This is a genomic window from Herbaspirillum sp. AP02, from assembly GCF_015767275.1.
Taxonomy (GTDB): Bacteria; Pseudomonadota; Gammaproteobacteria; order Burkholderiales; family Burkholderiaceae_D; genus Herbaspirillum.
In genome coordinates this window covers 229,544-393,449 of record NZ_JADWMY010000003.1, presented here as the reverse complement: position 1 = coordinate 393,449, position 163,906 = coordinate 229,544, and the positions used below count along the sequence as shown (strand labels likewise).

Annotated in this window: 137 protein-coding genes; 58 read left to right on the top strand and 79 right to left on the bottom strand. The window is 63.5% G+C overall.

All coding sequences use genetic code 11. The features are described from left to right. Positions 1-201 precede the first annotated feature (201 nt). The 3 genes from I5R65_RS10225 to I5R65_RS10215 all read right to left on the bottom strand — a co-directional run bounded on the left by I5R65_RS10225 (position 202) and on the right by I5R65_RS10215 (position 2,956). Complete coding sequence (locus I5R65_RS10225) at positions 202-798, bottom strand: heme-binding protein (RefSeq protein ID WP_231395137.1); 597 nt, start codon at positions 796-798, stop codon at positions 202-204. A 373-nt stretch (positions 799-1,171) separates the two neighbouring features. Then, positions 1,172-2,074 carry a LysR family transcriptional regulator gene (locus I5R65_RS10220; RefSeq protein ID WP_180670757.1) on the bottom strand — a complete coding sequence of 301 codons (903 nt, stop codon included), beginning with the start codon at positions 2,072-2,074 and terminating at the stop codon, positions 1,172-1,174. Positions 2,075-2,209: 135 nt separating this feature from the next. Further along, the gene (locus I5R65_RS10215) at positions 2,210-2,956 is read right to left on the bottom strand and encodes an SDR family oxidoreductase (protein WP_102661359.1); all 747 of its coding nucleotides are present in this window, start codon (positions 2,954-2,956) and stop codon (positions 2,210-2,212) included. A 366-nt stretch (positions 2,957-3,322) separates the two neighbouring features. Between I5R65_RS10215 and I5R65_RS10210 the strand changes: the two genes are divergently transcribed. Continuing rightward, the gene (locus tag I5R65_RS10210; protein WP_180670750.1) at positions 3,323-3,538 is read left to right on the top strand and encodes a hypothetical protein; all 216 of its coding nucleotides are present in this window, start codon (positions 3,323-3,325) and stop codon (positions 3,536-3,538) included. Between the two features lie 44 nt (positions 3,539-3,582). Here I5R65_RS10210 and I5R65_RS10205 read toward each other — a convergent pair whose 3' ends face one another. Then, positions 3,583-4,269, bottom strand: coding sequence for a glutathione S-transferase (locus I5R65_RS10205; protein ID WP_231395136.1), 687 nt, complete (start codon positions 4,267-4,269; stop codon positions 3,583-3,585). A gap of 121 nt (positions 4,270-4,390) precedes the next feature. Here I5R65_RS10205 and I5R65_RS10200 point away from each other — a divergent pair, with 121 nt between their 5' ends. Then, positions 4,391-4,972: a TetR/AcrR family transcriptional regulator gene (locus I5R65_RS10200; protein ID WP_180670748.1), complete on the top strand. Its 582-nt coding sequence runs from the start codon at positions 4,391-4,393 to the stop codon at positions 4,970-4,972. A 506-nt stretch (positions 4,973-5,478) separates the two neighbouring features. Here I5R65_RS10200 and I5R65_RS10195 read toward each other — a convergent pair. Next, complete coding sequence (locus I5R65_RS10195) at positions 5,479-6,405, bottom strand: LysR family transcriptional regulator (protein ID WP_180670747.1); 927 nt, start codon at positions 6,403-6,405, stop codon at positions 5,479-5,481. A 97-nt stretch (positions 6,406-6,502) separates the two neighbouring features. Here I5R65_RS10195 and I5R65_RS10190 point away from each other — a divergent pair, with 97 nt between their 5' ends. Both I5R65_RS10190 and I5R65_RS10185 read left to right on the top strand, forming a co-directional pair. After that, the gene (locus I5R65_RS10190; RefSeq protein WP_180670746.1) at positions 6,503-7,291 is read left to right on the top strand and encodes a substrate-binding domain-containing protein; all 789 of its coding nucleotides are present in this window, start codon (positions 6,503-6,505) and stop codon (positions 7,289-7,291) included. A gap of 48 nt (positions 7,292-7,339) precedes the next feature. Next, positions 7,340-8,653 (top strand): MFS transporter, encoded by a 1,314-nt coding sequence (locus tag I5R65_RS10185; protein WP_180670745.1) that lies wholly within the window; start codon positions 7,340-7,342, stop codon positions 8,651-8,653. On the opposite strand, the gene I5R65_RS10180 is transcribed toward I5R65_RS10185, so the two are convergent. From I5R65_RS10180 to I5R65_RS10035, 30 genes are all read right to left on the bottom strand, one after another. Beyond that, positions 8,551-10,218 carry a methyl-accepting chemotaxis protein gene (locus I5R65_RS10180; RefSeq protein ID WP_180670744.1) on the bottom strand — a complete coding sequence of 556 codons (1,668 nt, stop codon included), beginning with the start codon at positions 10,216-10,218 and terminating at the stop codon, positions 8,551-8,553. The genes I5R65_RS10185 and I5R65_RS10180 overlap by 103 nt on opposite strands. A 201-nt stretch (positions 10,219-10,419) precedes the next feature. After that, positions 10,420-11,493, bottom strand: a complete 1,074-nt coding sequence (locus tag I5R65_RS10175; RefSeq protein ID WP_180670756.1) for a porin — start codon at positions 11,491-11,493, stop codon at positions 10,420-10,422. 307 nt (positions 11,494-11,800) lie between these two features. Further along, positions 11,801-12,748, bottom strand: coding sequence for a PDR/VanB family oxidoreductase (locus I5R65_RS10170; RefSeq protein ID WP_180670743.1), 948 nt, complete (start codon positions 12,746-12,748; stop codon positions 11,801-11,803). Between the two features lie 61 nt (positions 12,749-12,809). After that, positions 12,810-13,241: a RidA family protein gene (locus I5R65_RS10165; RefSeq protein ID WP_180670742.1), complete on the bottom strand. Its 432-nt coding sequence runs from the start codon at positions 13,239-13,241 to the stop codon at positions 12,810-12,812. After that, a complete protein-coding gene (locus I5R65_RS10160) occupies positions 13,238-14,287 on the bottom strand; it encodes an aromatic ring-hydroxylating dioxygenase subunit alpha (protein WP_006462359.1) in 1,050 nt (349 codons plus the stop codon). Before I5R65_RS10160 ends, I5R65_RS10165 begins: the two co-directional genes overlap by 4 nt. A gap of 40 nt (positions 14,288-14,327) precedes the next feature. After that, positions 14,328-14,561 (bottom strand): recombinase-like helix-turn-helix domain-containing protein, encoded by a 234-nt coding sequence (locus tag I5R65_RS10155; protein ID WP_006462358.1) that lies wholly within the window; start codon positions 14,559-14,561, stop codon positions 14,328-14,330. After that, positions 14,561-14,893, bottom strand: a complete 333-nt coding sequence (locus I5R65_RS10150) for a hypothetical protein (RefSeq protein ID WP_180670741.1) — start codon at positions 14,891-14,893, stop codon at positions 14,561-14,563. Before I5R65_RS10150 ends, I5R65_RS10155 begins: the two co-directional genes overlap by 1 nt. Before the next feature lie 7 nt (positions 14,894-14,900). Beyond that, positions 14,901-16,061, bottom strand: a complete 1,161-nt coding sequence (locus I5R65_RS10145; protein WP_180670740.1) for an FAD-dependent monooxygenase — start codon at positions 16,059-16,061, stop codon at positions 14,901-14,903. A gap of 35 nt (positions 16,062-16,096) precedes the next feature. Then, positions 16,097-17,068, bottom strand: a complete 972-nt coding sequence (locus I5R65_RS10140) for a VOC family protein (RefSeq protein ID WP_180670739.1) — start codon at positions 17,066-17,068, stop codon at positions 16,097-16,099. A gap of 36 nt (positions 17,069-17,104) precedes the next feature. After that, complete coding sequence (locus I5R65_RS10135; RefSeq protein ID WP_180670755.1) at positions 17,105-18,580, bottom strand: aldehyde dehydrogenase; 1,476 nt, start codon at positions 18,578-18,580, stop codon at positions 17,105-17,107. A 41-nt stretch (positions 18,581-18,621) separates the two neighbouring features. Continuing rightward, entirely contained in the window at positions 18,622-19,422 is an 801-nt protein-coding gene (locus I5R65_RS10130; RefSeq protein ID WP_180670738.1) for an aspartate dehydrogenase, read from the bottom strand. A gap of 10 nt (positions 19,423-19,432) precedes the next feature. Next, on the bottom strand, positions 19,433-21,172 hold the full coding sequence (locus I5R65_RS10125) for a thiamine pyrophosphate-binding protein (protein WP_180670737.1): 1,740 nt from the start codon (positions 21,170-21,172) through the stop codon (positions 19,433-19,435). Continuing rightward, entirely contained in the window at positions 21,165-21,989 is an 825-nt protein-coding gene (locus I5R65_RS10120; RefSeq protein WP_180670736.1) for an SDR family oxidoreductase, read from the bottom strand. The genes I5R65_RS10125 and I5R65_RS10120 overlap by 8 nt, the downstream gene beginning before the upstream one ends. 1 nt (position 21,990) lies before the next feature. Further along, positions 21,991-22,824: an IclR family transcriptional regulator gene (locus I5R65_RS10115; RefSeq protein ID WP_006462350.1), complete on the bottom strand. Its 834-nt coding sequence runs from the start codon at positions 22,822-22,824 to the stop codon at positions 21,991-21,993. Positions 22,825-22,838: 14 nt separating this feature from the next. Next, a complete protein-coding gene (locus I5R65_RS10110; RefSeq protein ID WP_180670735.1) occupies positions 22,839-23,726 on the bottom strand; it encodes an alpha/beta fold hydrolase in 888 nt (295 codons plus the stop codon). A gap of 17 nt (positions 23,727-23,743) precedes the next feature. Beyond that, on the bottom strand, positions 23,744-24,280 hold the full coding sequence (locus tag I5R65_RS10105) for a cupin domain-containing protein (RefSeq protein WP_102661343.1): 537 nt from the start codon (positions 24,278-24,280) through the stop codon (positions 23,744-23,746). Positions 24,281-24,338: 58 nt separating this feature from the next. Beyond that, entirely contained in the window at positions 24,339-25,109 is a 771-nt protein-coding gene (locus I5R65_RS10100) for an SDR family oxidoreductase (protein ID WP_180670734.1), read from the bottom strand. A gap of 36 nt (positions 25,110-25,145) precedes the next feature. Next, the gene (locus tag I5R65_RS10095; protein WP_006462346.1) at positions 25,146-26,015 is read right to left on the bottom strand and encodes an ABC transporter permease; all 870 of its coding nucleotides are present in this window, start codon (positions 26,013-26,015) and stop codon (positions 25,146-25,148) included. Positions 26,016-26,017: 2 nt separating this feature from the next. After that, the gene (locus tag I5R65_RS10090; RefSeq protein ID WP_006462345.1) at positions 26,018-27,013 is read right to left on the bottom strand and encodes an ABC transporter substrate-binding protein; all 996 of its coding nucleotides are present in this window, start codon (positions 27,011-27,013) and stop codon (positions 26,018-26,020) included. 55 nt (positions 27,014-27,068) lie between these two features. Next, entirely contained in the window at positions 27,069-27,854 is a 786-nt protein-coding gene (locus tag I5R65_RS10085) for an ABC transporter ATP-binding protein (RefSeq protein WP_180670733.1), read from the bottom strand. Positions 27,855-28,368: 514 nt separating this feature from the next. Further along, entirely contained in the window at positions 28,369-29,064 is a 696-nt protein-coding gene (locus tag I5R65_RS10080) for a hypothetical protein (RefSeq protein ID WP_180670732.1), read from the bottom strand. Positions 29,065-29,851: 787 nt separating this feature from the next. Beyond that, a complete protein-coding gene (locus I5R65_RS10075; protein WP_180670731.1) occupies positions 29,852-30,526 on the bottom strand; it encodes an amino acid ABC transporter permease in 675 nt (224 codons plus the stop codon). Between the two features lie 12 nt (positions 30,527-30,538). Continuing rightward, positions 30,539-31,210: an amino acid ABC transporter permease gene (locus I5R65_RS10070; RefSeq protein WP_180670730.1), complete on the bottom strand. Its 672-nt coding sequence runs from the start codon at positions 31,208-31,210 to the stop codon at positions 30,539-30,541. 3 nt (positions 31,211-31,213) lie between these two features. After that, positions 31,214-31,963: an amino acid ABC transporter ATP-binding protein gene (locus I5R65_RS10065; RefSeq protein ID WP_102661338.1), complete on the bottom strand. Its 750-nt coding sequence runs from the start codon at positions 31,961-31,963 to the stop codon at positions 31,214-31,216. A 30-nt stretch (positions 31,964-31,993) separates the two neighbouring features. After that, on the bottom strand, positions 31,994-32,866 hold the full coding sequence (locus I5R65_RS10060) for a transporter substrate-binding domain-containing protein (protein WP_180670729.1): 873 nt from the start codon (positions 32,864-32,866) through the stop codon (positions 31,994-31,996). Positions 32,867-32,903: 37 nt separating this feature from the next. After that, entirely contained in the window at positions 32,904-33,866 is a 963-nt protein-coding gene (locus I5R65_RS10055) for an N-carbamoyl-D-amino-acid hydrolase (protein WP_231395134.1), read from the bottom strand. After that, positions 33,863-35,335 carry a dihydropyrimidinase gene (gene hydA, locus I5R65_RS10050; protein ID WP_180670727.1) on the bottom strand — a complete coding sequence of 491 codons (1,473 nt, stop codon included), beginning with the start codon at positions 35,333-35,335 and terminating at the stop codon, positions 33,863-33,865. Before hydA (I5R65_RS10050) ends, I5R65_RS10055 begins: the two co-directional genes overlap by 4 nt. A gap of 30 nt (positions 35,336-35,365) precedes the next feature. Beyond that, positions 35,366-36,154, bottom strand: coding sequence for an SDR family oxidoreductase (locus I5R65_RS10045; RefSeq protein WP_180670726.1), 789 nt, complete (start codon positions 36,152-36,154; stop codon positions 35,366-35,368). Positions 36,155-36,164: 10 nt separating this feature from the next. Continuing rightward, on the bottom strand, positions 36,165-37,106 hold the full coding sequence (locus I5R65_RS10040) for a dihydrodipicolinate synthase family protein (RefSeq protein ID WP_180670725.1): 942 nt from the start codon (positions 37,104-37,106) through the stop codon (positions 36,165-36,167). A gap of 132 nt (positions 37,107-37,238) precedes the next feature. After that, positions 37,239-38,183 carry a LysR substrate-binding domain-containing protein gene (locus tag I5R65_RS10035; protein WP_180670724.1) on the bottom strand — a complete coding sequence of 315 codons (945 nt, stop codon included), beginning with the start codon at positions 38,181-38,183 and terminating at the stop codon, positions 37,239-37,241. Positions 38,184-38,311: 128 nt separating this feature from the next. Here I5R65_RS10035 and I5R65_RS10030 point away from each other — a divergent pair, with 128 nt between their 5' ends. Both I5R65_RS10030 and I5R65_RS10025 read left to right on the top strand, forming a co-directional pair. Further along, the gene (locus I5R65_RS10030) at positions 38,312-38,998 is read left to right on the top strand and encodes an aspartate/glutamate racemase family protein (protein ID WP_180670723.1); all 687 of its coding nucleotides are present in this window, start codon (positions 38,312-38,314) and stop codon (positions 38,996-38,998) included. An 8-nt stretch (positions 38,999-39,006) separates the two neighbouring features. Then, positions 39,007-40,422, top strand: a complete 1,416-nt coding sequence (locus tag I5R65_RS10025) for an FAD-binding oxidoreductase (protein WP_180670722.1) — start codon at positions 39,007-39,009, stop codon at positions 40,420-40,422. Positions 40,423-40,523: 101 nt separating this feature from the next. Here I5R65_RS10025 and lpdA read toward each other — a convergent pair whose 3' ends face one another. From lpdA to gshA, 4 genes are all read right to left on the bottom strand, one after another. Further along, positions 40,524-42,320, bottom strand: a complete 1,797-nt coding sequence (gene lpdA / locus I5R65_RS10020) for a dihydrolipoyl dehydrogenase (RefSeq protein WP_180670721.1) — start codon at positions 42,318-42,320, stop codon at positions 40,524-40,526. Positions 42,321-42,361: 41 nt separating this feature from the next. Then, on the bottom strand, positions 42,362-44,023 hold the full coding sequence (gene aceF / locus I5R65_RS10015; RefSeq protein ID WP_180670720.1) for a dihydrolipoyllysine-residue acetyltransferase: 1,662 nt from the start codon (positions 44,021-44,023) through the stop codon (positions 42,362-42,364). A 190-nt stretch (positions 44,024-44,213) separates the two neighbouring features. Continuing rightward, positions 44,214-46,910, bottom strand: coding sequence for a pyruvate dehydrogenase (acetyl-transferring), homodimeric type (gene aceE / locus I5R65_RS10010; protein WP_180670719.1), 2,697 nt, complete (start codon positions 46,908-46,910; stop codon positions 44,214-44,216). Positions 46,911-47,497: 587 nt separating this feature from the next. Beyond that, positions 47,498-49,093 (bottom strand): glutamate--cysteine ligase, encoded by a 1,596-nt coding sequence (gene gshA, locus I5R65_RS10005; protein WP_180670718.1) that lies wholly within the window; start codon positions 49,091-49,093, stop codon positions 47,498-47,500. Between the two features lie 306 nt (positions 49,094-49,399). Here gshA and folD point away from each other — a divergent pair, with 306 nt between their 5' ends. The 8 genes from folD to I5R65_RS09965 all read left to right on the top strand — a co-directional run bounded on the left by folD (position 49,400) and on the right by I5R65_RS09965 (position 59,330). Beyond that, on the top strand, positions 49,400-50,245 hold the full coding sequence (gene folD / locus I5R65_RS10000; protein WP_180670717.1) for a bifunctional methylenetetrahydrofolate dehydrogenase/methenyltetrahydrofolate cyclohydrolase FolD: 846 nt from the start codon (positions 49,400-49,402) through the stop codon (positions 50,243-50,245). A gap of 59 nt (positions 50,246-50,304) precedes the next feature. Continuing rightward, positions 50,305-52,380 carry a M3 family metallopeptidase gene (locus tag I5R65_RS09995; protein ID WP_180670716.1) on the top strand — a complete coding sequence of 692 codons (2,076 nt, stop codon included), beginning with the start codon at positions 50,305-50,307 and terminating at the stop codon, positions 52,378-52,380. 121 nt (positions 52,381-52,501) lie between these two features. After that, a complete protein-coding gene (locus I5R65_RS09990; protein ID WP_180670715.1) occupies positions 52,502-52,921 on the top strand; it encodes a DNA polymerase III subunit chi in 420 nt (139 codons plus the stop codon). A gap of 16 nt (positions 52,922-52,937) precedes the next feature. Further along, positions 52,938-53,375: a hypothetical protein gene (locus I5R65_RS09985; protein ID WP_180670714.1), complete on the top strand. Its 438-nt coding sequence runs from the start codon at positions 52,938-52,940 to the stop codon at positions 53,373-53,375. 192 nt (positions 53,376-53,567) lie between these two features. Further along, positions 53,568-54,878: a D-amino acid dehydrogenase gene (locus tag I5R65_RS09980; RefSeq protein ID WP_180670713.1), complete on the top strand. Its 1,311-nt coding sequence runs from the start codon at positions 53,568-53,570 to the stop codon at positions 54,876-54,878. 346 nt (positions 54,879-55,224) lie between these two features. Further along, the gene (gene lpxO, locus I5R65_RS09975; protein WP_180670712.1) at positions 55,225-56,124 is read left to right on the top strand and encodes a lipid A hydroxylase LpxO; all 900 of its coding nucleotides are present in this window, start codon (positions 55,225-55,227) and stop codon (positions 56,122-56,124) included. Between the two features lie 551 nt (positions 56,125-56,675). After that, positions 56,676-57,746, top strand: a complete 1,071-nt coding sequence (locus I5R65_RS09970; RefSeq protein WP_180670711.1) for a GGDEF domain-containing protein — start codon at positions 56,676-56,678, stop codon at positions 57,744-57,746. A gap of 513 nt (positions 57,747-58,259) precedes the next feature. Then, on the top strand, positions 58,260-59,330 hold the full coding sequence (locus tag I5R65_RS09965) for an asparaginase (protein WP_180670710.1): 1,071 nt from the start codon (positions 58,260-58,262) through the stop codon (positions 59,328-59,330). A gap of 172 nt (positions 59,331-59,502) precedes the next feature. Here the strand turns inward: I5R65_RS09965 and hydA (I5R65_RS09960) are convergent, their stop codons facing one another. The 5 genes from hydA (I5R65_RS09960) to I5R65_RS09940 form a co-directional block, all read right to left on the bottom strand. Then, a complete protein-coding gene (gene hydA, locus I5R65_RS09960; protein WP_180670709.1) occupies positions 59,503-60,927 on the bottom strand; it encodes a dihydropyrimidinase in 1,425 nt (474 codons plus the stop codon). A 131-nt stretch (positions 60,928-61,058) separates the two neighbouring features. Then, positions 61,059-61,787: an aspartate/glutamate racemase family protein gene (locus I5R65_RS09955; protein ID WP_180670708.1), complete on the bottom strand. Its 729-nt coding sequence runs from the start codon at positions 61,785-61,787 to the stop codon at positions 61,059-61,061. 11 nt (positions 61,788-61,798) lie between these two features. Further along, positions 61,799-62,590 (bottom strand): ABC transporter ATP-binding protein, encoded by a 792-nt coding sequence (locus I5R65_RS09950; RefSeq protein ID WP_180670707.1) that lies wholly within the window; start codon positions 62,588-62,590, stop codon positions 61,799-61,801. A gap of 61 nt (positions 62,591-62,651) precedes the next feature. After that, a complete protein-coding gene (locus I5R65_RS09945; protein WP_077237840.1) occupies positions 62,652-63,467 on the bottom strand; it encodes an ABC transporter permease in 816 nt (271 codons plus the stop codon). A gap of 34 nt (positions 63,468-63,501) precedes the next feature. Then, positions 63,502-64,542: an ABC transporter substrate-binding protein gene (locus I5R65_RS09940; RefSeq protein WP_231395133.1), complete on the bottom strand. Its 1,041-nt coding sequence runs from the start codon at positions 64,540-64,542 to the stop codon at positions 63,502-63,504. A 362-nt stretch (positions 64,543-64,904) separates the two neighbouring features. On the opposite strand from I5R65_RS09940, the gene I5R65_RS09935 reads away from it, so the two are divergent. Beyond that, a complete protein-coding gene (locus I5R65_RS09935) occupies positions 64,905-65,669 on the top strand; it encodes a GntR family transcriptional regulator (RefSeq protein WP_180670705.1) in 765 nt (254 codons plus the stop codon). Positions 65,670-65,702: 33 nt separating this feature from the next. On the opposite strand, the gene I5R65_RS09930 is transcribed toward I5R65_RS09935, so the two are convergent. After that, the gene (locus I5R65_RS09930) at positions 65,703-68,024 is read right to left on the bottom strand and encodes an FdhF/YdeP family oxidoreductase (protein WP_180670704.1); all 2,322 of its coding nucleotides are present in this window, start codon (positions 68,022-68,024) and stop codon (positions 65,703-65,705) included. A gap of 343 nt (positions 68,025-68,367) precedes the next feature. On the opposite strand from I5R65_RS09930, the gene I5R65_RS09925 reads away from it, so the two are divergent. From I5R65_RS09925 to I5R65_RS09910, 4 genes are read left to right on the top strand one after another with little or no spacing between them, the layout of a single operon-like run. Continuing rightward, complete coding sequence (locus I5R65_RS09925) at positions 68,368-69,429, top strand: acyl-CoA dehydrogenase (protein WP_180670703.1); 1,062 nt, start codon at positions 68,368-68,370, stop codon at positions 69,427-69,429. Beyond that, the gene (locus I5R65_RS09920) at positions 69,417-70,202 is read left to right on the top strand and encodes a PIG-L deacetylase family protein (protein ID WP_180670702.1); all 786 of its coding nucleotides are present in this window, start codon (positions 69,417-69,419) and stop codon (positions 70,200-70,202) included. The genes I5R65_RS09925 and I5R65_RS09920 overlap by 13 nt, the downstream gene beginning before the upstream one ends. Then, on the top strand, positions 70,199-70,783 hold the full coding sequence (locus I5R65_RS09915; RefSeq protein ID WP_180670701.1) for a bifunctional 2-polyprenyl-6-hydroxyphenol methylase/3-demethylubiquinol 3-O-methyltransferase UbiG: 585 nt from the start codon (positions 70,199-70,201) through the stop codon (positions 70,781-70,783). Before I5R65_RS09920 ends, I5R65_RS09915 begins: the two co-directional genes overlap by 4 nt. A gap of 50 nt (positions 70,784-70,833) precedes the next feature. Continuing rightward, positions 70,834-71,547 carry a glycosyltransferase family 2 protein gene (locus tag I5R65_RS09910; protein WP_180670700.1) on the top strand — a complete coding sequence of 238 codons (714 nt, stop codon included), beginning with the start codon at positions 70,834-70,836 and terminating at the stop codon, positions 71,545-71,547. On the opposite strand, the gene I5R65_RS24270 is transcribed toward I5R65_RS09910, so the two are convergent. After that, positions 71,511-72,998: a YihY/virulence factor BrkB family protein gene (locus I5R65_RS24270; RefSeq protein WP_231395132.1), complete on the bottom strand. Its 1,488-nt coding sequence runs from the start codon at positions 72,996-72,998 to the stop codon at positions 71,511-71,513. The genes I5R65_RS09910 and I5R65_RS24270 overlap by 37 nt on opposite strands. Positions 72,999-73,318: 320 nt before the next feature. On the opposite strand from I5R65_RS24270, the gene I5R65_RS09900 reads away from it, so the two are divergent. Beyond that, positions 73,319-74,752 carry an NAD-dependent succinate-semialdehyde dehydrogenase gene (locus tag I5R65_RS09900; RefSeq protein ID WP_180670699.1) on the top strand — a complete coding sequence of 478 codons (1,434 nt, stop codon included), beginning with the start codon at positions 73,319-73,321 and terminating at the stop codon, positions 74,750-74,752. A 178-nt stretch (positions 74,753-74,930) separates the two neighbouring features. Here the strand turns inward: I5R65_RS09900 and I5R65_RS09895 are convergent, their stop codons facing one another. The 3 genes from I5R65_RS09895 to I5R65_RS09885 all read right to left on the bottom strand — a co-directional run bounded on the left by I5R65_RS09895 (position 74,931) and on the right by I5R65_RS09885 (position 79,713). Next, on the bottom strand, positions 74,931-77,921 hold the full coding sequence (locus I5R65_RS09895) for a DNA translocase FtsK (RefSeq protein ID WP_180670698.1): 2,991 nt from the start codon (positions 77,919-77,921) through the stop codon (positions 74,931-74,933). 160 nt (positions 77,922-78,081) lie between these two features. Next, positions 78,082-78,651, bottom strand: coding sequence for a DNA-3-methyladenine glycosylase I (locus I5R65_RS09890; protein ID WP_180670697.1), 570 nt, complete (start codon positions 78,649-78,651; stop codon positions 78,082-78,084). A 42-nt stretch (positions 78,652-78,693) separates the two neighbouring features. Next, on the bottom strand, positions 78,694-79,713 hold the full coding sequence (locus I5R65_RS09885; RefSeq protein WP_180670696.1) for a serine/threonine protein kinase: 1,020 nt from the start codon (positions 79,711-79,713) through the stop codon (positions 78,694-78,696). Positions 79,714-79,847: 134 nt separating this feature from the next. Here I5R65_RS09885 and I5R65_RS09880 point away from each other — a divergent pair, with 134 nt between their 5' ends. Further along, positions 79,848-80,543, top strand: coding sequence for a UPF0149 family protein (locus tag I5R65_RS09880; RefSeq protein WP_180670695.1), 696 nt, complete (start codon positions 79,848-79,850; stop codon positions 80,541-80,543). 69 nt (positions 80,544-80,612) lie between these two features. Here I5R65_RS09880 and orn read toward each other — a convergent pair whose 3' ends face one another. Continuing rightward, positions 80,613-81,182 (bottom strand): oligoribonuclease, encoded by a 570-nt coding sequence (orn, locus tag I5R65_RS09875; RefSeq protein WP_180670694.1) that lies wholly within the window; start codon positions 81,180-81,182, stop codon positions 80,613-80,615. A gap of 212 nt (positions 81,183-81,394) precedes the next feature. Here orn and I5R65_RS09870 point away from each other — a divergent pair, with 212 nt between their 5' ends. From I5R65_RS09870 to rsgA, 3 genes are read left to right on the top strand one after another with little or no spacing between them, the layout of a single operon-like run. Beyond that, positions 81,395-82,678 (top strand): M48 family metallopeptidase, encoded by a 1,284-nt coding sequence (locus tag I5R65_RS09870; protein ID WP_180670693.1) that lies wholly within the window; start codon positions 81,395-81,397, stop codon positions 82,676-82,678. 57 nt (positions 82,679-82,735) lie between these two features. Further along, positions 82,736-83,092, top strand: a complete 357-nt coding sequence (locus I5R65_RS09865) for a 4a-hydroxytetrahydrobiopterin dehydratase (protein ID WP_180670692.1) — start codon at positions 82,736-82,738, stop codon at positions 83,090-83,092. Further along, on the top strand, positions 83,092-84,033 hold the full coding sequence (gene rsgA, locus I5R65_RS09860) for a ribosome small subunit-dependent GTPase A (protein WP_180670691.1): 942 nt from the start codon (positions 83,092-83,094) through the stop codon (positions 84,031-84,033). Before I5R65_RS09865 ends, rsgA begins: the two co-directional genes overlap by 1 nt. Positions 84,034-84,051: 18 nt before the next feature. Here rsgA and I5R65_RS09855 read toward each other — a convergent pair whose 3' ends face one another. Next, the gene (locus I5R65_RS09855; RefSeq protein WP_180670690.1) at positions 84,052-86,223 is read right to left on the bottom strand and encodes a TonB-dependent siderophore receptor; all 2,172 of its coding nucleotides are present in this window, start codon (positions 86,221-86,223) and stop codon (positions 84,052-84,054) included. Between the two features lie 341 nt (positions 86,224-86,564). On the opposite strand from I5R65_RS09855, the gene argF reads away from it, so the two are divergent. From argF to I5R65_RS09840, 3 genes are all read left to right on the top strand, one after another. Next, positions 86,565-87,482: an ornithine carbamoyltransferase gene (gene argF, locus I5R65_RS09850; protein ID WP_180670689.1), complete on the top strand. Its 918-nt coding sequence runs from the start codon at positions 86,565-86,567 to the stop codon at positions 87,480-87,482. A 70-nt stretch (positions 87,483-87,552) separates the two neighbouring features. Continuing rightward, positions 87,553-88,887 (top strand): argininosuccinate synthase, encoded by a 1,335-nt coding sequence (gene argG, locus I5R65_RS09845; RefSeq protein ID WP_180670688.1) that lies wholly within the window; start codon positions 87,553-87,555, stop codon positions 88,885-88,887. Between the two features lie 64 nt (positions 88,888-88,951). Beyond that, the gene (locus I5R65_RS09840) at positions 88,952-89,266 is read left to right on the top strand and encodes a pyrimidine/purine nucleoside phosphorylase (RefSeq protein WP_180670687.1); all 315 of its coding nucleotides are present in this window, start codon (positions 88,952-88,954) and stop codon (positions 89,264-89,266) included. 74 nt (positions 89,267-89,340) lie between these two features. Here the strand turns inward: I5R65_RS09840 and murB are convergent, their stop codons facing one another. Further along, positions 89,341-90,372, bottom strand: a complete 1,032-nt coding sequence (gene murB / locus I5R65_RS09835) for a UDP-N-acetylmuramate dehydrogenase (RefSeq protein WP_180670686.1) — start codon at positions 90,370-90,372, stop codon at positions 89,341-89,343. Positions 90,373-90,508: 136 nt separating this feature from the next. On the opposite strand from murB, the gene I5R65_RS09830 reads away from it, so the two are divergent. Further along, on the top strand, positions 90,509-90,994 hold the full coding sequence (locus tag I5R65_RS09830) for a YajQ family cyclic di-GMP-binding protein (protein WP_006463130.1): 486 nt from the start codon (positions 90,509-90,511) through the stop codon (positions 90,992-90,994). Positions 90,995-91,101: 107 nt separating this feature from the next. On the opposite strand, the gene aroG is transcribed toward I5R65_RS09830, so the two are convergent. The 4 genes from aroG to I5R65_RS09810 all read right to left on the bottom strand — a co-directional run bounded on the left by aroG (position 91,102) and on the right by I5R65_RS09810 (position 99,465). Beyond that, positions 91,102-92,175, bottom strand: a complete 1,074-nt coding sequence (gene aroG / locus I5R65_RS09825) for a 3-deoxy-7-phosphoheptulonate synthase AroG (RefSeq protein ID WP_180670685.1) — start codon at positions 92,173-92,175, stop codon at positions 91,102-91,104. A 543-nt stretch (positions 92,176-92,718) separates the two neighbouring features. Further along, on the bottom strand, positions 92,719-94,179 hold the full coding sequence (gene tldD, locus I5R65_RS09820; protein WP_180670684.1) for a metalloprotease TldD: 1,461 nt from the start codon (positions 94,177-94,179) through the stop codon (positions 92,719-92,721). Positions 94,180-94,205: 26 nt separating this feature from the next. Then, positions 94,206-95,012 carry a carbon-nitrogen hydrolase family protein gene (locus tag I5R65_RS09815; protein ID WP_180670683.1) on the bottom strand — a complete coding sequence of 269 codons (807 nt, stop codon included), beginning with the start codon at positions 95,010-95,012 and terminating at the stop codon, positions 94,206-94,208. A gap of 133 nt (positions 95,013-95,145) precedes the next feature. Then, a complete protein-coding gene (locus I5R65_RS09810) occupies positions 95,146-99,465 on the bottom strand; it encodes a YhdP family protein (protein ID WP_180670682.1) in 4,320 nt (1,439 codons plus the stop codon). Between the two features lie 305 nt (positions 99,466-99,770). Here I5R65_RS09810 and glnE point away from each other — a divergent pair, with 305 nt between their 5' ends. Beyond that, positions 99,771-102,488, top strand: coding sequence for a bifunctional [glutamate--ammonia ligase]-adenylyl-L-tyrosine phosphorylase/[glutamate--ammonia-ligase] adenylyltransferase (gene glnE, locus I5R65_RS09805; RefSeq protein ID WP_180670681.1), 2,718 nt, complete (start codon positions 99,771-99,773; stop codon positions 102,486-102,488). 19 nt (positions 102,489-102,507) lie between these two features. Here glnE and I5R65_RS09800 read toward each other — a convergent pair whose 3' ends face one another. From I5R65_RS09800 to tkt, 5 genes are all read right to left on the bottom strand, one after another. Beyond that, the gene (locus I5R65_RS09800) at positions 102,508-103,236 is read right to left on the bottom strand and encodes a class I SAM-dependent methyltransferase (RefSeq protein WP_180670680.1); all 729 of its coding nucleotides are present in this window, start codon (positions 103,234-103,236) and stop codon (positions 102,508-102,510) included. A 161-nt stretch (positions 103,237-103,397) separates the two neighbouring features. Continuing rightward, entirely contained in the window at positions 103,398-103,922 is a 525-nt protein-coding gene (locus I5R65_RS09795; RefSeq protein ID WP_180670679.1) for a hypothetical protein, read from the bottom strand. A 246-nt stretch (positions 103,923-104,168) separates the two neighbouring features. After that, the gene (gene gap / locus I5R65_RS09790) at positions 104,169-105,182 is read right to left on the bottom strand and encodes a type I glyceraldehyde-3-phosphate dehydrogenase (protein ID WP_180670678.1); all 1,014 of its coding nucleotides are present in this window, start codon (positions 105,180-105,182) and stop codon (positions 104,169-104,171) included. A 149-nt stretch (positions 105,183-105,331) separates the two neighbouring features. Further along, positions 105,332-105,859: a GNAT family N-acetyltransferase gene (locus tag I5R65_RS09785; RefSeq protein ID WP_180670677.1), complete on the bottom strand. Its 528-nt coding sequence runs from the start codon at positions 105,857-105,859 to the stop codon at positions 105,332-105,334. Positions 105,860-105,873: 14 nt separating this feature from the next. Further along, positions 105,874-107,874: a transketolase gene (tkt, locus tag I5R65_RS09780; protein ID WP_370461005.1), complete on the bottom strand. Its 2,001-nt coding sequence runs from the start codon at positions 107,872-107,874 to the stop codon at positions 105,874-105,876. Positions 107,875-108,089: 215 nt separating this feature from the next. Between tkt and I5R65_RS09775 the strand changes: the two genes are divergently transcribed. From I5R65_RS09775 to coaBC, 17 genes are all read left to right on the top strand, one after another. Then, positions 108,090-108,815 carry a 16S rRNA (uracil(1498)-N(3))-methyltransferase gene (locus I5R65_RS09775; RefSeq protein ID WP_180670675.1) on the top strand — a complete coding sequence of 242 codons (726 nt, stop codon included), beginning with the start codon at positions 108,090-108,092 and terminating at the stop codon, positions 108,813-108,815. 253 nt (positions 108,816-109,068) lie between these two features. After that, positions 109,069-110,925: an allophanate hydrolase gene (gene atzF, locus I5R65_RS09770; protein WP_219341888.1), complete on the top strand. Its 1,857-nt coding sequence runs from the start codon at positions 109,069-109,071 to the stop codon at positions 110,923-110,925. A gap of 39 nt (positions 110,926-110,964) precedes the next feature. Further along, a complete protein-coding gene (locus I5R65_RS09765) occupies positions 110,965-111,978 on the top strand; it encodes an ABC transporter substrate-binding protein (protein ID WP_180670674.1) in 1,014 nt (337 codons plus the stop codon). Positions 111,979-111,985: 7 nt separating this feature from the next. After that, positions 111,986-112,825, top strand: a complete 840-nt coding sequence (locus tag I5R65_RS09760; protein WP_180670673.1) for an ABC transporter permease — start codon at positions 111,986-111,988, stop codon at positions 112,823-112,825. Continuing rightward, positions 112,822-113,679, top strand: a complete 858-nt coding sequence (locus I5R65_RS09755; protein ID WP_180670672.1) for an ABC transporter ATP-binding protein — start codon at positions 112,822-112,824, stop codon at positions 113,677-113,679. The genes I5R65_RS09760 and I5R65_RS09755 overlap by 4 nt, the downstream gene beginning before the upstream one ends. 102 nt (positions 113,680-113,781) lie before the next feature. After that, the gene (locus I5R65_RS09750) at positions 113,782-114,879 is read left to right on the top strand and encodes a BMP family ABC transporter substrate-binding protein (RefSeq protein ID WP_180670671.1); all 1,098 of its coding nucleotides are present in this window, start codon (positions 113,782-113,784) and stop codon (positions 114,877-114,879) included. A gap of 22 nt (positions 114,880-114,901) precedes the next feature. After that, positions 114,902-116,059 (top strand): ABC transporter permease, encoded by a 1,158-nt coding sequence (locus tag I5R65_RS09745; RefSeq protein ID WP_180670670.1) that lies wholly within the window; start codon positions 114,902-114,904, stop codon positions 116,057-116,059. Next, positions 116,052-116,972, top strand: a complete 921-nt coding sequence (locus I5R65_RS09740; protein ID WP_180670669.1) for an ABC transporter permease — start codon at positions 116,052-116,054, stop codon at positions 116,970-116,972. Before I5R65_RS09745 ends, I5R65_RS09740 begins: the two co-directional genes overlap by 8 nt. 44 nt (positions 116,973-117,016) lie before the next feature. Then, positions 117,017-117,712, top strand: a complete 696-nt coding sequence (locus tag I5R65_RS09735) for a cysteine hydrolase family protein (protein ID WP_180670668.1) — start codon at positions 117,017-117,019, stop codon at positions 117,710-117,712. 2 nt (positions 117,713-117,714) lie between these two features. Next, a complete protein-coding gene (locus tag I5R65_RS09730) occupies positions 117,715-119,301 on the top strand; it encodes an ABC transporter ATP-binding protein (RefSeq protein ID WP_180670667.1) in 1,587 nt (528 codons plus the stop codon). Next, positions 119,298-119,981 (top strand): cysteine hydrolase family protein, encoded by a 684-nt coding sequence (locus tag I5R65_RS09725; protein ID WP_180670666.1) that lies wholly within the window; start codon positions 119,298-119,300, stop codon positions 119,979-119,981. Before I5R65_RS09730 ends, I5R65_RS09725 begins: the two co-directional genes overlap by 4 nt. Then, positions 119,978-120,355 (top strand): oxalurate catabolism protein HpxZ, encoded by a 378-nt coding sequence (gene hpxZ / locus I5R65_RS09720; protein WP_006463152.1) that lies wholly within the window; start codon positions 119,978-119,980, stop codon positions 120,353-120,355. The genes I5R65_RS09725 and hpxZ overlap by 4 nt, the downstream gene beginning before the upstream one ends. Before the next feature lie 34 nt (positions 120,356-120,389). Beyond that, positions 120,390-121,094, top strand: a complete 705-nt coding sequence (locus I5R65_RS09715) for a GntR family transcriptional regulator (protein ID WP_180670665.1) — start codon at positions 120,390-120,392, stop codon at positions 121,092-121,094. Between the two features lie 173 nt (positions 121,095-121,267). Next, complete coding sequence (locus I5R65_RS09710; protein WP_180670664.1) at positions 121,268-122,245, top strand: bifunctional riboflavin kinase/FAD synthetase; 978 nt, start codon at positions 121,268-121,270, stop codon at positions 122,243-122,245. Positions 122,246-122,367: 122 nt separating this feature from the next. Beyond that, entirely contained in the window at positions 122,368-125,262 is a 2,895-nt protein-coding gene (gene ileS / locus I5R65_RS09705; RefSeq protein ID WP_180670663.1) for an isoleucine--tRNA ligase, read from the top strand. Positions 125,263-125,336: 74 nt separating this feature from the next. Next, positions 125,337-125,852 (top strand): signal peptidase II, encoded by a 516-nt coding sequence (gene lspA, locus I5R65_RS09700; protein WP_180670662.1) that lies wholly within the window; start codon positions 125,337-125,339, stop codon positions 125,850-125,852. A gap of 48 nt (positions 125,853-125,900) precedes the next feature. Further along, positions 125,901-127,097: a bifunctional phosphopantothenoylcysteine decarboxylase/phosphopantothenate--cysteine ligase CoaBC gene (coaBC, locus tag I5R65_RS09695; RefSeq protein WP_180670661.1), complete on the top strand. Its 1,197-nt coding sequence runs from the start codon at positions 125,901-125,903 to the stop codon at positions 127,095-127,097. Between the two features lie 15 nt (positions 127,098-127,112). On the opposite strand, the gene I5R65_RS09690 is transcribed toward coaBC, so the two are convergent. From I5R65_RS09690 to I5R65_RS09670, 5 genes are all read right to left on the bottom strand, one after another. Continuing rightward, complete coding sequence (locus I5R65_RS09690) at positions 127,113-127,778, bottom strand: GntR family transcriptional regulator (RefSeq protein WP_180670660.1); 666 nt, start codon at positions 127,776-127,778, stop codon at positions 127,113-127,115. 123 nt (positions 127,779-127,901) lie between these two features. Continuing rightward, positions 127,902-129,185 (bottom strand): amidase, encoded by a 1,284-nt coding sequence (locus I5R65_RS09685; protein WP_180670659.1) that lies wholly within the window; start codon positions 129,183-129,185, stop codon positions 127,902-127,904. Positions 129,186-129,315: 130 nt separating this feature from the next. Next, entirely contained in the window at positions 129,316-130,287 is a 972-nt protein-coding gene (locus tag I5R65_RS09680) for an ABC transporter substrate-binding protein (RefSeq protein ID WP_231395131.1), read from the bottom strand. After that, entirely contained in the window at positions 130,284-131,048 is a 765-nt protein-coding gene (locus I5R65_RS09675) for an ABC transporter permease (protein WP_006463161.1), read from the bottom strand. Before I5R65_RS09675 ends, I5R65_RS09680 begins: the two co-directional genes overlap by 4 nt. Positions 131,049-131,058: 10 nt before the next feature. Then, a complete protein-coding gene (locus I5R65_RS09670) occupies positions 131,059-131,859 on the bottom strand; it encodes an ABC transporter ATP-binding protein (protein WP_180670656.1) in 801 nt (266 codons plus the stop codon). A gap of 448 nt (positions 131,860-132,307) precedes the next feature. Here I5R65_RS09670 and dut point away from each other — a divergent pair, with 448 nt between their 5' ends. After that, positions 132,308-132,769 carry a dUTP diphosphatase gene (gene dut / locus I5R65_RS09665; RefSeq protein ID WP_006463163.1) on the top strand — a complete coding sequence of 154 codons (462 nt, stop codon included), beginning with the start codon at positions 132,308-132,310 and terminating at the stop codon, positions 132,767-132,769. Positions 132,770-132,912: 143 nt separating this feature from the next. Beyond that, complete coding sequence (locus I5R65_RS09660) at positions 132,913-134,004, top strand: M48 family metallopeptidase (RefSeq protein WP_180670654.1); 1,092 nt, start codon at positions 132,913-132,915, stop codon at positions 134,002-134,004. A gap of 186 nt (positions 134,005-134,190) precedes the next feature. Here I5R65_RS09660 and clpA read toward each other — a convergent pair whose 3' ends face one another. Next, positions 134,191-136,494, bottom strand: coding sequence for an ATP-dependent Clp protease ATP-binding subunit ClpA (gene clpA, locus I5R65_RS09655; protein WP_180670652.1), 2,304 nt, complete (start codon positions 136,492-136,494; stop codon positions 134,191-134,193). Further along, on the bottom strand, positions 136,491-136,805 hold the full coding sequence (clpS, locus tag I5R65_RS09650; RefSeq protein ID WP_180670650.1) for an ATP-dependent Clp protease adapter ClpS: 315 nt from the start codon (positions 136,803-136,805) through the stop codon (positions 136,491-136,493). The genes clpA and clpS overlap by 4 nt, the downstream gene beginning before the upstream one ends. A gap of 339 nt (positions 136,806-137,144) precedes the next feature. On the opposite strand from clpS, the gene I5R65_RS09645 reads away from it, so the two are divergent. After that, positions 137,145-137,351: a cold-shock protein gene (locus I5R65_RS09645; protein ID WP_006463169.1), complete on the top strand. Its 207-nt coding sequence runs from the start codon at positions 137,145-137,147 to the stop codon at positions 137,349-137,351. Between the two features lie 185 nt (positions 137,352-137,536). Here the strand turns inward: I5R65_RS09645 and icd are convergent, their stop codons facing one another. Next, positions 137,537-138,793: an NADP-dependent isocitrate dehydrogenase gene (icd, locus tag I5R65_RS09640; protein WP_180670648.1), complete on the bottom strand. Its 1,257-nt coding sequence runs from the start codon at positions 138,791-138,793 to the stop codon at positions 137,537-137,539. 239 nt (positions 138,794-139,032) lie between these two features. Here icd and I5R65_RS09635 point away from each other — a divergent pair, with 239 nt between their 5' ends. The 3 genes from I5R65_RS09635 to I5R65_RS09625 all read left to right on the top strand — a co-directional run bounded on the left by I5R65_RS09635 (position 139,033) and on the right by I5R65_RS09625 (position 140,592). Beyond that, on the top strand, positions 139,033-139,599 hold the full coding sequence (locus I5R65_RS09635; protein ID WP_180670646.1) for a pseudouridine synthase: 567 nt from the start codon (positions 139,033-139,035) through the stop codon (positions 139,597-139,599). A gap of 192 nt (positions 139,600-139,791) precedes the next feature. Next, positions 139,792-139,962 carry a hypothetical protein gene (locus I5R65_RS09630; RefSeq protein WP_006463172.1) on the top strand — a complete coding sequence of 57 codons (171 nt, stop codon included), beginning with the start codon at positions 139,792-139,794 and terminating at the stop codon, positions 139,960-139,962. A 153-nt stretch (positions 139,963-140,115) separates the two neighbouring features. Next, the gene (locus I5R65_RS09625) at positions 140,116-140,592 is read left to right on the top strand and encodes a DUF192 domain-containing protein (RefSeq protein ID WP_180670645.1); all 477 of its coding nucleotides are present in this window, start codon (positions 140,116-140,118) and stop codon (positions 140,590-140,592) included. A gap of 180 nt (positions 140,593-140,772) precedes the next feature. Here the strand turns inward: I5R65_RS09625 and rpsT are convergent, their stop codons facing one another. Further along, positions 140,773-141,039, bottom strand: a complete 267-nt coding sequence (gene rpsT / locus I5R65_RS09620; RefSeq protein ID WP_006463174.1) for a 30S ribosomal protein S20 — start codon at positions 141,037-141,039, stop codon at positions 140,773-140,775. 359 nt (positions 141,040-141,398) lie between these two features. On the opposite strand from rpsT, the gene murJ reads away from it, so the two are divergent. Further along, positions 141,399-142,952, top strand: coding sequence for a murein biosynthesis integral membrane protein MurJ (gene murJ / locus I5R65_RS09615; protein ID WP_180670643.1), 1,554 nt, complete (start codon positions 141,399-141,401; stop codon positions 142,950-142,952). Between the two features lie 119 nt (positions 142,953-143,071). Then, complete coding sequence (locus I5R65_RS09610) at positions 143,072-143,920, top strand: SirB1 family protein (RefSeq protein WP_180670642.1); 849 nt, start codon at positions 143,072-143,074, stop codon at positions 143,918-143,920. Positions 143,921-143,959: 39 nt separating this feature from the next. On the opposite strand, the gene I5R65_RS09605 is transcribed toward I5R65_RS09610, so the two are convergent. Further along, positions 143,960-145,882 (bottom strand): ATP-binding cassette domain-containing protein, encoded by a 1,923-nt coding sequence (locus I5R65_RS09605; RefSeq protein WP_180670640.1) that lies wholly within the window; start codon positions 145,880-145,882, stop codon positions 143,960-143,962. A gap of 365 nt (positions 145,883-146,247) precedes the next feature. Between I5R65_RS09605 and I5R65_RS09600 the strand changes: the two genes are divergently transcribed. The 3 genes from I5R65_RS09600 (at position 146,248) to I5R65_RS09590 (ending at position 151,319) form a co-directional block, all read left to right on the top strand. Further along, the gene (locus I5R65_RS09600) at positions 146,248-148,728 is read left to right on the top strand and encodes a penicillin-binding protein 1A (RefSeq protein ID WP_180670638.1); all 2,481 of its coding nucleotides are present in this window, start codon (positions 146,248-146,250) and stop codon (positions 148,726-148,728) included. 450 nt (positions 148,729-149,178) lie between these two features. Next, entirely contained in the window at positions 149,179-150,015 is an 837-nt protein-coding gene (locus I5R65_RS09595) for a c-type cytochrome (protein ID WP_180670636.1), read from the top strand. After that, the gene (locus I5R65_RS09590; protein ID WP_180670634.1) at positions 150,012-151,319 is read left to right on the top strand and encodes a cytochrome c; all 1,308 of its coding nucleotides are present in this window, start codon (positions 150,012-150,014) and stop codon (positions 151,317-151,319) included. The genes I5R65_RS09595 and I5R65_RS09590 overlap by 4 nt, the downstream gene beginning before the upstream one ends. Before the next feature lie 99 nt (positions 151,320-151,418). Here I5R65_RS09590 and I5R65_RS09585 read toward each other — a convergent pair whose 3' ends face one another. The 5 genes from I5R65_RS09585 to I5R65_RS09565 all read right to left on the bottom strand — a co-directional run bounded on the left by I5R65_RS09585 (position 151,419) and on the right by I5R65_RS09565 (position 157,627). Continuing rightward, positions 151,419-152,111: a winged helix-turn-helix domain-containing protein gene (locus I5R65_RS09585; protein ID WP_180670632.1), complete on the bottom strand. Its 693-nt coding sequence runs from the start codon at positions 152,109-152,111 to the stop codon at positions 151,419-151,421. A 26-nt stretch (positions 152,112-152,137) separates the two neighbouring features. Beyond that, positions 152,138-153,472, bottom strand: a complete 1,335-nt coding sequence (glmM, locus tag I5R65_RS09580; protein ID WP_180670630.1) for a phosphoglucosamine mutase — start codon at positions 153,470-153,472, stop codon at positions 152,138-152,140. Positions 153,473-153,610: 138 nt separating this feature from the next. Then, positions 153,611-154,459 (bottom strand): dihydropteroate synthase, encoded by an 849-nt coding sequence (gene folP / locus I5R65_RS09575; protein WP_180670628.1) that lies wholly within the window; start codon positions 154,457-154,459, stop codon positions 153,611-153,613. A gap of 247 nt (positions 154,460-154,706) precedes the next feature. Then, positions 154,707-156,596: an ATP-dependent zinc metalloprotease FtsH gene (gene ftsH, locus I5R65_RS09570; protein ID WP_180670626.1), complete on the bottom strand. Its 1,890-nt coding sequence runs from the start codon at positions 156,594-156,596 to the stop codon at positions 154,707-154,709. A gap of 383 nt (positions 156,597-156,979) precedes the next feature. Beyond that, positions 156,980-157,627, bottom strand: coding sequence for an RlmE family RNA methyltransferase (locus I5R65_RS09565; RefSeq protein WP_180670624.1), 648 nt, complete (start codon positions 157,625-157,627; stop codon positions 156,980-156,982). A gap of 76 nt (positions 157,628-157,703) precedes the next feature. Between I5R65_RS09565 and yhbY the strand changes: the two genes are divergently transcribed. After that, on the top strand, positions 157,704-158,162 hold the full coding sequence (yhbY, locus tag I5R65_RS09560; RefSeq protein ID WP_180670622.1) for a ribosome assembly RNA-binding protein YhbY: 459 nt from the start codon (positions 157,704-157,706) through the stop codon (positions 158,160-158,162). A gap of 180 nt (positions 158,163-158,342) precedes the next feature. Here the strand turns inward: yhbY and greA are convergent, their stop codons facing one another. The 3 genes from greA to carA all read right to left on the bottom strand — a co-directional run bounded on the left by greA (position 158,343) and on the right by carA (position 163,610). Beyond that, a complete protein-coding gene (gene greA / locus I5R65_RS09555; protein WP_102661271.1) occupies positions 158,343-158,819 on the bottom strand; it encodes a transcription elongation factor GreA in 477 nt (158 codons plus the stop codon). Between the two features lie 401 nt (positions 158,820-159,220). Beyond that, entirely contained in the window at positions 159,221-162,454 is a 3,234-nt protein-coding gene (gene carB, locus I5R65_RS09550; protein ID WP_180670620.1) for a carbamoyl-phosphate synthase large subunit, read from the bottom strand. Next, positions 162,447-163,610, bottom strand: a complete 1,164-nt coding sequence (gene carA / locus I5R65_RS09545; protein WP_180670618.1) for a glutamine-hydrolyzing carbamoyl-phosphate synthase small subunit — start codon at positions 163,608-163,610, stop codon at positions 162,447-162,449. The genes carB and carA overlap by 8 nt, the downstream gene beginning before the upstream one ends. Positions 163,611-163,906: the final 296 nt, after the last annotated feature.

The window sequence follows — 163,906 nt, the reverse complement described above, 5'->3', positions numbered from 1 at the left end:
AAGTAGGGCCACGTTTATCACTCCGTTCTCCCGCTCGCTGTCTTGAGCAGGATTGTGGTCTAAACATGGGTCAACTTAGGATGCAAATTTCTGGCTTAAGTGGGTCAGTTTTCGATGCAATTCAACAGTCAGTCATAGGTCACGTCGCCAGGTAGCGTGGCAATCAATAACAGGAGGTATTGGCCACGCTACGGTGCCGCTTTATTTCTTCAGAAGCTCCGCCACCTTTGCCACACCGGCCTGGGCACACACTTCATCCTTGTCACCACCCGGCGAGCCGCCCACACCGAGCCCGGCGATCGTCTCGTCGCCCACCTTGAACGCCACTCCGCCAGGCAAGGCCGTGACATTCGGAGTGCTGGCCAGCGACTGAGCGAGCAGCGGCGGATACTTCGACAGGACACCGATATAGCCACTGGTCGTATCGACATGGAAGATCGGCCCCATGGTCACTACCGTATAGGCTTTGCGGAAACTGCTGTCCCTGGTGTGGATCACCGCATGGTCGCCACGCAGAACAACCTGCGGAGTCCCCGATACGTCAACGACCGTCGCGGTGACGTCATAGCCATTGGCTTTGCAGGTCTCCACGGCCGTCTGCGCGGCAATAACGGCCGCGTTCAGAGGCAGCCTCGCGCCGCTGATCGATACCTGCGCCTGAGCCTGTTCCTGAGACATCAGTCCGATGACGGCCACCATGACAGCGAGCGCCGACTTCCCTAGGTAAACTTTCGCATAAGGCGCACCAGCATCAGGCTGGAGACCAGGGTTACGTACAACTTTGTTCACGAGCTTCATTTCATTTATCTCACATGGATTAGTTTGAGCGGCCGAGAAAATCGGCAAGCAAAAATGCGAATCGGGGTTTTCTCCATCAGCAAACCGATTCGGCCATTTGGGTAGGCGGATCGTTTCACCTGAGATCAATCATGCGCCTGACAAATTCGAAGCGGAATGACGCAAACCCGACAAACATCTGATCAAGAAATGACTAGGCAAGGCGAACCATAAGGCGCGTTGACGCTGCGCCAATCAAAGCCTGTCCGGGCCGAGCGCCTGCTGGCAGAAGGGAGGAACACCAAACGTGATGACAGAACGCGGCAATAGACAAGCACAGCCGGCGCGATCTGCGCAGCTGCCATATTGGATGATGGTCAGGGTCCCAAGGGACTTACTCAGCAGGAATGCGTCCGAATTCCGCAAGCAATTTGCGCAGCTGTGGCACGGCATAATCAATGAATCGCCGTAGCTTGGCAGGGATCCCCTCTCTGGAGAGATAAACCACATGGATCGGGATCGGTTCAATCTCGAACGCTTGCAAGATGGTTTGCAGCTTTCCCGCGATGATTGCGTCGTGCACATCGTGCTCGAGAACAAATGTCACACCAATGCTGTCAATCGCGGCATCGACTGCGGCGTCCGGGGACGAAACGAGCAGTCGCGGCGTATCGGCAACCGTAAAGGCCTGTCCCGTATGACGACAGAGATAACGCCAGGGCGAAAGACTGGGACTGTCGAAGACGACACAAGGCAAATTGCGCAAGTCGTCGGGCGTCTGCGGGCGACCATACTTTTGCAGGAAAGCGGGACTCGCCACCGTCACCACCCGCAATGTCCCGACCCTGGTTGCGATCAAACTGCTGTCACGCAGCCGGCCAACACGGATTGCGACGTCGGCTCGCTCATCGACCAGGTCAATGACCCTGTCAGACTGTATCAAGCGAATGCGAATCTCGGGGTGCAGCGCCAGAAACTGATTGATGACCGGCAGCACTCTCAGACGCGCGACCTGTACCGGGGAAGCCACCACCAACTCCCCTCGCGGTGTCGTGAATTCGCCGGCGGCGCGTCTCTCCAGTTCATCCACTTCCTCGAGGATACGTTTGGCCACCACCACGTATTCATCCCCCGCATCCGTCAACGCGAGCTTGCGCGTCGTCCTGACGAGCAAGCGCGTACCCAGCGCGCTTTCCAGGTCATTGACGTTCCGGGTGAGCGTGGCAACTGGAATATTCAGTTTTCTGGCAGCGGCCGACAGGCTGCCCTCCTCCACCGCCGCCACCAGCATTGCCATGGCTTCTAGTCTGTCCAAGTGGCACTCTGAGAAAAATATGAAAAAGCAATTCTACTCTTGACGGCCCCCAATGATCCCAGCCCCGATCCGCCAGGACCAGGGCTGCTCCGCAGGGCGGCGAATCGTTTCCGCGCCTCAGAACTGGGTCAGTCCGCCATCGACCACCAGTTCGGTACCGGTGGTATACGACGAATCATTGCTGGCCAGGAACAATGCCGTCTTGGCGAGTTCCTCCGCTTGGCCGAACCGTTTGAGAGGAACCTTGTCGGTGATGCTCGCAGCGACCTGGGCCAGCACGTCGTCAGGCAGGCCGATCTTGCTGTAGAAGGGCGTGGCGATCGCGCCGGGGCTGACGGCATTCACGCGAATACCGCGCGATGCCAGTTCAGCACCCAGGGTGCGCACCAGGGAGCGCGTCGCCGCCTTGGTCGCTGCCAGGATGGACAGACCAGGATAGCCGATGGTGTTGAGGAAAGAAGTCGTGACGATCACGCTACCGCCCGCACTCATCAGGGCGGTGGTTTTCTGGATCGTGAAGAAGGTACCGGTGAAGTTCAACGCGATGTTGTCGTTGATGTAGTCCTCGGTGACCGCGTCGAGAGGGGCGACCGTGCTGGCGCCGGCGTTGGCAAACACCACGTCGATCTTGCCGAACTTGCGACGGGTCTCTTCTACCGCACGTTCGATGTCGGACACCTTGCGGATATCGGCCTGGATCAACACAGCCTTGCCATGGAGCGCCTTGCCCGCTTCGGCCAGACGTTCGGCGTTCGAACCGACCAACACGATGCTGGCCCCTTCCGCCTGGAACAGTTTTGCGGTTTCCAGGCCGATGCCTGAGGTGCCACCGGTGATAAATGCCACTTTGTTGCTGAGTTTCATGATGCGTTCCTTTGGATGAATATCGATGCGCTGGATCGCAATGCATCGGCTGGCAATGACGTCTCTTCGTCAGGTCTCCAGGCTGAATGCCTTGCTTGGAACGCATATTAGATCTCACCAATTTTTGGCGGAATCCTGCAAACATGAACAATATCTAATCGAAAAATGAATAAATGTTCAGGCCGGTACCGGCAACAACGACGAGCTGACTCCTGAGGCTCAGTCGACCGCGTGGCCTGCCCGCGACCATCTGCTATCGGCCAGCGGGAGACGTCCGCAAACCGGAGTTCTTGCGCCCGGTGTCATATTGGCGGACCTTTGAAAGGCGGCCCGTCATCCCCATGATGCAGGCCGCCCACAACACGCATGCATCCATCCAGCTACAGCACCGATGATTACTGGAAGCGGTATCAGGTCTTACTCCCTGAATATGCGCGTATCGGTGATCACGATGCCCCGGCCGAGTCCTACTTTTCGTGGCGCGATGCCGACATCCATCTTGATCGTTTTGCTTGCGATACGTCGCCACTGCTGTTCGATCATTGCCCGATACTGCTGCTGCACTGGGCAGGAGATAGATGAATGGACGCCCTCCCTCTCTCCATCCCAACACCCGAACAGTCTGCCTAACCAGCAAACGCCGGCTGATTCGCTACGCTCTTGCGTCCTTTCATTCTCTCGTACCAGGAAAGAAGCGCTCTGCATTCCGCTGGAATCTCCAGCTTCACGATGGCGGCAAATACCAGGCCGCCAATGAGGGTGATGTCGGCCATCGAAAAACTCTCTCCCGCAACGTACGCGTGTCGCTGCAGCACCTTGTCAAGGTAATGCATACCCCGGATCGCCTTGTCACGTTGACGGAATCCCCACTCCGGATTTTGATACAGCTCCACCAACGGCCCCAGGCCGGGTGTGCCGTGGTGGAAATAGACGCTGATGGCGTCCAGCACTTCGATCTCCACCCGCTTGCTCATCATGTGGATCAATCCCTGCTCCAGTGGCGTATTGCCTGTCAGGCTGGGCGAACCGTCCAGCGTATCGAGATACTGCGTGATGGCAGTGCATTCCGCGATGAGCGTGCCATCTGCCAGCTCCAGGACGGGCAGCGTGCCCGAGTAATTCTTTTGCGCGATGAATTCCGGCGTCTTGTGCTCGCCCTTGTACAGATCGACCATCTTGAACTGGACCTTATCTTGCAGCCCCTTTTCTGCGATGGCGATGCGAACGCGTGTCGGGTAAGGACCTACGGGGAAGTCGTAGATCGTCATGGAGGGAGAGCTATTGGGCTCAGCGTGTGTCGGGGTGGATGTCATTGCCTGCTCCTGGAATCAATGAAAAGAAAAAAGACCTGATCGAAACCTACCTAACGTTCGATAGGTTAACGATATTGCGTTATACTCCGGCGTGTCAACGCTTTTTTTGCAAGGAGCCACAGTGAAAATCGAAGCAGGAGCCAACTCAAGGGAAAAGATCCTTGTGGAGGCCACGAGGATTGCGCAGGCGCATGGCTACAATGGGCTGAACGTTCGCGATCTGGCTAGCGCCGTCGGTATCAAGGCGGCCAGCGTCTATCATCATTTCGCCAGCAAGGCGGCGCTTGGCGCTGCAGTAGCCAGGCGCTACTGGGAAGATTCCGAGGCGACGCTACGGACGATAGAAGAAACCGCAGGCTCCCCGCTGGAATGCCTGCGCAGATATCCCGACACCTTCCGTACTGCCCTTGACCGGGACAATCGCATCTGCCTGTGTAGTTTCCTGGCAGCCGAAATGGACGATCTTCCCGAAGAGATCAAGAGTGAGGTGCGAAAATTCGCCGAGGTCAATGTCGCGTGGTTGAAACGTATGCTTGTCAGTCAGGCCGCGATACCTGCCAAGGAATGCGGCAGCCGCGCAGAAGCCATTTTTTCGGCAATCGCAGGCGCCCAATTGATCGCCCGGAGCCGAAGCGATGTTTCGGTGTATGACCAGCTCATTCGCAGTTATCTCTCTGCCGGATTATTACCGGGAAAGAAATGAAGCCAGTCTGACGACAGACAGTCGTTACCGGGAGGTCAACTGCGCGCATGGTCGGGGATGGATTCTCTACAAGGCCGGCTCCCGTTCAGATAAACCGGTTTCCTCGCACCAATCCTCCCGGGAACCCGTGAAAAATCCCCCGGATCAATGCCTCCGCACCGCCCGCCAACAAACCGATCTTTTTTCTACCAAGAGCAGTTTCATTTTTTTGGCAGAGCCTATATAATCGCCCCTCTTCGGAATTCGGCAGCCCTGCCAGGCAGGAAAACCCGCCCCCGAACCAGACAAGAACACCCCAAAAAGGCCCTCCCCAGCGAGGGCCTTTTTTTATGGGCCGCGTTTTTGCAAACAATTTACGCAACACCGCCAGAAACCCCGTCATTACAGGAAACTTATCCACGATTTATGTGCATAAATTTGTGGATAACCCATTTCCCCGATGCGCAAGCGGCGTCCCCGCCTGCCCTCCCAATAAACCGCACAAAAAATAGGCAGTCCGGCCAGGGTCAGTCTTCCCGCGCTGACGATCTCTTGCCCTTGGTCATGATCGCATCGCGCAACGCCTGGGCCAGCGTCGCTGCGGCCGGGTTGAGTACCCGTCCCTTCAAACTGATCAGGCCCATGGCGCGGCTGAGGACCGGGCTGGTTACCGGGCGCGCCACGATGCCCTTGTAGGGGGCGTTACGCAGCGCCAGCTCCGGCAGCAGGGCTACGCCCAGGCCGGCGGCGACCAGGCTGATGGCGCCGGCCACGTGGTTGGTCTCGTACTGGATCACCGGGCGCTGCGGTACGCGGGCGAAGGCATTGTCGATCAGGCTGCGGTTGCCGCTGCTGGACGAGACCGAGACCAGCTTTTCCCCGGCCAGCGATTTCCAGTTCAGGGTGGCATGCACTGCCAGTGGATGATGGGCCGGCATGACCGCCAGGTAGCGCTCGCGGGTCAGCTCCTCGAAATCGATCTCAGCCTCCTGTGCGCCGATGAAGTTCACGCCGAAGTCCGCCTCGCCCTTGCGCACGCTCTCCAGTACGTCAGCCGCGCTCTCGTCGATGATGCGCACCCGCACATTGGGATGGCTGCGCGCATAGGGCTTCAATACCAGCGGCAGCAGGTTGTTGGCCACCGAAGGCACGCAGGCCACCGTCACATGCTGGCGGCGTTGCGCCATGCCCTGCTCCACACTCTTGACGGCCAGTTCCAGTTCTTCCATCACCGCCTGGGCATGCACCAGGAACAGCTCGCCCGCCGGGGTCAGGGAAACGCGCCGAGTGGTGCGGTCGAACAGGCGTTCCTGCAGCGCCTGTTCCAGGTTCTCGATGCGCCGGCTCAGCGCCGGCTGGGTGATGAACAGGCCCTCGGCCGCCGCCCGGAAGCTGGATTGGCGCGCCACGGCGATGAAAGCCTGTAATTCGGAGGTCTCGATATTGATGCGCATTTTTTATCAATCCCAAGATTAAATGCAATTAACTTTTCAAAGGATACTCCGCACACTGCCGGGCTAGTTCAAATTAAAAACGCCAATCGGAGATCCCATGAAAAGCATCCTCACCCATTCCGTCCTCCAGCGCAGCGTGCTGGCCCTGGTCATCGGTGCTGCCAGCAGCCTGGCCACCGCAGCCGATATCCACGTGGTCAGCTCAGGCGGTTTTGCCGCCGCCTACAAGGCACTGGCCCCGGACTTCGAGAAGAAGACCGGCCACAAGCTCATCTCCGGCTGGGGCCCTTCCATGGGCGAAACCCCGCAGGCCATCCCCAACCGTCTCAAGCGCGGTGAACCTATCGACGTGGTGATCATGGTCGGTGACGCGCTGGACAAGCTGGTGGCCGAGGGCAAGGTGTCGCGCTCCGAGCACAAGCTGCTGGCGCTCTCGCGCATCGGTCTGGCGGTCAAGGCCGGCGCACCCCGGCCTGATATCTCCACGCTGGATGCCTTCAAGCGCACGCTGCTGACGGCGCACTCGGTGGTCTATTCGGATAGCGCCAGCGGCGTATTCCTCTCCACCAAGCTGTTCAAGCGCCTGGGCATCGACCAGCAGATGGCCTACAAGGGCCGCATGATCCCCGCCGAGCCGGTGGGTGAAGTGGTGGCGCGCGGCGAGGCAGAAATCGGACTGCAGCAGATCTCCGAGCTCAAGCCGATCAAGGGCATTGACATCATCGGCCCCATCCCCGAAAGCGCGCAGCAGCTTACTCCGTTCTCCGTAGGCGTCGTGGTCGGCACCAAGGAGCCGCAGGCCGCCAGGGAACTGCTGCAATACCTGGCCTCGCCGGAAGCCGAGGCGGCCATCAAGGCCTCCGGCCTGGACCCGGCGCCGCGCTGATCGACGGCTGATCCAGCGCCTGAATAAAGAAAGAAGAGAGAGACCGACATGACCACAAGCACAACAAACACAAAAAGCATCCAACACTCCAAGCTGTCCACCGTCCTGCGGGTGACCAGCGGCAACTTCCTGGAGATGTTCGACTTCTTCCTGTATGGCTTCTATGCCAGCTACATTTCGAAGACCTTCTTCCCGTCGGACAACGAGTTCGTCTCGCTGATCCTGACCTTCGGCACCTTCGGTGCGGGCTTCCTGATGCGTCCCCTGGGCGCCATCATCCTGGGTAGCTACATCGACCGCGTCGGCCGCCGCCAGGGCCTGATCGTGACGCTGGCCATCATGGCCATCGGCACACTGCTGATCGCCTTCGTGCCGGGCTACGCCACCATCGGCGTGGCCGCGCCCATCCTGGTGCTGACCGGGCGGCTGCTGCAAGGGTTCTCGGCGGGGGTGGAACTGGGTGGCGTGTCGGTCTATCTGGCCGAAATGGCCACGCCTGGCAACAAGGGCTTTTATGTCAGCTGGCAGTCCGCCAGCCAGCAGGCGGCCATCATGGCCTCCGCCCTGATCGGCTATCTGGTCAGCCAGTCGCTGGCACCGGCGCAGATCAGCGACTGGGGCTGGCGCATTCCCTTCTTCATCGGCTGCCTGATCGTACCGGCCATCTTCATCATCCGCCGTTCGCTGCAGGAGACCGAGGAATTCCTGGCCCGCAAGCACCATCCGCGCTTTGGCGAAATCATGGCCTCCATCGCACAGAACTGGAAGATCGTGGTGGCCGGCATGATGATGGTGGTGATGACGACCGTGTCCTTCTATCTCATCACGGTCTACACCCCCACCTTCGGCAAGAACGTGCTCAAGCTGTCGTCCTCGGATAGCCTCATCGTCACCTTCTGCGTGGGCCTGTCCAACTTCTGCTGGCTGCCCATCATGGGCGCGCTGTCGGACCGCGTGGGGCGCCGCCCGGTGCTGGTGGCCTTCACGGTGCTGACCCTGCTGACCGCCTACCCGATCATGTCGTGGCTGGTCTCGGACATCAGCTTCAAGAACCTGCTCATCACCGAACTGTGGTTGTCCTTCCTCTATGCCAGCTATAACGGCGCGGCCGTGGTGGCGCTCACCGAGGTGATGCCGGCGCATGTGCGCACGGTCGGTTTCTCGCTGGCCTACAGCCTGGCTACTGCCATCTTCGGCGGCTTCACGCCGCTGGTCTCGACCTGGCTGATCGAGACCTCAGGTGACAAGGCAGCACCGGGTTACTGGATGAGCTTTGCCGCCCTCTGCGGGCTGATCGCCACACTGGTGCTGTATCGCGGCAAGGCCGCGACAGCTTCCTCATCGTCCACCTCGGCGGCCTGAAGCATCGTCCGCTCCGGTCGCACGTCATGCAGCCGGAACACACCCACCAGCTCACGTAGCCGCTGCGACTGGTCCTGCAAGGACTGGGCCGCGGCGGCGGCCTGTTCCACCAGCGCCGCGTTCTGCTGGGTGGTTTCATCCATGTGGGTGATGGCGTGATTGACCTGTTCGATACCGGCGCGCTGTTCCTGCGTGGCCATGCTGATCTCGCCGACGATGTGCGACACCCGTCGCACGCTGTCCACCACCTCGCCCATCGTGGTGCCGGCCTGTACCACCAGGCGCCCACCGGCATCCACCTGCGCCACCGAATCATCGATCAGCGCCTTGATCTCCTTGGCCGCCGTGGCCGAGCGCTGGGCCAGCGAGCGCACTTCCGAGGCCACCACTGCAAAGCCCCTGCCCTGCTCGCCGGCACGCGCCGCCTCCACCGCCGCATTGAGCGCCAGGATATTGGTTTGGAATGCGATGCCGTCGATCACGCCGATGATGTCGACGATGCGGCGCGAGGCCTCGCTGATGCCCTGCATGGTGCTCACCACCTGCTGCACCACTTCCCCGCTGCGCGCCGCCACGCCGGAGGCATCCGAGGCCAGTTGGTTGGCCTGCTGCGCGTTCTCGGCATTCTGGCGCACGGTGGACGTCAGTTCCTCCATCGCCGCCGCCGTTTCTTCCAGTGATCCGGCCTGCTGTTCGGTGCGCGCCGAGAGGTCCAGGTTGCCACCGGCGATCTCGGCCGAGGCGGTGGCGATGGTCTCGGCCCCGCCGCGCACATCGGCCACGATGCGGGTGAGACTGCCATTCATCTGGCGCAAGGCCTCCAGCAACTGGCCGATCTCGTCACGCGCGCCGGCCCGGATCTCGCTGCACAGGTTGCCATCGGCCACCTGCTGCGCCACCTCCACTGCATGGCGCACCGGGCGCGTGATGGAACGCGTGGTCCACCAGGCAAAGCCGCCACCCAGCAACACCGCCAGGGCAGCGATGGCCAGCATGATCAGGGTCTTGCCGTGGTATTGGTCGGCGGCTTCCTGGCCGCTGCGCTCCATCATCATGGTGCCCACCGAAATATAGCTTTTGAGGCGGGCGATGTACTTGTCCTGGTCCTGGCGCAGGCTGGTCATCAATAGCTCGGTGGCATCCATGGTGGCGCCGGTGGAGGCCAGTTGCAGGAAACGCTGCTGGCCCTGCCGGTAGCTGGCACGCAGGGACAATATCTCGGCGAAGGACTTGCGGCCCTGCTCGCTGGACAGGCGCGCCTGCAGTTTGCCGAGATCTCCGCCGATGGCGGCTTCCCCCTTGTCGATGCGGGCGATTTCCTCGATCAGTTTCTGGTGGTCGTCCAGCAGCAGCAGGTTGCGCATGGCGCTGGCATTCTCGCTGATGCGCAAGAGCACGTCATTGGCCAGCAAGACCTGCGGGTAGCGGTCTTCGACGATCTGGCGCGTGCCCTGGTGCAGCGTGGACAGGCTGGCGATGGCCAGTCCCGTGATCCCGGCCAGCAGCGCCAGTACCAGTCCGAAGCCCAGTCCAAGACGGGCGCCCAGTTTGAGATTTGCAATCATGAGGCTTTCTCCGCAACGCAAGAATGCCAGGGGGACGATGTGCTGATGCCCACCGGCAATGAATTCGGTTTGGATAAAAAAATGGCGGAGAAAGAGGACTTCCTCCGCCCAAGGCACTACGAAATCCCAACCCGCTCCAGGGTCGGAATACGCAAGACAAGACTATTCACAGAAGGTAATGCCAGCCATCCAAAGATGGCCTTAGAACGAGTGGTGCATGCCGATGGTGGTGACCAGTTGGCCCTGGCCGCCGGAGACACCGGTGGAACCGCTGGCACCGGTACCGTTCATGACGGCAAAGCGCGCATCGCCGCCGGCACGCTGGTAGGCGGCCTGCACGTACCACTGGGTGCGCTTGGAGAACTCATGCACGTGCGACAGGCTGAAGGTGTTCCAGCGCGCGCCTTCCAGCTTGGACAGGCCATAACCGAAGTTGATGGTGTCCAGCGTGGCATAGCGCCAGGCCGCGCCCAGGTCCAGGTTCTTCTGCTTGGGCGTGGCGCCGCTGGGCATGGCCAGCTTGACCTGGGTGTAGGCGGTGTTCAGGCGCACGCTGCCGATGGTGTAACCCAGGCCGCCGGCGGTGGTGGTCAGGCTGTTGAAGACCGTCGCCGCATTGCCCAGGCCGACGCTGCTGAGGAAGGTACCGGCGTAACCGGCGGCACGGTTGTTCAGCTTGGAATACGCCAGGGCCGCGCGGAACGGGCCATTGGTGTAGGTCGCACCGGCGCTGACGTTGCGACCGTTGCTGCTGTCGCCGGCCACTTCGCCGAAGCCGTACATCAGGCTGCCCTGGAAGCCGCCTGCGGTGGGCGAGGTATAGCGCACCGCATTGTCGGACTGGTAGGTGTTGGCGAGGCTGTCCAGGTTACCCGGGTGGAACAGGTACCAGTTGGTCAGCTGGAAGCCGTTGGACAGCTTGCCCACGTAGTCGAACACCACGTCCGGCATGTGGCCCAGGGTCACCGCGCCGAAGTCGCCGGACAGGCCGATGGTGCTGTAGCGATTGAACAGCTTGGAGGAATTGGGCGTGCCGCCGGTGTCGGTGTAGAAGCCGGCTTCCAGCTGGAAGATCGCCTTCAGATTGCCGCCCAGGTCCTCGGTGCCACGAAAGCCGATACGATCCGGCTGCATCGTGCCCTGATCCAGGCGCGACACCGATCCGCCATTGAGGTTGTTGATATAGGCCACGCCAGCATCGAGGCTGCCGTAGATGGTGACGCTGCTCTGCGCAAAGGCAGCTGTCGATAGACAGGATGCCGCTGCGGCAATCATTAACTTCTTCATCAAACTCCCCTTCAACGAATAAAGTCCAAACATGCGGCCAGGCCGCTTGCACTCACTGCTCCCCGGCGCCCCGTGCGCAGGGAAGGTGACTTCTGCCGACAAGCGCTGCGCCCTGTCCCGCATGGTCGGCGGGCGCCGCTTGCCAGGTGGTGCGTGATCCGGTGTTATCTGTTTCACCTATGGATCGACGTTCCACAAAATTCATCAGGCTCAAAAAAATGCCCGGTGCCTGAGCACGGGCATGGGGCCGGGCAAATGCTGCCCGGGCCACGCTGCATTACAGATCCAGATCCAGCTACAGGTCCAGCACCAGGCGTTGTCCCTTGCAGCCGGATACGCACACCATCATGGTCTTGCCGGAAGCGCGCTCGGCCTTGCTGAGCACGCCGTCGCGATGTTCCAGTTCACCCTCCAACACCTTGGTCTCGCAGGCGCCGCAAACCCCTTCGCGGCAGCTGTGATCGACCGCAATGCCGGCATCCAGCAAGGCGTCCAGCAGCGACTTGCCGGCCGGGACGGTGACGCTGGACTTGCTGCGCGCCAGTTCGGCCACGTAGCTGCCGGTCTGGACCGCCTCCACCTTTTCGGCGGCAAAGCGTTCGATGTGCACGTTGGGCAGGCCCAGTTCTTCGCACAGGTTTTCGAAGGCGTTGAGCATGGGCGTCGGCCCGCAGCAATAGAAATGTGCGTCCTTCGGATGCGCGGCGAGGAAAGCCTGCAGGTCAGGCGGCGCGCCGGCCTCGTCATCGAAGTGGCTGGACACACCCGGCTCGCCCAGCAGCTCGGCGGTGAAGGCCGCTTCCTTGCGCGAGCGGGCGCAGTAGTGCAACACCGCTTCCCGACCCTGGGCGCGCAGGTGGTGATACATGCAGGAGATCGGCGTGATGCCGATGCCACCGGCGATCAGCACCGACAACGGCGCCGCGTCTTCCAGCGGGAAATTGTTGCGCGGTGCCGAGATGGTGAGGCTGGCACCGACCCGCAGTTGTTCATGCACGTAGCGCGAACCGCCGCGACTACCTCGGTCGTAGAGCACACCGACCACATAGCGATGCCGCTCGGTCGGCGAGTTCGACAGCGAATAGCTGCGCACCAGGCCATTGCCCAGGTGCAGGTCGATATGCGCACCGGCCTCGAAGGCCGGCAGCTCGCCGCCCTCGGGCAGGCGCAGTTCGACGCTGACCACGCCTTGCGCTTCAAAGCGCATGGCCTGCACGCGCACGGAAATAAGAGGACTGCTCATGAATGCACCACCATCACATCAGATTGTTCAAACCGCCTCGTGTCACTTGCTGCCACTTGCATCAACCGCCCACTGCCTGCCGCAGGTCCACACCCAGGCGCGCGAAGGCATCGATCTCCACCGTCAGTTCCGGAAACACCAGTGCGCTCACCGCCACCAGCGTCGAGCACGGATAAGGCGTACCGAAGAAGTCGCGCCGGGCGCGTCCTACCTCGTCCTTGTGCGCGATGTCGGTGACATAGATCACCAGCTTGGTGATGCTGCCGACGTTGCCGCCGGCGGCTTCCACCAGATCGCGGATCTTGCCCAGCACCACCAGTGTCTGCTGGTAGGTGTCCAGCGTCTGCTGGCGCGAGGCCGGATGTGCGGTCATGCCGGACATCACGATCTCGTCACCCACCACCAGGCAGTTGGACCAGGTGGCCGTGGCCAGTTCGGGGACCTTGTCGGTCTTCACATGGCGCACGGCGACCGGGCTTGCTGCGTGGTTCATGCTGCCTTCACCGGCGCCTTGGCCGCGGCCAGTTCTTCTTCCCGCGCCAGCTGGGCCTTGGCCAGACCACGCAGATGACGACGCAGGCGCACGATGCCCATGTCGTGCTGGTACAGCATCTCGCGCTGGTTGGCGTCGGGCTCCATCAGTTCCAGCACCACGCGGTCCTGTTCCAGCACGTTCCAGTGGCGCGCTTCCAGGCGGTTGCGGTAGAGGAAGCGCCAGGTGTCGCGCTGCCAGCCGGACAGCTTGCGGCAGCGCCAGTGGAACACCGCGGCGATGTTGTCCACGATGGGCGTGTAGCTGCCGATGATGACGAAGCTGCCGCCCGGGCCGCCGGTCTTGGGATAGGGAATGGCCAGGCGCATCCAGTGCAGGTCGGTATCGCCCCATTCGGTCCAGTCGAAGTTGACGTCGCGCTGGCCTTCCTTTTCGAAGACGAAGCCGATGTCGGTCTCGCGGATGCCGAAGCTGGCAGTGTTGTCGCCTTCGGCCATGGAGTGCGACTGCTTGTGCAGGAAGGTGCCGTGCATCGGGTCCATCACGTTGTCCAGCACGTAGCGGTAATCACCCTTCCATTCGGTGTAGCACAGGAAGTTGGAATACTCGGGGCTGGTCAGTTCTTCCGGCAGGCGCAGCGGCGGCGGGGTGTCGACGTCTTCCATGCTGTTGTAGAGGAAGATGGCGCCGGCCGCTTCGGTGACGTGGAAGCGACGCGTGGCCTTGGCCCCTTCCAGCTTGCAGCCGGGGCTGCCGGGTACGCTGGTGACCACGCCGTCGAAGCGCACCTGCACGCCGTGGTAGCCACAGGCGATGCGGTCCCCCATGGGGATGCCCATGGAGAGCGGCGCGCCACGGTGCGGGCAGTGGTCTTCCAGGGCATGCAGCTTGCCCGAGGGCTCGCGCCAGAATACGAACTTCTTGCCCAGGCGGCGCAGCGAGACCGGCTTCTCGGCCACGAACTCGGACGGGCAGATCGGGTACCACAGGTCTTTCAGGCCGACGGCGAGGACGGCGTCGACGGGATCATTGGCGGTGGTTCTCATTTGGATACTCTCCTGTAGGCTGGCTTGGCGTCTGGACGGATCAGGCGGCCAGGCGGGCAATCTCTTCCTGGAAGTTGGCGGCGGTCCACACGCCCTGGTTGTAGGGGCAGCTCGGGCCGGTACGGTTCAGGTGTGCCACCAGCGCATCCAGTTCGTGGATGCCAGCGGCATAGGCGCGCTCGATGGAGTCGCCCAGCAGGTCTTCGAACTGGGTCGGCGCACGGCGACGTGCCTGGTGCGGATTGAGATAGACATCGGTAACAGTTGCAACCATCATTGGCCTCCATTTCTGACGCGCTCGCGGATACGCTCGCGCACGGGAACAAAATCGTAAGTGGGGTAGCACTCGGTACGGAACACGCCCCAGGCCGAGCGCTCCAGCTCGACATTGACTTGCGGCAGCAGCGCCGGCGGCAGCGCCAGGGTGACGATCTGGCCCAGGCCCATGGCCACGGTCCAGGACACCACGCGACAGCCTTCCACCGGGAAGCGCTCCCACCAGTCCATCTGCTTCATGTGCGCCTGGATCTGCTCCAGGTTCTTCGACTGGTCATGCCTGAGCAAGATGGTCAGGAGCATGCGGTCGGAGTGGGTCTCTGCACTCATCGCTGGCTCACGCAGGGACGGCGGTGGATTCAGGCTGCGCATCCAGCGGCGTGGTCCAGGCGTCATAGCCATAGACCCAGTCGGCGTTGCCGCCCTCGCGCAGCCAGTTGTTGCCACGTGAACCGATCTGAATCTTCGAGGCGCGTTCCATGCGCAACTGCGCATAGGCATGCAAGGATCCTGCCACCTGCTCCAGCGTGGTGACCTTGGCCAGACAGCGCGCCAGCACCACCGCATCCTCGATGGCCATGCCGGCGCCCTGCGCCATGAACGGCATCATCGGGTGGCAGGCATCGCCCAGCAGCGCCATGTTGCCGCGCGCCCAGGCCGGCAGCGGATCGCGTTCATACAGCGCGGTCTTGAGCACTTCGTCGCAGGCGTCCAGCAAGGCCGTGGCGTCGGGGTGGAAACCGGCGTAGCTATCGCGCAGTTCCTGCACGTTGCCCGGGGTGGTCCAGGATTCCAGGTGCCAGCTTTCTTGCGCGGTGGTGGCGAAGATGAAGATGTCTTCACCGCGATTGAGCGGGAAGGTCACGATCTGACTTTCCGGGTTCGGTCCCCACCACTTGGTGAAGGCCTGCAGATTGGGCACGCCGGCCACGCGGGAGGCCGGCACCACGGCGCGGAAGGCCACCACGCCGGTGAAGCGCGGGCTCTCGGCACCGAACATGGCAGTGCGTACGGCAGAGTGGATGCCGTCGCCACCGATGAGCACGTCCACGCGGTCCGTGCTGCCATCGGTGAAGTGCAGATGGATGCCATCGCCCTCTTCGCTGATCTGCTCGGCGCGCTTGGCAAAGCGCACCTGCTCCAGCGGGAATACCTCGGCCAGCGCCGCCAGCAGGTCGGCACGGTGGATGGTCAGTTGCGGTGCGCCGTATTTCTGCTCGGCGGTGTCGCCCATGGCCAGGCGCGAGGTTTCCTCGCCGCTGTCCCAGGTACGGCTGATGCGGTGGGTGGGACGGGCGGCGGTGCGGCGCACGGCCTCGGCGATGCCCAGTCCATCGAGTGCACGCACTGCGTTGGGGGTGAGGTTGATATCCGCGCCCACGCGCAGGAATTGCTTGGACTGTTCATACACCACCACCTCATGGCCCGCGCGCTGCAGGGCGATGGCGGCGGTCAGGCCGCCGATGCCGGCGCCCAGGATTCCGATCTTGAAGGACATCTGGATCTCCTTTCTACAAATGACGGATTGCCGTCTTACTTGCCGGCCGGCGCGCGGTCGGTCAGGAACTTGCCGCTGGGGCCTTGCGCATTCTTCTGGCGGCGGGTGTTGCCGTCGATGCCGCCATCGATGGCCCATTCGGCGAACACGGTCGGGCCGGGTTCGAAGTCACGCGGCTCCCAGTGGGCATCGAGCTGGTCTTCGTCGGCGTAGTATTCGATCAGGCCGCCGGCCGGATTCTTGAAGTACCAGAAGTAGGCCGAGGAAATCGGATGACGGCCCGGACCCAGTTGGGTATCCCAGCCCTTGCGCGACATGTGCATGCCACCGCCGAAGACTTCATGGATGTCGCGCACGGTGAAGGCAACGTGGTTCAAGCCCGACCTTGCCTCCGGCGGTTGCAGCAGGAAGATGTCGTGATGCCCGCCGACATCGGCGCAGCGCAGGAAGGCGCCGCGTTCCGGATAGCGGTCCGAGGGCACGAAGCCGAAGTTCTCGCAATAGAAGCGTTCGCAGGCCTTGACGTCCTTGACGAAGAACACCACGTGGCCCACCTCGATGGGCGTGGCATGTTCGTAGATGGGGCTGCGCTGGTTGATGCGGTTCTTTTCGTTCCAGGTGTTCATGCGTGCGCATTCGACCTCGACATCGCGCTTGACCGAGACCTGGAAGCGCACCGCCAGGCCATTCGGATCGGTGCAACCGACGCGCTTGCCGTCATTGACGTAGCCCGGCAGAGCAGCGATGCGGTCGGCGAACTTGTCCAGCACGGCGGCCGAGGACACGCCCCACACCACCTCGCGCAGGGTCGGTCCGGCTTCGATGGCCGGCGGCAGGCCGGGATCGGCGCTGTCGCGCACGATGACGCGGCAGCCGTTCTGCGATTCGAAGACCAGTTCGGCCGCGCTTTCCTGCGCCAGCAGCATGCCCCAGTCGAGGAAGAACTGGCGGCAGGTCGGCAAGTCGTCCGCGCCGTAGATGATTTCGTCGATACCCAATACGTCCATGTGTGTCTCCAATACGTGTTCAGGGGGGCGGCGCTCTTAGCCGGCCCAGGGCAAGGGCTGTTCGTTCATGCCCCAGTACATGGCCTTCTGCTCCATGTACTGCAGGATGCCCAGCCTGCCCTTCTCGCGACCCAGGCCACTGTCGCGCCAGCCGCCGAAGGGGGTCGAGATCGAGAATTGCTTGTAGGTGTTGATCCAGACATTGCCGGCCTGCACTGCGCGGCCGATGCGCCAGGCGCGCTTGTAGTCACGCGTCCAGATACCGGCGGCGAGCGCGTAGACGCTGTCGTTGGCTTGCCGGATCAGGTCGTCTTCGTTGTCGAAGGGCATGGCCACCAGCACCGGCCCGAAGATTTCTTCCTGGCAGATGCGTTGCTCATTGCTGACGCCTTCGATGATGGTCGGGGTGTAGTAGTAACCACGTTCGAACTGCGCACCCTGCGGACGCACGCCACCGGTGCGGATGCGGCCGCCATCGGTGACGCCGATGTCGACGTAGCGCTCGATGCCTTCGCGATGGCGGGCGGTGATCAGCGGCCCCATCTGGGTGCGCTCGTCGGCCGGATCGCCCACGCGCAGTGCGGCGGCGCCGGCAGCCAGGCGTTCCATGAAGCCGTCATACAGCGAGCGCGCCACGAACAGGCGCGAGCCGGCGATGCAGGATTCGCCGGAACTGCTGAAGATGCCATACAGCACACCGGCCACGGCATGGTCGAGATCGGCATCCTCGAACACCATGGTGGGCGACTTGCCGCCCAGTTCCAGCGAGACCGGCATCATCTTGTCGGCGGCGATGTGGGCGATGTGCTTGCCGGTGGTGGTGCCACCGGTGAAGGAGACGCGCTTGACCAGCGGATGCAGGGTGATGGCGTCGCCGATCACCGAGCCCTTGCCCGGCAGCACGCTGATCATGCCGGCCGGCACGCCGGCTTCGATGCAGATGCGCGCCAGTTCCAGCGCGGCCAGCGGGGTCACCTCGGCCGGCTTGACCACCACTGCATTGCCGGCAGCCAGGGCCGGCGCCATCTTCTGCGCCTCGCTGGCGATCGGCGAATTCCACGGCGTGATGGCGGCCACCACACCCATGGGTTCATACACGCTCATGGTGAGGTTGTCGCCACGCATGGGCGTGAGGGTTTCTTCCAGGGTTTCACAGGCGGCCGCGAAGAACTGGAAGGTAGCGGCAGCGCTGGCCACCAGATTGCGCGTCTCGCTGATGGGCTTGCCATTGTCCAGGCGCTGCATCTGCGCCAGCGCTTCGCCACGTTCGCGGATCAGCTGCGCCACGCGGTACAGCACGGCGGCACGTTCATGCGGCTTCTTCTGCGCCCAGCCGCTGGTGCGGAAGGCGTGGTCGGCACCGGCGATGGCCTCTCCCACATCAGCCACGCTGGCCGCATTCAGGTAGGCCACCGGCTCACCCGTGGCCGGGTAGAGCGTGGCATAACGGTCGCCGCCACCCAGTCGCCATTGACCGGCGATGCAGATCGGCAGCGTTTCGTTCAGATTCATCATGGTCGACATGTCCTTGCGATGCTCAGATATTCAACTGCTCAGATCGACAGCGCATGGGCACGATTGCCCAGGGCGCGTACGACGCTGTAGACGGTCAGTGCCGAGGTCTTGGGATTGGCCGCCAGCGGCTTGCCGCGCATGGTCAGCTCGAAGCCGCCGAAGGCGCCCCGCGCTTCCACGTAGTGCACGTTCTCGCTCACGCCCGGATCGGCATACAGGCGCACCCGGGTCTGGTCCAGGCCCAGGCCGGCCAGCGACAGTGTGGCGGCGACGTTGGCATTCTTGGGATACAGGCGCGCCGCTTCGCGGGCGCTGCCTTCGAAGATGACGGTCGGCTCCTTGAGCGCATCCAGATCGAAGGCAGCCTCGGCCGGCGTATCCTTCCAGGCCTGCGGTGGTTTGCGGCCGGTATAGACCACCGATTCCAGCCCACCGACCTTGGCCGCGGCCAGGGCGTCGATGGCGCCTATGGCACCGGAGAGCAACTGCACCTGGGTCTTGCCGGCACGGGCGGCGGCTTCCAGCTGGTCCACCAGGCCGGGTTCGGACAAGGCGCCGATGGACACCACCATGCAGGGGATGCCGCGCTCCAGCGCCGGGATGATGTGTTCGGCGATGGCCTGGTGACCGGCGCATTCGATCAGCAGGTCGGGACGCTCGTCCCCCAGCCGCGACACCACCCGGGCCGTGGGCGCCAGTGTGGAGACGGTGCTGCGGGCACGCTCCATGTGCGCCTCCGGCACCACCACCATGTCGAAGGCGACCTCGGGGTCACTCTTCAATATCTCCATGACGCCCACGCCGATGGCGCCGCATCCGATCATCGATACGTGCAGCATGCTCGGCTCCTCAGGCGGTGGCCGCAGTGGCGGCAGCGGCAACCACGGCGGCTGCTGCGGCGGCGGCCTTTTCCGCGCTTTCCGCGTTTTCCGCTTGATTGACCGGCGGGCCGGCGAAGGCGGTCTTGAAGCTGCCGATGGTCAGCATGTCGATCTCCAGCAGGAAGGGGCCCTTCTGCGACAACGCCTCGTCCAGCGCCCCGGCCACCTCGGCCAGGTTGCCCACGCGCTGGTGACGCAGCTTCAGCGCCGAGGACAGTTCGGCATAGTCGGGGGTGTGCAGGTCCACGTAGTGGCGACGACCGCCGTATTGCGCATCCTGGATGTTCTTGATGACGCCGTAGCCCTTGTCGTTCATCAGCACGATCACCATGTCGGCCTGTTCCTGCACGGCCGTGGCCAGCTCACCCAGGTTGAGGATGAAGCCGCCATCACCGGCCAGGGTGAAGGTCTTCTTGCCGGACTGCGTGACCGCTGCGCCGATGGCCGCGCCGATACCCATGGCCAGACCCTGGCCGATGCCGCCGCCCAGCGCATGCACGCCGGCACGCGGATCGAAGATGCGCAGGTAGCGGTTGCCCCAGGTGCTGTTGGAGACGGTGACGTCGCGCACCCAGTTGAACTCGCGGCCGGCCGCCTGCTGCAACTGTTCCACCAGGGCGCTATAGGGGCCGAGGCCATCGACCAGGCCATGCACGGCGGTATCGCGTGCCTTCTGCAGGTCGGCCATGAAGCCCGGATCGACCTTCAGCGCGGCCAGACGGTCGGCCAGGCCGGACAGTACCAGCGCCGAATCACCGCAGACGAAATAGTCGCTGGTGTAGCAGCGGCCTTCGGCAGCCGGATCGGCATCCACGCGATACAGCGGGCGCGGCAGTTTCAGTTCGTACTTCAGGGTTTCGTTGCCGCGCAGGCGCGAGCCGACCACCAGCATGGCGTCGCAGCTCTGATAGAAATGCTCGACCGGCTTGTGCAGGTTGAAGGCGCCCAGCGAGCGCGGATCATCCTCGGCCACGATGCCGCGACCCTGGGTGCTGGTGACCACGCCGAAGCCCAGGTCCATCAGGCGCTTTACCTGCGCACCGGCATGCCGCGCCCCGCCGCCCAGCCACAGCAGCGGACGCTTGGCCTTCATCAGGCGCTCGGCCAGTTCATCCAGCGCGCGCGCCGACGGCACGCTTTGCGGGATGGCCAGCGGTTGCAGGTTGCTGGGCATGGGGATCAGGGCAGCCTGGATGTCGATGGGGATTTCCACCGAGACCGGGCCCATCGGCGGGGTCAGTGCAGTCTGCACGGCCAGCTTGATGGTGCTGATGGCGGTCTCCACGCTGCGGATGCGGAAGGCCGCCTTGGAGATGGCCTTGAGCATGCTCAACTGGTCCGGCGCTTCGTGGATGTAGGCCAGGCTCTGGTCCAGGTAAGGCGTCTCGATCTGACCGGTCAGGTGCAGCAGCGGCGTACCGGCGGTCAAGGCTTCCACCATGGCACCGGCGGCATTGCCGGCGGCGGTCCCGGTGGAGGTCAGGCACACGCCCAGGCCACCGGTGGTGCGGGCATAGGCGTCGGCCATGTTGGCGCCGCCGGCTTCGCCGCGGGCCGGGATGAAGCGGATCTTGCCGCGCTCGCCGAAGGCGTCGAGGATGGGCATGTTGTGGATCGAGATCACGCCGAAGGCAGCCTTCACGCCGCACTGTTCGAGGAAAGCTGCGATGGCGCAGCCGACGGTCACTTGGGGGTTGGTATTAGGCATGGCGGGAAAGTCCTCCTGAAACATCGATATGGCTGCCTGTGGTGTACGAGGAAAGCGGCGTGGCGAGGAACACGATCGCCTGCGCGGCTTCCCGGGGAAGGCCGAGACGGCCGAGTTGAATCTGTTTCTTTGCGGCCAGCGCGGCGGTCCATTGGGCCCAGCTCTGGTCCTGCAGTTCGGGGCCGCGTGCGGCATAGCGGCGGCGCCATTGGCCCGACTCCACCAGGCCGATCAGGATGCCGTTCACCCGCACGCGGGCGGCGTCGCCATTGGCCAGTTCGGTGGCCAGTGAGCGCACCAGGTTGTGCACGCCGGCGCGGGCGGCGGAAGTGGCCACCATGTGCGGCTCGGGTTGCGTGGCCAGCAGCGAATTGACGCAGACGATGGCGGCATCCCCGTGCTGCGCGCTCATGGCCTGCAGTTGTGGCAGGAAGGCGCGGGTCGGGTAGATCACGGAAAAGAATTTAAGGCGCAGCTCTTCGCTCCAGGCCTCGTCGGCGGTATCGGCAAAGGTCGAGACGCGGCCCTGGCCGGCGTTGTTGACCAGCATGGACACCCCGCCCAGGGTGTTTTCCACCGAGGCGGCGAAGGCCTGCACCTGCTCCTGCGAGAGCACGTCGCAGGGGGCGCTATACAGGCGGGCCTGCGGATGGCGCTCGCGCAGCGCGGCTTCGGCGTCCTTCAGCCGGGCGCCATCACGGCCACAGAAGGCCACGGCTGCGCCCGCTTCCAGCAGCAGTTCCACGGTCGCCAGGCCGATGCCGGAAGAGCCGCCGGTGACCACGGCCACCTTGCCCTGGAGAGAAGTCATCGCCATCTCAGCCCCGCCACATGTTGACTACCTTGGCACCACCCTGCGGGGCGTGATCCAGCAGGCGGGACAGTTCGGCCGCGGTATCGCGCACGCGGGCCACGATGATGTCGAGCTGGCTGGCGTCGATGTGCGGCGAAGGGATCGTGGCGCCCATGGCGGCCACCACATTGCCGGAATGATCGCGCACCGGTGCGGCGACGGTGGAGATGCTGGTTTCGAAGAAACCTTCCTGCAGCACGAAGCCACGCTCCTTGTCGGCCTGCACCATGTCGAACAGTTCGACCACGGTCTTGGGGGTGTTGCTGGAAAAGACTTCCAGGTGTTCTTCCGGATACAGGGCGCGCAGTTGCGGCAGGCTCAGGTCTTCCAGCAGCACCCGGCCCAGCACGGTGGCATGCGCCGGCAGGCGGGTACCGACGTTGACGTGGCTGGTGAAGGCGGTCTGGGTGACCGACTTGGCGACATAGACGATGGAGCGGCCATCGCGCACCACCAGGTTGCAGGAGTAGCCGATCTCGTCGCGCAGGCGGTCCAGCAGCGGGCGGCCGATCTCGGTCAGTTCCAGCGAGGCCAGGTATTCGAAGCCCAGGCGCAGCACCGACATGCCCAGGCGGTAATCACGCCCGCCATCGGCGCGCTCGACGAAGCCCATGCGTTCCAGCGTGGCCAGCAGGCGGAACACGGTAGAGCGCGGGATGTCCAGGCGACGCGCCAGTTCGGGCGCGGACAGGGTCTTGTCCTGGCGGCTGAATTCGCACAGCAGGCGCAGGCCGCGTTCCAGGCCGGGGACGGAATACTTGTCTTGCGACTCTTCTTCTGGCATCACTGGTTTGTTCATGATGATTTTCTGTTCTAGTTGGTTGAGGTGAGTTGCGCGCTGACCAGCGCAGCAAATTGCGACGGCTGCTCGATATAGCAGGCATGACCGGCCGCATCCACCAGCTTGAAGGGAAGTTCGAATTGCCTGGCCAGCCCTTCACTGGCCTCCGGGGTGGTGACGATGTCCTCGGCTCCGCATGCCACCGACAACCCCCGTCGTGGTGCAGCCTGCAGGTAGGGCGTGATATCGTCACCGCACAACAATTGCACGGCCTGGGTGTAGCCCGAGGCGTCCAGCCACTGCATGTTCCAGCGCACCCAGGCGTGGTCCTGGGCGCTGGCGTGGGCCGACAGCAGGCGTGTCGGCTTCTGCGCCATGCCGGCGATGCCCAGGGTGCGCAAGGCGCCCAGGCGCTCTTCCCGCACCTGGTGCGCCCGTTCTTGCTTGGCGGCGGCGCCGTAGCCCAGTGCCGGATCGGCCAGCAGCGTGCGGCGTGCGCGGCCATCGCCATGGGCCAGGTAGGCTGCGGCCATCAACGCCCCCAGCGAATGGCCGACCAGCACGCACTGCTCGACCTCCAGCGCCAGCAGCATGTCCTGCAGACGCCTTGCATAATCGACCGCCTTGGGCTGGCTCATCGTCAGCGGTGTGGAACGGCCGTAACCGGGCGCGTTCCAGGCGATCACGCGGGCCTGCGACTCCAGCTTGAGCGCGCACTGCAACCACGAGGCCGCGCCCGAGCTGATGCCATGCAACAGCACCACCACCGGACCGCTGCCGCAGCTGCGGTAGCTGACACGGCCACCCGGCACCTCGACGCTGCCCTCGGCGAAGCGGCCTTCCAGCAGGGCCAGCGGTTCGCGCAGGGCGTCGTCGCAGCTGACTGCGGTGGCGGAGGCGATGGAGGTGTCGGGATGCATGGTGTCGATCTCTGCAATCAGCGCTTGATGGCGGTCAGCGGATGATCCGGCGGATAGGTCGGGGTGATGGGCTTCTTGGCGCCCAGCATCACGCACATCAGGGCGTCTTCGTCACCGATGTTGATCTCTTCGCGATACACGCCCGGCGGCACCGAGACCACGTCACGGTCGGTGAGGATGGTCTCGAAGCGCTCGCCATCCTTTTCCAGCACCAGCTTGAGCTTGCCGCGCAGGACGAAGAACACTTCTTCCACGTCCACGTGCAGGTGCGACGGGCCTTCGTGGCCGGCCGGGATGATCATGGTCGAGAAGGTGAAATGCTCGGAGGGGATGACGTTGGCGTCATGCGCCACACCCGTGCCACCGGTGCCGATGTAGCGCATCTGGGCGCGACGGTACTTGGGGTCGTAGTCGGCCTGGAACTTCAGTGCGTTCCAGTCGTACTTGCGGGTGGACAGACGCGCCACGCGCGACTCCATCCAGTCGGCGAAGCTGGCGCCGGCGGGGCGATCCCAGCTGCGGCCCATGTTTTCCTGTTCGGACATATCGGTCATGCTTTTCTCCTTGAAGGGGTCCGGAATGATCCGGGTTGATCTGGCAAGAAATACGTTTTCAATGCATCACGAAGCCACCGTTGACCGCCATCACCTGACCGGTGAAGAAGCGCGCCATCTCCGACAGCGCGAACACCACCGCGCCGCAGACATCCTCGGGCAACTGGTCGCGCCGGATGGCACGGCCGTCCAGGTAGTGCTGGTGCCGCGCCTGCGGTACGTACTGGGTGGCTTCCACCAGCGTCAGGCCCGGTGCCACCGCATTGACGGTGATGTTGTCGGCGCCCAGCTCGCGTGCCAGGGAACGGGTCATGCCGATCACCGCGCTCTTGCTGGCCACGTAGGCCAGCAGATTGGGGGCGCCCCACAACGGGGTATCGGACGACAGGTTCACCACCGCGCCGCGCCCCGAGGCACGCAGCGCCGGCAGGCAGGCATTGGTCATCAGCCAGGTGCCGCGCACGTTGACATCCATGACGCGGTCCCACATGTCCACTTCCAGCTGCTCGCTGCTCTTGCCGCCGGAGTTGGTGATGGCGGCGTTGTTGACCAGGCCATCGAGGCCGCCCAGCCATTGCGTGGCGGCCGCCGCGCAGGCCTTCACCGCGGCCGGATCGGCCAGGTCCAGTGCAAAGCCCTCGACCTGCAGGCCACGTTGTTTCAGGGCGGCCACCGAGGCCGCCAGTTCTTCCTGCAGGATGTCGGCCATGGCCACCGTGGCCCCGGCGGCAGCGATGGCATCCACGAACGCCAGGCCGAGGCCGCGTGCCGCGCCAGTGACCAGAATGCGTCGTCCCGCCAAAAGTGTCGCCGTGCTTGCTGCTGACATGTGCTTGCTCCTGTTGCGCTGGTTGAGTCTCTGGATTCAGACGGTGCTGGTATTGGCCTTGGGCAGGTAGTGCAGGACCTTGCGTTCGGCCCAGACCACCACGCCGTAGGTGACCACGCCGATCAGGGTCAGTGCCACGATGGAGACGAAGACGGCGGCGGTATTGCCCTGCCCTTCACCATCGACCAGCAGATAACCCAGGCCCTGGTTGCCCCCCACCAGTTCACCCACGGTCACGCCGATCACCGACAGCGTGGAGGCGATGCGCAGGCCCGAGAACAGCGCCGGCAGCGCCGAACGGAACTCGACCAGGTGGAAGATCTGCCAGCGGCCGGCATTGAGCGTGCGCACCAGGTTGACCATGTCGGGATCGACGGTACGGATGGCCGAGAGCACGTTGATCATGATCGGGAAGAACACGATCAGCACCGCCACGATGATCTTGGGATAGATGGTGTAGCCCAGCCACATCACGAACAGGGGTGCAAAGGCCACCTTGGGCGCGATCTGCAGCGCCAGGATGTAGGGCGAGAGCATGGCCTCGGCACGCGGCGAGAGGCCCAGCGCGACACCGACGGCCAGTCCCAGCAAGGCGCCGAAGAGGAAGCCGAACACCACTTCCATGGCGGTGATGCCAAAGTGCTGCAACAGTTGCGCGTTATTCCACATCACCACCGCTTCACGCACCACCTGCATGAAGTTGGGCAGGATGTATTCGGGCATGCCCAGCATGCCCGGGCCCCACTGCCAGGCGGCGATGAACACCACCAGCAGCGCCAGGCTGCCGCATACCGTGCGGGCCTTGTCGTTCAACAGCGGACGGCGTGCCGTCGGCTTGACCGGATTGGGCGAGGACGTTGGCTCGGGACTGGACATGGTCAGGTCTTTGGCTGTGGTGGTATTCATGATTACTTGGCGACTCCGACGAACTGGTTGGTGAAGAGCTCGTTGACCGGCGTGGCCTTGGTGACGATGCCTTCGCTGACATAGAACTTCTGCACCGCTTCCATGCGCGCCTGATCGATCTGGCCCAGGGTCTTCTGGTTGGCGTAGACATACTTGTTGTACATCTCGAAGGTGGCCTGGATGCTGGCTTCCTTGCCCTTGTAGGTGGGCAGTGCGGCGACGTAGTCATCGGCGGCGGCCTTGGGGTCCTTCATGATGTCCTGCATGCCGCGCAGGGTGGCGCGCACCAGGCGCTTCAGCAGCTCCGGGTTCTTCTTGATGGTGTCGTCGGAGGCCAGGATGGCCTGGGCCATGCTCTTGAAGCCGCCGTTGTCCAGCAGCTCCACCTTGGCACCGGCATCGGTGGCATTGACCACCCAGTCCGGCACGCCAGCGAAGGCCTGCGACTTGCCCGAGGTGTACAACTGCCAGACGCCCGAGGGGCCGGCGGCCTGGATCTGCACGTCGGTCTTGGACAGGCCGGCCGTCTTCAGGCTGCCCAGGAAGGCGTAATAGGTGGTGTCGGTATAGGACATCACGGTGACGGTCTTGCCCTTGAGGTCTTTCAGGCCCTTGATGCCGTCGGCCGGATTGGCCGCCACCATGGTCACCGAACCGGCGCCCAGCACGGCGATGGCCTTGACCGGGATGCCGTTGGCGCGCACCACGATGGGGGTGTCGCCGATGGCGCCACCGATGACGGCATTGCCGGCACCGATCTGCTTGGCCACGTCCACGCCGCCCTTGGCGACGATGAAGCTGACCTTCAGGTTTTCATCGGCGTAATAGCCCTTGTGCTGGGCCAGCACCCAGGGGGCGAAGGCCGGCGAGTTGGGTGGTGCAGGCAGCAGGTAGGTCACTTCTTCCGGCGCGGCATGCGCGGCCATGGGCAGGACGGCGGCGCCCGTGGCGGCGACCAGGGCAAGTGCACTACAGGCGGATGCGAACAGGTTCTTCATGTTTCTGGCTCTCCCTTGGGGTCTCTCTGTTGACGGGTGAAGATGCAGCGTGAAATCAGTGCAGCTCGGCGGTCTCTTTGCCCACCTTGAGCAGTTCCATCAGGCGCCCTTGCAAGGGGCCGATCTCGGGCAGCTTGCGACGCTCCAGCGGGTTGTCGCGGAACGGCAGGTCCACCACGATTTCCTCGACGATGGTGCCGGGACGCTCGCTCATGACCAGCAGGCGGTCCGACAGGGCGATGGCTTCCACCAGATCGTGGGTGATGAAGAGCGCGGTCTTCTTCTTTTCGTAGAGCATCTTGGCCAGGTCCTGCTGCAGCACCATCTTGGTCTGCGCATCCAGGGCCGAGAACGGTTCGTCCAGCAGCAGCACCTGCGGGTCCACCGCCAGCGTGCGGGCCAGCGCGGCGCGCTGGCGCATGCCGCCGGAGAGTTGGTACGGGTAATGCTCTTCAAAGCCCTTGAGGTGGCACTTGGCCAGCAGCTCGTCGGCGATGCGCCGACGCTCGGCCTCGCGCATGCCGTCGATTTCCAGGCCCAGGGTGACGTTGGCGCGGATATTGCGCCAGGGCATGAGCAGGTCCTTCTGCAGCATGAAGGCCACCTTGCGGACCGGCTTGGTCACGCGCTCGCCGCTGACGAAGACTTCGCCTTCGGTGGGCAGGTAGAGCCCCGCCCCCATGTTGAGCAGAGTGCTCTTGCCGCAGCCCGAGGGGCCGATGATGGAGACCACCTCACCACTCTTGATGGACAGGTTGACGTTGGTGACAGCGGCGCGCGCTTGCGCCGTCTGGCGATCGACAAAGCTTTTGCCGACCTTGCGGAATTCGATTTCGATCATGTTGCCTCTGCTGATTGCCATAGCGCGCTGTTGCGCCCAGCTATTCTTCCCGGCTGCCGTCTCTGCGGACGGGTGCCTCCTGCCGGGCACCGAAACGTTCCATATATGAAACAGCAATTTATATATGGGAGATATTCGCAGTCAATATAGCAGATATCTCAAAACAAAATGACTTATTTTGTTTCATATATGAACTGATGGTTTATATAAAAACCGTTTTGCTCGTTTTATGCAAACAGCGTGCCAGGCTGGAAAGCCTGATTTCTGCGCTTTTCGGGGCTGGGAACTCACCAAAGACAGGCACGTAGCGCCGGCCCGGTGCGCCTTTTGCACCGTGGCGGCCCCTGTCGCGACGACGACACAGTGTGGTGCGCCGGAATCGGAATAGGGGCGGCCAGTAAGTGGCCGATCCCCTCCCACACCACCCGGCATGCGGGTCCGCACCGGGCAGTTGGAATAGTTGAGGTGGCTGAGCGTATGCTGCTGCCGATACAAGCCCTGAGTTAGTTAATTCTCAGTCCGCCAAATCCGGTTTCTCGCTGCGGGTGACAAAAGAAAGTAAAGTATCTAGCTCGTAATAGCTTGATCCAAGCGGCCCACATTCAGCGCCAACCCAGATGAAATCGCCAGTTTTGTAGGTGTAGGCAACTGTCTCAGCGACAAGCTGCTGATTTTTTCTGCTTAATGTGTAGTGATTTCTGTGTAAGCGATAAGGCAAAATCTCGCGCGTCTGGCTGACCACGTAATCTGCTTTAGAGGGGGCAGATTCAATAAGCGTCAACGAACCTCGAACCCTCTCGACCTTATCCATGGAGGTTGAAATCAACTTGCCGTCCTCGCCCCTTTCGTAAACTGCGTAGGCAGTTGGCCTGACATAGTCGAATTCCTCGTCGCGTGCCTCAATCTGTTGTATCGATGGGTAGTTTTCAAACACGTGCACTCCGCTGCGTAAGCCATCCACCAACCTGATCCGCTTCGCGGGAGGAAGGTCCTTTTCGTAGACCTTCAAGCCGGCATCGGCGTAACAAGCCATCTTGAACCGGACATAACCATACGGAATGTCCCACGTGAGCCAGACCACGGGGGACAGTACGACAGCAAGCGAAAACAGTTTCCCCCATCGCGTCTTGGGCACTCTCAGAGCCAATATGATGAGCACGAAAAGAATTAAGAGTGCGATCAGAAAAGCGGGAACGATGACTAGGCCCATGCTTTAAGTGTCCTTCAGTAGGTGTTGTTGTGATGCATGCAAAGCCATACCAAATGACTGTACGGTTTTTCATTTCACACTACGTATGACTCGTCTAGTAGCCGTGGATTGAGCATTCAGCATGGAAGAAAACGACGTACGCTGCAGTTCAAAAAGGAGGTCACCACGGTGCTCGAATATCGCCATAGTGGCAGGGTTTTCGGCAGGCGAAAGCCTATTTGCCTTGCTTGCCCAAAATTTTTCAAGCAAGCAAAACTTATGTTCGGCGTGGCAATCAACGCGCGCGTAATCAGGAGGTTGCGTCTCATGAAAACCATCTTTTCACGGCCCACATCAAACCTGCCTTAGGGGTACGGTTTGCATTTTCTGAAATGTTTTTGGATCGCGTTTTATACGCGAATGAAATGGGATGGTCGGAGATTGATCACGCCCTTTCAGGCATGAGGCGCAGCCTCCCCAGGTAAGAACGCACTCCTTCATCGCAGAACCGCCGCATTTACGCCGCCTCGCCTTGGTCACAAGAGCTTCGCGCTTCATTGCACGCTCGCACTGCTCGGTAGCGCCTTCTATGCGATTCTTGTTCATCGGCTCGCGATTTACGCTCCACGCTTCCTTACCACATTCGGTCGCCCTCATGCAGTTGCGCTTCACTTCATTCACTGTGACCAGCTTATGGCGGGACTTGCACCCGCAGGAGTACGCCCATGCTGGGCGCACAATGAAAACGCCGGCCTGAAGCGGCCGGCGTATTAAGCGGGGAAGAAAGAGGGAGGGAAAGGCAGTGGAATCAGTGCAGGCTGCGGCCCCGGTGTTCCAGCCGCGACAGCCAGCGCACCAGCGGCAGCAGCAGGATCAGGTAGAGCAGCGCTGCCAGCACGATGGGCGAGGGGTTGTAGACCAGCGACTGGGCGTCGCGTGCCACCCGCAGCAATTCCGGCAGAGCCACCACGCTGGCGATGGTAGTCAGCTTGATGACCTCAATGCAATTGCCCACCAGATCAGGCAGTGCATTGCGCGCCGCCTGCGGCACCACCACATAGGCCAGCGCCTGCCAGCGCGACAGGCCGGTGGAGCGCGCCGCTTCCATCTGGCCGCTGGGCACGCTTTCAATACCGGCGCGCAGCACCTCGGCGAAATAGCTGGAATTGTTGAACATGAAGCCCAGCGCCACGGCCACCAGCTTGGGCAGTTCCAGTCCCAGGAAAGGGGTGCCGAAATAGATCAGGATCAGCAGCACCAGCGGCGGGAAGGAACGGAAGAAGTCCACATACACCGCCACCGCAATGCGCACCGCGCGTGAACGGCTCTGGGTGGCCAGCAAGGCCAGCAGCAGGCCCGAGAGCACGCCGATGGGAATCACCAGCAGCGACAGCCAGACCGTGGTCCACAGGCCACCCAGCAGGAAGGGCAGTACCTGGCGATAGACCTCCAGGTTGAAGAAATTCTGCAACAAGGCTTCCATGTGCGCCCTCTCCTATCGTTTCCAGCGCCAGCGGGTTTCCAGCCAGCGCGCGAACAAGACCACCGGAATGAAGATCAGCAGGTAGGCCGCCGCCCCCAGCATCAGCGGCGTGGGATTGCCGGCATTGCTGCTGGCGGCCTGGACGGTATTGAGGATTTCCGACAGGGCCACCACCGAGCCCAGCGCGGTGTTCTTGGTGATCGAAATGACACGGTTGGTCAGTGCCGGCACGGCCATGCGCAGGGCCTGCGGCAGGATCACCGCGGCCATGGTCTGGCCCCAGGACAGGCCGGTGGAGCGCGCCGCTTCGCTCTGGCCACGCGGCAAGGAGGCGATGCCGGCCCAGATGCTTTCCTCGGCGTAGGCGGCCAGCACCAGGCTCAGCGCCAGCCAGGTGGCGGTGAAGGACGACATGGACAGGTCGATATAGGGGAAGGCGAAGAACAGCACGATGATCAGGATCAGCGGCGGCAAGGCCCGCATGACATCGGCGAAGGCCACCACCATGAACACCAGGCCGCGCTTGCCGGTGGCGCGCAGCACCGCCAGCAACAGGCCCAGCAGCAGCCCGGCGCCGATCACGGCCAGGCTCAGCAGGACGGTGACGCCCATGCCGCGCAGGATGTCCGGCCAGTAGCGGGCGGCGATCTCGGCATTGAAGAAGGTAAAGAGGAATTGCTCCATGGCTCAGTGCTGTGCGGCGTAGCGGGCCACGAAGGCCTTGGTGCGGGCCTGTTGCGGATCGCCGAAGATCTGTTCGGGCGGACCTTCCTCGACGATCACGCCACCATCCATGAACACCACGCGGTCGGCCGCCGCGCGGGCGAAGGCCATCTCGTGGGTGACCACCAGCATGGTCATGCCGGCCTCGCGCAACTGGCGCATGACCTGTAGCACGCTGCCCACCAGCTCGGGGTCGAGCGCGCTGGTGGGTTCGTCGAACAGCATCACCTTGGGCTGCAGGGCGATGCCGCGGGCAATGCCCACGCGCTGCTGCTGGCCGCCGGACAACTGGCCGGGATAGGCGGCCGCCTTTTCCAGCATGCCCACCTGCTCCAGCGCCCGCCGTGCACGGGCTTCGGCCTCGGCATGCGAGTGCTTCTGCACCTTCTTCAGGGCCAGCATCACATTGCCCAGCACGCTCAGGTGCGGGTACAGGTTGAACTGCTGGAACACCATGCCGATCTGCTGGCGCACGGCGTTGAGGTCGGTGCGGGCATGCATGATGTCCACCCCGTCCACCACGATCTGCCCGGCGCTGGGTTCTTCCAGCCGGTTACAGCAGCGCAGCATGGTGCTCTTGCCCGAGCCGGACGGGCCGATCACGCAGATCAGCTGGCCGGTGCGCACGCGCAGGTCGATGCCGCGCAAGACCGTATTGCCTTCATAGGACTTGTGCAGGCCGACGATTTCGAGGATGGGGGCGGCAAGGTTCATGGGTGGGTCATCCGGTGAAAAAGGCCGGGATCAGTGGCACTTGAGCGTGACCGGTGTCGGGTCGTAGCCATCCAGGCCCGGCACGCCCTGCCCCACGCCGACCTTGACCACGGTGGCGTCTGGTGCGGGCGTATAGCCGAACCACTTCTGGGCGATCTTGCCCATCGTGCCGTCCTGCTTCATGCACTTGAGGGCCATGCCGGCGGCGTCGCGGCCGGCCTTGTCGTCCAGGCGGAAGGCCAGGGCCCAGACCAGACCGGTCTTGACGGTATAGGTGGTCTGCACGGCCGGGTTCTGCTTGGCGGCCCAGGCCGCTACCGTGCTGCCAGCCAGGTTGGCGTCGGCACGGCCCGATTGCACCGCCTGCACGGCATCGGCGTTGTTGCCGTAGACGTCGTATTTGAAGCCGTACTTGGGCGCATTGTCACGCGCCCACAGTTCATAGGCCGAGCCCTTGTTGACCGAGATGGTCTTGCCCTTGAGGTCTTCCAGGCCGGTGATGGCGGGCGCGCCCTTCTTGATGACGAAGGTGTAGTCGGTATCGAGATAGCCCTCGGTGAAGAGCATGGCCTTGGCGCGCTCGGGGGTGGCGGTGACCGGTGCCAGCACGAAGTCGTATTTCTTGGCGTTCAGGCCCGGCACCAGACCGGAGAATTCGGTGCCTTCGATCTCGATCTTGCGGCCCAGGCGGCGCGCCAGTTCTTCACCCAGGTCGATGTTGAAGCCTTGCAGGCCGCCGCCCAGCTTGACCATGGCATGCGGGGCGAAGGTGGCATCCACGCCGGTGCGCAGCGGCGCGCCCTGGGCGAATGCCCCGGCCGACAGCAGCGCGCTGGCCGACAGGGCGACCAGCAGGGAACACTTCAGGGATAACTTGGACGGCAGGGCCAGGAAGGGCAACATCGCAACACTCCTCGATTGGGTGGAAGGTGGACAGGATTCAGGTGGACAGTTCGGAGGGCGCCAGCGGCTCGCCGGCACCGGTACGTTCGACGATGAGACGGTAGTGTTCGGGACGACGGTGCTTGGCGAAATTGAAGACGTGCTGCAGGAAGGTCTCGCCCAGGCCCAGGTCGCAGTTGGCGAAGATCACTTCGTCTTCCTCGCCCTGGGCCTGCGCCACGATCTCGCCGGAAGGCGCGACGATGGCCGAGCCGCCGATCATGTGGAAACCGTCTTCAAACCCGCACTTGGCGGCGGCCGCCACCCACAGGCCGTTCTGGTAGGCATTGGCCTGCAGCGACAGCAGGTGGTGGAACATGCGCAGGTGCGGCGGCTCGTTCCAGTGGATGTTCCAGGACGGCGTGTTGTAGCCCAGCGTGACGATGCGTGCGCTCTGCAGGCTCATGACGCGATAGGTCTCGGGCCAGCGGCGGTCGTTGCACAGGCATTGGCCGATGCGGGTGCCCAGCATGTCGGTGACGCCGAAGCCATCGTTGCCGACCTCGAAGTACTTCTTTTCCAGGTGCTGGAACGGCGCCTCGGGCTTGTGATCGCTATGGCCGGGCAGGTGGATCTTGCGATACCGCGCCACGATCTGCGCCTTGTCATCGACCAGGATGGCGGTGTTGTAGTGATGGCCGTCGGCGGTCAGTTCGGCATAGCCGAGATAGAAGCCGATGCCCAGTTGCGCCGCCAGTTCGAACAGCGGGCGGGTCTGCGGCCCCGGCATCTCGGCTTCGAAGAAACGGGCATCGACCTCGGCCTGGTCTTCCATCCAGTAACGCGGGAAGAAGGTGGTCAGTGCCAGTTCGGGGAAGACCACCATCTTCGCGCCGCGCGAGGCGGCTTCACGCATCATCTCCAGCAGGCGGCGCACCACGGTGGCACGATCCTCGGCCAGTTGCACCGGCCCCATCTGCGCCACGGCCAGGCCGAAGCGTTTGTCCTTGCTTGCGTTCATTGCTGCTCCCATGCTTTTCCCTTGAGGCCGAGCAAGCCCGGCAGATGGCTGCGCGTCGGCCGTTGCGTGATGCTGGCCGGTTCCGGACACTGGCGCGCGATATAGCGGCCCGATCCGCGCTGCACTTTCAGTTCGCCCTCGCTGACCACCACCCGGCCTCGGCTGGTGACCACCTCCGGCCAGCCCTTGATCTGCCGGCCTTCATAGGGGGTGTAGCCAACGTTGTCGTGCAACAGGTCGGCGGTGATGGTGGTCTCGCGTTCGGGGTTCCAGATCACCAGGTCGGCATCCAGGCCCTCGGCGATGTTGCCCTTGCAGTGCGACAGGCCATACATGTGGGCGTGATTGGTGGCGGTCAGGCGCACGAATTCGTGGATGTCGATGCGCCCGCCCAGCACGCCTTCGGAAAACAGCAGTGGCAGGCGCAGTTCGATACCGGGCACACCATTGGCCATTTCCTTGAAGGTGGTGTCTTCGCCACGCGGCAGCTTGCCGCTTTCGTCGAAGCGGTAAGGCGCATGGTCGGAGGAATACATGCCCAGCGTGCCATCCTTGAGGCCGGCCCAGACCGCCTCCTGGGCATTGGCGTCGCGCGGCGGCGGGCTGCAGCAATACTTGGCGCCTTCCACACCGGGCAGGTCGATATCCTCGGCGGTGAGGAACAGGTATTGCGGGCAGCTCTCGGCATAGATCTGCGCGCCCAGCAGCTTGGCGTTGCGGATGGTCTGCACGGTTTCGGCGCCGGCCACGTGCACGATCAGTACCGGCACGCCGATCAGGCGCGACAGTGCAATGGCGCGGTTGCTGGCTTCGGCTTCGGCCAGCGGGTCGTGCGCCACTGCGTGGAACTTGGGTGCGGTATGGCCCTGGTCCAGCAGGCGCGAGGCGAGCCAGCGGATCATGTCGTGGTTCTCGGCGTGGATCATCACCAGCGCCCCTTCCCTGCCGGCCAGCGCCATCACGTCCAGCAATTGGTAGTCGTCCAGCTTCAAGGCGTTGTAGGTCATGTAGACCTTCAGCGAGGTGATGCCGTCGCGGATGGCCTGCGGCAGGTCGTGTTGCAGTGCCTGCTCGTCGGGATCGGCCAGGATCAGGTGGAAGCCGTAGTCGATCACCGCCTTTTCACGGGCGCGTTGCGCGTAGTCGGCAATGACGTCGGGAATGCGCTTGCCGCGATGCTGGGCGGCGAAGGGAATGATGGTGGTGGTGCCGCCGAAGGCCGCCGACACGGTGCCGGAATAGAAATCGTCGGCACACATCATGCCCATGCCGGAAAGCTGTTCGATGTGGCAGTGACTGTCGATGCCACCGGGCAGCACCCAGCGACCGGCCGCGTCGATGTCTTCGCGCCCGGGCGACAGGCCCGGTGCGATGCGCACGATCACGCCATCCTTGACGCCGATGTCGGCCACGAAGGTGTCACGGTCGGTGGAGATGCGGCCGTTGCGGATGGTGAGGTCGAAGTCCATGCTCATTGCCTTCCTTATCGGAGTCTGCGTTCAGAAAGTGCCGGGATAGGCGCCGCCATCCATCAGCAGGTTCTGCCCGGTGACGAAGCCGGCCTGGGCGCTGCACAGCCAGGCACAGGCATCGCCGAATTCGCCGGGCTGGCCGAAACGTCCGGCCGGATTGGCGGCGCGGCGGGCCGCCAGGACCTGCTCCACGCTCTTGTCGGTCCCACGAGCAGCGGCGGCGGCCGTGGCCAGCAGGCGATCGGTCTCGAACGGGCCCGGCAGCAGGTTGTTGATGGTCACGTTGTGGGCCACGGTCTTGCGCGCCAGGCCGGCGACGAAACCGGTCAGCCCGGAGCGTGCGCCGTTGGACAGGCCGAGGATGTCGATGGGCGCCTTCACTGCACCGGAGGTGATGTTGACGATGCGACCGAAGCCGCGCTTCATCATGCCGTCCACGGTGGCCTTGATGAGCTCGATGGGGGTGAGCATGTTGGCGTCCACGGCGGCGATCCAGTCTTCCCGTGACCACTCGCGGAAGTCGCCGGGCTTGGGACCACCGGCGTTGGTGATGAGGATGTCCGGATCGGGACAGGCCGCCAGCGCCAGGGCGCGGCCTTCGGGCGTGGTGATGTCGCCGGCCACGGCGATGACGGTGGCACCGGCGGCACCGGCAGCCTCACGCACCTGCTGCGCGGCTGCCTCCAGCGCCTCGGCACCGCGTGCGGTCATGGTCACGGCCACGCCTTCGCGCGCCAGCGAGATGGCACAAGCCAGGCCCAGCCCCTTGCTGGAGGCGCAGACCAGTGCGCGACGTCCGGCGATTCCCAGGTCCATGCGCGGCTCCTTACTGGATGACCAGCGCGCCGCGCTGGTTGAGGTCCAGGCCCACGCGGGCGATCACGGCTTCCAGTTCGCGCTCGGTCTCGGGATCGATGCGCATGCCCGGCGAGCGGATGGCGTCGCTGGCGATGACGCCGCGCTTGCGGTAGACATACTTGCGCAGCGACAGGCCGATCTTGGGCTGGAATTCATAGCGGATGAGCGGGCAATACTTGTCGAAGGTGGCCGCCGCGCCGGCCAGGTCGCCAGCGGCGAACTGGTCATAGATGCGCACCAGGATTTCAGGGAAGGCAAAGCCGGTCATGGTGCCGACCGCACCGCGCTGCAGCTCTTCCAGGAAGTACACCCCGCCCAGGCCACCGAAGATGCGCATGGATTCGCCGGCCAGGTCGCGGATGCGGCTGATCTTCTGGCCTACCGGCGGCTCTTCCATCTTGATGAAGTTGACTCCGCCTTCGCGGCCCAGGCGGGCGATCACTTCGGCCTTGATCTCGGTGCCGAAGGAGTCGGGGAAATCGTGGATCACCACCGGGATGTTCAGGGCCGCCGCCAGCGACTTGTAGTAATCGAACTGCACGGCGTCCGAGGCCATGTCCAGCGGTGCGGCGAAGACGGCGGCAGCGCCGGCCTCGGCGGCTTCGGTGGCTTGCTCGATGGCACCGGCCAGGCCCAGTGCGCGCACCCCGACCCAGACTGGCACGCGACCGGCGGCGCACTTGACGAAGGTGGCGGTCACGGCGCGCCGTTCGGCATTGGAGAGCTTGTGCGCCTCGCCCAGGAAACCGAGGATGGCCAGGCCCGAGACGCCGGCCTGGATCTGGAACTCGACCAGGGTGGCAATGCTGCCCAGGTCCAGACCGCCATCGGCGTGGAAGGGTGTGGGGCAGATGGTGTAGACACCGCGTGCGGTGGCCAGCGAAGAAGCAGAGGTGGACGAAGAAGACATGCGCGACATTCCATGAAGAGATGGTGGCAGCGGCGACCGGGCGCTGGGCCAGGCCGGACAGGATGGAAACGATTGTCGTGGAGTCATCCGTGCTTGTCGCATGCCTTTTTGTGCGCACGCCTTAACGTGGTGTTAATGCTCGCCATCGATAGCATTGACCACCTCTTCATGCGGCAGGCCGTAGCCCTGGGCCCGCACCAGCTGCTGCAGCTCGGCGACGAAGGCCTGGGTCAGCTGCGACAGCGGCTCGGTGCGCACATGCACCAGGTTGGCCCGCAGGATGGGCGCGCGCGCCACCGGACGCACCACCATCTGGCTGGTACCGGCCCAGCTGCGTACCGAGAATTCATCCACCAGCGCCACCCCGGCCCCCATCTGCACCAGCGAACAGGCGTTCTGCGGCGAGCCCACTTCCATGATCGGTCGCAAGGGCTCTTCCTCGGACTGGTAGAAGCGGCCGACGATGCCGCCGAAGGGGGAATCGCGGTTGTAGGAGATCAGCGGGAAGGGCCGCAGATCGGCCAGGCTCAGGGTGCCGCGCCGGGTCAGTTCATGGTTGTAGGGCAGCACGCACACCAGTCGGTTGCTGCACAGGGGCGTGACCTGCAGGCTGGGATGTTCCATGGGCAGGATGATGATGCCCAGGTCGGCCTGGCGCGCCAGCAGGCGATCCTTCAGATAGCCGTAATTGAGGCAATGAAAGGTCAGCTTGACATCCGGATGTCGGTTGCGGAACAGGGCGATGGCCTGCGGGATCAGCATCTGGCCGATGCTGGGACTGGAGACGATGTTGAGGATGCCGCTGCGGTTTTCCGAGAGGTCGGTGGCCAGCTCGTTGACGCGCTGCACGGCCTGGTAGACGTGCTCCACCTCATGGAACAGTTTCTTGGCCTCCGGCGTGGCATAGAGCCGGCCCTTGATGCGTTCGAACAGGGCGAAGCCCACCCGTTGCTCGGTGTGGGACAGCAGGCGGCTCACCGCAGGCTGGGAGACGAACAGCAATTGCGAGGCGCCGCTGATGGAACCGGTCGTCATGACCGCCCGGAATACCTCGATCTGACGCAGGTTCAGTGCCATGGATCCTCGTCGCGCATAACAGCATGTTAAGGGGAACCGACAAATGAGCAAGGAGCATGCCCGTCGGCCTGGGGTACAGTCCTTGCCTGTGCTGACTCCTGTTTTGCGAGAACCCGCGAGAAACCATCATGTCCATTGTCCCGGCCGACGGCCCTGCACTGTTCATCATCAATCCCAATAGTACGGCCGCTGTCACGCGCGGCATCGACGCCGCCATGGCGCCGCTGCGCATGGCGGGCGGCCCGGCCATCGCATGCCTGTCGCTGCAGTCGGGGCCACCCGGCATCCAGACCCAGCAGGACGTGGACAGCGTGGCGCCGCAACTGGTGGCGCTGGCGCGCTCCTTGCGTCCCCGGGCCGCAGGCTTCGTGATTGCCTGCTACTCCGATCCCGGCCTGCATGCGGTGCGCGAGGCGGTGGACGTGCCGGTGCTGGGCATCATGGAAAGCGGTGTATTGACCGCCCTCACGCTGGGCCAGCGCTTTGGCGTGATCGCCATCCTGCCGGGCTCGATCCCGCGCCACCTGCGCGCCTATGGCGCCATGGGGGTGCAGGCACGGCTGGCCGGCGAGCTGGCCATCGGCCTGAACGTGACCGAACTGGCGCAATACGAACGCACCCTGGCGCGCATGATCGAGGTCGGTCGCCGCCTGCGCGACGAACATGGTGCCGATGTCCTCGTCATGGGCTGCGCCGGCATGGCGGCCTATCGCGATCCCCTGCAGCAGGCGCTGGGCCTGCCCGTGGTCGAGCCCAGCCAGGCCGCTGCGGCAATGGCCATCGGCCGCATCAAGATGAACTGGCATGGAGCATGAGGTCTGACATGAGCGAGAACACCCAGGAACTGATCCGCCAGTTGCACGCCATCGTCGGCGATGCCGGACTGGTCACCGAGGCCGAGGCCCAGGCGCCCTATCTCAAGGACTGGCTCGGCAAGTGGCAGGGCCGCGTGGCGGTGGTAGTGCGCCCGGCCGACACGGCGCAGACCGCCGAGGTGGTGCGGCTGTGCCATCTCACCCACACCCCCATCGTGACCCAGGGTGGCAACACCGGCATGAGCGGTGGTGCCACGCCTGACGACAGCGGCGCCCAGGTGATCCTGTCCACCACCCGCATGAACCGTGTGCGCGAGGTCGACCCCATCAACAACACCATGACCGTGGATGCCGGCGTGATCCTGGCGCATGCGCAGGAGGCGGCACGCAGCGCGGGACGCTATTTCCCGCTGAGCCTGGGCGCCGAGGGCAGCTGCACGGTCGGCGGCAATCTCGCCACCAATGCCGGCGGGATCGCCGTGCTGCGCTTTGGCAACATGCGCGAACTGGCCCTGGGGCTGGAAGTGGTCTTGCCCGACGGACGTATCTGGAACGGCCTGCGCGGCCTGCGCAAGGACAATACCGGCTACGACCTGCGGGATCTCTTCATCGGCTCGGAAGGCACGCTGGGCGTGATCACCGGCGCGGTGCTGAAGCTCTTCTCGCAGCCGCACGCCCGTGCCACCGCCTGGGTGGGTGCCGACTCGCCGGCGCAGCTCGCCGATCTGCTGGCACGCACCCGTGCCCGTTGCGGCGACCGCCTGGTAGCCTTTGAAATGATGTCTGCTGCTTCACTGGCACTGGTGCTGCAGTACGTCACGGACACCCGCGCCCCGCTGGCCCAGGCGACGCCCTACAACGCCCTGATCGAATTGGCCGATACCGAAGACCTGGGCCTGCAGGCGATGCTGGAAGAGGTACTGGGCCAGGCCCTGGAGGATGAAACGATCAGCGATGCGATGTTCTGCACCAGCGGCACGCAAGCCGCAGCCTTGTGGAAAATCCGCGAAGGCATCTCGCAGGCGCAGGTACGCGCCGGCAAGGTCATCAAGCACGATATCGCCCTGCCGATCTCGGCCATCGCCGGCTTCGTGGCGCAGGCCGAGGCGCGCATCGCCGATTGCGGCCTCGCCGCGCAGATCATCAACTTCGGCCACCTGGGCGATGGCAACCTGCACTTCAACGTGATGATCCCGCTGTCCTCCACCTATGAAGACGTCAAGCAGGCCACGCTACTGCTGAACCGCCTGGTGCACGACCTGGTCACCGACCTGCAGGGCAGCATCAGCGCCGAGCATGGCGTGGGACAGTTGCGGCGCGACGAGCTGCAACACTATAAGTCGCCGCTGGAGATGGAGCTGATGCTGCGTATCAAGCAGGCCTTCGATCCCAACCTGATCATGAATCCGGGGAAGTTGCTTTAGCTGGTTCCATTCAGCTTGAGCGGCATGGAGGGCAGATAGAAAAAAACGGCGGACCAGATGGTCCGCCGATTTTCTTGTTGCTGCTTTGCTGCTGGCTGCGCTTACTTCTTGCGCTGCGGCGGCAAGTCCGTGCAATGGCCTTCGGCCACTTCCGCCGCCATGCCCAGGGACTCGCCCAGGGTCGGGTGCGGGTGGATGGTCTTGCCGATATCCACGGCGTCCGCGCCCATCTCGATGGCCAGGGCCACTTCGCCGATCATGTCGCCGGCATGGGTGCCGACGATGCCGCCGCCGATCACGCGATGCGTTTCGGCATCGAAGAGCAGCTTGGTGAAACCTTCCGAACGGCCATTGGCCACGGCGCGACCGGAGGCGGCCCACGGGAAGTGGCCCTTCTCGATCTTGATGCCCTTTGCCTTGGCTTCGTCTTCGGTCACGCCGACCCATGCCACTTCCGGATCGGTGTAGGCCACCGACGGGATGACGCTGGCGTCGAAGAAGCTCTTCTCGCCGGCAATCGCTTCAGCGGCCACGTGGCCTTCATGCACGGCCTTGTGCGCCAGCATGGGCTGGCCCACCAGATCGCCGATGGCGTAGATGTGCGGGACGTTGGTGCGCATCTGCTTGTCCACCGGGATGAAGCCGCGATCACCCACGATCACGCCCGCCTTGTCGGCCGAGACCTTCTTGCCGTTGGGGCTGCGGCCCACGGCCACCAGCACCAGGTCGTACAATTGTGGCTCGGGGGCGGTGGCGCCGGCTTCGGCGGCTTCGAACGTCACCTTGATGCCTTCGGCCAGGGCTTCCACGGCCACCGTCTTGGTCTTGATCATGACGTTGTCGAAGCGCTTTTCGTTGAACTTCTGCCAGACCTTGACCATGTCGCGGTCAGCGCCCTGCATCAGGCCGTCCATCATCTCGACCACGTCGATGCGCGCGCCCAGGGTGGAATAGACGGTGGCCATTTCCAGGCCGATGATGCCGCCACCGATGACCAGCATGCGCTTGGGCACCTGGCGCAGTTCCAGCGCGCCGGTGGAGTCGACGATGCGCGGGTCCTGCGGTACGAAGGGCAGGTTCACCACCGAGGAACCGGCGGCGATGATGGCGTGCTTGAACTGCACTACCTTCTTGCTGCCGTCAGCCGCAGTGACTTCGATGTGGTTGGGGCCGGCGAACTGGCCATCACCATTGACCACCGCCACCTTGCGCGCCTTGGCCATGCCGGCCAGGCCGCCGGTCATGGTGCCGATGACCTTGTCCTTGTAGCCGCGCAGCTTGTCGATGTCGATCTCGGGCTTGCCGAAGGTGACACCGTGCGAGGCCATGGCGGCGGTCTCGTCGATCACGGCGGCCACATGCAGCAGCGCCTTGGAGGGGATGCAACCGACGTTCAGGCAGACCCCGCCCAGCGTGGCTTCACGCTCGACGATGACGGTGTTCAGGCCGAGATCGGCGGCGCGGAAGGCGGCCGAGTAGCCACCTGGGCCACCGCCGATCACCATGACGTCGCACTGCACGTCGGCGCTGCCGCCGAAGCTGGCAGCGGCCGGGGCGGCTGCGGGTGCAGCGGGTGCAGCAGAAGCGGCTGGCGCTGCAGCAGGCGCAGCAGCGGCCGGTGCAGGCGCGGCCGCCGGGGACGGCGCTGCGGCAGCTTCACCGCTGGCTTCCACCAGCAGCAGCAGCGAGCCTTCGGCGACCTTGTCACCGACCTTGACCTTGATTTCCTTGACCACGCCGGCCGAGGAGGACGGGATTTCCATGCTGGCCTTGTCGGATTCGACGGTGATCAGGGACTGATCGACCTTGATGGTATCGCCGACCTTGACCATCACCTCGATGACTTCGACTTCCTTGAAATCCCCGATATCGGGGACCTTGACTTCAGAGAGACTCATTGTCCTGGCTCCGTAATGTTCTGTGGTTCGCTAGTGGCGGCTTACAGCAGCGACTTGCGCAGGTCACCCAGCACCTCGGCCAGGTAGGCCGAGAAGCGCGCGCCCATGGCGCCGTCGATGACGCGGTGGTCATAGGACAGCGAAGTCGGCAGCATCAGGCGCGGGGCGAACTGCTTGCCATCCCATACCGGCTTGATGCTCGACTTGGACAGACCCAGGATCGCCACTTCCGGCGCATTGATGATGGGCGTGAAGGCGGTGCCGCCAATGCCACCCAGCGAGGAAATGGTGAAGGTCGCACCCTGCATGTCGGCTGGCTTGAGCTTGCCTTCACGGGCTTGCGCGGACAGTTCACCCATTTCGATGGCGATCTGGCCGATGCTCTTCTGGTCGGCGTTCTTGATGACCGGGACCACCAGACCGTTCGGGGTATCGGCGGCGAAACCGATGTTGTAGAACTTCTTGAGGATCAGGTTCTCGCCCTTGGCGTCCAGCGAGGAATTGAAGGCCGGGAATTTCTTCAGCGCCGAGACGCTGGCCTTGATCACGAAGGCCAGCATGGTCAGCTTGACCGGCGACTTGGCCTTGGCGAAGGCGTCGTTGGAGGTCTTGCGGAATTCTTCCAGCTCGGTGACGTCGGCTTCGTCGAACTGCGTCACGTGCGGGATCATCACCCAGTTGCGATGCAGGTTGGGGCCGCTGATCTTCTTGATGCGCGACAGGGCCAGCAGTTCGGTCTCGCCAAACTTGCTGAAGTCCAGCGACGGCCACGGCAGCAGGTTCATGCCAGCACCGCTGCCATTGGTGGCAGGAGCCGAGGCGCCCACCGAGGTGGAACCGGCGATGACGCCCTTGACGAAGTTCTGCACGTCCAGTTGCAGGATGCGACCCTTGGGGCCGGTGGCCGGCACGCGCGCCAGGTCCACGCCCAGTTCGCGGGCGAACTTGCGCACGGACGGCGAAGCATGGGCCTTGCCGCCGGTGCTGGTGGCCGAGGCGGTGGCGATGACCGGTGCGGCGGCAGCAGCAGGTGCGGCAGCTGCCGGGGCCGACGCTGCGGGCGCTGCAGGCGCGGCAGGTGCAGCAGCGGCAGCAGCGGCAGCAGGTGCGCCACCGACGGCTTCGATGGTGGCGATGATGCTGCCCTTGGCGACCTTGTCACCCAGTTTGACCTTCAGTTCCTTGATCACGCCGGCGTGGCTGGAGGGAATCTCCATGCTGGCCTTGTCGGATTCCACGGTCAGCAGGGACTGCTCGGCCTTGACGGTGTCGCCGACCTTGACCATGACTTCGATGACTTCCACTTCCTTGAAGTCGCCGATGTCCGGGACTTCGATCTCGACGGTGCCACCGGCGGCAGGGGCCGGTGCAGCTGCCGGAGCAGGTGCCGGGGCAGAGGTCTGGGCGGCAGCCGGTGCAGCGGCAGCCGCTTGCGGGGCGGCGGCTTGCGGTGCTGCCGCAGCGCCCTCGCCTTCGACGATCAGCAGCAACGAACCTTCGGCGACCTTGTCGCCGACCTTGACCTTGATTTCCTTGACCACGCCCGCCTGGGTGGAGGGGATTTCCATGCTGGCCTTGTCGGATTCGACGGTGATCAGCGACTGGTCGACCTTGATCGTATCGCCGACCTTGACCATCACCTCAATGACTTCGACTTCCTTGAAATCGCCGATGTCCGGGACTTTTACTTCGACTTGACTCATCTGATGCGCTCCGTTGTTCTGTTCCCAGGCCCAGGGCCGGGAGGGATATTCGCAGTAGGGAAGGTGCTGCCGCAAAGCCATTGCATCTTAAGCGATCCGGCTGCGACCCTTCCCGTTTTTGTGGCAGTGCCAAACACGACACATCCCCGCGATCAGCAGGCTGAGGCGGGGATGGTCGGTCGGGCGGTCCTTACACGGTCACCGGGTTGGGCTTGTTGGGATCGATGCCGTACTTGGCGATGGCCTGGGCCACCACTTCCGGCTTGATCTTGCCTTCATCGGCCAGCGACTTCAGGGCGGCCACGGTGACGAAGTGACGGTTCACCTCGAAGAACTCGCGCAGCTTGGCGCGGGTGTCCGAGCGGCCGTAGCCGTCGGTGCCCAGCACCTTGTAGGCGCGGCCCTTCGGCACGAAGGCGCGGACCTGCTCGGCGTAGGTGCGCATGTAGTCGGTGGAGACCACGATCGGGCCCTCGGTACCTTCCAGCGATTGCTCGAAGTAGCTCTTCTTGGCGGTGTCGGCCGGGTGCAGCATGTTCCAGCGTTCCACGTCCTGGCCTTCGCGGGCCAGCAGGGTGAAGGACGGTGCCGACCAGACATCGGCGTCGACCTTCCAGTCGTCGCGCAGCAGTTCGGCGGCGGCGATGACTTCGCGCAGGATGGTGCCCGAACCCAGCAGTTGCACGCGCAGCTTGTTTTCCTTGCCGCCTTCGTTCAACAGGTACAGGCCCTTCAAGATGCCCTCTTCCTGGCCTGCCTTGATCCCCGGGTGGGCGTAGTTCTCGTTCATCACGGTGATGTAGTAGAACACGTCTTCCTGGTTGGCCACCATGCGGCGCAGGCCGTCATGGATGATCACGGCGACTTCGTGGGCGAAGGTCGGGTCGTAGGGGATGCAGTTCGGGATGGCCGAGGCGAACACATGGCTGTGGCCGTCTTCGTGCTGCAGACCTTCACCGTTCAAGGTGGTACGACCGGCGGTGCCGCCGATCAGGAAGCCACGGGCGCGCATGTCACCGGCTGCCCATGCCAGGTCGCCGATACGCTGCAGGCCGAACATGGAGTAGTAGGTGTAGAACGGGATCATCACACGGTTGTTGGTCGAGTACGAGGTCGCCGCAGCGATCCACGAGCTCATGCCACCGGCTTCGTTGATGCCTTCCTGCAGGATCTGGCCGGCCTTGTCTTCGCGGTAGTACATCACCTGGTCCTTGTCGACCGGTTCGTACAGCTGGCCGACCTGGCTGAAGATGCCGATCTGGCGGAACAGGCCTTCCATACCGAAAGTACGGGACTCGTCGACCATGATGGGCACCACGCGCTGACCCAGGTTGGGGTCGCGCAGCAGCGCGGTCAGCACGCGCGAATAGGCGGCGGTGGTGGAGATCTCACGACCTTCGGCGGTCGGCTCCAGCATGGTCTGGAAGGCCGACAGTTCCGGCACCGGCAGCTTTTCGTCAGCGTGCGGGCGACGTTGCGGCAGGTAGCCGCCCAGGGCCTTGCGGCGCTCGTGCAGGTACTGCATTTCCGGGGTGTCGTCGGCCGGCTTGAAGAACGGGATGCTGGGCAGCTCGGCGTCCGAGATCGGCAGCTGGAAGCGGTCGCGCATGGCGCGGATGGCTTCGTCGTCCAGTTTCTTGGTGTTGTGCGCGGTGTTGCGCGCTTCGCCGGCCTTGCCGAAGCCATAGCCCTTGATGGACTTGGCCAGGATCACGGTGGGCTGGTCCTTGGAGTCCTGCGCGACCTTGAAGGCGGCGTAGATCTTGTGCGGGTCGTGACCGCCACGGGTGAGGCGCCAGATATCGTCGTCCGACATCTTGGAGACCATTTCCAGCAGCTTGGGATGCTTGCCGAAGAAGTGCTTGCGCACGAAGGCGCCGTCCTTGGCCTTGTAGTTCTGGTACTCGCCGTCGACGGTTTCCATCATCACCTTCTGCAGGATGCCGTCCTTGTCACGGGCCAGCAGCTCGTCCCAGCCGCTGCCCCAGATGACCTTGACCACGTTCCAGCCGGCGCCACGGAAGTCGGACTCCAGTTCCTGGATGATCTTGCCGTTGCCGCGCACCGGGCCGTCCAGGCGCTGCAGGTTGCAGTTGACCACGATGACCAGGTTGTTCAGTTTTTCACGACCGGCCATGCCGATGGCACCCATCGATTCCGGTTCGTCCATTTCACCGTCGCCGCAGAAGGCCCAGACCTTGCGGTTGTCGGTCTTGGCGATGCCACGGGCGTGCAGGTACTTCAGGAAGCGCGCCTGGTAGATCGCCATCAAGGGGCCCAGGCCCATCGAGACGGTCGGGAACTGCCAGAATTCCGGCATCAGCTTGGGGTGCGGGTAGGACGACAGACCGTGACCATCGGCTTCGCGGCGGAAGTGGATCAGTTGGTCTTCGGAGAGACGACCTTCCAGGAAGGCGCGGGCATAGATGCCGGGCGAGGAGTGACCCTGGATGTAGAGCAGGTCGCCGCCGTGATCTTCAGTCGGGGCGTGCCAGAAGTGATTGAAACCGATGCCCAGCATGTTGGCCAGCGAGGCGAAGGAAGACAGGTGCCCCCCCAGGTCGCCATCCACGCGGTTGGCCTTGACCACCATGGCCATGGCGTTCCAGCGCATCCACGAGCGCAGGCGCTCTTCGTATTCCAGGTTGCCCGGGCAGTGCTCGCCCTGGTCGGTCGGAATGGTGTTGACGTAGGCGGTATTGCTGGAGAAGGGAATATGGGCACCACGACGGCGGGCCAGATCGACCATGCGTTCCATCAGGTAGTGGGCGCGATCCGGGCCTTCCTTTTCGATCACTGCTTCGAGGGCGTCGAGCCACTCCTGGGTTTCCATCACATCGGGATCGTTGGCGGCCTGCGCCAGAACTTGATCGATTTGGGCTGACATGTCATGTCTCCTGGTTGTTGAGAGATCCGTCCGGTCGGATAGACCTGGCGGGTCGGTCGGTTCATTCGGTACGCTGCCGCCGGCAAGTGAAGCAGGAAGACCATTCCGTTGCCTGTGCTACAACCCTTCCCGGCCCGTGGGGCCAGGCTTTGGAGGCGGAACAGGCTTAAATGTACGGTCTTCCAGCCGTGTGGACGACGAATTTTATCAGGGAATTTTCGATTTTCAAATTACGATAATCGATTTCATAATACGAAAATATGCTGCAAAGCGGCATGAACAGGCGCTTTGCGGACCGCGTATTTTTACTGTATCGCTCTGTGAGCGCGGTTTTCTTGCCCTGTTTGCAATGCCGCAAACGCCCCTGGACCGCCTGTAAGTCAGGCCTGGTGGTGTTGTCGTGAAGGAAATTTCATGCCTGGAAGACAATGCAAGGCCCGCGATGCCGTCCACAGGCACAGGCGATCTTTCTGCAGCCGCTGACGCTGGCGACAGAACTTGCTCTATATAAATGAAGGGATGTTCAGACCCGGCTGCAGATGGCGCCAACGGATGCGGCTAACAGATGGCGCTCCCTGGTGACGCGATCAGATCGCAATATTGCCCAGCGTACTGGCACGATAGGCGGCGACGAAGGTATCGAAGTCGCCGATCTGGGTGCGCTCGATGTCGCGCTGCGCATCCAGCGAGGCCTGGGCGATGGCCACGAAGTCAGCCGTCTTGGCGGCCGACAGCGGCCGGGCGCGCAGCTGCTCGGCCTGGCGGCGGCTGTTGGCCAGGGTGAAGCCGGGGAAGGAGTTGCCGGCGGCGCGGATTTCACGCAGCACCTGGGCCGACGGGGTGGCATCGGGATCGGCCAGCTTGCCGCGCTGTACAGCCAGGCTGTCGCGATGCTGGCTGCCGCCCAGTTGGCGGTCCAGCAGTTCGGCCACTGGCGCCATGCGGTCCAGCAATCGCTCGCCCCAGTCCTTGAGCAGGATGGATTCGCCCTTGCACTGCAGGTGCAGGCCGGGACGACGACCTTCCTTGACGGTGGCCAGGAAGTTGGCGCGGTTTTCCACGCCCTCCTCGTCCGAGGTCAGGCAGCTCGATTCCAGCGCCAGGAAGTGCAGGAACACGTCCAGGAAGCGCGCTGCCTCCAGGCCGATGCCCAGCGGGTTGAAGGGATCGATGTCCATGCAGCGCACTTCCACATACTGCACGCCACGCGCCGACAAGGCCTGCACCGGGCGTTCGCCGCTGTTGATGACGCGCTTGGGACGGATCGAAGAGTAGAACTCGTTTTCGATCTGCAGGATGTTGGTATTGATCTGCACCCACTCGCCGTCGCGCTTGGTACCGATGGCTTCATAGGGCGGATACGGTTCGCTGACCGCATGCGAGAGGCTACGGATGTAGGCCGGCAGGTTGTTGTAGTGCGGCGTGATATTGGCCTGGGCATGGTTCTGGTAACCCAGGTCGCTCATGCGCAGGCTGGTGCCATAGGGCAGGAAGAGCGTGTCCTTGGACAGCGTCTCCAGTTGGTGCGGGCGGCCGCGCAGGAAATTGGTGGCCACCGCCGGCGAGGCACCGAACAGATACATCAGCAGCCAGCTGTAGCGGCGGAAGTTGCGGATCAGGGCGATGTAGCGCTCGGACTGGTAATCCCGGCGCGACAGCGAAGAGTCAACGGTGTCATCCTCGTCACGCAGCACTTCCCACAGGTCTTCACTGAGCGAGAAGTTGTAATGAATGCCGGCGATGCACTGCATGGTGCGGCCATAGCGCAGCGCCAGGCCGCGCCGGTACACATGCTTCAACATGCCGATGTGGGAACTGCCGTACCAGCCGAGGGGAATCTCATCTTCCGGTGGCAGCACGCAAGGCATGGAGGCATTCCACAGCAGTTCGCCCTCCAGCTTGGTATAGACGAAGCGGTGGATTTCATCCAGGCGCTGCAGCGCATCGGCGATGTCGGGCATGGCCGGGGTGATGAACTCCAGCAGCGACTCCGAGTAATCGGTGGTGATCAGATCATTGGTGAGGGCCGAACCCAGCGCCGGCGGATGCGGCGTGCGGGCCAGTTGCCCCTGCTCATCCACGCGCAGCGTCTCCCGTTCCACGCCGCGCAGCCCCTGACTCAGCAACGCAAGATGTTGCGGCTGGGAAAGCTGTTGCAGGCGGCGGGTGAGGAGATCGGTCATGCGCAAATCCTTGTAACTAGGCGGAAAACTGGGGAGCGGGTGCGTTTGGTTGCGGGAGCATAACCGAAATTGGAAATTCCCGTCGTGCGCTACCCCAAATGCCGATGTCACTCAAAACTGTCATGCTTTATGGCAAAAAAAGACACTGACAGGCAACAAACGGCAATATAGGGCCGCTGGCATGCCGGTCGCCCCCGGCCCCGGGCTGGCTTTATAATCACGGGTTCCGGCGCTTTGCGCCCCAGTCGCCCCGGCCCGCCCGGGAGCTTTCCTCCTCGCCCTGCCCTCTTTATTACCTTCACTGCCATGTCTGCCCAACTGATCGACGGAAACCTGCTCTCCCAACAACTGCGCGCCGATGTCGCCAAGCGCGCCGCCGCCCTCACCGCCCAAGGCAAGCAAGCCGGCCTGGCCGTGATCCTGGTGGGCGACAGCCCGGCTTCCCAGGTCTACGTACGCAACAAGGTCAAGGCCTGCCAGGACAATGGCCTTCACTCCGTGCTGGAAAAATATGAAGCCACGATGACGGAAGCCGAACTCCTGGCCCGCATCGACGCCCTCAACCAGGATCCCAAGATCAACGGCATCCTGGTGCAACTGCCGCTGCCGGCCCATATCGACTCGCACAAGGTGATCGAAGCCATCGCCCCGGAAAAGGACGTCGATGGTTTCCACGTCAGCAATGCCGGCCTCCTGATGACGGGCCAGCCGCTGTTCCGCCCCTGCACCCCTTATGGCGTCATGAAAATGCTGGAATCCATCGATTACCCCGTGCGCGGCGCCAATGCCGTGGTGGTGGGTGCCTCCAACATCGTGGGCAAGCCGCAGGCGATGTTGCTCTTGCAAGCCGGCGCCACCGTCACTATCTGTAATTCCAAGACCCGTGACCTCGGCCACCACACCCGCCAGGCCGACATCCTGGTGGTCGCCACCGGCAAGCGCAACATCGTCACTGCCGACATGGTCAAGCCGGGTGCCGTCGTCATCGACGTCGGCATGAACCGCGATGACAACGGCAAGCTGTGTGGCGACGTCGATTTCGCCAATGCCAGGGAAGTCGCCGGCTGGATCACCCCGGTGCCGGGTGGCGTGGGTCCGATGACCATCACCATGTTGCTGGTCAACACCATCGAAGCCGCAGAACGTACCTAAAACCGCATCACCTTCCGCGGGCGCCACGCCAGCGGGAGGCTTCAGAGAAACGAGAGCCCATGACCACCACCGACATCGCCGCCAATCCCCTGCTGGACTTCTCGGGCTATGCCCAGTTCGACGCCATCGCCGCCGAGCACGTTACCCCGGCGCTGGACAAGCTGCTGGCCGATGCCAGCCGTCTGGTCACCGAACTGGAAGCGCCGATGGCCGAGGTGACCTGGGACAACTTCGTCGAACCGCTGGAGTCCGCCACCGAAAAACTGGGCCGCGCCTGGAGCGTGGTGGGCCACCTGAATTCGGTCATGGATACCCCGGCCCTGCGTGCCACCTACAACGAGAACCAGCCGCGCCTGGTGGAATTCTGGACCGCGCTGGGCCAGAACCTGGCGCTGTTCGAGAAGTACAAGGCGCTGCAGACCAGCCCGGCCTTCGCCTCTCTGTCGGCCGCACGCCGCAAGGTGGTGGACAACGCGGTGCGCGATTTCCGCCTGTCCGGCGCCGAGCTGCCGGAAGAGAAGAAGGAACGCTTCGCCGAGATCCAGGAAAAGCAGGCCATGCTGACCACCCGCTTCTCGGAAAACGTGCTGGATGCCACCAATGACTTCGGCCTCTTCGTCGAGGACGAAGCCGAACTCTCCGGCCTGCCGGCCGACGTCAAGCAGGCCGCCCGCGCCGCCGCCGAGAAGGATGGCAAGCCCGGCTTCAAGTTCACGCTGCACTTCCCCTCCTACTTCCCGGTGCTGCAATACGCCGACAACCGCGCCCTGCGCGAGAAGATCTACCGCGCCAACGCCACCAAGGCCTCCGAGCTGGGCGCCAAGCCGGAATGGGACAACAGCGGCAACATCGACCAGATCCTGCAGCTGCGCAAGGAAGAAGCGCAATTGCTGGGTTATGCCAACTTCGCCGAGGTCTCGCTGGTGGCCAAGATGGCCAAGTCGCCCTCGGAAGTGATCGCCTTCCTGGAAGATCTGGGCCAGCGCGCCCGCCCCTTCGGCCAGAAGGATTACGAAGAACTGAAGACCTTCGCCCGCGAAAAGCTGGGCCTGGAGGAGCTGAAGGCCTGGGACAGCACCTATGCCGCGGAAAAGCTGCGCGAACAGCGCTACGCTTTCTCGGAACAGGAAGTGAAGCAGTACTTCCCCGAGCCCAAGGTGGTGGGCGGCCTGTTCCAGGTGGCGCAGCAACTGTTCGGTGTGCAGATCAAGCCCGATACGGCCCCGGTCTGGCACAAGGACGTGAAGTTCTTCCGCATCGAACGCGACGGCCAACTGGTCGGCCAGTTCTACCTCGACCTGTATGCCCGCTCCGGCAAGCGTGGCGGCGCCTGGATGGATGACGCCCGCGCCCGCCGCCTCACCGCGCAAGGCGTGCAGACCCCGATCGCCTATCTGGTCTGCAACTTCACCGAACCGGCGGTCGTCGATGGCGTGGCCAAGCCGGCCCTGTTCACCCATGACGAAGTGATCACGCTGTTCCACGAATTCGGCCATGGCCTGCATCACATGCTCACGCAAGTCGATGAAGTGGGCGTCTCCGGCATCTCCGGCGTGGAATGGGACGCGGTGGAACTGCCCTCGCAGTTCATGGAAAACTTCTGCTGGGAATGGGACGTGCTGCAGCAGTTGACATCCCACGCCGAGACCGGCGCACCGCTGCCGCGTGCGCTGTACGACAAGATGATCGCCGCCAAGAACTTCCAGTCCGGCCTGCAGATGCTGCGCCAGGTGGAATTCTCCCTGTTCGACATGCTGATCCACCATGAATATGAAGTCGGTGGCAGCCAGACCGTGCAGCAACTGCTCGACAGCGTGCGCGACCGCGTTGCCGTGATCCGCCCGCCCGAGTTCAACCGCTTCCAGCATTCGTTCTCGCACATCTTCGCGGGCGGCTACGCGGCTGGTTACTACAGCTACAAGTGGGCCGAGGTGCTGTCCGCCGATGCCTACAGCGCCTTTGAAGAAGCTGCAGTGACCGGCGGCAACGTGATCTCGCTGGAAACCGGACGCCGCTTCCAGCAGGAAATCCTGGCCGTGGGCGGCTCGCGCCCGGCCATCGAGTCCTTCAAGGCCTTCCGTGGCCGCGAGCCCAGCATCGACGCCTTGCTGCGGCATAGCGGCATGGCGGCCTGAGTCGCTGACGAGCGACTTCGCAAGATGGCCAGCACGGCCCGCCCCGGTGGCGGGCCGTTTTTCTTTGGCCTGGCCGCCGCCGCGGATGGCATGCTGCAGCGCGAGCCACTATACTGGCGGGATGACCCGAATCGATTTTCACAGCAACGTCCCGCAAAAGATCGCCTACGTCTGCCGACTGGTGCGCAAGGCGCGTGCGTCCGGTGCCATGCTGGTGCTGCGCAGCCCCGATCGCGCCGAACTGCAGCAACTGGACCAGGCGCTCTGGAGCTTTTCCGAGCAGGATTTCCTGCCGCATGTCATGGCCGGCGATCCGCTGGCAGCACAGACGCCCATCATCCTCACCGGCGACGACGCCGCCGAATTGCCGCATCACCAGATACTGATCAACCTCGGCACCGACACGCCGCCCCAGTTCGCCCGCTTCGAACGCCTGCTGGAAATCATTTCCGCCGACGACGCCGACAAGGCCGCCGGCCGCGATCGCTACCGTTTCTACAAGGAACGCGGCTATCCGCTGTCGCACCACGTGGCGGCCTGAGACCCACGCTCCAGACATGAACCACGACGACAACAGCATCCCCCTCCTGACCGAGATCATCCCGCTGGCTCCGGCTGCCCCGGCCGCGCTGGATTACGCCGCGCCGATGCAACCGGGCGCCTTTCACACCCAACCTGCGGCCACCCACTATCAGGCGCCCGCGGCTGCAACGCCCGTGATGTCGGCCATGGCCCCGCCGCCCCAGGTCACGCCGGCCGCCGAGCAGTACCGCCAATGGGAACAGGAAATCCGCGAAAACGTCCTGCAAAGCCTGCTGGAGCGCGTCGATACCGTGCTGCACCAGCATCTGCAGGACCAGATGGCGCTGGCGCTGGACCATCTTTCCGATATCGTGATGCAGCGCGTCAGGGAAGGCCTGCGCGACGCCCTGGCAGAAACGGTGGAGCGCGCCGTGGCCGAAGAGATGGCGCGCTTCTCGTCTTCGAAAAATTAAAATCCTGGCCGATTTTTCTTTTCTTTTTGAATAAACCGTCGGCTTTCGGCTTTTAATTAACAAAAAATCTGCCCAGTATTGATTACATCGGCAATCGCGCTTTTCTTACAATGCTTGCATCGTTCACATCGTCCAATGACGGTGTGAAATCCGAAAAACACCAGCAAGTTCATGCAAAACCGGGAGAGTGAGATGAAAGTGATCGTATTGGGCGCAGGCATTATCGGAACCGCTTCCGCCTGGTTCCTGAAGAAGCAGGGCTACGACGTCACCGTCATCGAACGCCAGCCCGGCGCAGCGCAGGAAACCAGCTTTGCCAACGGTTGCCAGATTTCGGTGTCGCACGCCGAACCCTGGGCCAACCCGGCTGCCCCGATGAAGGTGCTCAAGTGGCTGGGCAAGGAAGATGCTCCCCTGCTCTATCGCTTCCGCCCCGAATGGCTGCAATGGAAGTGGGCCGTGGCCTTCCTGCGCGAATGCACCGCCGCCCGTACCGACGAGAACATCCGCAACATCGTCGCCCTGTGCGAATACAGCCGCCAGACCCTGCAGGCGGTGCGCGCCGAGACCGGTATCCAGTACGATCACCTGACCCGCGGTATCCTTCACTTCTACACTGAAGAAAAGGAATTCCAGGACTCCCTGCCGGCCGCCAAGCTGATGCGTGATCTGGGTTGCCCGCGCGAATCCATCGGCGCCGACGAAGTGGTGCGCATCGAACCGGCACTGGCCTCGATCCGCAACAAGATCGTTGGCGGCGACTTCACCGCCACCGATGAATCGGGCGACGTCTTCAAGCTCACCACGGGCCTGGCCAAGAAGAGCGAGGAAGCCGGCGTCGAGTTCCGTTATTCCACCACCATCACCCGCCTCATCACCGAAGGCACCGGCGCCGCCGCCCGCGTGACCGGCGTGGAAATCATCAATCCGGATGGCCGCCATGAAGTCCTCACAGCCGATACCTTCGTGGTCGCCATGGGCAGCTTCTCGCAGCAACTGGTCAAGCCGCTGGGCATCGACCTGCTGCTCTATCCAGGCAAGGGCTACTCGGCCACCTACAAGGTCATCAACCCGGACGCCACCCCCAGCGTCTCGCTCACCGACGACGGCTACAAGCTGGTGGTCTCGCGCCTGGGCGACCGTCTGCGCGTGGCGGGCACTTGCGAACTCAACGGCTATGGTCGCGAGCTCAACACCACCCGTTGCGAAGCCATCACCCGCCGCACCCGCGAACTGTTCCCCGACGGCTGCGACTACGAGAACCCGACCTACTGGACCGGCCTGCGCCCGCTGACCCCGTCCAACGTGCCTTACGTGGGCAAGACCAAGGTCGCCAACCTGTACCTGAACACCGGTCACGGCACCCTGGGCTGGACCATGGGTTGCGGCTCCGGCCGCGCCATCGCCGAAATCGTCGCCGGCCGCGTGCCGGAGATCGATTTTGCCTTCACCGGCCTGCCGCGCTGGAACCGCGCACGCCAGGTGGTGACCCAGGCCGCCTGATCACAACGCTTCAGCTTCCAGCAAAAGGACCGGAATTTCCGGTCCTTTTTTCTTGGACGCTTGATCTGCATCAGCGCAGCTCCGCCATGCAAGATCATTCATATAGAGCAACATAGGGTGCTTACAAATACGAACATCCCCTTGGTGTAGAATCCCCGCTTACTCTGCGTCACCACGGCCTTGCCGGGGCTTGCGCAACCTCGGGAATTTCAACTCATCATCACGCATCTAGCGCCTTTCTGCCGCCTTTGCCGTTGATCCTTCCCGAATCGACCCCATCTGGACGAACATCCGTCACTGCATTTTCCTTCACTTGGAAAAGCAGGCAACATCAAAGGACACTGCAATGAAGTGGGCAATAGTCTTCATCTACATTTTTTCCATCCTCTTCATCCACTTCCGTGGACGCGTACGCCTGCCCTTCCTGCGCCAGTTCTTCGACCACTCGTCGATCATGTCGCCGATCAACCTCTTCATGTACGCTTTTTCGCGCGTGCCGGCGGTGCCGTATCCGGCGGTGAAGGAGTTCCAGGATCTGGCCCTCATCGACCAGAACTGGGAAGTGATCCGCGACGAGGCCGTGGCCCTGCGTGAGATGGCCAAGATCAAGGCCGCCGAAAAGAATGACGACGCCGGCTTCAACTCCTTCTTCAAGGCCGGCTGGAAGCGCTTCTACCTGAAGTGGTACAACGCCAGCCATCCGTCGGCCGAAAAGTTTTGCCCCAAGACGGTGGAGATCCTCAAGCGCATTCCCAGCGTGAAGGCTGCAATGTTTGCCGAACTGGCCCCGGGCGGCACGCTCAATCCGCACCGCGACCCCTTCGCCGGCTCGCTGCGCTATCACCTCGGCCTGGTCACGCCCAACGACGACCGCTGCTTCATCGAGGTCGACGGCCAGCGCTACAGCTGGCGCGACGGCCAGAGCGTGGTGTTCGACGAAACCTTCATCCACTGGGCGCAGAACGGCACCGAGACGAACCGTATCATCCTCTTCTGCGATGTCGAACGTCCGCTGCGCTATCGCTGGGCAGAAGCCATCAATGGCTTCCTCGGTCGCACCATGATGACCGCTGCCGCCTCGCCCAACGAAACCGGCGACCAGACCGGGCGCGTGAACAAGCTGTTCCGTTTCGTCTGGCTGGCAGGTCAGTATCGCCGCCGCTTCAAGAACTGGAACAAGACCGTCTACAAGATCACCAAGTTCGGTCTCATCATCGCAGTGGCGCTGTTGATCATCTATGCCTGAGGCACCGGACGACGGCAGGACATGCCTGCCAACGGGCAAATGATATAAACAAAATCGCCGGTCAATTGACCGGCGATTTTCTTATTGCGGATTCGCAAAATATCGACGGCAATTGTCGCGCAATGAGAGCCGATACGCCTACCGCAGAGCTTCGTGCGATTTGTCGCGAGCCCGCGTCCCGTCTGGCACTGCGGTGCAGCGTGAGGAATCGTACCAAGAGGGAAAATCAAAAGGCGCGCAAGTTCCTGCGTAAGCAAAAATCAAATGCGGCACAAAATTTCCATACGGAAATGAAACCTCATTTTTCGATGATGAATTGCAGAAACTGCTTCATTCGAGCGCATACCAGCGTGTAAAATCTTTCTGCTTCCGTGCTAGCTTCATGGCGTGATTCTTGCATCCTGGCTGGGCCGCATTCCTCGGGGAGAGGTGCTGCGACCGGCTGCTGCCAACCACTCGCCTCGTACTCATTGATCGCATGTAAGCGTCCGCTTCCGACCTCGCGGACCAAGCGCAAGCCGAGTACCGACCATACATAGAACAATGGGCTCATGCAGGACATCGACGACGAGATGAAAAAACCGCTGCTCAAGCATCTGGTAGAGATCACGGCCCATCGGGAGCATTCCCGCCTGGCCATCTCGGTCATCTCCGCGCTGTACCAGCTCACCGACGTGCGCAGCATCCGCATGCTCGACATCTTTACCATGCGCGACGAATACTATGTGCAGGAGAAGATGGTCATCAGCGACGGCGTGGTCCATACCATCGCCGAGCTGACCAACGACGATCCCAAGGAAGCGCTGTCGTCCTATCCGGCAATGATGGCCTGTATCCGCAACCACCTCAACGAGTACCAGGAGACCACGCCCGACGGCGCGCATGTGCTGTGGCTACCGGTGTGGCTGCACGGGAAGATGAACTCCTGCCTGGAACTGCGCAGCGAACACGTGCTGGCACCGGCGACGATGGAAGTGATCCACGGCGTCTTCCACATCTACTGCAATTACCAGAGCCTGCTGGACTACAGCGAGCGCGATGCACTCACGGGACTGTTCAACCGCAAGACCTTCGACGAGCAATTCACCCGCTACGCCTTCGCCATCGCCCCGCACGAGGCGCATTCGATGGAGAAGGACGAGGAGCGTCGCCACGATAGCAACAGCGAGCCCAAGGGCCATTGGCTGGCGGTGGTGGACATCGATCACTTCAAGCAGGTCAATGACCGCTACGGCCATCTCTACGGCGACGAAGTGCTGATCCTGGTGGCCAACATCCTGCGCGCCTCGTTCCGCGCGCACGACCGCATCTTCCGCTTCGGCGGCGAGGAATTCGTGATCCTGCTACGCGCCACCACGCTCTCGGACGCCCGCAAGATCTTCGACCGCTTCCGCCAGAACGTGCAGGAATACGATTTTCCGCAGGTGGGCAAGGTCACTGTCAGCCTGGGCTTCGTCAACATCGCCCGCGAAACGCCGGTGGTGATCCTGGGTCATGCCGACCAGGCCCTGTATCACGCCAAGAAAAGTGGCCGCAACCGCATCTGCTATTACCAGGAACTGGTCAATTCGGGCGTGCTGCGTTCCGGTATCACCACCAACGATACTGTGGAATTCTTCTAGGGCCTGTTCCCACTCAATCTGCGAGTGCGAGAGGTCGTCAAGCGTTGACTGCCTAGGCGCAGCGACGCGCCGTAGTGGTGCTACGGCAAGGAGCTGCAACAACGGCAGGCGACGCTTGCCGGCCTCTCCCGGAGGGTTGCGCCCAGAAGGCGCGCTGGCGGCGTTGCACGGCAAGGCTGGTGGCACCACGCCTTCTGGGCGCAACGCATCTCGCAGATTGAGTGGGAACAGGCCCTAGTTCCTCACTCGACAACACCCTTGTCAGCCGGCCGCGCAAGCGGCCTTTTTTTCGCCTGGCAGCGGCGGCACAGGCAGTCGGCAAGTTCATGCATAGTGCGCATCCGCTCATGTTTTAAAAGCATGAGACAGCACGGCAGCGCTTTCGTATGATCGCCAACGTTCGATGCTCACCGTACGAACTCATCCCGCGATCCGCTTGCAGACAAGCATCAGAAACGAAACAGGAGCGTGATCGCCCGTCGCTACCCCATGCGTACCAGGAGACCTATAAAAATGCAGCAGACACACTTCAAGAAAACCGGCGCCGTCCTGATCCTCTCGCTGGCCTGCGCCTTCGCGGCACAGGCCCAGGACAAGAAGCCCAACGTGGTCGTCATCGGCACCGGCGGCACCATCGCCGGCGCGGGCGCTTCCAGCGTCAACACCGCCGCCTATCAATCGGCCGTGGTACCGGTGGACAAGATCATTGCAGCCGTCCCGGAGATTTCCAAGATCGCCAATGTGCGCGGCGAGCAGATCTTCCAGATCGGCAGCGAGAGCTTCAATGACGAGCGCCTGATCAAGCTGGGCAAGCGCGTCTCCGAACTGCTGAAGCAGGGCGACGTGGATGGCATCGTCATCACCCACGGCACCGATACCATCGAAGAGACCGCCTACTTCCTGAACCTGGTCCTCAAGAGCGAAAAGCCGGTGGTGGTGGTCGGCTCCATGCGTCCGGGCACCGCGCTGGGTGCAGACGGTGCGCTGAACCTGTATGACGCGGTGCTGGTAGCCGGCAGCAAGGAAGCCGCCGGCAAGGGCACGCTGGTGGTGATGAACGATGAAATCCACTCCGGCCGCGACGTCACCAAGAGTAACACCTTCAAGGTCGAGACCTTCCGCTCGCCCTACGGCCCACTGGGCTACGTGGTGGAAAACAAGCTGAGCTTCTACCGCCTCCCGGCCCGCCCGCACACCACGCAGACCGAGTTCGACATCGACAAGATCAGCAGCCTGCCGCGCGTGGACATCGTCTACAACTACGGCAATGTCAGCCGTACCGCCTATGACGCCTTCGTCGCCGCCGGCGCCAAGGCCATCATCCACGACGGCACCGGCAACGGCAGCGTGGCCGAGCAGATCGTACCGGTACTGCAGGAAGTGCGCAGCAAGGGCGTGCAGGTCATCCGCGCCTCGCGCACCGGCAGTGGCGTGGTGATCCGCAACGGCGAACAGCCCGACGACAAGTACGACTGGGTGGTGGCCGACGACCAGAACGCCCAGAAGGCGCGCATCCTGGCCGAACTGGCGCTGACCAGGACCAATGATCCCAAGGAACTGCAGAAGATCATGTGGAAGTATTGATCTGACCTGATTCCAGAAAACGATATAAATCGTTTTCGCATTCACGATCTTCTGTTGCTTCTGTTGCTTCTATTGTTGAAATTGCTCTCGGCCCCGCTTCGGCGGGGCTTTTTTCTGGCGCAGTGAAACGCGTATTCGATGACCGGTTACAGCTATCGCCAAGCTCACCTTCTCATTCGAAGATCTGCTTCTTGGGCCGGGCCGGATCAGGCAGGCCGCACGGCAGGAATTGGCCCCGTCCCGGCGTTCCCAGGACTTCGCCATCGCGCCAGACGATCTCGCCGCGCGACAGCGTCAGCACCGGCCAACCCGTCAGCTGCATGCCTTCATAGGGGGTGTAGTCGACATCGTGATGCAACATGCTGTTGCTCACCCGGACCTCGCGATGCGGATCCCAGATGGCAATGTCGGCATCGCTGCCAATGGCAATGGTGCCCTTGCGCGGATAGAGACCATACATCTTGGCCGGATCGGTCGCGGTCAGCGCGACGAAACGATTGAGATCGATGCGGCCCTTGCCCACGCCCTCGGAAAACAGGATGGGCATGCGCGTTTCCAACCCCGGCGTGCCATTGGGGATGTAGCGGAACGGCACTTCCTGGCCACCCGGTTTCTTGCCCTGCGGGTCCTCGTAGCGGAAGGGAGCATGGTCCGATGAAAACACGGTGAACAGGCCGCTGGCCAGGCCGTCCCAGACGTATTGCTGGTTGGCCTTGTCACGCGGTGGCGGGCTGCAGACGCACTTGGCGCCATGGTAGCCGTCATCGAGGTGATCGGCCGTCAGCACCAGATATTGCGGACAGGTCTCGGCATGGATGCGCAGGCCGTGGCCGTGGGCCCAGCGGATCTGTTCGATGGCCTCCCGGCCCGACACATGCACGATCAGGATGGGCACGTCCACCAGCTCCGACAGGGCAATGGCACGATGCGTGGCTTCCCGCTCCACCATCATCGGCCGCGAGTGGGCATGATACTTGGGCGCCGTCAGGCCGGCGTCTTCCAGCTGCTCGGTCAGCCAGCTGATGCAATCGGCGTTTTCGGCGTGCACCATGACCAGGGCCCCTTCCCTGCGCGCCAGCGCCAACAGGTCGAGGATCTGACGATCATTGAGCTTGAGATCGTCATAGGTCATGTAGATCTTGAAGGAGGTGTAGCCTTCGCGCACCAGCTGCGGCAGCTCGTGCTTGAGGACCTGTTCGCTGGGGTCACTCACGATCATGTGGAAGGCGTAGTCGATCACCGCCTTGCCCTCGGCCCGGCGGTGGTAATCCTCCACCGCTGCGCGCAGCGAGCCACCCTTGGCCTGCGCAGCGAACGGGATCACCGTCGTGGTGCCACCGCAGGCAGCCGAGATCGTCCCGCTCCGGAAATCGTCAGCCATTTTCAGGCCCTCTTCCATCGGCTGGTCCAGGTGGCAATGCGCGTCCACACCACCGGGCAGGACCAGTTTGCCGCTGGCATCGATCTCCTCGCGGCCAGGCGCCAGGCCACGTCCCAGCATGGCCACCTTGCCGTCCTTGATGCCGACGTCGCATTGCATGATGTCCGAGGCCGTCGCAACGGTACCGTTGCGAATCACCAGGTCAAAGCTGTCCATCTGTTTTCCTTTCGATCAAGCTCGCGTCTGTCCTGCGGCCGGCTGTGCCGCGATGGTCGTGACGCCGCCAACGCCGCCGGCACGTGGCCGGGACGTCTGGCAGGGATAGAGAGTGAGAAGTGCGGAGGGGCCTAGCGCACGTCGCGGAACAGGCTGCCCCAGCCACGGATGCGCGAGGGATCGGCACCGGCCTGTTGCAGCGATTTCCAGACCACGGTGGAGATGGTGTCGTAGATCGGGATGCCGACTTCGCGCTCCAGCTCTTCCACCAGCGGTGCACCGCGCAGGTTGGTGCAGAAGATGGTGATGGCCTCTGGCTTGTCCTTGGCGACCTCGCGCACCATGGCACGCAGTTCCTCTGCCCCCACTTCGGAGAAGGAGAAATTGTCCTGCTTGCGCAGATGGCGTTCGGAAACGCATTCCAGCCCCGAGGCGGCATAGTTCTTGACGATGGCCGCCTGCACCTCGTCCAGGTAAGGCGTGACCAGGCCGAAGCGCTTCACGCCGGTGATGTCGAAGATCTCGTTGAGCGCCAGTACCGAAGTGCAGGCCGGGATGCCGGTCGCCTCGGTGATGCGGCGGCACAGGCGCTCGTCGGCATCGAAACCCAGCCAGCCCGAGGATGTGCCATTCCAGGCGATGCTGCCGACCTTGGCATGCGAGAGCAATTCGGCGGCACGCAGGATTTCGCTATCGTCGAACTGCGCCAATGCCTGGTTGGACAGCGCGATTTCGGTCACGCGAAAACGTCCGAAGTGGGCGCTGGCTTCGGGGATGTCGGCCAGCATGGCAGTGGTCACCGGCTCCAGCGTGGTGTTGGAGGACGGCGTGAGCATGCCGAGCAGGGTGCGTTGGGTCATCAGATTTCCTTTCAGGCCGCCAACAGGGCGGCATCGGCATGGGCCAGCGCCGATTCTTCGCGGATCAGGCTCAGCACATGGCGTTTGTATTGGTTGAATTCGGGGGTGGTGGTATCGCGTGGACGCGGCAGGTCGATGTCGATCAGCTCGCGCATGCGTCCCGGCCGATGCGTCATCACCGCCACCTTGGTGGCCAGGATCAGTGCCTCATCGACACTATGGGTAACGAAGACAATGGTGCCTTCGTAACGCTGCCAGAGGGCCACCAGCTCTTCCTGCATCTCCATCTTGGTCTGCGCATCCAGTGCCGCGAAGGGCTCGTCCATCAGGATCACCGAGGGGTTCTGCAACAGGGCGCGGGCAATGCCGACCCGCTGCGCCATGCCGCCCGAGAGTTCGCTGGGATAGTGGTTCTCGAAGCCCTTGAGCTTGACCGTCTCGATGAAGGGCTGGGCCGCCGCGCGCCGGGCAGCGGCGCTCTTGCCCTGCAGCTTGAGCGAGAAGGCCACGTTGTCCCAGACCGGCAGCCAGGGCATCAGGTTGGCCTGCTGGAACACCATGCCGCGATCGGCACCAGGCCCGGTGATGGCCTGGCCCGCTACCTTCACCGTACCGCTGGTCGGGAATTCGAAGCCGGCGATCATGTTCAGCAGCGTGGACTTGCCGCAACCGGATGGGCCGAGCAGGCAGAGGAATTCCTTTTTCTCCAGCGGCAGGCTCACCCGGTCGATGGCCAGCATGTCGGTGCCGCGCTTGCGGTCCTTGAAGACCTTGACGATATCGTTCAATTCGATGAATGCCATGATGCGTTTTCCTTGATCGTTGATGCGCGCGGGCCGCGAGGCTGCCGGCCGCTCAGTTCACTCAGGCCTTGCCCTGCACGGTGGCCACATGCTGCCAGCGCAGCATGGAATGCATGATCTGCTTGAGGATCCAGTCCGCCAGGAAACCCAGCAGGCCGATGCTGATCATGGCCGCGATCACCAGGTCATAGCGCAGGAAGTAATACGAATCCCACAGCGCATACCCGAGCCCGCTCTTGACGGCCACCATCTCGGCGGTCACCGTGAGCATCCAGGCGCTCCCGATGCCGATGCGCAAGCCTGCGAAGATGCTGGGCATGGCCGCCGGCAGGATGACGAAGCGCAGCAACTGGCTTTGCCGGGCACCGGCCATGGCGGCGGCCCGCAACAGGTTGCGGTCAGCGGTTTTCACGCCATGCACGGTATTCATCAGGATCGGGAAGAACGCCCCCAGGAACACCAGGAAGATGGCCGGCTTGTTGGCAATGCCGAACCAGATGATGGCCAACGGAATCCAGGATACCGGCGGAATCGGCCGCAGCATCTGCACGGTAGGCTCGATGGTGCGCTCGACCCAGCGCCACCAGCCGATGGCCACGCCCAGCGCGATGCCGGACACCGCCGCGATCAGGTAGCCGGCCGTCACCCGCAGGCAACTGGCCATGGCATCGTAGATCCACTTGCCGCTGCTGTCCTGGGCCGCTTCGTTGATGCCGAAGATCCAGTCCATCCAGGTGGCGAACACCCGCGATGGGGCCGGCAGGAGCGATGCCGGGATCACGCCCGAGCGGGAGAAAGCCTCCCAGAACAGCACCAGCAACAGCGGCACCGCAAAGCGCCACTTGGCTTCCGACAGGGATTGCTTCCATCCACTCATGATGATTCCTTTGGGGCTAGTGTCGTGTCGTGAATCAATAACCAAGCTCGGACTTGGGCTTGCCGGTCACGCTCATCAGGAAGCTGTAGTCCATGTTCTTCTCGGCCAGGCCCGAGACATCGCTGGAGACGTATTTCAGATCCTTCATCATCCCGGCAATGGCCTTGGTCTGGGTGCGATACATGCGGTAGTCGGGATAGGCGTTGTTGAGCGCCTCGGTTGCAATCTTGGGGTCCAGGCCGGTGCCCTTGACGATGCTGTTGATCCAGCCCTGCTTGTCCTTCTGCAAGCCGTCGACCAGCTTGACCACTGCCGCCACCGTTTCCTTGACCTCGGCCGGATGCTCCTTGATGACATCCGAGCGGGTCACGATCAGGTTGGTCAGGCGGCCCGCTGCCTGGTCATAGGGATAGGCAAAATGCTTGCCAACGCCGGTCATGCGGATCTGCGAAGCGAAGGGTTCCACCGAGCAGATCAGTTCCACCTCGCCACGCGAGAGCGCTGCCGCGTGATCGGAAGGATTGGGGATATTGACGAACTGCACGTCCTTGGACGGATCGATGCCATGGCCGGCCAGTTCACCACGCATGTGCAGGTCCTGGGCATTGCCGCGCGAGGCAGCGATACGGAAGGGCTTGCCTTCGGCCTTGTATTGCGCGATCAGCTTCTTCAGGCCGGCCCAGTCATCCGAGGCCAGCTTGCTGTCCTTGCCAACCAGCATCTCGGAACCCCCATTGACCTGGCCCGACACCGCCACCAGGTCGAAGCCCTTGTCCAGACCACTGACGTAGGCCAGGTAGGTCACCTGGGCAATGTCCACGCTCTTGGAAACCAGTGCTGTCAGCGCATCGCTGCCGGCAGTGAAGTTGATGCCCTCGATCTCCACGTTCTGGGCCAGCGCCGGCACCATTGCCATGGACATGCAATGTGCGCACTTGGCATAGGCCAGCTTGATCTTGGGCTTGGCCTGGGCCATGGCCGAGCCGGTGCCCAGTGCGGTACAGGCCAGCAGGCTGGCCAGGGCGGCAGCCTTGAAGAACAGGCCGGAGGGGGACTTGCGGACTTGCTGTTGCATGGTTTTCTCCCAGGTGGACATTCGAGGACAACTATTTTGTGACAATCCTGTTTTACATTGCCACCGTTTATGCAAAGCCTGTGCCAGCACCAGAATACCCTGTCGCAGTTACCGAGAAACAGTCCCAAATCCTTTATAGAACTGGGGTTACCGCCCATTCTCCCTCCGCATTGCCTGGCAGAAACCAGGATCGACGCACCAAAGCAATTCAATTTCAGGATGCCAAAAGAGGGAAAACGCCCCGTCAAAGTGCAGCATTTTGAGCGCTGCTTTGTCCGATTATTTTTATAATTTTGTGACAATCAATTTCCACAATTTTCCGCTATCATGGCGGGCAACCTACGTCTTCGATCCGACAACCCATGAGCCCGACCAGCATCAGCAGCCCCCGCAAGAAACAGAGCAAGCACGAGCACCCGGACAACAGCCCGCTGCCTGGCCAGGCGTTCAGCGTGCGGCCACTGGCTGGGGATGCCATCTATGAAAGGATAGTCGGGGCCATCATGGAACATCGCCTCACGCCCGGCACCAAGCTGGTCGAGGAGAAATTGGCGGGCATCTTCGGCGTGAACCGTACCCGCGTGCGGGAAGTGCTGGCGCGCCTGGCGCATGAGGGTCTGATCACGACCATCCCCAACCGCGGCGCCTTCGTGGCCAGCCCCACCCCGGAGGAAGCACGCAACATCTTCGCTGCGCGCCGCCTGCTGGAACCGGCCCTGCTGCGTCATCTGTGCGAGCACACGCGACCCGAGCACATTGCGTTGCTGCGGGCCCACGTGGCCGAGGAAGCCAAGGCGCGCGCGAGCAATGACCGGCGAGCCATCATCCGGCTCTCGGGAGAATTCCACATCCGCATCGCCGACATGGTGGACAATCCGGTGATGAGCAAGATGATGCGCGAGCTGGCCTCCCTGACCTGTCTCATCATCGTGCTGTACGACTCCCCGACCGTGCCGGCCTGCACGCACGATGACCACGGCGACATCATCGATGCCATCGCCGCAGGCCGCGCCGAAGAGGCGGTGGCGACCATGCTGGCGCACCTGCACCATATCGAGAGCGTGCTGGATATGTCCACCCCGCTGGGCGAGGATGACGATCTGGAAGTGCTGCTGGGCGTGGTGTAGAACCGCCCAGCAGCTGCAAGCTGACGACCGCTGTCAGGACAACACCGGCTCACTCACCTCCGCAATCAAGCGCACCGGAATCGACTTGGCCGCCGGCACCTTGCTGCCGCGCGCATGGTGGAACAGCGGAATGAGGCGGTTCAGTTCGGGGAAGTAACCCATCACGCAGCCGACGGGGATATCGAAAGGCTCCACCCGCAGGTGATCCACGCGACGCTCTACGCCGTCGTCGGAGACCGTCTCGGCCGTGACGAAATCACCGGGCACCAGGCCCTGGGCCTGCATGTCGCGCAGGTTCAGCAGCAGCACGCGGCGGGTCCCCCAAACACCACGGAAGCGATCATCCAGCGAATAGACGGTGGTGTTGAACTGGCTGTCGCCCCGGGTGGTCATCAGACGCAGCACGCCAGGGGCATCGGCGGGCATGTCGGGATCTGGCTCGAGGGCGTCGAAGGTCTTGAAATTGGCGCGGCCGTTGGGCGTCTTCCATTGCCGTTCACGGGCCGCCAGCGGACGCGGGAAGCCACCAGGGGTCCGCATGCGGGCGTTGAAGTCGCGGAAGATGTCGGGATAGGTGGCTTCGATGGCGTCGCGGATGCGGGCATAGTCGCCCACCCAGCCATCCCAGTCCACCCGGGGATTGAAGGGCAGCAGCCGCTTGGCCAGTTCGGCGATGATGGCCGGCTCCGAGAGCAGGTGCGGCGACGCCGGTTCGACGCGCCCGCGTGAACCGTGCATGCAGCCGGTACTGTCTTCCACCGACACCGCCTGCTCGCCGCCGCGCTGGCGGTCGATCTCGATGCGGCCCAGGCAGGGCAGCAGATAGGCGGTCTTGCCGTGGATCACGCAGGAGCGGTTGAAGTGCGTCACCACTTGTACGGTCAGGGGGAGGTTGCGCCAGGCCGGCTCCATGACGCCATGGTCGGGGATGGCGCGCACGAAATTACCTCCCAGCATGAAGAAGGCCGACAGTTCGCCGTCACGGATCTTCTCGCAAGCTTCGACCGTGTTGAGCCCCTTCTCCATCGGCGGCTCGAAGTGATACAGCGCGCGCAACTTGTCGTTGGGGACCATCTCCGGTTTTTCCGTGATGCCCACGGTGCGCTGGCCCTGCACGTTGGAATGGCCCCGGATCGGGCAGATGCCGGCACCGGGCTTGCCGATGTTGCCGCGCATGAGCAAGAGATTGGTCAGCATGTGGATGGTGCGCACCGCTTCCCGGTGCTGGGTCACGCCCATGCCATACATGAGCATGGCCCGCCCGGCGCCGGCATAGGTGTCGGCAGCCAGCTCCAGTTCGGCGCGGGACACGCCGGCATGCAGCTCGAGCTCGTTCCAGGAGGCAGCCCGGGCAGCGGCTGCGAATTCCTCGAAGCCACTGGTGTGCTCATCGATGAATGCCTGGTCGAGCAAGCGTGGCTGGCCTTCGGCCCGGGCCCGGTCATCGCGCTCAAGGATGCGCTTGGCCATGCCCACGGCGGCCGCCGTGTCACCACCGATCTTGATCTGCACGTATTGCGAACTGATGTCGGTATGCGCAGGGGTGATCATTTCCTTGGGCGACTGCGGATTGACGAAGCGCTCCAGACCGCGCTCGCGCAAGGGGTTGAAGGTGATCACGGGGACCCCGCGCTTGCGCACCTCTTCCAGCGGATGCAGCATGCGCGGGGCATTGGTGCCGGTGTTGTGGCCGAAGAAAAGGATGCAATCGGTGTGATCGAAGTCTTCCAGCCGGACGGTGCCGACCGGCACGCCGATGGTCTGCGGCAAGGCCACGGAAGTAGACTCGTGACACATGTTGGAGCTGTCGGGCAGGTTGTTGCTGCCATACAGGCGGGCCATCAGCTGGTACAGGTAGGAGGTCTCCAGCGACGCCCGGCCGGAGGCATAGAACACCACCTTCTTCGGATCCATCGCGCGCAGCCGGGCGGCGATGTCGTCGAATGCCTCTGACCAGGTCACGGGCAGATAGCGGTCGCTAGCCGGGTCGTATTTCATGGGCTCCGTGACGCGGCCGGTGGATTCGAGTTCGAGATCGTTCCAGCTTTCCATCTCGGTCACCGTGTGGTCTGCGAAAAACGCCGGCGTGGCGCGCTTGCCGGTAATTTCCCAGGCGGTGGCCTTGGCGCCGTTCTCGCAGAACTCGAACAGATGCGGGTCGGCCGGCTTGGCCCAGGAACAGCTGACGCAGGCGAAGCCGTCGGGCTTGTTCTGCTTCATCAGGATGCGGGTGCCGGTGGCGATCACATGTTCCTGCTGCAGGATGGCGCCCAGTGCCTTGACCGAGCCCCAACCACCGGCAGCGTTGTTGTATTCATCGAATCTGGCGTTTTCGGGAATGTCCTTGGTGTTCATATCGCCTCTTTGTGCGTTGCGTGCGGTGGTCGTCATTGCGTCATTGCGTCATTGCGTCATTGGCGCGGGGTCTGCTGCCCTGGTTTGCATTCGAGCTGCTTGGATGGCTGCTTGGGTGGCTGCCTGGATAAGGGCAATGATGGAATCCGGCGGTCGCTTTGGCTGTAGGCGATGCACGGATTTACAGCGGGTACGATTCCTACAGAAACGGCCAGGACCAGGCCGGGCCTAATGAAGTCCTACGACAAACACCGCAGCGCGCCGACATCGGCCCGGCACCGCGCCACGCATACTGGGTATCGTTGCGGCCCGTCCCGGGTCGCCTGAACCCGGCCCGGTCATCATGAATCGCCCTGCCCACGCTGATCTACCCGATTGCCCTTCCCTGCCGGCACAGCTGGAACAATTCATCGCACCCGCCCTGGCGGCCTGCGCGCACGAGCAGCTGGCCGCACTGGATGCCCGGCTGCTGCGCCAGTTGGTGGCGGCCGGACTGGATCGTCTCCCCCTGCCCGGCCAAGGCGAAACGCTGGCGCGTTGGCAGGCCCTGGCCGCAGTGGCTGCGCACGACCTGTCGCTGGCCAAGCTCTACGAAGCCCATACCGATGCGCTGGCCATCCTGGCAGAAGCAGGACAGGCACGCCCGCCGCGTTCGATCTGGGGTGTCTGGTGCGCGCAGGGGCGTCCCGGCAGCCTCACCATGCGCATGCCGGCTGCAGAAGACCATGTCTTGCTGGAAGGAGAGAAGCCGTGGTGCTCGGGCGCGGCCTCGGTCACGCACGCGCTGCTCAGTCATCGCGACGAGGCGGGCCAGACCTGGTTGCTGGCGCTGGAACTGGGGCAGCGCGGGGTCGAAATCATCGAGGACGACTGGGCGGCCGTGGGCATGTCCGCCACGCGCACCGCTCGCCTGCGTCTGCACAATGCCAGCGCCCAAATGGTGGGAGGACCCGGTTTCTATCTGGACCGCCCCGGCTTCTGGCAGGGTGGCATCGGCATCGCCGCCTGCTGGCATGGTGCGGCGGCAGCGCTGGTGGCGCTGCTGCGCGCGCAGCTGGCGCAACGTGCCGACCCACATGCCCTGGCACGCCTGGGCAGTGCCGAATGCGCGCTGTCCACCTCGGCAGCCAGTCTGCGCGAAAGCGCGGCGCGCATCGACGCCTATCCGGCCGAGAAGGCCATGCGTCATGCCTTGCGGTCCCGCCTCATCGTCGAACGCGCCTGCACCCAGATCATCGGCGACCTGGGTGCTGCGCTCGGGCCCCATCCCTATTGCGGCCAGCGGCGCAGTGCGCGCCTGCTGGCCGATCTGCCCGTGTGGCTGCGCCAGAGCCATGCCGAACGCGACCTGGCCGCACTGGCCACATCCTGTCTGCAAGAGGAGCCCATCCCATGCTTATTGTGAATGCCCCCGCGCCCGTGCGGCGCGGCAGTGCCGCGCGCCATATCGATGTCGTCCACGGTACCGCCGAAGAAGTCTGGCAATCCTGCCAGCGCCTGCATGCGCTGCCCGAAATCGAACTGTGCAAGCTGGTGCCCCCCCGCTCGCGGGCGGTGATCCTGGCGCCGCATCCGGATGATGAAACCCTGGGCTGCGGCGGCCTGATCGCGCAGCTCGCGGGCATGATGCGGGAAATCGCGGTGGTGGCCGTCAGCGATGGTGAGCGCAGCCATCCCGATTCGTCCCCCCTGGCGCAGCGGCTGCCGCTGCTGCGGCCGGCCGAGAGCATGGCCGCGCTGGAATGTCTCGGCGCGGGGCAGGCCCAGATCCTGCGCGCCCGCATACCCGATGGCCAGATCCGCCAGCACCGGCTGGAATTGAAAGCCTGGCTGATCGCGCAGCTGCGCCACACGGATATCGTCTTTGCCCCGTGGCGCCTGGACGGTCATCCCGACCATGAGACGGTGGGCGAGATCGCCGCCGAGCTGGAACATGAACTGGGCTGCAAGCTGGTCGAAGTCCCGATCTGGGGCTGGCACTGGGCGCAGCCGCTGTCGGGGGACTTCCCCTGGGGCCGGGCGCACAAGCTGGGCTTCGATGCCGATACCGCCCTGCGCAAGCGTCGCGCCCTGCGTTGCTATCACAGCCAGATCGGTCGTGATGGCGAGCGCGATCCGGTACTGCCGGCCGGCGTGCTGGCGCACTTCGTGCGGCCCTACGAGGTGTTCTTCCTATGAGGACGGGCGACACCGGACATTTCGACCAGTTGTATGCCGCCAGCGCCGATCCCTGGAACACCAGGACCAGCTGGTACGAGCAACGCAAGCGCGCCATCGTCGCAGCCATCCTGCCGCGCCAGCACTGCACCTCCATCTTCGAACCGGGCTGCGGCAGCGGTGAGCTGACCCTGCATCTGGCCGAGCGTTGCCAGCGTCTGCTGGCTTCCGATTTCTGCGAGGACGCGGTGCGCATCGCCCGCGACAAGACCGCCCATCTGGCGCACGTGGAGGTACGCCGCCAGGCACTGCCGGAGCAATGGCCGGCGCCGGAATTGGGCGCGCCGGAGTTCGAATTGATCCTCTTTTCCGAGCTCTGCTACTACTTCGATGCACCGCAGATGGTAGAGCTGGTCACGCTGGCCGCAGGCAGCCTGACCGTCGGGGGACATCTGCTGGCCTGCCACTGGAAGAAGGATTTCGATGACCGGCTACTGGCCACCCGCCCCATGCATCAGCTCATCGACACCCATGCCCGGCTCAAACGCCAGGCCTGCTACGAAGACGAAGACATCCTGGTCGATCTATGGCGCAAGACCTGATCCCGGCTGACGCGTCGGACCGGTAAAAACAACAAGGAGAGGAGCACGTCATGATAGGCATCGTCATTCCCGCGCACGATGAAGAGGCCCAGCTGGAATCCTGCCTGCAGGCGGTACGCGAGGCCGCCCTGCATGGCGATCTGCACGGTGAGGAAGTGCGCATCGTGGTGGTGCTGGACGCCTGCAGCGATGGTTCCGAGCGCATTGCCCGCAGCCACCCGGTGAACGTGCTGCCGATACAGGCGCGCAACGTCGGCGTGGCACGCGCCCTGGGGGCCGATCAACTACTGGCCCGGGGAGCGCGCTGGCTGGCCTTTACCGATGCCGATACCCAAGTCGCGCCCGACTGGCTGGTGGCCCAGCTCAGGCTGCAGGCCGATGCCGTCTGCGGCACCGTGGTGCCCGACGACTGGCGCGGCCATGCGCCGGAAGTGCGGCGCCGCTTCGCCCGGGTCTATCTTGATCGCGACGATCATCGCCACATCCACGGTGCCAACTTCGGGGTCTGCGCAAAGGCCTATCGACAGGCTGGCGGCTTCCCGCCCTTGTCCTGCCATGAAGATGTCGCCCTCGTACAAGCCTTGCAGGCCATGGGCGCCCATATCGCATGGAGTGCACGTCCCCGGGTGAGTACCAGCACCCGGCCGCAAAGCAAGGCACGCGGCGGTTTTGGCGACACCCTGCGGCAGTGGGCCGTGGAGGAATGCCCGGCACTGGCACTGGCGCCTCAGCGCGGCTTGTCGTTACCGCGCACCACCTGTTGAGCCTGCTCAAGGCTCACGTGATGATCTTCCACGGTACTGACCAGCTTTTGCCGTTTGGCGCGTGAACCGAAATTGTTGGCATAGATCCAGGTGAACTCGGCTCCCAGCAGGAAGATCTGCGCCGAGTAGTAGATCCATAGCAGCAGCAACGCAAACGAACCAGCGGCCCCGAAACCGGAAGTCATGCCGGCGCTGCCCAGATACAGACCGATCAGGTACTTGCCGATGATGAAGAGCACCGTGGTCGCGACCGCACCGATCCAGACATCGCGCCAGGACAAGGTCACCCGCGGCATGAATTTGTAGATCATCGAAAAGAGCGTGGAGAACACCACGAAGGACAGCACGAAGTTGAGCAATTGCAGCATCAGTTGCCAGCCCTCGAACCAGCCGCCCCACCAGCGCCCCAGTGCCGCCAGCGCCGCGCTGACCACCAGCGAGATGATCAGCAGGAAGCCCAGCCCCAGGATCAGCCCGAACGACAGCAGGCGGGTGCGGGCCAGTTGCCATACCCCGCTCTTGCGCTTGACAGCGGGGATGCGCCAGATGCGGTCAAGCGCGCTCTGCAGTTCGGAAAACACCGCAGTGGCGCCGATGACCAGGGTCACTACCGAAATGCCGGCGGCAATCATGCCCTCGCGTGGCTGGCTGACCGACTTGAGCAAACCCTGGATGGCAAAGGCCCCTTCGGTGCCGACGATGTCGCGGATCTGGTTGACGATCTCGCCTTGCGCCGCGTCGTGACCGAACAGCATGCCGGCCACCGCGATGGCGATCACCAGCATGGGGGCGATGGAAAAGATGGTGTAGTAGGCGATGGCCGCGCCCATGCTGGGGGCGAAGTCGTCCAGCCAGGCATTGATGGCGGCCACCGTCATCTGCCAGGCCTGTTGGGGCCGCGTGCCCCCCTTGAGCATCTTGACTTCGGCAGCCGGGTCCAGGTAGTCGGACGGCGCCGGCTCCAGGCGCGCCTTGACGATATCCATGCGGGCCGGCGCATCTGGCGGCAACGCATTCTCCGCCTTGGCTTGGGCTTTGGCCTTGGCCTTGGCTACCGTGGCACGCGCTGAGCCCCGGCGCCAGGCCGCAATCAGGGGCATGGCCAGCGTTACCAGGCGCAGTGCACGCTCCAAGCCCTGCGGGATGGCCTCGTGGGGTGGTGGTCCGGCAACGCGGCTATGCAATGGTTGCGCCGGTGCCGGACGGGGCGCACGCGCCGGCGGGCTCAGTCGCACCGGGCTGCGCCCCTGGCGCCGCTTGCGGCCCAGCCAGAGGCCAAGGCCAGCACTCAGGAGGGCGCTGGCGATGATGCTGCCGGTCGCCGCCGTCCTTTGCGCATCATGCCTCTGGAGGCTGTCACTGCTTGCCGTAACATCACCAGCATCGCCCTTGCCGCGATGGATGTCGGCAGCAGGTCGGGCGGGATGAAACGGGTCTGGAGAGCTGCTCATGGGGACCTCGGCTGGGCATGTTGTTATGGCGGTGTGACCGGTGCGCGTTGCCGATTGTTCCTCTTTGCTGCCCGCTCGTCCAGCCTTGTAGGAAGCCGCTGTCGGCGTCCCGGCAGCCGACGCGAATGCATGGCGCGTGGTATAAAGACAGTCTTCGCGCGACAGCCATCGCCCTCGCTGGCTGCGTCGCGCATGAACCAGATCGGCAGCGTCCGGTCTGTCTGAATTCTCCCCCGGCCGCTGCGTGCCATGTGTTCTCGCCTGATCGCCTGAACCGGACCGCACCGGCCCTTCCCCAACCTGACGAACGAGGATTGCCCATGTATAAGGACGTACAGCTTTTCATCAACGGCGAATGGACCGCCAGCGCTTCCGGTCGCACCATCGATGTCGTCAACCCGGCCACCGAGGAAGTGATCGGCAAGATCGCCCACGCTGACCGCGCCGACCTGGACCGCGCCCTGGAGGCCGCCAAAAAGGGTTTTGAGATCTGGCGCAACATGTCGGCCTTCGACCGCTCCAAGATCATGCGCAAGGCAGCCGACCTGCTGCGTGAGCGCGTCGACGAGATCGCCAGCCTGATGACCCAGGAACAAGGCAAGCCGCTGGCCGAAGCCAAGATGGAAACTCTGGGTGCGGCCGATACCATCGACTGGTTCGCCGAAGAAGCCCGTCGCACCTACGGCCGCCTGGTGCCGGCCCGCACCCCGGGTGCCTACCAGATGGTGATCAAGGAGCCGGTCGGCCCGGTAGCCGCTTTCACGCCCTGGAACTTCCCGATCAACCAGGTAGTGCGCAAGCTGTCGGCCGCATTGGCGGCAGGCTGCTCCATCATCGTCAAGGCCCCGGAAGAGACCCCGGCCTCGCCGGCCGAACTGATCCGTGCCTACGCCGATGCAGGCGTGCCGGCCGGTGTCATCAACCTGGTCTATGGCGTGCCGGCGGAGATTTCGGAATACCTGATCCCGCATCCGGTGATCCGCAAGATTTCCTTCACCGGTTCCACTCCGGTGGGCAAGCAACTGGCGGCGCTGGCGGGCCAGCACATGAAGCGCGCCACGATGGAGCTGGGCGGCCACGCGCCGGCCATGGTGTTCGATGACGTGGATGTGGACCTGGCCGCCAAGACCCTGGCGACGTCCAAGTTCCGCAATGCCGGTCAGGTGTGCGTGTCGCCGACCCGCTTCCTGGTGCAGAAAGGCGTGTTCAACGCCTTCGTCGACAAGTTCGTCACCTATGCCGAACAACTGAAGGTCGGCAATGGTCTGGAAGCTGGCGTGAACATGGGTCCGGTGGCCAACCAGCGCCGCATCCCGGCGCTGGAAGCCCTGATCGACGATGCCGTCGCCAACGGCGCGCAACTGCGTACCGGTGGCAAGCGCGTCGGTGACAAGGGTTACTTCTTCCAGCCCACCGTGCTGACCAACGTGCCGCTGAGCGCACGCGTGATGAACGAAGAGCCCTTCGGTCCGCTGGCGTTGATCAACTCCTTCGAGACCCTCGATGAAGTCATTGCCGAAGCCAATCGCCTGCCCTTCGGCCTGGCGGCCTATGCCTTCGCCAAGTCGGCACAGACCAAGCACGCACTGGCCGCCCGCGTGGAAAGTGGCATGCTGACCATCAACCACCTGGGCCTGGCCTTCCCGGAACTGCCCTTCGGCGGCGTCAAGGACAGCGGCTATGGTTCCGAAGGTGGTACCGAAGCCATCGAGGCCTACATCAATACCAAGCTGGTGACCCAGCTGGATATCTAAGGGCTGGCGCTCTGATGGTCTGATCGCCTGAGACGGCGTTCAAGCAAAACGGCGAACCTGCAAGGGTTCGCCGTTTTGTCTTGTGCAGCCGGATATTCGTAATGGCGCTGGCACCGATGCCGTCCTGCTTATTCGTGCTTATTCGTGCTTAAGCGTGCTTATGCCTGCCTATGCGTGCCTATTCCTCGCCCCCCGAGGGCGGCACCAGGATGTCGCGGCTGCCGTTGCGCGACATGGCCGAGAGCACGCCGGCTGTCTCCATCTGTTCCACCAGCCGCGCCGCGCGGTTGTAACCGATGCGCAATTGCCGTTGTACCGACGAAATCGAGGCGCGTCGTGTCTTGAGCACGAAGGCCACGGCTTCGTCGTAGAGCGGATCGGACTCCGGGTCGCCGCCCTCGCCGCCGGCGAACATGTCGGCCTGGGCCGTGTCCTCGGACATCGGCGGGGCCAGGATTTCCTCGATATAACGCGGTTCACCGAAGGACTTCAGGTATTCCACCACGCGATGCACCTCTTCGTCGGAGACGAAGGCGCCATGCACGCGCTGCGGGTAACCCGAGCCCGGCGGCAGGAACAGCATGTCGCCGTGGCCCAGCAGGGATTCCGCGCCCATCTGGTCCAGCACGGTGCGCGAGTCGATCTTGGAAGACACCTGGAAAGCCACGCGGGTCGGGATGTTGGCCTTGATCAGGCCGGTGATCACGTCCACCGAAGGACGCTGGGTGGCCAGGATCAGGTGGATACCGGCCGCGCGCGCCTTCTGCGCCAGGCGGGCGATCAGCTCTTCGACCTTCTTGCCGACCACCATCATCAGGTCGGCCAGTTCGTCGATGACGATCACGATGGTGGGCAGCTTTTCCAGCGGTTCCGGAGCGTCCGGCGTGAGGCTGAAGGGATTGGGGATCTTCTCGCCACGGGCGGCGGCTTCGTCCAGCTTCTGGTTGTAGCCGGCCAGGTTGCGCACGCCCAGCTTGGACATCTTCTTGTAGCGGCGCTCCATCTCGTCCACCGCCCAGTTCAGGGCATGGGCGGCCTCGCGCATGTCGGTCACCACCGGCGCCAGGAGGTGCGGGATGCCTTCATAGATGGACAACTCCAGCATCTTGGGGTCGATCATGATCATGCGCACTTCCTCGGGCGTGGCCTTGTAGAGCAACGAGAGGATCATGGCATTGATGGCCACCGACTTGCCCGAGCCGGTGGTACCGGCCACCAGCATGTGCGGGGCCCGCGCCAGGTCGGTCACCACGGGCGTGCCGGTGATGTCCTTGCCCATGGCAATGGTGAGGTGGGACGACGACTTGCGGTAGGCCTGGGAATGGATGATCTCGGAGAGCTTGATCATCTGCCGGCGCGCATTGGGCAGTTCCAGGCCCATGCAGGTCTTGCCGGGGATGGTCTCGACCACCCGGATGGAGGTCAGCCCCAGCGCCCGCGACAGATCCTTCATCAGGTTCACCACCTGGGCGCCGCGCACGCCTTGCGCCGGTTCCACTTCGAAGCGGGTGATCACCGGGCCGGCTTCGGCGCCCAGCACGGTCACGGGAACCTTGAATTCCTTGAGACGCTGTTCGATCAGGCGGCCGGTTTCCTGCAGTTGCTCGGGATCGATCTCGATGCGCGACTCGGGCACTTCGTCCAGCAGGTCCAGCGAGGGCAGCGGGATATCCACCCGAGGCTCGTCCTCGAGCTCGGGATAGACCCTGGCCACCGGCGCCATCTCGGTGGGCTGCGGTTCGGGCATGCGCACGGTGAAGGCCGGCTGCTGTTGGAGTGGCGGCGATGTTGGCGGTGCGGGATCGGGCAGCATGTCGAACCAGGGCGCGCTGAAGGTGCCGAGGTCGATCGGTTCGTCGTCGGCGGGCAAGAACGCTTCCGGCGCCGACGCTGGCACGGCGGGCACTTGTGCGGGTTCGGCGGGCGGCCAGCCTGCATCCGACTGCGGCAGCTCGGGCGCGGTCGGCAGGTCGGGGATGAGTTGATCCTGCAGCGCGGAGGGCAATGGCGAAGGTGGCGCCATCGGCACCACCGGCACCACCGGTACGATGGGTGCAGCCGCTGGAGTCAGGTTCTGCAGACCATCGGCCTCGTGCAGGGAGCGCATCAGGCGGGTCGGGATCACATCGGCACGCGGCGGCGGCCCGCTCGGCGCTGCTGCCTGCGGCGCGGCGCGGCCTACGCTGCTGATGCGGATGCTGCGGGTCGGATTGAGCGGGGACGGCGCTGCCTGCTGATCACTGGCGGAACGGGCAATCGAGGACGGAATCGGGCGGATCGGTAACGCCGGGCTCGCCGCCCGCGAGAGGCTGGCGTCGGCGGCGGCACTGGCGGCCGAGATGGCGCGGCTGGCGGCGGCGCGGGCCAGCATGGCTTCGGTCGGGCGCAGGGTTTCGAAAGCGGCCCACTCGGATTCCGGGCGCGCCTTGGCGGCGGGGCCGGACGGGCGGGGATTGAGCGAAGGCCATTTGCCCGCCTGCCCACCCTGCCCTGCCTGGGCATGGCGCGGCTGGCCGCCGGTCAAGGCCGACAGCGGCACCTTCCAGTCTTCCCGCGCAGAACCATCCAGCGGACGCTCATTGGCCGGGGCCGGCGTGAGGCGCGCCGGACGCGGACGCGCTTCGTAGGGTGAGCCTACCGGAGCGCGGTTCGACGCGGCGCCGGATGTACGGGCCGGCCCAGGCTGGCGCACCGCCGGCATGCGGCGCTCGGCACCCGCGGGGAAGCTGCTGCGCTGACTGCTCAGGCGCACGCGCTCGCTCTCGATGCTGCCGCGTCGGGGTGGTCCCAGGTCCAGTTCAGGGTGATCGTCGCGGCTTTGCGCATCGTTACGACCAAAGATGGCACCGAGCAACCACTTCAGGCCCAACGCGAGCAACGCCAGCAAGACCACGGCAGCGATGCCCTTGCTGATCTTGCCGCCGAGGGCTTCCATCAGGGCCGCGCCGACCAGGTCGCCGCTGGGGCCGTCATCACTGTTGCTCAGTTGTGCGCGCACCAGTGCTTCCAGCGCGCCGCTGGCGGCCAGCAGCAACAGGCTGCCACACCACAGGCGGATGGCGCCGCGGCCGCCGAAGATGGACTTGCGGCCGAGCGCGCGCGCTACCGTGCGCAGCAGCAGCGGCAGCAGCCAGAGGACCGACCAGCCAAACCATTTGACGAAAATCATGCTACTCCCATACTTCACCGGCCTGGCATGGCGCCAGCCGGCCTCGTGAATCTATCCCGGCAGTCCTGATGCACCGCCGCAGGCTGCGAGTGTAAACCAAACCCGACCACGGCCGCCTGTCCTCATTCCGTCTTCATGTCACCCTTTGGTACAGGTCGGCTCAGCGGCCGTGGCAATGGCAGTCGCGTACGTGGTCGTTGATCACGCCCACGCCCTGCAGATAGGCATAGATGATGGTGGAACCGACGAACTTGAAGCCGCGCTTGGCGAGGTCCTTGGAAATGGCGTCCGACAGCGGGGTCTTGGCCGGGCAGTCCGCCAGGGAAGCCCAGCGGTTGACGATGGGCTGGCCGTCGAGATGGCCCCACAGATAGGGATCGAGGCCGCCCACGTCGTCGCGCAGCTTGAGGTAGGCACGGGCATTGCCGATGGTGGCGGCCACCTTCAGGCGATTGCGCACGATGCCGGGGTCGGCCAGCAGTTGCGCCACCTTGCGCTCGTCGTAGCAGGCGATCTTCTCGGCGTCCCACTGGTCGAAGGCGGCGCGGTAGCTGTCGCGCTTGTTGAGCACGGTCTCCCAGGACAGCCCGGCCTGGGCGCCTTCCAGGTTCAGCATTTCGAATAGCCGGGTCTCGTCGTGGCAGGGCACGCCCCATTCGTGATCGTGGTACTCGACATAGCGGGGATTGGCAAGATTGACCCAGCCGCAGCGGGTGAGTGATTGGCTCATGATGTAGGTAGGAAAGAGTTCAGGCGGTTCATCGGTGCCGGTTCACACCGGCCACAGCGGCGGCTCATCCATCAGCGCGATCTGCTCGCGCAATTCCAGGATGCGGTCCTGCCAATAGCGTTGGGTGTTGAACCAGGGGAAGGCGGCCGGAAACGCCGGGTCGTCCCAACGGCGCGCCAGCCAGGCGGAATAATGGATCAGCCGCAGCGTACGCAGCGCTTCGATCAGGTACAGTTCGCGCGGTTCGAATTCGCAGAAACTTTCATATCCGGCCAACAGGTCGGCCAGTTGCCCGACCATCTCGCGCCGCTCGCCGGAGAGCAGCATCCACAGGTCTTGCACGGCGGGGCCGCTGCGGCTGTCGTCGAAATCGACGAAGTGCGGGCCGGCATCGGTCCACAGGACATTGCCGACATGGCAATCCCCGTGCAGACGCAGGCTACGGATCTCGCCCGCGCGGTCGTAGCAACGCTGCACGCCCTGCAGGGCTTGTTCGACCGTGGTGCGCCAGGCAGTGGCCACATCCATGGGAATGAAGTCATGCGCCAGCAGCCAGTCACGCGGCTCCTGGCCGAAGCTGGCGAGGTCCAGCGCGGGACGCTCGACGAAGCAACGGCGCAGGCCGACGGCGTGGATGCGGCCGATAAAGCGGCCCAGGCGTTCCAGGGTGTCGGCATCGTCCAGCTCGGGCGCGCGACCGCCATGACGGTGGAACACGGCGAAGCGGAAACCGGCATGACGATGCAGGGTGGCACCGCTCTCCAGGCGCATGGCCGGCACCACCGGCACCTCTTCGTCGGTCAATTCCTGCGAAAAGGCATGTTCTTCGAGGATTTGCGCATCGGACCAGCGCAAGGGGCGGTAGAACTTGGCCACCAGCGGCGGGCCATCTTCCATGCCGACCTGATAGACCCGGTTTTCATAGCTGTTGAGCGCCAGCAGGCGGCCGTCGCCGTACAGGCCCAGGGCGTCGAGGGCATCGAGCACGGTATCGGGCGAGAGCGTGGCGAAGGAGGTGGCGTCGGGGACGTCAGGGATGTCAGCAGTGGCGGCTTGATTCATCCGGCTATTGTACTGTCCACGACGCCCGCGTCGCAGCAGATTGCGGCCGCCAAGCCGACAATGCTCGCGCCCCTGGCTGAATGCCTTTACACTCCTGCCTTTGGTAACAGCAATCTTCAGCAACCGGACCCATCATGCATCTCGACCAGCCCCTTTCCGACGCCGAATTCGACGAACTCGACGATTTTCTTCTTTCCGATCGCTGCGCCGACGATGTGATGACCATGGACACCCTGCACGGCTACCTGACGGCGCTGGCCATCGGTCCGCAGGAAGTGCTGATGGCCGAATGGCTGCCGCGGGTCTGGGGCAGCCGCCCGGAAGACACGCCCAAGTTCAAGAACGGCAAGGAGGCCGAGCGCATCACCAGCCTGATTGCGCGCAGCATGAACGAAATCGCCATCACCTTCGAGGTGGCGCCCAAGGAGTACGAGCCCCTGTTCTGCGAACGTGAACATGAAGGCAAGCCGCTGCTGGACGCCGAGGCCTGGGCCTGGGGCTTCTGGGAAGGCATTCAGTTGCGCGCCGAGCAATGGGACGAAATCTTCCACTCCAATCTGGCCCCGCTGATGCGCCCGATCTACCTGCTGGGCTCGGAAGAGCTGGAAGAGGAAGAAACCAAGCTCATCGATGACCCGGTCAAGACCCACAAGCTGGCCATCGAAATCGAAGCCGCCATTCCCCATATCCACCGCTACTGGGCGCCCAAGCGCAAGTCGGCGGTGGAACAGGTCCAGCGCGATGCGCCCAAGATCGGCCGCAACGATCCCTGCCCCTGCGGCAGTGGCAAGAAATACAAGAAATGCTGCGGGGAAGATGGCAGCGAGTAAGCAATTCCAGGCTGCAACAAAAAAAGGCGCGCCGGGCAACCAGCGCGCCTTTTCGTTACGGCAAGCGCATCATTGCTTGATGAAGTGCTCGCGGTAATACTTCAGTTCCTCGATCGATTCCAGGATATCGGCCAGGGCCGTATGCATCTGGCGCTTCTTGAAACCGGTGGCGATTTCCGGCTTCCAGCGCTTGCACAGTTCCTTCAGGGTCGACACATCCAGGTTGCGATAGTGGAAGAATTCTTCCAGCTTGGGCATGCCGCGCACCATGAAGCGGCGGTCCTGGCAGATCGAATTGCCACACATGGGCGACTTGCCGGCAGGGACGTATTGCTTCAGGAAGGCGATGATCTGCTGCTCGGCATCGGCTTCGGTGACGGTGGAAGCCTTGACGCGGTCGATCAGGCCCGAGCGGCCGTGGGTCCCCTTGTTCCAGGCGTCCATGCCGTCCAGCAGTTCGTCGGACTGGTGGATGGCCAGTACCGGGCCTTCGCCCAGGATGTTCAGTTCTGCATCGGTAACCACCACGGCCACTTCGATGATGCGATCCTTGTCCGGGTCCAGTCCGGTCATTTCCATATCGACCCAGATCAGGTTCATTTCATTGGGCCGGACGGGCGCGGCGGGGGCTTGTGACATAATTCTTCCTTATTGACGGGATGGGGATCTGACCCCATCTGCTGCATGGTTCCATTACCTGGTTCGCTCGCCCGGCACGCGCCGGGCGTCATGACCCGATGTCTTGCCGACGACGCCGGTCGGTGGCGGGCATTCGGGTCGGGCCACGAACTTCGATACGAACTTCTTCACGAATTTCGATACGAATCTTCATATTTTCGCACAGGGTACGCATGTCTTCACTTTCGTTTTCCGTTTTGTTCATCGTGTTCCTGGGGATCAGCCTGGGGGTGCGGTTCTGGCTGGCGTCGCGCCACATCCGCCACGTGATCGCGCATCGCGCTGCCGTGCCGCCCGAGTTCGCCGAGAAGATTCCCCTGTCGGCCCACCAGAAGGCGGCCGACTACACGGTCGCGCGCACCAAGTTCGGGCTGGTGACCTTGCTGGTCAATGCGGCGGTACTGATCGGCTTCACCCTGCTGGGCGGACTGCAGTGGCTTTCCAGCCTGCTGCTGGGCTGGACCGGCGGCCCCGGGATGATCTACCAGATCGCGCTGGTGGCCGGCTTCGGCATCATCTCCGGCCTGGTTGACCTGCCCTTCGACTATTACCGGCAGTTCCGTCTGGAAGCCGGTTTCGGCTTCAACAAGATGAGCCGCGCCCTGTTCTTCAGCGACATGATCAAGCAAAGCCTGGTCGGCGCGGTGATCGGCCTGCCGCTGCTGTGGGTGGTGTTGACGCTGATGGACAAGGCCGGCGCGCTGTGGTGGTTCTACACCTGGGTGGTGCTGTGCGCCTTCCAGCTGCTGATGCTGGTGATCTATCCCAGTTTCATCGCACCGCTGTTCAACAAGTTCACCGCGCTGGATGACGATAGCCTGCGCAGCCGCATCGAGGGCCTGATGCAGCGCGTGGGCTTCGCTTCCAAGGGCTTGTTCGTGATGGATGGTTCCAAGCGCAGCGCGCATGGCAATGCGTATTTCTCGGGCTTCGGCTCGGGCAAGCGCATCGTCTTCTTCGATACCCTGCTGGCGCGCCTGGCACCGCATGAGATCGAGGCCGTGCTGGCCCACGAACTGGGCCACTTCAAGCTCAAACACATCGTCAAGCGGGTGGTGGTGATGTTTGCCATGTCGCTGGCGCTGCTGGCCCTGCTGGGCTACCTGAAGGGCCAGGCCTGGTTCTATACCGGCCTGGGCGTGGACCCGCTGCTGCTGGGCAGCAACGATGCGATGGCGCTGATCCTGTTCATGCTGGTGCTGCCGATCTTCACCTTCCTGCTCTCGCCGCTGTCGTCGCTGTCCTCGCGCAAGCACGAGTTCGAGGCCGATGCCTTTGCCGCCCAGCATACCAATGCCCAGGACCTGGTCTCGGCGCTGGTCAAGCTGTATGAGGACAACGCCTCCACGCTCACGCCCGACCCGCTGCACTCGGCCTTCTACGATTCGCACCCACCGGCTTCGCTGCGCATCCGGCACCTGCATGGCGCCATGGCCGCGCCGGCCGGCAGTCACTGATTTCTTTCATTGCATACAGGTCAGGAGCGTTCAGCTTCCTGACCGTTGGAGAACCCCATGAGCATTACCGCACACACCCTCGCCGCTTCCCATTGCGTCCAGCCCGTCGAGGCCCTGGATGACGCTGCCATCGCCAGCCACCTGGCCGCCCTGCCCGCATGGAAGATCGAGGGCGGCAAGCTGGCGCGCAGCTTCACCTTCGCCAACTATTACGAGACCCTGGCCTTCGTCAATGCGATCGCCTGGGTGATCCATGCCGAAGACCATCACCCCGAGCTGGGCGTGAGCTACAACCGCTGCAGCGTGCGTTTCGATACCCACAGCGTCAATGAAGGTCGCGGTGGCCTCTCGGCCAACGACTTCGTCTGCGCGGCCAAGGTCGACGCCATCTTCGCCCAGCGCGCCAACGCCTGATGGCTGGCCGCAAGCAAGCCGCAGTACGCGGCGCCGGGCCGGTCGCCAAGGCCGACCTGGAATCCGGTCTGGTGATCGCCGCCCACGGGCGGCATTATCTGGTGCAGGCCGGCGAACGGAAACTGCATTGCGTCACCCGGGGCAAGAAGAGCGACGTCTCCGTGGGCGACCGCGTCCGCCTGGCGCTCACCTCGCCCAACCAGGGGGTGATCGAAACCATCGACGAGCGCAAAACCCTGCTCTACCGCTCCGACCAGTACAAGTCCAAGCTGCTGGCGGCCAATGTGGATCAACTGTTCATCGTGGTGGCCACCGAACCCAGCTTTACCGATGACCTGGTCTCGCGTTCGCTGGTGGCGGCCGAATCGGCGGGCGTATCGGCCCACCTGATCCTGAACAAGACCGACATCACCGAGGCCCTGCCGAAGACACGGGAACGCCTGCAGGTCTATGCGCGCCTGGGTTACCCGGTGCACGAAGTGTCGGCCAAGGCCCACCCGGAAGAAACCCGCGCTGCCTTCATGCCGCTGCTGGCAGGCAAGAGCACGATCCTGATCGGCCAGTCCGGCATGGGCAAGTCCTCCATCATCAACCTGATCGTGCCGGACGCCGACATCGCCACCCGCGAAATCTCGGCCGCGCTCGATACCGGCAAGCACACCACCACCTTCACCCGTCTGTACCAGATGGAGCAGGAAGCCAGCATCATCGATTCACCCGGCTTCCAGGAGTTCGGCCTGTACCAGCTCTCCGAAGGCATGCTGGAACGTGCCTTCCGCGACTTCACGCCCTATCTGGGCAAATGCCGTTTCTACAACTGCCACCACCTCAACGAGCCCGGTTGCGCCGTGCTGGAAGCGGTGCAAGCCGGCCAGATCGCGGGCATGCGGCACCAGCTGTATGCGCAGCTGGTGCATGAGTCTTCACAGACGCTGTATTGACGTCGTTCCTGACCTCGTTCAGAACCTGTAGGTCGCCGTGAAGGACAGCGCCCGTGGCGCACCCGGGACGATCTGGGAGGCGCCGGTGGCGCTGGCGTAGTAGCGGCGGCCGGACAGATTGGTCGCGGCCAGGGTGAAATCGGCACGCTGCAGGCGATAACCCACCATGGCATCCCAGCGGGTATAGGCTGGCAACTCGACCAGGTTGTCCCGGTCGGCGAAACGGGCGCCCTCGACGATCAGGCCGGTCTCGCCGAACCAGCCCAGCGGCGGCGCGTAGGAGACGAACAAGCTGCCATTGCGGGCCGACACGCCGCTGGCGCGCTTGCCGGTGAATTGCGGTTCGGCCTGCAGCACCTTGGCGTTCTGCTGCGTCCAGCCGGCGCGCAGGAACCAGTGGCGCAGCACTTCACCGGCCACGCTGAACTCGACGCCGCGATTGCGCTCCAGCCCGGTCTGGTAGAAGGTGCCCGGCTTGAGGGGATCGGCCACGGTGCGGTTGTAGAGCTCCAGCTGGAACCAGGCCAGGGTGGTGCTGATCCTGCGATCGAACCAGTCGCTCTTGAGGCCGGTTTCGACCTGGCGGCTGTACTGCGGACCGAGGTCGTTGGTGTTGCCCTCGGCGCCGGGCGTGATGCCGATCACATCGCCTCCGACCGGGGCGTGGTTCTTGCTCCAGGACAGGTAGAGGTGCTGGTCGGGGATGGCCTCCCAGACTGCCCCCACGCGCGGGCTCACGGCATGGCTGGAGCGCTCGCTGCGCAGATTCTTCAACTGGTTGCGGGAATCGACGTCGAAGTCGTCCCAGCGCAGGCCGAACAGGCCTTTCAGGCGGCCGCCCAGATCGATCTGGTCCTGTGCATAGATGCCCAGGTTGCTGGCCTTGTGATAGTTCATCTGCCACAGCTGGGGAACGATGCTTTTGTTGTCGCGATTGTCGGGATTGCGGAGGGAGACCAGAGTGGCCGACCCCATCCACAGCCGGGGGTCGCGCTTCTGCCAGGCATATTCGACGCCGGCCAGCAACTCGTGCTGCAACGGCCCGCTGGCGAGCTTGCCCAGCAGCTCCAGGTTGGTCTGCAGGTTGCGCTGCTGCAGGTCCTGCTGGAAGCGGCTGCGCTGGACCTGCTGCAGGTTGCGGGTGGTACTGACGAAGGATTGCGAGACGAAGCTATTGTCGAAGTCGCTATCGAGTTCGAACAGGCTGATGCCTTGACGGATGCTCCAGTCCGGCGCCACGGCGCGCGTGAGGGTGGAGCGCAGGGCCAGCGTGGTATCGCGCAGGACGTCACGACCGGCAGCACCGAAGAACTTGCCATCATCGGCCACCGGCAAGGCATAGGCGGTGGCCGTATTGCGCGGGGAGAGCGCTGTCACGCGCGCCGGCACGCCGCGGTCGGGGGTGCGCAGGAATTCCTGGTATTCGGCCTGCAGCAGCCAGCTGTCATGGCCGGATTCCCACTTCAGCGACGGGGCGAAATACTGGCGGGTGCCGCGCACCTCATCGCGGAAATTGCCCTCGTGCTCGCGGCCGAGGTTCAGACGCATGGCCCATTGCGCATCAAGCGGACGGTTCCAGTCCAGCGCCACGCCCTGCTGGCCGTAGCTGCCGAAGGTGGCCGAAGCCTGACCGAAGGCCTCCTGTCCCGGCTGCTTGCTGATGCGATTGATCACGCCGCCGCCACTGCCCCGTCCATACAGGGCGGCGGCCGGTCCCTTGAGGATGTCGATACGCTCGACGCTGCCCAGGCTGCGTACGTATTGGGCGTCATCGCGCATGCCGTCCAGCAGCAGGTCGCCGGCGCTGGAAAAGCCACGGATACGGAAGGCGTCGAAACGGGTATCGGAGACATTGGAAATGCCCGGCACGCCTGCCAGTGCGGCCGCCATGTCGCGCCCGCCGTAGGCCATCACCCGTTCGACGGCGACGCTTTGCACGGTCTGCGGTATGTCGGTGAGCTCGGTGGCGGTGCGGGTGGCGCTACTGAGCTTGCCGGGACGCGGATCACCCTGGCTGCGCCGGTCGCGGACCTCGACGGCGGGCAGGCGGGAGGTGACGGTTTCTTCCTGGTCTTCAGCAGTGGGGGCAGCCAGCAAAGGTAGGGCCGGCATGGAAAGCACGGCAGCAGCCAGCGCCGAAGGCAAGGCTCGCAGACGGAAACCGGATGGGACAACAGGCGAATCGGACATGGCAGCTTTTACTCCAAGGGAATAGAAAGGCGCCGATTCTAATGGGGTAGATGCTAATGATTCTTATTTATATCTTGACATTTGCTGACCGATTCGTAGTAGAAGGATTTTCTCGTCAGATATCGATAGCTGATTCAAATAAGTTCTGCTTGCGGCTCGAATAGTGTCGAGAAATCCGTTTCTGCTGCCCGAGCCAGCTTCATTGCCCGCCCCCACAAGGGGATTCGTCGACTGTTTCCACAAGGCAAGTACAGCGGGTATCTTTTTAAGCCGAATCCCTTATAATCTAAGGAGTTAACGACTATCGGCGGCAGGCGCCACACTGGCCGCCGTTTTTATTTATGGCAATCAAACACTACCTCCAGTTTTCCGACTTTACGCTTGATGAATACGAGTACGTGATCGAACGTTCCCGTGTGATCAAACGTAAGTTCAAGAATTACGAGCCCCACCACACGCTGGCCGACCGCACGCTGGTGATGGTGTTCGAGAAGAACTCGACCCGCACCCGCCTCTCCTTCGAGGCCGGCATGCACCAGATGGGCGGTGCCGCGATCTACCTGAACACCCGCGACAGCCAGCTCGGCCGTGGTGAACCGGTGGAAGATGCGGCCCAGGTGATGTCGCGCATGTGCGATGTCATCATGATCCGCACCTACGGCCAGGAGATCATCGAGCGCTTTGCCGCCCATTCTCGCGTGCCGGTGATCAACGGTCTGACCAACGAGCAGCATCCCTGCCAGGTGCTGGCCGACGTGTTCACCTACATCGAACAACGGGGCAGCATCCAGGGCAAGATCGTGGCCTGGGTGGGCGATGCCAACAACATGCTCTATTCGTGGCTGCAGGCGGCCGAGGTGTTTGGCTTCCATGTCAACGTCTCCACCCCCAAGGGCTATGACATCGACCCGGCCCAGGTCTCGCCGGGCAACCAGCATTACACCTTCTTCGCCGACCCGGCCGATGCCTGCCAGGACGCCGACCTGGTCACCACCGATGTGTGGACCAGCATGGGCTTCGAGGCCGAGAACAATGCCCGCCTGAAGGCCTTCGACGGCTGGATCGTGGACCAGGCCAAGATGTCGCGGGCCAAGAAGGACGCGCTCTTCATGCACTGCCTGCCGGCCCACCGTGGCGAGGAAGTGGCCGCCGAAGTGATCGACGGCCCGCAGTCGGTGGTCTGGGAAGAGGCGGAGAATCGCCTGCACGTCCAGAAGGCCCTGCTCGAATATCTGGTGCACGGCAAGTTCGACCAATGAAATTCCGGGCTGGGCATGACGCCCAGCCCGCCAGTCCTAGTCAATTCATCCTCATCGCAACGTCAAGATCATGTCCAACATCCTGCAATCCGTCCCGGTCAATCAAAAAGTCGGCATCGCCTTCTCCGGCGGCCTCGATACCAGCGCCGCGCTGACCTGGATGCGCCAGAAAGGCGCTGTCCCCTACGCCTACACCGCCAATCTGGGCCAGCCGGACGAGCCGGACTACGACGCCATTCCCAAGAAGGCCATGCAATACGGTGCCGAACTGGCACGCCTGGTGGACTGCCGCGAACAGCTGGCCAACGAAGGTATCGCCGCCCTGCAAAGCGGTGCCTTCCACATCTCCACCGCCGGCATCACCTACTTCAACACCACCCCGCTGGGCCGTGCCGTGACCGGCACCATGCTGGTGGCCGCCATGCGCGACGACAACGTCGACATCTGGGGCGACGGCAGCACCTTCAAGGGCAACGACATCGAGCGTTTCTACCGCTACGGCCTGCTGGTGAACCCCAACCTGAAGATCTACAAGCCCTGGCTGGACAGCACCTTCATCAACGAACTGGGCGGCCGCAAGGAAATGTCCGAGTTCATGATCAAGTCCGGTTTCGACTACAAGATGTCGGTGGAAAAAGCCTACTCGACCGACTCCAACATGCTGGGCGCGACCCACGAAGCCAAGGACCTGGAGTTCCTGAACAGCGGCATCAAGATCGTGCAGCCCATCATGGGCGTGGCATTCTGGCGCGATGACGTCGAAGTCAAGGCCGAGACCGTCACCGTGCGCTTCGAAGAAGGCCGTCCGGTGGCGCTGAACGGCCAGAGCTTCGACAGCATGACCGACCTGATCCTGGAAGCCAACCGCATCGGTGGCCGCCATGGTCTGGGCATGAGCGACCAGATCGAGAACCGCATCATCGAAGCCAAGAGCCGCGGCATCTACGAAGCCCCGGGCCTGGCCCTGCTGTTCATCGCCTATGAGCGCCTGGTCACCGGCATCCACAACGAAGACACCATCGAACAGTACCGCGACAACGGCCGCAAGCTGGGCCGCCTGCTGTACCAGGGCCGCTGGTTCGATTCGCAGGCCATCATGCTGCGCGAAACCGCCCAGCGCTGGGTGGCGCGCGCCATCACCGGCGAAGTGACGGTGGAACTGCGTCGTGGCAACGACTACTCGATCCTCAACACCGAGTCGCCCAACCTGACCTACCACCCGGAACGCCTGACCATGGAAAAGGGCGAAGGCAGCTTCTCCGCCATCGACCGTATCGGCCAGCTGACCATGCGCAACCTGGACATCGCCGACACCCGCCAGAAGCTGTCCATCTACCAGAACACCGGTCTGCTGGATTCCAGTACCGCGGTGTCACTGCCGCTGTTGGGCCGCGACGAGAAGTAATCCCGGGGTTTCAATCCCGGGTTTTAATCCAGATTCATTCACGGTTTTAATGGAAAGCGATTCGATGAGCACCCAATTCGACAACGTCACCGTCCTCAAGAAGGGCAATGTCTATTTCGACGGCAAGTGCGTCTCGCACACCGTGCTGCTGGCCGATGGCAGCAAGAAGACCCTGGGCGTGATCCTGCCCGCCTCGCTGAACTTCAGCACCGGCGCGCCGGAAATCATGGAAATCAACGGTGGCAGCTGCCGTGTGCGCTTGAAGGGTGAAGAAGCCTGGAATACCTACGCTGCGGGCACCACCTTCAGCGTGCCGGGCAACTCCAGCTTCGACATCGAAGTGACCGAGACCCTGGACTACGTCTGCCACTTCGGCTGATCGATAGCAAAGCAGAATGAAAAAGCCGTCGGTAGCAATACCGACGGCTTTTTTACGTGCATGAAAACGCGTGCTCAGATGAAGACCGGCTCCGGCTCCAGCTGCACCCCGAACTTCTCCAGCACATCATCCTGAATGGCCTTGGCCAGCCGGGCGATCTCGGCGCCGCTGGCACCACCGCGATTGACCAGCACCAGCGCCTGCTGTTCGTAGACACCGGCCCGTCCCATGCTCTTGCCCTTCCAGCCGCAGCGGTCGATCAGCCAGCCGGCGGCCAACTTGTAGTGATCGTCATCGACCCGATAGCTGACCAGGTTGGCGTATTGCGCCAGCAGGCGATCGCGCAGGCGGGTCGGTACGATGGGGTTCTTGAAGAAGCTGCCGGCATTGCCGATGCGGGCCGGATCGGGCAGCTTGCGGGTGCGGATGGCGATGACGGCCTCGGCAATGTCGCGCGGGCCGGGTTCGGTGATGCCCTGCTGATCCAGCGCCTGCGCGACATCGGCGTAGTTGGCATTGGCAACCCAGCGCCTGGGCAGGGCGAAGCTGACGTCAAGCACGACGGCACGGTCACGCAGCGCGTGCTTGAAGACGCTGTCGCGATAGCCAAAGCGGCAGGCCTCGCGGTCCAGCGTGAGAATCTCGCCGCGGTCGAGATCGAAGGCACGCAGGCTGTGGAAACGATCCTTGAGCTCGATGCCATAGGCACCGATGTTCTGGATGGGCGCGGCGCCCACGCTACCGGGAATGAGCGAGAGGTTTTCCAGCCCGCCCAGCCCCTGCGCCAGCGTCCACTGGACAAAGCTGTGCCAGCTCTCGCCGGCGGCGGCGCACACGTAGGTGAAGTCCTCGTCGTGGCCGGTGATCGCCATGCCACGGCCTTGCATATGCAGCACCAGTCCGCTGAAATCCTGCGTCAGCAGCAGGTTGCTGCCACCACCGAGCACCAGTCGCGGCAAGGCCATCAGGGTGACATCGGCGCGCAGCGCCTGCAGGATTTCTGCACCATCGACGGGCAGGTAGGCGTGGGCCTGGGCCTCGATGCCGAAGGTATTGAAGGCGCGCAGGGAAACGGCGTGCTGGACGGGAAGCGAAGACGTGGTCATAGGGCAGCGATTATAGCGCTCCAGAGGCCGGACATCGGCTGTCGGCGGGACGACGATGGCGGCGGCGGCCCCACTCCGCTAGAATCACGGGTCAGACGCCGGCCTCCGCCGGCTGCAAGAACATAAGGATAAAGCCATGCCCTCATTCGATACCGTCTGCGAAGCCAATCTGGTCGAAGTCAAGAATGCCGTAGAACAAGCCAACAAGGAAATCTCCACCCGCTTCGACTTCAAGGGTACCGACGCCCGCGTCGAGCAAAAGGAACGCGAACTGACCGCCTTCGCCGACTCCGACTTCCAGCTGAGCCAGGTGCGCGACGTGCTCACCAACAAGATGACCAAGCGCAACGTCGACGTACGCTTCCTGGACGAGGGCAAGATCGAAAAGATCGGCGGTGACAAGGTCAAGCAGGTGATCAAGGTCAAGAACGGCATCGAGAGCGACGATGCCAAGAAGATCGTGCGTGTCATCAAGGACAGCAAGATGAAGGTGCAAGCCAGCATCCAGGGCGATGCCGTGCGCATCACCGGGGCCAAGCGCGATGACCTGCAGGCTGCCATGGCGCTGCTGCGCAAGGAGATCAAGGATATTCCGCTGGAGTTCAACAACTTCCGTGATTGATTGCCGGTTCCGATCTGGCTCCGCAATGAAAAACGCCGGCGATGCCGGCGTTTTTCTTGCGCGCTGCGTGAAGCGGATCAGGCCGGGGCAGGCCCGGTCATGCCCGATCAGGCTGCGTCGCGCTCATCCCCGACCAGGCGGCGCTGCTTGACGGAGTCCGCCAAGCCTTGCAGCACTTGCACGCTTTCTTCCCAGTTGATGCAGCCATCAGTGACGGACTGGCCGTAGGTCAGTTCCTTGCCCGGCACCAGATCCTGGCGGCCGGCGATCAGGTGCGATTCCACCATCACGCCGACAATGCGGGTGTCGCCACCGGCGATCTGGCGGCCGATGTCGGCGCAGACGGGGATCTGGTTTTCCGGCTTCTTGGAGCTGTTGGCGTGCGAGGCATCGATCATCAGGCGCGCCGCCAGGCCGCTCTTGGCGATGTCCTGGCAGGCCGCTTCCACGCTGGGCGCATCATAGTTGGGCTGCTTGCCGCCGCGCAGGATGATGTGGCAATCCTCGTTGCCGGCAGTGGAGACGATGGCCGAGTGACCACCCTTGGTCACCGACAGGAAGTGGTGCGGCTGGGACGCGGCCTTGATGGCATCCACGGCGATCTTGACGTTGCCGTCGGTGCCGTTCTTGAAGCCCACCGGGCAGGACAGGCCAGAGGCCAGTTCGCGGTGTACCTGGGATTCGGTGGTACGCGCGCCGATGGCACCCCAGCTGATCAGGTCGGCGATGTATTGCGGGCTGATCACGTCCAGGAATTCGGTACCGGCCGGCAGGCCCAGGTCGTTGATGTTCAACAGCAGTTCACGGGCAGCGCGCAGGCCATCGTTGATGCGGAAGCTGTTGTCCATGTACGGGTCGTTGATCAGGCCTTTCCAGCCGACCGTGGTGCGTGGCTTCTCGAAGTAGACGCGCATGACGATTTCCAGCTCGTTCTTGTGGCGCTCGCGCTCCACCACCAGGCGGCGCGCATATTCCATGGCGGCCTTGGTGTCGTGGATGGAACAGGGGCCGATGACGACCATCAGGCGGTCGTCCTGGCCGTGCAGGATGCGATGCAGCGCGGTGCGGGCTTCGGCGGTGGTGCGCTCGACCTTTTCGGTGCAGCCGAATTCGCGGATGAGATGCGAGGGGGGGACCAGTTCTTTCATTTCTCGGATGCGAAGATCGTCAGTGCGCGGCATTTTTTTCTCCTGGTGTGCTGCAAATATTCAGCTGGAAATTTGACCCAAAAAAAAACCGCCATCACTGGCGGTTTTTAGGAAATTCGGTTTTGTCTTTTTACGAACGCTTACCGCTTTTCACCGCCGTGGGGCTGGAATAGCTAAAGTAAAAATAAAAGTAAGCGCGGATGAAAGACATGTCTGGCGTCATGGATAATTGAAGCAGACATTCATAGTGCTACAAATCCGGGGCTTTGGCAAGGGAGATGCGAAAAATGGAATGATGCAGTGCTCATGCACGTTTTATTCATAAATATCGTGATTTTTGAATTAACTTTGCTTGATAGGCAAAAATTTTGCCGATAAAGGCAACAAAAAATCATGCCCTCTGCAAGCCCTGCCCGCCTTCGGCGCAGCTTTCCGCTGTGGTTATCCTGCAAAAAAACCCTGAAATTTGATCTGGCGACGTCTCCCGCAACGCCTTTCCCGCCCCCGCCGACGAAAAAAAACCGCCGGCAAGCTCTCCGGCGGTCTTCATTGCACTGCTGAAGCTGTTGCGCAGGTTCAGGCAGTGCCCCCCACGGTCACGCCATCCAGGCGCAAGGTCGGCTGGCCCACGCCCACCGGCACGCTCTGGCCTTCCTTGCCGCATACGCCCACGCCCGAATCCAGGCGCATGTCGTTGCCGATCATGGAAACCCGGTTCAGCACATCCGGACCATTGCCGATCAGCGTGGCGCCCTTGACCGGATAGGTGATCTTGCCATCCTCGATCATGTAAGCCTCACTGGCGGAGAAGACGAACTTGCCGTTGGTGATATCCACCTGGCCGCCGCCGAAGTTGACCGCATACAGGCCGTTCTTGACCGAGGCCAGGATTTCACCCGGGTCCTGGTCGCCGCCCAGCATGTAGGTATTGGTCATGCGCGGCATGGGCAGGTGCGCGAAGGACTCGCGACGGGCATTGCCGGTGACGTCCATCTTCATCAGGCGGGCGTTCATGGTGTCCTGGATATAACCCTTCAGGATGCCATCCTCGATGAGGGTGGTGCACTGGGTCGGGTTGCCTTCGTCGTCGATGTTGAGCGAGCCGCGACGGTCGGCAATCGTGCCGTCATCGACCACGGTCACGCCCTTGGCCGCGACACGCTCGCCAATCCGGCCGGAGAAGGTGGACGAGCCCTTGCGGTTGAAGTCGCCTTCCAGGCCGTGGCCGATGGCTTCGTGCAGCAGGATGCCGGGCCAGCCGGGGCCGAGCACGACGGTCATCGGGCCGGCCGGGGCCGGGCGCGCTTCCAGGTTGACCAGCGCCGTGGCGACCGCCTCGGAGGCATATTTTTCCAGCAGCACATCGGAGAAATAGCCGTAGTCATAGCGGCCACCGCCACCACTGCTGCCCATCTCGCGACGGCCATTCTGTTCGGCGATCACCGTGACCGAGACCCGCACCAGCGGTCGGATATCGGCCGCCAGCACGCCATCGGCACGCGCCACCAGCACCACATCATATTCGCCGGAAAGGCTGGCCATGACCTGCTTGACGCGTGGGTCCTTGGCACGGGCGATGCGCTCGACGCGCTCCAGCAATTGCACCTTGGCAGTGGCGTCCAGCGAGGTCAGCGGATCGTGCGGCAGATACAGGGCGCGACCACCGGCGGGGATCATCGACCCGGCCACCTTGATCTTGCCGCTGCCCTGGCGGGCGATGGTGCGGGTGGCGGCGGCGGCGTCCATCAGGGCGGATTCCGAAATCTCGTCGGAATAGGAAAATGCGGTCTTGTCGCCCGACACGGCACGCACGCCCACGCCCTGGTCGATGGAAAAACTGCCGGTCTTGACGATGCCCTCTTCCAGGCTCCAGCCCTCGCTCTTGGTGAACTGGAAATAGAGATCGGCGTAGTCGACCTTGTGCGTGAACATGCTGCCCAGCGCCTTGAGCAGCTTGGATTCGTCCAGGCCGAAGGGAGTCAGCAGCACGTCACGCGCCACTTGCAGGGCGCCCATGTTGGGTTCAAATAATTTCATAGCGTCTTGTCGGAAGGCAAAAAAGGTCAAAGCTTGCGATGGCGAAGCGCCGGCAAGCTTTCTCGAACGTATTGTAGACGATGGGGGTCGATATCGCCGATCACAAGTCCTTCGCCTTCCGGCAGGACCGACACGATCTCGCCCCACGGGTCTACCAGCATGCTGTGGCCCCAGGTACGACGGCCATTGACATGCTCGCCCCCCTGGGCCGAGGCCAGCACGTAGCACTGGTTCTCGACGGCACGGGCACGCAGCAGCAGCTCCCAGTGGGCGCGGCCGGTGGTATAGGTGAAGGCGGCCGGCATCACGATCAGCGCGCACTCGCCCATGGCCCGGTAAAGCTCGGGGAAGCGCAGGTCATAGCAGACCGATAGTCCGACCCGGCCGAACGGCGCCTCGAAGCTGCGTACCTCGCCGCCATGTTCGATGGTGCGGGCCTCGTCATAGCTTTCCTGTCCACGGGAAAAATTGAACAGGTGGATCTTGTCATAGCGGGCCACGCGCCGGCCTTGCGGATCGTAGACCAGCGAGGTATTGAGCACCTTGTCCGGGTCATCCGACTGCAGCGGCAGGGTGCCGCCGACCAGCCACACCTGGTGCTGGCGTGCCTGCGTCTGCATGAATGCCTGGATCGGGCCGGTGCCATCGGCTTCGGCGTGGCCCAGCTTGTCGCGTTCATGGCGACCCAGCAGTGGCCAGTACTCGGGCAGCAGCACCAGCTGCGCGCCCTGCTCCGCCGCCTGCGCCACCAGGCGCGCCGCACTGGCGAAGTTCTCTTGCACCTCGGGGGTGGAGACCATCTGGATGGCCGCTACCTTGAATGTCTGGCTCATGTCTGCCTCATGTTTGCCTCATGTCCGGCTCACACCTGACTCGCGTCTGAAGATGAGAGGACGCGTAAATGATATGAAGAATGCTTCAGTATGGCCCATCCCGCGCCGATCTGCAGGCGCCGCACGGTCGGATTCAGGCACCGGAATTGATGGCCGGCCCGGGCGCAGGCTGGCGGCGCCGGGTGGCAGGGGCAGTCGCCGGTGGCGGGGCCAGATCATTGGCGGGCGGATCCTGGCCCGGGCCCGGGTTCTTGCCGTCCTGGCCCTTCTGCAGCACTTCCTTGGCGCGCTCGGCATCCACCGGCGACACCTGCCCCTGCTTGACCACGATGGGGTCGCTCCAAGGCCCGGTCACCTTGTATTCGAAACTGAGCGACTTCATCACCGGATTACGCAGGAACAGCTGTGCCAGCAAGGTACTCACGCCCACCACCGGGTTGACCGCCATGGCCACCACCGAGGCCGTACCGAGGTTGATCTCGGGGATCACCACCACGTGCAGGTCCTGGGTTTCGCGGGCGATGTCGGCCGAGCCGCTCATCAACACCGAGGCCGTCACGCCGGTCATCTTGAGATTGTCGGTGGTGGCGATGCCACGGGCGATGCTGGCGGTGCCGGCCACCGTATCGAAGGCAAAGCCTTCCGAGAACACGTCGCGGAAGTCCAGCGTCAGCCGGCGCGGCAGCGCCTGCAGGTTGAGCACGCCCAGGAGCTTGGCCGCCCCCGGATCAACCTTCAGGAACTGGCCCGAGTGCACATCCATGTGCACCTGGCCGCCCAGGCTGGCCATGTCCATCGCATAGGGTGGCGCCTTCCAGCTCAGGTCGCCATCCAGCTTGCCACGACCGCCGCGGATGGTGCCGGGATAACCGAAGCGCTCCAGCAGCTTGCCGGCGTCGTCGATGTCCAGGGCATAGGTGAAGTTGGAGGTATGGTTGCTGCCGAAGCTGAGCCAGTTGCCGGCGGCGCGGAACTGCGCATCGGGATTGGCCAGCAGCAGCCGGCTGATGCGCCATTCACGCCCCACCGAGGTGACGATGTTACTGGCATCAAGCTCCAGCCGGCCCAGCTTCTTGCCGCCCAGCTCGAACTGGTCGGCACGGATGTCCAGCGCCGGCATCTGCACGTTGTCGTCGCTGCTGCTGTCGGCTTGGGCGGAGGCCGGCTGCGCTTCGCTCGTCGGGCTGGACTTGGGGATGACCAGCGAGGACAGGCGCGCCGTCACCTTGCCTGCGCCCTTGCCGCCGGTGGACTCGTCCCAGGTCACGCTGCCGGCTGCCTGCTGCGACTCCAGGTTCATCTGCCAGGTGTTGCGACGATGCGTGGCCTCCAGAATCAGTTTGTTGAGCTTCTTGCCCATCAACCTGAGCTCGCCCACCCGGGCCGAGACATTGTCCGGCTGCAGGTACTGGGTCACTTCGCTGCTGCCCAGACGCCCGGTCTGCCCGGCAGCGGCGCCGGGCGCGACGTCCTTGCCGACCAGGTCGTTCTTCAGTGCCAGCCAGGCGTCCAGGTCCAGGCTATCGGCGGCCAGCGCCAGCTTGAGCCCCGCCGCCGGAGTCGGCGCCGGCTGGTTCCAGCCGATGCCGCCACTGACCACACGCCAGTTGCCGCCGCTGGCCACCACGCGTTCCCGCACATGGCGGGCGCTGACGTTCTGGCCCAGCGCCATGCGCATTTCCTCGCGCTCGACCAGGGGATCGGACGAGGCCAACGGCAGCAGGTCCACCCGCAGCGGCAGGTTGTCCTGCGCGCCCTTGCGCAAGGGCGCCGGCAGATCCAGCCCCAGCCCGACCAGGTTGGATTCGATGCTGACCTCGGGCTGGCGCTGCCGTACCTGCACCGTAGCGGTGTAACGGGTACCTCCGGACAGGTGCGCCAGCAGGCGCTGTAGCGAGGGTTCGGCGTATTGCTTGCGCAGCGCCTCGACATTGATCGCCCCCTCCAGCCGTACCAGGCTGCTGCCATCCTTCTGGGTTCCGCCGTTGATGGCTAGGCTGTCGCCCAGGAACTGCCCCCGCACGCCGTTGAGGGTGAAACCCCGTTCATTGAATTCCACCTTGCCCGCGGTGCGATACAGCACCGGCAGGTCCGGCAGCAGGTCGACGTCGTTGTTGGCAAAGTGGAAGGCACCCTGGGCACGGGTATCGATGGCGTGGTTCAGCGGCATCTGGAATTTCAGGTCCAGCCTTGCCTCGCCGGTCGCACTGCTGTGCTCCATGACATTGCCGGTCCAGCGCGCCACCGGGCTCTGGTTCACGTACTGCAGGAAGGCCGGCATCGGGCCATTGGCCACCCCCTCGATTTCCAGCGTGGCTTCATGCGAAGCGGCATCGGCCACCCGCGCCGTCACCGGCCCCAGCCGTGCGCCCAGGCTGCGGGCGCTGTCGGCCTTGATCTCCAGGCGGGTGCGATCGATGCTCAGGCGTCCGCGTCCCTCTTCCAGCAAGGGCCACTCGGGCTCCTTACCGTCGCGGCCGACATGACCGGGGGTGTAGTTCAGCTTGAGCCCCTCGAAGTCGCCGCTCAGCTGGAACTGCCCCTTGGGCTGCTCGCCAGGCTTGACGGTATGGAACGGGAAATCGGCCAGCGCGCCCTTGAGCTTGAACTGCACGTCATGCAGGTTGCCCGCCATCAGACCCTCGGTCAGCCAGTGCCGCAGGGGTTCGCTCATGTGCTGCGGCAGGTAGCGGCGGATCGCCTTGACGTCGAAGCTGCTGAATTCGCCGGCGAGGTCCAGGCTGCCGGCCGACTTGCCCTGCAGCGGCAGCAGATGGCGACCGGAGAGACTGCCGGCAACGCCGGGCTGACTGAATTGCATCTGGTCCAGGTCCACCTGCAGTGTCTGATCCTTCAGGTATTGCCAATGCGCCTGAAGTTTCAGGGTATCGAACGGCAGGCTGGGTTCGACGAAGAGGTCGGCAGGCAGGTCGACCACCAGTTGCTGCGTATCCACCTTGACCGAGCCGCCTTTTTCGGTGGCATCGATCTCGCCGCTCAGGTTGCTGAAGCCGGGGAAGCCGGCCCACTGCACACGCGCCTGCTGGGCCGGATTCTTGCGCGGTTCCACATGGGCCGCCAGGCCCTTCATGCCCAAGCCCTTGAAACGTCCCTGTACCCGATAGGAACTGAGCTCCGGATAACTGCCCTGCCACTGCACGGTGAAATCGTTGAGTTCTCCGCGTGGTGCCAGGTCGTCCAGCAACTTGCGCTGCGAGGGGGCCAGCGGCAACCGGGTCGCCAGTTGCGACAACGTCTGCAGGTTCAGGTAGGTAGCCTTGACGCTGGTACGCTCGGCCTTGAGCGGGGTGGCCGGCTCATAGCTCTCGGTGATCGAAGTCGGCGGCAGGACGAAGCCGTCCGGGGTTTCTATCGAGAAATCGGTCAGGATCACCTGATGGCCATTGGTACCGAAGGTCGGCACGCCGTCCTGCTGGCCGGCGCCCAGGGTTTCGCTGGCCGAGATGCGGCCATTGACGCGCTTGAGCGACAGCGGCTCCAGCTGTCGCGACAGCTGGGCATTGAAGTCGGCCAGGCTGAGGTCGGCGGTGAAATTGGCGACCTTGGCATGGTCCAGCGTCAGCCAGGCGCGCACCGAACCGCGGCCGCTGTTGATGGCGATCGGATAGTCCATCCAGGCCCGCCAGACCGCCAGGTCGGTGTTGCGCAGGTCGGCATAGAGCACGCCCTTCCAGCGCGTGATCTCGGAACTGCGGGCGAAGGCTGGATGACTGAAGTCGGCCCTGACATCCAGCGGCGCCGCGGTCTCCTGCGGCGGATTGGCACGCAGGGACAGCCGGTGGCGCAACCAGCGGTTGTGCAGGATCAGGTTGACGTCTTCCAGCACCAGCTCGGGCGCCTTGCGCATTTCATCATCCCAGCGCAATTTGCTGTGACGGATCACGATTTCGCGCTGCGACAGCAGCCAATCCAGCGTACTGCCATCGCCACCCGTGGGTACCGGGATGCCGGCCACGAAGAGCTTGCCGGCGGCATCGCGGCGGATCGCCAGGTCGGCGCCCTCGATGCTCAGGTTTTCCACCCGCAGCGCAGCCACCAGCACGCTGCTCCAGGACAGCGTGGTCGATACCCGCGGCAAGGTCAGGGCGGCCTCGCCCTGCTCGTCATGCACGGTGATATTGGTCAGGGAAAGCTGCGGGCGCAGTCCGCTCCAGGAGGCATCGATGGCCTCGATGCTGACCACGCGACCGATCTGCGCCGACACCAGATGTTCGATGCGCGGCTTGTAGTGTCCGATCTCGGGCAGCACCGCATAGCGCAGCACCAGGAACAGCGCGCAAAAGACGAAATAGGCTGCCAGCAGCAGCTTGAGGGTGAAACCCAGCACATGGTGGCTGGCCCGGTTCAGGTGAATGTAGCTGCCCCGCGCAAATCGCCAGCACAGCGCCCAACGGCCAGGCCTGGGTGCGGCGTTATGTTGTTCTTGGGACATCAGGATGCAAAGGCAGCTCGGGGATGGGAGAAAATCGGGCAGGCAACATGATCGCATGGAAAACCAGGCCATGCCATCTGTGCAAGAAAGGTATGAGGGGCAAAATGTCCGATAAGTTTAAAAAGGAAGGCTAGAATCCCCGTTATCGTGCAAAACCGTCAGCCCGCTGTCAGTCCTGCCAGCATTGTCGGCAGCCCGGGCTGTCCTCTGAAGCGGTATTGACGGCGGTTTGCCTGGTTTTACGCCCTTTATCAACCGTCACCGTTCACCCTTCTACATCCTCTCGTGGAGCTTTGCGGTCCCCTATGCCTGTTCATCAACGATCCCTGGTCGACGCCACCACTTCCCGCTACTACACCCGCTGGACCCAGGCCGATCCGGCCCGCCCGGCCCTGGTCATGGCCGCCGCCGCCCAGCCCATGGACCGCGCCGGCATGCAGCAGCGCCTGCAGGCCGACCTCGACGCCGGCCTGGCGCTGCCGGCAGCCATGCGGCGCCTGCGCAACCTGATCATCTGCGCCCTGATCACGCGCGACCTCGACGGCCGCGCCGACCTGGCCGAGGTAGTGGCGACCATGACCGGCTTTGCCGACTTCGCCGTGCAAACCCATCTGGCGGCGTTGATGCAGGAGCAGACCGCCCTCTACGGTCAGCCCATCGGCGAGGAGTCCGGCCGGCCCCAGGAAATGATCGTGCTGGGCATGGGCAAGCTGGGCGGCGCCGAACTCAACGTCTCCTCCGACATCGACCTCATCTTCGTCTACCCGGAAGATGGCGATACCCAGGCCGAAGCCGGCCAGAAATCACTGTCCAACCATGAGTTCTTCGTGCGCCTGGGCAAGAAGCTCATCGGCGCCCTGGCCGAGATCACCGAGGACGGCTTCACCTTCCGGGTCGACATGGCGCTGCGGCCCAATGGCAACTCCGGCCCGCTGGTGGCCAGCTTCAACATGGTCGAGGAATACCTGGTGCGCCAGGGCCGTGAATGGGAGCGCTATGCCTGGACCAAGGCCCGCGCCCTGACCGGCACGCTTGAAGATATTGCCGCGCTGGAGGCGATCAGCCGCCCCTTCATCTTCCGCCGCTACCTGGACTTCGGCTCCATCGATGCCCTGCGTTCCATGCACGGCCAGATCCGCGCCGAGGTCAAGCGCCAGGAAGCCCTGCACCCGGACCGCAGCAACAACGTCAAGCTGGGCCGGGGCGGCATCCGCGAGATCGAGTTCACCAGCCAGGTGTTCCAGCTGATCCGGGGCGGGCGCGACGTGGAACTGCGCGACCGTTCCACCCGCATCACCCTGCGCACCCTGGCCGCCAAGGAACTGCTGGCGCCCGAGGTGGTGCAGCAACTGCTGGACGCCTACAGCTTCCTGCGCGACCTCGAACACCGCCTGCAGTATCTGGAAGATGCCCAGACCCACACCCTGCCCGTCAATCCCGACGATCTGCTGCTGGTGGCGCAGATGATGGGCTACCCGGACAGCGCAGCCCTGCTGCACGAGCTGGAACAACAGCGTGCCATCGTCGCGGCCCAGTTCGATGCCATCTTCGCCGACAAGCAGTCCGGCGAAGGCGAAGCCGACGGCCCGGCCGTGAGCGTGAGCGAAAACGACAACCTGGAAGGCCTGGCCGACGCCCTGCGCCTGGTCGGCTTTCCGGCAGACGATATCGAGGACGGCGCCCGGCGCCTGCATCTGACCTGGCAATCGCCGCGCATGCAGAGCCTGCCCGAGGCCAGCCGCAACCGGCTCAACACGGTCATCAACAACTGCCTGCCGCTGCTGGCGGCACTGCACTATGACGAATTGCCGGCCCTGGGGCGGTTGCTGGATTTCCTCGAAGCCATCGCCCGACGCGCCGCCTATCTGGCACTCCTGACCGAATACCCCTATGCCCTGCAGCGCCTGGTGCGCATGATCGGTGCCAGCGGCTGGGCCGCCACCTACCTGACGCGCCATCCCCTGCTGCTGGACGAACTGCTGGACGACCGCAACCTCAAGGCCGGCTCCGACTGGAACGCCTTCGCCGACAATTGCCGGCGCCAGCTGGCCACAGCCGAAGGCGACACCGAACGCCAGCTCGACATCCTGCGCGAACTGCATCATGCCGAACAGTTCCGCCTGTTGGCGCAGGATCTGGAAGGCGACCTCTCGGTGGAAAAACTGGCCGATGAACTCTCCGCCCTGGCCGACGTGCTGGTGCAGGTGACCATTGAGGCCATCTGGGGCAGCATCGCCCAGCGCCACCGCGAGGTGCCGCAGTTCGCCGTGATCGCCTACGGCAAGCTGGGTGGCAAGGAACTGGGCTATGCCTCGGACCTGGACGTGGTCTTCCTCTACGACGACGACGACCAGGAAGCCCCGGCCCTCTACGCCAAGCTGGCGCAGCGCTTCATCACCTGGATGACCAGCCATACTCCGGCCGGCACCCTGTTCGACATCGACATCGCCCTGCGCCCGGACGGCGCCAGCGGCCTGCTGGTGTCGCCCCTGTCGGCGTTCGAGAAATACCAGCTCAACGCCGCCTGGATCTGGGAACACCAGGCCCTCACCCGCGCCCGCTTCTGTGCCGGCGACAGCGCCATCGGCGAGCGTTTCGAGGCGCTGCGCGAGCGCGTGCTGCGCCAGCCGCGCGACGCCGACAAGTTGGAAGAAGAAGTCCTGTCCATGCGGCGCCGCATGCGCGACGCCCATCCCAACCGCAGCATGATGTTCGACCTCAAGCACGACGAGGGCGGCATGATCGACATCGAATTCATGGTGCAATACCTGGTCCTGCGCCATGCCTGCGACCATCCGCAACTGACCGGCGACATCGGCAACATCGCGCTGTTGAAGCTGGCGGCGCAACTGGGGCTGATCGATTCCCTCATGGCCGACGAGGCGGCCAACGCCTATCGCCTGTTCCGCAAGCTGCAGCACCAGATCCGGCTACAGGGCTCGGACCGTGCGCATATCGACGCCATCCGCGTGGAGCATGAACGTGCCTGCGTGATCCGGCTGTGGCAGCAGGTGTTCGGCTAGGGCCAGGCCGCTGGCGGGATCACGCCAGCGGCTTGCGCGCGACCAGGTTGATCAGCGTTTCCTCGCGTTCGGCCTTGGGCTTGATCCCGAAGACCCGCTCCAGAAGGCCCAGGTCTTCGCGGCTCCACCACAGATACGGATAGGAAATCGATTCCGGCGCCACCTCGAAGCCGGCGCTGCGCACCAGCGCGAGATATTGCCCGGCAGTCTTCTGCACCTCCATCGGATGACGGAACAGCAAGCGGATGATCCACGAGTGGATATAGCGCTTGGTCGACTCGGCAAAGAGCAGGATGCCGCCCGGCTTGAGCACGCGGTAGAACTCGCGGATCGCCTCTTCCTGCTCAATCAGATGATGGAAGGTCTGGTGGCAGAACAGCAGGTCCACGCTATTGTCCTCCAGCGTCATGCTGGCGCTGGAGCACTGGATGAATTCGGCCGCAATCCCCTCGGCCTGGGCCTCGCCGCGCGCGGCCTCGATCATGGCCGCATCGATGTCCATGCCGATCAGGCGTTGCGGTGCGAAACGCGTGTGCAGCTTCTTGAGCGAGCGTCCCCATCCACATCCCACGTCAGCCACCACGGGGTAGCTGGCGCGACGCTCGGGAATAAGGCGTTCCAGGTCCTTCATCGCGCGTTCCAGCACATGCAGGGTCCAGGTCGGCGTGCGCAAGAACCAGATGCCAAAGGCGGTCTCGGGCACATGCTCCGGCATGGCCGGAGGCAGTTGCGTCAACGGTGTATTCATATCGTTATTCGTTGTAACCGGCTGGCCATCGACCCTGTGGGCCGCGCCATGCTGCCGGGGGCGGCCGACGATTCCCCCTGTCGACCGATGAAAAATGCCCCGCATGCGGGGCATTGGAGAATGTTGCCAGCTAACAACCCCGCCGGCAAGTGCCAGGTAGGTCAATACTTGGGCGGCTGCTTGTCGTCCCGGCTGGCGCGACGGTCGCCAGCGCTGCTGCTGTCACGGGTGGTGGACGAGGAGCTTTCGCGGTCGCGCGAGCGGGCGTTGTCGCGATTGGCATCACGTTCGCGGGCACGGCTGCTGCGATCGCTGTCCTTGGCATCCTTGTCCTTCCCATCTTTTCCCTTGGCGTCATCCTTGGCCGGTTCGGCCGCAGGTGCCGGCGTGGGCGGCGTCACGGTCTGGATGCCCTTGGCGGCCATGTATTCGTGCATGTCCTTCCAGCCGGCGAAGATGCCAGCCTTCAAGGCGTCGGGGTTGCGCTGGTAGCAATCTTCCAGACTCTGGCCGGCCTGGCGGCAGCCGGCGCCCAGCGCGATGCCCTCGGCCTTGGCCTCTTCCGGGGTCTGCTTGGGCTTGGTGAAGCTGCTGACATAGTCGCACGCGGACAGCGACAGGCTGACGGCGGATATCAAGGCCAGGTTGGCCAACAGGCGACGGGCCTGGGATGAGCTTGCTGACATGCGTTCCCTCGTTGGGTCGGTTGCTCTTGTTGTTGACGGGCCGGCGGCCCTTTGCGGCAAATGGACAAAAGGCCATTGCAAGCGATGCTCGCAACAGCCTTCTGATCCTTTTGCAGGCTGATCCGTCTATTTTCACCTCGGCAAGCGGGCTTGCATACGAGGAAAAGAAGCCGAAACAGCCCTGAAATTGACGCTCCCGGCCAGGGAACCCCGGCCGGTGCGTCTTGACACGCTTACTGGCGGGTCTTACTTGGCGGTGGCCAGGGCGACCGTGGTGTCCAGCATGCGGTTGGAGAAGCCCCACTCGTTGTCGTACCAGGACGACACCTTCACCAGACGGCCGGAGACCTTGGTCAGGGTGGCGTCGAAGTTGGACGATGCCGGGTTGTGGTTGAAGTCCACCGACACCAGCGGCTCGGTGTTGTAGGTCAGGATGCCCTTGAGCGGACCAGCTTCGGCAGCGGCCTTCAGGACGGCGTTGACTTCATCCACGGTGGTGTCGCGCGAGGCCACGAAGGACAGGTCCACCAGCGAGACGTTGATGGTCGGCACGCGGATGGCGAAACCGTCCAGCTTGCCGTTCAGTTCCGGCAGCACCAGGCCGACCGCGGCGGCAGCGCCGGTCTTGGTCGGGATCATGGACTGGGTGGCCGAACGGGCGCGACGCAGGTCTTCGTGATACACGTCGGTCAGCACCTGGTCGTTGGTGTAGGCGTGGATGGTGGTCATCAGGCCGGTTTCCAGGCCGATCTTTTCGTGCAGCGGCTGCACCAGCGGTGCCAGGCAGTTGGTGGTGCAGGAGGCGTTGGAGATGACGGTGTCGGACGCCTTCAGCACCTGGTGGTTCACGCCGAAGACGACGGTGGCGTCCACGTCCTTGCCGCCCGGTGCGGAGATGATCACCTTCTTGGCGCCGCCCTTGATGTGGGCGCTGGCCTTTTCCTTGGTGGTGAAGAAGCCGGTGCATTCCAGCACCACGTCCACACCCAGCTCGCCCCAGGGCAGCTCGGCCGGATTGCGCTGGGCCAGCACCTTGATGCGGTCGCCATTGACAACGATGGAGTCGCCATCGACGGCCACGGTACCGGGGAACTTGCCGTGGGCGGTGTCGTACTGGGTCAGGTGGGCATTGGTCTTCGGATCGCCCAGGTCATTGATGGCGACGATTTCGATATCGTGCTTCTTGCCGCCTTCGTAGTGGGCGCGCAGGATATTGCGGCCGATACGGCCATAACCGTTGATTGCTACGCGAATGGTCATGCTGTTCTCCTCAAGTAGTAAAAATCGATGCAAACCGATAGCCGTGGAACCGACCTGCCCGTCAACCTACGCCCTTGCGGCGCAATGGCCCGGCCATGGTTCCGTCTTTTCCGGCCTTCCTGCCGTTCTTGTTCTTACCGCATCCACGCTCAGGACTTCAGCTGGCGCCAGACGAAACCGATCTCGTCCAGTTCACTGCCATCATCCCAGGTGAACGTTTGTTCATAAAGCCTTTCGGCCCCCAGCGACTCGAAAAATTCCCCGGCGCCTTCGTTCTTGCTCAATACCCAGGCCATCAGGCCGGTCGCGCCGGCGCTGATGAGGGTGGCCGCGACATTGGCCAGCAGGCGCTTGCCCAGGCCACGGCGCTGTTCATCGGGCAGCACGCAGATCGCGGTCAGCTCGGCATCGCAGCCGAAGCGGGCTTCGGCCAGCGTCATGCCGGAGGCAAAACCGATGATCTCGCCACCACTCTCGGCCACGAAGGTACAGGCCGCATCCGAGGACGCCTCCAGCACCTGTTCCCACAGCTTGACGCTTTCCTCGGGCTTCAAATGGTCGAGATAGCTGTCCGGCACCAGGCCGCGATAGCTGGCGCGCCAGGCGTCGATGCGCACACCGGCAATCGACGCCGCGTCACCCTTGCGGGCGCGGCGGATCAGGACTTGCTCGCTCATGGCTGGCGTAGCGCTCAAGCCAGCACTGCCTTGGCCTTGGCCACCACGTTCTCGACGGTGAAGCCGAAGTGCTTGAACAACACGCCGGCCGGTGCCGATTCGCCGAAGGTGTCGATCCCGACCACGGCGCCTTCCAGGCCCACGTACTTGTACCAGAAGTCGGTCACACCGGCCTCGATGGCCACGCGCGGAATGCCACGCGGCAGCACCGTTGCCTTGTAGGCCGAATCCTGGCGGTCGAACACGTCGGTCGAGGGCATCGAGACGATACGCACGGCGATGCCTTCGGCGCTCAGGGCGTCGGCAGCCTTGGTAGCCAGCTCGATTTCGGAACCGGTGGCGATCAGCACCACCTTGGCATTGGGCGCGTCACGCAACACGTAGCCGCCGCGTGCGATGTCCTTGACCTGGGCATCGGTGCGCTCCTGGAAGGGCAGGTTCTGGCGCGAGAAGATCAGGGTACTCGGACCGTCGTTACGCTTGATCGACTCGGCCCAGGCCACGGCGGTCTCGGTGGTATCGCACGGACGCCAGTTGTCCAGGTTGGGGATCAGACGCAGGCTGGAGACGTGTTCCACCGACTGGTGGGTGGGGCCGTCTTCGCCCAGGCCGATGGAGTCGTGGGTGAACACGAACAGCGTGCGGATCTTCATCAGCGCGGCCATGCGCAGGGCATTGCGGCTGTAGTCGGAGAAGGTCAGGAAGGTGGCGCCGAAGGGCAGGTAGCCGCCATGCAGGGCGATACCGTTCATCATGGCGCTCATGCCGAACTCGCGCACACCGTAGTTGATGTGGTTGCCGCGCTGGTCGGCGCGCACGGCCACCGATTCCTTCCAGTTGGTCAGGTTCGAGCCGGTCAGGTCGGCCGAGCCGCCCAGGAATTCCGGCAGTGCCTGCGCATAGGCCTGGATGGCGTTCTGGCTGGCCTTGCGGGTGGCGATGGTTTCCTTCTTTTCCAGCGTGGAATTGATATAGGCGGTCACCGTCGATTCGAACGCGGCCGGCAGTTCGCCCTTCAGGCGGCGCAGCAGTTCGGCGGCTTCGGCCGGGAACTGGGCGGCATAGGTATCGAAGGTCTGCTTCCAGCTGGATTCGAAATCGGCACCGGTGGCCTTGGCGTCCCAGGCGGCGTAGACATCGGCCGGGATCTCGAAGGGAGCGGCGGACCAGCCCAGCGCCTCGCGCACGGCGGCGATTTCCTTGTCACCCAGGGCGGCGCCGTGGACCTTGTCGGTACCGGCCAGGTTGGGCGAACCCTTGCCGATGACGGTACGGCAGCAGATCAGGGTCGGCTTGTCGGCCAGCTTGGCCTGGTGGATGGCGGCGCTGACCGCCTCGACGTTGTGGCCGTCGACAGCCGGGATGACGTTCCAGCCGTAGGCTTCGAAGCGCTTCGGGGTGTCGTCCTTGAACCAGCCTTCGACGTGGCCGTCGATGGAGATGCCGTTGTCGTCATACAGCACGATCAGCTTGGACAGGTTCAGCACGCCCGCCAGCGAGCAGGCCTCGTGCGAGATGCCTTCCATCAGGCAGCCGTCGCCGACGAAGGCATAGGTGTAATGATCGACCACGGACAGGCCGGGCTTGTTGAATTCGGCCGCCAGCAGCTTTTCGGCCAGCGCCATGCCCACGGCATTGGTGATGCCCTGGCCCAGCGGGCCGGTGGTGGTTTCCACGCCCGGGGTGATGTGCACTTCGGGGTGGCCGGCGGTCTTGGAATGCAGCTGGCGGAAGTTCTTGATGTCGTCCATCGACAGGTCGTAGCCGGTCAGGTGCAGCAGGGCGTACTGCAGCATGGAGCCGTGGCCGTTGGAGAGCACGAAGCGGTCGCGGTTGGCCCACTGCGGATTGGCCGGATTGTGGCGATAGTGCTTGGCCCACAGGGCGACTGCGATTTCCGCCATCCCCATCGGCATGCCCGGGTGACCGGAATTGGCTTTCTGAACGGCGTCCATCGCCAGCGCGCGGATCGCGTTGGCCATCTTGTCGGTGGGGAGAGTGGAAATCATGTCGATGTCTGTGTGTGCTGTGCTGGAGGCGCCGACTGGCGCATGAATCGGGTTCTGAAGCCAAAGCGCCCGCCCGGAATACCCGGGACAAGCGCGGGGCCGTATTTTACCAGAGTGCGTCGGGGGGATTAAAATTCGGGGTCGGTCTATGAATCGTCTGACAAGGTTTATCGATGTTTCTTGCATTTTCTTGATCTTCATCGCCCCCCAGGACCCTGCCCATGCCCCGTTTCTATCTACCGCAACCCCTGGCTATCGGTTCGGCCGTGGTCCTGCCCGAGCAGATTGCCCATCACGTGCAGGTGCTGCGCCTGCAGCCGGGCGACACCATCACGCTCTTCAATGGCGAAGGGGGTGAATACACCGCCAGCCTCACCGCCATCGAAAAGAAGCGCGCCCACGCCGAACCCAAGACCTTCTCCCCGCGCGAAGCCGAACTGCCCTACGGCCTGACCCTGGCCCAGGCCCTGCCAGAGGGGTCGAAGATGGACTGGATCGTCGAAAAAGCCGTGGAACTGGGCGCCACCGCCCTCCAGCCGCTGGCTGCGCAGCGCTGCGTAGTGCGACTCTCGGGCGAACGCGCCGAAAAGAAACAGGCCCATTGGCAAGGCATCATCCATGCCGCCGCCGAACAATGCGGCCGCAACCGCCTGCCGCATCTCGCCGAAGTGACCGATTTCAAGCGCTGGATCGCCCAGAGCGATCTGCACCGGCGCATCCTGCTCTCACCCCGTGGCGAGCAGCCGCTCTCCGGCTGGGCCCGCCACCAGCCGCCACAGGCGGTGACACTGATGGTCGGCCCGGAAGGCGGCTTCAGCGAGGAAGAAGAAAACCTGGCCTGCGCCCAGGGCGCGCTGATGCTGTCCATGGGCAACCGCGTGCTGCGCACCGAGACCGCCGGGCTGGCCGCCCTGGCTGCCCTGAATGCGGTATGGGGCGAACTGTAATATCCGACTGACCCGACCTGCCGCCTAAACGTGCAGACCCGCCGTACTTGAGGTGCAAAAACGGCGCAGGCCTCACCAATTTGTCTCATCGACAAGCTGCGCCGTTGCCCCTGTGACATCCTGCCGTGCGGCAATTTCCGCCGCAAAGCCGCTTCCCGCCTGACTTCACCCTCACCCCGCAGCGCCCGACGATGGCCTGGCACGCCTTCTGCTTAAAGATATTCAATCTTGTATTCAAGTTTGAATATCCAAAATGAACGCTACCCAGACCCCGCAACAAGCTGCCTTCCAAGCCGCCGATATCCACGCCAGCGCCGGCGCGGACAGCCCCACCATCGCCGCCACCCTGGCCGCCTACCGCGAGGGGCGCAGCACCCCCGGCAAGACCGTGGCCGATCTGCTGGCGCGCATCGACGGCGGCGGTCGCAATGAAGTCTGGATCAGCCGGGTGCCGCCCAAGCAGCTCAAGCAACAGGCCGCCGCGTTGGACCTGATGCTGCAGATCAAGGGCGAGGTGGTGTTCGAGACCATGCCGCTGTTCGGTATTCCCTTCGCGGTCAAGGACAACATCGACGTGGCCGACATGTCCACCACCGGCGCCTGTCCAGAATTCGGCCGCCTGGCCAGCGAGAGCGCCACCGTGGTGCAGCGCCTGCAGGCTGCCGGCGCCCTGCTGGTGGGCAAGACCAACCTCGACCAGTTCGCCACCGGGCTGGTGGGGGTGCGCTCGCCCTACGGCGCGGTGCGCAATGCGATCAAGCCGCAGTATGTCTCGGGCGGGTCCAGTTCCGGTTCGGCCGTGGCCGTGGCGCTGGGGCAGGTGATGTTTTCGCTGGGGACCGATACCGCCGGCTCGGGCCGCGTGCCGGCCGCCTTCAACCATCTGGTGGGCCTCAAGCCGACCAAGGGACTCATCAGCGCACGTGGCCTGGTGCCGGCCTGCCGCACGCTGGACTGCATTTCCATCTTTGCCCACGATGTGGCCGACGCCTGGCGCGTGCTGCACAGCGCCGCCGGCTACGACGCCGAGGACGGCTATTCGCGCCGCCCGGCGATGCTGGGCGTGAAGCGCCGTGGCTACCGCATCGCCATTCCTGATGTCTGCGAGTTCTACGGCGACACGGTCGCCCAGGAAGCCTGGGAGCGCAGCCTGGCGCAGATCGCGGCACTGCCCGGCGTGACGCTGGCACGCATTCCCTTCGCCCCCTTCAGCGATGCCGCGCAACTGCTGTACCAGGGTCCCTGGGTGGCTGAACGCCGCGCCGCGCTGGGCGACTTCTTCCTGGAAAATCCGCAGGCCATCGACCCGGTGGTGCATCAGATCACCGCCCAGTCGGACAATTACGACGCAGTGGATGCCTTCAATGCCCAGTACCGCCTGGCCGACCTGCGGCGCGAGGCCGAAGACCTGCTCGAAGGCAGCGACCTGATGCTGGTGCCGACCACCACCACCTTCCCCACCGTCGCCGAGGTCCAGGCCGATCCAGTGGTGCGCAATTCGCAACTGGGCTACTACACCAACTTCGTCAACCTGATGGACATGGCGGCCCTGGCCATTCCCGGCGTGTGGCGGCGCGATGGCCTGCCGGCCGGCGTGACCCTGATCGGCCCGGCCGGGTCCGACCACCTGCTGGCCGAGGCCGGTGCGCGCCTGCAACAGCAACTGGGCGGTGCCGCCCAGGCCGATGCGATTGCCGCCGCGCCGCTGCCCTTCAATGAAAGCACCATCAAGGTCTGCGTGGTCGGCGCCCACCTCGCCGGCCAGCCCCTGAACTGGCAATTGCTGGAAGCCGGGGGCCGCCGCGTGGCCGTCACCCACACCGCCGCCCAGTACCGCCTGTATGCGCTGGCCGGCACCACGCCGCCCAAACCCGGCCTGGCCCGCACCGAAGGCGATGGCGCCGCCATCGCGGTGGAAGTGTGGGAAATGCCGCTGCGCCAGTTCGGCGGCTTCGTGGCCGCCATTCCGGCGCCGCTGGGCATCGGCACGGTGGAGCTGGCCGACGGCAGCAGCGTCAAGGGCTTCATCTGCGAGCCGGCCGGCATTGCCGGCGCCACCGACATCACCCACCACGGCGGCTGGGTCCGCTACCTCGATTCGCTGAACTGACACGACCGATACGACCGACACCTCACCACGGAGCTGCTCATGAAAAAGAACACCCTCTCCCCCCTGCAGGACACCACCCGCCGCCGCTTCATCGCCCAGGCCGGTGTGGTGGCGGCCACCGCCGCCATCGCCGGTGCACCGGCCATCCTGCGCGCGCAGACGCCGCCGATCCGCATCGGCTACTGGCCGGTGGCCGCCGGCCTGCCCTTCTACGCCGCCGTGGAAGCGGGCTATTTCAAGGAGGCCGGGCTGGAAGTGCAGGCCATCAAGTTCGCCGGTGCCCAGCAGGTGATGGAAGCCATGCTGGCCGGCCGCGCCGACGGCTCGGCCAATGGCACCGGGGCCGGCAACCTGGCCATCGGCGAGATCGCGCAGCCGGGCCTGTTCAAGATCTTCGCCACCAATCCCAGCAATGCCAAGTACGTGCTCGATGAATTCCTCGTGCCCAAGGACAGCCCGGTCAAATCGATTGCCGAATTGAAGGGCAAGAAGGTCGCCTCCGGCCCCGGCATCCAGAACGTCACGCTGGCCAAGACCGTGCTGGAACGGGCCGGTGCCACCGGTGCCACCGTGGTGGAGCTGCCCATCGGCCAGCACGTGGCCTCGCTGGCGGCCGGCCAGGTCGATGCGGCCTACACGCTGGAACCCACCGGCACCGTGGGCCGCATGAACAACACCACCCGCGTGCTGGAAGCAGGCGTGATCGCCAAGTACATCCTGGGCGACCCGATGGCGCCCTGGCATGGCGGCGCGGCGGCGCTGACCACGGAATTCATCAAGAAGCATCCCGAGGTAGCCCGCAAGTACATCGCCGCCTATGCGCGTGGCATCGAACTGGTGCGCAACAAGCCCGACCAGGCGCGCACCTACCTCAAGGGCTATACCGCCATCGAGGGCTCGCTCACCAATGAAGTGCCGCTGGCGGCCTACATGCTCTACAACGAGTTCAAGCCCAGCGATATCGCCTACTTCCAGAAGTTCTACGACCTGTTCGTCGAGAAGGGTGTGTTCTCGCAGCGCATCGTGGTCGACAACCTGATCTACAAGGGCTGAGGCCATCATGAACGAGACCGTCGCTCCTTCCGTGACCGTGGCCGCCAGCAAGCCCACGGCGACTGCGCCCCCAACAACCGTCGTGCGCAAGCGCCCGGCACTGGGCCGGCTCTTGCCCATCGTCGGTCCCATCGCGCTGTTCGTGGTGTGGGACCTGGTGGTGCGCGCCGGCTGGATCAAGGCGATCCTGCTGCCGCCACCCGAAGCCACGCTCATGGCCATGCTCAAGGGCCTGGCCGGGGGGCCGCTGCTGATGGACTTCAGCGTCACGGTGGTGCGCACGCTGGAGGCCTTCGTCATCGCCATGGTGCTGGGCGTGCCCATCGGGGTACTGTTGGGCAGCAATGAACGCGCCTACCGCAGCGTGGAATTCCTGATCGACTTCTTCCGTTCCACACCGTCGTCGGCGCTGATCCCGCTGTTCCTGCTGATCTTCGGCGTCTCCGACATCAACAAGGTCGCCATCGCTGCCTTCGGCGCCTTCCTGATCGTGCTCTTCAACAGCGCCTATGGCGTGCTCAACGCCCGCAAGCAGCGCGTCATGGCGGCCAAGGTGATGGGGGCGTCACGCTGGCGCATCTTCTGCGACGTGCTGCTGTGGGAAAGCCTGCAGGCCACCTTCGTGGGCCTGCGCAGCGCGGTCTCGATGGCGCTGGTGATCGTGATCGTGGCGGAGATGTTCATCGGCTCCGAGAACGGTCTGGGTCACCGCATCATCGATACCCAGCAGGTCCTGAACGTACGCGAGATGTATGCCGCCATCCTCGCGGCCGGCGCCCTCGGATACGTGCTGAACGTGGTCTTCATCATCATCGAAAAACGTATCGTCCACTGGAGCGGAAGATGAGCGTCGTCATCAGTCCCAAGATCGACCTGCCCCCGGAAACCCCTTTCCTTCCCGGGCCGCCAGGCACCCATATCACCATTCGCGGCCTGACCAAGCATTTCGCCGGCTGGCCCCTGTACGAGAATTTCGACCTGGACATCCCCAAGCAGCAGATCGTCTCGGTCTTCGGCCCCAATGGCTGCGGCAAGTCCACGCTGATCAACATGATCGCCGGGCTCATCCCCATCGACGCCGGCCAGATCCTGTTCGACGGCAAGTCGCTGGCCCAGACCAAGATCGGCTACGTATTCCAGAACTACCGCGATGCCATGTTCCCGTGGCTGCGCACCATCGACAACATCGCCTATCCCCTGAAACTGGAAGGCAAGTCCAAGGCTGAGATCAAGCACCGGGTCGATGAACTGGTGGCGTCCTTCGACGTCAAGTTCGACCTCATGCGCTACCCCTACGAGCTGTCCGGCGGCCAGCAGCAGACCGCCTCCATCATGCGCGCCCTGGCGCCGGGGCCGGAAGTGCTGTTCCTGGACGAACCCTTCTCGGCGCTGGATTTCGAGATGACGCTGTTCATTCGCGAAAAGCTGCAGCAGGTCTTCATGCAGACCGGCACCACCATGGTCCTGGTCTCGCACGACCTGGAAGAAGCGGTCTATCTGGCCGACCAGATCCTGCTGCTGACCAAGCGCCCGACGGCGGTGGCAGACATCTTGCATTACCAGGATGCGCGACCGCGTACGGTGGAGACGCTGTCGCAGGCGGGCTTCATCGCGGCCAAGAAGCTGTCCATGGAAATCTTCCAGCGCGAAGTGCGCAAACCGGCGCGGATGCAGGCGCCGGGGACATTGAGCCTGTCCTGATCCTGAATGCCGTAGCCCCTGGCCGCCATCCCTGGCCAATAGACCGACCCGACGACCCAACCATTCGACCATCCACCCACGCCTAGACTGGAGCGCAACAACATGAAAAACCGCCGCGATTTTCTGAAACTGTCCGGAGCCGCCGCCCTGGGCGCCGCCTTCCCGCTTGACCTGCTGGCTGCGGGTCCCTTGACCGTGGGCTTCATCTATGTCGGCGCGCGTGATGATTTCGGCTACAACCAGTCGCATGCGCAAGCCGCCGCCATCATCAAGAAGATGCCGGGCGTGAAGGTGATCGAAGAAGAAAAGGTCCCCGAGACCGTGGCCGTGCAAAAGACCATGGAAGCCATGATCCAGCAGGATGGCGCCACCCTGCTCTTCCCCACCTCCTTCGGCTACTTCGACCCGCATGTCCTGAAGATCGCCGAGAAATATCCCAAGGTGCGCATCGCCCACTGTGGCGGCCTGTGGACCGCCGGCAAGCATCCGATGAACGTGGGCAGCTTCTTCGGCTACATCGAGGAATGCGAATACCTCTCCGGTGTCGTGGCCGGCCACATGAGCAAGAGCAAGAAGCTGGCCTTCATCGCCGCCAAGCCCATCCCGCAGGTACTGCGCAACATCAACGCCTTCACCCTGGGCGCGCAGTCGGTCGATCCTTCCATCACCTGCCACGTCATCTTCACCGGTGACTGGTCGCTGCCGGTGAAGGAAGCCGAAGCCGCCAACAGCCTCATCGACCAGGGTTGCGACGTCATCACCTGCCACGTCGATGGCCCCAAGGTGATCGTCGAGACCGCCGAGAAGCGCGGCATCATGACCACCGGCTATCACGCCAGCCAGGCTGCGCTGGCGCCCAAGGGCTACCTCACCGGCGCCGAGTGGAACTGGGCCACACCCTATACCGAGATCGTCAAGGCCACGCTGGAAGGCAAGCCCATGATCAACTTCCTGCGCGGCGGCCTGAAGGACAACTTCGTGAAGATGTCGCCCTACGGCGCGGCCGTGAGCGCTCCGGCCAAGAAGAAGGCGGACGACATCAAGGCCCAGATGCTGGCCGGCAAGTTCCAGATCTTCAAGGGACCGATCAAGGACAACAAGGGCAATACCGTGATACCGGCCGGCACCACCCAGGTCCAGACCGATGTGGCGCTGGAGAAGATGAATTACCTGGTGGCCGGCGTGGTCGGCCAGGTCTGACGCGAGCACGCAGGACGGCACCATGACTACCCTCCCCGCTCCCGGCGTGGCTGCGCCGACCGGACCGACGGCCTCGCCCTGGCGCAGGCTGCGGTCGGCCTTGCTCAATGGCGTGGCGCCGGCCCTGCCGACCTTGTGCGCCCTGGCCGGCACGCTGCTGTTGTTCGTGCTGTTCCTGCTGGTGCAAGGCAAGCCGGCGGGCGATGCCTGCCTGCTGATCTACCAGGGCGCCTTCGGCACCCTGTTCGCCTGGCAGAACACGCTGCAGCGCGCCGCGCCCCTGCTGCTGACCGCCCTGTGCGTGGCCTTGCCGGCACGGGTGGGGCTCATCGTCATCGGGGGCGAAGGCGCACTGGCGCTGGGCGGACTGGCGGCGGCGGTGATGCCGCAACTGCTGCCGGGCCTGCCGGCGCTGGTGATGCTGGTGCTCATGGCCGTGGCCGCCATGCTGGCCGGTGGCCTGTGGATCGCCTTGTGCGGCGGGCTGCGCCAGTGGCGCGGTGTCAACGAGACGATCTCCAGCCTGTTGCTGTCCTATCTCGCCGTAGCGGTCTTCAAGCATCTGGTGGAAGGCCCGCTGCGCGACCCGGCCAGCTTGAACAAGCCCTCCACCCTGCCTTTGCCGGACCCCTACCTGGTGGGTTCGCTGCCGGGGCTGGATGTGCATTGGGGCCTGGCCTGGGGCGCCATCGCCTGTATCGCGGCCTGGGTCTTCCTGCGCCATAGCGTGTCCGGTTTTGCCATGGGCGTGGTGGGCGGCAATGTGCGCACGGCGCGGCTGGTAGGACTGTCGGTCAATCGCCTGGTCCTCACGGCCTGCGCGCTGGGAGGCGCAGCGGCCGGACTGGCGGGCATGTTCGAGGTCAGTGCCGTGCAGGGCAGCGCCACCAGTGCGCTGCTGGCCGGCTATGGCTTCTCAGGCATCCTGGTGGCCTTCGCGGCGCGCCAGAATCCGCTGGCCATCATCGTCTGCGCAATCGTCATCGGTGGCGTGGAAGCCAGCGGCAGCCTGCTGCAACGCCGACTGGATCTGCCCGACGCCACCACGCTGGTACTGCAGGGCCTGCTGTTCTGCAACCTGCTGGCCTGGGAGTCCATCACCGGCCGCCTGGCCGCCCTGAAGCTGCGCTGGCAGCAGGCGGCGCCAACCCTCCCGAGCAAGGAGTCCCGCCATGCATGACTTCGACTATGCGACCCTGCTGCTGGCGCTGTTTGCCGGGGCGATCCGGGTCGGCACACCCTTCCTCTTCGTCAGCCTGGGCGAATGCCTCACCGAAAAAGGCGGGCGCGTGAACCTGGGGCTGGAAGGCATCCTGGTCTGCGGCGCCATGACCGGCTATGCGGCCTCCTTCTACACCGGCTCGGCCTGGCTGGGGGTGCTGGCGGCGAGCTGTTCGGGCTTGCTGCTGGGGGTGCTGCACGGGGTGGTGTGTTCGCTGCCACGGGTCAACGACATCGCCTTCGGCATTGCCTTGATGCTGCTGGGCACCGGCCTGGCCTTCTTCCTGGGCAAGCCCTTCATCCAGCCGCAGGCGCCGATGCTGCCTTCCATCGACCTGGGCGCCTGGAGCAGCAATGAGCGCTTGCACCACGCCTTGCAGATCAATGCGCTGTTCTTCGTTGGCGTGGCGCTGGCCCTGCTGCTGCAATGGGGCCTGTCGGCCACGCGCTGGGGCCTGGCGCTGCGGCTGGTGGGCGACCATGCCGAAACCGCCCGCGCCCTGGGGTATCGCCTGACCGGCACGCGTATTGCAGCCACCGCCGCAGGCGGATTCCTGGCAGCGGTGGGCGGCGCCTATCTCTCGCTGTACTACCCCGGCAGCTGGAACGAAGGTCTCTCCAGCGGCCAGGGCCTGATGGCGGTGGCGCTGGTGATCTTCGCGCGCTGGCAGCCCTGGCGCTGCCTGCTGGCGGCGCTGCTGTTCGGTGCGGCCGGCGCGCTGGGCCCGGCGCTGCAGGCGGTGGGCGTGACCTCCGGTTACTACCTCTTCAATGCCGCGCCCTATGCGCTGACGCTCTTGATCATGATCCTCACCTGCCGTCCCGACCGCACGCTCTCCAGCGCCCCGGGCGAACTGAGCCTGACCCGATAATTCCGATAATTCCGATAGTCCCGACAATCAAGCTAGGAGCCACCATGTCCGAACTCTTCATCAAGGCCGAACCCTATGCCTGGCCCTACGATGGCGCCCTGACCCCGGCCAATACCGCGCTCATCGTCATCGACATGCAGACCGATTTCTGCGGCATCGGCGGTTACGTCGACAAGATGGGATACGACCTCTCGCTCACGCGCGCGCCGATCGCGCCGATCAAGCGCGTGCTGGCCGCCATGCGCGCCGGCGGCTACACCATCATCCACACCCGCGAAGGCCACCGCCCCGATCTCTCCGACCTGCCCGCCAACAAGCGCTGGCGCTCGCGCCAGATCGGCACCAATGGCGTGGGCATCGGCGACGCCGGCCCCTGCGGCCGCATCCTGGTGCGCGGCGAGCCGGGCTGGGAAATCATCCCGGAACTGGCGCCCATCGCCGGCGAGATCATCATCGACAAGCCCGGCAAGGGCTCCTTCTGCGCCACCGACCTGGAAATGGTCCTGCACACCCGGGGCATCCGCAACATCGTGCTGACCGGCATCACCACCGATGTCTGCGTGCACACCACCATGCGCGAGGCCAATGACCGTGGCTTCGAATGCGTGATGCTCTCCGACTGCTGTGGCGCCACCGATCACAACAACCACCTGGCAGCACTGTCGATGATCAAGATGCAGGGTGGCGTCTTCGGCGCGGTCTCGGATTCGACTGCGCTGATCGATGTGATCGGAGGCTGATCATGCACGCGCTCGAGCTGGAAATCCTCGGCGCCGGCAAGTCCTTCGGCAGCTTCCGGGCGCTGGACGAGGTGTCCCTGAAGATACGCGCCGGCACCATCCATGCCCTGCTGGGAGAGAACGGCGCCGGCAAGAGCACGCTGGTCAAGGGACTGGTCGGCTATAGCCCGCTCGACCAGGGCAGCGTCATGGCCGATCAACGCGAGGTGGACATCCGTGGCGCACGCACCCCTAACCAGTTGGGCATCGGGATGGTCTACCAGCACTTCACGCTGGCGCCCAGCCTGAACGTGGCCGAAAACCTGCTGCTGGCGCGGGGCGACCTGCCCTGGCGCATCCGCTGGGGCAGCGAGCGCGCGGCGCTGGAAGAATTCATGGCGCGCATGCCCTTCCGGCTGGCGCTGGACCGGGCGGTGAGCAGCCTGTCGGCCGGCGAAAAACAGAAGCTGGAAATCCTCAAGCAACTCTATCTGCGGCGCCGCTTCCTGATCCTGGATGAACCGACCTCGGTGCTCACGCCCCAGGAGGCCGACGAAGTGCTGGGCCTGATGCATGCCCTGACACGCCAGCAGGAACTGACGGTGCTGATGATCACCCACAAGTTCCACGAAGTGAGCGCCTATGCCGACGATGTCACCGTGCTGCGCAAGGGTCGGCTGGTGGGCAGCGCCCGCGTGGCCGATACCAGCCCGGACGAGCTGGCGCACTGGATGATGGGCCATGCCCGCCAGGAAAAGGCCCAGGTGGCGCGCCCTGCGGTGCCAGCGCAGGCATCGGTGGGACTGGAGGTGCGCGAGCTGACCGTCAACAATGATCGCGGCGTGGCGGCGGTGCGCGCGCTTTCACTGCAAGTCAGACAGGGCGAGATCGTGGGGCTGGCCGGCATCTCCGGCAATGGCCAGAAGGAACTGGTGGAAGCCCTGCTGGGCCAGCGTCGCCCTCTGCAGGGCGCTATCCACGTGGCCGGTGCGCCCTACGCCGCCACCCGCGAAGAGATGCGCCGCCTGCGCGTGTTCGCGTTGCCGGAAGAACCGCTGCGCAATGCCTGCATCCCGGGCATGAGCGTGGCCGAGAACATGGCACTGCGCAATTTCGATGTCGCCCCCTTCAAGCGCGGCGGCTGGCGCATCGACCGGGCCGCCATGAAGCGCCAGGCGCAGTCGCTCATCAGCGCCTTCAACGTCAAGCCGCCGCTGCCGGAACGCGCCATCGGCACGCTCTCCGGCGGCAACGTGCAGCGCGCCGTGCTGGCCCGTGAGCTGGGCGAACATGCGGCCGATGGCGGCGCCGATAGTGCCGGCGCGCCCAATGTGCTGATCGTGGCCAACCCGGTGTTCGGCCTGGACTTCGCCTCGGTGGCCGACATCCACGCCCGCCTGCTGCAGGCCCGCGCACGCGGAGCGGCGGTGTTGCTGGTCAGCGAAGACCTGGACGAATTGCTGGAACTGTCCGACCGCATCCTCGTGATGACCGAAGGCCGCATCGAACATGTGGCGCAGGACGTCGCCACCCGGGGTGCCGACCGCGCCGCGCTGGGCCGCTGGATGGCGGGCCACTCCGAACAACCCACTCACGCCGAGGCCGCATGATCCGTATCGACGCCGCTCCCTACCCTTACCAGTTCCACCCGCGCAGCACGGCGCTGGTGGTGATCGACATGCAGCGCGACTTCATCGAGGAAGGCGGCTTCGGCAGTGCCCTCGGCAATGACGTGCGGCCACTGGCGGCCATCGTGCCCACCGTGGCGGTGCTGCTGCAGCTGGCACGCGAGGCCGGCATGCTGGTGGTACATACCCGCGAATCGCACCTGCCGGACCTGTCGGACTGCCCGCGCTCCAAGCGCCTGCGCGGCAACCCGACGCTGGGCATCGGCGATGTCGGACCGATGGGTCGCATCCTGGTGCAAGGCGAGCCAGGCAACCAGATCCTGCCGCAACTGGCCCCGGTGGAAGGCGAACTGGTCATCGACAAACCCGGCAAGGGCGCCTTCTACGCCACCGACCTGCATGCACAACTGCAGGAGCGCGGCATCACGCACCTGCTGGTGGCCGGCGTGACCACCGAGGTCTGCGTGCAGACCTCGATGCGCGAAGCCAATGACCGTGGCTATGAATGTCTGGTGGTGGAGGATGCCTGCGCCAGCTACTTCCCCGACTTCCATCGCACCACGCTGGAGATGCTGACGGCCCAGGGCGGCATCGTCGGCTGGCGCGCCCCGCTGGCACAACTGCAGGCCGGGGTGGCGGCCTACACAGGAGAAAATCCATGATGCAAGTGAACCTGCCGCATGTGGTGGCCGAGGTCGAACAGGCCTTCACCGATTACGAATACGCATTGCTGGTCAATGACATCCCCACCCTGGACCGCTGGTTCTGGTATGCGCCGCAGACCGTGCGCTATGGCGTGGGCGAGGTGCTGCTGGGCGGCGAGGCGATCCGCCAGTACCGCAAGACCTGCACGCCGGTACCGGCCTCGCGCAAGCTGCAGCGCACCGTTGTCACCACCTTCGGCACCGACTATGCTACGGTCTCCACCGAATTCACGGACCACACGTCCGACCGGATCGGCCGTCAGATGCAGACCTGGGTCCGCATGGAAGAAGGCTGGCGCATCGTCGCCGCCCACGTCAGCCTGATGGCATGAGACCGTACCCCGAGAACACCAGAATGCCCGCGCCATGACCGTCACCGTTGCCAACCCGCTTGCCGAACAGGTCTATCACCGGATCAAGGACGACATCTTCAGCTTCCGCCTGCTGCCCGGCGACAATTTCACCGAAACCGAGATGGCGCAGCGCCAGGGGGTGTCGCGCACGCCGCTGCGGGACGCGCTGTTCCGACTGCAGCGCGAGGGCTATCTGGAGGTGGGCTTCCGGCGCGGCTGGAAGGTCTGCCCCATCGATTTCGACCGGCTCGACAATCTCTACGACCTGCGCATCGTGCTGGAGATGGCGGCACTGGAAAAGCTGTGCAGCCAGGAGGAGCCCGGCGCCGGCCTGGAACAGTTGAACGCGATCTGGCTGGTACAGCCGGAAGACCGGCTCTCGGACGCGGTGCAGGTGGCCGAACTGGATGAAGCCTTCCATACCAACCTGGTGGCCGCCGCCGGCAACCACGAGATGACCCGGGTCCATACCGAGGTCACCGAAAAGATCCGCATCGTGCGTCGTCTGGACTTCCTCAAGAAGAAGCGCGTCGACGCCACCTACGAGGAACACGGCAAGATCCTGCAACTGGTGGCCAAGCGTCGCGCCACCGAGGCGCAGATCCTGCTGCGCGCCCACATCACCCAGAGCAAGCTGGAGGTGCGCAAGATCACCATCTGGATGCTGGCCGAGGCGCGCCAGTTGCAGGAGCCGGAAACGGTTCCTGCCTTGCGCTGAGCAGAGCCAGGCATGCACGAAAAGCAATATTTCTATTGAGAAATGTGAAAAAACCTTCCTGAGATGCGCAAGCAGGCGCTTGATCGCCCCGATCCCGCCACCAAATCAAGGAAAGCCTCCGAAACCATTTATAATGGAAGGCTTTTGTAACAGCGCATCTCTCCAGCGGCTCAATGAAGGTATTTCGCGGACTTCCCACAGCCGAATCGCGCGCCCCGTGCGCGCTGACCATCGGCAATTTCGACGGCGTGCATCTGGGCCACCAGGCCCTGCTGGCACGCGTGCGCGAGGCTGCCGGCAAACTGGGCCTGGACGCGGCGGTGATGACCTTCGAACCGCATCCGCGTGAATTCTTCGCCCAACTGGCCGGCACCCCCGAACGCGCCCCGGCGCGCATCGCCAACCTGCGCGACAAGCTGCAGTCGCTGGCCGACGCCGGCATCGACCGTGTGGTCGTGGAGCATTTCGGCAGCCACTTCGCCGCGCTCTCCCCGCAGGACTTCATCGAAAAGATCCTGGTACAGGGCCTGCACGTGCGCTGGCTGATGGTAGGCGACGACTTCTGCTTTGGCGCGCGCCGCGCCGGCACCCTGGCCACCCTGGTGGCGGCCGGCAAGGAGCATGGCTTCGAAGTCCATGCCCTGCCTACCGTGACCAATGCCGGCGTGCGCATCTCTTCCTCCGCGGTGCGGGCTGCGCTGGCCGAAGGCGATTTCGACCTGTCGCGCCAGTTGCTGGGCCATCCCTATGCCATCAGCGGGCGCGTGGTCCATGGCAAGAAACTGGGCCGCACCATCGGCTTCCCCACCCTCAACATGCGCGTGGGCCACAAGCGCCCGGCGCTGTCGGGCATCTTCGTGGTGCAGGTGCACGGCCTGTCGGACCAGCCGTTGCCAGCCGTAGCCAGCCTGGGCGTGCGCCCGACGGTCGACGACAGCGGCCGCGTGCTGCTGGAAACCCACCTGCTGGATTTCCAGGGTGATTGCTACGGCAAGCTGGTGCGGGTCGAATTCCTGCAAAAGCTGCGCGATGAGGAAAAGTACGTGGACCTGCCCACGCTGACCACCGCCATCGCCCGCGACGTCGAGCACGCCCGCATCTGGTTCCGCGAGAACGCCGGCTTCGCCGTCTCGGCCACCGACCGAATTTGAACGCTGGGCGATGGCCGGAGCAGCGCTCCCGCCGTCGTCCAGCCGCCCCATCCGCATTTCGCCAGCGCGCATGTCAGCACGCCCGGCGCCAGAATCAAACTGCATCCAAGGAAAGCTTTCTCATGTCCAGCAACGACAACTCCGCCAAGCCCGGCAAACCGGAAAAAGCCGGCAAGGCGCCCTCCAAATACCCGGTCAACATGACCGAGACCGCCTTCCCCATGCGCGGCGACCTGGCCAAGCGCGAGCCGCAATGGGTCAAGCAGTGGCAGGAGAAGAAGGTCTACGAACGTATCCGCAAGGCGTCGGCCGGCCGGCCCAAGTTCATCCTGCATGACGGTCCTCCGTATGCCAACGGCGACATCCACATCGGCCACGCCGTCAACAAGATCTTGAAGGACATGATCGTCAAGGCCCGCAACATGGCCGGCTTCGACGCGCAATACGTGCCGGGCTGGGATTGCCACGGCATGCCCATCGAAATCCAGATCGAGAAGCAGTTCGGCAAGAACCTGCCGGTGGCCGAAGTGCAAGCCAAGGCGCGTGCCTACGCCGGCGAGCAGATCGAGCGCCAGAAGGCCGACTTCATCCGCCTGGGCGTGCTGGGTGAATGGGACAACCCCTACAAGACCATGAACTTCTCCAACGAAGCCGACGAGCTGCGCGCGCTCGGTACGATCCTGGAGAAGGGCTATGTCTATCGTGGCCTCAAGCCCGTGAACTGGTGCTTCGACTGCGGCTCGGCCCTGGCCGAGGCGGAAGTGGAATACCAGGACAAGCGCGACCCGGCCATCGATGTCGGCTTCCCCTTCGCCGAACACGACAAGCTGGCCACCGCCTTCGGCCTGGCCGACCTGCCGACCCGTCACGGCTACATCGTCATCTGGACCACCACGCCCTGGACCATCCCGTCCAACCAGGCGCTCAACGTCCACCCGGAATTCGAATACGCGCTGGTCGAGACCAGCCGCAACGGCGAAGCCACGCTGCTGATCCTGGCCAAGGACCTGGTCGAATCCTGCCTGCAGCGCTTCGGCCTGGAGGGCAAGATCATCGCCACCACCACCGGCGAAAAGCTCGCGCTGATCCGCTTCCATCACCCGCTGGCCAAGGCCGATGCCGGCTACGACCGCCTCTCGCCGATCTACCTGGGCGACTACGTGACCGCCGACAGCGGCACCGGTATCGTCCACTCGGCGCCGGCCTACGGTATCGAAGACTTCATCTCCTGCAAGGCGCACGGGATGAAGGATGACGACATCCTCAATCCGGTCATGGGTGATGGTCGCTATGCGTCCTGGCTGCCGCTGTTCGCCGGCCTGAGCATCTGGGAAGCCTCCAAGCCGATCTGCGCCACACTCGAAGAAGTGGGTTCGCTGTTCAAGCTGGTCATGTTCGACCACAGCTACATGCACTGCTGGCGCCACAAGACCCCCATCGTCTATCGCGCCACCTCGCAATGGTTCGCCAGCATGGACAACACGCCCAAGGATGGCGGCCCCAGCCTGCGCCAGACCGCGCTGCAAGGCATCGAGGACACCGCCTTCTTCCCCGGCTGGGGCAAGGCGCGCCTGCACGGCATGATCGCCAACCGTCCGGACTGGACGCTGTCGCGCCAGCGCCAGTGGGGCGTGCCGATGGCCTTCTTCGTGCACAAGGAAACGGGCGAACTGCATCCGCGCACGCCGGAGCTGATCGAACAGGTGGCCCAGCGCATCGAGAAGAGCGGCATCGAAGCCTGGCAGGCGCTGGACCCCAAGGAACTGCTGGGCGAGGATGCCGAGCACTACGTCAAGAACCGCGACACGCTGGATGTCTGGTTCGACTCCGGCACCACCCACCAGACCGTGCTGCGTGGTTCGCACCGCCAGCAGTCGCAGTTCCCGGCCGACCTGTACCTGGAAGGCTCGGACCAGCATCGTGGCTGGTTCCACTCGTCGCTCCTGACCTCGTCCATGTTGAATGGCCGCGCGCCCTACAAGGCCCTGCTCACACACGGCTTCGTGGTCGATGGCGAGGGCAAGAAGATGTCCAAGTCCAAGGGCAACGTGGTGGCCCCGCAGAAGGTCTCGGACTCGCTGGGCGCGGAAATCCTGCGCCTGTGGGTGGCCTCGACCGACTACTCGGGCGAACTGTCGATCTCGGACGAAATCCTGAAGCGCGTGGTGGAAGCCTATCGCCGCATCCGCAATACCCTGCGCTTCCTGCTGGCCAACACGGCCGACTTCGACCCGGCGCAGCACGCCGTGCCGGTGGCCGAACTGCTGGAGATCGACCGCTACGCAATCGCCAACATGGCGCGCCTGCAAGGCGAGGTGCTGGCACACTTCGAGTCCTATGAATTCCACCCGGTGGTGGCCAAGCTGCAGATGTACTGCTCGGAAGACCTGGGCGGCTTCTACCTGGACATCCTCAAGGATCGCCTCTACACCAGCGGCGTGGATTCGGCGGCGCGTCGCTCGGCCCAGACCGCTGTCTGGCACATCAGCCAGTCGCTGCTGCGCCTGATGGCACCGATCCTGTCCTTCACCGCCGAAGAAGCCTGGAGCTTCTTCGCCGGCAAGGAAGCCTTCGAGGCCAGCGGCGAGACCATCTTCTCGCAGACCTACTACGCGCTGCCGGAAGTGGGCGATGCCGAGGCCCTGCTGGCCAAGTTCGCGGTACTGCACGAAGTGCGCGCCGTCGTCACCAAGCAGCTGGAAGAGGTGCGTATCGCCGGCAGCATCGGGTCTTCCCTGCAGGCCGAGGTGGAACTGAAGGTGTCGGGCGAGAAGGCCGACCTGCTGGAGAGCCTGGGTGAAGACCTCAAGTTCGTGCTCATCACCTCCGCTGCCAGCGTGACCCGCGTGGCCAGCGCCGAGGAAGAAGGCGTGGTGGTCACGCCCTCGACCCAGCAGAAATGTGAACGTTGCTGGCACTATCGCGCCGATGTCGGGTCTCATCCCGAGCATCCCGGCCTGTGCGGCCGCTGCGTGAGCAACCTGTTCGGCCAGGGCGAGAAGCGCCGCTTCGCCTGATCCAAGCAGGACGGCCTTGCAAAGCTGCCCGCCGCAACCTTCGCAGCGGGCAGCTCACTCAAACAAGAACATCCATGGCAACCAAAAAGCGCTCCTCCTCTTCCGCCTCGTCCTCTTCCACCCAGGGCCTGCTGCCCTGGCTGGGCATCGCCGCCATCGTGCTGCTGCTGGACCAGCTCTCCAAGATCACCATCCTGAAACTGTTCCACTACGGCGAATCGCTGCCCGTGACCGGCTTCTTCAACCTGGTGCTGGTCTACAACAAGGGGGCGGCCTTCAGCTTCCTGGCCGCCAGCGGTGGCTGGCAGCGTTATCTGTTCACCGCCATCGGCATCGGTGCGGCGGTGTTCATCATCCACCTGTTGCGCAAGCATCCCGGCCAGCGCATGTTCTGCTGGGCGCTGGCGCTGATCCTGGGTGGCGCCATCGGCAACGTGATCGACCGCGTGGTCTATGGCCACGTCATCGACTTCCTCGACGTCTATGTCGGCAACTGGCACTGGCCGGCCTTCAACATCGCCGACAGTGCGATCTGCGTGGGTGCGGTATTGTTCGTGGTGGATGAACTGCGCCGGGTCTCCCGGAAGTAAGAACGGCAACCCACCTGCGGCGCGCCACCTGGCGCAAGGGAGCATGCAATGGAACTGGCTGGCAAGAAAATCGTACTGGGCCTGACCGGCGGCGTGGCCTGCTACAAGGCCGCGATGCTGGCGCGCGAACTCGGCCGCGCCGGGGTGTCGGTGCATGTGGTGATGACCGAGGCGGCCACCCATTTCATGACCGCCGTCACCATGCAGGCACTGACCGGCAACCCGGTCTATACCGACCAGTGGGATGCGCGCATGGACAACAACATGCCGCACATCAACCTCACCCGCGATGCCGATGCGGTGGTGATCGTGCCCTGCTCCACCGACTTCATTTCCAAGCTGGCCCATGGCGCCTGTGACGACCTGCTCTCGACCCTGTGCGTGGCGCGTCCGGCAAGGGTGCCACTGATGGTGGCACCGGCCATGAACGTGGAGATGTGGCAGAACCCGGCGACCCAGCGCAATGTGCGCCAGATCAGGGAAGACGGCATCCTGCTGCTCGGCCCCGATGCCGGCGCGCAGGCCTGTGGCGAAGTCGGCGAAGGCCGCATGCTGGAACCGATGCAACTGCTGGAAGAGATCGTCGCCGCCTTCCAGCCCAAGCTGCTGGCGGGCCGCTGCGTGCTGCTCACGGCCGGCCCGACCTTCGAACCCATCGACCCGGTGCGCGGCATCACCAATCTGTCCTCGGGCAAGATGGGCTATGCGATCGCCCGGGCGGCACGTGAAGCAGGCGCGGAAGTGACGTTGGTATCCGGCCCGACCGCGCTGGACACACCCTATGGCGTGCGTCGCGTGGACGTGCAGACGGCACAGCAGATGCACGATGCGGTGATGGGCAATGTGGCCGGACAAGACCTGTTCGTGGCGGTGGCAGCGGTGGCCGACTGGCGCGTGGCCAATGCCAGCACGCAGAAGCTGAAGAAGCAGAACGAGCAGGACACGCCAGAACTGCAATTCGTGCAGAACCCCGACATCCTCGCCACCGTCGCCGCCCTGCCCCAACGCCCCTATTGCGTGGGCTTTGCGGCCGAATCGGAGAACCTGGAACAATACGGCGCGGCCAAGCGGATCAGGAAGAACATCCCGCTGCTGGTCGGCAATATCGGCCACCAGACCTTCGGCCGTGATGACAATTCCCTGATGCTGTTTGACGCCCAGGGCCACAGCGCCTTGCCGCGCGCCGACAAGCAGAGCCTGGCACGCCAGCTGATCCGCGAGATCGCGCGCCGCATGGCGCAATGAGCGGGTAATCCGGTGCTAGCGAAACGCGCTGCCCAAGGTCTCTTCGTTGACCGAATCCTGGATCGCCTCCAGCGTCTGCTGCAGATGCTGGCGCACGATCTGTTCGACCAGGGCAGCATCGCGCTGCCGGTAGCCTTGCAGAATCTGCGCGTGCTCTTCATTGTCGGTCAGCTGGATCTGCGGCAGCAGGTAGATCGACAGGGAGACATAGGGTGCGGCCACCAGCAACAGGTTGCGGACCATCTCGTACAGGCGTGATCCCTGCTCGCTGCGCATGAGGTGATCGTGGAAGTCGCAGTTCAGTGCCGCCCAGGCATGCGGGTCGTCAGCCCGGCACATCTGCTCGTGCAGCGCGGTGGCCGCCTCCAGGGCATCGGACCGGATCGAGGCCACCGACTTGTGCGCCAGCAGCGGCTCCAGCACGATGCGCAGTTCATAGATCTCGGCCACATCCTGTACCGAGAGCCCCTTGACCACCACTCCCTTGTTGGCATCGATGGTCACCAGCCCCTCCGAACGCAAGCCGCGGAAGGCCTCGCGCACAGGCGTGGTGCTGACCTCGAAGCGGCGCGCCACATCGTCCTGGCGCAACTTGTCACCGGGGCGATAGTTGCCGCGCAGGATATCGTTGCGCAGCTGGCTTAGGACCTGCTGCTCTATGGTTTTGAAGGCTTTTGACATGAGCACGTTGAGCTGGACGGCACGCCCCCTGCAGCGGCCTGCAGGATGGGGGAAGCCTCATTGTGGCCTGCCCGGCAGGCCGGTGCAAGCGCACCCTTGCGCCGGCTCCGCCCGCCGGCCGGCTCAGTTCCCCATCAGTTGCGCCGGCCGGATCGTGGGCAGGATCGTGCTGATCCATTGGGCGTGCTGCAGCAGGGCCAGGTCCTGGTCGCCAGGGCCGATCAGTTGCACACCGAAGGGCAGGAAGTCGGACGAATACCCCGACGGCAAGGTCACCGCCGGCAAGCCCAGCAAGGTCGCCGGGGTGCAGAAGATCGCATCGCCGGTCTTGTCCAGACCCGGCAAGGCAGTGGTCGGCGAAGGCAGGGTCAGGATCGCATCGAGCCCGTCGAAGACGCGATCACGCTCGGCCCTGAGGCTGGCCAGCCGCGCGCACAGCGCTTCGTAGCGCGCATTGCTGATGGCGGCACCGGCCTCGATGAGCGCGCGGATGTTGGGACCGGCCAGGTCCTCCTTGCCGCGGATATCGTCCAGCAGGGCGGCCCGCGCTTCATAGGCCAGGATCTCGTTGATCAAGGCATGCATCTCGATCAGGTCGACGGGCAATTCCACCGGCACGCAGGCAACGCCATGCCTTTCCAGGCGCCGGATGACGCCGTCGACATTCTGCTGGACGTCGCCCTGTACCTGCGCCCAGCGCGAACTGCGATAGATCCCGACACGGGCCGGTTTGACGCCGGCATGGAAGGCGCTCGCCGAGGCGGGCGGTGCAATGGCGCCGTCGCGCACGATCACGGCATGCATGACCGCCGACCAGTAAAAACTGGAGGTGATAAATCCCAGGTGATCCAGTGAGGGCGCGAGCTTGTGCGCGCCCTCGGTGGGAATACGGCCAAAGGTCGGCTTGTAGCCATAGGCGCCGCAGTAGGCGGCCGGGCGGATGACGGAGCCGACCGTCTGCGTGCCCAGGGCGATGTCGACGATGCCCGCGCCCACCGCCGCCGCCGAGCCACTGGAGGAACCTCCGGGGGTGTAGCCCGGATGCCAGGGGTTGACGGTGGCGCCGGGATCGCGCCAGGCGAATTCGGTGGTCACGGTCTTGCCGAAGATGATGGCGCCGGCCTGGCGCAGTCGGGCCACGATCCAGGCGTCGGCGGCGGGTTGATGGCCGGCGAAGATCGCCGAACCATAGGCGGTGGGCATGTCGGCGGTATCGATGAGGTCCTTGACCGCCACCGGGATGCCGGCCAGCGGCCCGCTGGTGTTCTGGGCGGCGGGGTAGCTCTCCGGGCGCCAGACGAAGGCCCGGAGCCGCTCGTCGAGGCGGTCGGCGGCCGCCACGGCGGCGGCCAGGGGGCTGGGCTTGGATGCGAATGCGGGTGCGGTCTGCGTCGCTTCTGTGGTCATGATCGTCTTCCTCTGCTGCTGGGTGGCGGTGCCGTGCTGCCAATCCACTGCGCAGTCAACTGCACTTGCGCGACCGGTTGGCTACCGTGCATCCGCGGCCCGGGGGCAGGATGCACGGCACATGGAGATCTTAAGGCTTGGTGGTCTTTTCGGCGAAGCTGTTGTCGACCGCGCTCTCGTACGTGACTTGCCCCGGCTTGACGTTGCCGATGGCAATCTGCAGATCCAGCCCGGCCTGGAAGGCTTCACGCGAGATGACCGGGGTGGCCGGGTAGACCTTCTGCTCCAGCAGACGTTTGACGGCGGCCCGCACCACTGCCGGGTCCAGCTGCGGGAACTCGGCGATGGCGACCTTGTAGGCCACCTCCGGATTGGACTGCATCAGCTTTTCCGCATCGGCGATGCCGGCCACGAAGCTCTGGACCAGTTGCGGCTTTTTCTCCACGGTGGACTTGAGGGTATCAATCGTGGAAAAGGCATAGACACCGTTGTACTGCTTGGCGAAGTCATGCACGATCTTGTACCCGTTGGCCAACGCCTGCTCCACCTGCGGCTGGTAGAGCGTCGCCGCATCGGCACGGCCGGCAGCCACCGGGGAGATCTCGGTACCGATGGCCACCGTATTGAGCTTGACCGAATTGAGGCCCTTTTCCTTGAGCAGGTTCTGCAGCAGGTAGGTCGAGGTCGACGGCGGGATGGCGGTGGAAATGGTCCGGTCCTTGAAGTCGGCGATGGAGTTGATCGGTGAATTGGCCGGCGCGACCGTCCACACCGGCACGCCCGCCACCACCATGGCCACATTGGTCAACGACGCGCCCTTGAGATTGGCCAGCACGGCCGTCATCGGGTCTTGCAGCGAGAAATCGGCGTGACCGCCAATGACCGCCGCCACACCCTGGGCGCCCCCGCCGGCGGTCACCTTCTGCACTTCCAGACCGCGCTTGGCGAACAGTCCTTCGCCCATGGCGACATACAGGGGGAGATACTGGATGGACTGGAAGGCCTGGTAGATCACCGCCTTCTCGGCGGCCATCGCGACGCTGCTCCCGAAACAGCCGATGCACAGCAGTGCGGCTGCGCTTGCCTTGCGGATGGACTTCATTGTTCGCCTTTCCATGAAATTACCCTTTCTTCAGTCAGTTTTACCAGCCAGGTGAGTAAGGCCGCCATGAGCGTGAGGATGATCACGCCCAGCCAGACGGTATTGAGGTCAAACAGCGAGCCGGCCACGAAGACCGCATGCCCGAGTCCGCTTTCGGAGGCGATGAATTCGCCCACGACCGCCCCGATCAGGGCGAAGCCGATGTTGATGCGCAGGATGGAAAAGATCCACGGCACCGACGCCGGCAGGATCAGTTTCTTGAACACCTTGGCGCGCTGGGCCTTGAAGGACTTGAACAGGTTCAGGAGATCCTTGTCGACCTCCTGGGCAGCGGCGCAGGAAGAGATGATGGCCACCGCGAAGGTGGAGATGCCCGCCAGCCAGATCTTGGAGACCATGCCCGAGCCGAACCAGATGATGATCAACGGCCCCAGCGCGATCTTGGGAATGCTGTTGAGCAGGATGGAGAACTGCTCGACGATGGCCGAAGTACGCGGATAGAACCACAGCGCCAGTCCCAGTGCGATGCCCAGGCCGCTGCCCAGCAACAGGCCCAGCAGGGTCTCTACCAGCGTGACCCAGGTGTCGTAGAGCAGTTGTCCCTGGCTCAGGCCGATCACGGCGGATTTGTAGATGCCCGCCGGCGAGCCCAGCAGCTGACCGTTGATCAGATTGGACTGGGCCGCCATCTGCCACACGATGACGGCCACCACCAGCAAGGTGGCGACGATGGCGGTGGCGCTGCCGTCTTTGGATTTCATCACTCTCTCCTCAGGTGCTGGCGTGGGCGACGTCGCTGGCACGCAGGGCGTTCCAGATCTCTTTGTGGTAGTGCGGGAATTCTGGCGCGCCCCGGGCGCTGACGGCGTCGCGCAGGCCATTGCTGCCCTCCACCGTGAGCACGATGTGCTGCTCGCGCATGATCTGCGCCGGACGTCCACCGAGCACCACCACCCGCTGGCTCATGGCGATGGCTTCGTCGATGTCGTGGGTCACCAGGATGACGCTGGTGCCTTCGCTGCGCGTGAGGCTGATGACATCGTTTTCCAGCATCAGGCGGGTCTCGTAGTCGAGCGCGGAGAAGGGCTCGTCCAGCAGCACCACGGTGGGATCGGCCAGCAGCGTGCGACACAGCGCCACGCGCTGCTTCATCCCGCCGGAGAGCGCATGCGGATAGGACTGCGCCACGGTGTCCAGGCCATAGCGCTTGAGCATGGCGCGGGCGCGCTCACGGTCGGCTTCGGTGACATCGCGCTGCAACTCGATGCCCAGCACGGCGTTGTCGAGGATGGTGCGCCAGGGCAGCAGCAAGTCCTTCTGCAACATGTAGGCAATGCTGCCGGCGCGGCCGTCCTCGCGCGGCTGCAGCACGATGCGACCGGCGGTCGGCTTGAGCAGCCCCGAGATGAGGTTGAAGAGCGTACTCTTGCCGGCGCCACTGCGACCGACGATGGCAACGATTTCACCTTTGCCGACATTGAAGTGAAGGTTCTGGAATATCCGGATTTCTTCGCCGTTGGCCTTGATGAAGGCGTGGCTCAGATTGTCGACTTCTAGACGGTTGTCCGACATGGGCTCCTGCTCCTGAAGACTGCTCGAATGGCATGGGCGGCACGGAAAATGACCCCGTATGCCGCGTCGATGCGGCATGGCGACATTGATTATGCATAATGCATAATCTTGCCGGAGGTCATGAGCAGAATCTGTGCCAGATGCAGCGACAGGATGTTATAAGCCTTATGGGGCGCGCACTTGCGGCGAAATAGGGAGATTTTCCCTGCAGGGTGACGGCGCTGGCATCCCTTGCACCGGGCGCGCGATTGGCGCAATTGCACCTCAATCGGACATTGCGCTGCACCAAGGCTGTCCGCAGAAGCAGGCTCCCGCGTCGATCCCAGCGACTGGCCAGGGTGGCAAGAAACATCCATTCCGAGATGGAAGTTGCTAGAATTGCGGCCTTAGGTGATGCTCGCCGCCAGCCTGGCGCGCATTCTTGTCATTCCATCACCCGTGAAGAAATATGCATCGTCGAATCGAAGCCCGTATCGTCAACCCCCTTCTCGGCGAACAGATCCCTGTTCCCAGCTATGCCACCGATGGCTCCGCCGCTCTGGATCTGCGGGCCTGCATCGAGGCCCCCATCACTCTGCGCGCCGGTAGCCGCGAACTGATCAAGACCGGCCTGGCCATCAACATGATGGATCCCTCGCTGGTGGCCATCGTGGCCTCGCGCTCGGGCCTGTCGCTCAAGCACGGGCTGCATGTGGCACAAGGCATCGGCGTCATCGACGCCGATTACCATGGTGAAATCGCCGTGATCCTGGCCAATTCGGGCCAGGAAGACTACGTCGTGCAGCCGGGCGACCGGATTGCCCAGTTGATGTTCCAGCCGGTGGTACAGGTGGCCTTGAGCATGGTGGACAAGTTCTCCACCGAAACCGAGCGCGGCGAAGGCGGCTTCGGCAGTACCGGCAAGTCTTGAATCGTCCCCGCCGCTGGCTATGGCGCCAGCGGCCGTCCTACGCCACAGTACAAAGCGACAAGGAACCGTGACAAGGATGAGCCTGTCCTATGGCCTGTCCGGGACACCCCGGACCCAGCAGGCCCCTATTGATGGAGAACCGCATGCTCGTACCCCCCCTGCCCGCGTGGCAGAAGATAAGAACCCTCGCCACTCTGGCGCCGCTGGCCATCCTGGCCGCCTGCGCCACCCAGGAACCCGGCACCGCGCCGGCCAGCGCCCCCGCCAAGCCGACGGTAGTGACCCAGGCACCCAAGCCGGTCGCCGACAATCCCCAACAAGCGCAACTGCGTGAACTGATCGCCCAGCAGGATCGTCTCTATCGCGTGGCCGCGCCGCTGCTGACCAGCAACGCGCAACTATGCCGCGGCAATGCCCGCAACCTGCTGGGATTTACCGCCAAGAACAAGTATTCCTTCCCGATCGAATACGCTGAAACCGCCCGCAGCCTGGGCTATGACGACCGCCTGCAGGTTACCGGCGTGCTGCCCGGCAGTGGTGCGGAAAAGGCGGGCATCCAGCGTGGTGACTTCCTGATGTCGGTAGCAGGCAAGCCGATGCCGCAGGGCACCGATGCCGAACGCCAGGCCGCCGTGCTGCTGAGCCCGCTGGTGGTCAAGCAAACACCGATTGCACTGGGCGTGCAACGCAACGGCCAGAACAGCACGCTCAACGTGCCGCTGACCTATGCCTGCGCCTTCAGCATCGAGCTGGGCAATGCCGACAACGTCAACACCTATGCCGATGGCCGCCGCGTACTGATTACGCGAGGCATGCTCAAGTTCACCCGTTCCGATGATGAACTGGCCTATCTGATCGCCAAGGACATGGCGCACAACATCCTCGGACATGCGATCCGCCAACGCATGGTGTCGACCATCGCGGAGGTGATCGATAACCTTCTGCTGCCGCATCCGGACCCGACCACCACTGCTGGCACGGCCGGTATCCGCGTCTATCCGCAGGACCTGGATGCCGCGGCAGATACCCTGTCGCTGTACCTGCTGGCACGCGCCGGCTACAACATCGACAATGTGCCGGCCTTCTGGAAGCGCCTGGCCGAGCAGTATCCGGCCAGCGTGCCAAATGGCTATACGGCGTTGCATCCGGCGACCACTTATCGTCTGTCGATGATCGACAAGGTCACGCAGATCGTGAAGGCCAAGCAGGAAGCGGGCAAGCCACTGGTACCCTGAGTCTTCTGATCACGCCTCTTTGGCCTGATGTTTGCCCTGAGACGGCGCGGTGAAGACCGCGCCGTTTTTTGTTGTGCGTATCTTGTTGTGTGTACGCGGGTATCGCAAGCGCTCTGTCCCAAAAACAAAAGGCCACTCCGGATTTCCGGAGCGGCCTTGTTGGCTTGCTGATTTACTGGCAGAGGCTTATTCGACTTCGAGCTTTTCCTGCGGCTCTTCCGGCGGGGACGAATCGTCGCCCTCGGGGAACTCCAGCTTGATCTGGTCCTTGTCGTCCATCTCCACCGTGACACGACCACCGCTGACCAGCTTGCCGAACAGCAGTTCGTCGGCCAAGGCCTTGCGGATCAGGTCCTGGATCAGGCGCGACATCGGGCGTGCCCCCATCAGCGGATCGAAGCCCTTCTTGCCCAGGAACTTGCGCAGGCTGTCGGAGAAGACGGCTTCCACCTTCTTCTCGTGCAGCTGTTCTTCCAGTTGCATGAGGAACTTGTCCACCACGCGCAGGATGATTTCCTCGTCCAGCGGGCGGAAGCTGATGATGGCATCCAGACGGTTGCGGAACTCAGGGGTGAACATACGCTTGATGTCCGCCATTTCGTCGCCGGCTTCCTTCTTCTCGGTGAAGCCGATGGTGCGCTTCTGCAGGCTCTCGGCCCCCGCGTTGGTGGTCATGATGATGATCACGTTGCGGAAGTCGGTCTTGCGGCCGTTGTTATCGGTCAGCGTGCCATGGTCCATCACCTGCAACAGGATGTTGAAGATGTCGGGGTGCGCCTTTTCGATTTCGTCCAGCAGCAGCACGGCATGCGGCTTCTTGTTGACAGCCTCGGTCAGCAGGCCGCCCTGGTCGAAGCCGACATAGCCCGGGGGCGCGCCGATCAGGCGGCTCACGGCATGGCGCTCCATGTATTCGGACATGTCGAAACGCACCAGCTCGATACCGAGGATGAAGGCCAGTTGCTTGGCCACTTCGGTCTTGCCCACGCCGGTCGGACCGGAGAACAGGAAGGAGCCGATCGGCTTGTCGGTCTTGCCCAGGCCGGCACGGGCCATCTTGATGGCCGACGACAGCGCTTCGATGGCCGGGTCCTGGCCGAAGACGACGTTCTTCAGGTCGCGATCGATGGTCTGCAGCTTGGCGCGATCATCCTGGTTCACGGACTGCGGCGGGATGCGGGCGATCTTGGAAATGATTTCCTCGATTTCCGGCTTGCCGATGGTCTTCTTCTGCTTGGACTTGGGCAGGATGCGCTGTGCCGCACCGGCTTCGTCGATGACGTCGATGGCCTTGTCGGGCAGGTGACGATCATTGATGAAGCGGGCTGCCAGCTCGGCTGCCGAAGTCAGCGCGGATGCAGAATACTTCACACCATGGTGTTCCTCGAACTTGGACTTCAGGCCACGCAGGATCTGCACGGTCTGTTCCACGGTCGGTTCGTTCACATCGATCTTCTGGAAGCGACGCGACAGCGCGTGATCCTTCTCGAAGACGCCACGGAACTCGGTGTAGGTGGTCGCACCGATGCACTTCAACTGACCGCTGGAGAGCGCCGGCTTCAACAGGTTGGACGCATCCAGGGTGCCACCCGAGGCCGAACCGGCGCCGATGATGGTATGGATTTCGTCGATGAAGAGGATGCCGTTGGGGCTGTCCTTCAACTGCTTCAACACCGCCTTCAGACGTTGTTCGAAGTCACCGCGATACTTGGTGCCGGCCAGCAGCGCGCCCATGTCCAGCGAGTAGACGACGGCGTTCTTGAGGATCTCCGGCACATCGCCTTGCGTCACGCGCCAGGCCAGGCCTTCGGCGATGGCGGTCTTGCCCACGCCGGCTTCGCCCACCAGCAGCGGATTGTTCTTGCGGCGACGGCACAGCGTCTGGATCACGCGTTCGACCTCGGAATCGCGGCCGATCAGCGGATCGATCTTGCCTTCGGCGGCGGCCTTGTTCAGGTTCTGGGTGAACTGGTCCAGCGGGCTTTCCTTCTGCTGCCCTTCGGCCTGTACGTCCTCGGCACCTTCCGGCGCCTTCTGCGGATCGGCCTGCTGGTCCTTGCGTACACCGTGCGAGATGAAGTTGACCACGTCCAGGCGGGTCACGCCCTGCTGATGCAGATAGTACACCGCGTGCGAATCCTTCTCGCCGAAGATGGCGACCAGCACATTGGCACCGGTCACTTCCTTCTTGCCGTTGGAAGCCGATTGCACGTGCATGATGGCGCGCTGGATCACACGCTGGAAGCCCAGCGTGGGCTGCGTGTCCACTTCGTTGGTACCGGGTACCGTGGGGGTATTGTCGGTGATGAAATTGGTCAGCGTCTTGCGCAGATCATCAATGTTCACCGAGCAGGCGCGCAGCACTTCGGCGGCCGACGGATTGTCCAGCAACGCCAGCAGCAAGTGCTCCACGGTAATGAATTCATGACGCGATTGTCTTGCCTCGACAAAGGCCATGTGCAAACTGACTTCGAGTTCCTGCGCAATCATGCTTCCTCCATCACGCATTGCAGGGGATGCCCTGCTTTTCGAGCGTGGGTTAAAACGAGTTCCACTTTAGTGGATGCGATATCTTTGGGATACACACCACACATTCCCTTCCCATCGCGGTGAACCTTGAGCATGATCTGCGTCGCGGTTTCACGGTCCTTGTTGAAATGCTGCTGGATGACGGCGACGACGAATTCCATCGGCGTATAGTCATCGTTCAACAAAAAAACCTGGTACATCGCGGGCGGCTTGATTTTAGCCTGCTGCCGTTCCAGGACTGTACCGCCATCATTTTCGTGCTTGGTTGCCATGCGTTTATTGGACCATCAAAAGCTGTGCAACGCACAATGATCTCGTAACCTCTAGATGAGATAGATATTACTTGTTTTCCGGACCTTGCGCAGATGACGATGATTTATCCTAAATCAAGGGCATCCTGCTCTATCGCCAAAACAAGCGCATAAACTTTGAGATGAAAACTGCTTGACTTTTATATTTCGACCGAGAACAATGCAATTTCATTGATTAGTAGTTACTAAATGTAACAACTACTCGATGCGAAGGGGGCACGGTTTAAGGGGGGCTGCGTGACGCGCGATGCTTCTTGCTTTGACGGCTCGTGTGATACTTAATATTTGAAAGATGCTTTTATGGCAACAGGTACTGTCAAGTGGTTCAATGATTCCAAAGGCTTTGGCTTTATCACTCCGGATGACGGCGGCGAAGATCTGTTCGCTCACTTCTCCGCAATCCAGATGAACGGCTTCAAGACCCTGAAAGAAGGTCAAAAAGTCCAGTTTGACGTTACGCAAGGCCCCAAAGGCAAGCAAGCATCGAACATCCAGAACGCCGCCTAAACCCCGGTACGCTCTTGAAAGCCCTGCACTGCAGGGCTTTTTTCATTTGGGTCTGCCGGCAATGCTCTCATCATTCAGCACCCCGCCCCGTTCCCTTGCTTCAAAACAAACAGCCGGGTATTCCCGGCTGTTGTTTTTTCATCATCTTCTGGGCAGATCGCTCTGCCCGATGCAGTCTGCTTGCCTTACATGTTTTCGATCAGCACATCGCCGAATCCGGAACATGACACCTGCGTCGCACCTTCCAGCAGACGAGCGAAATCGTAGGTCACTCGCTTGGAGGACACCGACTTCTGCATTGCCGTGATGATCAGTTCTGCCGCCTCGATCCAGCCCATGTGGCGCAGCATCATTTCAGCCGAGAGAATGCTGGAGCCCGGGTTCACGTAATCCTTGCCGGCATACTTGGGCGCGGTACCGTGGGTCGCTTCGAACACGGCCACGGAGTCCGACATGTTGGCGCCCGGAGCGATGCCGATGCCACCGACCTGGGCCGCCACGGCGTCGGAAATATAGTCGCCGTTCAGGTTCATGGTGGCGATCACGCTGTATTCGGCCGGACGCAGCAGCACCTGCTGGAAGAAGGCATCGGTGATCGCGTCCTTGATCACGATCTGGCGACCGGTCTTGGGATTCTTCAGGCGCATCCACGGGCCATCGTCGATCAGCTCGGCACCGAATTCGCGGCCCGCCAGGGCATAGCCCCAGTCACGGAAGGCACCTTCGGTGTACTTCATGATATTGCCCTTGTGGACGAGGGTGACCGAGGGCTTGTCGTGATCGATGGCGTACTGGATCGCCTTGCGCACCAGGCGCTCGGTACCTTCGCGCGAGACCGGTTTGATGCCCAGGGCCGACGTCTCCGGGAAGCGCAGCTTCTTGACGCCCATCTCGCGGGTCAGCAGTTCGATCAGCTTCTTCACTTCGGGCGTTCCGGCCTGCCATTCGATGCCGGCGTAGATGTCTTCCGAGTTCTCGCGGAAGATCACCATGTCGGTCTTCTCCGGCTCGCGCAACGGCGAAGGCACGCCCTTGAAGTAACGCACCGGACGCAGGCAGACATACAGGTCCAGCTGCTGGCGCATGGTCACGTTGAGTGAGCGGATGCCGCCGCCGACCGGCGTGGACAAGGGGCCCTTGATCGAGACCAGATACTCCTTGAGCACGTCCAGGGTTTCATCAGGCAACCAGACATCGGAGCCATACAGCCGGGTCGACTTTTCGCCCGCGTAGATTTCCATCCAGTGGATCTTGCGCGCGCCACCGTAGGCTTTCTCCACGGCGGCATCGACCACCTTGAGCATCACCGGCGTGACATCCGCGCCCACGCCATCGCCCATGATGAAGGGGATGATGGGGTTATTGGGGACATTGAGGGTGTCATCGGCGTTGGCGGTGATCTTGCGCCCTTCAGCAGGCACTTGGATATGTTGGTACGACATCGTGGTCTCCGACGGTTGAGGCGGTGGCGATAGAAAGCATCAGCGGCAATCCGGGCACGGCGACTAGCGGTCGCCAGCGCGCAGATTGTCATACAAGCGGGGAATTTTAAGAGATTTCCACGGTTTGAGCCTGGGAAATTCCGGAATGCATTCGCGAAGTCTTATATAAGACATAGGACATCCTACGCCGATTATGCATCAGGATTTTACGGAATGCCATGTTTTTGCGACACTAGCGCATGCCTCTGATCTTATTCAACAAACCTTTCCAGGTGATGAGCCAGTTCTCGACCCATGCCGAGCGCCAGACCCTGGCGGACTACATCGATATTCCCAACGTCTATCCGGCCGGGCGGCTGGATGCTGACAGCGAGGGCCTGCTCCTGCTCACCGACGACGGCAAACTGCAGCATGCCATCGCCCACCCCCGGCGCAAGCAGCCCAAGACCTATCTGGCCCAGGTGGAAGGCCAGGCCAGCCCGGAGGCGTTGCAGCGACTGAGCAATCCGTTGGACTTGGGCGATTTCGTGACCCAGCAGAGCCAGGCCCGGCTGATCCAGGAACCGCCCTGGCTGTGGCCGCGCACGCCACCGATCCGCCAGCGCCAGAACCAGCCGACCAGCTGGATCGCGCTGACCATCAGCGAAGGCAAGAACCGCCAGGTGCGCCGGATGACGGCTGCCGTCGGCCTGCCGACGCTGCGCCTGGTGCGCATCGCAATCGGGCCGTTCTCGCTGGCAACCCATCCGGTGATGCCAGGCGAATGGCGGGAGGTAGATCCAACGGTACTGGACGGTCCGGCCTGAATAGCCTCACGCACAAAATACTGGCCACCATGACAACATTTTATGGTGGCAGAGTGCACGATTCTTCATCAAACCTCGTAAAAAAGATCAAAATCGATGTCAACCTTCATACGCGCCCACCGTTATTGGCATTGATTCGCACGAATCATCGTTTGCCTCACATCCCTAACATGTTGAATTGAAGGACGCAAAATGAAAAAATTGATCGCCGCTCTGATCGCTGGTCTGTTCGCCACTGCTGCTTTCGCACAAGCTCCGGCCGCTCCGGAAGCGCCGAAGGCTGAAGCCGCTGCTCCGAAGGCAAAGAAGGCCAAGAAGGCCAAAAAGGCCAAGAAGGCAAAGAAGGCAGCTGAAGCTAAGTAATTAGCGTCCGCATCAAGAAAAGGCAGGCTGGTCCTGCCTTTTTTCATGCCCGCACGCTTTTGCCGGCTGCCTGCTCATCCACTGTCGCACCCAGCCCGGCACCTGCTATGCTGCCTGCTCTTCGTCCGACCTGACCCACGATAGATATTGAACATGCGCCCATCTTCACTTTTCCGCCTCACCCTCTTGCGCCGTGCCGCCGCTGCCGTGCTGGCCATCGGCTGCATCGCAGCTGCCGCCGCCAGCGCCCAGACGCCGCCAGTACGCAAGTTCTCCACCACCCAGCTCAACATCGGCATCCACCTGATCAAGGCGGAAGTGGCCCAGACCGAGGCCGAGCGCGAGCAAGGCCTGATGTTCCGCGACAAGTTGGGGGACAACGAAGGCATGCTGTTCCTCTTCGGTCAGCCGGCGGGAGTCTGCATGTGGATGAAAAATACGCTGATTCCCCTGTCGGTGGCGTTCATGGATGAAAAAGGCGTCATCATCAACATCGAGGAAATGAAGGAGCAGACCCTGGATTCGCACTGTGCGAAGCGCGCGGCGGTCTACGCGCTGGAGATGAACAAGGGCTGGTTCAAGCAGAAGAACATCAAGCCCGGCACCAAGATCGAAGGCCTGTCCCAGTAAACAGGCTGGGCGGCTCCGGGAAGCAAGGCTGGCGGCCAGCCTCTTCCGGGTCCGCCGGCCAGCGAGAGAAGCGGCAAGAGCCAGCATCGACAAACGCAAAAAACCGCTTGCAAGCAAGCGGTTTTCTTGTACTGCAGCCTGAAGCGGATGAACCTCGCTTCAGATCAAGCCATGCGGCAATTAAGCAGCCAGGGCCTTCAGGGCAGCAGCCAGACGGCTCTTGTGGCGAGCAGCCTTGTTCTTGTGGATGATCTTCTTGTCGGCGATGCTGTCGATGGTCGACACGGAAGATTGGAACACGGAGGTTGCTGCAGCCTTGTCGCCGGCAGCGATGGCCTTGCGAACAGCCTTGATTGCGGTGCGCAGGGTCGAGCGCTGGCTCGAGTTGTGAGCGTTTTGCTTGACTGCTTGACGAGCACGCTTACGTGCCTGTGCGGTATTTGCCATGAAAATTATCCTAAATCGAGAGTCGTTTGCGCCGCAAACCCCGAGGACTCGCGATGCCAAATTCTGTAAAGCATCGGATTATAACCAGATTCACTGGACAAGGCAATCAACTTGTCCTCTTCTGTCGCTGAACTGTAGTAAACAGACCTGCATCGGCTGCGATGCAAGGTCGGCGACGGCTCGCTTGCCATGAAGAAATTGTCATTGGACATCGAACCTGTCATGGACTTGCCGACTCTACCTCCACCCGCTGCGCATCGCCGGTCCAGACCACCAGGCCCACCAAGCCCACCAGACGCGCCGGAACCAGGGCCGCGATTGCGGCCGCCGCCGCAAGGCCCCCGCTATAATGCCGCTCCATGAACTTGCATAAAACGCTAGCCGCCATTTCCGGCATGACGATGCTCTCGCGCATCACCGGACTGGTCCGGGAAATCCTGTTTGCCCGCGCCTTTGGCGCCTCCGCCTATACCGACGCCTTCAACATCGCTTTCCGCATTCCCAACCTGCTGCGCCGCCTGTTCGCCGAAGGCGCGTTCTCGCAGGCCTTCGTGCCCATCCTGGCCGAGTACAAGAACCGCCGCGGCATCGAAGAAACCAAGCACCTGATCGACCACGTCGCCACCGCCCTGATGTGGGTGATGCTCATCACCTGCGTGGCCGGCATCGTGGCCACACCCTTCGTGGTCTACTTCATCGCCACCGGCCTGCAATACGACCCGGACGCCTTCCACGCCTCGGTGCTGATGACCCGCATCATGTTTCCCTACATCGGCTTCATGGCCTTCGTGGCGCTGGCGGGGGGCATCCTCAATACCTGGAAGGAATTCAAGATTCCGGCGGTGACCTCGGTGCTGCTCAACGTGGCCTTCATCGTCGCTTCGCTGTTCGTGGCGCCCTTCATGGAGCAGCCCATCTATGCCATGGCCTTCGCCGTGCTGGTCGGCGGCATCCTGCAGGTCGCCATCCAGGTGCCGGCGCTGGTGAAGATCGGCATGCTGCCGCGCCTGTACTGGAATCCCATGCTGGGCCTGCGCGACGAGGGCGTCAAACGGGTGTTGAAGAAAATGGGGCCGGCCGTCTTTGCCGTCTCGGCCGCGCAGATCAGCCTGATGATCAATACCAACATCGCCTCGCGTCTGGAGCATGGCAGCGTGTCCTGGCTGACCTATGCCGACCGCCTGATGGAATTCCCAACCGCCCTGCTGGGCGTGGCCCTGGGGACCATCCTGCTGCCCAGCCTGTCCAATGCCCACGCCGAGCAGGACATGGAGGAATATTCCGCCCTGCTGGACTGGGGCCTGCGGCTGACCTTCATGCTGGCCATGCCGGCGGCGGTGGGACTGGCCACGCTCTCCGAACCGCTGACCGCCACCCTGTTCCACTACGGCCGTTTCGATGTGCTCTCGGTGAGCATGGTCAGCCATGCGCTGGTGGCCTATGGCGTGGGCCTGATCGGCCTGATCCTGGTCAAGATCCTGGCGCCCGGCTTCTATGCCAAACAGGATATCCGCACCCCGGTGATCATCGCCGTGGGCGTGCTGATCGCCACCCAGGCCATGAACAGCCTGTTTGTCCCGATCTTCGCCCATGCCGGTCTGGCGCTGTCCATCGGGCTGGGGGCCTGCCTCAACGCGCTGTGCCTGTTCATCGGCCTGCGCCGCCGCCAGATCTACGTGCCGCGACCGGGCTGGGGCCTGTTCCTGGTAAGACTGTGCGCTGCCTTGCTGGTGCTGGCGGGTGTGGCCATGTGGATGGCCGGCCACTTCGACTGGGTCGCCCTGCGCGCCCATCCGCTGCTGCGCATCGGCGCGCTGATGCTGGTGCTGGTGGTCTGTGCGGCCGCCTACTTCGGACCGCTGTTTGCCATGGGTTTCCGGCTGCGCGAATTCAAGCGGATCGCCCGCCGCTGAGCCTTTGAACCAGCCTTCCTGTCGCTTCAGCAAAAGAAAGCGGTGGAGTGAAACAACAAATTTCACTCCCCTCCAAGGAGACCTGACGCAGCGCGCAATATTTTGATAGCATGGGTGTCATGACGCTCACCTCCCTCGACTATTTCGCTTCGCTGGTGCGCCAGGACGATTCGATCCCGCTGTTCGAATCGGCCCTGACGTTGGGACAGGATTTCTATCCCGAAATGGATTTTGCCGAAGAGGAAATGGCGCTTGACTCCCTGGCCTTGAAGCTCAGGCAGCGACTGCCTTCAGACGCCTCGCAAATCCAGAAGCTGCGCATGCTGAACCAGTTCTTCTTCCAGGAACTGGCCTTCGCCGGCAACGTCAACAATTACTACGATCCCGACAACAGCTATATCCATCGTGTCATCTCGACCCGGCGCGGCATCCCGATTTCGCTGGCGGTGGTGTATATCGAACTGGCCCAGCAGATCGGGTTGGACATGAAGGGGGTTTCATTCCCCGGCCACTTCCTGATGAAGTTGTCGGTACAGTCTGGGGAAATCGTACTCGATCCCATGAACGGTTCCAGCCTGTCGCGGGAAGAACTGGAAGAGCGTCTGGAGCCCTTCCTGGCGCATCAGCAGGAAGAGGAATTCGGCGACGAACTGCCCTTGGCCGCGTATCTGCGGGCGGCCCACCCGCGAGAAATCCTGGCGCGCATGCTGCGCAACCTGAAAGCGATCTTCATGGAAAGCCAGCGCTGGCAACAGGTGCTGGACGTGCAGGAACGCCTGGTGATCCTGCTGCCCGAAGAAGTCACCGAAAAACGCGACCGTGGGCTGGCCTTCGCCAACCTGGGCATGGCCCAGGCCGCACTGGAAGACCTGGAAGCCTATCTGGCCCTGCGCCCCTATGCTGAGGATGCGCCCAATCTGCGCGAGATGCTGCCCGACCTGCGCGAAGCCTTGCGCAAGCCGAACTGAAGACCCGGCCACGCCAATCTGGCCGGCCGGGCAACCGGCTTACTTCTTCCCTTCGATCTCTTCCCAGCGTGCAAGATGGCCCAGCAGTTCTTCGTCGATCTCGGCGAAGCGCTGGTTCAGCTTGACGGCCTCATCGGCGCTCTTCTTGTACAGGTCAGGATCAGCCAGCTTCTCGGAAATCTGCTTCTGCTCCGTTTCCAGCGCAGCGATGCGCTGCGGTAGCTCGTCCAGTTCGCGCTGCTCCTTGTAGCTCAGCTTCTTCTTGACCACGGGCGCCACCACCTCCGGTGCGGCCATGGTCGACTCGGCCTTGCTCTCGCTCTTGTCGGCCGCCTTGGCCGCAGCCTTGGAGGCGGCGGCCTGCTGCGTCGGACGCTGACGCTCCCAGTCGGAATAGCCACCCACGTATTCACGCCAGACGCCATTGCCCTCGGCGGCGATCACCTGGGTCACGACGTTGTCCAGGAACATGCGGTCGTGGCTGACCAGGAACACCGTCCCCGGATATTCTTCCAGCAGTTCTTCCAGCAGTTCCAGGGTATCGATGTCGAGGTCGTTGGTCGGTTCGTCCAGCACCAGCACATTGGCCGGCTTGGCAAACAGGCGCGCCAGCAGCAGGCGGTTGCGCTCACCACCGGAGAGCGTACGCACCGGCGAGCGGGCGCGTTCCGGCGCGAACAGGAAGTCCGACAGATAGGTCATCACATGCTTGCGCTGGCCGTTGACCTCGACCCAGTCGCTGCCCGGGGCAATCGTATCGGCCAGCGTGGTTTCTTCATTCAGTTGCGCGCGCATCTGATCGAAATAGGCGACCTGCATCTTGGTCCCCTGCTTGACGGTGCCGCTGTCAGGCGCTTCCTCACCCAGGATCAGCTTGAGCAGCGTGGTCTTGCCGGCGCCGTTCTGGCCGATCAGGCCGACCTTGTCGCCGCGCATGAGGATGGTGCTGAAATCGCGCACGATGGTCTTGGGGCCGTAGGCCTTGTTGACGTTTTCCAGTTCCGCCACGATCTTGCCGGAACGCTCGCCGGTACCCACTTCCAGCTTGACCTGCCCCTGCCGGTCACGACGCTCGCTGCGCTGCACGCGCAACGCCTCCAGGCGGCGTACGCGGCCTTCGTCGCGGGTGCGGCGGGCCTGCACGCCCTTGCGGATCCAGACCTCTTCCTGGGCCAGGAACTTGTCGAACTTGGCATTTTCCACTTCCTCATTGGCCAGCAACTCGGCCTTGCGCCCCTGGTAGGTGCTGAAGTTGCCGGGGAAGGACAGGATCTTGCCGCGGTCCAGTTCAATGATGCGGGTGGAGACGTTGTCCAGGAAGCTACGGTCATGGGTGATGAAGAGAATGCTGCCCTTGAAGTCGCGCAGCAGGCCTTCCAGCCACAGGATGGAGCCGAAGTCCAGGTGGTTGGTCGGCTCGTCCAGCAGCAGCACATCGGGATTGCCCACCAGGCCGCAGGCCAGGGCCACGCGTTTCTTCATGCCGCCGGAGAGTTCGCCGATGCGCGCTTCGCGGTTCAGGTTCAGCTTGTCCAGGGTGGTCTCGACCTTGTTGCCGATGGACCAGGCGTCGGCCGCATCCAGCACGGTCTGGATCTGGTGCATGCGCTCCAGCAGGGCATCGTCGTTGTCGCCGCCGAACTGGCCGGTGATGGCTTCATACTCGGCCAGCAGGGCCGGCAGCTCGCCCAGGCCCGAGGCCACGGCGTCGAACACCATCATCTCTTCCGGGAAATGCGGCTCCTGGTCGACATAGGCGATCTTCAGGTTCTGCTGCATCACCAGCAGGCCATCGTCCAGCTTCGAGCGGCCGGCGATGATCTTCAGGAGCGAGGACTTGCCGGTGCCGTTGCGGCCGATCAGGCCGATGCGCTCGCCGGTCTCCATCGAGAATTCGGCGTGATCGAGGAGCGCGACGTGGCCGAAAGCCAGTTGTGCGTCGGAGAGGGAAATGACTGCCATAGCGTGGGTAGCGTGATCTGCGTGAATGCAACGGCTTGAGCCGCGCAGGATGGATGCAAAATCGCCTGAAAAAGAGAAAGAACGGCGAAAGAGCGGCATTGTACCGACTACGCCGACGAAATGCTGATTTAAGCGCGCTTACGCAGTCTTGCTGTCCAAAAGGCGCCACCAAATGCAAGCAGCCCTCGGGTAGTCGGTCCCGATTGTCACCACAGCAACGGTATTTCTGAAAAATAACAAAAATATCTCGAATTACAACGTCGAATAGGAACGATGTTACAACTGGTAAAGCATTGCCCGGGGCCGGCCCGCCGGGCGGATGGCCCGATGCTGTAAGATAGCGCATCCCGATTCACACTCATCCCATGCCTCTTCCAACTTTGCCGGACCCGCTGCGCCATCAGCGCGGCTTCCTCAATCCCAATATTGCCAAGTTCATCGGTCTGTCCATCCTCGGCCTCGGTATCGCCGGCGCGCTGCTGGTGGTCTATGCCCTGATCTTCATCAACCCGCGTCTGCCCTCGCTGGACCTGATCACCGATTACCGGCCCAAGGTCCCGCTGCGCATCTGGTCCGAAGACAAGGTCCTGCTCGGTGAATTCGGTGAAGAAAAGCGCAGCCTGGTCAAGCTGGACGACATCCCGGCCGACATGAAGAATGCCGTGCTGGCCATCGAGGACTATCGCTTCTACGAACACGGCGGCATCGACTGGATCGGCATCGCCCGCGCCCTGGTGACCGACGTGCTGCGCGGCAGCGCCTCGCAGGGCGCCAGCACCATCACCATGCAGGTGGCGCGTAACGTCTTCCTGACCAAGGAAAAAACCTTCTCCCGCAAGCTCTACGAAGTGCTGCTGGCCAACAAGATCGAACATGCGCTGACCAAGGACCAGATCCTGGAGGTCTACATGAACCAGATCTATCTGGGCCAGCGCGCCTTCGGCTTTGCCGCCGCCGCCCGTACCTACTTCGGCAAGGACCTCAAGGACATCAGCCTGGCCGAAGCCGCCATGCTGGCCGGCCTGCCCAAGGCACCCTCGGCCTATAACCCCATCGTCAACCCCAAGCGTGCCCACATCCGCCAGCAGTACATCCTGCAGCGCATGCTGGACGTGGGCTTCATCACCCAGGCGCAGTACGACAAGTCGTCCAAGGAAGAACTGAAGGTGCGCGCACCGGGCAGCCAGTACACGGTACACGCCGAATATGTGAATGAAATGGCGCGCCAGATGGTGTACGCCCAGTACAAGGAAGACACCTATACCCAGGGCTTCAACGTCTACACCACCGTCAACGCTGCCGACCAGCAGGCCGCCTACCTGGCCGTGCGCAAGGGGGTGATGGACTATGACCGCCGCCATGGCTACCGTGGTCCGGAAGAGACCATCGAGTTGCCCTCCAGTGCCGAGGATCGCGCCTCCGCCATTGACGACGTGATGGACGATCATCCGGACAACGATGACATTCTGGCCGCCGTGGTGGTGGCCGCCAGTCCGAAGCAGATCGACGCGGTGCTGCGCAACGGCGACAAGATCAGCATCAAGGGCGATGCCCTGCGCTTCGTCGCCTCGGCGCTGTCGGAAAAGGCCAAGAAGGACGTGCGCATCGGTCCCGGCGCATTGATTCGCGTGATGCAGGATGCCAAGCAGAACTGGCAGGTGGTGCAGCTGCCGCAGGTGGAAGCGGCGCTGGTGTCGGTGGTGCCGCAGGACGGCGCCATCCGCGCGCTGGTGGGCGGTTTCGACTTCACCCAGAACAACTTCAACCACGTGACGCAAGCCTGGCGCCAGCCCGGCTCCACGTTCAAGCCCTTCATCTATTCGGCGGCGCTGGAGAAGGGTTTTGCACCTGCTTCCATCGTCAACGACGCTCCGGTGTCCTATCCCGCCGGCCCCGGCCAGCCGAACTGGGAACCCAAGGATGACGAGACCCCGGCCGGCCCGATCACGGTGCGTACCGCCTTGCAGAAGTCGGTCAACCTGGTGGCCATCCGTACGCTGGACTACATCGGCGTGCCTTATGCCAAGGACTTCATCACCGGCACCTACGGCTTCGATGCCGACAAGGTCCCGCCCTACCTGCCCATGGCGCTGGGGGCAGGCCAGACCAATCCCTTGCAGTTGTCAGCGGCCTATTCGGTGTTTGCCAATGGCGGCTACAAGATCCAGCCCTACCTGATCTCGCAGATCACCGATGCCCGTGGCAAGACGCTCTCCAAGGCAGAACCGCTGATCGTCGGCAACGGCGCACCGCGGGTGGTGGCCGAGCGCAACAGCTACATGATGACCAACCTGCTCAAGTCCGTGGCCCAGCGCGGCACCGGCGCACGCAGCAACAGCATCGGCCGTACCGACCTGGCCGGCAAGACCGGCACCACCAACGATGCAGTGGATGGCTGGTTCGCCGGCTACCAGCGTACGCTGGCCACCGTGGTGTGGATGGGGTATGACCAGCCCAAGAGCCTGGGCGGCATGGAATTCGGCGCCCAGCTGGCGCTGCCGATCTGGGTCGACTACATGGCCAAGGCCTTGAAGGGGGTGCCGCAGTTCGACCAGCCGGCGCCCGATGGCATCCGCTTCATCGATGGCGAGCCCTACTACGACAACTTCACCCCCAACAACGGTCTGGTGACCAATGTGGGCGTAACAGTGGTGGATGCGATCTCGAACTTCTTCGGCTGGACGCCGAGCCAGACCCCGGCCGCGGCGCCAGGTACGGCTCAGCCCGCGCCGAACGTACCAGGCAGCGCGCCGGGCAGCCCCGGGGCTGCGCCCTCTTCCTCGGGGACCCGTCCCCAGAGCGACAACGCACGGCGCTTCCTGGACAGCACCAACCAGGGCCATTGACGATAGAGATGGATGAAGGGTGCAAGACTGCCCGCACCGTGATGTGAAGCGGATGGGGGCTGAAAACGAAAAAGCGCAGAAGATGGCTTCTGCGCTTTTTTTTATGCTGGCGCCCCCGACACGGATCGAACGTGTGACCTATCCCTTCGTACCACTATGGCTTTCGCCACCAGAGTCTGTTTGTGGTCTGGACTATACCTTGATCGTGGGCAGTGCCATCGATGCACTGGCCTTTAGACCGGAGCCGTCTAGTCTCTACACCTTCCGGCCTCCTCAAGGAAACCGGCTTGGCTCGGTATTGCCAGCAGCCGCGCAGTCATCACGACCAGGCGCTGTCAGGGTTCACCGAATTTGACTCCATTCACGCGGCGCCTTTCGGCAGCCGCTGCCCAATTGTCTTTAGGAGGGGATCGCTCTATCCACTGAGCTACGGGGGCAGCAAGGCCGCTATTGTATCCGCTGTGCCCGGGCTTGCAAAGCTGCAGGCATGGTCGCGCCTTGCACTACAATAGGTCGATGCGCCCGCTCATAACAAATATGAAGAAAATTGCTGCCATTGCGCTGGGGACCTGGATTGCGTGCGGACCGGCCATGGCCCAATCACCAGAGGCCGCCCCAGATGCCAGGATGATTGCCGGCATGGCGGAGCGGATGGCAGCCTGTACCGCCTGCCATGGCAAGGAGGGGCGCGCCACTGCTGACGGCTTTTACCCGCGTATCGCCGGCAAGCCGGAAGGCTATCTGCTGCACCAGTTGCAGAGTTTCAGGGATGGCCAGCGGCGTTACCCGATGATGAATTACCTGCTGGGCAACCTCTCGGACGACTATCTTCAGCAGATTGCGATCTTCTTCGCCGCCCAGCACCCGCCCTACCCGCCGCCGGTTGCGACCGAGGCCAGCGCGACGGTGCTGGAGCGCGGCCGCCTGCTGGTCACCCTTGGCCGGCCGGCGCAGCGCATGCCCGCCTGCGCCGCCTGCCACGGTGACGACCTGGGCGGGGTGGCACCGGGCATTCCCGGCCTGCTGGGGCTGCCACGGGATTACATCAACGCGCAGCTGGGCGCCTGGCGCAACGGCGAGCGCAAGGCCAAGGTGCCCGACTGCATGGGCGAAATCGCCCGCGCCCTGAGTCCGGAAGACATCAATGCCGCCAGCAGCTGGCTGGCGGCGCAGCCGGTTCCACCGGATTACCGCCCGGCCGCTGCACCGGCCAAGCCATTGCCCGCACAGTGCGGCAGCATGGGGCCGGCGGCGTCGACGCCTGGCACGCTGGGAGCAGGGCAATGAACCGATCCTGGGCGACTGGCCTGAAGTGGCTGCTGCTGGGTGCCGCCGGCATTCTGGTGGGCCTGGCCGGCGTAGTGGCCTGGCAGAGCCTGGGCAGCGAGGACCCGGGCGTGGCCTCTACGGTCAATGATCCGCAGGCGCAGCGGCTCAAGGGCCAATACCTGGCACGCGCCGGCAACTGCATGGCCTGCCACACCGTGCGCGGCGGCGCCGGATATGCCGGCGGACGCGCCATTGCCAGCCCCTTCGGCACGCTTTACACCAGCAACCTCACGCCGGACAAGGCCACCGGCATCGGCAACTGGAGCCGCGACGATTTCTGGCGCGCGCTGCATCACGGGCGTGGCCGCGATGGCCGCTTCCTCTATCCGGCCTTCCCCTATACCAGCTACACCCGGATGAGCCGCGACGACAGCGATGCCCTCTTCGCCTATCTGCAGAGTCTACCGTCGGTCAATCAGCCCAATCGCGACCATGAATTGCGCTTCCCCTACAACCAGCGCATGCTGCTGGCGCTGTGGCGTGCCTTGTATTTCAAACCGGGTAGCTTCACGCCCGACCCGGCGCGCGATGGGCAATGGAACCGTGGGGCCTATCTGGTCCAAGGCGCGGGCCATTGCAGCGCCTGCCATAGCGCACGCAACGGCCTCGGCGCCAGCCTGGCGCCGCTGGCACTGGAGGGCGGCGTGATACCGGCGCTGGAGTGGTATGCCCCGCCACTGCATGGCGGTGAAAAGGGGCTGGGAAGCTGGAGCGAGGCAGATATTGCCGCCCTGCTCAAGACCGGGGTGTCACCTCGCGGTACGGCGCTGGGGCCCATGTCGGAAATCGTCGGCCGCAGCCTGCAATATCTGAACGATAGCGACATCTCGGCCATCAGCGTCTACCTCAAGACGCTGCCGGCGCCATCATCAGACAAGCAGGCCGCCTCCAGCGCACCCCGCCCCGAACCGGCCGAAGCCGAACGCATCCTCAAGCAGGGCCAGAAGCTCTACGGATCGCTGTGCGTGGACTGTCATGGCGGCAAGGGTCAGGGCAGCGCGCCGGATTATCCGCCGCTGGCGGGCAATCATGCCATCGCCGGACCGCAACCGATCAATGCGATTCGCACCGTGCTCAATGGCGGCTTCCCGCCTTCCACGACCGGCAATCCCTATCCCTTCGGCATGCCGCCCTTCGGGCCGCAACTGAGCGATTCTGAGGTGGCGGCGGTGGTTTCCTATGTGCTCAACAGCTGGGGTAATCAGGGCGGGTGGGTGTCGGCCTCGGAGGTCAACCGCTATCGTAGCGTGCCGCTGGACTGAGCATGACGGGAGGGGGGCCGGCCCATGAAAAAAGCGATCCTTGGATCGCTTTTTTCATGATGCGGCCTCATCGCCACAGGCGGACTACCTGAGGGTTGGTCACTGCTCGCCGCTGAGCTTGTAGCCCATGCCACGTACCGTCTGCACGTAATGCGCGAGATCGCCCAGCGATTTGCGCAGGCGCATGATATGCACGTCCACCGTACGTTCTTCGATGAAGGTATGGTCCCCCCACACCTTGTCCAGCAACTGGGCGCGCGAGAAGATGCGCTCCGGATGGGCTACCAGATAGCGCAGGAGCTTGAATTCAGCCTGGTCCAGCGTCACCGCTCGGCCACCGACCGAGACTTCGCGCCGCTCGACATCGATGCCGATCTCGCGATACCGCAGCACCTGGCTGCCGATCTCAGGCGTCTTGCGACGCAACAGCGCCTGTACCCGCGCCACCAGTTCCTTGGGTGAAAAGGGCTTGGTCACGTAATCATCGGCGCCCTCATTCAAGCCCTTGACCTTGTCTTCTTCCATGCCCTTGGCGGTCAGCATGATGACCGGCAGCGCGGCGGTGCGCGGATCGCGGCGCAATTCGCTCAACAACACCAAGCCCGAACTGTCCGGCAACATCCAATCCAGCAGGATCACGTGGGGCAGCGCCTGGGCAATGAACTTGCGGGCCTGGGCCACGTCGGTGGCAATGGTGGTGGCGAAACCGGCCCCCTGCATCGTGAAGCGCAAGAGCTCCGCGATGCTGGGTTCGTCTTCCACCATGAGGATTTGGGCTAGCTCTTTTGACATCGTCCGCAGTCCGAAACAGGAAGAACTCAGAGCACCTTGGCGGCGATACGCTGCGCCATGCTGCGCGCCAGTTCGGCCTCCTGGGCTTCCACCATCACGCGGATCAGCGGCTCGGTGCCGGAGGGGCGCAGCAGTACGCGTCCCCGCTCGCCCAGTTGTTCTTCCACGGCCGCCTTTTCCGCCTGCAGGGCGGTATTGGATTTCCAGTCGTAGCCGGCAGGGATCTTCACGTTGATCAGCGACTGCGGATACATGCTGATGTCCGCCGTCATCTGCGCCAGGGTCTGGCCTGAGCGCTTGAGGGCCGACAACACCTGCAGCGCCGAGACGATGCCGTCGCCGGTGGTGTGCTTGTCCAGCGCCAGCAGGTGACCGGAACCTTCGCCACCCAGCAGCCAGCCCTTTTCCTGCAGCACTTCCAGCACATAGCGGTCCCCCACCTTGGCACGCGCGAAGGGTACGCCCATCTTCTTGAAGGCGACCTCCAGGGCCATGTTGGTCATGAGCGTGCCGACCGCGCCATCGATCGCACCGGTGGCCAGCCTGTCCTTGACCATCAGGTAGAGCAGTTCGTCGCCGTTGTAGATGCGGCCGCTGTCGTCGACCATGATCAGGCGGTCGGCATCGCCGTCGAGCGCAATGCCCAGGTCGGCGCGGTATTCGCGCACCGATGCCACCAGGGTCTTGGGCGCGGTGGCGCCACAATCCTCGTTGATGTTCAGGCCATCGGGCTGGTTACCGATGGTGATGACCTCGGCACCCAGTTCATGGAACACGTGAGGGGCGATATTGTAGGCCGCGCCATGGGCGCAATCGACCACCAGGCGCATGCCGCGCAGGTCCATGGCACCGGGGAAGGTGCTCTTGCAGAATTCGATGTAGCGACCGGCGGCATCGTTGAGGCGACGTGCCTTGCCCAGCTTCTCGGAGGGCACGCATTCCATGGGTTGCTCCAGGGCCGCCTCGATATCGGCTTCGACGGCGTCCGGCAGCTTGTTGCCGCTGGCGGAGAAGAACTTGATGCCGTTGTCGTGATAAGGATTATGCGAAGCTGAAATCACCACGCCGGCCGAGAGCCGCAAGGCGCGGGTCAGGTAGGCCACCGCCGGCGTGGGGATCGGTCCGGCCAGCCAGACATCCACGCCCGCAGCGGCAAAGCCGGCTTCCAGGGCGGCTTCCAGCATGTAGCCGGAAATCCGGGTGTCCTTGCCGATGAGGACCGTGCGACGGGCCGCGCCCTCCTTCGCCTTGGTCAGCACCTTGCCTGCGGCATAGCCCAGGCGCATGACGAAATCCGGGGTGATGGGGGCCACGCCGACCCGACCGCGCACACCGTCGGTGCCGAAATATTTTGCTGCCATGTTGTTTCCTCTAACTCTTTCCTGCAGGCGGCCGAATGGCCCACCTGTCTCCCTTGATGCCTTGCATACTGCCTGTTCCTGTTTTTGCCTGAAACTCCCGCAGGCGCCTGTCGTAGGCAGCCACGTGGCGCCGGGGCGTCAGTTGTCCGGGCGCCCGGCCTGCCACATGGTGAGCGCATCGACGGTCTCGGCCACGTCATGCACGCGGATGATCATCGCACCCTGTTGGGCTGCCGCCAGCGCCGCGCCGATGCTACCGGCCATGCGACGTTCCAGTGGCTTGCCGACAACCGCGCCGATCATGGATTTACGGGACATGCCAGCCAGCAGCGGCAGGTCCAGTCGATCAATCAGGTTGCGGGTATTTTTGAGCAAAGCAAGATTATGCTCCACTGTCTTGCCAAAGCCAAAACCGGGGTCGATGCAGATGCGTTCGCGGGCGATGCCGGCAGCCCGCATCAGGTCCACCTGCCCCTGCAGAAAATGGGCAACTTCCGCCACCACGTCCCGGTAGTCAGGGGCTTGCTGCATGGTCTGCGGCTGACCCTGCATGTGCATCACGCACAGGCCGACCTCGCTGTCCTTGACGGCGTCGATGGCGCCGTCGGCGCGAAAACCGTTGATGTCGTTGATCATGTCCACCTCCGCCAGCAGGGCTTCGCGCATGACGGCGGGCTTGTAGGTATCCAGCGAGAGCGGTTTGCCACAATCGCGCAGCGCATAGATCACTGGCATGACACGTTCGAGCTCCTGCTCCAGCGACAGCGGGGCAATGCCGGGACGGGTGGATTCTCCACCGATATCGATGATATCCACGCCATCGGCAATCATCTGTTCGGCGTGGGTCAGGGCCATTTCCAGCGACTGGTGGCGCCCGCCGTCGGAGAAGGAATCCGGCGTCACATTGAGGATGCCCATCACCAGCGGCCGGCGGCCTTGCTGTACCGGCAGGCGGAACCTGCCGCATTTGAGGAATGCTTGCGTCATCTTGCTTCTATCAGGGTGGTACAAGTGTTCAGTTTTCGCCACGGGCGGCGCAATATTGCGTGGCGCAGCATGATACACCGCCGCATGCCGGCTGCCTGTGTCTTTCTCCCGCACTTCCCGCAGGACAGACAGACGGCCAGGCAGCGCGACGCCGGGACCGCCGACGCCAAAATGAAAAAAGGTGAGGATCGCTCCTCACCTTTTCGTCTTACCGCTGACTGCCTGGCTGCGTCGATGCCACCACGCTTCAGGCAGGTGCCGTGGCGTTGGGCGTCACGTCGCCGGAGCGGTTGTTGTCCGAAGACGACTTCTTGGCCGGCACACCATTGCGCGGCGGACGCGGTTCGTCGCCGTTCATGATGTCGTTGACCTGATCGGCATCCAGGGTTTCCCAATCCAGCAACGCCTTGGCCATGACATCGACCTTGTCACGGTGCTCTTCCAGCAGGCGGCGGGCCAATGCATATTGCTCGTCGAGGATGCTGCGGATTTCCGCATCCACCTTTTGCTGAGTGGCTTCGGACACGGTCTTGGAGGCCATGCGACCGAAGTAGGCGTCCTGCTCCGAATCCTCGTAGACCATGGTGCCCAGGGTGACGGACATGCCGTAGCGGGTCACCATCGCACGGGCCAGCTTGGTGGCACGCTCGAAGTCGTTGGAAGCGCCGGTGGACATCTGGTGCATGAAGATTTCTTCAGCGATACGGCCGCCGAACAGGATCGAGATCTCTTCCAGCATCTTGTCCTTGTACATGTTCACGCGGTCATGTTCCGGGAGTTGCCAGGTCAGGCCCAGCGCATAGCCACGCGGCATGATGGTGACCTTGTGCACCGGATCGGCCTTGGGCAGCAGCTTGGCGACCACGGCGTGACCGGACTCGTGGTAGGCGGTGTTGCGACGTTCTTCCTCTCGCATCACGGCCGACTTGCGTTCCGGACCCATGACGATCTTGTCCTTGGCATCCTCGAAGTCCTGCATCTCCACCAGGCGCTTGTTGCGACGCGCAGCGAACAGGGCGGCCTCGTTGACCAGATTGGCCAGGTCGGCACCGGAGAAGCCGGGGGTACCACGGGCCAGGATGTCGGCCTTGACGTCCGGAGCGATGGGCACCTTGCGCATGTGGACGTACAGGATCTGTTCGCGACCACGGATGTCGGGCAGGCCGACCATCACCTGGCGGTCGAAGCGGCCCGGACGCAGCAGCGCCTTGTCCAGCACGTCGGCACGGTTGGTGGCGGCGATCACGATGACGCCGGAATTGGCTTCAAAGCCGTCCATCTCCACCAGCATCTGGTTCAGGGTCTGTTCACGCTCGTCGTTACCGCCGCCCATGCCGGCGCCGCGATGGCGACCGACGGCGTCGATTTCGTCGATGAAGATGATGCAGGGAGCGTGCTTCTTGGCATTCTCGAACATGTCGCGAACACGGGAGGCACCCACACCAACGAACATTTCCACGAAGTCGGAACCCGAGATGGTGAAGAACGGTACCTTGGCTTCACCCGCGATGGCACGTGCCAGCAGGGTCTTACCGGTACCCGGGGGACCGACCATCAGCACGCCGTGGGGAATGCGGCCACCCAGCTTCTGGAACTTGGTCGGATCGCGCAGGAACTCGACCAGCTCCTGCACCTCTTCCTTGGCCTCGTCGCAACCGGCGACATCGGCGAAGGTGACCGAATTGCTGTTCTCGTCCAGCATGCGGGCCTTGGACTTGCCGAAGGAGAAGGCACCGCCCTTGCCGCCGCCCTGCATCTGGCGCATGAAGAAGATCCAGACGCCGATCAACAGCAGCATCGGGAACCACGAAATGAAGATCTGCGACAGGAAGGACTGCTCTTCCGGCTGGCGCACGTCGAACTTCACGCCATTGTTGAGCAGATCACCGACCAGGCCGCGATCCAGCACGGTGGTCGCGGTCTTGACCTTGGTGCCATCCTGGGTGGTGGCGATGATGTTGCGATCCTCGATGGTCGCATCCTTGATGTGACCCGCCTTGACCTCGGAGATGAAGTCCGAATACGCGATAGGCTTGGCGTTGGTTGCCATGCTGCGGCTGTCGAACTGTTTGAATACCATAAACAGCACGAGCGCGATGACCACCCATATGGCAGCCTTGGAAAACATATTGTTCACTGGAACTCCTCCGACGCCTGGGCGCCACGTTGCCTTTGTATTGTCCGATTTTACCCGGATTCAACCACCCTTACATAGAAAACCGCCGTCCGCACCGCCCCGCCGTGCCGTCGCGCAACGCACAATTGCCATGCAGACGCGCCACCACAGTCGCTTCGTTACCATCCAGCCAACACTCTTTCCACCATTCTGAACCGGGAAAGTCTGCAGGCTGCTCGCCCCGAATTGGACAAGCGGACGATTTCCAATTGTCGATATAGGGTTGAAAGCGGGCAAAACAAGGCAGAAAACTTCAGTATTTGGGCTGAAATCCTGTCGATTGTGCGCTCAATACCTGAATGGCCGAACACGGCTGCATCAAGTCCGAGCGATGTTCAAGCCATTTAAGCGCGCGGATTCTTCAATGTCTTGCCCAGCAGGAAGATTTCCGACGACTTGTCACGACTGGCCTTGGGCTTCTTGGACATCACCGTCTTGAACTCGGCCCGGAACTTGTGTATCAGTTCGTTATAGCCGGTCCCGTTGAAACACTTGACCAGCAAGGAGCCGCCCGGTTTCATGTGGAGCTGCGCGAATTCGATGGCCAGGTCGATCAGGTACTCCACCCGCGCGGCGTCGGCAATGGCCACGCCCGACAGGTTGGGCGCCATGTCCGAGAGCACCAGATCGACCTTGCGGCCAGCCAGCAACTCTTCCAGTTGCCGCACCGGTTCATCCTCGCGAAAGTCGCCCTGGATGTAGTGGACATCGGCAATCGGGTCCATCGGCAGGATGTCCAGCCCGATGATGGTGCCATGGATGCCCCCGCCCTCGGCGCCGGCCAGCTTGTTACGCACGTACTGGCACCAGCTGCCGGGAGTGCAACCGAGGTCGACGATGACCTGGCCCGGTTTGATCAGGCGCTCTTCTTCGTCGATTTCCTTGAGCTTGTAGGCGGCACGCGCACGATAACCCTCCTTTTGTGCAAGCTTCACATAAGGATCGTTGATATGGTCGTGCAACCAGTTTTTGTTCAGTTTGTTCTTTGCCATTCGCGTAGAATACTGGTTTTATCTCATTGAGGGACAACTTGGCGCCGCCGAGACATCGTCCCGAACCTGCACTCCCATGTTGACATTGACTCCCGCCGAGCGCAGCGAACTGCGCGCCCAGGCCCATGCCTTGAACCCTGTCGTGATGGTGGGCGAAAGTGGCCTGTCCGAATCCGTGATGAAGGAAATCGACAAGAGCCTCGACGCCCACGGTCTGATCAAGGTCCGCGTCTTAGGCGATGACCGCGAAGCGCGCATCGCGATCTACGACACCATCTGCGCCGAACTCAAGGCCGCACCGGTGCAACACATCGGCAAGCTGCTGGTCCTGTACCGCCCGCAGAAGGACGATGTCAAGAAAGCCGCTGCCGGCGCCAAGGGCGGGCTGCGCGAAGTGACCATCGTCAAGACCCACGCCACCAAGCGACCATCTGTCAGCAAGGTCATGCTCAAGGGCAATGAACGCATCACCCCGGGCGGCCTGGTCAAGAAAGCCAAGCCACGCCAGCGCAGCACCAAGAAATCGCTGGGCTGATCCTGCCCCGGCGGCCCTCTTCGAGGGTCTGAAAAACAGAATGCCCGCTGATGCGGGCATTTTCATTTCCGGCTCGTCGGATTTGCAGGCAGCTCATGCAGGCAGCTCGTTCAGGCAAATCAAGCCGATCGCCGCGACACCCGCCCCGCTTCTTCACGGGGCCGGTGCTATCACGCCACGTCAGACGTAGCGCACTTCCAGGATTTCATATTCCTTCAGGCCCGACGGCGCTTCCACGGCCACCACGTCACCGGCGCTCTTGCCGATCAGGGCACGGGCGATGGGCGAGGTCACGGAAACCTTGGACTCCTTGATATCGGCCTCGTCCAGACCCACGATCTGGTAGGTTACCTTCTCGCCACTGTCCAGGTTTTCCAGATCCACGGTAGAGGCGAAGACCACGCGGCCTTCCGCGTTCAGCTCCGCTGGATCGACGATCTGGGCCGCGCCCAGCTTGCCTTCCAGGTCGGCGATGCGGCCTTCGATGAAGGACTGGCGCTCCTTGGCCGATTCATACTCGGCGTTTTCGGACAAGTCGCCCTGCGCACGCGCTTCGGCGATCGCGTTGATGACTTCGGGGCGGTCTTTGGTTTTCAAACGGTGCAATTCTTCCTTCAGAAGTTCGGCGCCACGCTTGGTAAGGGGAACTGTGCTCATAAGTCTCTTGCTCAAGGTTAGGGTTGCACGGAGACACTTCCAGGATCCGTCGGCCAGTGGACACACAAAAGGACAGCATTGCCGCCGCAGGGGCGGACAAGCGTCGTCTTTACGGGAACTGTCTGGCTGATGAACGGACCGCTGCAGGAATCCGCGAGCTCTTCAACAACACGCGCCCCTGACTCAGAGCCGCTAAGGACATGACACCAGGCACCGCATCCGATGGCGACATCGGCTGGCTGGCATCATGTCCTTAGCGTCCCCGGACGGCACTGCCCTGCAACATGGAACATGTTGTGGCCGCAGGGCGTCGTCCAAAAGTCAGAGAGGGCATCGATTACTCAGATGCCCTCTTAGCTTGTCGGTGTCAACTACAGCCGACAAAGTAACGTGTTGTGGGTTTAGTGTATAGCTTTATGCAGGCCTTGTAAATCGTAGACGTCCAGCGATTCCAGATGGCGCATGCCTTCCACTGCCGCTTCTGCACCGGCGATGGTGGTGAAGGTGGTCACGCGGGCCGCCAGGGCCGAGGTACGGATCGCTCCGGAGTCGGCGATGGCGTTGCGCTTTTCTTCAACGGTGTTCACCACCAGGGCGATCTCGTTGTTCTTGACCATGTCCACGATGTGCGGACGACCTTCGACCACCTTGTTGACGGTGGTCACCGGGATACCCGCAGCGCTGATGGCAGCCGCCGTCCCCTTGGTGGCGACGATGGAGAAGCCCAGTGCGACCAGGTCGCGCGCCACTTGCACGGCACGCGGCTTGTCGCTGTTCTTCACCGACAGGAAGACCTTGCCCGAGGTCGGCAGCTTCACGCCGGCCCCCATCTGCGACTTCACGAAGGCTTCGCCAAAGGTCTTGCCCACGCCCATGACTTCGCCGGTGGACTTCATCTCGGGGCCGAGGATGGTGTCCACGCCGGGGAACTTCACGAACGGGAAGACGGCTTCCTTCACGCTGTAGTACGGCGGCACCACTTCGTTCTTGATGCCCTGGCTGTCCAGCGACTGGCCGACCATGCAACGCGCGGCGATCTTGGCCAGCTGCAGGCCGGTGGCCTTGGAGACGAAGGGCACGGTACGCGAAGCACGCGGGTTCACTTCCAGGACGAAGACGGTATCGACGGTCTTGCCATTGACTTCGCTTTGCTGGATCGCAAACTGCACGTTCATCAGGCCGACCACGTTCAGGCCCTTGGCCATCAGTGCGGTCTGGCGCTTCAGTTCTTCGATGGTGTCCTTGGACAGCGAGTACGGCGGCAGCGAGCAGGCCGAGTCGCCCGAGTGCACGCCGGCTTGCTCGATGTGTTCCATCACGCCGCCGATGAAGGTGCGCTCGCCGTCGGAGAGACAGTCCACGTCGACTTCGATGGCATCGTTCAGGAAGCGGTCCAGCAGCACCGGGGAGTCGTGCGAGACCTTGACGGCTTCGCGCATGTAGCGCTCCAGGTCGCGCTGCTCGTGGACGATTTCCATGGCGCGGCCACCCAGCACATAGGACGGACGGACCACCAGCGGATAGCCGATTTCCTGCGCCAGTCGCAGCGCGTCGGCTTCGGTACGGGCAGTGCGGTTGGGCGGCTGACGCAGGCCCAGGTCCTGCAGCAGCTTCTGGAAACGCTCGCGGTCTTCGGCGGCGTCGATCATGTCCGGCGAGGTGCCAACGATGGGCACGCCATTGGCTTCCAGGTCCAGCGCCAGCTTCAGCGGAGTCTGGCCGCCGTACTGGACGATCACGCCGACCGGCTTTTCCTTGTCGACGATTTCCAGCACGTCTTCCAGCGTCACCGGCTCGAAGTACAGGCGATCGGAGGTATCGTAGTCGGTCGAGACGGTTTCCGGGTTGCAGTTGACCATGATGGTTTCGTAGCCATCGTCACGCATTGCCAGCGCCGCGTGTACGCAGCAGTAGTCGAACTCGATGCCCTGGCCGATACGGTTGGGGCCACCGCCCAGCACCATGATCTTCTTCTTGTCGGTCGGGTTGGATTCGCACTCTTCGTCGTAGGTCGAATACATGTAGGCGGTATCGGTCGAGAACTCGCCCGCGCAGGTATCGACGCGCTTGAAGACCGGACGCACACCCAGCTTCTTGCGCAGTTCGCGCACGGCGGTGTCGGTGGTCTTCAGCAGCTTGGCCAGGCGGCGATCCGAGAAGCCCTTCTGCTTCAGCTGGAACAGGGTGGCCTTGTCCAGCGCTTCCAGGGAGGCGTCCTTTTCCAGCCACAGTTCGATGTCGACGATCTCCTTGATCTGCGACAGGAACCACGGATCGATGTGGGTCAGGCCATGTACTTCTTCCAGCGAGAAACCTTGCGCGAAGGCGTCGCCCACGTACCAGATACGGTCCGGGCCGGGTTCGCCCAGCTCTTCCTCGATGGTCTCGCGGTCGGTGGTCTTCTCGTTCATGCCGTCCACGCCGACTTCCAGGCCGCGCAGGGCCTTCTGGAAGGATTCCTGGAAGGTACGGCCGATGGCCATCACTTCGCCCACCGACTTCATCTGGGTGGTCAGGTGCTTGTCGGCCTGCGGGAATTTCTCGAAGGTGAAGCGCGGGATCTTGGTCACGACATAGTCGATGGACGGCTCGAAGGACGCCGGGGTGGCACCGCCGGTGATCTCGTTGCGCAGCTCGTCGAGGGTAAAGCCCACGGCCAGCTTGGCGGCGATCTTGGCGATCGGGAAGCCGGTGGCCTTGGAAGCCAGCGCCGAGGAACGCGACACGCGCGGGTTCATCTCGATGACGATCATGCGGCCATCGGCCGGGTTGACCGAGAACTGCACGTTGGAGCCGCCGGTGTCCACGCCGATTTCACGCAGCACCGCCAGCGAGGCGTTACGCATGATCTGGTATTCCTTGTCGGTCAGCGTCTGCGCCGGTGCCACGGTGATGGAGTCACCGGTGTGCACGCCCATCGGGTCCAGGTTTTCGATGGAGCAGACGATGATGCAGTTGTCCGCCTTGTCGCGGACCACTTCCATCTCGTATTCCTTCCAGCCGATCAGCGACTCTTCGATCAGCAGTTCGGAGGTCGGCGAAGCTTCCAGGCCGCGCTTGCAGATGGTTTCGAATTCTTCGGCGTTGTAGGCGATGCCACCACCGGTGCCGCCCATGGTGAAGGACGGACGGATGATGACCGGGAAGCCCAGGGTCTTCTGCACTGCCCACGATTCGTCCATCGTGTGGGCCACGCCCGAACGGGCCGAACCCAGGCCGATCTTGGTCATCGCTTCCTTGAACTTGGAGCGGTCCTCGGCCTTGTCGATAGCTTCCGGGGTGGCGCCGATCAGCTCGACCTTGTACTTGTCCAGCACGCCATGGCGATGCAGGTCCAGCGCGCAGTTCAGCGCGGTCTGGCCGCCCATGGTCGGCAGGATGGCGTCCGGCTTTTCCTTGGCGATGATGCGCTCCACGGCTTGCCAGGTGATCGGCTCGATGTAGGTGGCGTCCGCCATTTCCGGGTCGGTCATGATGGTGGCCGGATTGCTGTTGACCAGGATGACCTTGAAACCTTCTTCGCGCAGGGCCTTGCAGGCCTGGGCGCCGGAATAGTCGAATTCGCAGGCCTGGCCGATGATGATCGGGCCAGCGCCAATGATCAGGATGCTTTTGATGTCAGTACGCTTAGGCATTTTGTTTCTTCTCCATCATCGCTACGAACTTGTCGAACAGGGGAGCGATGTCATGCGGTCCAGGGGATGCTTCGGGGTGGCCCTGGAAGCAGAAAGCAGGCTTGTCGGTGCGCTCGAAACCTTGCAGCGAACCGTCGAACAGCGAGATGTGGGTGACGCGGCAGTTGGCCGGCAGGGTCGCCTGGTCCACGGCGAAACCGTGGTTCTGCGAGGTGATCATCACCTGCTTGGAATCCAGGTCCTGCACCGGGTGGTTGGCGCCGTGGTGGCCGAACTTCATCTTCAGGGTCTTGGCGCCCGAGGCCAGCGCCATGATCTGGTGACCCAGGCAGATGCCGAAGGTGGGGATGCCGCGCTCGATCAGCTCCTTGGAGGCAGCGATGGCGTAATCACAGGGTTCCGGATCGCCAGGACCGTTGGAGAGGAAGATGCCGTCCGGGTTCAGGGCCAGCGCCTCGGCGGCGGTGGCTTGCGCGGGCAGCACGGTGACCTTGCAGCCGCGCTCGGCCAGCATGCGCAGGATGTTGTACTTGACGCCGTAGTCGAAGGCGACCACGTGGAATTTCGGGGTGATCTGCTGGCCATAGCCGCGACCCAGACGCCATTCGGTCTCGGTCCAGTTGTAGGCCTTCTGGGTGGAGACGATCTTGGCCAGGTCCATGCCGGCCAGGCCCGGGAAGGCACGCGCCAGTTCCAGCGCCTTGGCGGTGGCGGCCTCGATGTCCGCTTCACCGGCCACGATGGCGCCGTTCTGGGCACCCTTCTCGCGCAGGATGCGGGTCAGCTTGCGGGTATCGATGCCGGCGATGGAAACGATGTTGCTTTCCTTCAGGTAATCCGACAGGGATTGCTGGCTGCGGAAGTTCGACAGCAGGCGCGGCAGGTCCTTGATGATCAGGCCGGCGGCGTGGATCTGCGAGGCTTCCACATCTTCACGGTTTACGCCCGTGTTGCCGATATGCGGATAGGTAAGGGTGACGATCTGGCGGCTGTAGCTGGGGTCGGTCAGGATTTCCTGGTAGCCGGTCATCGCGGTATTGAACACGACCTCACCGGTGGTGTTGCCTGCGGCGCCGATGGAAAAACCTTGGAAGACAGACCCGTCTGCGAGCGCGAGGATGGCCGGAATCGCGGGACCGGAAAGAAGAGGCAGCAAGGGTAACTCCTGAGATTGTTACCGCCGCGGCTGGATGACCGGAAGACCTTTGCGCGCCAAAACCGGCCGGCGCGAACACCCCGACTCATTCGGTACGGGAGCGTGGCTGGGCCTGTCAGGAACGAGGAAGAGGAATGGCTATGCGCTACGGCGGATAAAATTGGCTAAACCGCTCGATTATAGCGCAAGAGGCTCCCTCCGGCAAATCACGGATTGCCGAACTTGCTTGGGGAAGCACCGAAATGGGGTGCCGGAGGGAGGGAACGCCGGCGGCAAAAGCTGCCGGCGCACACGGC

What these genes read in the sequence shown, in the direction of transcription:
- I5R65_RS10125 (WP_180670737.1), bottom strand. Translation starts at nt 21,172, where the DNA reads ATGCCTAATACCAACCCCCAAGTGACCGTCGGCTGCGCCATCGCAGCT.
- I5R65_RS10055 (WP_231395134.1), bottom strand. Translation starts at nt 33,866, where the DNA reads ATGAACGCAAGCAAGGACAAACGCTTCGGCCTGGCCGTGGCGCAGATG.
- I5R65_RS09880 (WP_180670695.1), top strand. Translation starts at nt 79,848, where the DNA reads ATGCATCTCGACCAGCCCCTTTCCGACGCCGAATTCGACGAACTCGAC.
- atzF (WP_219341888.1), top strand. Translation starts at nt 109,069, where the DNA reads ATGAACGCTACCCAGACCCCGCAACAAGCTGCCTTCCAAGCCGCCGAT.
- rpsT (WP_006463174.1), bottom strand. Translation starts at nt 141,039, where the DNA reads ATGGCAAATACCGCACAGGCACGTAAGCGTGCTCGTCAAGCAGTCAAG.
- I5R65_RS09585 (WP_180670632.1), bottom strand. Translation starts at nt 152,111, where the DNA reads ATGTCAAAAGAGCTAGCCCAAATCCTCATGGTGGAAGACGAACCCAGC.
- I5R65_RS09985 (WP_180670714.1), top strand. Translation starts at nt 52,938, where the DNA reads ATGAACCACGACGACAACAGCATCCCCCTCCTGACCGAGATCATCCCG.
- I5R65_RS10070 (WP_180670730.1), bottom strand. Translation starts at nt 31,210, where the DNA reads ATGGAGCAATTCCTCTTTACCTTCTTCAATGCCGAGATCGCCGCCCGC.
- I5R65_RS09795 (WP_180670679.1), bottom strand. Translation starts at nt 103,922, where the DNA reads ATGTCAGCAAGCTCATCCCAGGCCCGTCGCCTGTTGGCCAACCTGGCC.
- I5R65_RS09965 (WP_180670710.1), top strand. Translation starts at nt 58,260, where the DNA reads ATGCAGCAGACACACTTCAAGAAAACCGGCGCCGTCCTGATCCTCTCG.
- I5R65_RS10110 (WP_180670735.1), bottom strand. Translation starts at nt 23,726, where the DNA reads ATGCATCCCGACACCTCCATCGCCTCCGCCACCGCAGTCAGCTGCGAC.
- I5R65_RS10085 (WP_180670733.1), bottom strand. Translation starts at nt 27,854, where the DNA reads ATGATCGAAATCGAATTCCGCAAGGTCGGCAAAAGCTTTGTCGATCGC.
- I5R65_RS09840 (WP_180670687.1), top strand. Translation starts at nt 88,952, where the DNA reads ATGAGCACCCAATTCGACAACGTCACCGTCCTCAAGAAGGGCAATGTC.
- I5R65_RS10120 (WP_180670736.1), bottom strand. Translation starts at nt 21,989, where the DNA reads ATGGCGATGACTTCTCTCCAGGGCAAGGTGGCCGTGGTCACCGGCGGC.
- I5R65_RS09910 (WP_180670700.1), top strand. Translation starts at nt 70,834, where the DNA reads ATGATAGGCATCGTCATTCCCGCGCACGATGAAGAGGCCCAGCTGGAA.
- I5R65_RS09865 (WP_180670692.1), top strand. Translation starts at nt 82,736, where the DNA reads ATGAGCATTACCGCACACACCCTCGCCGCTTCCCATTGCGTCCAGCCC.
- I5R65_RS09735 (WP_180670668.1), top strand. Translation starts at nt 117,017, where the DNA reads ATGTCCGAACTCTTCATCAAGGCCGAACCCTATGCCTGGCCCTACGAT.
- I5R65_RS10035 (WP_180670724.1), bottom strand. Translation starts at nt 38,183, where the DNA reads ATGGCACTGAACCTGCGTCAGATCGAGGTATTCCGGGCGGTCATGACG.
- ileS (WP_180670663.1), top strand. Translation starts at nt 122,368, where the DNA reads ATGTCCAGCAACGACAACTCCGCCAAGCCCGGCAAACCGGAAAAAGCC.
- I5R65_RS10205 (WP_231395136.1), bottom strand. Translation starts at nt 4,269, where the DNA reads ATGACATCCACCCCGACACACGCTGAGCCCAATAGCTCTCCCTCCATG.
- I5R65_RS09625 (WP_180670645.1), top strand. Translation starts at nt 140,116, where the DNA reads ATGCGCCCATCTTCACTTTTCCGCCTCACCCTCTTGCGCCGTGCCGCC.
- I5R65_RS10040 (WP_180670725.1), bottom strand. Translation starts at nt 37,106, where the DNA reads ATGTCTTCTTCGTCCACCTCTGCTTCTTCGCTGGCCACCGCACGCGGT.
- folD (WP_180670717.1), top strand. Translation starts at nt 49,400, where the DNA reads ATGTCTGCCCAACTGATCGACGGAAACCTGCTCTCCCAACAACTGCGC.
- I5R65_RS09810 (WP_180670682.1), bottom strand. Translation starts at nt 99,465, where the DNA reads ATGTCCCAAGAACAACATAACGCCGCACCCAGGCCTGGCCGTTGGGCG.
- clpS (WP_180670650.1), bottom strand. Translation starts at nt 136,805, where the DNA reads ATGGCAACCAAGCACGAAAATGATGGCGGTACAGTCCTGGAACGGCAG.
- lpdA (WP_180670721.1), bottom strand. Translation starts at nt 42,320, where the DNA reads ATGAGTCTCTCTGAAGTCAAGGTCCCCGATATCGGGGATTTCAAGGAA.
- I5R65_RS09940 (WP_231395133.1), bottom strand. Translation starts at nt 64,542, where the DNA reads ATGCAACAGCAAGTCCGCAAGTCCCCCTCCGGCCTGTTCTTCAAGGCT.
- murJ (WP_180670643.1), top strand. Translation starts at nt 141,399, where the DNA reads ATGAACTTGCATAAAACGCTAGCCGCCATTTCCGGCATGACGATGCTC.
- I5R65_RS10190 (WP_180670746.1), top strand. Translation starts at nt 6,503, where the DNA reads ATGAAAAGCATCCTCACCCATTCCGTCCTCCAGCGCAGCGTGCTGGCC.
- I5R65_RS10060 (WP_180670729.1), bottom strand. Translation starts at nt 32,866, where the DNA reads ATGTTGCCCTTCCTGGCCCTGCCGTCCAAGTTATCCCTGAAGTGTTCC.
- aceE (WP_180670719.1), bottom strand. Translation starts at nt 46,910, where the DNA reads ATGTCAGCCCAAATCGATCAAGTTCTGGCGCAGGCCGCCAACGATCCC.
- I5R65_RS10130 (WP_180670738.1), bottom strand. Translation starts at nt 19,422, where the DNA reads ATGCTGCACGTATCGATGATCGGATGCGGCGCCATCGGCGTGGGCGTC.
- I5R65_RS10115 (WP_006462350.1), bottom strand. Translation starts at nt 22,824, where the DNA reads ATGAACAAACCAGTGATGCCAGAAGAAGAGTCGCAAGACAAGTATTCC.
- I5R65_RS10210 (WP_180670750.1), top strand. Translation starts at nt 3,323, where the DNA reads ATGCATCCATCCAGCTACAGCACCGATGATTACTGGAAGCGGTATCAG.
- I5R65_RS09635 (WP_180670646.1), top strand. Translation starts at nt 139,033, where the DNA reads ATGCCTCTGATCTTATTCAACAAACCTTTCCAGGTGATGAGCCAGTTC.
- lpxO (WP_180670712.1), top strand. Translation starts at nt 55,225, where the DNA reads ATGAAGTGGGCAATAGTCTTCATCTACATTTTTTCCATCCTCTTCATC.
- I5R65_RS10150 (WP_180670741.1), bottom strand. Translation starts at nt 14,893, where the DNA reads ATGAGTGCAGAGACCCACTCCGACCGCATGCTCCTGACCATCTTGCTC.
- orn (WP_180670694.1), bottom strand. Translation starts at nt 81,182, where the DNA reads ATGTCACAAGCCCCCGCCGCGCCCGTCCGGCCCAATGAAATGAACCTG.
- gshA (WP_180670718.1), bottom strand. Translation starts at nt 49,093, where the DNA reads ATGACCGATCTCCTCACCCGCCGCCTGCAACAGCTTTCCCAGCCGCAA.
- tldD (WP_180670684.1), bottom strand. Translation starts at nt 94,179, where the DNA reads ATGAAATTATTTGAACCCAACATGGGCGCCCTGCAAGTGGCGCGTGAC.
- I5R65_RS09715 (WP_180670665.1), top strand. Translation starts at nt 120,390, where the DNA reads ATGACCGTCACCGTTGCCAACCCGCTTGCCGAACAGGTCTATCACCGG.
- argG (WP_180670688.1), top strand. Translation starts at nt 87,553, where the DNA reads ATGTCCAACATCCTGCAATCCGTCCCGGTCAATCAAAAAGTCGGCATC.
- I5R65_RS09890 (WP_180670697.1), bottom strand. Translation starts at nt 78,651, where the DNA reads ATGAGCCAATCACTCACCCGCTGCGGCTGGGTCAATCTTGCCAATCCC.
- I5R65_RS10080 (WP_180670732.1), bottom strand. Translation starts at nt 29,064, where the DNA reads ATGGGCCTAGTCATCGTTCCCGCTTTTCTGATCGCACTCTTAATTCTT.
- I5R65_RS09710 (WP_180670664.1), top strand. Translation starts at nt 121,268, where the DNA reads ATGAAGGTATTTCGCGGACTTCCCACAGCCGAATCGCGCGCCCCGTGC.
- hydA (WP_180670727.1), bottom strand. Translation starts at nt 35,335, where the DNA reads ATGGACTTCGACCTCACCATCCGCAACGGCCGCATCTCCACCGACCGT.
- I5R65_RS10180 (WP_180670744.1), bottom strand. Translation starts at nt 10,218, where the DNA reads ATGATTGCAAATCTCAAACTGGGCGCCCGTCTTGGACTGGGCTTCGGA.
- I5R65_RS09980 (WP_180670713.1), top strand. Translation starts at nt 53,568, where the DNA reads ATGAAAGTGATCGTATTGGGCGCAGGCATTATCGGAACCGCTTCCGCC.
- I5R65_RS09750 (WP_180670671.1), top strand. Translation starts at nt 113,782, where the DNA reads ATGAAAAACCGCCGCGATTTTCTGAAACTGTCCGGAGCCGCCGCCCTG.
- I5R65_RS10145 (WP_180670740.1), bottom strand. Translation starts at nt 16,061, where the DNA reads ATGTCCTTCAAGATCGGAATCCTGGGCGCCGGCATCGGCGGCCTGACC.
- I5R65_RS10175 (WP_180670756.1), bottom strand. Translation starts at nt 11,493, where the DNA reads ATGATTGCCGCAGCGGCATCCTGTCTATCGACAGCTGCCTTTGCGCAG.
- argF (WP_180670689.1), top strand. Translation starts at nt 86,565, where the DNA reads ATGGCAATCAAACACTACCTCCAGTTTTCCGACTTTACGCTTGATGAA.
- I5R65_RS10075 (WP_180670731.1), bottom strand. Translation starts at nt 30,526, where the DNA reads ATGGAAGCCTTGTTGCAGAATTTCTTCAACCTGGAGGTCTATCGCCAG.
- I5R65_RS09610 (WP_180670642.1), top strand. Translation starts at nt 143,072, where the DNA reads ATGACGCTCACCTCCCTCGACTATTTCGCTTCGCTGGTGCGCCAGGAC.
- I5R65_RS09765 (WP_180670674.1), top strand. Translation starts at nt 110,965, where the DNA reads ATGAAAAAGAACACCCTCTCCCCCCTGCAGGACACCACCCGCCGCCGC.
- I5R65_RS09945 (WP_077237840.1), bottom strand. Translation starts at nt 63,467, where the DNA reads ATGAGTGGATGGAAGCAATCCCTGTCGGAAGCCAAGTGGCGCTTTGCG.
- I5R65_RS09565 (WP_180670624.1), bottom strand. Translation starts at nt 157,627, where the DNA reads ATGGCAAAGAACAAACTGAACAAAAACTGGTTGCACGACCATATCAAC.
- I5R65_RS24270 (WP_231395132.1), bottom strand. Translation starts at nt 72,998, where the DNA reads ATGAGCAGCTCTCCAGACCCGTTTCATCCCGCCCGACCTGCTGCCGAC.
- I5R65_RS09920 (WP_180670702.1), top strand. Translation starts at nt 69,417, where the DNA reads ATGCTTATTGTGAATGCCCCCGCGCCCGTGCGGCGCGGCAGTGCCGCG.
- murB (WP_180670686.1), bottom strand. Translation starts at nt 90,372, where the DNA reads ATGACCACGTCTTCGCTTCCCGTCCAGCACGCCGTTTCCCTGCGCGCC.
- I5R65_RS09740 (WP_180670669.1), top strand. Translation starts at nt 116,052, where the DNA reads ATGCATGACTTCGACTATGCGACCCTGCTGCTGGCGCTGTTTGCCGGG.
- I5R65_RS09990 (WP_180670715.1), top strand. Translation starts at nt 52,502, where the DNA reads ATGACCCGAATCGATTTTCACAGCAACGTCCCGCAAAAGATCGCCTAC.
- I5R65_RS09950 (WP_180670707.1), bottom strand. Translation starts at nt 62,590, where the DNA reads ATGGCATTCATCGAATTGAACGATATCGTCAAGGTCTTCAAGGACCGC.
- I5R65_RS10225 (WP_231395137.1), bottom strand. Translation starts at nt 798, where the DNA reads ATGAAGCTCGTGAACAAAGTTGTACGTAACCCTGGTCTCCAGCCTGAT.
- greA (WP_102661271.1), bottom strand. Translation starts at nt 158,819, where the DNA reads ATGAGCACAGTTCCCCTTACCAAGCGTGGCGCCGAACTTCTGAAGGAA.
- I5R65_RS10045 (WP_180670726.1), bottom strand. Translation starts at nt 36,154, where the DNA reads ATGGACCTGGGAATCGCCGGACGTCGCGCACTGGTCTGCGCCTCCAGC.
- I5R65_RS09685 (WP_180670659.1), bottom strand. Translation starts at nt 129,185, where the DNA reads ATGACCACAGAAGCGACGCAGACCGCACCCGCATTCGCATCCAAGCCC.
- dut (WP_006463163.1), top strand. Translation starts at nt 132,308, where the DNA reads ATGCATCGTCGAATCGAAGCCCGTATCGTCAACCCCCTTCTCGGCGAA.
- I5R65_RS09630 (WP_006463172.1), top strand. Translation starts at nt 139,792, where the DNA reads ATGAAAAAATTGATCGCCGCTCTGATCGCTGGTCTGTTCGCCACTGCT.
- I5R65_RS09680 (WP_231395131.1), bottom strand. Translation starts at nt 130,287, where the DNA reads ATGAAGTCCATCCGCAAGGCAAGCGCAGCCGCACTGCTGTGCATCGGC.
- I5R65_RS09885 (WP_180670696.1), bottom strand. Translation starts at nt 79,713, where the DNA reads ATGAATCAAGCCGCCACTGCTGACATCCCTGACGTCCCCGACGCCACC.
- I5R65_RS10155 (WP_006462358.1), bottom strand. Translation starts at nt 14,561, where the DNA reads ATGGTTGCAACTGTTACCGATGTCTATCTCAATCCGCACCAGGCACGT.
- I5R65_RS09600 (WP_180670638.1), top strand. Translation starts at nt 146,248, where the DNA reads ATGCCTCTTCCAACTTTGCCGGACCCGCTGCGCCATCAGCGCGGCTTC.
- gap (WP_180670678.1), bottom strand. Translation starts at nt 105,182, where the DNA reads ATGACCATTCGCGTAGCAATCAACGGTTATGGCCGTATCGGCCGCAAT.
- I5R65_RS09800 (WP_180670680.1), bottom strand. Translation starts at nt 103,236, where the DNA reads ATGAATACACCGTTGACGCAACTGCCTCCGGCCATGCCGGAGCATGTG.
- I5R65_RS09930 (WP_180670704.1), bottom strand. Translation starts at nt 68,024, where the DNA reads ATGAACACCAAGGACATTCCCGAAAACGCCAGATTCGATGAATACAAC.
- I5R65_RS10140 (WP_180670739.1), bottom strand. Translation starts at nt 17,068, where the DNA reads ATGGACGTATTGGGTATCGACGAAATCATCTACGGCGCGGACGACTTG.
- I5R65_RS09690 (WP_180670660.1), bottom strand. Translation starts at nt 127,778, where the DNA reads ATGTCAAAAGCCTTCAAAACCATAGAGCAGCAGGTCCTAAGCCAGCTG.
- I5R65_RS09855 (WP_180670690.1), bottom strand. Translation starts at nt 86,223, where the DNA reads ATGTCCGATTCGCCTGTTGTCCCATCCGGTTTCCGTCTGCGAGCCTTG.
- I5R65_RS09590 (WP_180670634.1), top strand. Translation starts at nt 150,012, where the DNA reads ATGAACCGATCCTGGGCGACTGGCCTGAAGTGGCTGCTGCTGGGTGCC.
- I5R65_RS09925 (WP_180670703.1), top strand. Translation starts at nt 68,368, where the DNA reads ATGAATCGCCCTGCCCACGCTGATCTACCCGATTGCCCTTCCCTGCCG.
- I5R65_RS09775 (WP_180670675.1), top strand. Translation starts at nt 108,090, where the DNA reads ATGCCCCGTTTCTATCTACCGCAACCCCTGGCTATCGGTTCGGCCGTG.
- I5R65_RS10220 (WP_180670757.1), bottom strand. Translation starts at nt 2,074, where the DNA reads ATGGCAATGCTGGTGGCGGCGGTGGAGGAGGGCAGCCTGTCGGCCGCT.
- yhbY (WP_180670622.1), top strand. Translation starts at nt 157,704, where the DNA reads ATGTTGACATTGACTCCCGCCGAGCGCAGCGAACTGCGCGCCCAGGCC.
- aceF (WP_180670720.1), bottom strand. Translation starts at nt 44,023, where the DNA reads ATGAGTCAAGTCGAAGTAAAAGTCCCGGACATCGGCGATTTCAAGGAA.
- I5R65_RS10195 (WP_180670747.1), bottom strand. Translation starts at nt 6,405, where the DNA reads ATGCGCATCAATATCGAGACCTCCGAATTACAGGCTTTCATCGCCGTG.
- I5R65_RS10135 (WP_180670755.1), bottom strand. Translation starts at nt 18,580, where the DNA reads ATGAATCTGAACGAAACGCTGCCGATCTGCATCGCCGGTCAATGGCGA.
- I5R65_RS09870 (WP_180670693.1), top strand. Translation starts at nt 81,395, where the DNA reads ATGTCTTCACTTTCGTTTTCCGTTTTGTTCATCGTGTTCCTGGGGATC.
- I5R65_RS09935 (WP_180670705.1), top strand. Translation starts at nt 64,905, where the DNA reads ATGAGCCCGACCAGCATCAGCAGCCCCCGCAAGAAACAGAGCAAGCAC.
- lspA (WP_180670662.1), top strand. Translation starts at nt 125,337, where the DNA reads ATGGCAACCAAAAAGCGCTCCTCCTCTTCCGCCTCGTCCTCTTCCACC.
- I5R65_RS10025 (WP_180670722.1), top strand. Translation starts at nt 39,007, where the DNA reads ATGAGCGAGAACACCCAGGAACTGATCCGCCAGTTGCACGCCATCGTC.
- I5R65_RS09915 (WP_180670701.1), top strand. Translation starts at nt 70,199, where the DNA reads ATGAGGACGGGCGACACCGGACATTTCGACCAGTTGTATGCCGCCAGC.
- I5R65_RS09955 (WP_180670708.1), bottom strand. Translation starts at nt 61,787, where the DNA reads ATGACCCAACGCACCCTGCTCGGCATGCTCACGCCGTCCTCCAACACC.
- I5R65_RS09745 (WP_180670670.1), top strand. Translation starts at nt 114,902, where the DNA reads ATGACTACCCTCCCCGCTCCCGGCGTGGCTGCGCCGACCGGACCGACG.
- I5R65_RS09725 (WP_180670666.1), top strand. Translation starts at nt 119,298, where the DNA reads ATGATCCGTATCGACGCCGCTCCCTACCCTTACCAGTTCCACCCGCGC.
- folP (WP_180670628.1), bottom strand. Translation starts at nt 154,459, where the DNA reads ATGACGCAAGCATTCCTCAAATGCGGCAGGTTCCGCCTGCCGGTACAG.
- I5R65_RS10030 (WP_180670723.1), top strand. Translation starts at nt 38,312, where the DNA reads ATGTCCATTGTCCCGGCCGACGGCCCTGCACTGTTCATCATCAATCCC.
- I5R65_RS10065 (WP_102661338.1), bottom strand. Translation starts at nt 31,963, where the DNA reads ATGAACCTTGCCGCCCCCATCCTCGAAATCGTCGGCCTGCACAAGTCC.
- I5R65_RS10170 (WP_180670743.1), bottom strand. Translation starts at nt 12,748, where the DNA reads ATGAGCAGTCCTCTTATTTCCGTGCGCGTGCAGGCCATGCGCTTTGAA.
- I5R65_RS09895 (WP_180670698.1), bottom strand. Translation starts at nt 77,921, where the DNA reads ATGATTTTCGTCAAATGGTTTGGCTGGTCGGTCCTCTGGCTGCTGCCG.
- I5R65_RS10100 (WP_180670734.1), bottom strand. Translation starts at nt 25,109, where the DNA reads ATGTCAGCAGCAAGCACGGCGACACTTTTGGCGGGACGACGCATTCTG.
- I5R65_RS10165 (WP_180670742.1), bottom strand. Translation starts at nt 13,241, where the DNA reads ATGAACCACGCAGCAAGCCCGGTCGCCGTGCGCCATGTGAAGACCGAC.
- I5R65_RS10090 (WP_006462345.1), bottom strand. Translation starts at nt 27,013, where the DNA reads ATGAAGAACCTGTTCGCATCCGCCTGTAGTGCACTTGCCCTGGTCGCC.
- I5R65_RS09995 (WP_180670716.1), top strand. Translation starts at nt 50,305, where the DNA reads ATGACCACCACCGACATCGCCGCCAATCCCCTGCTGGACTTCTCGGGC.
- I5R65_RS10215 (WP_102661359.1), bottom strand. Translation starts at nt 2,956, where the DNA reads ATGAAACTCAGCAACAAAGTGGCATTTATCACCGGTGGCACCTCAGGC.
- I5R65_RS10185 (WP_180670745.1), top strand. Translation starts at nt 7,340, where the DNA reads ATGACCACAAGCACAACAAACACAAAAAGCATCCAACACTCCAAGCTG.
- I5R65_RS10160 (WP_006462359.1), bottom strand. Translation starts at nt 14,287, where the DNA reads ATGAGAACCACCGCCAATGATCCCGTCGACGCCGTCCTCGCCGTCGGC.
- I5R65_RS09605 (WP_180670640.1), bottom strand. Translation starts at nt 145,882, where the DNA reads ATGGCAGTCATTTCCCTCTCCGACGCACAACTGGCTTTCGGCCACGTC.
- I5R65_RS09785 (WP_180670677.1), bottom strand. Translation starts at nt 105,859, where the DNA reads ATGAGCGAGCAAGTCCTGATCCGCCGCGCCCGCAAGGGTGACGCGGCG.
- I5R65_RS09645 (WP_006463169.1), top strand. Translation starts at nt 137,145, where the DNA reads ATGGCAACAGGTACTGTCAAGTGGTTCAATGATTCCAAAGGCTTTGGC.
- I5R65_RS09755 (WP_180670672.1), top strand. Translation starts at nt 112,822, where the DNA reads ATGAGCGTCGTCATCAGTCCCAAGATCGACCTGCCCCCGGAAACCCCT.
- icd (WP_180670648.1), bottom strand. Translation starts at nt 138,793, where the DNA reads ATGTCGTACCAACATATCCAAGTGCCTGCTGAAGGGCGCAAGATCACC.
- clpA (WP_180670652.1), bottom strand. Translation starts at nt 136,494, where the DNA reads ATGATTGCGCAGGAACTCGAAGTCAGTTTGCACATGGCCTTTGTCGAG.
- I5R65_RS09900 (WP_180670699.1), top strand. Translation starts at nt 73,319, where the DNA reads ATGTATAAGGACGTACAGCTTTTCATCAACGGCGAATGGACCGCCAGC.
- I5R65_RS09830 (WP_006463130.1), top strand. Translation starts at nt 90,509, where the DNA reads ATGCCCTCATTCGATACCGTCTGCGAAGCCAATCTGGTCGAAGTCAAG.
- aroG (WP_180670685.1), bottom strand. Translation starts at nt 92,175, where the DNA reads ATGCCGCGCACTGACGATCTTCGCATCCGAGAAATGAAAGAACTGGTC.
- I5R65_RS09815 (WP_180670683.1), bottom strand. Translation starts at nt 95,012, where the DNA reads ATGAGCCAGACATTCAAGGTAGCGGCCATCCAGATGGTCTCCACCCCC.
- I5R65_RS09760 (WP_180670673.1), top strand. Translation starts at nt 111,986, where the DNA reads ATGAACGAGACCGTCGCTCCTTCCGTGACCGTGGCCGCCAGCAAGCCC.
- I5R65_RS09730 (WP_180670667.1), top strand. Translation starts at nt 117,715, where the DNA reads ATGCACGCGCTCGAGCTGGAAATCCTCGGCGCCGGCAAGTCCTTCGGC.
- carB (WP_180670620.1), bottom strand. Translation starts at nt 162,454, where the DNA reads ATGCCTAAGCGTACTGACATCAAAAGCATCCTGATCATTGGCGCTGGC.
- I5R65_RS10095 (WP_006462346.1), bottom strand. Translation starts at nt 26,015, where the DNA reads ATGAATACCACCACAGCCAAAGACCTGACCATGTCCAGTCCCGAGCCA.
- coaBC (WP_180670661.1), top strand. Translation starts at nt 125,901, where the DNA reads ATGGAACTGGCTGGCAAGAAAATCGTACTGGGCCTGACCGGCGGCGTG.
- glmM (WP_180670630.1), bottom strand. Translation starts at nt 153,472, where the DNA reads ATGGCAGCAAAATATTTCGGCACCGACGGTGTGCGCGGTCGGGTCGGC.
- I5R65_RS09670 (WP_180670656.1), bottom strand. Translation starts at nt 131,859, where the DNA reads ATGTCGGACAACCGTCTAGAAGTCGACAATCTGAGCCACGCCTTCATC.
- I5R65_RS09660 (WP_180670654.1), top strand. Translation starts at nt 132,913, where the DNA reads ATGCTCGTACCCCCCCTGCCCGCGTGGCAGAAGATAAGAACCCTCGCC.
- hydA (WP_180670709.1), bottom strand. Translation starts at nt 60,927, where the DNA reads ATGGACAGCTTTGACCTGGTGATTCGCAACGGTACCGTTGCGACGGCC.
- glnE (WP_180670681.1), top strand. Translation starts at nt 99,771, where the DNA reads ATGCCTGTTCATCAACGATCCCTGGTCGACGCCACCACTTCCCGCTAC.
- rsgA (WP_180670691.1), top strand. Translation starts at nt 83,092, where the DNA reads ATGGCTGGCCGCAAGCAAGCCGCAGTACGCGGCGCCGGGCCGGTCGCC.
- hpxZ (WP_006463152.1), top strand. Translation starts at nt 119,978, where the DNA reads ATGATGCAAGTGAACCTGCCGCATGTGGTGGCCGAGGTCGAACAGGCC.
- I5R65_RS09970 (WP_180670711.1), top strand. Translation starts at nt 56,676, where the DNA reads ATGCAGGACATCGACGACGAGATGAAAAAACCGCTGCTCAAGCATCTG.
- I5R65_RS10105 (WP_102661343.1), bottom strand. Translation starts at nt 24,280, where the DNA reads ATGACCGATATGTCCGAACAGGAAAACATGGGCCGCAGCTGGGATCGC.
- I5R65_RS09675 (WP_006463161.1), bottom strand. Translation starts at nt 131,048, where the DNA reads ATGAAATCCAAAGACGGCAGCGCCACCGCCATCGTCGCCACCTTGCTG.